Annotated in this window: 137 protein-coding genes and 3 tRNA genes (1 of these 140 running past the window's edge); 82 read left to right on the top strand and 58 right to left on the bottom strand. The window is 60.4% G+C overall.

The features are described from left to right. The 3 genes in view from AC13CE_RS10670 to AC13CE_RS10680 are tightly spaced (at most 41 nt apart) and all read left to right on the top strand, a layout consistent with a single transcriptional unit that may run on beyond the window. Positions 1–649, top strand: partial view of a TonB-dependent receptor plug domain-containing protein gene (locus AC13CE_RS10670; RefSeq protein ID WP_482972357.1) — the final stretch only. The gene continues 1439 nt to the left of window position 1, outside the view; the window shows 649 of its 2088 coding nt (coding positions 1440–2088); the start codon falls outside the window, past its left edge; the stop codon is at positions 647–649. 41 nt (positions 650–690) lie between these two features. Beyond that, the gene (locus tag AC13CE_RS10675) at positions 691–2178 is read left to right on the top strand and encodes an amidase (RefSeq protein ID WP_482972358.1); all 1488 of its coding nucleotides are present in this window, start codon (positions 691–693) and stop codon (positions 2176–2178) included. A gap of 6 nt (positions 2179–2184) precedes the next feature. Further along, the gene (locus AC13CE_RS10680) at positions 2185–3552 is read left to right on the top strand and encodes a cation:proton antiporter (protein ID WP_473821642.1); all 1368 of its coding nucleotides are present in this window, start codon (positions 2185–2187) and stop codon (positions 3550–3552) included. A 60-nt stretch (positions 3553–3612) separates the two neighbouring features. Here AC13CE_RS10680 and tig read toward each other — a convergent pair whose 3' ends face one another. Together tig and AC13CE_RS10690 are read right to left on the bottom strand one after the other, a co-directional pair. Continuing rightward, positions 3613–5208, bottom strand: a complete 1596-nt coding sequence (gene tig / locus AC13CE_RS10685; RefSeq protein ID WP_482972359.1) for a trigger factor — start codon at positions 5206–5208, stop codon at positions 3613–3615. A 59-nt stretch (positions 5209–5267) separates the two neighbouring features. After that, positions 5268–5352 (bottom strand) — tRNA-Leu (locus AC13CE_RS10690). 149 nt (positions 5353–5501) lie between these two features. Here AC13CE_RS10690 and AC13CE_RS10695 point away from each other — a divergent pair. From AC13CE_RS10695 to AC13CE_RS10720, 6 genes are all read left to right on the top strand, one after another. Next, the gene (locus AC13CE_RS10695) at positions 5502–5750 is read left to right on the top strand and encodes a hypothetical protein (protein WP_482972360.1); all 249 of its coding nucleotides are present in this window, start codon (positions 5502–5504) and stop codon (positions 5748–5750) included. 11 nt (positions 5751–5761) lie between these two features. Further along, positions 5762–5932 carry a hypothetical protein gene (locus AC13CE_RS10700; protein ID WP_221537744.1) on the top strand — a complete coding sequence of 57 codons (171 nt, stop codon included), beginning with the start codon at positions 5762–5764 and terminating at the stop codon, positions 5930–5932. 49 nt (positions 5933–5981) lie between these two features. Continuing rightward, the gene (locus tag AC13CE_RS10705; RefSeq protein ID WP_221537745.1) at positions 5982–6266 is read left to right on the top strand and encodes a DUF3297 family protein; all 285 of its coding nucleotides are present in this window, start codon (positions 5982–5984) and stop codon (positions 6264–6266) included. 213 nt (positions 6267–6479) lie between these two features. Further along, positions 6480–7919 (top strand): ribosome biogenesis GTPase Der, encoded by a 1440-nt coding sequence (der, locus tag AC13CE_RS10710; RefSeq protein WP_482972361.1) that lies wholly within the window; start codon positions 6480–6482, stop codon positions 7917–7919. Continuing rightward, positions 7912–8421: a DUF2721 domain-containing protein gene (locus AC13CE_RS10715; protein ID WP_482972362.1), complete on the top strand. Its 510-nt coding sequence runs from the start codon at positions 7912–7914 to the stop codon at positions 8419–8421. Before der ends, AC13CE_RS10715 begins: the two co-directional genes overlap by 8 nt. Positions 8422–8527: 106 nt before the next feature. Continuing rightward, entirely contained in the window at positions 8528–8740 is a 213-nt protein-coding gene (locus AC13CE_RS10720; protein ID WP_482972363.1) for a hypothetical protein, read from the top strand. Here the strand turns inward: AC13CE_RS10720 and bfr are convergent. The 3 genes from bfr to AC13CE_RS10735 form a co-directional block, all read right to left on the bottom strand. Continuing rightward, entirely contained in the window at positions 8737–9225 is a 489-nt protein-coding gene (gene bfr, locus AC13CE_RS10725) for a bacterioferritin (RefSeq protein WP_482972364.1), read from the bottom strand. The two genes, AC13CE_RS10720 and bfr, sit on opposite strands and share 4 nt — an antisense overlap. A gap of 123 nt (positions 9226–9348) precedes the next feature. Continuing rightward, the gene (locus AC13CE_RS10730) at positions 9349–9543 is read right to left on the bottom strand and encodes a (2Fe-2S)-binding protein (RefSeq protein ID WP_221538053.1); all 195 of its coding nucleotides are present in this window, start codon (positions 9541–9543) and stop codon (positions 9349–9351) included. A gap of 71 nt (positions 9544–9614) precedes the next feature. Further along, positions 9615–10898: a DUF418 domain-containing protein gene (locus tag AC13CE_RS10735; protein ID WP_482972365.1), complete on the bottom strand. Its 1284-nt coding sequence runs from the start codon at positions 10896–10898 to the stop codon at positions 9615–9617. 236 nt (positions 10899–11134) lie between these two features. Here AC13CE_RS10735 and AC13CE_RS10740 point away from each other — a divergent pair, with 236 nt between their 5' ends. Genes AC13CE_RS10740 through AC13CE_RS10750 form a run of 3 tightly spaced genes read left to right on the top strand, consistent with a single transcriptional unit; the run spans position 11135 to position 13954 of the window. Beyond that, positions 11135–11854: a ParA family protein gene (locus tag AC13CE_RS10740; RefSeq protein WP_160726808.1), complete on the top strand. Its 720-nt coding sequence runs from the start codon at positions 11135–11137 to the stop codon at positions 11852–11854. Between the two features lie 30 nt (positions 11855–11884). After that, a complete protein-coding gene (locus AC13CE_RS10745) occupies positions 11885–12604 on the top strand; it encodes a hypothetical protein (RefSeq protein WP_482972366.1) in 720 nt (239 codons plus the stop codon). A gap of 39 nt (positions 12605–12643) precedes the next feature. Next, positions 12644–13954, top strand: a complete 1311-nt coding sequence (locus AC13CE_RS10750; RefSeq protein WP_482972367.1) for an SPOR domain-containing protein — start codon at positions 12644–12646, stop codon at positions 13952–13954. Positions 13955–14024: 70 nt separating this feature from the next. On the opposite strand, the gene AC13CE_RS10755 is transcribed toward AC13CE_RS10750, so the two are convergent. Together AC13CE_RS10755 and AC13CE_RS10760 are read right to left on the bottom strand one after the other, a co-directional pair. After that, positions 14025–15239, bottom strand: coding sequence for a dihydroorotase (locus AC13CE_RS10755; RefSeq protein WP_482972368.1), 1215 nt, complete (start codon positions 15237–15239; stop codon positions 14025–14027). Continuing rightward, a complete protein-coding gene (locus tag AC13CE_RS10760; protein WP_482972369.1) occupies positions 15236–16261 on the bottom strand; it encodes an aspartate carbamoyltransferase catalytic subunit in 1026 nt (341 codons plus the stop codon). The genes AC13CE_RS10755 and AC13CE_RS10760 overlap by 4 nt, the downstream gene beginning before the upstream one ends. Before the next feature lie 111 nt (positions 16262–16372). Here AC13CE_RS10760 and sppA point away from each other — a divergent pair, with 111 nt between their 5' ends. Both sppA and AC13CE_RS10770 read left to right on the top strand, forming a co-directional pair. Further along, positions 16373–18253, top strand: a complete 1881-nt coding sequence (gene sppA, locus AC13CE_RS10765; protein WP_482972370.1) for a signal peptide peptidase SppA — start codon at positions 16373–16375, stop codon at positions 18251–18253. Between the two features lie 71 nt (positions 18254–18324). After that, a tRNA-Val gene (locus AC13CE_RS10770) sits at positions 18325–18399 on the top strand. A gap of 54 nt (positions 18400–18453) precedes the next feature. Here AC13CE_RS10770 and AC13CE_RS10775 read toward each other — a convergent pair. Beyond that, positions 18454–19743 carry an adenylosuccinate synthase gene (locus AC13CE_RS10775; RefSeq protein ID WP_482972371.1) on the bottom strand — a complete coding sequence of 430 codons (1290 nt, stop codon included), beginning with the start codon at positions 19741–19743 and terminating at the stop codon, positions 18454–18456. Between the two features lie 307 nt (positions 19744–20050). Here AC13CE_RS10775 and trhO point away from each other — a divergent pair, with 307 nt between their 5' ends. After that, positions 20051–20995 (top strand): oxygen-dependent tRNA uridine(34) hydroxylase TrhO, encoded by a 945-nt coding sequence (gene trhO / locus AC13CE_RS10780; RefSeq protein ID WP_482972372.1) that lies wholly within the window; start codon positions 20051–20053, stop codon positions 20993–20995. Continuing rightward, complete coding sequence (locus AC13CE_RS10785; protein ID WP_482972373.1) at positions 20967–21593, top strand: glutathione S-transferase; 627 nt, start codon at positions 20967–20969, stop codon at positions 21591–21593. The genes trhO and AC13CE_RS10785 overlap by 29 nt, the downstream gene beginning before the upstream one ends. On the opposite strand, the gene AC13CE_RS10790 is transcribed toward AC13CE_RS10785, so the two are convergent. The 3 genes from AC13CE_RS10790 to AC13CE_RS10800 form a co-directional block, all read right to left on the bottom strand. After that, positions 21590–22702, bottom strand: coding sequence for an ATP phosphoribosyltransferase regulatory subunit (locus AC13CE_RS10790; RefSeq protein ID WP_482972374.1), 1113 nt, complete (start codon positions 22700–22702; stop codon positions 21590–21592). The two genes, AC13CE_RS10785 and AC13CE_RS10790, sit on opposite strands and share 4 nt — an antisense overlap. A gap of 28 nt (positions 22703–22730) precedes the next feature. Beyond that, positions 22731–24314 carry a phosphoglycerate dehydrogenase gene (serA, locus tag AC13CE_RS10795; RefSeq protein WP_482972375.1) on the bottom strand — a complete coding sequence of 528 codons (1584 nt, stop codon included), beginning with the start codon at positions 24312–24314 and terminating at the stop codon, positions 22731–22733. A gap of 138 nt (positions 24315–24452) precedes the next feature. Further along, positions 24453–25610: a phosphoserine transaminase gene (locus AC13CE_RS10800; RefSeq protein ID WP_482972376.1), complete on the bottom strand. Its 1158-nt coding sequence runs from the start codon at positions 25608–25610 to the stop codon at positions 24453–24455. Positions 25611–25863: 253 nt separating this feature from the next. Here AC13CE_RS10800 and AC13CE_RS10805 point away from each other — a divergent pair, with 253 nt between their 5' ends. Beyond that, positions 25864–27036, top strand: coding sequence for a glycosyltransferase family 4 protein (locus AC13CE_RS10805; RefSeq protein WP_482972377.1), 1173 nt, complete (start codon positions 25864–25866; stop codon positions 27034–27036). Between the two features lies 1 nt (position 27037). On the opposite strand, the gene AC13CE_RS10810 is transcribed toward AC13CE_RS10805, so the two are convergent. Next, on the bottom strand, positions 27038–27460 hold the full coding sequence (locus AC13CE_RS10810; RefSeq protein WP_221537809.1) for a hypothetical protein: 423 nt from the start codon (positions 27458–27460) through the stop codon (positions 27038–27040). Positions 27461–27555: 95 nt separating this feature from the next. Here AC13CE_RS10810 and AC13CE_RS10815 point away from each other — a divergent pair, with 95 nt between their 5' ends. Together AC13CE_RS10815 and AC13CE_RS10820 are read left to right on the top strand one after the other, a co-directional pair. Beyond that, entirely contained in the window at positions 27556–28872 is a 1317-nt protein-coding gene (locus tag AC13CE_RS10815) for a replication-associated recombination protein A (RefSeq protein ID WP_482972378.1), read from the top strand. Beyond that, positions 28865–29740, top strand: coding sequence for a DUF2267 domain-containing protein (locus AC13CE_RS10820; protein ID WP_482972379.1), 876 nt, complete (start codon positions 28865–28867; stop codon positions 29738–29740). Before AC13CE_RS10815 ends, AC13CE_RS10820 begins: the two co-directional genes overlap by 8 nt. Here AC13CE_RS10820 and AC13CE_RS10825 read toward each other — a convergent pair. Then, complete coding sequence (locus AC13CE_RS10825) at positions 29737–30678, bottom strand: glutaminase (RefSeq protein ID WP_482972380.1); 942 nt, start codon at positions 30676–30678, stop codon at positions 29737–29739. The genes AC13CE_RS10820 and AC13CE_RS10825 overlap by 4 nt on opposite strands. Positions 30679–30769: 91 nt before the next feature. On the opposite strand from AC13CE_RS10825, the gene AC13CE_RS10830 reads away from it, so the two are divergent. Beyond that, positions 30770–30845, top strand: a tRNA-Thr gene (locus AC13CE_RS10830). Between the two features lie 56 nt (positions 30846–30901). Then, positions 30902–32584: a BCCT family transporter gene (locus AC13CE_RS10835; protein ID WP_221537813.1), complete on the top strand. Its 1683-nt coding sequence runs from the start codon at positions 30902–30904 to the stop codon at positions 32582–32584. A gap of 47 nt (positions 32585–32631) precedes the next feature. Here the strand turns inward: AC13CE_RS10835 and AC13CE_RS10840 are convergent, their stop codons facing one another. Further along, complete coding sequence (locus AC13CE_RS10840) at positions 32632–32967, bottom strand: tRNA-binding protein (RefSeq protein ID WP_221537814.1); 336 nt, start codon at positions 32965–32967, stop codon at positions 32632–32634. An 85-nt stretch (positions 32968–33052) separates the two neighbouring features. On the opposite strand from AC13CE_RS10840, the gene AC13CE_RS10845 reads away from it, so the two are divergent. Beyond that, a complete protein-coding gene (locus tag AC13CE_RS10845; protein ID WP_482972381.1) occupies positions 33053–34276 on the top strand; it encodes an MFS transporter in 1224 nt (407 codons plus the stop codon). Between the two features lie 101 nt (positions 34277–34377). Here the strand turns inward: AC13CE_RS10845 and AC13CE_RS10850 are convergent, their stop codons facing one another. Together AC13CE_RS10850 and AC13CE_RS10855 are read right to left on the bottom strand one after the other, a co-directional pair. Continuing rightward, the gene (locus AC13CE_RS10850; protein WP_482972382.1) at positions 34378–34635 is read right to left on the bottom strand and encodes a hypothetical protein; all 258 of its coding nucleotides are present in this window, start codon (positions 34633–34635) and stop codon (positions 34378–34380) included. Positions 34636–34690: 55 nt separating this feature from the next. After that, positions 34691–35302, bottom strand: coding sequence for a TetR/AcrR family transcriptional regulator (locus tag AC13CE_RS10855; RefSeq protein WP_482972383.1), 612 nt, complete (start codon positions 35300–35302; stop codon positions 34691–34693). 119 nt (positions 35303–35421) lie between these two features. Between AC13CE_RS10855 and AC13CE_RS10860 the strand changes: the two genes are divergently transcribed. Further along, positions 35422–37752 carry a TonB-dependent receptor gene (locus tag AC13CE_RS10860; RefSeq protein WP_482972384.1) on the top strand — a complete coding sequence of 777 codons (2331 nt, stop codon included), beginning with the start codon at positions 35422–35424 and terminating at the stop codon, positions 37750–37752. A gap of 59 nt (positions 37753–37811) precedes the next feature. On the opposite strand, the gene AC13CE_RS10865 is transcribed toward AC13CE_RS10860, so the two are convergent. After that, positions 37812–39161, bottom strand: coding sequence for a sulfotransferase family protein (locus tag AC13CE_RS10865; RefSeq protein ID WP_482972385.1), 1350 nt, complete (start codon positions 39159–39161; stop codon positions 37812–37814). A gap of 86 nt (positions 39162–39247) precedes the next feature. On the opposite strand from AC13CE_RS10865, the gene serS reads away from it, so the two are divergent. From serS to AC13CE_RS10880, 3 genes are read left to right on the top strand one after another with little or no spacing between them, the layout of a single operon-like run. Continuing rightward, positions 39248–40528, top strand: coding sequence for a serine--tRNA ligase (serS, locus tag AC13CE_RS10870; RefSeq protein WP_482972386.1), 1281 nt, complete (start codon positions 39248–39250; stop codon positions 40526–40528). Beyond that, a complete protein-coding gene (surE, locus tag AC13CE_RS10875; RefSeq protein ID WP_482972387.1) occupies positions 40525–41289 on the top strand; it encodes a 5'/3'-nucleotidase SurE in 765 nt (254 codons plus the stop codon). Before serS ends, surE begins: the two co-directional genes overlap by 4 nt. Positions 41290–41332: 43 nt before the next feature. Beyond that, entirely contained in the window at positions 41333–42460 is a 1128-nt protein-coding gene (locus tag AC13CE_RS10880; protein WP_482972388.1) for a potassium channel family protein, read from the top strand. An 8-nt stretch (positions 42461–42468) separates the two neighbouring features. On the opposite strand, the gene AC13CE_RS10885 is transcribed toward AC13CE_RS10880, so the two are convergent. Beyond that, positions 42469–42879 carry a DUF1761 domain-containing protein gene (locus AC13CE_RS10885; protein ID WP_482972389.1) on the bottom strand — a complete coding sequence of 137 codons (411 nt, stop codon included), beginning with the start codon at positions 42877–42879 and terminating at the stop codon, positions 42469–42471. A gap of 86 nt (positions 42880–42965) precedes the next feature. On the opposite strand from AC13CE_RS10885, the gene rimO reads away from it, so the two are divergent. The 7 genes from rimO (at position 42966) to eda (ending at position 52882) form a co-directional block, all read left to right on the top strand. After that, positions 42966–44345, top strand: coding sequence for a 30S ribosomal protein S12 methylthiotransferase RimO (rimO, locus tag AC13CE_RS10890; protein ID WP_482972390.1), 1380 nt, complete (start codon positions 42966–42968; stop codon positions 44343–44345). A gap of 237 nt (positions 44346–44582) precedes the next feature. Then, positions 44583–46928: an EAL domain-containing protein gene (locus AC13CE_RS10895; protein WP_482972391.1), complete on the top strand. Its 2346-nt coding sequence runs from the start codon at positions 44583–44585 to the stop codon at positions 46926–46928. A gap of 225 nt (positions 46929–47153) precedes the next feature. Continuing rightward, positions 47154–47951, top strand: coding sequence for a transglutaminase-like domain-containing protein (locus tag AC13CE_RS10900; RefSeq protein WP_482972392.1), 798 nt, complete (start codon positions 47154–47156; stop codon positions 47949–47951). Positions 47952–48045: 94 nt separating this feature from the next. After that, positions 48046–49494, top strand: coding sequence for a glucose-6-phosphate dehydrogenase (zwf, locus tag AC13CE_RS10905; RefSeq protein ID WP_473820896.1), 1449 nt, complete (start codon positions 48046–48048; stop codon positions 49492–49494). Further along, a complete protein-coding gene (edd, locus tag AC13CE_RS10910; protein WP_221537827.1) occupies positions 49487–51298 on the top strand; it encodes a phosphogluconate dehydratase in 1812 nt (603 codons plus the stop codon). Before zwf ends, edd begins: the two co-directional genes overlap by 8 nt. A 4-nt stretch (positions 51299–51302) precedes the next feature. Then, positions 51303–52271, top strand: a complete 969-nt coding sequence (gene glk, locus AC13CE_RS10915; RefSeq protein WP_482972393.1) for a glucokinase — start codon at positions 51303–51305, stop codon at positions 52269–52271. After that, positions 52268–52882, top strand: coding sequence for a bifunctional 4-hydroxy-2-oxoglutarate aldolase/2-dehydro-3-deoxy-phosphogluconate aldolase (eda, locus tag AC13CE_RS10920; RefSeq protein ID WP_482972394.1), 615 nt, complete (start codon positions 52268–52270; stop codon positions 52880–52882). The genes glk and eda overlap by 4 nt, the downstream gene beginning before the upstream one ends. Here eda and tilS read toward each other — a convergent pair. From tilS to AC13CE_RS10945, 5 genes are all read right to left on the bottom strand, one after another. Beyond that, positions 52879–53865, bottom strand: a complete 987-nt coding sequence (gene tilS, locus AC13CE_RS10925) for a tRNA lysidine(34) synthetase TilS (protein ID WP_482972395.1) — start codon at positions 53863–53865, stop codon at positions 52879–52881. The two genes, eda and tilS, sit on opposite strands and share 4 nt — an antisense overlap. A 1-nt stretch (position 53866) precedes the next feature. After that, entirely contained in the window at positions 53867–54751 is an 885-nt protein-coding gene (locus AC13CE_RS10930; protein WP_482972396.1) for a tetratricopeptide repeat protein, read from the bottom strand. A gap of 105 nt (positions 54752–54856) precedes the next feature. After that, the gene (locus tag AC13CE_RS10935; RefSeq protein ID WP_482972397.1) at positions 54857–55726 is read right to left on the bottom strand and encodes a helix-turn-helix domain-containing protein; all 870 of its coding nucleotides are present in this window, start codon (positions 55724–55726) and stop codon (positions 54857–54859) included. Between the two features lie 115 nt (positions 55727–55841). Next, positions 55842–58112: a phosphoenolpyruvate--protein phosphotransferase gene (gene ptsP, locus AC13CE_RS10940; protein WP_221537832.1), complete on the bottom strand. Its 2271-nt coding sequence runs from the start codon at positions 58110–58112 to the stop codon at positions 55842–55844. 86 nt (positions 58113–58198) lie between these two features. Continuing rightward, positions 58199–58354 carry a YdcH family protein gene (locus AC13CE_RS10945; protein ID WP_221537833.1) on the bottom strand — a complete coding sequence of 52 codons (156 nt, stop codon included), beginning with the start codon at positions 58352–58354 and terminating at the stop codon, positions 58199–58201. A gap of 149 nt (positions 58355–58503) precedes the next feature. On the opposite strand from AC13CE_RS10945, the gene AC13CE_RS10950 reads away from it, so the two are divergent. Together AC13CE_RS10950 and AC13CE_RS10955 are read left to right on the top strand one after the other, a co-directional pair. Continuing rightward, positions 58504–58710, top strand: a complete 207-nt coding sequence (locus AC13CE_RS10950; RefSeq protein WP_221537834.1) for a DUF465 domain-containing protein — start codon at positions 58504–58506, stop codon at positions 58708–58710. Positions 58711–58792: 82 nt separating this feature from the next. Further along, on the top strand, positions 58793–59248 hold the full coding sequence (locus AC13CE_RS10955; protein WP_482972398.1) for a DUF1465 family protein: 456 nt from the start codon (positions 58793–58795) through the stop codon (positions 59246–59248). Here AC13CE_RS10955 and glpK read toward each other — a convergent pair. Continuing rightward, positions 59245–60708, bottom strand: coding sequence for a glycerol kinase GlpK (glpK, locus tag AC13CE_RS10960; RefSeq protein WP_482972399.1), 1464 nt, complete (start codon positions 60706–60708; stop codon positions 59245–59247). The two genes, AC13CE_RS10955 and glpK, sit on opposite strands and share 4 nt — an antisense overlap. Before the next feature lie 48 nt (positions 60709–60756). Between glpK and AC13CE_RS10965 the strand changes: the two genes are divergently transcribed. The 4 genes from AC13CE_RS10965 (at position 60757) to AC13CE_RS10980 (ending at position 65151) form a co-directional block, all read left to right on the top strand. Next, positions 60757–61632 (top strand): MBL fold metallo-hydrolase, encoded by an 876-nt coding sequence (locus tag AC13CE_RS10965; protein ID WP_482972400.1) that lies wholly within the window; start codon positions 60757–60759, stop codon positions 61630–61632. A 107-nt stretch (positions 61633–61739) separates the two neighbouring features. Next, positions 61740–62516 (top strand): hypothetical protein, encoded by a 777-nt coding sequence (locus AC13CE_RS10970; RefSeq protein WP_482972401.1) that lies wholly within the window; start codon positions 61740–61742, stop codon positions 62514–62516. A 78-nt stretch (positions 62517–62594) separates the two neighbouring features. Continuing rightward, positions 62595–63581 carry a quinolinate synthase NadA gene (gene nadA, locus AC13CE_RS10975; RefSeq protein ID WP_221537839.1) on the top strand — a complete coding sequence of 329 codons (987 nt, stop codon included), beginning with the start codon at positions 62595–62597 and terminating at the stop codon, positions 63579–63581. 247 nt (positions 63582–63828) lie between these two features. Then, a complete protein-coding gene (locus tag AC13CE_RS10980; RefSeq protein ID WP_482972402.1) occupies positions 63829–65151 on the top strand; it encodes a DUF2254 domain-containing protein in 1323 nt (440 codons plus the stop codon). Here AC13CE_RS10980 and AC13CE_RS10985 read toward each other — a convergent pair. Then, positions 65132–66052 carry a DMT family transporter gene (locus AC13CE_RS10985; protein ID WP_482972403.1) on the bottom strand — a complete coding sequence of 307 codons (921 nt, stop codon included), beginning with the start codon at positions 66050–66052 and terminating at the stop codon, positions 65132–65134. The genes AC13CE_RS10980 and AC13CE_RS10985 overlap by 20 nt on opposite strands. 55 nt (positions 66053–66107) lie before the next feature. Here AC13CE_RS10985 and AC13CE_RS10990 point away from each other — a divergent pair, with 55 nt between their 5' ends. Continuing rightward, a complete protein-coding gene (locus AC13CE_RS10990; RefSeq protein ID WP_482972404.1) occupies positions 66108–67220 on the top strand; it encodes an alkene reductase in 1113 nt (370 codons plus the stop codon). Positions 67221–67252: 32 nt separating this feature from the next. Here the strand turns inward: AC13CE_RS10990 and AC13CE_RS10995 are convergent, their stop codons facing one another. Both AC13CE_RS10995 and lipB read right to left on the bottom strand, forming a co-directional pair. Continuing rightward, complete coding sequence (locus tag AC13CE_RS10995; RefSeq protein WP_221537843.1) at positions 67253–67588, bottom strand: hypothetical protein; 336 nt, start codon at positions 67586–67588, stop codon at positions 67253–67255. Continuing rightward, on the bottom strand, positions 67585–68256 hold the full coding sequence (gene lipB / locus AC13CE_RS11000) for a lipoyl(octanoyl) transferase LipB (RefSeq protein WP_482972405.1): 672 nt from the start codon (positions 68254–68256) through the stop codon (positions 67585–67587). The genes AC13CE_RS10995 and lipB overlap by 4 nt, the downstream gene beginning before the upstream one ends. Positions 68257–68317: 61 nt before the next feature. On the opposite strand from lipB, the gene AC13CE_RS11005 reads away from it, so the two are divergent. After that, the gene (locus AC13CE_RS11005) at positions 68318–69151 is read left to right on the top strand and encodes a glycerophosphoryl diester phosphodiesterase membrane domain-containing protein (protein ID WP_482972406.1); all 834 of its coding nucleotides are present in this window, start codon (positions 68318–68320) and stop codon (positions 69149–69151) included. On the opposite strand, the gene AC13CE_RS11010 is transcribed toward AC13CE_RS11005, so the two are convergent. Further along, a complete protein-coding gene (locus AC13CE_RS11010; RefSeq protein WP_482972468.1) occupies positions 69148–69765 on the bottom strand; it encodes a class I SAM-dependent methyltransferase in 618 nt (205 codons plus the stop codon). The two genes, AC13CE_RS11005 and AC13CE_RS11010, sit on opposite strands and share 4 nt — an antisense overlap. 114 nt (positions 69766–69879) lie before the next feature. Between AC13CE_RS11010 and AC13CE_RS11015 the strand changes: the two genes are divergently transcribed. Continuing rightward, positions 69880–71244 carry an MFS transporter gene (locus AC13CE_RS11015; RefSeq protein WP_482972407.1) on the top strand — a complete coding sequence of 455 codons (1365 nt, stop codon included), beginning with the start codon at positions 69880–69882 and terminating at the stop codon, positions 71242–71244. On the opposite strand, the gene arsC is transcribed toward AC13CE_RS11015, so the two are convergent. Beyond that, positions 71241–71585, bottom strand: a complete 345-nt coding sequence (gene arsC, locus AC13CE_RS11020) for an arsenate reductase (glutaredoxin) (RefSeq protein ID WP_482972408.1) — start codon at positions 71583–71585, stop codon at positions 71241–71243. The genes AC13CE_RS11015 and arsC overlap by 4 nt on opposite strands. Before the next feature lie 165 nt (positions 71586–71750). Between arsC and AC13CE_RS11025 the strand changes: the two genes are divergently transcribed. Then, positions 71751–73865 (top strand): TonB-dependent receptor, encoded by a 2115-nt coding sequence (locus AC13CE_RS11025; RefSeq protein WP_482972409.1) that lies wholly within the window; start codon positions 71751–71753, stop codon positions 73863–73865. Between the two features lie 200 nt (positions 73866–74065). Here AC13CE_RS11025 and AC13CE_RS11030 read toward each other — a convergent pair whose 3' ends face one another. Together AC13CE_RS11030 and AC13CE_RS11035 are read right to left on the bottom strand one after the other, a co-directional pair. Beyond that, a complete protein-coding gene (locus AC13CE_RS11030) occupies positions 74066–74629 on the bottom strand; it encodes a (2Fe-2S)-binding protein (protein ID WP_482972410.1) in 564 nt (187 codons plus the stop codon). Between the two features lie 41 nt (positions 74630–74670). After that, positions 74671–75435, bottom strand: coding sequence for a class II aldolase/adducin family protein (locus AC13CE_RS11035; protein ID WP_482972411.1), 765 nt, complete (start codon positions 75433–75435; stop codon positions 74671–74673). 121 nt (positions 75436–75556) lie between these two features. On the opposite strand from AC13CE_RS11035, the gene AC13CE_RS11040 reads away from it, so the two are divergent. The 9 genes from AC13CE_RS11040 (at position 75557) to AC13CE_RS11080 (ending at position 87053) form a co-directional block, all read left to right on the top strand. Continuing rightward, a complete protein-coding gene (locus tag AC13CE_RS11040) occupies positions 75557–76924 on the top strand; it encodes an MATE family efflux transporter (RefSeq protein WP_482972412.1) in 1368 nt (455 codons plus the stop codon). 50 nt (positions 76925–76974) lie between these two features. After that, positions 76975–79365 carry a chemotaxis protein CheA gene (locus AC13CE_RS11045; RefSeq protein ID WP_482972413.1) on the top strand — a complete coding sequence of 797 codons (2391 nt, stop codon included), beginning with the start codon at positions 76975–76977 and terminating at the stop codon, positions 79363–79365. Next, positions 79362–79796: a chemotaxis protein CheW gene (locus AC13CE_RS11050; protein WP_221537854.1), complete on the top strand. Its 435-nt coding sequence runs from the start codon at positions 79362–79364 to the stop codon at positions 79794–79796. The genes AC13CE_RS11045 and AC13CE_RS11050 overlap by 4 nt, the downstream gene beginning before the upstream one ends. Before the next feature lie 57 nt (positions 79797–79853). Beyond that, positions 79854–80219 carry a response regulator gene (locus AC13CE_RS11055; RefSeq protein ID WP_221537855.1) on the top strand — a complete coding sequence of 122 codons (366 nt, stop codon included), beginning with the start codon at positions 79854–79856 and terminating at the stop codon, positions 80217–80219. A gap of 18 nt (positions 80220–80237) precedes the next feature. Next, on the top strand, positions 80238–81332 hold the full coding sequence (cheB, locus tag AC13CE_RS11060) for a chemotaxis-specific protein-glutamate methyltransferase CheB (RefSeq protein WP_482972414.1): 1095 nt from the start codon (positions 80238–80240) through the stop codon (positions 81330–81332). Beyond that, complete coding sequence (locus AC13CE_RS11065; RefSeq protein WP_247710217.1) at positions 81323–82228, top strand: CheR family methyltransferase; 906 nt, start codon at positions 81323–81325, stop codon at positions 82226–82228. Before cheB ends, AC13CE_RS11065 begins: the two co-directional genes overlap by 10 nt. Positions 82229–82335: 107 nt before the next feature. Further along, the gene (locus tag AC13CE_RS11070; protein ID WP_482972415.1) at positions 82336–83880 is read left to right on the top strand and encodes a putative bifunctional diguanylate cyclase/phosphodiesterase; all 1545 of its coding nucleotides are present in this window, start codon (positions 82336–82338) and stop codon (positions 83878–83880) included. Further along, positions 83877–85655 (top strand): methyl-accepting chemotaxis protein, encoded by a 1779-nt coding sequence (locus tag AC13CE_RS11075; RefSeq protein WP_482972416.1) that lies wholly within the window; start codon positions 83877–83879, stop codon positions 85653–85655. The genes AC13CE_RS11070 and AC13CE_RS11075 overlap by 4 nt, the downstream gene beginning before the upstream one ends. Positions 85656–85709: 54 nt before the next feature. Next, complete coding sequence (locus tag AC13CE_RS11080; RefSeq protein WP_482972417.1) at positions 85710–87053, top strand: methyl-accepting chemotaxis protein; 1344 nt, start codon at positions 85710–85712, stop codon at positions 87051–87053. 60 nt (positions 87054–87113) lie between these two features. Here the strand turns inward: AC13CE_RS11080 and AC13CE_RS11085 are convergent, their stop codons facing one another. Next, positions 87114–90449: an amidohydrolase family protein gene (locus AC13CE_RS11085; protein WP_482972418.1), complete on the bottom strand. Its 3336-nt coding sequence runs from the start codon at positions 90447–90449 to the stop codon at positions 87114–87116. 84 nt (positions 90450–90533) lie between these two features. Continuing rightward, complete coding sequence (locus AC13CE_RS11090) at positions 90534–91562, bottom strand: LacI family DNA-binding transcriptional regulator (protein WP_482972419.1); 1029 nt, start codon at positions 91560–91562, stop codon at positions 90534–90536. Between the two features lie 141 nt (positions 91563–91703). On the opposite strand from AC13CE_RS11090, the gene AC13CE_RS11095 reads away from it, so the two are divergent. After that, complete coding sequence (locus AC13CE_RS11095) at positions 91704–93221, top strand: flavin-containing monooxygenase (RefSeq protein WP_482972420.1); 1518 nt, start codon at positions 91704–91706, stop codon at positions 93219–93221. Between the two features lie 33 nt (positions 93222–93254). Further along, entirely contained in the window at positions 93255–94010 is a 756-nt protein-coding gene (locus tag AC13CE_RS11100; protein WP_482972421.1) for a competence/damage-inducible protein A, read from the top strand. 116 nt (positions 94011–94126) lie between these two features. Here the strand turns inward: AC13CE_RS11100 and rplA are convergent, their stop codons facing one another. Genes rplA through AC13CE_RS11115 form a run of 3 tightly spaced genes read right to left on the bottom strand, consistent with a single transcriptional unit; the run spans position 94127 to position 95560 of the window. Next, positions 94127–94819, bottom strand: coding sequence for a 50S ribosomal protein L1 (rplA, locus tag AC13CE_RS11105; protein ID WP_482972422.1), 693 nt, complete (start codon positions 94817–94819; stop codon positions 94127–94129). 4 nt (positions 94820–94823) lie between these two features. Next, positions 94824–95255, bottom strand: a complete 432-nt coding sequence (gene rplK / locus AC13CE_RS11110; protein ID WP_221537862.1) for a 50S ribosomal protein L11 — start codon at positions 95253–95255, stop codon at positions 94824–94826. Then, entirely contained in the window at positions 95255–95560 is a 306-nt protein-coding gene (locus tag AC13CE_RS11115) for a hypothetical protein (RefSeq protein WP_482972423.1), read from the bottom strand. Before AC13CE_RS11115 ends, rplK begins: the two co-directional genes overlap by 1 nt. On the opposite strand from AC13CE_RS11115, the gene AC13CE_RS11120 reads away from it, so the two are divergent. Further along, positions 95559–96320 carry a CPBP family intramembrane glutamic endopeptidase gene (locus AC13CE_RS11120; protein ID WP_482972424.1) on the top strand — a complete coding sequence of 254 codons (762 nt, stop codon included), beginning with the start codon at positions 95559–95561 and terminating at the stop codon, positions 96318–96320. The genes AC13CE_RS11115 and AC13CE_RS11120 overlap by 2 nt on opposite strands. 76 nt (positions 96321–96396) lie before the next feature. Here the strand turns inward: AC13CE_RS11120 and nusG are convergent, their stop codons facing one another. Together nusG and secE are read right to left on the bottom strand one after the other, a co-directional pair. Then, complete coding sequence (gene nusG, locus AC13CE_RS11125; protein ID WP_221430388.1) at positions 96397–96933, bottom strand: transcription termination/antitermination protein NusG; 537 nt, start codon at positions 96931–96933, stop codon at positions 96397–96399. A 25-nt stretch (positions 96934–96958) separates the two neighbouring features. After that, positions 96959–97192: a preprotein translocase subunit SecE gene (secE, locus tag AC13CE_RS11130; protein ID WP_160726904.1), complete on the bottom strand. Its 234-nt coding sequence runs from the start codon at positions 97190–97192 to the stop codon at positions 96959–96961. A 243-nt stretch (positions 97193–97435) separates the two neighbouring features. Here secE and AC13CE_RS11135 point away from each other — a divergent pair, with 243 nt between their 5' ends. Continuing rightward, the gene (locus AC13CE_RS11135; RefSeq protein WP_221537864.1) at positions 97436–98974 is read left to right on the top strand and encodes an alanine/glycine:cation symporter family protein; all 1539 of its coding nucleotides are present in this window, start codon (positions 97436–97438) and stop codon (positions 98972–98974) included. 81 nt (positions 98975–99055) lie between these two features. On the opposite strand, the gene AC13CE_RS11140 is transcribed toward AC13CE_RS11135, so the two are convergent. Together AC13CE_RS11140 and AC13CE_RS11145 are read right to left on the bottom strand one after the other, a co-directional pair. Beyond that, the gene (locus tag AC13CE_RS11140; RefSeq protein WP_202391799.1) at positions 99056–99205 is read right to left on the bottom strand and encodes a hypothetical protein; all 150 of its coding nucleotides are present in this window, start codon (positions 99203–99205) and stop codon (positions 99056–99058) included. 146 nt (positions 99206–99351) lie between these two features. Then, positions 99352–101208 carry a DUF885 domain-containing protein gene (locus AC13CE_RS11145; RefSeq protein ID WP_482972425.1) on the bottom strand — a complete coding sequence of 619 codons (1857 nt, stop codon included), beginning with the start codon at positions 101206–101208 and terminating at the stop codon, positions 99352–99354. A 304-nt stretch (positions 101209–101512) separates the two neighbouring features. Between AC13CE_RS11145 and AC13CE_RS11150 the strand changes: the two genes are divergently transcribed. Continuing rightward, a complete protein-coding gene (locus AC13CE_RS11150) occupies positions 101513–102241 on the top strand; it encodes a hypothetical protein (protein ID WP_482972426.1) in 729 nt (242 codons plus the stop codon). A 30-nt stretch (positions 102242–102271) separates the two neighbouring features. Here AC13CE_RS11150 and AC13CE_RS11155 read toward each other — a convergent pair whose 3' ends face one another. Further along, positions 102272–103540: a metal-dependent hydrolase family protein gene (locus AC13CE_RS11155; RefSeq protein ID WP_482972427.1), complete on the bottom strand. Its 1269-nt coding sequence runs from the start codon at positions 103538–103540 to the stop codon at positions 102272–102274. A 126-nt stretch (positions 103541–103666) separates the two neighbouring features. On the opposite strand from AC13CE_RS11155, the gene AC13CE_RS11160 reads away from it, so the two are divergent. After that, a complete protein-coding gene (locus AC13CE_RS11160) occupies positions 103667–105724 on the top strand; it encodes a S9 family peptidase (protein WP_482972428.1) in 2058 nt (685 codons plus the stop codon). 40 nt (positions 105725–105764) lie between these two features. Here the strand turns inward: AC13CE_RS11160 and AC13CE_RS11165 are convergent, their stop codons facing one another. Together AC13CE_RS11165 and AC13CE_RS11170 are read right to left on the bottom strand one after the other, a co-directional pair. Beyond that, positions 105765–106358: a DUF2585 domain-containing protein gene (locus AC13CE_RS11165; protein ID WP_482972429.1), complete on the bottom strand. Its 594-nt coding sequence runs from the start codon at positions 106356–106358 to the stop codon at positions 105765–105767. 57 nt (positions 106359–106415) lie between these two features. Further along, entirely contained in the window at positions 106416–107297 is an 882-nt protein-coding gene (locus tag AC13CE_RS11170) for a MipA/OmpV family protein (protein WP_482972430.1), read from the bottom strand. A 114-nt stretch (positions 107298–107411) separates the two neighbouring features. On the opposite strand from AC13CE_RS11170, the gene crtY reads away from it, so the two are divergent. From crtY to AC13CE_RS11205, 7 genes are all read left to right on the top strand, one after another. Then, positions 107412–108599 carry a lycopene beta-cyclase CrtY gene (crtY, locus tag AC13CE_RS11175; protein WP_482972431.1) on the top strand — a complete coding sequence of 396 codons (1188 nt, stop codon included), beginning with the start codon at positions 107412–107414 and terminating at the stop codon, positions 108597–108599. Between the two features lie 50 nt (positions 108600–108649). After that, positions 108650–110149, top strand: a complete 1500-nt coding sequence (locus AC13CE_RS11180; RefSeq protein ID WP_482972469.1) for a phytoene desaturase — start codon at positions 108650–108652, stop codon at positions 110147–110149. A 7-nt stretch (positions 110150–110156) separates the two neighbouring features. Next, complete coding sequence (locus AC13CE_RS11185; RefSeq protein ID WP_482972432.1) at positions 110157–110591, top strand: hypothetical protein; 435 nt, start codon at positions 110157–110159, stop codon at positions 110589–110591. Then, positions 110592–111173, top strand: coding sequence for an LOG family protein (locus tag AC13CE_RS11190; protein ID WP_221537872.1), 582 nt, complete (start codon positions 110592–110594; stop codon positions 111171–111173). A 29-nt stretch (positions 111174–111202) separates the two neighbouring features. After that, positions 111203–112189: a phytoene/squalene synthase family protein gene (locus AC13CE_RS11195; protein WP_482972433.1), complete on the top strand. Its 987-nt coding sequence runs from the start codon at positions 111203–111205 to the stop codon at positions 112187–112189. Between the two features lie 36 nt (positions 112190–112225). Then, on the top strand, positions 112226–114097 hold the full coding sequence (locus AC13CE_RS11200; RefSeq protein WP_482972434.1) for an acetyl/propionyl/methylcrotonyl-CoA carboxylase subunit alpha: 1872 nt from the start codon (positions 112226–112228) through the stop codon (positions 114095–114097). Positions 114098–114204: 107 nt separating this feature from the next. Beyond that, on the top strand, positions 114205–115755 hold the full coding sequence (locus AC13CE_RS11205; RefSeq protein WP_482972435.1) for an acyl-CoA carboxylase subunit beta: 1551 nt from the start codon (positions 114205–114207) through the stop codon (positions 115753–115755). Here the strand turns inward: AC13CE_RS11205 and AC13CE_RS11210 are convergent. Further along, entirely contained in the window at positions 115752–117011 is a 1260-nt protein-coding gene (locus tag AC13CE_RS11210) for a multidrug effflux MFS transporter (RefSeq protein WP_482972436.1), read from the bottom strand. The genes AC13CE_RS11205 and AC13CE_RS11210 overlap by 4 nt on opposite strands. A gap of 308 nt (positions 117012–117319) precedes the next feature. Here AC13CE_RS11210 and dinB point away from each other — a divergent pair, with 308 nt between their 5' ends. Then, positions 117320–118453: a DNA polymerase IV gene (gene dinB / locus AC13CE_RS11215; RefSeq protein WP_482972437.1), complete on the top strand. Its 1134-nt coding sequence runs from the start codon at positions 117320–117322 to the stop codon at positions 118451–118453. On the opposite strand, the gene AC13CE_RS11220 is transcribed toward dinB, so the two are convergent. The 4 genes from AC13CE_RS11220 to AC13CE_RS11235 form a co-directional block, all read right to left on the bottom strand. Further along, positions 118450–118920, bottom strand: coding sequence for an NUDIX domain-containing protein (locus tag AC13CE_RS11220; RefSeq protein ID WP_221537877.1), 471 nt, complete (start codon positions 118918–118920; stop codon positions 118450–118452). The genes dinB and AC13CE_RS11220 overlap by 4 nt on opposite strands. Then, positions 118908–119528 (bottom strand): 6-phosphogluconolactonase, encoded by a 621-nt coding sequence (locus AC13CE_RS11225; RefSeq protein WP_482972438.1) that lies wholly within the window; start codon positions 119526–119528, stop codon positions 118908–118910. Before AC13CE_RS11225 ends, AC13CE_RS11220 begins: the two co-directional genes overlap by 13 nt. Positions 119529–119599: 71 nt before the next feature. Further along, a complete protein-coding gene (locus AC13CE_RS11230) occupies positions 119600–120061 on the bottom strand; it encodes a Dps family protein (RefSeq protein ID WP_482972439.1) in 462 nt (153 codons plus the stop codon). Positions 120062–120206: 145 nt separating this feature from the next. Further along, on the bottom strand, positions 120207–121526 hold the full coding sequence (locus AC13CE_RS11235) for an alkaline phosphatase PhoX (protein WP_482972440.1): 1320 nt from the start codon (positions 121524–121526) through the stop codon (positions 120207–120209). A gap of 187 nt (positions 121527–121713) precedes the next feature. Here AC13CE_RS11235 and AC13CE_RS11240 point away from each other — a divergent pair, with 187 nt between their 5' ends. Together AC13CE_RS11240 and AC13CE_RS11245 are read left to right on the top strand one after the other, a co-directional pair. After that, a complete protein-coding gene (locus tag AC13CE_RS11240) occupies positions 121714–122484 on the top strand; it encodes a Stf0 family sulfotransferase (protein WP_482972441.1) in 771 nt (256 codons plus the stop codon). 124 nt (positions 122485–122608) lie between these two features. Next, entirely contained in the window at positions 122609–123799 is a 1191-nt protein-coding gene (locus AC13CE_RS11245; RefSeq protein ID WP_482972442.1) for a Gfo/Idh/MocA family protein, read from the top strand. Between the two features lie 119 nt (positions 123800–123918). Here AC13CE_RS11245 and AC13CE_RS11250 read toward each other — a convergent pair whose 3' ends face one another. Beyond that, on the bottom strand, positions 123919–124851 hold the full coding sequence (locus AC13CE_RS11250; RefSeq protein ID WP_482972443.1) for a family 43 glycosylhydrolase: 933 nt from the start codon (positions 124849–124851) through the stop codon (positions 123919–123921). A gap of 100 nt (positions 124852–124951) precedes the next feature. Further along, a complete protein-coding gene (locus AC13CE_RS11255; RefSeq protein WP_482972444.1) occupies positions 124952–127759 on the bottom strand; it encodes a glycoside hydrolase family 31 protein in 2808 nt (935 codons plus the stop codon). A gap of 276 nt (positions 127760–128035) precedes the next feature. Here AC13CE_RS11255 and AC13CE_RS11260 point away from each other — a divergent pair, with 276 nt between their 5' ends. Both AC13CE_RS11260 and AC13CE_RS11265 read left to right on the top strand, forming a co-directional pair. Further along, positions 128036–130564, top strand: a complete 2529-nt coding sequence (locus tag AC13CE_RS11260) for a glycoside hydrolase family 3 protein (RefSeq protein ID WP_482972445.1) — start codon at positions 128036–128038, stop codon at positions 130562–130564. A gap of 85 nt (positions 130565–130649) precedes the next feature. Beyond that, complete coding sequence (locus AC13CE_RS11265; RefSeq protein WP_482972446.1) at positions 130650–131684, top strand: glycoside hydrolase family 5 protein; 1035 nt, start codon at positions 130650–130652, stop codon at positions 131682–131684. 12 nt (positions 131685–131696) lie between these two features. On the opposite strand, the gene AC13CE_RS11270 is transcribed toward AC13CE_RS11265, so the two are convergent. Further along, entirely contained in the window at positions 131697–133343 is a 1647-nt protein-coding gene (locus AC13CE_RS11270; protein WP_482972447.1) for a glycoside hydrolase family 43 protein, read from the bottom strand. Between the two features lie 92 nt (positions 133344–133435). Here AC13CE_RS11270 and AC13CE_RS11275 point away from each other — a divergent pair, with 92 nt between their 5' ends. From AC13CE_RS11275 to AC13CE_RS11295, 5 genes are all read left to right on the top strand, one after another. After that, positions 133436–134560, top strand: coding sequence for a fumarylacetoacetate hydrolase family protein (locus tag AC13CE_RS11275; protein WP_482972448.1), 1125 nt, complete (start codon positions 133436–133438; stop codon positions 134558–134560). A 61-nt stretch (positions 134561–134621) separates the two neighbouring features. Beyond that, entirely contained in the window at positions 134622–135404 is a 783-nt protein-coding gene (gene xylB, locus AC13CE_RS11280; protein ID WP_482972449.1) for a D-xylose 1-dehydrogenase, read from the top strand. Continuing rightward, a complete protein-coding gene (locus AC13CE_RS11285; protein ID WP_482972450.1) occupies positions 135404–136279 on the top strand; it encodes an SMP-30/gluconolactonase/LRE family protein in 876 nt (291 codons plus the stop codon). Before xylB ends, AC13CE_RS11285 begins: the two co-directional genes overlap by 1 nt. After that, the gene (locus tag AC13CE_RS11290) at positions 136276–138180 is read left to right on the top strand and encodes a sialate O-acetylesterase (protein ID WP_482972451.1); all 1905 of its coding nucleotides are present in this window, start codon (positions 136276–136278) and stop codon (positions 138178–138180) included. The genes AC13CE_RS11285 and AC13CE_RS11290 overlap by 4 nt, the downstream gene beginning before the upstream one ends. Before the next feature lie 106 nt (positions 138181–138286). Next, positions 138287–139171 carry an aldose 1-epimerase gene (locus tag AC13CE_RS11295; protein ID WP_482972452.1) on the top strand — a complete coding sequence of 295 codons (885 nt, stop codon included), beginning with the start codon at positions 138287–138289 and terminating at the stop codon, positions 139169–139171. 6 nt (positions 139172–139177) lie between these two features. Here AC13CE_RS11295 and AC13CE_RS11300 read toward each other — a convergent pair whose 3' ends face one another. From AC13CE_RS11300 to AC13CE_RS11310, 3 genes are read right to left on the bottom strand one after another with little or no spacing between them, the layout of a single operon-like run. Beyond that, positions 139178–140962: an IlvD/Edd family dehydratase gene (locus AC13CE_RS11300; RefSeq protein WP_482972453.1), complete on the bottom strand. Its 1785-nt coding sequence runs from the start codon at positions 140960–140962 to the stop codon at positions 139178–139180. A gap of 2 nt (positions 140963–140964) precedes the next feature. Beyond that, on the bottom strand, positions 140965–142071 hold the full coding sequence (locus AC13CE_RS11305) for a LacI family DNA-binding transcriptional regulator (RefSeq protein ID WP_482972454.1): 1107 nt from the start codon (positions 142069–142071) through the stop codon (positions 140965–140967). A 43-nt stretch (positions 142072–142114) separates the two neighbouring features. Beyond that, positions 142115–144238: an alpha-glucuronidase gene (locus AC13CE_RS11310; protein ID WP_482972455.1), complete on the bottom strand. Its 2124-nt coding sequence runs from the start codon at positions 144236–144238 to the stop codon at positions 142115–142117. 61 nt (positions 144239–144299) lie between these two features. Here AC13CE_RS11310 and AC13CE_RS11315 point away from each other — a divergent pair, with 61 nt between their 5' ends. Genes AC13CE_RS11315 through AC13CE_RS11325 form a run of 3 tightly spaced genes read left to right on the top strand, consistent with a single transcriptional unit; the run spans position 144300 to position 150283 of the window. Next, complete coding sequence (locus AC13CE_RS11315) at positions 144300–146705, top strand: glycoside hydrolase family 3 N-terminal domain-containing protein (protein ID WP_482972456.1); 2406 nt, start codon at positions 144300–144302, stop codon at positions 146703–146705. Beyond that, positions 146702–149089, top strand: a complete 2388-nt coding sequence (locus AC13CE_RS11320; RefSeq protein ID WP_482972457.1) for a glycoside hydrolase family 3 N-terminal domain-containing protein — start codon at positions 146702–146704, stop codon at positions 149087–149089. The genes AC13CE_RS11315 and AC13CE_RS11320 overlap by 4 nt, the downstream gene beginning before the upstream one ends. Continuing rightward, positions 149090–150283: an endo-1,4-beta-xylanase gene (locus AC13CE_RS11325; RefSeq protein ID WP_482972458.1), complete on the top strand. Its 1194-nt coding sequence runs from the start codon at positions 149090–149092 to the stop codon at positions 150281–150283. It begins immediately after the preceding gene. A 253-nt stretch (positions 150284–150536) separates the two neighbouring features. Here the strand turns inward: AC13CE_RS11325 and AC13CE_RS11330 are convergent, their stop codons facing one another. Further along, the gene (locus tag AC13CE_RS11330; protein ID WP_482972459.1) at positions 150537–153923 is read right to left on the bottom strand and encodes a TonB-dependent receptor; all 3387 of its coding nucleotides are present in this window, start codon (positions 153921–153923) and stop codon (positions 150537–150539) included. Positions 153924–154093: 170 nt separating this feature from the next. Here AC13CE_RS11330 and AC13CE_RS11335 point away from each other — a divergent pair, with 170 nt between their 5' ends. The 3 genes from AC13CE_RS11335 to AC13CE_RS11345 are packed head-to-tail and all read left to right on the top strand — an operon-like array spanning position 154094 to position 158219. Next, entirely contained in the window at positions 154094–155668 is a 1575-nt protein-coding gene (locus AC13CE_RS11335; protein WP_482972460.1) for a tryptophan halogenase family protein, read from the top strand. Then, entirely contained in the window at positions 155665–157197 is a 1533-nt protein-coding gene (locus AC13CE_RS11340; RefSeq protein WP_482972461.1) for a tryptophan halogenase family protein, read from the top strand. Before AC13CE_RS11335 ends, AC13CE_RS11340 begins: the two co-directional genes overlap by 4 nt. Before the next feature lie 23 nt (positions 157198–157220). Then, positions 157221–158219 carry a cupin-like domain-containing protein gene (locus tag AC13CE_RS11345; RefSeq protein WP_473820844.1) on the top strand — a complete coding sequence of 333 codons (999 nt, stop codon included), beginning with the start codon at positions 157221–157223 and terminating at the stop codon, positions 158217–158219. Here AC13CE_RS11345 and AC13CE_RS11350 read toward each other — a convergent pair. From AC13CE_RS11350 to AC13CE_RS11360, 3 genes are read right to left on the bottom strand one after another with little or no spacing between them, the layout of a single operon-like run. After that, entirely contained in the window at positions 158188–159663 is a 1476-nt protein-coding gene (locus AC13CE_RS11350) for a tryptophan 7-halogenase (protein ID WP_482972462.1), read from the bottom strand. The two genes, AC13CE_RS11345 and AC13CE_RS11350, sit on opposite strands and share 32 nt — an antisense overlap. Beyond that, a complete protein-coding gene (locus tag AC13CE_RS11355) occupies positions 159660–161192 on the bottom strand; it encodes a tryptophan halogenase family protein (protein WP_482972463.1) in 1533 nt (510 codons plus the stop codon). Before AC13CE_RS11355 ends, AC13CE_RS11350 begins: the two co-directional genes overlap by 4 nt. Before the next feature lie 49 nt (positions 161193–161241). Further along, positions 161242–162645: a sugar porter family MFS transporter gene (locus AC13CE_RS11360; protein ID WP_482972464.1), complete on the bottom strand. Its 1404-nt coding sequence runs from the start codon at positions 162643–162645 to the stop codon at positions 161242–161244. 125 nt (positions 162646–162770) lie between these two features. On the opposite strand from AC13CE_RS11360, the gene AC13CE_RS11365 reads away from it, so the two are divergent. Then, on the top strand, positions 162771–164339 hold the full coding sequence (locus tag AC13CE_RS11365; RefSeq protein ID WP_482972465.1) for an aldehyde dehydrogenase (NADP(+)): 1569 nt from the start codon (positions 162771–162773) through the stop codon (positions 164337–164339). Positions 164340–165361 lie beyond the last annotated feature (1022 nt).

Consider the following 165361-nt stretch of genomic DNA (forward strand, 5'->3'; position numbering starts at 1 on the left):
ACTCGTTCCCTACCAAAGCTGGAACCTCGAGATCGAGGCCAACAAGTCGCTCGGCCCCTGGGGTTCGTTGAAACTGGAAGCCCGCCAGGCTTGGTTCGAGGATTTCATCGAATGGTTCCCCCTGCCCGAAGGTCGGGAAGCGCGCGGCAATATCGGTGATGCGAGCCGGCTTCACCTGCAGGCCAATGCAACGATCAACCTTGATCCGATCGGCTGGAAGGGAGCGCGCTTCGATATCGCTGCGGTCAAACGCTACATGTATGTTGACGACCCCTTCACCGGCGTAGAGCGCGGTTTTTCCAACGACCAGGAAGGCAGCCTCGAAATCGACTATCGTCATGATATTCCCTCGACCGACTGGGCCTATGGCGGAGGCATCAGCCATTTCGACAATGCGCCTTACGCACGGCGCTACGAAGTCGGGCGCGAGTGGGAGGGACCCTTCTTCGATACGTTGTTCATCGAACACAAGGACGTCATGGGCCTCACCCTGCGCGCGCAGGCAACCAACCTTGTCCTGGGCGCTCGCAATCGCTTCCAGCGTACTGTTTTCGACGGATCCCGTACGGAAGGCGACATATTGTTCCGCGAAGATGTCAATCGCAGGATCGGGCCGATCTATCGCCTGACCATAAGCGGCGACTTCTAGAGCGCGCTTGCATTCGCACGGGGCGCTGGCAGGGTGCGGACATGATCCACCGCGCCCTGCCGCTCGCCCTTGCCCTTCTCGCATCACCGCTGACCGCCCAGCAGGCGGCGGAGGATGCACAAGCCTATCTGGACCGGATCGCAGCGATTGACGATGACGGGCCGGAGTTGAATGCCGTCATCACAGTCAATCCCAGTGCGGTAGAAGACGCACGATCTGCCGAGGCAAGCGGCGGTCTGCTCCGCGGCAAGACCGTTCTGATCAAGGACAATATCGAGACCCGGGAATTGCCGACTACGGCGGGCAGTCTTGCGCTGGCGGACAATCGGACGGGGCGCGACGCTTCCCTGATAACCAATCTGCGCGCTGCAGGCGGCGTGGTGCTGGGTAAGACAAATCTCTCCGAATGGGCCAATATCCGCGACAATAATTCCACGAGCGGGTGGAGCGCAGTCGGCGGGCTGACGCGCAACCCGCATGCGATCGACCGCAACGCATGCGGATCGTCCTCAGGCAGCGGGGCGGCTGTAGCTGCTGAACTGGCCTGGGCTGCGATCGGGACGGAGACTAATGGCTCCATTACCTGTCCGGCAAGCGTGAACGGCGTGGTGGGCTTCAAACCCAGTGTGGGGGTTGTCAGCCGCACCCACATCGTACCGATTTCCAGTACGCAGGATACGGCCGGTCCGATGGCGCGCTCTGTTGCAGACGCAGCGCTTCTGCTGTCGGCGATTGCGGGACGCGATGCGCTGGATAGCGCTACGCTAGTCGGCCCGGGCAGGTCCGATTTCCATACGGGCCTCGAAAATTTCTCGCTCGAGGGTGTTCGCATCGGCGTGATGCGAAATCAGATCGGCAATCGGCAGGACCTGAAAGACATATTCGAGACCGCGGTGACCGATCTGGAATCCGGCGGCGCCACGCTGGTCGATATCGAATTCGAACCGAACGGTGAAATGTATGGCGCAAGCTTCACCGTCCTGATGTTCGAATTGCGCGAAGAAATGGGCAAATACCTCACCAGCCTGCCTGGAGACGACAAGCCCCGTAGCCTCGCGGACCTGATAGCCTTCAACAAAGACAATGAAGATAGCGAGATGCGCTGGTTCGGACAGGATCTTTTCGAACTCGCCGAAGCCTCGACCAACCGCGAAGAGTACGAAGAAGCGCGGGCCACGGCCCTGCGGATCGCTGGGGAGGAGACCTTGGACAAGCTCATGGAAGAACATGACGTGGCCTTCCTGATCGCTCCAACCCGCGAACCGGCCTGGACCAGCGATCTCGTCAACGGCGACAATTTCAATGGCAGTATCGGCTTCGGCTCGCCTGCCGCGATTGCCGGATATCCGCATCTGACCGTACCGATGGGTTCGATAGAGGGATTGCCCGTGGGCTTGAGTATATTCGGCGCGAAATGGCGTGACTTCGAGGTACTTCAACTGGGTGCCGCTTACGAACGGGTACGCCGTGCATATCTGCCCAAACCTTCGTTGAAGCCTTGGTCGCCCATCGAGACAGTAGCAGAGTAACCTATCTTGGAATTCGATCCGCGCATCCTGCTGTTCGTCATCTTCGGCTTGGGCCTGATGCTGGCCGTTTCGCTCGAGCGATTCCTCGCACGTCTTTGGCTATCCTTGCCGATCCTCTATGTCGGCACTGGCTATGTGCTGTTCTCGCTCCCATTGGGATTGCCACATATCAATCCCACGGTGGACGGTTTCGATGCGGTCACACTGGAGTATGTGACCGAATTCATCGTTATCGCCTCACTTATGGCCGCAGGAATTGCGATTGATCGGCCGGTGAGCTGGATCAATTGGCGACAAATCTGGCCGCTACTGGTCGTAGCAATGCCGCTTACCATCGCTTCGGTCGCATTCCTCGGTTGGTGGTCGCTGGGTCTCGCCCCGGCATCGGCGATCCTTCTCGGTGCGGCCCTTGCGCCGACCGATCCTGTCTTGGCGCGCAGCGTTCAGGTGGGGCCGCCGGGCGAGAACAAGCGCCACGACATCCGCTTCAGCCTCACCGCCGAAGCTGGCCTGAACGACGGGCTGGCGTTCCCCTTCACCTATCTCGCTATTGCCGCGGTCGGCATGACGAGCCTGGGCACATGGACGCTTGAATGGGCTGCGCTGGATCTTGGCTGGCGTATCCTTGCGGGGTGTGCCGTCGGCTGGGCGGTAGGACGGCTGGGTTCATGGTACGTGTTCGAACGCGAGGCGGATGCGCCTATCGAAGAGATCAACGAGGAAACTGCAAGCGCGGGCACGCCGAAATATTCGACGAGCGAAGGCTTGATCGTCCTCGGCACCCTCCTGCTCGCCTACGGGCTTGCCGAATTGGCCGAAGGTTACGGATTCCTTGCCGTGTTCGTCGGCGCCGTCACAGCCAGGCAGCGTGAGAACCGCAGCCGCTATCACAAGATCAGCCACCATTTCATCGACCAGATCGAGCAGATCGTGCTCGTCGCTGTGCTGTTTGGCTTCGGCGCGATGCTGGCCAGCGGGGTACTCGCCCCCCTGACTTGGCCCGGAGCGCTGATCGGGCTGGCACTGGTCTTTGTGATCCGCCCTATTGCAGGGTTCGTTGCGGAAGCCCGATCAGACCTTCCGATGATCGGGACGCTGGCCATAGCTTTCCTGGGCGTGCGGGGAATGGGATCTATCTACTACCTCGCCTACGGCCAGAATCATGCCGATTTCGCCCAACTCGACCAGCTATGGGCTGTAACCAGCTTTGCCATCCTCGTGTCCATCGTGGTTCACGGAATCGTTTCGGGACCTTTCATCCTCTTCGCCGAAAAGCGCAAATCGCACATCCATGCAGGACAGGAAGAGTCGATGTTGTCCCATACGCCAAGCGGACGACCGATCATGGTCGAAGGAACCACCAAGCCGGAATAGGAACAAAAAGGGCGGCAGGATCGCTCCGGCCGCCCTTCCAATTGGTTATAGAAAAACCGCTTACTTCTTTTTCGGAGCAGCTTTCTTGGCTGGAGCCTTCTTCGCAGAGGGCTTCGTGTCATCTTTCTTGACCGCTGCCTTTTTAGCCGCAGGCTTCTTCGCCGGAGCTTTCTTGGCCGCAGGCTTCTTCTCGCCTTCGTCCTTTTTCGCCGCTGCCTTTTTGGCAGGCGCTTTCTTTTCAGCAGGCTTCTTCTCGTCGGACTTCTTGGCAGCGGCTTTCTTCGCCGGAGCCTTCTTCTTGGCCGGCTTCTTGGCAGCTTCGGTATTTTCCTCTGCCTCGATCGCGGCTTCGAGCTCCTCGCGCGTCACTTCGCGGTCGGTAATCTCGGCCTTGTCGAAGAGGAAATCGACGACCTTGTCTTCATAAAGCGGCGCGCGCAGCTGGGCGGCAGCCATCGGTTCCTGCTGGATATACTGCATGAACCGTTCGCGATCTTCCGCGCGATACTGCTGGGCCGCCTGCTGGATGAGCATGCTCATTTCCTGCGAGGTGACCTGGACGTTGTTGGCCTGTCCTATTTCCGAGAGCAGCAAGCCGAGACGCACACGGCGTTCGGCGATGTGGCGGTAATCTTCCTTCTCGGCTTCCATTTCCTTGAGCATCTCTTCCGGATTTTCCGAACGAGCGGCTTCCTGCTGGAGCTGGTTCCAGATCTGGTCGAACTCGGCATCCACCATTCCCTGCGGGACGGCGAAATCGTGACCTGCTGCAAGCTGATCGAGTAGCGAGCGCTTCATCTGCGTGCGCGTGAGGCCGGCGGTTTCCTGCTCGAGCTGGCCGCGCAGAAGTTCTTTCAGCTTGTCCAACCCGTCGAGGCCGAAGTTCTTGGCGAAATCATCGTCGATCTTGGTGTCGCCTTCGACCTTCACCTGCTTCACGGTGACGTCGAATTCGGCTTTCTTCCCGGCGAGATGCTTGGCCTGATAGTCCTCGGGGAAGGTCACCTCGATGGTCTTGCTGTCGCCGGTCTTCACGCCCGTCAGCTGGTCTTCGAAGCCGGGGATGAACATGCCGGAGCCAAGCACCAGGGCTGCGTCTTCGGCCTTGCCGCCTTCGAATTCTTCGCCATCCACGCGGCCGACGAAATCGATGATAAGCTGGTCGCCTTCTGCGGCCTTCTTGGTCTTGGCGGCGTCCTTGTAACTCTTGTTGTTCTCGGCAAGCTTGCCGATCGCGTCCATGACCTGCTCGTCGGTGACAGGCACGGTCAGACGTTCGATCTTCAGACCGTCGGTCGAAGGCGTATCGACTTCGGGAAGCACTTCGAGCTCGACGGTGAGGGTCGCGTCCTTGCCTTCCTCATAGCCTTCACCCAGTTCGACCTTCGGCTGCATTGCGGGCTTGAGCTTGTTGTCCGCCATGGTCTTATCGACCGATTCGCGGATCATCTCGTTGACGGCTTCTGCATGAAGCTGTTCGCCATGCATCTTGCGAACGAGATTCGCGGGAACCTTGCCAGGCCGGAAACCGGGCATCTTCACCTGCGGGGCGATCTTCTTGATCTGCGAATCGATGCGGGCATCGATTTCCTTGGCCGGAATGGTGATCGCGTAGGCCCGCTTGAGGCCTTCGTTGGCGGTTTCTTTGATCTGCATGGGATTAAGGACTCGCGAGTTGTACTATTATCTGAGCGAGGGCCCGCGTCGGGCGAAATTGGTGCGGGCGAAGGGACTCGAACCCCCACATCTTTCGATACTGGTACCTAAAACCAGCGCGTCTACCAATTCCGCCACGCCCGCAAACCCGAACGAAGCCGTGCGCCGACGTGGGTACGTCGCGCATATAGGCGCGTGCCTCTAGTAGGATGCGGCGAAAAGGGCAAGCGCGACGACGGCTGAGGGAACAGCCTGCCACGATGGACCGTTCCTGTAGGGAAAGGATCGCAATCATGAGCGACTACGAAACCGCGAAGGTGCCGCCCTCCACCCCTCCCGCTATCGACCCCGATGTCGAACCGAAGACTGCAGAGGAAATGGAAGCGGAAGGCGAGCGAGAAGACGATGTTATCGCCAACAAGAACGAGCCGGATGAAATCGACGCTGAGACAGAAAAAGCGATGCGCCCCGCAATGGAGAAGGGCCATGAGGGTGCCGGCGAACAAGCGCTCGATGCCGCGACCATGCTTCCACCCGATTAAGGAGAGACACGATGGCAACGCAGCCAGACCCCGATACGATCGATCCCGGTGCACCGCCGGAAATGCCGCCTGACAGCCCGCCCGACGAGGCCCCGATGCAGGAGCCGCCGGGTATCGAGCCGGTCCAGCCCGATTACGATCGTCCTGACCGGAGCCCGGTCGAGACGCCGCCGCCCGACTAGGGGCAATTGAGCTTGTCGGCCGAGGCGTTCGCCAGTAAAGGCGCGCGCCATGAGTGAAGACAGCAAGCCGCAGACCCCGCCCATGCATCTTTCGGTAAACCCGAAGAGCGAACATTTCGACGTCGACGTATTGCAGCGTGGCGTGGGCATCCGGTTCAAGGGCCGTACCCGCACCGATATCGAAGAATACAATATTCCCGAAGGTTGGGTGCGGGTGCAGGCGGGCAAGACCATGGATCGCCATGGCAATCCACTTACGCTGAAGCTGAACGGATCGGTCGAGGCCTGGTTCGAAGACCTCGGTGAAAACCCTCCGGTCGCTAAAGCGGACTGAGACGCTTTCGTGAAGCCGGCGGATCGTAGCAGAACACCGGTCAGGATCCGCTTTTGCCAAACCCCACATGCCGCTTAGGGTCGCATTTCCGCGATTTGCAGCATCCGGCGTTTCTTTCCTCAGGACCCTATTCGACGCGTTCGATCTTGCAGGAGCGGCCTTCCGGCCTTGCCAAAGTCACGCTTTGCGCCCACCTGCCCGCAAGGCAACATCATGACATCCACGCAGAAACCCACCGTCATCATCATCGGCCGGCCCAATGTCGGCAAGTCGACGCTGTTCAACCGGCTCGTCGGCAAGAAACTCGCGCTGGTCGACGATCAGCCGGGGGTGACGCGTGATCGGCGTCTGGGCGATGCCGAGATCGCAGGGCTGGAATTCACCATCGTCGATACGGCGGGCTGGGAGGACGAAGATCCCGACAGCTTGCCCGGTCGTATGCGCAAACAGACCGAGGTCAGTCTCGAAGGTGCCGATGCCGCTTTGTTCGTTATCGACGCCCGTGCAGGACTGACACCGCTGGACGAAGAAATCGGCCGGTGGCTCCGCGGGCAGGACGTGCCGGTTGTGCTCGTCGCCAACAAGGCAGAAGGCAGAGCAGCCGAGGCCGGCATTCTCGAAAGCTACAGTCTGGGCCTGGGCGAACCAATGGGCATATCTGCCGAACACGGCGAAGGCATTGCCGACCTTTTCGCAGGCTTGTGGCCCATCATCGGCGAAAAATCCGAAGCAGCCGAGGCCGCGGCCGAAATCGCAGCGGCAAATGAAGATGAGGAAGCCTCAGGGCCGCTCAAGCTCGCCATAGTCGGCCGGCCCAATGCCGGGAAATCGACGCTGATCAATCGTCTGCTTGAAGAGGATCGCCTGCTTACCGGTCCCGAGGCAGGTATTACCCGCGATTCGATTGCCGTGGATTGGGAATGGCATGACCCCAAGACAAACGAAACGCGCCAGATCCGGCTGATCGATACCGCTGGGATGCGCAAGCGCGCCCGCGTAGTCGAGAAGCTGGAAAAGCTCTCGGTTGCCGATGCCAAGCGCGCGATCGACTTTGCGGAGGTCGTGGTCCTACTGCTCGACGCCACCAAGGGTCTCGAACATCAGGATCTTAAGATTGCATCGCAGGTCCTCGAAGAAGGCCGCGCCCTTATGGTCGCGATCAACAAGTGGGATATCGCCGAAAACGCGTCCTACCTGTTCAACGGCATTCGGGAGGCGCTGAACGAAGGACTCTCGCAAGTGCGCGGGGTTCCGCTTTTCGCCGTATCGGCAAAGACCGGCAAGGGACTCGATACCATGCTGTCTGCCGCATTCGAAATTCGCGAGGCGTGGAGCCGCCGCGTCCCGACGGCAGCGCTAAACCGTTGGTTCGACGACGCACTGGCTGCCAATCCGCCCCCTGCGCCCGGTGGCCGCAGGATCAAGCTGCGCTACATCACTCAGGCGAGCACGCGCCCGCCCCGTTTCGTGGTCTTCGGTACGAGGCTCGACGATTTGCCCAAGAGCTACGAACGCTATCTCATCAACGGAATCCGTGCGAAGCTCGGCTTCGAGGCGGTACCCGTGCGTGTCGTGCTGAAAAGTCCGAAGAACCCCTACAATGCCAATCGGGGTGGCGGAGGTAACTACAGTAGTGGTTCCGATCGTGCCTGAACTTCTTGCCATCCTGCCGGGAATCGAGCTTATCGAACGCACCAGCTCGACCTTGCGGGTCCAGAATGTGGTTCAGTTGAGCCTCGCGCCGGCTTTCCTGCTCGCGGGGATCGGTGCGGTCATGAATGTCATGACCAACCGCCTGTTGTGGGTCGCGAACAAGATCGAACGCATCCTGGCGGCAGACGCGAAGGACGAGGCTGGCGATCAGTTGGTGGAACTTCCTGCACTGGAGACGAGGAGGATACTCGCGCAGCGTGCCGTAATGTTCAGCACGGCCGCCGCCTTGACGATCAGTATCGTAATTCTTCTTCTGTTTGTGAGCGCCTTTGTTCGGACTCCGCTTGGTACGCTGGTGGCGGTTACATGGGTCATCACGATGGGCCTGCTGATGGCAGGCCTCGCCTTTTTCCTGCTCGAAACGCGAACCGCAGCACGGCGAAATCTGGAGCGGATGAAAGAGCGCCGGTTCGGGCCGGACGACGATTCGTCGCGAAATTAGCGCATGATTCCGGCAGGCCGAACTTACGGCGGGGCCACATGTCACCGGTTGTATAGCATTCAGGAATACTCGCGCAGCTTCCTTCCTACATCGTAGGAGAGGTGCCATGCCCCGCATCGAGATTGCCTTGTGTTCGAGCTATGACGAAAAGGGACAAGCAATAAGGATAGAGGCACTGGATGTGCCCACTGCCCTTAGCATCACCGACATAAACGTATCTGCCGGGGATGCCGAATTGTGGCAGGACGGCAAGCGAATCGGCAGGCTCACCAAGCATTCTGCAGGGCATGCCACCTTCTGGGAATTGGGTCCGAACTAACCCTCGGCCTCGCCCGCAGGTTTCGAATTGAGCTGGACGTAATTCTGCAGGCCCATGCGCTCGATCATGTCGAACTGCGTTTCGAGGAAATCGACATGCTCTTCCTCGCTTTCGAGGATCCGCTCGAAGATCTCGCGAGTGGTATAGTCCCGTACCTCTTCGCAATGGGCGATCGCATCCTTCAACAGCGGGATGGCTTCCATCTCCACTGCCAGATCGGCCTTCAGGATTTCATCGACCGTCTCGCCGACCTTTAGCTTGTGAATCGCCTGGAAGTTCGGGAGACCGCCAAGAAACAGGATACGCTCCGCCAGTACATCGGCATGCTTCATCTCGTCGATTGATTCATGCCGCTCGTATTCGGCCAGCCTGGTCACGCCCCAATCGGCAAGGACCCGATAGTGCAGCCAATACTGGTTGATCGCGGTCAACTCGTTCGTGAGCGCCTTGTTGAGGAATTCGAGGACCTTGGAATCGCCCTTCATGGCTTATCGCTCCGCTGAATTTCGAGTTACGGCCTTATGCGCTTCGGAGCAGCACCCCGCAAGGACGGAATCGAGAAAAAATGGCGGAATTCCGCCATTGCGAGCGATTGTCAGTAGCGAAAACTAAGCCGCGACGGTGGTAGGCTTGAAGGCCATTTCGCGTTCTTCGAAGAGGATCGCATCGGCCTCATTGAGGCAGGAACCGCAAGCCGGTTGCTTACCTAATGAGGCATAGCAGGCTTCCGCATCGCCCGGGCAGCGCCGCGCTGCACTGCGCAGTTCACTCTCCCTGATGGCGTTGCAAATGCAGATGTACACGGCGCTCACGATTCCCTTGCGATTGATTCGCAAGAGCGTATGTAATGCGAGTTAGTCGCAATAGCAAGCCGTCATTGCCTGAGTGCGAAGACTTTGCCGTAGGTCATACAACGCCACACCCATTCAAGCGGGCCATATCGGAAACGAATCAGCCACGGCTGGGACCACGCCAGCATTGCTATCCACGCTGCGAGTACGACGACATAGAGTTCAACGCGGCCCAACTGGCCGAATAAATCGAAACCCCAATTGCCAAATATCATCAGCATGACGAGAGATGTGCCGATGTAATTGGTAAAAGCTGCCCGCCCCGCAGCCGAAATCCGGCCTCCAATCCAGTTTCCCGCATGCGGTGCATAAAGCGCCAACAGCGCAGCAAGCCCAAGCGTCATGAACAACCGCGGGAAATGAGACCAGCCGATGTGAGCTGCGAGCACATCATAGTAGGTAAAGCCTCCTTCCATGGTCATCGAGGCGATAATCGCCGTCAACAACCCGCCGACCGCCAAACCTGCCCAGCCCCAGATGCGCTGCGTTCTCGGATCCCATTCCCCGCCGAACAGACCAAAGCGGTAAAGCGCCATCCCGATTAGCATCAGGGGCAGCGTTTCGAACACGAGGAGCCAGGCATTGACCAGCGGATCTGTGCCATGTTCCTCTATCGTGTGGGATACGAACTCCAGGTAAGTCCCTTCCTGCTGGATCGCAGTCTCGGCTCTGCCGTCGGCCAAATCCGTCTCTGCGGCCTTGATGAATTCGCTTCGAACCTCACTAAGCGCCGCGCTGTAGGGCTCCGGCCCGTCGGCGGTCACCTGCATGAAAGTCATACCGATCGCGTAGAAGATACCTCCCGCAATGTACCCGAGAATGCCCAGGATCAACTGGTTTCGCGCACTCAGATTGATGAAGAGGAGAACTGCAACCAAGCCGCTCACTGCGTAGGCAAAGAGGATATCACCCCGCCAGATCAGATAGAAATGGATCAGCCCGAACAGGCCCAGCCACAACAGGCGTTTTACCTGCAGCCAACGGCTCGCACCCTTTGCCCAGGCTTTCTCCATGAACAGGTATAGGCCTGCGCCGAAGAGGATCGTGAAAAGGCCGCGCATCTTGCCATCGATCAGCACCAGTTGAGCCGCCCACATCCAGTCCTCCGCGTCAGAGTGGCCGGTGGTGAATGCCTCTGGATACATATAGGCGGTGAAGGGCTGACCCATCGAAAAGATGTTGGCAGCCAGAATCCCCATGACAGCGACACCGCGAATGAAGTCGAGACTGGCGATTCGCCCCCCCTGAACCGAAACCGGTTGTGGCCGATCGGGAGTAGAGCCTTCGGAAATCATACGTGCCGTCATCTTGCCACCCCCGAAACGCAAAGCCTTGGAGCATTCCAATTCTGGGCCAGTGCAACCCTGCGGACGTGTGAAGCAAGGGCAATCTGCACCAGATCCCAACCGCAATGCCTCCCGGACCGGCAAATGTTTCAGGGTATTAACCCTAAATTAGGGGTAGTCTGCGATCCCCCTGTTTCGAGACCGCCGCAAACTAGCGGCACAGGGAATTGATACAGGCGCTACAGGGGGACCTAGCCTTGCGTGTACTGGCTTTGGCATCACAGAAGGGCGGATCGGGTAAGACCACGCTTTCGGGACATCTCGCCGTTCAGGCCCAGCGAGCGGGCGCAGGCCCGGTCGTCCTGATCGACATCGATCCGCAGGGATCGCTCGCCGATTGGTGGAACGAGCGCGAAGCGGAGCTTCCCGCTTTCGCCCAGACGACTGTCGCACGGCTCGCCGCCGACCTTGCGATCCTGCGCCAGCAGGGCTTCAAGCTTGCGGTTATCGACACTCCGCCGGCGATCACCATGGCGATCCAGTCGGTCATTTCCGTCGCAGAACTCATCGTCGTCCCCACCCGTCCCAGCCCGCACGACCTGCGCGCAGTCGGTGCTACGGTCGACCTCTGCGAACGGGCGGGCAAATCCCTGATTTTCGTGGTCAACGCCGCAACCCCGAAAGCCAAGATCACTTCGGAAGCGGCCGTTGCCCTTTCACAGCACGGCACGGTCGCACCGATCACGCTTCATCACCGCACCGATTTCGCCGCATCGATGATCGACGGCCGCACGGTTATGGAAGTCGATCCCGAAAGCCGTTCGGCTGCCGAGGTCACTGCCCTGTGGAAGTACATTTCCGACCGGCTTGAAAAGCAGTTTCGACGCACCGTCTTTGCAGCGCCCGGCCAGCAGGCCGCGCAGCAGCCAGGTGCCTATCGCCCCGCCGGTGGCTTCGGCCGTCGGGTCGCCCAGTAAGAGCAACAAGGTAAGGCGGAGACCAGCCGGATGTCGGACGCCAATTTCGCTTCTCTTTCCTCAACCCTCCTTGCACGCAAGGGCGGGGCAAAGCCTGCCATGCGCCCGCAATCGGCCGCTCTCGGACCAGTTGACGGCGCCTCGGCTGCCGCGAACCTGGAAGATCTGGGCTGGAATGACATGGGCGAGGATGCCCCTGCCCCCCAGCCTGTGCATGACAGCACCTCTGCACCCATGGGTGGCCCCCGGTCTCTGGCCGAATCGAGCCTGATCAAGAAACCAGCGCTTCCTCCGCTGGACGAACGTGACGAACTCGGCACCGAGGGAAGTGAAAGCTCTACCCGCGTCGTGTCGATCAGTCCGCTGCAATCCAAGGAGAGCAGCAACGGTCACAACGAAGTTCGCGAATCGCTCGACCGCATTGCCACCAAGCTGGAGGGCAAGAGGGTTTTCGAGGCCGATAACGAAGACGAGGAAGAATATTCCGACGATGCGGAAGAGACCGCTTCCGAAGCGGTCCTTCCAAAAGCCATCAAGCCTGCGCCGGCCCGCTCCAAAACGGCCGCCAAGGGCAAACGCGCAGCTTTCACGCTGCGTCTCGATCCGGAGCGTCATCTCATGCTGCGCCTGGCCTGCACCGTTCGCGGCAGCAGCGCACAGCAGCTCGTGACCGACGCTCTCGATGGCCTGCTGGCCGAAATGCCGGAAATAGCCATGCTCGCCGCCCAGGTGCAGCGCAGGCCGAATTGAACTTGAAGGACGTGGGATCGCCTTTTCAGGGGTAATAAAATGACGAACAGGAATACCACCTTCATCCGGCTCGCCGTTACCACAGCGCTCGCGACCAGCGCCCTCGCAGGTTGCACCGGCAAGGTCGCGCCGACTGCATCCTACTCTGCAGGCAAAGCAGAAGTGGCCCTTGCCGAAGGTAAGGCCGACAAAGCTGTCTCGCACGCGGAAGAGGCGGTTCTCGCGAGCCCGCGCGATGCTTACACCCGCACATTGCTTGGCAACGCCTATCTCGAAGCGGGTCGCTTCGCCTCGGCCGCAACGACCTTTCAGGACGCCATCGCCCTCGGAGACACTTCGCCGCGCACGGTAATAAGCCTTTCGCTGGCGCAGACCGGGATGGGCGACCGTGCTGCCGCAATCTACACTCTCGAACGCTATGAAGCGGCGCTGGATCCGGCCGATCTCGGTCTGGCCATCGCGCTCGCCGGGCAACCGCAGCGGGGTGTACACATACTGTCTAACTCGCTGCGTTCCGGCAACAATACTGCCAAGATCCGCCAGAACCTCGCATATGCATATGCCATGTCGGGCCAATGGCGCGAAGCCCGCCTGATGGTCGCCGAAGATGTTCCTGCCGACAAGGTTGGCGAGCGGATGGCCGAATGGGGTGCGCTGGCGCATCCCGAACTTTATCGCACCCGCGTTGCAGCCTTGCTAAAGGTCGATATCGTAGCCGACCCGGGTCAGCCGACGATGCTCGCATTGTCGAACAATCCGAGCGTCGACATGCTCGCATCGGAAAATGATACGCCGGTCGTTGAGGATACGCCGGAAACGGAATTTGCCTATGCGCAAGAACTTCCGGCATTCCGACCGGCTACAATCGAACGCATCGACCTTGATGACGAGGAAGCTCACGCGCCCCAGCCTGTGATTGCCGCTTCGCAAGCTGCGACGCCGGTTGATGTCGCGCCGACACGGCGTCAAGCATCGGCGGACGAGGCCCCCGTCCGGTCAACTACCAAAGCTCCTCGTAAGGCACCAGTTGCAGCTCCCGCTCCATCGCTTGCGCGCGGCGACTACAATATCCAACTCGGCTCCTATTTTTCTATGAAGGACGCCGAGCTTGGCTGGGATAAATTCCAGGCAATGTACCCGGAGCTTGGTGACGCCGAACGCGTGATCAGCAAGGCCCGCGTAAACGGCAAGATCTATTACCGAGTCGCTGCCGTCGGATACGCCAAGGACGCGGCCCGAGCGCTGTGCTCAAGCGTAAAGGGCAAGGGAGGTGGCTGCATTGCCTATGCCCGCAGCAACCCGCTTCCGGGCGCTCTCGATAACGGCAACATACGGGTGGCCGCGCGCTGAGAAGTCTGCAGGCATCCCATAACAACTACTGCAACCCCTCCCGGACATAATTCGGGAGGGGTTTTCTTATCTAGATTTCAACCCGTACGCCGCCCTTCCATAGCGCAGTGACCCGTCCCTGCGTCGGCTGCCCGTCGAATGGGGTATTGCCGGCTGTGGCAGCCATCTTGGAGCTCTGGATGATCCATGGCTTGTCCGGGTCGACCACAGCGACATCCGCCTCGTAGCCTTCGACAAGGCTGCCCGCGCGCACCCCGAGGAGCCGCGCAGGATTGGTGGATACCAGCTCGAATGCCCGTGCAAGGTCGATGACCTCGTCCCGCACCAGCGAAAGCACCATTGCGAGCAGGGTCTCCGCACCCGCCATGCCGGGCTCCGCGTCACTGAAAGGCAGGCGCTTGTCTTCGGGACCCCGTGGATCGTGCCCGCTTGAAATCACATCGATCGTTCCGTCCGCGATCGCCTCGCGCACCGCATGCCTGTCTTCCTCGGATCGCAAGGGCGGAGACAGGCGGGCGAAAGTCCTGAATTCCGCCGTGGCCAGATCGGACAGCATGAAATGCGCAGGCGTCACACCGCTCGTTATCCGCAGACCATCTTTCTTCGCCCTTCGCACAAGCTCCAGGCCTCGACACGTAGTGACTTGTCGAAAGTGTATCTGCGCACCCGCCATTTCCGCGAGCGCTAGGTCGCGAGCGATCGCTATAGCCTCGGCTTCACAGGGCGCGCTCGGCAGGCCGCGACGGGTGGCATATTCCCCAGCGGTCGCAACAGCATCACCCACCAATGCGGCATCTTCGGCATGGCAGAAAACGGGCAGATCCAGCATCGCGGCATATTGTAGCAATCGGAGCATGACCCCGCTGTCGGCAATCCATTGACGCCCAGTGGCAATACCCTTGGCACCAGCCTCTTGCATCAAGGCGATCTCGGCGATTTCCCGACCATCAAGGCCTCGCGTCGCAGCAGCCAAGGGATGCACCCAAAGGTCCGGCTTGCCGCTTTTCGCTATGTAGGAGACACGGCTCGGCAAATCGAGCGGCGGCATCTGGTCCGGCATCAGGGCAGCGCGCGTGATTCCGCCGAAATGGAACGCGGGCTTGTCGATCGCAAAGACGCCCAGGTCGACGAGACCAGGAACGACCAACCGTCCCTTTGCATCGACGGTATCGCCTTCGGCCTGCGCAGCTATCTTGCCGTCCACCATGTGAAGCGAACCTTCACGTATGCCATCGGACGTTACGATGCGGCCATTGACGATTGTTATGGGGGACAGCTGCTTCATGCGATGTCTCCCCAGCCTTCTACACCTCGCGTGCGGCGGGTCAGAACATCGAGGCAGGACATGCGGATCGCCACGCCCATCTCGACCTGCCGGGTTATGATCGAACGGTCGATCATGTCGGCCACATCGCTGTCGATCTCCACCCCCCTGTTCATAGGACCGGGATGCATTACCAGCGTATCGTTCTTGGCCTTCGCGAGCCGTGTCTTGGTCAGGCCGTAGAGATGATGATATTCGCGGGCAGAAGGGATATACTGACCACTCATCCGCTCGCTCTGGAGGCGGAGCATCATCACCACGTCCGCGCCTTCAAGGGCGGCATCGAAATCATGAAACACTTCCGCGCCCATCGCTTCGATACCGACGGGCATGAGGGCTGGCGGCGCGCATAGCCTCACGCTTGCGCCCAGCGCTTGAAGGCAGAGCAGGTTGGAACGCGCCACGCGACTGTGGAGGATGTCTCCGCAGATCACGATCGTCTGACCGGTGAAATCCTCTGCGGCCTCGCCCCTTTCACGCAGTGCATGGCGCAGCGCAAGCGCATCGAGCAGTGCCTGTGTCGGGTGTTCGTGCTGGCCGTCGCCTGCGTTCAGGACCGGGCAGTCGACCTTGTCCGCGATCAATCCCGTGGCGCCGCTCGATCCATGACGGATCACGATCGCATCAGCACGCATCGCATTCAACGTGATCGCGGTATCGATCAGCGTCTCGCCCTTCTTCACGGAAGATTGCGCGACGTGCATATTGACTACGTCCGCGCCGAGCCTCTTGCCCGCGATCTCGAAGCTGAGCAGCGTGCGAGTGGAATTCTCGAAGAAAGCATTGATGATCGTTAATCCGGCCAGTGTATCGACGTGTTTCGAGCGCTGGCGGTTCAATGCGACCCACTGCTCCGCCTCGTCGAGCAGAAAGAGGATTTCGTGCCGCTCCAGCTGGCCAATGCCAAGCAGGTCGCGATGCGGGAATGCCAGCGCGCCCGCAGGATAGCGGGCCGCGTGAGGCGAAGAGTCCGTGCATGTCATTAAAGTCACGCCCTTAGTCGAGAGCTATCTACCCCTCAAGCATAATCCGGTGGCGCAACATCGCACCCTCCCCTAGATTTACCGGGAAAGTACTTCAGGGGACGAATTCTCATGCATTTCGCAGGCAAAGTCTGGCGCTTGCTGGTCGGTATCAAGGACGGTTTCGTCCTCCTCTTCATGTTGCTCTTCTTCGGGCTGCTTTTCGCGATACTGACCGCCAGGCCAAGCCCGGCGCAAGTGCGCGAAGGGGCGTTGCTGCTGGAACTAGATGGCGTGATTGTCGAAGAACGCACGCCTATCGATCCACTGGCCGCATTGCTGGCGGGGAGCGCTCCGGTCGGTGAATATCAGGCTCGCGATCTGGTGCGTGCGCTGGATTCTGCAGCGAATGACGAGCGTATCACCGCTGTGGTTTTGGACCTCGACCGCTTTCTCGGCGCAGGCCAGGTTCATCTGGCGCAGGTGGGTGAAGCGCTCGATCGTGTTCGGGCAGCCGAAAAGCCCGTGCTTGCCTATGCCACGGCATATGCCGATGACGGCGTATTCCTTGCCTCCCATGCAAGCGAAGTCTGGGTCAATCCGCAAGGCGGCGCCTTCGTAGCCGGGCCGGGCGGAAACCGTCTCTACTATGCCGGTCTTCTCGAGAAGCTGAACGTCAACGCCCGGGTGTACAAGGTCGGCACTTACAAGAGCGCGGTAGAGCCTTACACAGAGACCGGCATGTCCGACCCCGCGCGCGAAAATGCGCAAGCCCTTTACGGTGCCCTGTGGGAAGAATGGCAGGCCAATGTCAAAAAGGCCCGGCCTGGTGCGGACCTCGCGCTGGTAAGTGGCGATCCCGCAGCCTGGGTCGAGGCGGCCGAGGGCGATCTCGCCACTGCGGCACTCAACGCCGGCCTTGTCGACAAGCTTGGTACACGTATCGAGTTCGGCGAACGCGTGGCCGAGGTCGTCGGCGAAGACGACTGGAGCGAGATGCCGGGTAGCTATCCGTCGACCACCCTGGCCGCCTGGCTGGAAGAAAATCCCTGGACGACCGAAGGACGCGAAATCGGCGTGGTCACAATCGCCGGCGAAATCGTCGACGGTGAGGCGGGTCCCGGTACTGCGGGTGGAACGCGCATTGCGACCTTGCTCGACGAAGCGCTCGATCGCGATTTCGCAGGGTTGGTCGTGCGCATCGACTCCCCGGGTGGTTCGGCACTGGCTAGTGAAGAAATCCGCGACGCGATCCTGCGCCACAAGGCGAAAGACATTCCTGTCGCAGTGTCGATGGCCAATGTCGCGGCCAGCGGCGGCTATTGGGTTGCGACTCCCGCCGATCGAATCTTCGCCGAACCCGAAACGATCACGGGATCGATCGGAATTTTCGCCTTCATCCCGACTTTCGAAGAAGCGGCGAGCAGTCTCGGTGTGACCAGCGACGGAGTGAAGACAGGTCCGCTCTCCGGGCAACCGGATCTCATCGCCGGTTTTACTCCCGAGGTGGACCGCATTCTGCAAGCCTCGATCGAAGACGGATATAATGATTTCCTGACCCGCGTCGGAGCGTCACGAAACATGACGCTCGATCAGGTTGATAGTGTCGGCCAAGGCCGTGTCTGGGATGGCGGTACGGCGCGACAACTACGCCTCGTCGACGAATATGGCGGAATGGAAGAGGCGTTTGCCTGGGTCGCTCGTCAGGCGGAACTCGGTGAAGAAGACTGGTCGCCGGTCTATCTTGGCGATGATCGTGGCACCGCGGACACCATCCTGCGCCAATGGCTCATAGGCGAAGAGGAAGCAGGTGGACGTGACGTTTTCGCCATGGTGAGCAACCAGCAGCGTGCCACGGCGGGGATGATCATTCTGGACGCACAGCGCCTGCTCGCTACCAGTGGAATTCAGGCCTATTGCCTCGTCTGTCCTTCTCCCAGCATTGCACGAGCACAGGCCGAGCGCGGCTTCGACGGATTCCTGCGACAGGTGGGAGCATTCCTCTCGGACTGATACGCTTGCCATGCCGTGATTCGCCGCGTAAAGGCGCGCCCCTGCCCGGCGCTAGCGCGCCAATTCGGGGCGGGCGCGTAGCTCAGTGGTAGAGCACACCCTTCACACGGGTGGGGTCGCAAGTTCAATCCTTGCCGCGCCCACCATCTTCTGCAGTCCAAAGCCTTGATCGATAGTGCTCTGCCGACGCCCGGCGGAATTCAATCCATGAACGGATCGCGCATCAGGATGGTGTCATCGCGTTCAGGGCTGGTGGAGACCAGCGCGACGGGCGTTTCGATCAGTTCCTGGATTCGTTGCACGTATTTCACCGCATTGGCAGGCAGGTCGGCAAAGCTGCGCGCGCCTGCGGTGCTTTCGCTCCAGCCGTCCAACGTCTCGTAGATCGGCTCGACAGCGGCTTGGTCGGCAGCGTGGCTGGGAAAGTAATCGTAAACGTTGCTGCGCAGGCGGTAGCCGGTGCAGATCTTCACCTCGTCCAGTCCGTCAAGGACGTCGATCTTGGTCAGCGCGATGCCGGTCACCCCGCTGATCGCGCAGCTCTGACGCACGATAACCGCATCGAACCATCCTACGCGGCGCTGGCGGCCGGTAACTGTGCCGAATTCATGGCCGCGTTCGCCGAGACGCTGCCCGATGTCGTCTTCCAGCTCGGTCGGAAATGGACCGCTGCCGACGCGGGTCGTGTAAGCCTTGACTATGCCGAGCACATAACCCGTCGAATTGGGGCCGAGCCCGCTTCCGGCTGCAGCCGTGCCGCTCACCGTGTTCGAGCTGGTGACGAAGGGATAAGTCCCATGATCGATGTCCAGGAGCACACCCTGCGCGCCCTCGAACAGGATCTTCGCGCCGGCTTTGCGGACTTTCTTGAGCCGCTTCCAGACCGGCTGGGCATATTGCAGCACGAAGCCGGCAATTTCCCGCAATTCGGAGAGGAGCTGTTCACGATCGACCGGCGGCTGATCAAAGCCTGCGCGCAGGGCATCGTGATGCGCGCAGAGGCGATCGAGCTGGGGCTCAAGGTCGTCCAGATGTGCAAGGTCACAGACGCGGATCGCACGGCGGCCGACCTTGTCTTCGTATGCCGGCCCGATCCCGCGCCCGGTTGTGCCGATCTTGCCCGAACCCGCTGCCGTTTCCCGCAGCCCGTCGAGGTCGCGGTGAATGGGCAGAATGAGCGGGCAATTGTCCGCTACCGCAAGGTTATCGGCGGTGATCCTTACGCCCTGCCCTTCCAGCTTTTCGACTTCGGCTTTCAGCGCCCAGGGATCGAGCACCACGCCATTGCCGATGATCGACAGCGTGCCCGAAACAATTCCCGAAGGCAGCAACGAAAGCTTGTAGGTTGTTCCGTCGATTACCAGCGTGTGGCCGGCGTTGTGACCGCCCTGGAAGCGGACCACGGCATCGGCGCGGCTGGCAAGCCAGTCGACGATCTTGCCCTTGCCCTCATCGCCCCATTGGGCACCGATCACGGTTACGTTGGCCATTGATAAGTCTCTTCCCCTGCCGGGGTGATCCGCAAGGTCCTTCGACAGGACTCGACCTTGGGACGGTATAGGGCGGGCTATGGCCCGCGATGCGGGGCGGCCCCTAGAGCGTGGTGAGCAAGCGAGTCAAGCGTTGGCCGCCTTATCGTCGTCAGGTTGCGTCTCGCCCCTCCATTCTCCCTTCCAATCAGGAGAACATTTCGCCGATATGGGTGAGCCGGAAGGTGGGATGAGACGCGGCTTCGGCCGAATTCAAGACTGACAATCGGGGGTGCGGCATGATCGATTCACTGCTATCGGCGCCGCCGTGATCGACCATCGCCCCATCCGTATCGCCGCGCTCTATCATTTCACGCGGTTCGAGGATCCCTCTGCCCTGCGCGAGGAGCTGCTCGACTGCGCCGAAAGGAATGGCGTTCGTGGTACGCTGCTGCTGGCGAACGAGGGCATCAACGGCACGATTGCGGGTAGCGATGCAGGGATCGGGGAAGTTCTCGACCATATTCGAACATTGCCCGGTTGCGACAATCTCGAATGGAAGGAATCACGCGCTGCCGAGATGCCCTTTCATCGCACCAAGGTGCGTCTGAAACGGGAGATCGTGACCATGGGCCAGCCCGATCTGGACCCACTGCAAGGTGTCGGCACCTATGTCGATCCGCAAGACTGGAACACGCTGATTTCGGATCCCGGCACCATCCTGATCGACACGCGCAATGATTACGAAGTTGCGATCGGTACTTTTGAGGGCGCCATCGATCCGGCGACCAAAAGCTTCCGTGAATTTCCCGAATGGTTTCGCGCGCGCAGGGCCGACTTCGAGGCCGAAGGGCGCAAACCGAAAATCGCAATGTTCTGCACCGGCGGCATCCGCTGCGAAAAATCGACCGCTTTCTTGAAATCGGAAGGTCTGGACGAGGTCTATCACCTCAAGGGCGGCATCCTGAAATATCTGGAAGAAGTGCCCGAAGCCCAAAGCCGCTGGCAGGGTGAATGCTTCGTGTTCGACGAGCGCGTGAGTGTAAAACATGGTCTCGAGGTGGGGTCACACAGCCTGTGCCGCGCCTGCCGCCGTCCGCTGAACGAGACAGACCTTGCGCATGAGCACTATGTCGAGGGTGTTTCCTGTCATCGATGCTATCCGGAGCGCAGCGAAGAGCAACGCGCTCGATATGCGGAACGTCAGCGCCAGGCGAAGCTGGCCGAGGCTCGCGGCGAGGAGCATGTCGGACGCAAGACAGACGATGGGTAAGGCGGTACTCTACTCCTTCAGGCGCTGCCCCTACGCAATGCGTGCCCGAATGGCGCTGGCAGTTAGTGGGGCTGAGTATGAACACCGCGAAGTCGTGTTGCGCGACAAGCCTCCGCAGATGCTCGAAGCATCGCCTAAAGGAACCGTGCCGGTATTCGTGACAGCAGAAGGCGACGTCCTGGAAGAAAGTATCGACATCATGCGCTGGGCTCTCAATCGATGTGATCCCGAAGGCTGGCTGGACCGCGATGATCCCGAATTGGTCACGGCAAATGACGGACCTTTCAAGCACCATCTCGATCGGTACAAATATTCCACGCGGTACCACGAGGTCGATCCGGAGGAACATGGCTCGGCAGCCGTGAGGCACCTGCGGGTTCTCGACGATCGCCTTGCGGATTCGCCCTACCTTTGCGGCGAGAGGCGCGGTTTCGCCGACATCGCCATATTCCCGTTCGTTCGCCAGTTCGCGAATGCCGACCGGGATTGGTTCGATGCGCAAGACTTGCCCAAGGTGCGGCATTGGCTCGACGGACTGGTAAGTTCGGAACTGTTTGCCGGTATCATGGCCAAGCACGACCGGTGGGTTGCCGATTAAAGCCCGATGGGCGTGCCATCCTTAAGAATGTGGGAACAACCCAGACGCACCGCATCATCCTCTTCATCGATGGCCGCGACGGTTCTCCATCCTTCGCTGCGCAGGCGTGCGGCGGCGTCTCGATCATGTCCCAGCGGCAGGAACACTGTTTCACGGCTCTTTTCTGAACCGGTACCGAGCGTTTCGAGCAAGGGCTCCATATACAGGGAAAAGCCGGTGGCCGCCTCCTCGCTACCCTTGATGGCATAGGTCCCGCCCCGGCCCAGTGCTGCCCGCGCGCCCCTCGCATGCAAAGTGAATCCGAACCAGCTCTGATATTCGAATCCATGCCGCTCGGAAGGATCGAGCGTCAGGCGCGCACGGCTTCCTAGCGTATCGGCTACGTTACGCAAACCTGAAATCCGCGTGGCAAGTGCACCGCCCGCATCGAGTGCGGCCAGCTTTTCTATCGCCTCGTCGAAGGGGCCAGTAGCATAGAGCAAGGGGAGATAATCCGCGCCGCCTGCCGCCTTGAGCGCGCCAGCGTCTTTCATGTCGAGTTCGCGCCGAACCGCCTCGCGCTTGTCTGCGTCGAGCGGCAGCGCCTTGTCCGCCAGCGTATCGACGAGATCCGGAAGCGTGAAGTCGACCGAAAGGCCGGTAACGCCCGCAGCCTCCAGCGCATCGAGCGCCACTATCACCGCCTCGATCGCCGCAGCGACATTGTCGCTCCCGATCAATTCGGCACCCAGTTGCAGCCGCTGGCGAGCCGGATCGAGTTGGTCCGCCCTCAAAAGCGCCACATCCCCCGCATAGCAAAGCCTGAGCGGGCGCGGCGCATCAGCGAGCCCGGTCGCAGCGATCCGCCCGACCTGAACCGTCATGTCCGCTCGCAAGGCCAGGGTGCGCAGGCTTTCCGGATCGGTGAAACGGACCATGCGGCGTGTCGCCACACCTTCCATCCGGCCAGCCAGAGAGCGCTCGAACTCTATCAAGGGCGGGCGAACGCGGTCATATCCATGACTGTCCATCACCCGGAGGATTTCGCGCATCGCACGCGTGATGATGGCCGAACGCCCGGGAAGCGCGTCTTCGAGGCCGATGGGCAGGAGATCGTCGAGCTGGTTCATTGCGCGGCGTCCCCTGCCCTATCGCGGATCAGAATTCCAGCGGCATGACGGTCTTTACGCCTTCGAGGGCGCAGGCTTTCTTGACCACGCCGTCCGGGATCGGCTGGTCGACGCTGAGCAGTAGGATGGCTTCGCCGCCCGCAGACCGTCGGCCAAGGTTGAAGGTGCCGATGTTGATGCCGTTCTCGCCAAGCAACGATCCGATACGGCCGATGAAACCCGGCGCGTCTTCGTTGACGATATAGAGCATGTGCCCATCGAGTTCGGCCTCGATCCGGACGCCGAAGATTTCGGTCAGGCGCGGTGCGTCGGAACCGAACAGCGTGCCTGCCACAGATCGGTCACCTGCGTCGGTACCCACGGTTACCCGGAGCAGAGTATTGTAGGCGCCTTCTTTCTCGTGGCGGATCGAACGGATATCGAGCCCCCTTTCCTTGGCGAGGTAGGGCGCGTTGACCATGTTCACCGTGTCCGAATATTGGCGCATCAGCCCCGCCAGGACTGCGCCTTCGATGGGCTTTCCAGAAAGCTCGGCCGCTGCACCTTCCCGCTCGATACTGATCTTGGTGAGGTTGCCGTGGGCCAATTGCCCCACGAGGCTGCCGAGGTTTTCGGCAAGTTTCATGTAGGGGCGCAGCTTTGGTGCCTCCTCTGCCGACAGGCTCGGCATATTGAGCGCGTTTGTAACCCCGCCATTGACGAGATAGTCGGCCAGCTGTTCGGCCACCTGCAGCGCGACATTGACCTGCGCTTCGGTGGTGCTGGCGCCGAGGTGCGGCGTGCAGATGAAATTGGGCTTGCCGAACAGCGGGCTGTCTTTTGCCGGTTCGGTCTGGAACACGTCGAGTGCCGCGCCTGCAACCTGTCCGCTATCGAGCGCCTCGGCGAGAGCTTCCTCGTCGATCAACCCGCCGCGCGCACAATTGACGATGCGCACGCCCCGCTTGGTCTTGGCAAGGTTTTCCTTCGAGAGAATGTTGCGCGTTTCGTCGGTCAAAGGCGTGTGAAGCGTGATGAAATCGGCACGCGCGAGCAGCGTGTCGAGATCGACCTTCTCCACACCGATCTCCAGCGCGCGTTCCGCAGTCAGGAAGGGATCGAAAGCGACTACCTTCATTTTCAGTCCCTGAGCACGGGCCGCGACGATAGAGCCGATATTGCCCGCGCCGATCAGGCCAAGCGTCTTCCCGGTAACTTCCACGCCCATGAAATCGTTCTTCGGCCATTCGCCAGCTTGCGTACGGCGGTCGGCGGCGGGAATCTGCCGGGCGAGCGCCATGATCATGGCGATTGCATGTTCGGCAGTCGTGATCGAATTGCCGAACGGCGTGTTCATCACCACCACGCCCTTGCCGCTGGCATAGGGAATGTCGACATTGTCCACGCCTATGCCGGCACGGCCGATGACCTTGAGATTGGTCGCCGCGTCGAGAATTTCGGCGGTGACCTTGGTGGCGCTGCGAATGGCGAGACCATCGTATTCGCCGATCACGGCCTTCAGTTCATCAGGTGTCATGCCCGGCTTCACATCGACGTCGCAGCCCCGCTCTTCGAAGATGCGCGCTGCGTTCGGGTCCATCTTATCGCTGATGAGGACTTTGGGTTTGGTCATTGGATTACTCCGGAACTCTGAAAACCGTTCGCCCTGAGCCTGTCGAAGTGTCGCACTTCACTTTTGGGGGATCGCTTAAGAAGAACGACAGGGCTTCGACAGGTTCAGCCTGAACGGGAAAATTGTTTACGGGGCGCGTTAGCCGTTCTTGACCTGCTCGTAGGCCCACTCGATCCATGGCAGGAGACGCTTCAAGTCCTCCTGCTCGACCGTGCCGCCGCACCAGATGCGCAGAGACGGCGGGGCATCGCGATAGCCGTTGAAATCGTAGCCGACATCGCGCTCTTCGAGCAGCTTGACGATCTTCTTCGGAACGCCTGCCTTTTCCTCGTTGGACAGGCTGTCGTACCAATCACCCTGGAAGACGAAACACACGCCGGTGTTCGTCTGCTTGGCCGGGTCGGAGACCATGTTGCGCAGCCACGGCGTCGCCTCGATCCAGTCCTTGACCAACTTGGCATTGGCATCGGCGCGTTCGAACATGGCCTTGCGTCCACCCATCGCCTGCGCCCATTCGAGCGCGTCGATGTAATCTTCCGTCGCCAGCATGGAGGGCGTGTTGATCGTGGCGCCCTCGAAAATGCCGGTATTGATCTTTCCTCCCTTCTTCAGGCGGAATAGCTTGGGCAGCGGCCATTCGGGGTCGTATTCCTCGATCCGGTTCACCGCCTTGGGGCTAAGGATCAGCATGCCGTGCTGGGCTTCGCTGCCCATCACCTTCTGCCAGCTGTAGGTCGTGGCATCGAGCTTGGCCCAGTCCATCTCCATCGCGAAGACGGCGCTGGTCGCATCGTTGATCGTCACGCCTTCACGGCCCGGAGCAAGCCAGTCGGTGTTCGGGATCTTCGCGCCCGAGGTCGTGCCATTCCAGGTGAAGACGACATCATTGTCCTGCGGAATCGAGGCGAGATCGGGAATTTCGCCATAATCGGCGTCGAGCGTGGTCAATTTCGGCAGCTTGAGCTGCTTAACCGCGTCCTGGATCCAGACATTGCCGAAGCTTTCCCATGCCGCAACGGTGGCCGGGCGATCGGGGCGCAGCATCGTCCACATCGCGCATTCCAGCGCGCCGGTGTCCGAGGCCGGCATGATGCCGACGAGGTAATCCTCGGGCACGCCGAGCATCTCTTTCGACAGGTCGATGGCGTATTTCAGCCGCGACTTGCCAAGAGCGCTGCGATGCGAGCGTCCGAGCGATTCGGTTTTGAGATTTGCGGCAGACCAGCCCTTGTGCTTGGCGGTCGGACCCGACGAAAAAAATGGGCGCTCGGGTTTGAGCGTCGGTTCGGCAGTCATGTATTCTCTCCTTCCAGAGAGCTCGCGCGGCGTTGGGACCGCGTGGCCCGCCGGCGGCAATAAAGTTGCCCGGGTTCAAGTCAATGCGAAATAGGTATGCGCCGCCCAAGCGGATGTTCGTGGGATTGGTCCGTGAAACGCGCTCTCGTTCCGGAGCGGCGCGCAGAGTGCAAGAGGGCGATAACCTCAGCCATCACAACGAAGTGCTCTGCCCACTCGCCAAACGCCGCGCCTTTTCCTATGGCCGCGCGCGATGGATGTTACCGATCTTCGCATCGCGCTTTTCAGCGGGAACTACAATTATACCCGTGACGGTGCGAATCAGGCGCTCAATCGCCTTGCGGATTACCTGCTCAGGCAGGGAGCGGCGCTGAGGGTCTATTCTCCTGTCGTGGAGAAACCCGACTTCAAAGCGACCGGCGATCTCGTGGGCGTGCCCAATGTGCGCATGCCGGTAAAGGGACGCGGCGAATATCGCCTTCCTCTGGGACTTGACGAGAAAGCCCGCCGCGATCTTGCGGAATTCACGCCGAACCTGATTCACATTGCCTCACCGGATCCCACCGGCCACGCAGCGCTCAAATGGGCCCGCAAGCAGGACGTGCCAGTCCTCGCCAGCGTGCATACCCGGTTCGAAACCTATCCGCGATATTACGGCCTCGCGTTCCTCGAACCAGCCGTGGAGGCATTGCTCCGCCGCTTCTACAATCGCTGCGATGCGCTGGTCGCACCTTCGCAAAGCCAGATCGACGAGCTGAAATCGCAAGGCATGCATCACGACATCGCGATCTGGTCCCGCGGCGTCGACCGCGAGGTTTTCGACCCTTCCAGACGTGACATGGAATGGCGCCGCGCCAACGGGCTGGACGACGACGATGTCGCCATCGTATTTCTGGGACGCTTGGTGATGGAGAAGGGTCTCGACGTATTCGCCGATGCCATCGTCGAACTTCGCAAGCGGCAGGTACCGCATAAAGTGCTCGTGATCGGCGACGGGCCGGCTCGCAGCTGGTTCGAGAAAGCTCTACCGGGAGGAACCTTCGTCGGGTTCCAGACGGGAAGGAACCTCGGACGTGCGCTCGCCAGCGGAGACATCTTCTTCAATCCCTCGATCACCGAAACATTCGGCAATGTTACTCTGGAAGCGATGGCTTGCGGGTTGCCGGTCGTAGCTGCTGGGGCAACTGGCGCCGCCAGCCTGGTCAAGGATGGAAAAACAGGGCGACTCGTTCCGCCGAGCAAGACGGATGCCTTTTCAAAAGGTTGTGCAGAGGCCCTTGCCCCCTATTGCACCGACGATGCCTTGCGCCTGGCCCATGGTAGGGCAGGCGAAATAGCCGCGCGCGCCTATAGCTGGGACGCGATCAACCAGGCGGTGGTCGACACCTATCTAAGGTTGCTCGGCCAACGCTCGGCCGCCCGCTAGATCAGCGCAACACGCCTTCCGATCTCATTCGGAACGCATACCAGGTCAGGAACAGAGTGGTGGCCCAGATAGCGATCGGCAGGCCGAGACCGGCCATATCGGCGGGGAGTTCGGTCAGCATCCGCTGGTAGATCGTGGTGCCGACGAGGCCTACCAGAGCGACCAGCATCGCGGTTACGGCATGACGCGAACGTAGCAGGATCAGGATCGAACCGGCCAGCGCGCCCCATACACCCAAAGCCCATAGGGCATCTGCCCAAGCGGGAAATTCGGTGACGTAGGCGATCGCCTCGTCTGACATCCCGTAGCCTTCGAGCATGCCGAGCTGCGTGCTCGTATAACTCCAGCAGCCGACCGCGTTCCACAGCAGCGTGAGGATCCCCACTACCCACAAGTGCCACGGCGTTTTGGTTTCCACGTTCATTTCGCAAGCCTCCCCATCAACCCGCATTACGGAAAAGCTATAGTCCATTGTTCGGCGATGGCAAAATGCCGAAACACACCCTAAGTCGCTTCACCATGGCCGACCTATTCGCCAACGATCCGCCCCAGACACCACGCACAGAAATTCTGCGCGAGGATGCGCCACTCGCCGACCGGCTCAGACCCACCAGCCTCGACGAAGTTATCGGGCAGGATCACCTAACCGGCCCGGATGGCGCGATCGGACGCATGGTCGCTGCGGGCCGCCTGTCGAGCATGATCCTGTGGGGTCCCCCCGGCACAGGCAAGACCACCATCGCACGGCTGTTGGCAGACAGCGTAGGAATGCGCTTCGAAAGCGTGTCTGCCGTCTTCAGCGGAGTAGCCGATCTGAAGAAGGCCTTCGCAGCTGCGGACAAGGCCGCCGAAGCGGGCCAGCGCACTTTGCTGTTCGTGGACGAAATCCACCGCTTCAACCGGGCCCAGCAGGACGGTTTCCTGCCGTTTGTCGAGCGCGGAACGGTAACGCTGGTCGGTGCGACTACCGAGAACCCTAGCTTCGCGCTCAACGCCGCACTTCTCAGCCGCGCGCAGGTGCTAATTCTACAGAGGCTGGACCGCAAGGCATTGGGGCATTTGCTTGGACGGGCCGAGGAGCTCGAAGGGCCCCTCCCCCTCACCGCCGAGGCCCGCGATGCGTTGATTGCCAGCGCCGACGGTGACGGTCGCTTCCTGCTCAACCAGGCCGAAACGCTGTACAATGCCAAGATCGAGGAGCAGCTCGATCCCGCCGCGCTCGGCAAGTTCCTGCAACGGCGCGTGGCGGTCTATGACAAGGACCGCGAGGGGCATTACAACCTCATCTCCGCCTTGCACAAAGCTGTCCGGGGAAGCGACGTGCAGGCCAGTCTCTATTACCTCGCGCGCATGCTTACTGCAGGTGAAGAACCGCGCTTTCTGGCACGCCGGCTCGTCCGTATGGCGGTGGAAGACATCGGCATGGCCGATCCTCAGGCGCTGGTCCAATGCATGGCGGCCAAGGACGCTTATGAATTCCTGGGCAGCCCCGAGGGAGAACTCGCCCTGGTCCAGGCCTGCACCTATCTCGCCACGGCGCCCAAATCCAACGCGGTCTACAAGGCGCAGAAAGCGTCTTACAAGTCCGCGAAGGAAACGGGCAGCCTGATGCCGCCGCAAAATATCCTCAATGCGCCCACCAAGCTGATGAAGGATATCGGCTACGGCTCGGGCTACAGATACGATCACGATGCCGAGGATGGATTTTCCGGTCATAATTACTGGCCCGACGAAATGGAGCCTCAACGCTATTACGAACCGGTCGAACGCGGTTTCGAGTGCGAAGTGACGAAGCGGTTGGAATATTGGGACAAGCTTCGGCGCGAACGTGGATAGCCGCTTTCGCCATTTCATCGCCATCGACTGGTCTGGTGCAAAGGGCCCGCGGCAAAAGGGTATTGCTCTGGCCATCGCCGATGCCGAAGGTGGGCCGCCAGTTCTGGCGGAGCATGTCTGGTCTCGCGAGGATGTGCTCTTTGTCCTGCGCGAGCGGCTTCCAGCCGATACGCTGGTCGGACTCGATCTCGGGATCGCTTTGCCGCATGCCGATTGCGGAGCCTACTTCCCCGGCTGGGACCACTCTCCCCCAGACGGACCTTCGCTTTGGGCGCTCATCGATCACATTGCAGGTGAAGAAGCGAATCTGGGCGCCAATGCCTTTGTCGCTCACCCGGACTTGCGCCCTTATTTTCGGGATGGGGCCGAAACCGGTTCTCGTTTCGGTTGCGATGGCGCCAGTCATGGTCGTGGCCGTTTCCGCGTTACCGAGCAGGCACAGGCGGCAATGGCCTGCAAACCCTATTCGAACTTCAATCTCGTGGGCGCGGCACAAGTGGGCAAGTCGAGCCTGACAGGGATGCGGATGCTCCACCGGCTCCGCGGTCACCTCCCCGTCTGGCCGGTCGATCCGCTACCGCCGAAGGGTTCCGTACTGGTCGAAATCTATACCAGCCTTGCTGCCCTGGAGGCTGGAAGACGCCCGTCCAGCGCGAAGATGCGAAGCTACGATGAATTGAACGAGGCGCTGGCAGTACTCGGCTCGCCGCCCGTTTCCGGCACCGGCCCGGTCGACGATCACGCCACCGACGCGCTGCTCACCGCTGCGTGGTTGCGCCGGGTTGCGTACGAGCCGCACCGATGGAATCCGCCCGGACTCACCGGCGATATCGCGCGCACAGAAGGGTGGACCTTCGGCGCGCTCTAAGGCTCGGTCCATTGCCCGCTGAAGATCGACCAGCCGGTCTTGAGCGCGATCGAAGCCAAGGCCTTGGCACCCAGAAGGCTGGTTCCCGCCCGGTTCAGTCCGGGAGACCATACCGCGATGGCGGCCCTGCCCGGTACGCTGGCGAGAATCCCGCCGCCGACTCCGGATTTTCCCGGAAACCCAACCTCGAAAGCGAATTGTCCCGAATTGTCGTAATGTCCGCACATGAGCATCAGCGCATTGATGCGGCGCGCACGGCTTGCGCTGCACATTCGCTGGCCTGTGACGGGATCGGTCCCGTCGACCGCTAGGAAAAGAGCGCTTTCCGCCAGTTGACGACAGCTCATCGAAAGAGCGCACTGGCGGAAATATACCGAGAGAACGTCTTCAACCGGATTAACGAGACGACCGAAATCAGCGAGGAACCAGGCAAGACTGCGATTCCGCGACCCGGTCTCGCTTTCGCTTCGCGCCACTTCCGGATCGAAGGAGATCGTGTCGTCTCGCCCCATTCGCCGCAAGCGGCCAAGCAGGTCCTCCACTGCCTCGTCCGGCGTACGGGTGTCGATGAAACGATCGGTGGTAACGATGGCGCCCGAGTTGATGAAGGGATTGCGCGGAATGCCTTTTTCCCGCTCCAGCTGGACGATCGAATTGAAGGCATCCCCGGATGGCTCCCGGCCCACCACGTCCCACAGCGCCGCTCCTTGTCGCTCCAGCGCCAAAGCCAGCGCGAAAACCTTGGAGATGGACTGGATCGAAAAGGCTTCGTCGGCATCCCCGGCGCAAAAGACCTCGCCCTCTTTGGTGGCAAGCGCGATGCCGAATTTCTTGGGATCGACCGACGCAAGCGCCGGGATATATCGGGCAGGATTACCGCTGCCCCGCTCGTCGGCCAGTTCTTCCCATGTTTGCGTAACGATTGCGCCCAGGTCCATGGCATGGCCGATAGGCGTGCGTGCGATGTGACGCAATCGGACTGGACGCGAGAATGATTTTGCGCCAGAGGCGCGCCCTGCTTTGCGATGTGCCGGCTTAGCTCAGTTGGTAGAGCAGTTGATTTGTAATCATCAGGTCAGGGGTTCGACTCCTCTAGCCGGCACCACGCGCACCAGCCTCCGCTGAATTTGCATCCCTTGGCCGCTTCCCTATGAATGGGGAATGGCTTCGAAAACTGACAATGACATGGCACCACCACTGGTGGAACTGCCCATAATCACCCACGACCGTGGATTTTACGATGGGTTCAGCCGCGCGGTAACCATCCCTTCGAAGATCATTGTTTCGTTGCTGATCATGTGGGCGATCTTCTTCCCCGTCAGTGCCAATGCAACCTTGTCAGCTGCCAATTCCAGCATAATCTCAAGTTTTTCAGGCTGGTACGTCTATCTGGTCGCTGCACTGATGGCCGTCTGCTTCCTTCTTGCCCTCTGGCCGAGTGCAGGCCGGCTCAAGATCGGCACGGAAGACGAGGCGCCCGAATTCAACCGCTTCTCCTGGTTTGCAATGTTATTCGGTGCCGGGATCGGCATCGGTATGCTGACCTATTCGACCGGGGAACCGCTAGCGCATTTCACCAACAATCCCGAGATCATCCGCGGTTCTATCGAAGCCCAGTCCGCGGAGGCGGTACGTCCGGCCTATATCTATACCTTCCTCCATTGGGGTTTCGCCGCATGGGGCAGCTATGCGCTCGTGGGGCTGGCGATCGGCTACGTCGCCTATCGGCGAAACCTGCCTCTGACCATTCGTTCGGCGCTTGCCCCGCTGTTCGGGCTTCGCTTGTCCGGTCTGTCCGGCCATCTGATCGACATCGTCGCGGTGGTGGCAACGATACTGGGTGTGGCGGTGACGATGGGTCTCGGCGTTGAGCAATTCATTGCCGGACTCGCCAGGCTTGGTCTGGGGGACTGGCTACTCGACACCGATGGATCGTCTTCCGCGGCGGCAGTAGTTGTGGCTCTGGTAATCCTTGTAGGGGCCTCGACATTGAGTGCCCTTTCGGGAGTCGGCCGCGGGATCAAGTGGCTGTCGAACCTGAATCTGGGGCTGTCTTTCGCACTTCTTGCACTTTTCGCCATCGTTGGCTCGGGAATGTTGGCTCTGAAACTCCTGGGTGTGGGCTTATGGGACTATTTCCGGACACTGATACCGAATTCCCTGACCCTGTTTTCGGGCGGCAGCGAGACCGGCGATGCGCTGGTTCAGTGGCAACTCGACTGGTCGGTCTTCTATTGGGCCTGGTGGATCGCATTCGCACCGTTTGTGGGCATGTTTATCGCCCGTATTTCTCGTGGGAGAACGATCCGCGAGTATGTTCTCGGGGTGGTACTGGTTCCCTCGTTGATGTGCTTCCTCTGGATGGTGCTGGCCGGAGGCACGGCCATCGACCTCGAGCTAAGCGGAGCCGCCGGTGGCGCTATCGTGAACTCCGGCATTTCGGACCAGCTATTCGCGACGCTGTCCGTGCTTCTGTCCCCTCCGGTTTTCTCGGTCGTGTCGGGTCTCGTCGTGATCCTTTTGATGACCTACCTTATCACCTCGACAGATAGTGCCATACTGATCGTCAACACGATCAACGGTGCAGGTGAAACCGAGGGTCAGCGCCGCCGTCATATCCTGTTCTGGGGTGTGGCTCTGGCGTTTGTTGTCGGTTCGATGCTGATTCTCGGCGGGATCGACGCCATCCGGATAACGATGATCATCGGGGCCCTGCCCTTCTCGTTCGTCGTTGCCCTGATGGCTGTATCGATCGTGAAGGCGGTCGTGTTCGACCTGAGGCGGGAGCGCCATGGCGTGCCCACCACTGCCGCCGACTGCGCCGAATGGACCGGGGCGAAATAGTCGCAGCCCGGGCAGGATATTCCGGCCGGTTCTTCACAACTCCCCGTTCAGGCCAACCGCGCGCCATCGGGCACATCGCCCGGAGAAGCGAGTACGATCCTGCCTTCCTCATCCGGAAAGCCGAGTACCAAGACTTCCGACATGAAAGGTCCGATCTGGCGCGCCGGGAAGTTGACCACGGCCATCACCTTTCGCCCGACCAGAGTCTCGCAAGAGTAATGTTCGGTGATCTGAGCAGAGCTCTTCTTCATGCCGATTTCGCCGCCGAAGTCGACGAGCAGCTTGATGGCGGGCTTGCGCGCTTCCGGGAAAGGGTCTGCTCGAACAACCGTGCCGCTGCGGATATCCACCTTGAGGAAATCGTCGAACGTAATCTGATCCATTCGCGATGATTAGAAGCGCATATCGGTTTTGTCGAATGGCAGACACGGGTTGAAGCCGGAGCATTGCAGGAATACGGGCTAGGCGATGCTTTCCCCCGCCTTCCCCGCGCGCACCTTGTTGCTGGCGATCTTCGTGCTGATGGCGGGAAGCGGGTTTCTTTCGACGCTGATTGCGATCCGGCTTGAACTGGCAGGGGCTTCGGCACTCCTTATCGGATTGGTGGCGACGAGCTATTTCGGCGGTTTGATGGTCGGGTCTCTCCGGGTGGAGGGGGTAATCGCCCGTATCGGGCATATCCGGGCATTCGCAGCGTTCGTGACCGTGTATTCCGCCACCAGCCTGTCTTATGCCATTCTGGATTATCCCGGCATATGGATCGTCCTGCGGTTCCTCGATGGGTTCGTGATGGCAGGAGTGTTCGTCTGCCTTGAGAGCTGGCTGAACCAGCAGGCAAGCCCCCAGAACCGAAGCACGGCTTTGGCGGCGTATATGATCGCGCTCTATAGCGGGCAGGCGTCAGGACAATTCCTGCTCAACCTGGGTGACAGGTCTCCCGACCTGCCTTTCATGGTTTCGGCAATACTCCTGTCGATCGCCTTGCTGCCCGTACTGCTCACCCGGATGGAACAGCCGAAGATCGAAGCCATCACCCCCTTTTCGATCCGCCGACTTTACAGGGTTTCGCCACTGGGCATTGTCGGCACGCTGATGAACGGAGCAATGCTGGGGGCGTTCTACGCGCTCGGCGCGGTGTATATCCAGCGCATCGGCATGGAGCTTTCACAGGTCGCGCTGTTCACCTTCTGCGTAATCGCAGGGGGCGTAGTCCTGCAGTATCCGCTCGGCATCCTGTCCGACCGTTTCGACCGGCGGCTGGTGGTAATCGCATGCTTTCTCACAGTCGCGGCGATCTGTGCCCCTCTCAGCCTGTTTGTCCTGCCTGCGGCGGGCACCATCGCTTTGGGGAGCCTTTTCGGCGGCTTTGCCTTCGCCCTCTACCCTCTCTGTGTCGCGCATTCTAACGACCATCTGGACGAACAGGAACGGGTGGGGGCGAGCAGCGGGCTGGTCCTGACCTATTCGGCTGGCGCGATCGCGGGACCTCTGCTCGGGTCTGCAGGCATGGGCATTCTAGGCCCCTCGGGGCTTTTCGCAGTGCTCGGGAGCCTTGCCTTGATCGGCGGTATTTTCGGGATCTGGCGTAGCTTCGCCAGCGATTCGGTCCCCGCAGAAGAGCAACAAGCCTTTCAGAGCCTGCCACGCACGACTCCCATGGCGTCCGTTCTGGAAGGGGAGGACAGCAGATAGCTTCCGACGGGCCTGCATCTTGGACAGAGCCCGGTCGACAGTCTTCACGCCATTAAAAAGGCCGCCCATTTGGACGGCCTTTCGGTATCATAATCAAGCTATCATGCAGCGGCGGCAGTATCGTCGGCCTTCTCGGTCCTGGCTGTGGTCTTAGGCACCGTTTTCTTACGCTCATTCTTGTCGAACATCTTCTTGGCAACATAGCCACCGACGCCCAGTGCCAGCATCGCAGGCAGGCTCATTCGGCGGAGTGCCGTTGCAGCAATTACGCCCAATGCCGCACCGCCGGGGCCTCCGATACCACTGGTCTTCTTGGCGAGCTTGTCGCCCGCATATGCTCCGATAATCTTGCCGATCATGTAGATTCTCCTTTGGTCAATCAACGGCGTTGACCGGCAAGCGTTCCTGCCCCGATCAGCCCTCGATCCCCGTGCGAAGAAAGCGGTTTGCGATCTCGGCAACCTCTCCCGGTCCCGGGTCTCCGTCACGGCGCCAGATTGCATAACGAAGTCCGAGGAACACGTTCATTCCCATGAGCGACCACGCCTCGATCTCGCCCAGGTCGCTGCGCATTGCCCTACTCTCTGCGCCCCTCCGCAAGCGCTCGAGAATGCGTGTGCCGACCGTCTCATAGTGGCTACGGTAACTGTCCGGATCCACGAACTCGGCCTCGTCGATGATCCGATAGACCTCCTTGTGTTCGCCCGCGAATTGAAGGAACGCCTCCAGCGCAGCGCGTTCGATCTCGAGCGCCTGCATATCGGGATGGATCGCTTCGCGCGCCGCAAATTTCACGGCCTCGCTCATGTCCGCGACCAAGGCGCGGAAGATTTCGTCCTTGCTGTCGAAATAGGTGTAGAAGGTTCCAAGCGCCACACCTGCACGCCGCGTTATCGAACTGATCGACGCTTCGTGAAAACCGTGATCACCGAATTCGCCAGCCGCCGCATCCAGCAATTTACGCAGCGTCTTGCGCCCTCGCTCGGTTCGCGGCGCCTTGTGATCTTCCGTCGCGCTTGCAGCCATTTCCGTCCCTCCAGCCTCTCTTGGCTAGGCACCACAGGCGTCTCTTGCAAGAAGAAACTTGAAAGGTGGTTCAGTTTTCAATATTGGTAGGTGAAAGAGATATATTTGGGAGGGAATCAATGAGAACTCACAGCATACGGCTCGGCGCAGCACTTCTTGCGGGAACCGCAGCGGCAGCTTGGGCAGCACCTGCCGCCGCACAGTCCGCGCAGGATATTGAATCGGAAACGGTGTTGAGCGAGGACGCCTCGCAAGCCGATGACGACGGCATCATCGTAGTGACGGCTCGGCGCCGTACAGAGCGCATTACCGATGTTCCGATCGCGGTAACAGCGCTCTCCGGCGAAGAGCTTAGCCGGGGCGGCACACTTGAACTGACCGAGATTGCAGACGAGGTGCCCAACCTGACGCTGGAAGTCAGCCGCGGCACCAACACTACGCTCACCGCCTTCATCCGCGGTGTCGGCCAGCAGGATCCTGTCGCCGGATTCGAAGCGGGCGTCGGACTTTATGTCGACGACGTATATCTGAACCGGCCACAGGCTGCCGTTCTCGATGTATATGACGTCGAACGCATCGAAGTGCTTCGCGGACCGCAGGGCACACTCTACGGTCGCAATACCATCGGCGGCGCAATCAAATATGTGACGGCGAGGCTCCCAGACGAAGCGCAGGTAAAGATCCGTGGGACCTACGGTTCCTACGATCAGGCCGATCTTGTTGTCTCTGCATCAACGCCGGTAAGCGAAAGTTTGCGCATCGGTGCGAGCGGCGCACGCCTCTCCCGCGGAGGTTTTGGCGAAAACCTCAATCTCGGCACTGAAAACTACAACAAGGACGTTTGGGCGGCACGCGGAACGATTGAGTTCGATAGCGGCCCGCTGTTCGTGCGCCTTTCGGGCGACTACGTTAAGGATAACAGCGAAGCGCGCCAGGGTGGACGTCTCTTGCCGGGCGCGTTTTCCGGCGCGCCTGTGCTCGATAATCCGTATGACACCCGCGCGGGCTTGAACGTGGTCGACCAGGAGGTCGAAGCTTATGGCGGTGCGCTCCAGATTGCCTACGAACTCAGCGATACGCTGACGATAAAGTCGATCACGGGCTACCGCGAGGATGCCTCGACCAGCCCAATCGATTTCGACAGTCTGCCAGCGGCCGATCTGGACGTTCCGGCAATTTACGAGAACGATCAGTTCAGCCAGGAATTGCAACTCTTGGTCGAAGGTGATCGCCTCTCCGGTGTACTCGGCGCCTATTACTTGGACGCCAACGCATTCACGGCGTTCGACGTCGCTCTGTTCACGACTGGAGATCTTCTCAGCCTCCCGGGACTCAATGCCCAGACGCTCGGTGATGTTAAGACGGAAACCTATTCGGTATTCGGAGACTTCACTTATGACCTGACCGACCAGCTCAGTATTTCACTGGGTGGCCGCTACACCTGGGATGAAAGAAACAGCCGCATCTTGCGCACCACCTTTATCGGCGGCTTTTCGGATCTTTTCGATGGAGAGGGTGTGCCCATCGTCGTTACCAGCGACTTCGAGGGGAGCGCGAGCTTCAAGGAATTCACGCCTCGCGCTTCGATCGCATTCAAACCGAATATCGATCAGACGATCTACCTTTCTTATTCGAAGGGCTTCAAGGGTGGTGGATTCGACCCGCGTGGCCAGACGAGCGCCGCCCCCGATATTGATGAAGACGGTGATGTCGATTTCGATGACCAGTATGAATTTCTGAGCTTTGAACCCGAAACAGTCGACAGTTACGAACTGGGCTGGAAAGCAAGCCTGCTCGATAATCGTCTGAACATCGCACTCGCAGGCTTTATAGGCCAGTACAAGGACGTCCAGATCCCAGGCTCCATCGGCTTCGACAGTGACGGCGACGGGGTCAACGACAGCTTTATCGGCGTCACCACCAACGCGGCAAGCGCTGACATCAACGGAATCGAGTTCGAAGGAAATGCACTTGTCGGGCGTGATTTTGCAGGCCCCGGCAGCCGTCTGACATTCAACTGGTCGCTCGGTTACCTCGATGCAGGCTTCAACGAATACATCGACAATTTCGGAAACGACGTTGCCGACCAACGCGTCATTCAGAACACTCCTGAATTCACGGTCCACAGCGGTTTTGACATTGGCATCCCCGTGGGCGGCGGCATCATCGACTTCCTCGGCTCGATCACGATGCGTTCGGACACCAGCCAGTTCGAGCTGCCCGGACCGCTTGACCAAGATGGCTATGAACTGATCGACCTCGGCCTGGTCTATACCGATGATAGCGATCGCTTTTCTATCGGGGTCCATGCAAAGAACATCTTCGACGAACGCTATATCGTCTCGGGATACGACTTCGTGACTGGTACAGTCCTAGGCCTCGAAGGCAACCTGACTGCCTTCTACGGCGACCCTCGCCGCGTTTTTGTTACCGGGGAAGTCAAGTTCTGAAAATTTGATCAACTCCGCGTGAGAGGCGGCGGCCGGGCAACCGGTTCGCCGCCTTCATTCTATCCCGCGGCGATCGCCGGAAGCGTCGTTCCGAGGCCACCTTCCGCAGGGATGCCATAGGTCCTCGCATATTCTCCCAGCCGTTCGTAGACCTCGCCTTCTCCAAGGCCGAATTCCTCGAGCGAATAGGAATGCGGGACACGCTTCGATTCCGCTGTCCGCGCGATATAGGCTTCCATTCCCGGCAACGCCGGTGCGATGTCGAGATCGAGAAAGCGATAGATACGCTCCATCGATGATCGCCAGTTATTGTCCATGTCATCGTATTGAACGTCGATCATCCGCTCCGCCGGTATGCTTTCGCGGGCGCTGCGCATACGTTCGATCATCAGTTCTGTCTTGCGCAGCCACTCGCGTCCATGCGGCTGCGGCATGACATCGTCGGAGTAGATAATGGTCTGGTTCCATGCGAGCGATGCCGCACTCCCCACCACGGATTTCGGATCGCGATGGGTGAAGATCAGCCGCGCATCGGGAAAGACCTCAAGCAGGGCGGGCAGGTCCAGCATGTGTTGCGGGGTCTTGAGTATCCATGGCCGGAGCGAGCTTTCCTGCTGAGACCATCCGATCAGGCGCAGGAGATTGGCCATGTGACGATAGGCAGGTACGGCGCTCTCCTGCTCGCACCAGCGGGTATAGGTGGGCACGCGCCATTGCGCTTCGAATTTCATGCCGTAGAAGCTGGCAGCGATCAGCCCCAGCTCCTCTTCGGGTTCGAAGGGCCCGGTCGGATGGATCGATAGCGTGCGTGGATTGGCCAGCCGCGCAACCTTCAGGATCCGCCTGGCGAGGATGGGACGAAAATCCTCCTTCTCGCCTGCCATGACCTCTTCGAAGTCGGGGCGCGGTACCGGGCTGATCGTCTCGAAACTTCGCAGATGGGCAAATCGCCGGTCGGCCGACATAAGCCGGTGGAGCCGCGTAGTGCCCGAGCGCATCGGCCCCACTATCACTACCGGATTCCTGATCGGACGAGCGAGGATTTCAGGATGCCGCTTGTACCACATCTCTGCATACAGCCGATCGCGCAGCAGGTGGTGGAACTGCTGCATCGCCGAAAAGTCGCCAGCCGCGTTCAAGTGGGCTTCGGCGCGCACGGAATCGAGCAGCATGTCGAGTGGCCGCGTGAACCATTCGTCCCCGAAATCGTCGAGGCCGTATGCATCCGCAACCTCGCCCATCAGATCGTCGCGGCTCCATCTGGCATTCTGCACCAGACCGAACTTTCGGCCGATCCTGATGCCCGCCTCGACCATATCGATGAAACGGCTGCGTCGCGGAGGTACGTAATTTTGGCTTTGCAAGTCTCTCGGCCTCGTCTTCTGATCGGCGGTCGGGAGGAACGCCATAGACAGACAAACCGTCTGCAATCCAATCGGTGCCAGACCTTTTCTGCACTGGAAATGAAGCCCGGCAGTCGGCATAGCGCCAGCCCATGCACGATATCGCTTTCATCCGGACCAACCCCGAAGCCTTCGATGCCGCCATGAAGAAGCGCGGCGCGGACCCTGTCGCCGATCGTATCATCGCCCTCGATGCCAAGAAGCGCGAGGCCCAGACTCGCGTCCAGGAAGCGCAAAGCCGTCGCAACGAAGCCTCCAAGGCGATCGGCCAGGCCATGGGCCAGGGTGACAAGGACAAGGCGGAAGCACTCAAGGCAGAGGTTTCCGAAATCAAGGCGAGCATGCCGCAATGGGAAGAGGCCGAGCATGCGGCCGGCACCGAGCTCGAAGACTTGCTCGCCCGCCTGCCCAACATACCTGCAGAAGACGTGCCAGAGGGTGCGGACGAAACCGATAATGTCGAGGTTTCAAGTTGGGGCGAAAAGCGCAACTTCGACTTCGAGCCGAAGGAGCACGCTGATCTGGGCCCCGCGCTCGGAATGGATTTCGAAACCGGGGCGAAACTGTCCGGTGCGCGGTTCACCTTCCTGCGCGGCGACATTGCCCACCTCCACCGTGCCCTCGCCCAGTTCATGCTCGACACGCAGACGCGCAAGCACGGCTATACCGAATGCAATCCGCCGGTGCTCGTCAACGATGCCGCGATGTATGGCACCGACAAGCTGCCGAAATTCGCAGAGGACAGTTTCAGGACCACCGACGACCGCTGGCTGGTCCCCACTTCGGAAGTCAGCCTGACCGCTTCGGTGGCCGATCAGATCCTGGGCGACCTCGCCGAACCGATCCGGCTTACAGCCCATACGCTCTGTTTCCGCAGCGAGGCGGGCGCAGCCGGACGCGATACGCGCGGGTTCATCCGCCAGCACCAGTTCGAGAAGGTGGAACTGGTCAGCATCTGCCGCCCCGACGACAGCGCCGCCGAGCACGAGCGCATGGTTCGATGCGCTGAACACATACTTGAAGCGCTTCATTTACCTTATCGCCGAGTGTTTCTTTGCACCGGAGACATGGGATTCGGCGCGCGCAAGACCTTCGATCTCGAAGTCTGGCTCCCGGGCCAGGGGGCCTATCGCGAAATCTCCTCCTGCTCGAATACCGGCGATTTCCAGGCTCGCCGCATGAATGCGCGCTACCGTCCCGAAGGCGAAAAGAAGACCCGTTTCGTCCACACCCTCAACGGATCGGGCCTCGCCGTAGGCCGCACCTTGGTCGCGGTGATGGAGAATTACCAGAACGAGGATGGCAGCGTCACCGTCCCGCAATGCCTTGCTACCTATATGGGCGGGATCGAAAAGCTGGAGCCCGCGGCGTGAAAATCCTCCTGACGAATGACGACGGCGTCCACGCACCTGGTCTGGAAGTTCTGGAAGCGATAGCGCGCCAATTCTCGGACGATATCTGGATCTGTGCCCCGGACGAGGAACAGTCCGGAATGGGCCACGCGCTCACCCTCACACGCCCGGTCCGCCTGCGAAAGCATGGCGAGAGGCGCTTTTCGGTTACCGGTACGCCTACCGATTCCGTAACCATGGGCCTCAGGCAGGTCATGGACGGCCTGCCCGACGTGATCCTTTCCGGCGTCAACCGAGGGGCCAACCTAGGTGACGACATTACGTACTCGGGTACGGTTTCCGCTGCGATCGAAGGCGCACTCGCGGGAATCCGGTCGATCGCGCTAAGCCAGGTGATCGGACGCGAAGACGCGGGCGACGACATGTCTTTTGCCGCAGCGCAGGAGTGGGGCGCGAAAGTACTGGCCCCCCTGCTTGATACCCCCTTGCCGGAACGCACGCTGGTCAATGTGAACTTCCCTCCACGCGCACCCGCAGATGTGAAGGGCATTCGCGCAGTCTCGCAGGGCTTCCACGATTATTCGCGCGGCACGGTCGTGGAAGGCCGCGATCCTCGTGGGTTCCGCTATTTCTGGTTCGGCTTGCAGGCCATCGAACACACACCCGACCATGGGACCGATCTGGAAGCGATTGCAGACGGTTACGTCTCGGTCACCCCGTTACAGCTCGATCTGACGCATCACTCCTCTCTGGAAGCGCTCGGGCAGCGTTTCCAGAGGTGATTGCTATTGACCGCATCCATGTGCTCGCGCACCTAGGCGCCGGATGAGCGAGAGAAAGCAACTCGACCGTATTACTCCGGGTGGCAGGACTAACCGGGTATATCGTGGCCCACGATTCCAGCCGCTGCGTCGTGCGACGAGAATTCCTGTCTGGGGCGATCTGGGAATCCGGTTGGGGCTGGCGCTATTCCTGATATTCGTGGTGGTCATGATCCACTGGTGGGATCGGGAAGGCCTGGTCGACAATCTCGACGGTGAGGTCAGCTTCCTCGACGTCATCTACTTCACCATGATATCCATCACCACGACCGGCTTTGGCGATATCGCGCCCATTTCGGACCGCGCGCGGCTGGTGGAAGCTGTCATCGTGACACCGGTACGTTTCGCCGTCCTCTTCATTTTCGTGGGCACGGCCTACAACTTCCTTATCAAACGAAGCTGGGAGAAATTCCGCATGGCCAGAATCCAGGAACAACTCAGCAACCATATCGTCGTGCTGGGCTATGGAATTTCCGGCAGCGAGGCTGTCGCCGAGTTGATCGAACGCGGCACCGATCCAAGCACGATCGTCGTGATCGATCCTAGCGAGGAGAGGCTTCACGCCGCAGAATCCCTTGGCTGCAACGTTATGGCCGCCGATGCCACGCGTGACGAGACGCTTAAGGCAGTTCGCATCAGTGAGGCCCAGAACGTACTCATCTCCGCCGGCCGCGACGATACCACGATCCTGATAACGCTAACCGTCCGTGCCCTTGCCCCGCATGTTCCGATCAGCGTGGTAGTACGCGCGGACGACAATGAATCGCTTGCCCGTCAGGCAGGTGCGAACAACGTCATCAATCCTGTACGTTTCACAGGCCTGTTGCTCGCCGGCAGCGCCAAGGGCGAACATATCGCCGAATATCTAGCGGATCTCGCCAGCATTTCCGGCCGCGTACAACTGGTCGAACGCAAGGTGACAGAGGAAGAAGTCGGCTGTGCGATCAGCGAATTGCGCACCGGCGGTAGAGGGCTGCGCGTCTACCGCGACGGGCGCGCGATTGGGTTCTGGGAAGAAGAGTGCGAAAATCTGCAGGCCGGCGATATCATCGTCGAAATCATCGCGACCCCGAATGGCGAAAGCCGGGGTGACGGACACATCAAGGATGATGTCCTGCGCCAAGGCGGCTGAGCGATCTCTCACCTCATTAGAGCGTGCACCACTCCCATGACGGTATAGAAAATCAGCCAATAGCCTGCGTCGATCAAATAAAGCGGTCGCTTTGCCCCCTGAAACAGATAATTCGTCCACAAAGCGGGAACGATAAACCCGAGAGCCACGCCAAAAGCAGTGAGAATTTTGACAAAGTCGCTGAGATCAATGGCGTAGCTCGCGAAGGTATGCGCCAGAGTCCAACTCGCCAGTAATGCGAGCAGGAAAGTGAAGCCATAGATCTTGGCAGGATTGATGTTTTTGAGATCGTCTTCCGTCTTGCCTACGGCCAACATCCAGCGTTTGCCCATGACAGGGCCATACCAGATACCGCCGACCAGAAATCCGCCAAGCGCCGCCAAGACGACCGCCAACCAGTTCACATCAAGAAGATTCATTTCCCTCTCCTCCCAGGCAACCCGTGCTGGTGCTAGCGCAAAGCGGCGAAGCCGTGTAGGGCCGCGCCCGATTCACGGACATAGCTATGAACACCTTTACCACCTCGATCCCCGACCAGAAAAAGGTCGGAATGGTTTCCCTCGGCTGCCCGAAGGCACTGGTGGACAGCGAACGCATTCTGACCCGCCTCCGCGCTGACGGCTATGCGATGAGCCCCGATTATGCCGGTGCTGACGTCGTATTGGTGAATACGTGCGGCTTCCTCGACAGTGCGAAGGAAGAGAGCCTGCAAGCTATCAGCGAGGCCATCGCTGAAAATGGCCGGGTAATCGTGACGGGTTGTATGGGTGAGGAAGCCGATGCGATCCGCGCCGCGCATCCGCAGGTACTGGCAGTGACCGGCGCGCACCAGTACGAACAGGTTGTAGAAGCGGTGCATCAATATGCCCCGCCTACCCAGGGACCTTTCATAGACTTGATACCCCAGCCCGACGTGAAGTTGACGCCGCGCCATTACAGCTATCTGAAGATTTCCGAAGGCTGCAATCATTCCTGCGCTTTCTGCATCATTCCGGACCTGCGTGGGAAGCTCGCCAGCCGCCGGATCGATGCAGTGCTACGCGAAGCGGAAAAGCTGGTCGAGGCCGGCACCAAGGAACTGCTGGTGATCAGCCAGGATACGAGCGCCTATGGCGTCGATACGCGTCATGAGAGCCGTCAGTGGAAGGGCCAGGATGTTCGGGCCCATATGACCGATCTTGCGCGGGAGCTTGGGCAATTAGACATTGGCGGAGGCACCCCGCCATGGGTGCGCCTGCATTACGTCTATCCCTATCCCCATGTCGATGCAGTCATTCCGCTGATGGCGGAAGGTCTGCTGACGCCCTATCTCGACATTCCCTTCCAACACGCTAGCCCCAAGGTCTTGCGATCGATGAAGCGGCCGGCGAACGAGGCCAAGGTCCTGGAACGGCTGAAATCATGGCGTGAAATATGCCCCCATATCGCCATACGTTCGAGCTTCGTGGTCGGATTCCCCGGCGAAACCGAGGAAGATTTCCGGTATCTGCTCGATTGGCTGGAGGAAGCGCAACTCGATCGCGTAGGCGCTTTTCGCTTCGAACCGGTGGAAGGGGCGCAGGCCAACTCTCTCCCCGACCCCGTTCCCGAAGAGGTCAAAGAAGAGCGTTACGCGCGTATTATGGAGGTTACCGAACGGATCAGTGCCGCCAAGTTAGCCGCCAAGGTAGGAAAGATCCTGCCCGTAATCATCGACGAAGTAGGCGAACCGGATGAGGATGGCGATATCGGAGCCACGGGCCGCAGCGAAGCCGATGCACCCGAAATCGACGGCGCAGTCTATCTACGTAATGTTCCGAAAACGATAGCTCCTGGAGATATCGTGAACGTCGAAGTTGAGGACGCCGATGCCCACGATCTTTTCGGGGCGATTTACGGAAAATAGCTATTCACAGACGTTCCGAACCGACCATTAAGGAAATGGCACACGTGGTAAGGATTTGTTTAAAATAGGAAAACTGCGACAGAATCGAATGTTTTCGATTATCTGGAGCCGCGATTCTTAACCTGTTTTGCTGCTACGGCTTTAACCACCGGAAAGCGTGGATTCTCGTCGGTTGGTGAAAAAAGTGACCTCCGCGTCAAAACATTCTTAAACCTAATCTGATCATACGTGTGCGAGATGAACCTCGTCCGCACCTTGGACCGCGCCCAAGCGCGCTCATTCAAGTCGCTCGGCAGCCTGCCGAAGGGCGTACTTGAGAGATTGAAGCATCTTTCGATCAGCAGCTTCGTGGCCCTCGTCCTGTTTGCAACCCTTTTTCTGGGTCCTGTGGATCAGCTCAGTTGGGTTTTTCAATCGAAATTCGTCAGCCACTCACCCTCTGGCGATATTGTTTTCATCGGGGCAGAACGGAATATGGCCGACCCGCAACTCCCCTCGCGGCGCGAAGATCTCGCCGAAGCGCTGGCTAAACTCGATCATCAGGGGGTCGGGAAAGTTTATATCGACATTGCCTTCCCAAAAGCATCCACCTCTTCATCAGCAGATCGAAAGCTTGCAACCGCAATCAATGCGCTTGGTGCCCGTGCGATTATCGTCGACCGGATTGATCTCAACGGAGTAAACAACGCTAGGGTTGTTACCACCCTGCCCGAAATTGCTGGACAAGCAAAGCGGGTAGTTTCTCAGCGTTCGAGCAATTGGATGGGCTTCACTTGGACCAGCGAATTTGCTCATAACGTTCGCGGGGGTCGCTTCCCGTCACTATCTGCTTCACTGGCAGGCATCGAAGATACGCGTCCCGGCTCGTTCCAGATCGATTATTCGATCCCGCCCGAAGACATGGCATCTCTATCTCTGACTGATATCGCCGCGGACGGCAACGTGCTCAGTCTTGTGGGACGGACAGTTGTCATTGGGGAAGATGCTGGACTTTCGGAATCTCAGCAGCGTGTCCCCGGACAATTTTCGGTCCCATATAGCTATGTCGCGATCTATGCGGCGGAAACTCTTAAATCGGGCCGGACTGGCTACTTGCCTGCAGTTCCCGCGATCATAGTCTATTTGCTGCTCTTCGCTTCGATGCTGATTGTCATTCGTCGACGACAGCATCGCCAGATTGGCTATGCCATACTCGCCACAATGATCCCGCTGACGCTTTATGGCGGCAGCCTTATCGGCATCAGAATGGAGCTGTCCTACTGTGCCGCGATCCTGATAGTCTATGGGACACTTCGATCACGTGCACGCTGGCAGGACCGGGTCGCATTGGTCGACAACGAGACAGGGCTTCCCAAACTACGAGCGCTTGAACTGGAGACATCTCAGGACATCCATGCCCGCGGTCATTTGGTTGTGGCGCGCATCCATGGATATGAGCATGTCTTGAAAACTCTCTCTCGCGCCGAACGGGCACAGTACATTCTTAAGCTGGTTGATCGTCTCCGTGCAACCGATGGGGAACTGGCCATCTATTCAGAGGGTCACCACCTGGCTTGGCATTCTGAAGAGGAAGACAGTGCCACATTGGCTGAACACCTCGAAGGGCTTCGTGCAATGTTTGCCGCGCCGCTCAATGTGGCCGGTTCATCGGTCGACGTCGGTATAAGCTTTGGGGTTGCAAGGCTGGATGGAGATCCTGCGGCACGCTTGGCTGCTGCGGTAGCAGCAGCGGAAGAAAGCTCAGAGGCCCTGCAACCTATAAAAATCGCAGAGAGTAGCTCGCGCTTTGACGAATTGTGGGACATTTCGCTGCGCGCTCGCATCGACGAGGCAATGTCGGCCGGGGAGATTTTCTGCGTCTACCAGCCAAAGGTGGATACGCGGAACGGTACCATGACGGGCGTAGAGGCGCTAGTTCGCTGGCAGGACCCTGCACGCGGATTCATTCCGCCGATGCATTTTATCGCTCAGTGCGAAAAAGCGGGGCGTATGGAAGCGCTGACAGAATATGTCTTCGAACACGCCTGCGCAGCCGGTCGTCTGATGCATTTCCGTGGACGTTCAATCACCATGTCGGTCAACATCTCCGCCACGCTGCTGTCCGACATGCGGATCGTCGGCATGGTGCGCAACGTCTTGCAAACGACAGGATTCGATCCGCGGTATCTGGTTCTGGAAGTTACCGAAACATCGCGGATCGGAAATCTTGCAACTGCGGAAACGGTACTGAACGAACTTAGAGCGCTCGGCGCTCGCATTTCCATGGACGATTTCGGTGTTGGCGAGACCAACTTCGAAACCCTTTTCGAATTGCCATTCGATGAGCTGAAGATTGACCGACTGTTCGTTGCGAACATGGCTAAAAGCTCGAAAGCCAAGGCGATCGTAGCAAGTATCGTGGACATGGGCCGGCATGCGCGAATCGGCGTAGTGGCGGAAGGTGCGGAAGACACTGAGACCTTGAAAATGTTAACGGAAATGGGCTGCACACACGTGCAGGGCTATATTTTAGCGAGGCCCATGAGCTTAGATAACTTGTTGAAATTCAATGAAATGAAGGATAATGGCGCTTTGCAGGCATAGTTAATGCTTTACAAACAAGCATGGTTAACAGATTGTTGCTTCCTGTCCGTCAACAGGAGGCAAATATGTGGAGCATTTGGGATTGGCTTTTCGGCAAGGAAAAATAGATCTTAGCCGATTAAAGTCTAAGTGATTGGGGCCCCTTAATCGGGGCCCCTTTTCTTTGCGCTGGATGGGTATTGGCTCGTTCAGGAAACAGAGCGCGATATCCTGCGTTGGGCCATCATGCCCATCTCCATCCAATCCACCTTTTCATTTGCTCTCCCGCACACGACCGATGTACTCCTCCAGTTCGAAGCCGCAGCAATTCCCGAGCAGTGGATAGTCGCGACAGACACCGACCTGACCGAAGCGGAACATTGTGCCAGGGTCCCTGCACAAGATGAAATCGGCGAACGTATCTGGATCAGGGCGCGAGGCAATTTCGAGGTTTCCTATAGCGCCGAGATCGAACTTGATCGCCAGCTAGCCGATTTGTCCGCTCTTGACCGACTCGCACCGCACGACATGCCCGGAGAGGCAGTCGAATATCTCTTCGATAGCCGCTATTGCCCAGCTGATCGCTTTCAGACTTTTGTCGAAGACGAGTTCAAGGGAACGGGCGGTGGCGCACGCATCGTGGCTATCTGCGACTGGATGAAGAGCAAGTTGACATACGCTCCCGGCGCTTCCGGGCCCCAAACCACCGCCCTGGACAGCTTCATCGAGCGCCGGGGTATCTGTCGCGACTATGCGCATATCCTGATAGCCCTTTCTCGTGCCAGCACCATCCCTGCTCGTTATGTCGCGTGCTATGCACCGGGTGTCGATCCGCCCGATTTTCATGCCGTGGCGGAGGTCTTCCTGAACGATCCGGAAACCGACGGTGGCGGCACATGGCAGCTTGTCGATGCTACCGGCATGGCCGATCCGGCGCAGACGGTTAAGATCGGCGTAGGCCGGGATGCCGCCGATGTCAGTTTCCTAACCAGCTTTGGTATCACGGAGTTCGGCGACAAACATGTTGCCGTGACAGCAGGCTGATCGCTTCAAAAGAATAGGAATGCGGCGCTCTGGCGCTGTACCGACAGCGCTGATAACCCGCCCTCATGGGAGATTCACTATCGATGGCTGCTACATGGCGGAAGTAAAATTCGAAGCGGACCGCCTCCTTCTGTTCGGGGCTACGGGCGACCTGTCCCAGCGCATGTTGCTTCCCTCGCTCTGCGCGTTGCACGCTGACGGCTTGCTCGATGCCGACCTGCGTATCGTAGCCACCGCACGATCCGAAATGACCACTAAGGAATTCCGCCAGTTCGCACGCGAGGCGCTTGAAAAATACCTCCCCAAGAACCGGCGCGGTCCGATGGCCGATTTTCTTAACCAGCTGAGCTACGTGCCAGTCGATGCCACAACTCCGGAAGGCTATGATGAGCTGGCGAAGGAAGTCGGCGAGTACGATGGCCTTGCGATTTTTCTTTCGACTGCGCCCAGCCTTTTCGAGCCGACCATTGCGGGACTAAAAAGGGTCGGCCTGACCAAGGGTAACGCCAGGATTGCACTTGAGAAGCCGCTCGGCACTGACCTCGCGAGCAGTTGCGAGATCAACGATGCAGTTGCCAAGGCATTCAGCGAAGACCGCATTTTCCGCATCGACCACTATCTGGGCAAGGAAACCGTCCAGAACCTTTTGGCACTTCGCTTCGCCAATATCCTGCTCGAACCAGTTTGGAATTCCAACTACGTCGAACATGTCCAGATAACGGTCGCCGAAACCGTCGGCCTGGAATCGCGCGTTGCTTACTACGATGACAGCGGAGCGCTGCGGGATATGGTGCAGAACCATATGCTCCAGCTGCTCGCGCTGGTCGCCATGGAACCGCCAACCTCGTTCGAGGCTACTGCAGTTCGGGACGAAAAGGTAAAGGTCCTGCGGGCATTGCGCCCGGTCAAGGCAGAAGAGGTCGTCACCGGCCAGTACCGCGCGGGAGCGGTCGATGGCAAAAGCGTGCCTGGTTACGACGAGGAACTTGGTAAAGACAGCAACACCGAAACTTATGTCGCCTTGAAAGCTCATGTCGACAATTGGCGCTGGCGAGGGGTCCCCTTCTACCTGCGCCACGGCAAGCGCATGCCCGAAAGAGTGACGGAAATCGTGGTCCAGTTTCGCAGCATCCCACACTCGATCTTCGAAGGCCGCGGCGTGCGAACCGAACCGAACCGGCTGGTTATCGAAATCCAGCCCAAGGAGAACATCCAGTTGACGATGATGGCCAAGGTCCCTGGACTGGGCAACGATGGCCTTCGCTTACGTCCTGTACCGCTCGACATCGCCATGCCCGATGCCTTTGCAGACGTCGTACGCCGGATTGCTTACGAACGCCTGCTGCTTGATCTCGTCCATGGCGATCAGACACTCTTCGTCCGGCGCGACGAAGTGGAGGCGCAGTGGGAATTCATCGATCATATTCGCGCGCTCTGGACCGAGAATGCAACGCAGCCAAAGCCCTATGCCGCGGGCACCTGGGGCCCGAGCGCGGCCATTGCGCTCGCTGAACGCGACGGGGTAACCTGGCACGATGACTAAGCTCAACGACACCATTCACCGCGTCACGCAGCGTGTCATAGACAATTCGCGCGGATCGCGCAGCGCCTATCTCGAGTTGATGGACCGCGAAGGCGACCGCCAGGTCAATCGCGGAACGCTTTCCTGTTCCAACCTTGCCCACGCCTATGCCGGGGCAGAGGAGGATCAGAAGGCGATCATGCTGGCACGGGGACCGAACCTCGGCATCGTCACCGCCTATAACGATATGCTTTCCGCGCATCAGCCTTACTACCGCTATCCCGAGCGGATGAAAATCTGGGCGCGAGAGGTTGGTGCCACGGTTCAGGTTGCTGGCGGGACGCCAGCCATGTGCGATGGGGTAACACAGGGCGAAGATGGCATGGAATTGTCGCTTTTCAGCCGCGACACCATAGCCCTTTCAACTGTGGTGGCACTGAGCCACGCCATGTACGATGGTGTCGCCCTCCTTGGCATCTGCGACAAGATCGTCCCAGGCCTTCTTATGGGCGCGCTGCGTTTCGGCCACTTGCCCGCAATCTTTGTGCCGTCCGGACCGATGGGTACGGGCATTTCCAACAAGGAAAAGCAGCGTACTCGCCAGCTCTACGCCGAAGGCAAGGTGGGCCGCGAGGAACTGCTCGCCAGCGAGATGGGCAGTTACCACTCTCCCGGCACATGCACTTTCTACGGAACCGCCAATTCCAATCAGATGATGATGGAGATGATGGGGCTCCACGTCCCGGGCGCGGCCTTCGTGCCCCCGGGCGCGAAGTTGCGGCAGGAGTTGAGCCGCGCGGCCACCCACCGCCTTGCCGCACTGAAAAAGGATGGTGATGATTTCCGCCCGCTGGCGCGTGTGGTGGACGAAAAGGCGATTATCAACGCGGCGATCGGTCTGCTGGCTACGGGCGGATCGACCAACCATGCAATCCATATACCCGCCATGGCGCGGGCTGCAGGTATTCAGTTCGACTGGAACGACCTTGCAGAACTGTCCAGTGCCGTTCCGCTGGTTGCGCGGGTTTATCCCAATGGATCAGGCGACGTGAATCGTTTCCACGATGCCGGCGGTATGGCTTATGTCATAGGCACCTTGCTGGACGAAGGCCTGGCGCATGATGATATCCTGACAATCTGGGACGGCGGGTTCGAGGCCTACGCTCGCGAACCTGGCATGGATGGGGATGACCTCGCCTGGCGAGACCCTGGCCCTAGCGGTGATCCAGAGATGCTGCGCCCAGCCTCCGATCCGTTCCAAGCCGACGGCGGGATGCGGCTGGTGGAGGGAAATCTCGGTCGTGCGTGTTTCAAGTCATCAGCAGTCAAACGCGAACACTGGTCGATAGAGGCTCCTTGCCGCGTTTTCGAAACCCAACATGCCGTAAACGAGGCCTTCAAAAAGGGCGAACTCGACCGCGACGTCGTGGTTGTTGTCCGTTTCCAGGGGCCGCGGGCCAACGGAATGCCGGAATTGCATAAACTCACTCCAGCCCTGGGTGTCCTGCAAGATCGCGGTTACCATGTTGCTCTTGTGACCGATGGGCGCATGTCGGGAGCGAGCGGCAAGGTCCCCGCCGCAATTCACTGTACGCCCGAGGCGCTCGGCGGCGGCCCATTATCGCGCCTGCGAGACGGTGACATTGTAACGGTCAGCGCAGAAACGGGAACTCTTTCCACCACCGCAGATCTGGACAGTCGCGAGCCCGCTCCGCAACCCCATACTCAGAGCGGGATGGGACGCGAACTCTTTGCCATGTTCCGCGCAAATGCCGATGGCGCCGAACAAGGAGCCTCCTCGATGCTGGCAATGGCAGGATTGTAAGGCCATGGATCTCGTAACCGTCGACATCGGAGGCACCCACGCCCGGTTTGCGATCGCAACAATCCAGGCAGATGGCACAATCGATCTGGGGGAACCGGAAACGCTCCACACCGACGACCATGCAAGTTTCCAGACGGCCTGGGAAGATTTCCGTGGACGCAATGGTGGCAGCCTGCCACCGCGCGTGGCGATGGCTATTGCCGGACCCGTGGGCGGCGAAGTCATTCGGTTTACGAACAATCCGTGGATTATCCGGCCTGCATTGGTGAAGCAGAAGCTCGGCGTCGAAGCTCAAACCATAGTCAATGATTTTGAAGCAGTTGCACACGCCGTTGCGCGAGCCCCGGAAGACCAGTTCATCCATCTGACCGGCCCCGACCAGCCCCTCACCGAAAATGGAACCATAAGCGTACTTGGCCCCGGAACCGGACTGGGCGTTGCCCATCTCTGGCGCAGCGGCAATGATTATCGCGTACAGGCAACCGAGGGCGGCCATATCGATTTCGCCACGCTCGATAGCATCGAAGACGCTATCCTTGCTCGCCTGCGCAAGCGCCATAACCGGGTCTCGATCGAACGGGTCGTTTCCGGCCCCGCCATCGTGGACATATATCAAACGCTTGCTGCGATGGAGAATCGCAAGACCCGCGACGAAGACGATATCGCCATCTGGACACGCGCCATGCAGGACGAAGAGAGCCTAGCCGCCGCGGCACTCGATCGCTTTTGTCTGTCATTGGGAAGCGTGGCCGGAGATATCGCGCTGGTCCAAGGTGGCTTTGGCGGCGTGGTGATCGCGGGCGGTCTGGGTTACCGGCTCCGGAACCAATTGCCCAAATCGGGCTTCGCGCAGCGCTTCCGCGCTAAGGGTCGTTTCGCCGAATTGATGGCAACTATCCCGGTAAAGCTGATTACTCATCCACAGCCAGGCCTTTTCGGCGCTGCTGCTGCTTTCGCGAGAGAACACGCATGAACAGTATCGCCAGCATCATGAAGACCGCTCCCGTGATCCCGGTCATCGTTGTCGACCAGGTGGAGCATGCAGTTCCTCTAGCCCGGGCACTGGTGGCCGGGGGCTTACGCGTTCTGGAAGTCACACTGCGCACGCCTGCCGCACTCGAGGCGATCCGGGCCATGAAGGAAGTCGAAGGGGCCATCGTGGGTGCCGGTACGGTGACCAACGAAAATGAATTGGCCGATGCTATCGAAGCGGGGAGCGAGTTTATCGTATCGCCGGGCTTGACCGAACCTCTCGGTAAGGCAGCTATCCGCGCGAATATTCCCTTCCTCCCCGGTATTGCAGATGCGGGTGACATCATGCGCGGGCTCGACCTTGGGCTCACACATTTCAAATTCTTCCCGGCCATGGCGGCGGGCGGGCTTCCAGCGTTGAAGGCGCTCGCCGCTCCTTTCAGTCAGTGCCGGTTTTGCCCGACCGGGGGGATCAGCTTGGACAACGCACGCGAATGGCTTGGCTTCGAGCCTGTCTTGTGCGTGGGGGGGAGTTGGGTCGCGCCGCGTGGAGCCATTAATGCGACGGAGGTCGAGAAAGTCGCGCGCGAAGCCGCGGCTTTGACAGGCTAACGGGTCAGGCGCGGATTCTCGGGACCAAATTTCCAGATGGCCGTGCCATTCTCTTCGCCAGGAATCGACTGGATACCACCGATGTTGATCGAATGACCGTCGATTAATTCCGTAGCCATACGCACGGCATCCCCGCGCGAGATAGACTTGCCCATCTTATCGTAAATCATGACAATCACCTCGCCCCAGAAGGATGGGCGGTGGATGGATGAGCGTGCAAACGGACGATAGCTGAAAATGCTGCCGTCACGGCTTCCCGCCAGGTCCATATCTTCGGCAGCTAGCCCAAGGATGCTATCTTCCATCGCCGCCAGTACCTGCGCAGATCGTGCCACACCTTGAACATCGATCCAGTCGGCTTGCTCGAGAGCCTGCCGCATACGGACGCGATCGAACCGCCGGTCAATATTGGAGGGGTCCTGCACGGCTTCGAAGCCGCTTGCTAGAACAACCTGCTTGAGTGTGGTGCGCTTCCAGCCGAGCAATGGTCTGAGCAGTATCGCCTCACTCTCTGGCATCGTGCCGGACGCGCGAATTCCAGCAAGGCCCGACATTCCGCTCCCGCGATTGAGGCGCATCATGATCGTCTCGACCTGATCCTCTAAATGATGCGCTGTGCAAACGCTGTCTATGCCGCGTTGTTTTGCCCATTCCGACAAGACGGAATAACGCGCTTGCCGCGCTTGATCCTGGACGTTCCCATCAGCCACCTGGATCCGCAAAATCTGGTGCGGGACCCCCAGCCTTGCACAAATCGAAGCCGCCGAACGGGACTCGTCCGCACTTTCCGGCCTTAGACCGTGATCGACAGTCGCTGCTTCGACGCGATTGGGAAAGGCCGCATGGGATAGCAGTAGAAGTGCGAGGCTATCCGGCCCACCCGACAGCGCGACGCCGATCTGTTCATCCGGATCGAGTGCTCCTCGCCAGAGACACGAAAGATCGGCCCGGAACCGCTCGACCAGCTCCGGATCGACAGCCATGTCAACCGCACGTCACTTTGCTGCGAGCCGCCGCATATGCTCCCTGCAAGCGACCGCTCGCAAGCGCTGGGTAGGTTTCACCGAACTCCGACAATGCGATACAGGCGCGCTCGGTATCCTTCAACGCGATCATCGCCTCGGCGAGAAACAACAGGCTATCGCCGGCTCGCGCAGCGTTCTTGTCGGCCTGATAGTTGCGCAGGAACCAGGGAGCCGCTTCGGCTGGCTTTCCATCATCCAGATAGGCCCGGCCCAGCAGGTTACGTCCATAGCTGGTCCGGAAATGGTTCGGATATTCCTCGACGAACATTGTCAGTTGCTGCTGAGCTTCGGGATAGAAGCCCGCGTCCCACAGCCGAAAGCCGTAAGAATATTCGTCGTCGCCAGTATCGTCGGTTTGCGGCTTGGCAATAGCCTGGACAGCCGCGACACGTGCAGGATCAGGCGTTGCAACCGGCTCCGCCGCTGAACCGGCAGTAGGGGAGGAATTTGTCCGAACCGGAGCCGGTACCGGTGCACGGGTTGTTTCCAATGCTTCTACCCGCCCTTCGAGCAACCGCACGGCATTCGCCCCCTCTTCGTATTGTGAAGTCAGCCGCTGGAGCTGGCTTTCGAGGGCATCCAGCCGGGCAAGGATATCGGTAACCGCCGTTGTCGAGGGGGCAGGCGATGTCGCAGGCGCGTTATTCGTAGGAGCTGTGATCTGCGGCTCGAAATAGCGTCCATCGCCGCCAGGGAACACTTTGCGCTGGAGGGCACGGACCTCCGCTTCCAGCTTACGGATACGTGCTTCTTCGTTGTCCTGCGCCCCGAGAGGCATGGAGGTGGCGATGAGGGCCAAGGCAACTCCGCCAAGGCCGAAAGCACGTGCGCTGCGTGGGATCATGGGAAGGTTCCTTGCTGGAAAATTCATCGATGCGAAAAGTGCCGTAGCTCGACGATGCTGTCGAGGGGATGAAGGCGAATTATCCGCCGCTCGCTGCACCTGTGGTCAGGTGGTCGGATTGGTCGTCGCTGCAGGATCGGCCGTTTGCGAAGCGGAGCCGCTTTCCCCGCGCGCGAGCAGCGCTTCCGCGCTCACCACCACATCACGTACAACCGTATCCTCTTCGGTCAACTTTGGTACTTCGCGTCCACCGATCGTAATGGCTAACGCATAAGGACGACCGGTCCAGACCTGCGGTTCGTTCGCATCTTCGGGCACGGTGAAACTATCGCCTTCGTCCATCTGGGCCTCGTAGAGACGGGTCCCGCTCGCATCGTAGAACTTTACCCAGGTGCCATCCATCTCACTGGTAAAGACAACCGGGCCACCGGCAGGTTGCGGGGCGGGAGCGGCATCTTGCTCTGGCGTATCGTTCGCCGCGACCTGCTCTGCGGGGTCCTGCAATGGAGCGGGACCTAACCCAGGCGCAAAATAGCTCGAGTAGAAGGCGTAAATTCCGCCAAGCAGCAGTGCCGCCGCCAATATTGCGAACCAGACGAGACCGCGTCCCGGCACGCGCGCCGGATCGCCCGGTTCGAACTTGGCCGGGCGTTCGTTTACCTGTGGACGACCTTCAGCCAGTTCTGCACGCACCTGATCGAGCATTTCCTTCTCGTCGAGGTCGAGCGTTTTGGCATAAGTGCGCGTGAATCCGATTGCGTAAGTGCGTGAAGGAAGAGCTGTGAAATCGCCTGCTTCTATGCTCTCCAAATGCCGCCGGGGGATCCGCGTTTCGGCAGCAACCTGATCGATTTCAAGGCCCTTGGCCTCTCGGGCTTCGCGCAGCCGATCACCTGCCCGCCGCATAGGCGCGGTATTCTCTTCGACGATGCCGCCTTCTTCTTCCATGTAAATTCCGAATTCCTGAGGCCCCACGGGTGTTCCTGATCCCGTCGGATTTGTACAGAAAGTGTAGCAGCGATCATGTCAACCGCTCTGTGTGCGTAAGAATGGCTTGAAACCGATGAATTGCGCCGCAAAAGCGACGAGCTCAGTCGATCTCGATATCGTTCTCGACCGCCCATTCTGTCAGCGCTTCGCGCATGCTCGGCGGAGGGCTGACCAACCATCTCTGCATTTGCGTCGTCAGATCGGGAAGGTAAACCTTTCGCACCAGTTCCTTGATCGGTCCCACCGCCGCTGGCGTGATGGAAAAGCGCGTGTAGCCGAGCCCCATCAGCGCCAGGGCCTCGAGCCTGCGACCACCCATTTCCCCGCACACACCGATCCGGACAGGACTTCCCACCATCTGCTTGGCAATACGGGACAGAAATCTCAGAATGGCCGGACTTAACCAATCGTAACGCTCTGCCAGTTTGGGATTGGCCCGGTCTGCGGCAAAAAGGAACTGGGTTAAATCGTTCGTTCCGATCGAAATGAACGAAAGTTTCGGCAACAACAGGTCCAGCACTTCGGCAAGCGACGGCACTTCGAGCATGCAGCCATATTCGATACTTTCCGGCATCTGCTTTCGCCGGTCGCGCAGAAATTGCGCCTGCTCTTCGAATATCGCCTTCGCGGCATCGAATTCCCAAGGTTCCGAAACCATCGGAAACATCACCGACAATTGCCGACCGGTAGCCGCCTCGAGAAGTGCCCGGGCCTGCGCTTTGAGAAGCCCCTCCCGCTCGAGCGAGAGACGCAGCGCCCGCCAGCCCATGGCAGGGTTCTCGTCCTTTTCTGCCGTATCATTGTCGAGATACGGAACCGCCTTGTCACCGCCAATATCGACCGTTCGGAAGATCACCGGTTTGCCGTCGGCCGCGTCGAGCACGTCGCGGTAGAGGCGCATCTGCCGTTCGCGCGCCGGCAAGGTCGAAGACACGAGGAACTGGAATTCTGTCCGAAACAGGCCAATCCCGTCTGCGCCAGTAAGTTGGAGCGCACTGACATCGTCGCGCAGGCCCGCATTCATCATCACGGTTATCCGCGTACCGTCACGCGTAAAAGGCTCGACATCGCGTAATTCGGCATAGGCAGCCGCACGCTGACGGTTGCGGGCGAAGCGCGTATCGAAGGCTTCGAGCAGTGTCTGCGACGGTCGCAGGGTGACAGTTCCCTTGTCGGCATCGACCAACACCTCGTCGCCTTCGGATACGCGAGAACGCACGCGAGGAACGCGGCCCAACACGGGAATGCCCATCGCACGCGCCACAATTACCACATGCGCCGTCAGCGAACCTTCTTCCAGCACGACACCCTTGAGGCGGCGGCGGTCGTATTCGAGCAGTTCGGCAGGTCCCAGATTGCGCGCAAAGAGAATGGAATCGCGCCGCAATCCTTGCGTCGCCGCCGTACCAAGCTGGCCCGACACAATCCGCAGCAGACGGTTCGACAGATCCTCCAGATCGTGCATCCGGTCCGCCAGCAAAGGGTCGTCGATCTCGCGCATGCGCATGCGGGTTCGTTGCTGGACACGCTCGATGGCGGCTTCTGCCGTCAATCCGCTGTCTATTGCTTCGTTGATCCGACGGCTCCAGCCCTCGTCGTAGGCGAACATCTTGTAAGTCTCGAGCACCTCGTCATGCTCGCCGCCCTTGCCGAACTCGGGCTCGCGCCCCATCGCGTCGATCTGGTCGCGCATCTTGTCGAAGGCGCGATAGACCCGCTGACGCTCCGCTTCGATATCCTCCGCAACTACCTGGTCGATTTCGACGCGCGGCTGGTGGAACACCGCCTGTCCTGCCGCCAGCCCCTTCACAAGGGTCAGCCCCTCGATCACCTCGCATTCGGTCGGAACTTCGTCGAGATCGATCGCTTCCTCGCCATCGACCAGTTCCTTGTGGGCAATCAGTTCCGACAGCACCATGGCCGTAGTCTGAAGAGCTTCGATCTCGACATCTTCATAGCGACGAGGCTCGACATGCTGGACGCACAATACGCCAACCGCGCGTTCGCGATACACGATGGGAACACCGGCGAAGGAATGGAATTTTTCTTCACCCGTTTCAGGACGGTAGAGAAAATCGGGATGCGCTTTCGCCTCGGCGAGGTTCAACGTTTCGATATTCTTGGCAATCGTTCCGGTCAGACCTTCTCCCACAGCCATCCGCGTGACGTGGACGGCTTCGGGATTGAGACCGTGGGTGGCGTAGAGTTCGAGCTCGCCCTCCCGCAGGAGATATATCGAACACACTTCGCTCGTCAGGCTGTCGGCGATGATGTCCACGACGCGATCGAGCTTGTGCTGGGCGTGATGGCGACCCGCCATGACCTCATGCAGTTGCGTGAGGATCTGGCGGGCGGATGAAGCTGCTGACATGGCCCGCAGCTATAGCAAAAAAGTATGAGAGCGAAAGCGGGGCGCGGGAAGGGATTACCTTCCTGCCCCGCAGATTTTTACGCCGCTCAGGTTGCGGCGATTTCTTCCTTGATCTTCAGCTTTTGGCGCTTGAGCTGCTGGATCATCGTGATGTCGGGCGAAGGCCGTGCCTGTTCGTCGTGCAATCGGGCCTCGAGCCCTGCATGCTTGGCCTTGAGTGCGGCGACATGGGATGATTGCATAGGTTTGGCTCCTTCTAGAGTTAGCGACCCCGGAAGCGACTCGTGCCAGGCGGCACGCGCCGCAGACCGATTATCAAACCACAGCTTCGCCAATTTACAAAGCCCCATAGACACGCCATGCGACAAGGCGAGATTCGGGAACGATGATTGTGAACGAACAGGAACTGCGCAAACGCCTTGAAATGCTGAAGAGCGAGCATCGCGACCTCGATGCCGCGATTGCGGCGCTCACCGAGGCCGGCGATGGCGGTTTTGTCGACCAGCTTCAGATTGCCCGGCTCAAGAAGCGTAAGTTACAGCTTAAAGACCGTATTTCCGCAATCGAGGATAGTCTCATCCCCGACATCATCGCGTGAGTCGCGTGTCAAAGCGGGACATCCCCGGACATACCCTTGGTTCTGCAGGACCTAAAGAGGTAGCTCGTCGTTCATCATGGACATGGAGCGGACGATTCAAGAGCAGGTTGTCGAAGACCTCTACACCGAAGCGCTTGCGCTGGCGGATGAGGCGCGGGCCGTGTTCGACCTGCGAGACGACACGGGCCGTGGCGATGTAAACGACCGCGTGCGCATGGCTGTATCGATAGAAGGTCTGCGTACCACTACACGGGTGATGCATGCGTTGGCCTGGTTATTGAACCAGCGGGCCTACTATGCGGGCGAACTGACAAGGCTGCAAATGCTTCGGCACGGCAAACTGGGGGAGGAACGCCCTTCCGATCCGGAAAATATGGAACTGCTCGAACCGGGAGCTCGCGGGCTGATCCGCGATACCGAACGCCTCTACGCGCGGATCAGGCGGCTGGACGAAGAGCAGCGACAAAACGGCGGCGAGGCAAACGATCCGGTGCGCGATATGCAGGGCCGCATTTCCGAGGCTTTCGCACTGCGCTAGGCAGCCGAGAGTGCACGCGCATAACGTGCGAGACGGTCGCTTCTGACTTTCTCTTCCATCTTCGGCACGAAGACCTGGGTCGCCCCCCGCATCGCTTCCGCCGCCTCTTCAAGTGATCTGTAGAAACCCGCGCCCACGCTGGCGCATATCGCCGCACCGAGCGCTGTCGTTTCTATGAAGTCGGGGCGTTCGACATCGAGTTCAAGCATATCCGCAAGGTCTTGCGCCATCCAGTCATTTGCACTCATCCCGCCATCGATGCGCAGGGATTTCCATGGTGCGGAATCGGCCGCAAAGGCAGCGCAGAGGTCGTGCGTCTGGTGGGCCATTGCCTCAAGCGCGGCGCGCGCGATTTGCGCCCGTCCGCTCGCAAAGCTCAGACCGGAAATCACGCCGCGAGCATCGGGCTGCCAATGTGGAGCACCGAGGCCTGCAAGCGCAGGTACGATTACAACCTCCCCGCTATCGTCGATCGAACGTGCGAGCGCTTCGGTCTCGTCGGCGCTTCCAATCAAACCGAGTTGGTCACGCAGGTACTGTACGAGACTGCCCGCAACGAAGCACGACCCTTCAATAGCATAGGTCCGTTTGCCATCCGCCTGATGCAACACCGTTCCAAGCATACGATTATCTGAACGGGGGATATCGGTTCCCTTGTTGGTCAGCACGAAAGCGCCGGTGCCGTAGGTTGCTTTGGTATCCCCAAAGGAAAGGCAGCCCTGCCCGATGGTGGCGGATTGCTGGTCGCCCACAAGGCCGCAGATGGGGATTTCGCGCCCCAGGCAGTTCGCGGCGCAGTTCGCCAGCACTCCGTGCGTATCGATGACTTGAGGCAGCGTTTCCTTCGGCACGCCGAAAAGCTGGCAGAGATCCTCGTCGAATTGTTCGCCATCGAGCGCCAACAACAAGGTTCGGCTAGCATTGCTGGCATCCGACACATGGGCACCGCCGGAAAGTTTGTAAACGAGCCAGCTCTCGACGGTACCGAAGGCGAGCCGGCCCTGGCCCGCTGCCGCGCGTACAGCTTCGTCATTGTCGAGCATCCAGCGCATCTTCGTGCCTGAGAAATAGGGATCGAGCAGGAGGCCGGTGCGCCTTTGCACATCCGGTTCCTGTCCCCCCTCCTTCAGTTGCGCGCAGAAACCGGCCGTTCGCCGGTCTTGCCAAACAATCGCCCTTGCCAGGGGTTCGCCGCTGTTACGATCCCAAGCTACGACCGTCTCACGCTGATTGGTGATCCCGATGGCCGCAATATCGGCAGCAGCCTCACCCACCACCTCGCGCATGCAACTCAAGGTCTTTTCCCAGATTTCGGAAGCGTCGTGCTCGACCCAGCCAGGCTTCGGATAATGCTGTGTCAGACCGGATTGAGCCACGGACTCCATCCTGCCTCGGCGGTCGAAAATCATTGCGCGTGTCGAAGTCGTCCCTGCGTCGAGGACCAGAATTTTCTCTCCCATGCGACCCTCCCTATCGACAAGCGGCTCCATTCGCTACAGGCTTGGGGCATGGCAGGTCCTCCTCCCAAACCCTGGCCCACCGGCAAGGCCATGCAGTTGGAACCGCTCGTCCGGCGCGTGCTGGCGCCCAACCCTTCGCCCTATACCTACACCGGCACCCAATCCTATATTGTCGGCCTTGGGGACGGCTGTGCGGTCATCGACCCCGGCCCGGACGAGAAGGAACACCTTCTGGCGCTCGACGCCGCTATCGGCGAGGAGCATGTCTGCGCGATCATGTGCACACATACCCACCGCGACCACTCGCCTGCCGCGAAGACCCTTGCCCATCGCACCGGCGCTCCTATCGTCGGATGCGCGCCTCTCGTACTTGACGATAGCGGCCCACGTGCGGACGCAAGCTTCGACCGCACCTACGAACCCGATCGCGTCATGGAGGACGGCGAGGCAATGACCGGCCCGGGCTGGACCCTGCGTGCCATCGCCACACCGGGTCATGTTTCCAACCACCTGTGTTTCGCTCTCGAGGAAAGCAGCGCGGTTTTTACGGGCGACCATGTGATGGGCTGGTCGACCAGCGTCGTCGTCCCGCCAGACGGCGATATGGCAGATTATATGAGCAGCCTCGAAAAGCTTTACGCGCGCGAAGATGACCGGATTTATTATCCCGCGCATGGTGAGGCAATCGAGAAGCCGCGCCAACTCGTTCGGGGCATGATCGGCCACCGGCGCCAGCGTGAGAACCAGATCCTGCGTCATTTGCGCGAGGGGCCGCTCGAAGCAGCCGACTTCGTTCCCAGGATGTACAAGGGGCTCGATGAACGCCTGCATGGTGCAGCAAAGATGTCGGTAACTGCTCACCTCATTGATCTGGAGCGCCGTGGTTTGGTCATCAGGTCAGGCACCGAATGGCAGACGATTTGATCGTGCGTGACGCGGCGCGGCCTTACGCTTGACCAACAGCCCACAACGCGGATATTCGATGATTGCATAAGAACAGGTGGTCGCTCGTTTTTGGGGAGGTTACGGGTATGGCCACTGCCGCTGCGCCGCAGATTCCTGCAATTCGTGGGAACACGCGCTTCTTCACCATCATGGCCTTTGTCATGGGATTCGTCATCGTGGCGGGTTTCACGCTCAATCTGGCAATGGGGCGATCCAGCTTCGATGCACCACTGGCCTATCACGTCCATGCGCTGATTTTCATGGGCTGGATCGTTCTCTATCTCGCCCAGCATGTCACCGCTTCTGCGCAAAACTGGCAGCTGCATTCCTCGCTCGGCAAGCTGGCCTATCTCTGGGTTCCGGCCATGGTCCTCGCGGGATGCATGATCATGATCGTGGTGGCACGCCGCACGGGCGGACCGTTCTTCTTCGATGTGAACGAGTTTCTCGTCAGTAATCTCGTCGGATTGATGACCTTCGGCGGATTGGCCTGGTGGGCCCTGCGCCGGCAACGCTACAATGGCTGGCATCGTCGGCTGATGCTGGTTTCCATGAGTATCCTGACGGGGCCAGGGATAGGACGACTTTTGCCTCTTCCACTGCTGATACCCAACGCGTGGACTATTACCTTTTGTGTCACGCTAATCTTCCCGATCATTGGCATGATCGCGGACAAGCGTACGCTGGGCCAGGTACATCCGGCCTATTGGTGGGGCACAGGGATAGTAGTGGGGACATTCGTCGGATCGATGCTGTTGGCCTATTCACCGCTTGGCTATGCCTTTACCGAATGGGTCATTCTCGGCAGCGCGGGTGCCGAACGACCGATGCAAGCATTCCTGCCTCCCGGCTTTTCGATGTAATCGCGAGCGAAGGAACCCCCTCGCCTCGCTGCTCGTTCTGTTTATAAGCGCCGCAAAGCCATCAGACGGGACGAAACTATGACCGCCGAAACCAGCCTACCGACAGGCACCGACCTGCTCGCCGAGATCGATCGCCTTCGCAAGGAGAAGAACGCGATCATCCTCGCGCATTATTACCAGACTGCGCAGATCCAGGACCTTGCCGATTTCGTCGGTGACAGTTTGGAGCTCAGCCGCAAGGCGGCGGAAACCGATGCCGATGTCATCGCCTTCTGCGGCGTCAAGTTCATGGCCGACACGGCAAAAATTCTAAGCCCCGAAAAGATAGTCGTTCTGCCGGACATGGATGCAGGTTGCAGCCTGGAAGACAGCTGTCCGCCGGAAAAGTTCAAAGCCTTTCGTGAAAAGCACCCCGATCATATCGCGTTGACCTACATCAATTGCTCGACCGAAGTGAAAGCGCTCAGCGACATCATCGTCACATCGTCCAGTGCGGAGACGATCATCAGCCAGATCCCGGAGGATCAGAAAATCATCTTCGGGCCGGATCGGCATCTTGGCGGTTACATGAGCCGCAAGTTCAATCGCGAAATGCTGCTCTGGCCGGGCGTGTGCATCGTGCACGAGGCCTTCAGCGAAACCGAACTGCTCAAGCTGAAGCAGCAGCACCCCGGCGCCCCTGTCGCCGCGCATCCTGAGTGCCCACCTACCATCGTCGAACATGCCGATTACGTCGGTTCGACCAGCGGCATCCTGCAGTTTGCGGAAACTTTTGAAGGCGACACGCTGATCGTGGCGACGGAGCCGCACATCATCCATCAGATGGAAAAGGCGTTGCCAGAAAAGAACTTCATCGGTGCGCCAGGCGCGGATGGGAATTGCAGCTGCAATATCTGCCCCTACATGGCTTTGAACACGCTGGAGAAGCTGTACAAATGCCTCGATACGCTTGAACCACGGATCGAGATTGAAGAAGGATTGCGCCTGAAGGCCAAGCAGAGCCTCGACCGGATGCTCGAAATGGCTAGCGGAACCATCGGCAAGGGCGATCTGGGTAGGGTCTAGGCACTATTCCCCACCTTCCACGTTAGGCCCTTATCCGCAACGACAGGGGCATTCGCGACTGGACGATCCATAGGCTGGTCGCCGTCCCGCTAGCGTGAGCCCTCGTGCTTTGGGCCGGAATCCTGAGCCACTGGGGAGAGGAATTGCGGGATCACGCGATTGCCAAAACCGAGCAGGAATGCGATCGCAATATCGCAGACGAGTGTACCCGTTTCGACCAACCCGCCCCCAGAATGCAGAGTATCGCATGACCGCTCGATTGATGAAGCTATGGCACGACATTAATGCGAGCTACTGGTTCCTGCCAGCACTCCTGTCGATAGCGGCACTGCTGCTGGCAACGCTTACCCTCTGGCTCGATCGCAGCGGCTGGGCATCTTTCCTCAATGATGTCACCTGGCTCCAGCCAGCGCGGCCCGATGGTGCGATCAACATGCTTACCGTCATTGCCGGCACGATGATCGGCGTGGCCTCTACCGTGTTTTCCATCACTATTGCTGCGGTCGCTTATGCCAGCGGCAATTACGGCCCCCGCCTTCTTACCAATTTCATGGAAGACCGGGGGAACCAGTTCAGCCTCGCGACTTTTATCGGCACTTTCGTTTACGCGATCACCGTCCTGAGGGCCGTGCGGGCAGAGGACGAGGTACCCGCGACCATCGATAATGCAGCCGAGGCTATCATGCCGGGCTTTGTGCCCCAACTATCGCTGCTTGTGGCTTTCGTCCTGATGATGCTGTCTGTTGCGGTTCTGGTCTACTTTCTCAATCACATACCTGCTTCAATCCGGATCAACACCGTTCTGAAAGGTATTGGCTCACGGCTGCTTGACGACATCAGGGACCGGTTTCCGGATAAGAACAGGGGAGAAAGGGCGCATTCTGTACTGGAGGGCAACCCTGTCAGGGCCACTGACACCGGCTATGTGCAAGCCATTGATTTCTCGAATCTTGAAAAGCTCGCCCAGCGCGAGAACGGCAAGCTCAAACTGGCTGTCAGAACCGGTGACTTCGTTCATCCCGATGTGCCACTCGCATACTGGGCAGACATGGATGTGACAGCAAACTGTCCCGACGAAGACGTCCGCGACGCTTTCACACTCGGGAGTATGCGTACACCTGTTCAGGACATGCAATTCCTCATCGACGAACTGGTGGAAATCGGTCTGCGAGCACTATCGCCCGGGATCAATGATCCGTTCACTGCTGTGACTGCGGTCCATTGGCTGGGCGCTGCCACGGCAGAATTGGCCCGACGCAACCTCACACGCAGCTTCGCCAAGAACGGTAGCGAGCCCCATTTAGTACTGCTTGAAGACGATTTCTCCCATTTCGTAGAGCGCGGATTCGGCGCGATGCGTAGCGGGGTTGCAACCAATCGTATCGCTACGCTGGTCACTTTCGATGCACTTGTAGACGCCGCTTCCACGCTCGACGACGAGGCCAGGCGCGCTGTCCTAAAGGTCGAGGGCAAACTCCTCGCGCAGCAGGCTCACGAACATCTCGTCGGACCTGAGCTCGATGCTGTGGCCGCCCGTTACCAGACCTTTCTCAATCGGATCGAACGCTAGCCAGCCGCGGTGGCGGCGCGCTCTTGGCCAGCATCAATGCCGCTGCGACCAGTGCCATTCCCACGATATCCAGAGGGACCAGCACCTCCCCGAAAACCAGCCACCCGACAGTCGCCGCAAGGGCTGGCTGAGTAAGCAGCGCCATGCCGATAATCAGCGGTGGGAAGTTGCGGAGTGAATAGACCAGCAGCCCCTGGCCGATGATCTGGCTGGACAGGGCGAGGAGCAGCACGGGCGTCCAGCCCTTTGCGCCCGGCCAGATCGGCTCACCAGCGAAGACCGCCATTCCGAGCAATAGGGGAGACGCGGCAATGCAGACGAGCAACAGGACGCTCCACTGTCCCAGTACCGCCCGCGCGCGCTGTGCGGGAAGTAGGTAGAAGGCGTAGCACACACCGGCAAACAGACACAGCAGATCGCCGACGAATGAAGTGGTGGAAATTTCAAGACTGCGACCAAGCAGTATCGCCGCGCCGACCAGGGCAGCGACCACGCCAGCCGCCTCGCGCCAGGACGGAGCCCGGCGCAGCGCGATAAGACCCCAGATCATCAGGATGACGCTGCCAGAATTGCCGAACAATACCGAATTCCCCAGCCGTGTCTGCTCGATGCCGATATGCCAGCTCGCAAGGTCCAGCGCGAAGAACACGCCTGCCATGACCACCAACAGCGCCAGCCGGACGTCCATCGGACCGGGCGCCCGTCCCCGCCACGCCAGCAGGGCAATGATCGGAATAGGCAAGAGCAGGCGCCAGAATGCCGCCGAGATCGGACCGGTGTCGGCAAGCCTAACCAGCCAGGGTCCCAACGCCAGGGCAGCGTTGCCAGCTATCAGCGCGGCGAAGTGCCACGCGCTGGCCTGAAAGCCATTCTTGTCCGGCTCTGCGCTTGTCTCGCCCATACCCGCCCCCTAGCTCTTGCGTCACACAAGGCCAGCCAAAAAGGACTACGCCTCCATGCACGAAAAACTGTTCGAACCGCTTACCCTCGGCGCCATCGAGGCGAAGAACCGGATATTCATGGCCCCGCTCACCCGTGGCCGTTCGACTCAGCCGGGATCGATCCCCAACGAGATGATGGCAACATATTACCGCCAACGCGCCGGCGCAGGCCTGATCATTACCGAAGCCACGGGTATCAGTGTCGAAGGCCTGGGGTGGCCGGCAGCGCCCGGCATCTGGAGCGAGGCACAGACCGAGGGCTGGAAACAGGTAACAGAAGCCGTACACGAGGAAGGCGGCAAGATCGTTCTTCAGATGTGGCACATGGGACGCCTTGTCCACCCAGACTTCCTCGGAGGAAATCCGCCCGTATCGGCCAGCGCCACCAAGGCCCCCGGACACGCCCACACCTTCGAAGGACGCAAGGATTACGAAGCGGCGCGCGAGCTTTCGAAGGGCGAAATCACCCGCGTGGTGGAGGATTATCGCCATGCTGCCGAGAACGCGAAAAAGGCAGGCTTCGACGGCGTCCAGCTCCACGGGGCGAATGGCTATCTCGTCGACCAGTTCCTGCGCGACAGCACGAACCAGCGCGAAGACGAATATGGTGGCAGCCCCGAAAACCGGACACGTTTCCTGCGCGAAGTTCTGACTGCGCTGGCAGATGTCTGGGGCGCACAGCGCGTGGGCGTTCGTCTATCGCCCAATGGTGAAACGCAGGGATGCGACGACAGCGATCCAGCCGCCACTTTCGGCGCAGCCGCCAAGGTAATTGAGGAACTCGGCCTCGATCACCTCGAACTGCGCGAGCCGGGGCCCGAAGGGACCTTCGGATCGACTAATGTGCCCAAGCAGAGCCCGCTGATCCGCTCGATCTACTCGGGCAAGCTCATCCTCAACAGCGATTACACGCCCGAGCAGGCCGTGGCCGACATCGAGGCGGGACGTTGCGATGCGGTAAGCTGGGGCCGGGATTTCATATCGAACCCCGATCTTCCCGAACGCTTCCGCAATGGTGCCAAATTGCAGCCCAATGTGAACGTGCCGCAAAGCTGGTACCTGCCCGGACCCGAAGGCTACATCGATTATCCGACACTGGCCGAGACCGGTGAAACCGTCACGGTGTGATCCGGATCAGATATCCGACCCGGCCCCGACTCTCAGGAGTTAGCCGGGTCGGATTGTTCCTCTGCTTCTGAGTCCGGCGCTTCCGGCTCTACCTCGGGTGCAGGTTCATCCGTGGGAGGAGGCTCGGCAGCAGCCGATTCCTCAGTGGCTGCGGCAGCGGAAGTGTCATCGTCACCTTCCTGATTCTCGACCAATGGGGGCGATTGCGAACGCACGGTGTCGAGCGGCAACATGTCGTCGCTTATCGTCCCGCCAAGTACTTCACCGCGTGCATCGCGGGCGGCATCGTTCTGCTCGCCGGGAGCGGGATCGTCTCCACAGGCTGACAGAACCATGCACATGACGGCAAGGATAGACAATCGGATCATGGCAGCGAGCAGGCCTTTCCTTCGAGCGCGGCGAGGAAATCGCCTGCGCGGTTCTTCAATGCCTTATCGAAAGCCGATGGCGCAAGATCGAGACCGAGCTTCTCGAGGCTGGTGACGCCGAATTCTTCGATCCCACAGGGGACGATGCCGGCGAAATGCGAGAGATCCGGCGCGATATTTACCGAGAAACCGTGCATGGTGATCCAGCGCCGCACGCGCACGCCGATCGCACCGATCTTGGCCTCGCGCCCGTCGATATCACGGGTCCATATACCGATCCGGCCTTCACTGCGCCAGCATTCCACCCCCAGGTCACCCAGGGTAGCAATGACCCAGCCTTCGAGCGAATGCACAAAGCAACGCACGTCGCGTCCGCGCGCCTTCAGGTCCAACATCAGGTAACCGATCCTTTGGCCCGGACCGTGATAGGTATACCGGCCACCCCGCCCTGCATCGACGACCTCGAAGCGCGGATCGAGCAATTCCGCGCCGTCGGCGCTGGTACCGGCAGTATAGACCGGGGGATGCTCGAGCAGCCAGATCTGTTCTTTGGCCTCACCATCGCTGATCGCCGCATTGCGCTCTTCCATCGTCGCAAGCGCTTCGCGATAGGGGATTTGCCCTTCTTCGGCACGCCATTCGATATTTTCGGGGAACGGGACGGACATCGGCGATTGCGTGGCGATTGTGTTCACGCTTATCAAGAGCCAATATCCGAGGGGAGCCACGATGAAATTCGATCTCGACACCGCCTGGAAAGATACAACGCGCCTTTTGCGCGACAATTTCAGCTTGCTGGCTGTCGTCGCCGGGGTGTTCTACTTCATCCCCTATGCTGCGGCTCTGCTCTGGATTCCGGGCCTTGCCGAGTTAACGATGGGCCAGTTCGATCCATCCTCTCCCGAAACGGAAGCCATGGCGAACGAAATGTTCGCCGGTTACTGGTGGGCCCTGGTGCTCTTGGGCATCGTACAGGGCATCGGTCTGCTTGCTATGCTCGCGCTGCTGAAGAGGAGAGCCAGCCCTACCGTTGGACAAGCCATCTCGGCCGGGGGCAAATCCGTTCTGTCATATATTGCGGCACAGTTGTTGCAGGCGGTCATCCTCGCCATCGTGATCTTCCTGCTTATCGGGCTTCCAGTAGCCAGCGGCCTGACGCCCCTTGCAATCATCGGAGGAATCGCAGGTCTCGTTGTCGTCGCCTACGTGCTGACCAAACTCTCGATTGCTGCGCCGATCATCGCAATCGACGGTCAGCTCAATCCGGTTGCTGCTCTTACCCGCTCATGGCAGCTGACCAAGGGCAACAGCGTGCGATTGTTCTTTTTCTATTTCCTGCTGCTGGTCGCCTACATTGTGATTTCGACCATCGTCTCGATGGTCTTCGCACTTCTCTTCGCTATGGGCGGGGCAGAGGTGCAAAGCTTTGGCCAGGCGATCAGCGCCAGTCTGATGAACGCCTTGCTGGCGTTGTTCTTTGCTGGCGTCTTGGCGGCGATACATACCCAGCTGACACGCCTTTACAGCACGTCAGCCGAGCGGAATACCGCAAGCGGGGACTAAGCCTCCGCTTCCTTCCAGCCCCAGAACAGCTGGCAGGGTAGCACGTTCAGCGGCTCAAATCCGCTGTCGATCCGGTCGAAATGACGTTCCATGAAATCTCTTGCCTTGGCGGAGAACTGGTAAACGAGAAAAGCCCCGCCGGGGCGGATTACGCGGTGGGTCGCCGCGGCGATGGCGGGCCCGACGCCGTCCGGAAGTGTGGAGAAAGGCAAGCCCGAAAGCACATAATCGGCACGCTCGTGCCCATGCGCCCTGACGATCTCCTCTACGTCCGCAGCCGATCCGTGAACCGCGCTGAAGCGACTGTCCCGGAAATGTTTCTTGAGATAGTCGATATAAAGCGGATTGGTATCGATAACGATCAGTTGTCCATCGCGCGGCAGCCGGTCGAGTACGGCCTGGCAGAAGGTACCGACACCCGGACCATACTCGACGAAGACCTTGCATTCGTCCCATTTGACCGGAGCGAGCATTTTACGAATGGTAAAGCGCGATGACGGAATGATCGAGCCGACCATTTTCGGTTCTTCGAGGAAGCCCTTGAAGAATACGCCCCATTGGCCGAACAGCCGCGATGCGCGATCTTTCAGAGTGCGTCGCTCGATCACACCGATACCCTGTTGTCCGCTCAAGTCATTTACCTTTTGCAACCCGGTGGAAGGTTGGCGGGTTTGGCAGGGAGCACGGAGCATTGCAAGCGCAGGACCACAGGCCTAGCGGAGAAATCTATGGCTGAAGCCGACGCCGATAATACCCTTAAGTCACCGCCGCCATCGCGGCCGAAAAGCATTTCGCGCGAGCGTATGACGCTGCTGTTCGCAGTGATGCTGACGACTGCGGCCGGGAATACCGCGATGCAATCGGTCATGCCGTCGATCGGGACAGCGCTGGAGATAGACGATGTCTGGATAAGCCTGGCCTACAGCTGGTCCGCTCTTTTGTGGGTGATCTGTGCACCACTCTGGGCAGAGCGCTCGGACCGGCGGGGTCGCAAAGCCATGATGGCGGTGGGATTGATCGGCTTTATCGCCTCGATGGCTTTGTGCGGCCTCGCCCTCTGGCTCGGATTGCTAGGGGTACTTGGCGGTACTGCAGCGCTCGTCGCTTTTGCAATCGCCCGCAGCCTCTACGGCGGCTTCGGCAGCGCCGCGCCGCCTGCGGTGCAGGCTTATGTCGCCAGCCGCACGCCACGCGCCGAGCGAACGCAGGCGCTTTCGCTGATTGCCTCGAGTTTCGGTCTCGGTACGGTGATCGGGCCCGCATTGGCACCTCTGATGGTTCTGCCCTTTGTAGGTCTGACCGGCCCCTTCATCATTTTCGCGCTGATCGGATTGCTCACGCTTACCGCGCTGCGACTGAGACTGCCAAACGACGAGCCGCAATTCGAGGCACGCGGCAGCACCTACGACGCGCCTTACACCAGTGGATCGACTTCCAGCGTCCGGTCCGACGAAGTGCCGCAGGAAGACGAAGACGAGGAAGATGTCGATCCGCACAGGCTGCGGTGGTTCGAGCCGCGCTTGCGACCCTGGGTCACAGTCGGCCTGCTTGGCGGGCACGCGCAGGCGATGGTTCTCGGGATTATCGGTTTTCTCGTGCTCGACAGGCTTGGCCTGCGCGCGACTCCCGCGCTGGGTGCCGGGCCGGTGGGACTGGTACTGATGTGCGGAGCCATCGCAACCCTGCTCGCACAATGGGGACTGATCCCCCGTTTGGACCTGGGGCCACGAGCGGCGACATTGTCAGGTATCGCCGTTGCAGCTACAGGCGTCGTATATCTGGGCGTTGCCGATGATCTCCATTCGATCGCGCTTGCCTATGCAATCGCCTCGCTGGGCTTTGGGCTGTTCCGCCCGGGCAGCACAGCAGGTACGTCTCTCGCCGTCACGCGATCCGAGCAGGGTAAGGCCTCGGGTATTACCGCTTCGGTCGCCGGAGCTAGTTTCATTTACGCCCCGGCGCTCGGCGTGTGGCTCTACGGTCATTCGGATTGGCTGGGGTTCGGATTGATCGCCGCCCTGTGTTCGGCCGTACTAATCTACGGGTGGAACGCGCTGCAGAAGGACAGCGCCCTCACCCGCAGCACCGGCTAGAGGATATCAAGGACCGTATCCTGTGGCCGACAAAGGCGAACCCCCTTGTCGGTTTCGACCAGCGGACGCTCGATCAGGATCGGATCGGCCACCATCGCTTCCAGCACTTCGTCGGCACTGGCATCGGGCAGGCCGCGCTCCACGGCGTCGGTGCCGCGAAGCCTGAGGCCTTCGTTAGAGCTGATGCCGGCATCCCGATAGAGTTGCGCGAGTTTCTCCTTACTCGGCGGGTTCTTGAGATATTCGATCACTTCCACCTCGACCTTGGAAAGATTCTCGAGGATGGCAAGCGTCTTGCGCGAAGTGCCGCATTTCGGGTTGTGCCAGATCGTGGCCTTCATCGTTCAGGTCTCCTTTGGAGCCTCGCTAATCGACCGTTGCGATGAGCGAAAGAACCACTTGCGATTTTTCTTTGCCGAGTTCCACAATCGGGCTTGCAAATGCGAATAACTCTCAATAGCAGGCTCGCGAGTTTTACCACTCATTCGCAAGAACGGAAGAATCCCATGAAGCCTTTTTCCCTCGCCGCCCTCCTGCTTTGCGGAACAGCCTTCGCAACGCCTGCCTCAGCCAACACCACGACAGAGACGCAGCCCGAACGGGACTATCTGCCGAGCGACATCATCGTGAAGGGTGAACGCGCAGATGAATACGGATTCGATGATGGATCGACGGCTACCAAGACCCCGACTCCCTTGATCGACGTACCGCAGTCGGTCGCTTTCATCACCGAAGACCAACTCGAAGATCAGGCGGTCCGCCAGCTGAACGACGCGCTACGCTATGTGCCAGGCATCAGCATGGAAACCGGGGAGGGACACCGTGACGAAGTGTTCATCCGCGGGCAGGAAACCACCGCCGATTTCTACATCGACGGGTTGCGCGACGACGCGCAATACTATCGGTCGCTCTACAACATCGAGCGCGTCGAGGTGCTCAAGGGAGCCAACGCGCTCATCTTCGGTCGCGGGGCCGGTGGCGGCGCGATCAACCGCGTGGCCAAGCGCGCTGAATGGACATCAGCCATCAGCGGGGAAGGGTCGGTCGACAGCTTCGGCGCCTTCGCTCTGCTGGCCGACATCAACCAGCCCCTTTCGGACGGCCTCGCACTGCGCCTCAACGCGACCTATGAGGAATTCGACAATGATCGCGATTTCTACGAAGGCCGTTTCATCGGCGTTTCGCCGACGCTGACCGCCGCTCTGGGACCGGATACGACTCTCGTTGCCAGCTATACCTATGACAATGACGAGAGGGTTACCGATCGCGGAGTGCCGTCGATCGATGGCGGTCCGCTGACCGGATTCGACAGCACCTTTTTCGGCGATTCCGACTTCAATCGCGCAGAAGCCGAAGTGCACATCGGCCGTGTACGGCTGGAGCATGATTTCAACCGCGGTCTGACCGCAAACGCGACGCTCCAATTCGCCGATTACGACAAGGCCTATGCCAATATCCTGCCGTCCGGAACCGATGGCGAAACAGTTTTCCTGGGCGGCTATCGCGACACGCAGCAGCGCACGAACTGGATCGGCCAGGCGAATTTCATCTGGGAAGCTGACCTGGGCTCCAGCCTGTCCTCGACCCTTCTGTTCGGCATGGAAGCAAGCCGTCAGGATTCGGCCAACCAGCGGGCAAACGTGTCCTTTACCCGCCCCGTCGATGCCACCGATCCGGATGCGTTGCAGCCAAACGAGACACCGCTGACCGACAACCTGTTCGTTCCGCCTTTCGTACTGGCTCCCACCTCCCGCTCGCGCGCCAGCGATCTGGAAACGCTTTCCTTCTATCTTCAGGAACAGCTGGAAATTGGCGAGTATGTGGAATTGGTTGCAGGCGTCCGCTGGGACCGCTTCGACCTCGACACCATCGATCTCATCGACGACGAACCCGCCGGCCGGGTGGACGAGAAATTCAGCCCTCGCCTGGGGTTGATCGTCAAGCCCACGCCCGACATCTCGCTCTATGCGTCCTATTCCGAAAGCTTCCTTCCGCAGGCAGGTGACCAGTTCTTCATTCTTTCGCAGGATGACGCCCGATTCGAACCCGAGAAGTTCACCAATTACGAACTGGGCGCGAAATGGGCCCCGCTGGACAAGGTGCTGGTGAGTGCCGCAATCTTCCGGCTCGAGCGTACGAATATCCAGGCGACCAACGAGTTCGACGAGGTGGTCCTTGCCGGCGAGAGCCGCGTCGAAGGGTTCGAGGTGAGCGCCGTGGGCGAGATCGCCGACTTCTGGAAGGCCAATCTCGGCTACACCTATCTCGACGGGGAATTGCTGAACGATAACGCTTTCGGCGATGCCGGACAGCGTCTCCAGCAGTTGCCCAAGCATTCGATCAGCGCGTGGAACCGCTTCGACGTGACCGACCAGATCGGCCTCGGCCTCGGCGTGATTCATCAGTCGGATCAGTTCGCCAGTTTCTCGAACAATGTCGTCCTCCCGAGCTACTGGCGCGTCGATGCAGCTGCTTATTACGCGGTCAGCGAGCGGTTGAGCCTCCAGCTCAACATCGAAAACCTGTTGGACGAAACCTATTACCCGAGCGCCCACGGCGACAATAACATCCAGCCCGCCGATCCGTTTAGCGCGCGGATCGGAGTGCGGTTCGAAATCTGACTGGATCTACCGGAAGAGCGACTTTCCTACACGTGCCTCGGCGCGATAGGAGGGAGGTCGCTCTTTCATATCGTCTGCCGAGCAATTTTTTCGATTTCGGGCCAACTTGTCGCCTTCGCTGCACCGGAACCTGATTTTCTCTTCTAATTCAGATGATTAAGAGAATCCTACGAAGGCGACACCGAGTCGTCTTTGTCGCCTTAGTCGCGCCGACGGTCCGGGCTTTCCTCCGGCGCAGTCAGAGCGGGTACTTCGTCCGTCGCATCCTCGGCGCTGATGCCCGGAGCAGGTGCGGCGCTGATCCTTTCCTGTCGCCGGGCAACTCTGCCCGCTCGCTGGATCGCACGTACGAGACGAGGATAGACGCCGCAGCGGCAGATATTGGGGATGGCGGCCTTGATTTCCTCTTCGCTTGCCGCAGGATTGCGGTCCACAAGTGCCGCAGCGGCCATCACGATCCCCGGCGTGCAGAAACCACACTGGATAGCCTGTTCCGCCACCATAGCCTGCTGCACAGGATGTGAGCGATCACCCGAGAGACCCTCGATTGTAGTAATGAACCGCCCCTCTGCCTCGGCTATCGTGACGAGACAGCTGCGTAACGCCTCGCCATCGATATGGACCATGCAGGATCCGCAATCGCCATTGCCGCAGCCGTACTTCGTTCCTGTGAGGTTGGCGGCATCGCGCAGCGCCCACAACAAGGGCGTTTCCGGGTCCATCAGGAATTCGACCGGGCGGTCGTTGACCGTCATGCGCGACATGGCGGCGCCTTTGCCTCAATTGCAGGAAAAGTCGAGAGGTCTCAGCTCTTCCAGCTGTCGTCGATCTTCGAGACGCGGCGCTTCCAGGCCTCGAAATCGAACAACCCTGCCCCGCCCTGCGTTTGCATGGTCGAGAGGTCGCGCTGGTGCACGTCGACCACTTCCTGCTTGACGATATTGGGTTCGCCCTGGCTCAGCGTTGCCACCTGGATTTCGCAGGCACGCTGCAAGGCCCACATCTTCACGAACATGCCTGGAATGGTTTTGTCCATCACCACCGGCCCGTGATTGCGCAGCATCAGGATGGAATGTTCGCCCAGGTTCTCGACAAGCCGATCGCCTTCCTCGGCACGGACAGTCACGCCTTCGAAATCGTGATAGCCGATCTGCCCCTGGAAATTGCAGGCATAGAAATTGGTCGGCAGCAACCCGTTCTTGTGGCTGCACACCGCCATGGTGGCGGTCGTGTGAACGTGGCAGATGGCCGTTGCCCGTTCACCCAGGTGCTTGTGGAAATGGGCGTGCTGGGTGAAGCCGGCCTTGTTGACCATATATTGCGACTGGCCGATATTGTTGCCTTCCACATCGATCTTCACGAGGTTCGAGGCGGTCACTTCGTCATACAGCAGGCCGAAGGGGTTGATGAGGAAGGTGTCCTTCTCTCCCGGCACGGCAACGGAGATATGGTTGTAGATGCTTTCGCCCCAGCCGAGATGATCGAAGATGCGGTAACATGCGGCGAGATCCTGCCGGACCTTCCATTCTTCTTCGCTGCATTCGAATTTCGGCTGCATCTGCGTGGCCATCGCATTCTCTCCTAAGTCTCTATTTGAAACCTCTATCGCATGGAGAGGGTAGCTGGAGCAAGATGCAGGAGGTCAAATCGGCGCTTCCAAATCGCGCCCCGCCCCGCTAGCGCCGCGAGCGATGAGCGAGACGGCCAAACTGATCCGCGGCAGCATACGCGGCCATCTCGTTACCCAGACCCTGCCGATGATCATCGGCGTGGCCGCGATCATGTCGGTCGGGCTGATCGATGCCTATTTCATCGGGCAATTGGGGGCGGCCGAACTCGCTGCAGTGAGTTTCATTTTCCCGATCACTATAGCGCTCTCCAGTCTCGGCGTCGGCGTGATGGTCGGCATCAACTCGGTCATTTCGCGTGCGCTCGGCGAAGGGGACGTCGACCGCGCAGAACGCCGCGCCAATTTTGGGGCGGTATTCGCGCTCGGCATTGGCATCGTGCTGGGACTGGTGCTTTTCGTCCTGCTTGGTCCCCTGTTTCGCTTGATGCAGGCGAGCGAGGCGCTGATGCCGCTGATCCTCGAATACATGCAACCATTCGCGCTGGGACTGCCGGTTCTATTGCTGCAGATGGGTCTTGGCGGCGTGCTGCGAGGCCAGGGCGAGGCGCGTTACGTCTCGATGATATCGATAACCTATGCGACAGTGAACTGGGTACTCGACCCGATCCTGATCACCGGCGCCTTCGGCTTCGAAGGTTACGGCGTAGCTGGCGCAGCCTATGCTTCGATCATCGGCTACGCAGTCGCGTGCCTTATTGCACTGGCCTTCATTGGCAGAACGCCTCTATCCATCAATCCCAAGCGAATTCGCGAGTGCGATTTCGGCGCATCTAGCCAGGCCATCCTGCGCGTGGCGGGACCGGCGGCTTTCTCCAACGCTATCAACCCCATCGGCCTCTCGGTGTTGACCGCCCTACTCGCGAGCCAGGGAGAAGCGGCCATTGCTGGCTTCGGTGCCGCTGGCCGGTTGCAAAGCTTCGCGGTCGTTCCCCTGCTCGGCCTATCGGGATCGATTGGTGCGATAATCGGCCAGAATTGGGGAGCAGGCCGCGCCGATCGTGCACGGCGCGCCATGTACTGGGCGGGTGTTTTCTGCCTCGCTTATGGAATGGCGATCGCCGTCATCCTGTACGCCCTCGGCGACTGGTTCGCGGATTTCTTCACCGATAATCCGCAAGTCATCGAAGAGTTCTCGCGCTATCTCGCCATATCCGTCTGGGGCTATGCCGGATTTGGGCTGCTCATCGTGGGGAATGGAGCCCTGAACGCGGTCGACCGTGCTTCTTTTGCCCTCGCCCAAAGCGCCGCACGGGTCTTCCTCGTCATGGTACCCTTTGCTTGGTTGCTCCGGGCTAACTGGGGTGCAGAAGCCATATATGCCGCCGAGCTGGTCGCAAATCTGGCGGGCGGCGCGCTTGCAGCCCTCGTAGTTTGGCGAGTGCTCGGGAGTGCGGCAGAAAAGTCCTCACCGCTTCCAACGAAACGTTAACCATCCTCCTGCATAGCGGGTCCCGACAAGAACTTGGGGGTCCACGACCAATGGATGAATTGCTGGCCGATTTCGTCGCGGAAACGCGCGAGATGCTCGAGCAAAGCGGCACCGAGCTGGTCGCATGGGAAGCCGATCCGTCGGACAAGAAGCGCATCGATACGATTTTCCGCTTCGTCCACACCGTCAAGGGTAACTGCGGTTTCTTCGATTTCCCTCGCCTCGAAAAGCTGAGCCATGCTGCCGAAGACGCCTTGGCCGAATGCCGCGCAGGCAGGCGTGAGCCGGACAGTTCGCTGGTCAACGCAGTACTTGCGATCATCGACCGCATTTCCGAAATGACTGACTCTATCGAAGCGGGCGAAGAGTTCTCGGAAGGCAATGACGATGTCCTGATTGCCGCGCTTAGCCCCAACTCCGAAATCGAAGTGCAGAGCGATCTCGAGATCGTAGAAGAGGCAGTCGTCGATCCAACTACGAAGGCCGATAGCGATAATTCAGCCAGCAAGTCTCCGCGCCAAGCTGTACAGCGTTCGATCCGCCTACCGGTCGACCTCCTCGACGAGGTTATGAAGGGCGTGTCGGATATGGTCCTTGCACGCAACGACCTCGCCCGGCGGTTGCGCGAAGCGGGTGAACAACCAACTATCGATGGTCCTTTCGAGCGCCTTTCGGCGATTCTGGCCGATGTGCGAACGTCAATTACCCGGATGCGCATGCAGCGGCTCGAACATCTCTTCTCGTCTCTTCCCCGTCTGGTCAGAGACCTGTCCAACGAGCTTGGCAAACAGGTCATGGTCGATTTCGAAGGTGGCGAGGTGGAGCTTGATCGGGAAATGATCGAGATGGTCCGCGATCCGCTGACCCACATCATTCGCAACGCCATCGATCACGGGATCGAAACTCCGGCCTCACGCCTCAAGACAGGCAAACGCGAAATCGGCACGCTCAAGTTCGCCGCGCGCCAGTCGGGCAACCAGATCAGTCTCGTCGTCACCGACGATGGTGGCGGGATCAATATCGAGAAAGTCACGGCAAAGGCCATCGCGAACGGTCTCTATTCCCATTCCGAGATCGACAAGATGTCGGACAAGCAGAAGCAGAACCTGATCTTCGAACCCGGCCTTTCGACTGCCGAACAGGTCAGCTCCGTCTCTGGCCGCGGTGTCGGCATGGATGTCGTGCGCTCCAACATCGAACGCGTCGGCGGCTCGATCGAGGTGTCCAGCAAGCTCGGTGAAGGTACGAGCTTCCACCTGCAACTGCCGCTGACGTTGTCGATTATCGCGGCTTTGACGGTGGGCTCTGGCGACCAGCGCTATGCAATTCCACGCAGTTATGTCGAAGAGATCGTCTTCGGCAATTCGAGCCACGTCGAATTCGCACAGGCTGGTGACCGCCGCTTGGTCACTTTCCGTGACAAGCGCGTGCCCTGCCTATCGCTCGGCGAAGTGCTGGGCATTGAAAATACTGCGAATTGCCGCTGGGAAGAAAAAACACTGGTCCTGGTGCGGCTTGCCAGCGACGATATTTTCGCCCTGGCGGTCGACCGCGTGTTCGACCACGAGGACGTGGTGGTAAAGCCTATCGCTCCGGCCATCATGGAAACCCGTCTCTATGCGGGAACAACTTTGCTGGACGACGGACGACCGATGATGCTCATCGATCTGCCCTCCATCGCTCAGATGCGCGGAATGGTCGGCGGCGTCCGCACGAAAGCGGTCGAAGCGGAGAAAGTCGAACGCCAGAAGAAGAGCAAAGCCGTGCCGGTCATGCTTTTCGCCGGTCTCGACGGACGCCACCGCGCGGTGCGTCTCGAACTCGTCCGACGGATCGACACGATATCGCGGGATGCGATCGACATCGAGGGCGAGCGTGCCCAGGCAGTCATCGATGGCGAGATCGTGACGCTGGCCGGCCACGACACCGGCCCCCTCCCCGACGGCCGCTGCCGCCTGCTGCGCCTTTCGGACGGTGAGCGCGAGCTGGTCTACATCGTGAAGGAAGTGCTCGACGCCGCGGATATAACGGACGATGTCGTTCCCAGTGAGGCCGACCGTTCGATCGAAGGCGTGACACTGGTCGGAGGCAAGCCGATTCCGCTGCTCGATGGCCACGCTGTATTTGCCCGCTACCGTGCGACCAGGAAAATCGAACACATTTTGACCTGCCGTATCCCCGGCGAAAGTGAATGGGCGCGCACGATCCTCGAGCCGCTGGTCGAAGCTGCCGGGTACAGGATCGCTACGGACGAGGACGATTGCGAGGCCGATCTCGCCATTGCCCTGGCCGAAGATGGCACTGACTTTCAGCAGGGCGCACGCGCGACTATCCGACTTCGTCCCGATCCGGAGGATGCAGGGGACGATACCATTTACCGCTACGACCGAGACGGCCTGCTGGCCGCGCTCAAACGTATCCGGACCGGGAGGGCGGCATGAACGAATTGCTACTCATGTGCACCATCGCCGGTCGCCGAGCGGCGATTCCTGCGATCGAAGTCCAGTCAGTGATCGAGGTCGAGGCCATTACTCCCATTCCGGGCACGGCCGACTTTATTCTCGGCCTCACCGCCCTGCGGAGCCAGGCACTGACCGTCATCGACTGCGCCCTCGCGCTCGGTCTCGAAACGCCGTGTGCATCGCTCGATAATCGAGCTGCCGTGGTCGAGGTCGAGGGGCATCTTTACGCCCTGCTGGTCGAAGAAGCGCACGACGTGGGCGAAGCGCGCAGCGAGCCGGTCGCCGTTCCTGGCGGCTTCGGCGAAGGGTGGCAACGCGCCGCCCGCGGAATGGTCGAAACCGATGGCGGCCCAACGCTGCTCGTGGAGATTGCCAACCTCATTTGCGGACCAATGCGGGAAGCCGCTTAAGCGATTGGTTACCGCCTGCACCTATAAGGGGCAGGCTAGTATAAGGGATCACGAAGTATGAAGACCTGTCTAATCGTCGACGATTCGCGCGTCATCCGCAAGGTGTCGCGCCACATCCTCGAAACACTGGGCTTCTCGGTCGACGAAGCCGAAAATGGCCAGGAAGGCCTGAACAAGTGCCTCGATAACATGCCCGATGTGGTGCTGCTGGACTGGAACATGCCCGTGATGACCGGCATCGAATTCATCCACCAGCTGCGCAAGCATGATGGCGGCGACAAGCCCAAGGTGGTGTTCTGCACTACTGAGAACGACGTCGCGCACATCCGCGAAGCGATCAGCGCCGGCGCCGACGAATACGTCATGAAGCCATTCGACCACGAAACCCTGCAGATCAAGCTCCAGCTCGTCGGCATGGCCTGATCCGAAAGGGTTCGAGCCGTGGTCACCGCTCTCCGATCGACAGCAGCCATTAAAGCTGGCGAGAATTTCTCGCCCGCCACCGTTCGCGTAATGCTGGTGGACGATTCGCTTACCGTGCGAACCGTCTTCTCGCGCATGATAGAGCGGGAAAGCGACATGACGATCGTCGCCAGCGCAAGCACGGCGGAACGCGGCTTGCAGGAACTCGAAAACCATCGGGTGGACGTGATCCTGCTGGATCTCGAAATGCCGGGAATGGGCGGGATCGAGGCCTTGCCCAAGCTGCTGAAAGCTGCGCCGGGCACCAAGGTGCTGGTGATTTCGTCGCTCACGGCTGCGGGAGCGGAGCATACGGTTGAAGCACTGCGCATGGGTGCCGCCGACACTATGCTCAAACCGCTTCCGGGCGGCTTCAACGACGATTACCGCGAACAGCTGCTCGGCAAGATCCGCGCGCTAAAGGGTTTCGCGCCTTACGAACAACCAAAACGCGCAGAACCCCGTCCGGCCCAGCGCCGCGCTGGCAAGAAACCGCAGGTTCTCGCAATCGGGGCTTCGACGGGGGGCATCCATGCGCTCAACCTGTTCCTGCGACGAATTCCGAAGAATTTCGACCTTCCCATCCTCATCACGCAACATCTTCCCGCAAGCTTCATTCCGGTATTCGCCAAGCAGATGGAAATGGCCGCAGGCCGCGAGGCCGTCCTCGCCGACGAGGATGTCGAGATCACGCGCGGCCGGATCGTTATCGCACCGGGGCATGGCCACATGGTAATACGCCGCAAGGGCTCGCGTTACGTCACGGGGCTGGCTTACAATCAGGTCAAGAGCGGATGTACACCTTCCGTCGATCCGATGTTCGAGACCCTCGCAGAAGCCTATGAGGGAAAGGTGGCCGGTATCCTGTTGTCGGGCATGGGCCGCGACGGAACCGAAGGGGCGGACGCGATTATCAATGCCGGCGGCTCGATCTATACGCAGAGCGCCGACACCTGTGCCGTATGGGGTATGCCACGCGACATCACCGAACGCGGCCTCGCCACCGCGGTGGCCCCCCCTGCCGAGCTGGCGGACAATGTACTCGCCAGCGTCGGAGCCGATGCATGGCGCTAGAGGACGCATCTCACGACATCATCGCCGACCTCCTCAACGCTCGTACCGGACAAACCTTGTCCGAAAGCCGTCGCTGGAGGATCTCGTCGGCACTCTCAGGACTGTTTCGCGAGTTCGGGATCGAAAACGTCGATCAGCTCGCCTGCATGCTCGAGCGTCCAGGCGAACATCGCCTTGCCACCCGGGTGGTCGAAGCGCTGCTGAACAATGAAACCTATTTTTTTCGCGATCACGCGTATTTTTCGACTTTGGCGAATTTCGTCCTTCCCGAACTGGCTAAAAAGCGCGCCGAGACCAGGAAAATCTCCATCTGGTCGGCTGGCTGCTCGACCGGGCAGGAAGTCCTCAGCCTGGCAATGATCTTCTGCGAGCAACCGGGGCGCTGGGCGGACTGGACGATCGAAATCCTCGGCACAGATGTTTCGGGCAAGGCGATCGAACAGGCCCGCACCGGGACATACTCGCAGTTCGAGATCCAGCGCGGCATTTCGGTTGCGCAAATGCTCAATTTCTTTTCGGAAACCCCGCAGGGGTGGAAGGTCGCGGAAAAGATCCTGTCGATGACCCGCTTCGAACAGCGCAACATACTCGATTTTCCCCCTGCACCTGGACGCTTCGACCTCGTCATGTGCCGCAACTGCCTGCTCTATTTCGATCCGGATACTCGCCGCAACGCGTTCGAGCGGCTCGCTGGCGGCATTGCATCCGACGGGTTTCTCATGCTCGGCGCTGGCGAAACAGTGGTCGGCCAAACCGATCGGTTCGAGCCTGCGTCCTGTGGTTCGGCCATGTATGTGCTGAAGGCAGCAAGCGGGTCTCCGAATGCTTCCGGCAATCTATCCCCTCATAACGCGCTGGCCGGAGGAGGAACGTTTTCGTCCGGACACGGGCTCTGATGAAGCCTGGGCCGCAAGCAAGGTAAATATAGAGTTTACCGTTAATTAGCGAATGCGCGTTAGCGATTGGGAACATCGATCTGACCGCGCCATCGAAGGGAACTTGCGTGCGATCACATTCCGACAAGGCGCAGCAAAGCACGCGCATGATGATCTTCGCGCCGCTCGCATCGCTTGCTGGTATCGCGAGCGTCACGGCGGTGCTGGCCGTTTTAGGGCCGCAGCTAGGTGTCGGTTCGATCAATGCCATACTTGGTGGCGGCTTCATCGCCTTGATCGCCAGTATCGGCAGCTTCGCCGTCATGGGCGTCAGGCATTTGAGGAATCTCGAAAGGCTATCAAACAGCGATCCGTTGACACTGCTGCCCAATCGCCGCGCACTCCATCGCGACATTTCCGAGATCATGTCACCCGATCAAGAGGTCGCTCTGGCGATCGTCGATCTCGACGGTTTCAAGATCATCAACGATCACTACGGACACATTCTGGGCGACGCGACAATCAAGGAAATCGCTCGGATCATCCGCAACATCTGCGGTGAAGAGGCGGGCCTGTATCGTCTTGGGGGCGATGAATACGCCATCCTGATGAGCGGGGAACTGGCCGGCACCCTGCTGGAAGGGCATTGCCGCCGAACAATCGAGCGATTGGCAAAATCGATCAAGATAGACGATCGGCGCCTCACGCTTGGCGCCAGCATCGGTCTTGCCCGCAACGCTCCGGGGCAGCAATTGCCGTCATCCGAAATGCTGCGCCGCGCAGATGTCGCAATGTATGCCTCCAAGCGGGGCGGAAAAATGCGCTGCACATGGTTCAATGAAGCGTTCGATCGCAGCCGCGAACAGATAAAACAGCTGGACGACGAACTGCGACAGGCACTCGCAACGGGCCAGTTCATGATGCACTACCAGCCGCTGGTAGACAGCAGGACGCGCGAGATCGTTTCGGTAGAGAGCCTGTTGCGCTGGGAGCGTCCCGACGGCAAGGTTGTCGGCCCCAATACCTTCATTCCTGTCGCCGAAGAGTCCGGCCTGATCAATCCGATCGGCCTTTGGGTACTCCGGCAAGCATGCTGCGATGCGCTCGAATGGGAGGGTGTTACGCTGTCGGTCAATATCTCAGCGGCACAGCTCCGGAACCCCGAATTCCCGATCCAGCTCGGACATATCCTGGAAGAAACCGGCTTCGACCCTGGACGCCTCGAGCTCGAGATTACGGAAACCTGCCTCGTGCTCGACCCGGTGGTGGCCGAGCGCAGCCTCAATCTCATTCGCGGTTTCGGTGTCAGCGTCGCGCTCGACGATTTCGGTACTGGCTACGCTTCGATCGGCTTCCTGCGTCAGTTCCGCTTCCAGAAACTCAAGCTCGACCGCAGCCTTGTCGTGCAGGCATCCGAGGATGAGTCGAGCCGCGCCATGATGTTGTCCAGTATCACCATGGCGCAGGCCATGAAGATGTCGGTGACCGCCGAAGGGGTGGAGACGGTGGAACAAGCCGACATGGTGCGCGCGGCCGGTTGCGACCAGATTCAGGGCTGGCTCTACTTCAAGGCCATGCCGGCTTGTGAGATCAGGCAACATCTCGGGAAAAAGGTCGATGCGACCGCCGCCGCAGGTGATGGCGATAATAACCGGGAGGTCAGGGTAGCATGAACGCGATGACCGGCGACTTCGGCGCAGCCGAGACGGATAATGGAAAATATTACTCGGATGAAATCGCCGAGGATCGCGCCATTCTAGCCGATATCGGCAAAGGCGGCGAAGGAATTCGCGGCAAGTTCGCCGATTTGTCGATCGGGAGCAAACTCAGCCTGGTCGCCTTCGCCAATATCGGCGCAGTGGTCTTTATTCTGCTTTCTATCGTTGTCGGCGGCTGGACAGCCATCGAACTGCGGCAGGAACGCATGCAGATTTCGGAAATGCTGATCCTGTCTACCGAGCTCAAGTCCAACACCGACGAAGCCTTGCTGCATATGCAGCGGTTCGCGAATTCAGCCGATGGCTCCGCTCTGGCATCGGCCGGGTCCAGTCTCGAAGAAGCTCGCCGGGATCTCAATTCCCTGGAGCGCGGTGCGCGTCTCGTCGCCCCCGCACAATCCGAAACTATCGGGCAGCTGCGGGGTGCACTCGACAATCTCGTCGGAACCCTCGCACGGCAGCAGTCGGCCGTCGACGAGGCCAGTCGGAGGGCACTGGCCGAGGCCGCACTGGCGGAAGGGGAATCGTTCAGCACTCTGGTCAGGCAATTCAAAACCGATCTCTTTCGCAGCGGACAGGCCAGTGATGCCGCCGGTGAGAACACCATAATCTGGCTGTTCATGGCATTCGTCACCGTGGCGCTGATTGGCATCGTCGCAATCCTGCTTTCGACGCGCGTTATTGCGCGCGATATTGCCGGTACGGTGAGCGAATTGACGGACGCATCGGAACGTCTGGCAACAGGTGATAAGTCGATTCAGATCCCCGGTCTCGAACGGCGGGACGAATTGGGCGGCCTGGCCCGTTCGCTCCACGTATTCCTGCGTGCCGCCTTTCGCCTCGAAAAGATGTCGGCCGAAAAGGAAGCATTGCGCGCCGAGCGGGGACAGGATCTTCAGCGTCTCGCATTGCAGTTCGAAAGTACGGTGGGTGAGGTCGTCCACGGTGTCGCTGCAGCTTCGAGCCAGCTCAAGGATACCGCGTCTTCCATGGCTGCCGCAGCGGAGCAGGCGACCCACCAAAGCGGAGCAGTCACGAATGCCATGGAGCAGGCGTCTGGCGGTGTAACCGCGGCTGCCGCCGCATCGGACGAGTTCGCCATGTCGATCGGCGAAATCAGTCGCCAGGCGTCCCATTCGGCAGAACTCGCACGCAAGGCCTCGGACGATGCGGAAACCGCAGACGAAACAATCTCGGCCCTTGCTTCTTCGGCGGACCAGGTCGGGCAGATCGTTGAACTGATCCAGTCCATCGCCCAGCGCACCAACCTGCTCGCTCTAAACGCATCGATCGAGGCAGCGCGCGGCGGCGAAGCGGGGCGCGGTTTCGCCGTCGTGGCAAGCGAGGTGAAGGAACTCGCGGCCCAGACGAGTAGGGCGACCGAAGAAGTTGCAGATCAGATCCGTGCCATGCAGGATTCGACCGGCGCGAGCGTCACAGCACTTCGTTCGATCGGGGAACAGATCAAGCAGCTGGAAACAACTGCCATCTCGATCGCCAGCGCCGTCGATCAGCAGTCCGTCGCCGGCCAGGACCTGGCGCGCAATATCGACCTTGCCGCACGTTCGACCGACGAGGTTTCGACCAGTATCGTGCAGGTGCGTGAAGCCAGCATCGCGACAGGGGCGGCAGCCAGCCAGGTTCTTGGCTCCGCCACTTCGCTGGAATCGCAGGCAAGCGTGCTGCGCCGGCAAGTGGATGAATTTTTGCAGCATGTAAGGGCGGCCTGATCGGGGGACCGGTTTCAGGCGGTGACTTGAGAACGAATTGGGGAGTGGCTTGGGATGAATGCGCATAGCACCATGATCGGCGAGGAACTGCGGCGTGAGATTGCCGAAGTCGAAGGCGTGAAAGCGGCAACGACAACACGATACTCCGGCCTGACCGCCTGGCTCATGGATAAGCCGCTGAAAGCGAAAGCCCAGATTGCTTCGCTGCTCTCGCTCGGCGGACTTGTAATCGTCGCAGCTGCCGCATTGTTGGGGATTTCCTATCCCGAACAGGCGGCTGCAGCCCGTTGGGTAGTAATCGGTGTGACCGTAATAGGACTGGTCGGAGGCATCCTCAGCTTGCGCTTCATCATCGGCCACGTGATCGAACCGTTCCAGCATGTCGCCGGAGAAATGGGCCGTCTGGCCGGCGGATCACGCGATATCGATGTCGGCGATACCGAACGCACGGACGAAATAGGCGAGCTGTCCCGTTCACTAGAGGTGTTTGCCAAATCGGGCCACAAGCTCGACGAACTGTTCGCCGGTCGGAAAGCGGCGTCCGAACAGCGAAAACAGGAGCTGATCCGCCTTGCCGACAATTTTGAAAAAAGTGTCGGGGATGTCGTAGGCGGCGTGGCCGCGGCATCGAGCCAGCTCAATTCGGCCGCAGGATCGATGGCCAGCACCGCAGAGCATGCTGCAGGGCAGGCAAGCCAGGTTAGCGGTGCGATGGAGCAGGCCTCTGGCGGTGTCACTGCTGCTGCTGCTGCGTCGGATGAATTCGCCATGTCGATCGGCGAAATCAGTCGCCAGGCCGCCAATTCCGCCGAACTCGCCCGCAAGGCATCGCTCGACGCGGAAGGAGCCGATGAAACGATCGGCGCGCTCGCCGCCTCGGCGGATCAGGTCGGTCAGATCGTTGAGCTGATCCAGTCCATAGCCCAGCGCACCAACCTGCTCGCCCTCAATGCCAGCATCGAGGCAGCGCGCGGAGGGGAGGCTGGCCGCGGGTTCGCCGTGGTGGCGAGCGAGGTAAAGGAGCTGGCCGCTCAGACCAGCCGGGCGACCGAAGAAGTGTCCGAACAGATCCAGGCAATGCAAGCCTCGACAGGCGCCAGTGTCAGCGCGCTGCGCTCTATCGGCGACCAGATCAAACAACTCGAGACGACCGCCATCTCGATCGCCAGCGCGGTCGACCAGCAATCGGTGGCCGGTCAGGATCTCGCGCGCAGCATCGACCGTGCAGCGCAGGGCACTGACGAAGTCGCCAGCCATCTCGAAAGCATGCGGAACACCAGCATGGCGGCCGGAGCCACTGCAAGCCAGGTTCTGGCTTCGTCGAGCGATCTTGAGACGCAAGCCGCGACCTTGCGTGACAAGGTCGACGAATTCCTGTTCCACATACGCGCGGCCTGATCGTTCACCGCATCATATGAAGAAGGGCGGCCCGGCAAAGGCTGGTGCCGCCCTTTCTCGTCATTCCCACCAATACGGCAGGCGGCGCTCGTTGCCGGTCTCGACCTCGTTCATCGTCCGCGCATCATAGAGACGTCCGCCCAGCATGACCTGGGCGATATCGTCGGAATTGCGTATGTCCTGTGTCGGATCGGCGGTAAGGATCAGGAGGTCGGCCAGCTTGCCGACTTCGAGACTGCCAATATCGCGCTCCATCCCGAGCGATTTGGCCGGTTCGATGGTCCCGGCACGCAGCGCCTCGACAGGCGACATTCCTCCTCGCACGAAGCTCCACAATTCCCAATGCGCCGCGATGCCAGCTTGCTGCCCATGCGCACCGATGCTGACCTTGACGCCGCGTTCTGCGAGCTTCTTCGCCTCGCGTGCGGCATTATCGTCGACGAATGCCCATTCCGGTGCGGTGATGCGCCGCCCCGTTTCCGCAAGCAGCATCTTGGGCGGCGTGTGGACCAGCAAGGGATTGTCGAACACGTCAGTGGCCTGACGCCAGTAAGGATCGCCCGCCAGACCGCCATAGGTCACCGCCAGCGTGGGCGTGTAGTTGGTGTCCGATCCGGCAAACATCTGCAACAAATCTTCATACATGACATCGACCGGGATATTGTGCTCCAGGGTCGAATTGCCGTCTGCGATCAGGTTGACGTCCATACCGAAGAGCGAGCCGCCCTCCGCCACCACCAGCATGTTTTCGGCACGCGCGGCGGCCACCACCTGCTGACGCTGTTCGCGGCGCGGCTGGTTGTAGTTCTTCACGCTGATGCCGCCCTGCGCCTTGATCCGGCGGACATGGGCCAGGGCATCCTCGTAACTGTCGATCCGGGCATAGACGCTAGGTGCCTTGGCCCCATAGATGATCTCGCCCGTCGAGAAGATGCGCGGCGCCAGCAAGCTGCCTGCTTGCTGGCGTTCGGCCGCCGCAAAGATCATGCTGGCCGAAGAGGATGGATCGTGCAGAGTCGTCGTCCCCAGGGCGAGGTTCTGCACCAGCGACCAGTTCTGTTGCGGGATAAGATCGCCTACGCCCTGTGCGCCGTGCGCATGCGCATCGACGAGACCCGGCACGATCGTCCGCCCGGCAGCATCGACCACAGTCGCGCCTGTAGGAACGGCAACGCTGGATGCCGGACCGATTGCGGCGATCCGATCACCTTCGATCAGGATCGTGCCGTTTTCGATCGTGCCCGCCCCGTCACCGGCCATGGTGTGGATACGGGCACCCGTAATCGCGACGGTTCCGCTCGCCTTGTCGGCGCGGATGGTCCGGGCGAGCGAGGTTCCGCTGTCCGGCGGAGTGAACCCGGGCGCTTCTGCCGCTTGCGGTGCACTCGGCGTAAGAGCCATGGTGCTGGCACGGTAGAGCACCGGCCCCATCGACCAGTGCAGGGTCGAACCGTTTTCGGTCCAGCCGATATAGTCGGCCCCGCCCTTGCTGACCTTGGTCACCGGAAGCGAACTTGCCTTTTCTCCTACGGTGACGGTCTGGCCGCCGGGGAGCAGCGGCATAGCGAAGACTTCGTAGTTCTGGCGGAAGGCAACGTAATCACCGCGTGGGCTGACCTTGAAATCATTGGCCAGATCGCCCTGCACGTGGACGCGGCGCGCTTCGCCATTGGTGTCGCTAGAGATAAGCTGCAGATTGCCGCCTTCGCGCGCGAGCATGAAGATGCGCTTATTATCGGCACCATATTGCGGCGTGGAGGTATCGCGCGCGATGAGGCGCGGCGTGCCCCCGGCGGCGGAAACCGCGTAAACGCCTTCATTCTCCGAATAAGTGGGCGAGGTCAGATATCCGCCGCCGCGCTTCTCGAACACGATGGTCTCACCATCGGGCGAGAATTGCGGAACCGCATAATGGCCCTGTTGGCGGGTCACCACCCGCTCTCCGCGACCGCGCGCATCGACCGTGACGATGTTGCCGAGACCCTCGTCGGTCCAGCGCACAAATGCAATCCGCTGCCCGTCGCGCGACCAGGCAGGCCACAGTTCCAGACTATCGCCGCCGCCCGCGATAAGCTGGCGGGGCGCCGCATCGCTGCCCACCGGTTTCACATAAAGCTTGCCGAGGCTTTCGAAGACCACGGTGCGCCCGTCGGGCGAAACGCTGGCAAACCGCGGAATCTTGGCAGTGAAGCTTTCCGGTGCGACATCGATGACCGGGTGCGGTGCTTCCGCGACCATGCGGGTATCGGAGATGGAGAACGGAATAACGCTGTCACTCGATCCATCGGCGGCAACACGGCGCAGCTTGCCGCCCGCCCAGACCACCATGCTCTCGCTATCGGGCATCCAGTCCATGATCGGATAGACCCCATAGACGGCCCAGGTCTCCTGCAGATCGAGATCGAGCGCGCCGTAGATCATGCGCTCTTCGCCCGTCGAGAGGTCCTTCACCCACAACTGCGACTGGTCCTTGTCGCGGCGCACGAAGGCGAGGCTTTGGCCGTCGGGCGAAGGCGTGGGGCGGACCGCGCCGCCATAGCCGCCGACCGCAGTCGTCACTTCGCCGGTATCGATATCGTAGCGTTCGATGTTGAAGATGCCCTGGGTCGAATCCTGAGCATATTCGAAGATCGGGCCAGAGGTGACGTTACGGGTGTAGTAGATCGCATTGCCATCGGGCGCGTAGATTGGTTCGCCCAACTCCTTCTGTAATGCCTCGCTGGCGCGCTTGACCAGCTGGACTCCTCCGCCGCCGGAAACGTGGTAGAGCCAGATTTCGCCGGTCCCGGCGCTACGCTGTGTGGTGAAATGCTTCTTGGCGACGATATAGCGCCCGTCGGGCGACCAGCTGGGCTGGTTGAGCAGGCGGAAATCTTCCTTCGTGACCTGCTGCTTGTTCGAACCGTCGCTATTCATCAGCCAGATGTTGTCCCCACCTGCACGGTCGGAAATGAAGGCGATACGGCTGCCGTCGGGCGAAAACCGCGGCTGGATTTCCCAGGCGAGACCCTCTGCAATCCGGGTCGGCGTGCCGCCGGAAACCGGCATGGTGTAGATGTCGCCAAGCAAGGAGAAGGCGAGCGTGCGGCCATCGGGCGACACGTCGACATCCATCCACGTCCCTTCGTCGGTATTGATAGCCACTTCGCGTAAACTCGCGCCGCGCGGCGCAGTGACGTCCCAGCCCTCTTCCTTCTCTCCTTCGCCGGGGATCGGAACGGTAGCGGGTGCCGCATCGACGGCCTCCCCGCTGCCTTCAGGGGGCAGCTCGTCCTGCGAGGCATCGACTTCCTGCTCTTCGACCGGATTGGGGCTCGGCTGGGGTTCTTCGCTCTGGGCGTGGACGGAACCTGCACAGAGCACGAGTGCGAGGGCGGAAGCGATGCTGGTCTTCATGATCTGGGTCTCTCCCCTTGAGATAGGCGGGGAGGCTTAGACGGTGCGAAGCGACCTTGGCAAACCGCCAATCGACAAGCTGCGTTATTTGACGCTCGAACGTTCGACCAGGCGAACCGGAACACGCCGCTCGGCACGCTCTCCATCGCCCGCCAGCGCAGTTTCGACCAGCATTCGGCCCGCTTCTGCGAAGTCCGGCTCTACGGTCGTGAGCGGCGGATTGCTGAATTCGCCCGAACCCAGCCCGTCGAAGCCGACCACGCCGACCTGCCCCGGCACCGCAAGACCGCGTGAAGCAAGCTCTTCGAGTGCGCCCAAAGCCATGGCGTCGCAGGCAAAGAATAGACCGTCGAAGGTTTCGCCGTCATCGCATAGCTGGCTGATCGCGATCCGTCCCTGGGAAACACGATCTTCGCCCGACGAAACGATCGGTTCCCGCGTGGCGAGACCGGCCTTTTCCATCGCGTAGCGATAGCCCTCGTAACGCTCGCGGAATTGCTTCTGCGAAGAATTGGGATCGCCCACGAAAACGATATTGCTCGCGCCGCCCGCAACCAGTCGCTCCACCGCCAGCCGTCCGCCATCGGCATTATCGGAGCGGACCCATACGGCATCGTCGAACGGAGAACCCCAGAACGCGATGGAGTCGCTGGCGGCTGCCACCTCGCGAAAGTAATTCCAGGCCGGTTCGTTCGTAGCCGTACCGATCACCACCACGCCGTCCGCCTGCCTGCGTCCGACATAATGACCGAAGAGTTCGTCTTCCCTCGCCTGGAACGATACCAGGGCTTCATAGCCCCGTTCGGCGGCGGCGGCGCAGGTGCTGCCGAGCAGGCTGTAATAGAACGGATTGATGGCGGCCGGCCCCTGGCCATCGCGTCCGATCACGACGATGGCGATAGTGCCCGTTTCGCCTTTCCGCAGGCCAGCAGCTCTGGTGTTCACATGATAGCCAAGCTCCGCCGCAGCCTGTTCGACGCGGCGGCGGGTGGATTCGGTGATGGTTTCCGAACCCGACAGCGCGCGGCTGACGGTCGACTGGCTGACCCCGGCGCGCTCCGCAACGTCAATCGACGTAACCCGATGCGGGCGACCGTTCCCAACTTTCGTCATGGTATCTCCTCAAGCCCGACCGAGCCCTAGCCCAGAGAATTGGCGAAAGCGAGTGCCCGGATGACGTCGCCAGAAGCACAGATAGGTTGCACGGCGCAACTTACGCTTCCCCTCCACGCTCGCATTTAGTAACGTCACCTTATGGGAGAGAGACCAGCAAGCAATCGCGCGACCGATTTCGACGTGCTTATCGTCGGCGCAGGCATATCCGGCATCGGCATGGCCGCACATATGCGGGAGAAGATTCCGGATCACAGCTTCGCCATTGTGGAGCGGCGCGAGAATCTCGGTGGGACCTGGGATCTCTTCCGCTATCCCGGCGTGCGATCGGACAGCGACATGCACACACTCGGTTTCGAATTCGAGCCGTGGAAGCATGAAAAATCGATAGCCGATGCGCCTGCGATCCTCGAATATCTGGACCGGATCGTGGACGAGCGCGACATTCGCCGCCACATCCGCTTCGGGCACAAGGTGATTTCTGCTGACTGGCAAGGCGCGGATGCCCGCTGGCATGTCACGCTCGAAACATCGGACGGCGAGCGCAAGATGCTCACCGCCAACTGGCTCTATCTCGGATCGGGCTATTACGATTACGACGAACCTTATGATCCCGGTTTCGATTTCGGCGATTTCACCGGGCAGGTGATACACCCCCAATTCTGGCCCGAGGATCTCGATTACGCAGGCAAGAACGTGGTCGTGATCGGCTCGGGCGCGACCGCGGTGACCATTGTTCCTTCGGTGGCCCGGCAGGCGGCCAAGGTTACCATGCTCCAGCGCACGCCGACATGGATGTTCTCGCGCCCGGCCAAGGACGGTTTTGCGAATTTCCTGCGCAAGATCTTGCCCGAAAAGACGGCTTACAAGATTACGCGCTGGAAAAACATCAAGCTGCAGGACGTCGGTTTCAAGCGCGCGCGAACCAAACCGCAAAAGGTCGGCGAATTCCTGCACAAGAAGATCAGGAAGATCATGGGGGAGGATTTCGATCTCGCTCCCTTCACACCGCCTTACAATCCCTGGGACCAGCGCCTTTGCCTGGTACCCGACGACGATCTTTTCGAAGCGATCAAGAGCGGCAAGGCCGATGTCGTCACCGGCCGGATCAAAGCCTTCGAGAAGGGCGGCGTCCGGCTCGAGGATGGAAGTTTCCTCCCCGCCGACATCGTGGTGACCGCCACCGGTCTCAAGCTGGCCGTGGCCGGCAAAATCGCGCTGACCGTCGAGGGCGAACCGGTCGATCTGGCCCAACGCTTCTACTACAAAGGCTGCATGTTCTCGAACCTGCCGAACCTTGCCGTTGTGTTCGGCTATCTCAATGCCAGCTGGACACTGCGGGCCGATATCAATTCGGACTATATCTGCCGGGTACTTTCCGAAATGAAAGCAAGCGGCAACGACATCGCCGTTCCCGTCCTGCCCGATACACATGATCTCGAAGAGGACGACATCTTCGATTTCTCCTCCGGCTATATCCAGCGTGCCAAGCACATCATGCCGAAGAATGCGGTGAACTACCCGTGGCGGCTGAACCAGGAATATGTGATCGACCGCAAGCGCATGCGCGCCGATCCGGTGGACGATGGAATCCTCTCTTTTCGGCGCAGGAGTGCGAACGCGCGCGAATTGCACGAAACGCTCGAAGCTGCGGAGTAGCTTTCGCAGACCAGCCGCAGTAGGTGGTCAGGCATGACTGATCGTATCTACACCGCCGGGCTGGTCGTGATCGGCGACGAGATCCTTTCGGGGCGCACTCACGACAAGAACATCGCGCAAATCGCCAGCTGGCTGCAGGTGCAGGGCATTCGCCTGTCCGAAGTGCGCGTGGTGCCCGATGTGATCGAGCGGATCGTCGAAGCTGTCGACGCGCTGCGCGAAGCGAACGACTACCTCTTCACAACGGGCGGGATCGGGCCCACGCATGACGACATTACCGTCGACGCCGTCGCGCAGGCCCTTGGCGTGCCGGTGATAATCCATCCCGAAGCGCGCGCTATTCTGGAAAAATATTATACTGACAAGGGCGGGCTCAACGAAGGCAGGCTGCGCATGGCGCGCACGCCCGAAGGTGCCGAACTGATCCCCAACCGCATGTCCGGTGCACCGGGTATCCGGATCGGCAATGTCTATCTCATGGCGGGTGTCCCGCACATCACTGCAGGCATGCTGGATGCCCTCACCGGTACGCTCGAAGGCGGTGCGCCGCTGATTGCCGAGACTGTCGGCGGGTTCATTCCCGAAAGCGAAGTATCGGGTTTGCTCCGCGAGGTCGAAAAGGCCCATGAGAACTGCCAGATCGGCAGCTACCCCTTCTTCCGCGAAGGCCGCGTCGGCTCGAACTTCGTCATCCGCTCCACCGACCGGGCCGACCTCGATGCTTGCATGGCGGAACTCTGCAAGGGACTGGAAGAAGCGGGCTTCGCCTATACCCCCGGGGGCATCTAAACCGACAAAAAGAAAGGGCCGGAGGTCTCCCCCCGGCCCTTTTCCCGTTTGCACTACCGCCTATCGGCCGCTTGAACGCGGAAGGCCCTCAAGCGGCGAAGCGATAGGGCAACAAATTACGCGCCTTCGACTTCGCCGAGGTCGACCTTGAGGCCGGGGCCCATCGAGCTGGTCAGCGTGACCTTGCGGACATACTTGCCCTTGGCACCGGCCGGCTTGGCCTTCACGATGGCTTCGGTCAGCGCCTTGAAGTTCTTCTTCAGGTCTTCATCCTTGAACGACAGCTTGCCGATGCCGCTATGGATGATGCCCTGCTTCTCGACGCGGAATTCGACCTGGCCGCCCTTGGCGTCCTTCACGGCCTGTTCCACGTTCGGCGTGACCGTGCCGAGCTTCGGGTTCGGCATCAGGCCCTTGGGGCCAAGCACCTTGCCGAGACGACCGACGACACCCATCATGTCCGGGGTCGCGATGACGCGGTCATAGTCGAGATTGCCGTTCTGCATGTCTTCCATGAGATCTTCGGCACCGACCTTGTCGGCTCCAGCGGCGAGCGCCTTTTCGGCATTGTCGCCCTTGGCGAACACTGCGACCCTGACTTCCTTGCCGGTGCCGCTCGGGAGCGAAACCATGCCGCGGACCATCTGGTCGGCGTGGCGCGGATCGACGCCGAGGTTCATGGCGACTTCGACGGTTTCATCGAACTTGGACTTATGCTCGCGCAGCGTGGCGAGAGCTTCATCCACCGTGTAAAGCTTCTCGCTGTCGAGCTTTGCGCGGACCTGCTGCTTCTTCGTCTGCTTTGCCATGTGCTTAGCCCTCCACCACTTCGAGGCCCATCGAACGCGCGGAGCCTTCGATGATCTTCATGGCCTGGTCGATATCGTTCGCATTGAGGTCGGCCATCTTGGCTTCGGCGATTTCCTTGATCGCGCTCTGTTTGATGGTCCCGGCCGAAACCTTGCCCGGCTCCTTCGAGCCCGACTTCAGCTTGGCAGCCTTCTTCAGGTAATACGATGCCGGCGGAGTCTTGGTGACGAAGGTGAACGAACGATCCGCATAGACGGTGATGACCGTCGGGATCGGTGCGTTCTTTTCGAGGTCCTGCGTCGCGGCGTTGAACGCCTTGCAGAATTCCATGATGTTCACGCCGCGCTGACCCAGCGCAGGGCCGATGGGCGGAGATGGATTTGCAGTGCCCGCGGGCACCTGCAGCTTGATATAGCCTTCGATCTTCTTGGCCATCACTGGCCTCCTTTCACACTGTCGGCTGCATCTTCCGATCCAGCCTCATGTTGAGCGGTCGAGCGGTCTGCAAGGCAGGCCTCCCGCGTGGATTTCCCGTCACTGTCGCTTGGGAAGGCGCGCACATAGCGATTCTGCCCGTAAATGCAAGCCATGAGAGAGGCCCCGAACACTGCCAGAGTTTCACAAAGATGCGCGGAAAACCCGCCATGCCTGCGTGATTGCAAAGCCGCCCGGTGATAGAGCGTTATTGCGCGGCGCGGCCATTTTCCGTCGGCATAGCGCGAGGAGGAGATGCGCGTCATGACCGAGCAGGCGATCGTTTCGACTGGCGAGACCGGACAATCAGTGTATCGCCAACCGGGATGGGGTGGCTTCGCGCTCCAGTTTATCAGCGTAATCATCGTCTATTTCGCTTGCGGCATTCCCGGTGTCGCAATCTGGGGCGAGACGTCGACGGGCGCGGCGGTTTCGGTCGCTTCCAGCATGGCCGGCGCGCTGCTTGTGGCCTGGTTGTGGCTCCGGCGCGAAGGCGCCGTTGCAATAGCCTGGAACTTGCGCGCTCCGGCAAGCTGGGCGCCCACTCTTGGCTGGGCGGTATTGGCGACGATCGCCATCATCGGCTGGTTCACGCTGGGCAGCATGCTGGTCGAAGCGATCGGGCTGAGCACGCCCGATGTGGAACAGGTGCTGAACTGGGTCACCCAGAGCCAGTTCCATTTCATCCTGTGGATTGTGCTTGTGGCACTTTTTGCGGCGGGACTTGGCGAGGAACTGCTCTGGCGCGGCTTTCTGATGGATCGTCTCGCCCGGCTCGGCGGCCTGCGCGGCCGCATGTGGCTGGTGATCCTGGTGCAAGCAGTCCTTTTCGGCCTGCCGCATTTCTACCAGGGGCTTGGCGGGGTAATCATAACCGGCGTGGTCGGCATCGGCTTCGGCTGGCTGCGCTATCGCTGCGGCGGGAACCTTTGGGCCTGCGTGCTGGCACACATGGCGGTCGACACGATCATGATGAGCCTGTCCTATGCCGACAAGCTGGGTTTCATACCCGGAGTAAGCAGCTAAAGCCTGATACTGCAGATACGAAAAAGGGGCGCCCTCGGTTTCGAGCGGCGCCCCTTTTCGTAACTCTCGAGCGGTCTTACTTGACCAGTTCGACCTGTTCGAATTCCAGTTCGACCGGAGTCGCACGGCCGAAGATAGAGACCGACACCTTGACCTTCTGCTTGTCGAAATCGAGTTCCTCGACAAGGCCGTTGAAGCTGGCGAAGGGACCGTCGAGCACCTTGACCTGATCGCCGATTTCGTAATCGACCGAAACCTGCTTCTTGGGTGCCGACTTGGCTTCTTCCACGCCGCCGAAATAACGCGCGGCTTCCTTTTCGGAGATCGCCTGCGGCTTGTTGTTATTGCCGAGGAAGCCGGTAACCTTCGGCGTGTTCTTGACGAGGTGATACACGTCGTCGGTCATGTTCAGCTTGGCCAGTACGTAGCCGGGCATGAACTTGCGTTCGACCTGGACCTTCTTGCCTCGCTTCACTTCGGTCACGGTTTCGGTGGGGACCTGAACTTCTTCGACACCTTCGGAAAGGCCCAGACGCTCGGCCTCGGCGATGATCGAATCGCGGACCTTGTTTTCGAAGCCGGAGTAGGCGTGGATGATGTACCAGCGTGCCATGTGTTCTCGTTACCCTTGCGAAAGATCAGGCCAGCGTCAGCAGCCAGCGCACCACGGCGCCGAACAGCGAATCGACGCCGAGGAAGAAGAGCGAGAGAATGATCATCATGATGAAGACGAAAATCGAGATGCGGACGGTTTCCGGCCAGGTCGGCCACACCACCTTGCGACCTTCGGTCTGAACCTGCCGGATGAATTCGGCGGGCGAGGTCTTGCTGCCCTTGGCGACCTTCGGTGTCTTATCGGCTTTGTCGGCCATGATCTCTAGCGCTCTCTCGCGTTGAATTTCTGTGTCGCTTCCGGGATGGGGGTTTCGCCGCCCCGATACAAGGTCGGGAGGGGCTTTTCCTTCATCGATGTCGGAAGACGCGGACGCACTTAGGCCGCGCGAAACAAAAACGCAAGCCGTGGAGGGCCGCGCAGTTCCGGCTTTTCAAGCGGCTCCCGCATGGCTAGCCTGCACGCTTCACCGAATATCGGGACGCATGAGGGGAATACCAGAATGGCAAATGCCACACCGCCGAGTTTCGGCGAAAGGATGATCGAACCGGTCACCAATATTTCCGATTTTATCTGGGGCGGTACCTGGGACGGCGTTGCCGTGATCCCTTTCCCCCCGCTGGCTTTGATCCTGCTGGGCGTGGGCCTGTGGATCATGATCGGCCTGCGCTTCTATCCGATCGTCAAGCTGGGCAGCGCCTTCGCCGGACTGTTCCGCGGCCGCAAGAGTGCGGGCGCGGGTGAAATTTCGCCTTTCGCCGCGCTGTCGACCGCGCTTTCCGGCCAGGTGGGGACGGGCAATCTGGCCGGTGTCGCCACCGCCATCGCACTCGGCGGCCCGGGTGCAATATTCTGGATGTGGGTGACCGCCCTGTTCGGCATGGCTCTGGGCTTCGCCGAAGGTTCGCTGGCCATTCGCTATCGCGAGAAGACCAGTGACGGCGTCTATCGCGGCGGCCCGATGAGCTACATCATGATGGGCCTGGGTCCGAAATACACCTGGCTTGCCATCCTGTTCTGTCTCGGCACGCTGTTCAGCGCGCTGGTGACCGGCAATTCGATCCAGGCGAACGAGGTCGCCAGCGGGCTCAACGAGTTGTTCGGTTTCGAGCGTTGGCTGGGCGGACTCATCGTGGCGATCGCGGTGTTCATCGTCATCATCGGTGGCATCAAGTCGATCGGCCGTGTGGCGGAAAGCATCGTGCCATTCATGGCCGCAGCCTATATCGTTATGGCCATTATCGCCCTGATCCTGAACTTCGGCGACTTGCCCGAGACCTTCGGGCGCATTTTCGACGGGGCCTTCAATGTCCAGAGCGCAAGCGGCGGTTTCGCCGGTGCTGCCATCATCCTGGCGATCCGTGCGGGTGTGGCACGCGGTCTGTTCTCCAACGAAAGCGGCCAGGGTTCGACCCCGATCGCCCATGCCGTGGCGCAGACCAACGATCCCGAACAGCAAGGCCGCATGGCGATGCTCGGCACGTTCATCGATACGATCGTGATCTGCACCATGACGGCTCTCGTCATCCTGACGGTTCAGGGCGACTTCACCTATCAGGGGCAGGCGGTCGACCATGTATGGCAGTCTGATCTCGGGACGACTGCCGCATCCGGCTTCGTGACCACGAGCGGTGCCTTTGCCGCGGCTTTCCCCTTCGAGATCGGGAGCATCCCGCTGGGAACACTGATCGCCAGTGTCGCGCTTATCCTGTTCGTCTTCACCACGCTCCTGACCTGGAGCTATTACGGCGAACGCGCGATCACCTTCCTTTACGACCGGGTGCCGGGTTCGACCCGCGGCGGCGAAAAGAAGCTGCACATCGCCTGGCGCGTCATCTGGTGCATCGCGATCTTCATCGGAGCGACGCAGCCGAGCCAGCTGGTCTGGCGCCTTGGAGATATCTCGAATGCCGCCATGGCCCTGCCGAACCTGCTGGCGCTGGCACTGCTGAGCGGCGTGGTCTTCAAGTTGGCCCGGGGCGACCGCACAGCCGGCCCGACGCACACGGCCGAAACGCCGGAGGAACCGGAAGAATATTGATCCTTCCGCTCCTGCTGGAGACGCAAAAAAGGGGCCGGGAGATCGCTCTCCCGGCCCCTTTCTTTCAATACTGAGCCTTTATCAGCGAGCGCCGAACAGACGGGCGAAAAAGCCCGGCTCTTCCATCGGCAGGATCTTCCCATGTTGCTGATAGCGAAGACTGGCGTCGCTATAGGCCTTGGGCTTCACCCACCGATCGGGGCTGCTGCTGCGATAGGACAAGCTCGACATGGTTTACTCCTCCATGAAATCTTTTCCCTGCGTCCGCCTCTCAAACTGCCGGGCCTGGAGGCGGGTTCCCGCTCAACTCCCCGAATGACCCGGAATCTGTGACTAATTGGCAACTTGACCGTCTGATCGCTCTGGACGCCAACCGGTCAACTTCCGCCGCTGGCAATCCAGTTATCGATTTTCGCTTCCAGCACCGGCAGGGGCAGCGCGCCGGTGTTCAGCACCTGTGCGTGAAATTCGCGAATGTCGAAATTGTCGCCAAGCCGCTCTTCCGCACGCTGGCGCAATTCCTGGATCTTCAGTGCTCCGACCTTATAGGCGAGCGCCTGCGAAGGGATGGCGATGTAACGCTCGACCTCGGCCACCACTTCCGTCTCGGTCATCCCGCTGTTTTCCAGCATGAAGTCGATCGCCTGCTGGCGGGTCCAGCCCTTGGAATGCAGGCCGGTATCGACCACCAGGCGCATGGCGCGGAGCTGTTCGTCCTGCAGCGTCCCGTACCGGTTCCACGGGTCTTCGAAGAAGCCCATCTCGTACCCCAGCGTCTCGGCATAGAGCGCCCAGCCTTCGATATAGGCGGTCTTGCCGCCGAAGCGCATGAAGCTGGGCAGGTCCTCGTTCTCCTGCGCAAGGCTGATCTGGAAATGGTGCCCTGGCGCCCCTTCGTGGAGGTAGAGCGTGACATTGCCGGTCGTGAGGCGGCTCGGCAGGTCATAGGCGTTGAAATAGAACGTGCCGGGACGCTCGCCATCGGGCGAACCGGATTGATAGGATCCCCCCGCCTCGAACTTCTCGCGATATTCCTCGTACGGCTTGATCAGCAGCGGAGTCTCGGGAACGAGCGAGAAATATTCGCCGATCTTCGCATCGACCTCCTTGCCGATATCGTAATAGGCCTGCGTCAGCGCTTCGCGGCTCTCCGGCTTGAATTGCGGATCGGTGCGGACATGATCGAAGAACTCGTTGAGCGTCCCTTCGAAGCCGACTTCGGCCTTGATCTGCTCCATACCCTCCTTGATCCGGGTCACTTCGCCGAGTCCGAGATTGTGGAGGTAATCGGCGGTCAGCGGCAGCGTGGTCGTGCTCTCGATAAGCTGGCGATAGAGCATCGGACCGCCCTTCATCTGGCCCAGCCCCACGCTGTCGCGCGCGGCAGCATAATACTCGTCACGCAGGAAATCGCGCATCCGGGCGTGTACGGCATAAATATCGGCGATCGCGACGCGGTATTCCTCGGTCAGGCGCGCCTTGTCCGCGGCGTTGAAATCGTCCGGAAAGTTGGTGACCGGCATCCAGAAGGGCGATTCCTCGATATCCATGGCCAGCTGCGTATCGAGCTGGCTGATGACATTGCCGATGGTCAGCTTGGTCTCCAGCACGCCGGTCTTCATACCTTCGCGGAACTTGGCGATCGCGCGGTCGGACAGCTCCACATATTCTTCGTGGCGCTTCAGGTTGTTTTCGTAATCCTCGATAGTTTCGAACGGTGCCGCGCTCTGCCCGCTGGCGAAACTGGGATAGAAGGTGTGGAAGCCGGAGAAATGGTTCACCGGCCGCACCTCGGTGACTGCGAGAATTTCGGGCGTCAGGCCCTTCAGCGTTTCTTCCTGATCATACTCGAAGACATCATAGGCCAGCTGGTCGGTAGGAGAGAGCGCAGCGCGGTCGATTTCCGCGAGCTTGGCGAGATTGAGCTGCGCATCGGCGCGGCTGGCGTCGTTATATTCGTCGGTCAGGAAGTCGCCCAGCCTGTCCGCATAGCGCATGTCACCGCGGAACAGCGCGCTTATGGGGTTCAGCTTAAGGCTGCGTTCGTCCGCCTCGGCAAACAGGGCGAAGAGCTTTTCGTGCTCCGCCGCTTCGCCCGCGTCGGCGAGTTCCATCGTGCCGGAGAGTTCGTTCTCGCCAGTCTGAGAGACCGAAACGGTTTCGCCCGGCGTGGTTGCACAGGCCGCAAGCGACAATGCGGATGCGCCAGCCAGCGCGATATTCACAAGTTTCATTCAAGTACCCCACTTGGACATTGTTTTGAGCAAGCTGATCAATATCCGGTGTAATTGAAATTGTCGCCCGACAGTAACGCCATGCCGTCCGACAAACAGCGATTCCTGATTGTTGGAAATCAAGATTCTGGCAGTAATTACACGTTCGCTGCCGTCCGCGGGTCAAATACTGGACCCGGTTCTGATGTCGACGTAGGGTGCCGGAGTCCAGGCATTATTGCGAGGGATTCCAATGCGACAACCTCTTCTCCCGGCTCTTTTGGGAATTTGGCTTTCGGCTTCATTTCCGGTTGCAGCGCAGGAGATGTCGGACGAGCAGGATGCGGAAGGCCTGCCGGACCCTCCCATCGTCGTAATCGCCAATCCCAACGTTGCCGAACGGGTAGTGACTGCGGGTTCACGCCTTCCGCAGAAAAACATCTTCGCTAACAGCGGGATCGCCTCGAGTGTCGGCACGAGAGGTTTGGGCCCGCAATCCGGCATGTCGCCGCACAGCAGTGTGCGAGGTATTAAGAAAAAGGATTGCGTCTCCGAAGATCCCGCTTTGGGGAAAGTCGTCATATGCACGCTCGCTACCGGAGATGATCTATTAGCTGCGGGTGACATGGATGGCGCCCTCACGATGTATCGTAGCATTGCGTATTCATCCGAGAATTCCGCGCGTGAAAGGCATGTGGCGAGCGAGAAGCTTTATGCTGCTGCCCATCAATCCAGAGCTGTTGAGCTACGAGAGGAGGGATTGATCGCCCTCTTGGCCAATGGGGGCCTCAATCCCGGTGAGGCGCGCTCGGCCAGACGCACTCTCGTCGCGCTTGCTCTCTCCGAGAATGATAGGATCAAAGCGATCCGACGACTGGAAAACGTGGTAAAGCACGATCCCGACGACGCGGACAGCCTTGCGAACCTTGCAATTCTCCAACGGGCGGAGGGTATCGCAGGGTCAAGAGCGACGATGCAGCGCGCGATCGCCATTCGCAATTCTGCAGATCGATCGGTTCCGGCCAGCTGGAGCCGCTTTGCCGAAGCCGATTGAACGAGCTCCCCCGAGGCTCTCCCTCTTACATCATTCCGCCACGCGCCCGCGCACCATTACCCAGTCGACATCCTCCAGCACGGTTACATCGTCCAGCGGATTGCCTTCGACCGCTATAATGTCTGCCGAATAGCCCGGCGCGATGCGGCCGATCTCGGCTTCCATGTGCAGTACCTTGGCCGCCATGGTGGTGGCGCTTGCCAGTGCTTCCTGGGGGCTCATGCCCTGCCCGACCATCAGCGCGAATTCTTCCGCATTGCGACCATGCTCGAACACGCCCGCATCGGTGCCGAAGGCAATCGGCACATTCCAGCGATGGGCCTTGCCCATGAAGACCTGCGCGGTTTCGGCGACGGCGCGTATCTTTTCCTCGACCACGGGCGTGTAGATGCCCTTGCCCAGCCCCTCGGTCACGCCCTTGAACGCCATCAGCGTGGGGATCAGTATTGTACCGTTCTCGCGCATGGCCTTCGCTGCCGCCTCGTCGAGATAGGTTCCGTGTTCTATGGTGTCGATGCCTGCACGCGCAGCGGCTTCGATCCCGCGCGCGCCATGCGCATGGGCCATGACGTCGAGTCCCAGCGATTTCGCGGTCTCCACGATGCTCTCCATCTCGGGATCGCTGAAATGCGCCTCAAGCCCGCGGCCCTGCTGGCTGAGGACACCGCCCGTGGCGGTGATCTTGATCGTGTCCGCCCCGTTCTGGCTGGCGCGGCGAACCTTCTCCGCGCATTCGACCGCGCCGGTGCAGGTATAACCGCTCGAAAGCAACTCGTTCACTTCCGGCAGGAAGCCCGAGACGTCTCCATGCCCTCCGACGATCGCCAGTGGCGGACCAGCGGCGATGATACGCGGCCCCTGGATCAAGCCTTCCTCGGTCCCGCGCCGCAGAGAGAACGCCGTGTGCTGCGAACTGCCTGCTTCGCGCACCGTGGTGAAACCGGCCTTGAGCGTCCTTTCCGCATTCTTGGCCCCGACGACCACACCCCACTCGTCAGGTTCGACCGCGCCGCGCCAGAAATCGCCGCCCGGATCGCCGGTGAGATGGACATGGAGATCGACAAGACCGGGGACCAGCGTCTTGCCTTCCAGATGCACCATCTGCGCGCCTTCGGGCACGTCGGCCCAGCCTTCTTCAACGCTCACGATGCGTCCGTCGGTCACGGTCACGGTCGCACGGCCCATCGGCGGGGAATCGGCGTCCACAATCACGCCATCGGCATGAATGACGGTCGTTTCCGCAAGCAGCGGGCTGGCGGCACACATAATCGCGGCAAGGGCGGCGGTCGGTTTGCGCATCAAGTCTCTCCTCCTGAATTGCGCGCGGTGATGCCCGCTCGGCCTGCCGCCCACAAGCCCCGGTTTGCCCTTTGCGACATGAACGCTATGAAAGCGCGCAATAATCGAACCAACAGAGGATCGCCCATGACCATTCGTCCCATCGCCATCGCCGCCACGCTACTTGCCGGTGTCTCGCTGTCCGCCACGGCGCAGGCTCGCCCGATGACGCCCGAAGATGTCGCCAAGCTCGAAAATGTCGGCACCATCGCGGTCTCGCCCGATGGCAGCCGCATCGCCTACACCACGGCCAGCCTGCCCGACATTACCGAAGGCGAAGAGAACGGCAGCACGCAGCAGCAGCTGAAGATGGCCTATGCGCCGATGAACGCGCGCGACTTCCTGCCCGAAGACATGAGCGTTTCGGGCGTGTCCTTCTCGCCCGATGGCCGCATGGTCAGCTTCGTCTGGGCCGATGAGGACGAAGATCGCGCAGTCTGGGGAATTCCGGTCGACGGCGGCGCGCAGCGGAAGCTCGCGGCAGTGAAGGATTCGAGCGTTCGCTCCTACGCCTGGGCACCCGACGGATCGCGCATCTGGATGCTCGCTTCTGCCGAAAAGGACAAAGCGCGCGAGAAGGAAAGCAAGGCCGGTTTCAACGCCATCGTCTATGAGGAAGAGGCACAGCTAAACCGCCTGTTCTCGGCCAGCGTCGGCACCGAAGTGGACGCCGATCCGCAGGCCGTCTCTATTCCTGGCTACGTCAGCGCGTTCAAGATCGCGCCGGGAGGGCAGACCGCCGTGGTCGACAGCGCGCCCACGCCGCAGATCGACGATGCCTATACCTCGAAGCGCGCGCATGTGATCGATCTTGCCAGCGGACAGGTGCTCCGCGTGGTCGAAACGCCCGGCAAGCTGGGCGATATCGAGGTTTCTCCCGATGGAAGCCAGCTTTCCATGATCGCGGGCGTCGATATCAACGATCCCGCCGACACCACCCTGCATCTCGTCGACGTCGCCAGCGGCAGCTACCGTGCGCTCAATGCCGGAGCGCCCGAAGCGGCAGTGGATGCCGAATGGCTCGCCGATGGCCGCCTGGCGGCAGTGATCCACAAGGGAGCGCAGAGCGCACTACGGATCTACAATTCCGATGGCACCGTAGCCGAGGAACATGACGGCGGCGCCCTGATCCTCACCAGTGTCGAGGCGGGCGGCAATACGCTGGCCGTCCAGGCAAACAGCCCGCGCCACCCGACCGAACTCTTCGTATGGAACAATGGCAGCTTCAGTCGCTGGACGCAGCACAACCCGTGGCTGTCCGAAATCGATTTCGGCGAACAGCGCACCTTCCGCTACACGGCGCGAGACGGTCAGGAAGTCGAAGGCGTCTTGATCGAGCCGGTCGGCGGAGTGCCGCGCGGCGGCGCGCCGCTGATCCTCAACGTCCATGGCGGCCCCGAAGCGCATGACAGCAACGGCTGGCAGACCGCCTATTCCAAGCCCGGCCAGGTCGCCGCAGGACAGGGCTATGCGGTCTTCCTGCCGAACTATCGCGGGTCGACCGGTTACGGCACGGCATTCTCCAAACAGCACACCGGCAATTACACCGATCCGGAATTCACCGATCTGGTCGATGCCAAGCGGGCACTGGTGTCGGAAGGCATCGCCGATCCCGATCGCACGGGCATCACCGGCGGCTCCTATGGCGGCTATGCCACCGGCTGGGGCGCGACCGCACTTAGCGACGAATTCGCGGCCGGTGTCATGTTCGTCGGCATCTCGAACCAGGTTTCCAAGTTCGGCACTACCGACATCCCCTATGAAATGTACAACGTCCACTCGCGCAAATGGCCCTGGGACGACTGGCAGGCGATGCTCGAGGTGAGCCCGATCTACCACGTCGACAAGGCCAATACGCCGCTGCTCATCATGCACGGGGCAGAAGACACCCGCGTTGCACCGAGCCAGAGCTACGAGCTCTATCGCTCGATGAAGGTGCGCAAGCCCGATGTGCCGGTGCGCCTCGTACTCTATCCGGGCGAAGGCCATGGCAACAGCAAGGCCGCCGCGCGTTACGATTACAATTTGCGCATGATGCGCTGGTTCGACACTTACCTGAAAACGGGCGACCGCGATGCGGAATTGCCCGACAGCCGGCCGGACCTTCCCGAAGGCACGACCGGGGCAGGCACTTCGGAAGACTGACCAAAACGAAGAGGGCGGCCTGCGGGCCGCCCTTTTCAGTTCAGCCCAGCGCCTGCCATTCGCGGATCGCCTCGAACGGCCAGATCAGCATGATCACGTTGAGCGTGAGATTGTCCCGGACCACCAGGGCCACGACAATTTCCATGATCACTGCCAGCGCGACAGTGACCCTTACGGGCAGTTTGAGAGCAAGCCAGAAACCCAGGCTCATCCAACCGAGATCCGCCATCGAATTGATGATGCTGTCACCCGAATAGCCCCAGTTGACCGTAACCGAACGGTATCGGTCGATTACCATGGGCGTATTCTCGATGATCTCCCAGGCCGCCTCGAGCGCGATTGCGAGCGTGAAGCTCCATTTCCCGGCCGACTTGCCGCCAAGACCAAACTTGGAAAACAACAGCCAGCCGAGGCCGTAGAACAGCATGCCATGGATGATATGGCTCGGCGTGTACCAGTCCGACAGGTGCTGGCTGTTGCCCGAGGAATTGATGTCTCCATACCACAGGCTGACATAGCCGCATTCGCAGATCGGCGGGCGGTCCATCGCAAAGAGGACCGCCAGAGTGACGAGCGACAGAAGGAGGGCGGCGACAATGGCCGCGCGGTGCGGGCTGAGCGAGTTGGCGGTCATGCCGCAAAGCTTGCGTTGCCGCGTGCGACCTCACAAGCTTGCGGCCGAAACTATCCGCTAGAAAGTGTAGCCAACGCCGAGCGCGACGAAATACTGATCATCGTCACCGCGAATGCTGGTGAACGGTGTGTCTGCCGCATCGCCGACCAGTTTCGACCAGCCGCCGATACCGATAACCGAGAGGCCTCCGTCGGTAACGTCGCCGCTGAGGTCATGCGCCAGCAACAGGTTGATCCCGTAGCTTTGCATCCCGCCCTCGGCCTGGAAGCCGGGTAGCTCTTGCCCATCGGGAAGCAGCGCATTGGTGGGCGGGACCGAGTAATAGTAATCGGCGAAATTATCGTCGATGAAGCTGGTGCTGAGCGACAGCGAGGCTGCAGTCGCGCGGCTGAGCGGCGTGAAATAGGTGACCGAAGGGCTGAGGACCCGGCCATCATGCGCGCCCGCCACGTCCCAGGTGGCGTCGAGGCTGAGGCTCAGGCTGTCGAAGGGGTTGAGCAGCTGCGGGAACTTGACGCCCACCGAACCGCCGAGTTCGACTGCACGGTCCAGCTCGCCATAGGCGGCGACCACATCGTCGTTGATGTCATCTGCATCGATGCGGTCGCTGCGCAGGCGGACCATCGGACCGGCAGAAAAAGAAATGCCCTCGTCCGCGTCGGGAATGAAGTCTATTGCGAGCCCCGCCGGGCGCGGGTTGATGTCGATCCCGCCAAGGGATCCCTGCACGATCGGCAGGATATTGACGTTGTAATCGTCGCTGCCGGAATAGCTGGCGTTATAGCCCACACCCACACCCACGCTTATATAATCGCCGTCGAATACGGTTTCGGGCGGCGCTGCGGGCAGCGAATCTTCGGCGTCCGCCTGCTGGGCGAATGCAGGCGCGGCAAGCGCGCAGGCGATAGTGGCTGCGACGGCAGACGCGAAACGGATCATGCAGATTTTACCTCATTTTACCTTTGGTTAGCAACGGACTGGCGACACCAACGTTCCTGAGCGAAGCTGAAAGGTCATTGCCGCCCTTGCCCCCTCTCCCTAAGCCCATCGGCGATGCAGCCGGATAAACTCGACATAGCCATTATCGGCGGCGGACTTGCAGGCGGGCTGATCGCATTGGCGATCCACCGCGCCGCGCCGCAGCGATCGCTCGGCCTGTTCGAGGCGGGTGCAAGCTATGGCGGCAATCACCGCTGGAGCTGGTTCGAGGAGGATCTGGGGCCCGCCGGCACCGCGCTTCTGGGCCCGTTCGAAAAGATGGAATGGACCGGCGGCAACGAAGTCCGCTTTCCTGCCCATTCCCGCCGCCTCTCCAGCAACTATCGCTCGCTGGACAGCCGTGATTTCGACGCGGGGCTGCGCAGGCATTTGCCGCAGAGTGCAATCCACACAGGCTGCCGCGCGCAGGGAATCGATACGCAGGGCGTTACGCTGGCCAGCGGCGAAAGGATCGCCGCCAGTGCCGTCATCGATTGCCGCGATGCAGGCCCCAGCGAACACCTGACCGGGGGCTGGCAGGTCTTTCTCGGCCAGCACCTGCGCACCGCAGCGCCGCACGGCGTGAACCGCCCGGTCATCATGGACGCGACCGTAGAGCAGCCGGGTGCCTATCGGTTCGTCTACCTCCTGCCGCTGAGCGCCACCGAGATCTTCGTCGAGGACACCTACTACGCGGACAGCCCGGATCTCGATACCGATCTCCTGCGCGGCCGCATCGCCGCCTATGCGCAGGCGCGGGGCTGGCAGGGCGAGACCCTCCACGAGGAAACCGGCGTACTGCCCGTAATTACCGGTGGGGATTTTGTCGCCTATCGCTCTTCGCTTTCCAGGGCAGGCGTTACTCTCGCCGGGGCCAAGGGCGGCTTCTTGCACCCGCTCACCAGCTACACCATGCCGATCGCAGTCGAGAATGCCCTCGCCATCGCCGAAGCGGCCCGCGGCGATCTCTCCAGGCTACCTGCATTCGTAGAGGCCCGCGCGCAGGCGCACTGGCGGCGCACCGCATTCTACCGCCTGCTGGGCAAGATGCTGTTCGAAGCGGCGGAACCGGCAGAGCGTTACCGCGTGTTTCAGCGCTTCTACCGCCTGCCCGAACCGCTCATCTCCCGTTTCTATGTGGCCAAGTCCACCACGCTCGACAAAATACGCATCCTCAGCGGCAAACCTCCCGTATCTGTAGGGCGAGCCATCAAGGCCCTGCTTGGCAAGGGAGCTCCGCTCGTCCAAGGACAACGACCATGAACGCGGAAACACGGCACCATTCGCTTGCGGCCGATTTGCCCGAAAGCCCCATGATCCCCGAACCCACCGGCAAGACCGCCTGCGTGATCGGTGCGGGCTTCGGGGGGCTGGCGCTGGCCATCCGCCTGCAATCGGCAGGCATCGCCACCACGGTCATCGAGGGGCGCGACAAGCCCGGCGGCCGCGCCTATCACTGGGAGCGCGACGGCTTCACCTTCGATGCCGGCCCCACCGTCATCACCGATCCCGATTGCCTGCGCGAGCTCTGGGCACTGACCGGCCACGACATGGCCGAGGATATCGAGATCATGCCGGTCATGCCCTTCTACCGGCTCAACTGGCCCGACGGCACGAATTTCGACTATTCGAACGACGAGGAACAGCTCTTCCGCGGCATTGCCGAACTCAACCCCGGCGATGTGGCTGGCTACCAGCGCTTCCTCGAATATGCCGAAGGCGTCTACGAGGAAGGCTACGTCAAGCTGGGCCACGTGCCCTTCCTCGACTTCAAGTCGATGATCAAGGCCGCCCCCGCGCTGGCGAAGAAACAGGCCTGGCGCAGCGTCTATTCGATGGTGGCGAGCTATGTCGAAAACGAAAAGCTGCGCGAGGCGCTGAGCTTCCACACACTGCTCGTAGGCGGCAATCCAATGAAGACCAGCAGCATCTACGCGCTGATCCACAAGCTGGAAAAGGATGGCGGCGTGTGGTGGGCCAAGGGCGGCACGAACCGCCTGATCGCCGCGATGGTTAGGCATCTGGAACGGATCGGCGGCACGGTGCGCATCGGCGATCCGGTGGTGCAGATCCACACGCTCGGCAACCATGCCAGCGAGGTCGAAACGCAGTCGGGCTACAAGGAGCGCTTCGACGCGGTCGCCAGCAATGCCGACATCATGCACAGCTACCGCGACCTGCTGGCCGGGACCAAGCGCGGCGCCAGCTATGCGAAAAGCCTGGCGCGCAAGAAGTTCTCCCCCAGCCTCTTCGTGGTGCACTTCGGGATCGAGGGCACCTGGCCCGGCATCCCGCACCACATGATCCTGTTCGGCCCGCGTTACAAAGGCCTCCTGGAGGACATTTACGACCACGGCGTTCTGCCGCAGGATTTCTCGGTCTATCTCCACCATCCCAGCGTGACCGATCCCAGCGTCGCGCCCGAAGGCATGAGCACCTTCTATGCGCTGGTTCCGGTCGCCCACATGGGCAAGCTGTCGGTCGATTGGGAAGAGGTGGGCCCGGTGCTCGAGCAGCGCATTCTCGACGAGGTGGAGCGGCGCCTGATCCCGGGCCTGCATGGCCGGATAAAGACCAAGTTCCACTATGCCCCGCGCGATTTCGCGCAGGACCTCAACGCGCACCAGGGCAGCGCCTTCAGCCTCGAACCGCTGCTGACGCAAAGCGCCTGGTTTCGCGGGCACAATCGCGACGACGTGCTGGACAATTTCTACCTCGTCGGGGCAGGGACGCATCCGGGCGCCGGCATCCCCGGCGTGGTCGGCAGCGCCAAGGCAACTGCAGGCCTGATGGTTGAAGATCTGGTGAAGTGACGCGATCTTGAGTTTAATCGACGCAGTAAACGAAAGTTGGGGATGGCTGGGACTTTCGGTGAGCCGGGTCCACGCCCAAAACCTCATGGGACACCTTGTGCTATCGGATGCACAGGATGCCTACTTTTATCTCGATCCAGACGGCATGCAGGTCATCGCTCTTGGAACCCGCGAAGATGCGCTGGCTCATCTCAAGGGTGAGGAAGCCAAGGAACTTTGGTCTGGGGGCAAACTTGTTGACGCCGCGCGCCAGAAGTTCGGTGACCCTCCACAGGGCTGTGTCTTTACACTAAAGCCACATGCAATGGTTGAAGGGCGATACGACATTGACGAGGTGTGTATCCTCCCATTGGACGAGCTCATTCGTTTTTCAGGTGACGTCGCCAGGCAGATTCACGATCTGCCCGATGGCTCTCAAATACAATTTGAAGTGACAGACTAGATGAAAAGACTGGCAGTTTATTGCGGCTCGGCATCGCCCGGGGATCCGCGTTATCTTGAACTCGCGCGCGATGTAGGCGCGGGGCTGGCGGAGCGCGGCATCGGCGTCGTCTATGGCGGCGGCAGGCTGGGCCTGATGGGCGCGGTCGCCAAGGGCGCGCTCGATGCGGGGGGCGAAGTCATCGGCGTCATTCCCGACGCGCTGGCCAATTCCGAAGTCGCCAACCACGATTGCACCGAGCTGCACACCGTCGGCGGGATGCATGAACGCAAGCAGAAATTCACCGACCTGTCCGACGGCTTCATCACCATTCCCGGCGGCGTGGGCACGATGGACGAGCTGTGGGAAGCGGTCAGCTGGGCGCAGCTCGGCTATCACACCAAGCCGGTGGGCCTGCTCAACGCCTTCGGCTTTTACGATCACCTGATCGCCTTCAACCGCCATATGGCGGAGGTCGGTTTCGTCCGCCCTGCGCATCAGGGGATAATTCTTTCCGAAGAGACGTTAAGCGCGTTGCTGGACAAAATGGAAAGCTATCGGCCACATACTCCGATCTTCCAGATGAAAGCGTCCGACCTCTGAACAAGCCCCGCCCCCTGACCACGCAGCATATGCGCCCCACCATCGCCAAGGCCGGCGGCGGGCGGGAACGCGCTTCGCTGGTGGCCAAGGCGCTGGAATCGATCGAGGTCGGCTCGCACAGCTTTTCCGCCGCATCCAAGCTGTTCGACCGCACGACGCGCGAACGCAGCTGGTTGCTCTATGCCTGGTGCCGCCGGTGCGACGATATCGCCGACAACCAGGACAAGGGCGGCCCGCTGGGCAACCAGGGCACGCCCAAGGAGGCCGAAGACAGGATCCAGGCCATCCGCGTGCTCACGCGCCGCGCGATCGACGAGCAGCCGACGGCCGACTTCGCCTTCGACGCTCTCGGCCTAGTCGCCGACGAATGCGGCCTGACCTACGCAATGGCCAATGACGTCATCGGTGGCTTCGCCATGGATGCGACCGGCTTCGCCCCCGGTAACGAGCGCGACCTGCTGCGCTATTGCTATCACGTGGCGGGCGCAGTCGGGATCATGATGGCGCACATCATGGGCGTCGATCCCGAAGACGGCGAAACGCTCGACCGGGCCAACGATCTCGGCATCGCCTTCCAGCTCGCCAATATCTCGCGCGACGTGGTGGAAGATGCGGCGGCCGGGCGGGTGTATATTCCTGCCGACTGGCTGGCCGAAGCGGGTCTCGCCCCCGGCGATCACGCGCTCCCTGAAAACCGTTTCGTCCTTGCCGGCGTCATGCCGCGCATGATTGCACTTATGGAAAAACACGAAGCGGCCGCAAGGCTGGGTACGAAGCGCCTGCGCTTCCGGTCGCGCTGGGCCGTGCTGGCGGCGGCGAATATATATGGTGCAATCGGGCGCAAGGTCCTGAGCCGCGGCCAGAAGGCGTGGGACAGGCGCGTCGTGGTGCGCGGCCCGGAAAAGCTGTGGCACGTCGCCGCGGCCTTTTTCCAGGCGGTGTGGAACCGCCCCCCCGGCCCGCAGGAACCGATTATCTGGTCCCGCCACGATTTCCGCCCGGTTGCCGGCTGGTAGCTTGAAGCGGCGCGGCGCTCGGGCTAGCGCAGCTTCATGATTTCAAAGCTCCTCATCGCCAATCGCGGCGAAATCGCCTGCCGCATCATCCGCACTGCGCGTGAAATGGGGATCGCCACCGTCGCCGTCTATTCCGATGCCGATGCCAAGGCGCTCCATGTGCGGCAAGCCGACGAGGCGGTTCATATCGGCCCCTCGCCCGCTGCCGAAAGCTATCTGGTGGGCGAGAAGATCATCGCCGCGGCGAAGCAGACCGGGGCGGAGGCGATCCATCCCGGCTACGGCTTCCTGTCGGAGAACGCCGGTTTCGCGCAGGCGGTGATCGACGCCGGGCTGATCTGGGTCGGCCCCAAGCCTGCCAGCATCGAGGCGATGGGCCTCAAGGATGCGGCCAAGAAGCTGATGCGCGAAGCGGGCGTGCCGGTGACGCCCGGTTACGAGGGCGAGGACCAGTCGGTAGAGCGCTTGAAACAAGAGGCCGACGCCATCGGCTATCCCGTCCTAATCAAGGCGGTCGCAGGCGGCGGCGGCAAGGGGATGCGCAAGGTCGATGCGGCGGCGGATTTCGAGGCCTCGCTGGAAAGCTGCCGCCGCGAGGCCAAGGCCAGCTTCTCCAACGACGAGGTGCTGCTCGAAAAGTGGATCACCTCGCCCCGCCATATCGAGGTGCAAATATTCGGCGACAGCCACGGCAATGTCGTCCACCTGTTCGAGCGCGATTGCTCGCTCCAGCGCCGCCACCAGAAGGTGATCGAGGAAGCCCCCGCCCCCGGCATGGACGAGGCCACCCGCGAGGAAATCTGCGCCGCCGCCGTGCGCGCGGCCAAGGCGGTCGACTACGAAGGCGCGGGCACGATCGAATTCATCGCCGATGCCAGCGAAGGCCTGCGCGCCGACCGCATCTTCTTCATGGAGATGAACACCCGGCTCCAGGTCGAACACCCGGTGACCGAGGAAATCACAGGGGTCGATCTGGTTGAATGGCAATTGCGCGTGGCGAGCGGAGATCCGATCCCGCTCACGCAGGACGAACTGTTCATCGACGGCCACGCCATCGAAGCGCGCCTTTACGCGGAAGACCCGGCAGGCGGCTTCCTGCCCTCGACCGGGCAGCTTGAGCATTTCGATCTCGGCGTGCAGGGCCGTATCGAAACCGGCGTCGAGGAAGGCGACATGATATCGCCTTTCTACGATCCGATGGTCGCCAAGCTGGTGGTCTGGGGCGAAACGCGCGGCGAGGCCATCGACCAGCTTGCCGAGATCGCCGAAGGCGTGGAAATCTGGCCGGTGAAGACCAATGCCGCCTTCATCGCCAACTGCCTGCTCGACGAGGATTTCGAGGACGCGAAGCTCGACACGGGCTTCATCGCGGACAAGATCGACACGCTCGTCTCCTCCGATGAGGCCGACGATGCAATCTGGCAGACCGCAGCGGATTTCATCGCCCTTGCCGAAAGCGAGGAATACGAGGACCTGCCCATTGGTCTGCGCCTCAACGCCCCGGGCGTGCTTGCGGCCACGCTCACGCACAAGGGCGAAACGCGCACGGTTTCCGCGGCCGGATCGACTGCCGAGACTGCGGCGACGGGTTTCGTAGATCCTGCGCGGGCAGTCGTCTTCGCCGACGGGCAAAGCTTCGTATTCGAGCGCCAGTCCCGCGGATCGGGTGCCGCCGCGGCAGGAGACGGCGCCATCCTCGCCCCCATGCCGGGCAAGGTCATCGCGGTCGATGTGGCCGAGGGCGACAGTGTCACCGCAGGCCAGCGCCTCATGGTGCTCGAAGCGATGAAAATGGAACACGCCCTCACCGCCCCCTTCGACGGCACCGTGACCGAACTTTCCGCCAGCGAAGGCGGGCAGGTCCAGGTCGAAGCGGTGCTCTGCGTGGTGGAGCCGCCCTCCGAATAAGCTCCGCCCGTTCGCCCCGAGCTTGTCGAAGGCCCGCTTTTTCTTCTAGCGATGGTCCCGAAGAAAAGGACGGGGCTTCGACAGGCTCAGCCCGAACGGAGATGGGGATGAGTTGGGAACACGAGCTCGAGGAACTGCGCCGCCGCGAAGCGCTGGCCGAACAGATGGGCGGCCCGGACAAGCTCGCCCGCCAGCATGCGCGCGGCAAGATGGATGCCCGCGCCCGGATTGCCGCGCTGGTCGATGAAGGTTCCTTCCGCGAAATCGGCAAGATCGCGGGCAAGGGGCACTATGACGAAGACGGCAATCTGGAATCCGTCACCCCCGCCCCCTTCCTCTTCGGCAAGGCCACGATCAACGGACGGCCGGTGGTCGCCACGGCGGATGATTTCACCATTCGCGGCGGTGCGGCGGATGCAGGGATCAGCCGCAAGATGGTGCAGGCCGAAAAAATGGCGCACGAGCTCAAGATGCCGCTCGTCCGTATGATCGACGGCACCGGTGGCGGCGGCTCGGTCAAGACGCTGGAGCAGATCGGCGCCACCTATATCCCCGCAGTGCCCGGCTGGGGCGATGTGGTTACGAACCTCGACACCGTGCCCGTGGTCGCCCTGGCGCTCGGCCCGACGGCGGGCCTCGGCGCGGCACGGACCGTCGCCAGCCATTACTCCGTGATGGTCAAGGGCCTCAGCCAGATCTTCGCCGCCGGTCCCGCCGTGGTCGACGGGCTGGGCGAAAGCTACAGGGGATCGGCCGATCACAACCAGGCCAAGGAGGACCTCGGCGGCAGCGCGATCCACACCCGCAACGGGGTGGTCGACGACGAGGTTGCGAGTGAAGCGGAGGCTTTTGCCCGCGCGCGGCATTTCCTCTCCTTCATGCCCGAGCATGTCGGCCAGCTCGCGAGGCGAGCCGAGTGCTTCGATCCTGTTCAGCGCCGCGATGAAGCGCTTGATTCACTGGTTCCGCGGAACACCAGGCAGGTCTATTCGATGCGCCGCGCGCTGGAGATGATCTTCGATTCCGGCACCGTGTTCGAGATCGGCCGCATGTGGGGACGCGCCTGCATCACCGCCCTCGCCCGCCTAGACGGCTGGCCGGTGATGGTTCTGGCCAGCGACCCGTCCTACCTTGGCGGGTCGTGGGAAGCGAAGACGAGCGAGAAGGCCGAACGCTTCGTGAAGCTGGCCGACCAGTTCCGCCTCCCCATCGTCCACCTCGTCGACAACCCCGGCTTCATGATCGGCCGCGAGGCCGAAATGGCCGGCACGATCCGCTACGGAGTGCAGGCAATGAACGCCATTTACCGGGCCAGCGTCCCGCTTGCCAGCGTGGTTCTGCGCCGCGCCTATGGCATTGCCGGGAGCGCGATGAGCAATGCGGAAAACTACCAATATCGCTTCTGCTGGCCCTCGGGCGACTGGGGCAGCCTGCCCATCGCAGGCGGCCTTGAGGTCGCCTACAAGTCCGAGCTGGAGGCGGCCGAAGACCCTGCCGCCGAACTGGAAGCGATACGCGCGCGGCTGGACAAGGTCACTTCGCCCTTCCGCAGCGCCGAGCGTTTCAATGTCGAAGACATCATCCAGCCGCGCGACACACGGCCCCTGCTCTGCGAGTTCGCCGCGCTTGCATGGCGCAAGCTGGAAAGCGAAGCCTAGTCTTCGTCCATCTTTTCGCCGAACAGTTCGCCGCGCTCGGAAAAGAGCACGAAGACCAGGCTGAGTACCGCAGTGGCCAGCAGGGCGGCGGCCAGCGGGCGCGCCGTGCCGTCGTACATATAGCCGATCCATGCGCCCAGCGCCGCCCCGCTTGTCATCCGCAGGAAGCCCTGCGCACTCGATGCCGCGCCCGCGATATGGCGGAAGGGCTGGAGCGCGATTGAACCGAAATTCGCACCGATGAAGCCCAGCAGGCTCATGTTTGCGGCCATCAGCGGCACGAAGGTCCACAGGCTCTCGTCCGGCTGGCTGGCGAACCAGAGCTGCGCGACGGCCACGGCGATGAAAGCGAACAACGCAGCATGGCTGACCCGGCGTGCACCGAAACGCTCCACGATGCGGCTGTTCGACCAGTTGGCCAGCGCCATACAGCCTGCGCAGATGGCGAAGATCAGCGGGAAGTCCTCGCCAGCGCCGAAGGCTTCGCCGATCAGCTGCTGGCTGGAGTTGATGAACCCGAACAATCCGCCGAAAACCAGTGCACTGCCCAGTGTGTAACCGATGGTCTCACGGAGCGTCACCGCGCTCTTCATATTGCGCGAAATGGTAGGCAGGTGGATGTCCTGCTTGTCTTCCTCGTGCAGCGTTTCGGGAAGGCGGAAATAGACCCATGCGGTCATCACCAGCCCCGCAACTGCCATGGCGACGAATATCCAGCGCCAATCGCCGAAGGCCACCAGCACGGCCTGCCCGATACTGGGCGCCACCGCGGGGACGAGCAGGAAGATCACGAAGATCAGGCTCATCATCCGTGCCATCTTGTCGCCGCCCACACGGTCGCGAATGATGGCGGGCGGCAGGGCAATGATGCCGGCCGCGAAGAAGCCCTGCGCGGCGCGCAGTATGACCAGAATGTCGAATGTCGTCGCCAGGGCGCAGGCGATGGAAAGAGCGATATAGAAGGCCAGCGCCACGAACAGCACGGGCCGCCTGCCATAGCGATCGGCAAAGGCACCGGGCACCAGCGTACCGAATCCGGCGGCAAGCAGGTACGCGCCGACCACGAACTGGCGGTCGTTACCCTGCGCCCCGAGATCGCCCGCCAGCGCGTCGAGCGCGGGCAGGATGGCATCGATGCCGAAGGCGTTGCATGCCATCAGCAGCGCCATCATCCAGATCAGTTCGCGTTCGCCGATCATCGGGCGTTTCGCCTTCTCGGGGAGCGGGCGGGTGGTCGAGCCGGTTCCGTGCTTCATGCGCTGGCCCGGGCTACGAATGGTTGATCCCCGCGCGTCCTTTCAAACCCGTGACCTTCCGGGAAACCCACGGAAAAACATGACTTTACGGAACCAAACGAAAGCGCACCTGTGACTTTTCGCGCAGGCGGGGGAGATGCTTCCACGGGGCGGCTAAAGGTAATGCGGAGGGGTGGGAGGGAAGACTCGGTCGCAATCATCGCCTGTGCGGTAGCGGGAAGCGTTGCATTAGGAAACGCTTTTATCGGGGGTCGTTCCGGCCCTATTTTACCTCGTGAAACCTTCCGACCGGACCCGAAAGCGTCTACATGATGACGATGCCAGAAAGACCGGAGGAGGAAGGCGGCGACGATGTGGAGGCCGATGGCCTGCGCAAGATCATCCATGTCGATATGGACGCCTTTTTCGCCAGCGTCGAACAACGCGACAATCCCGAACTGCGCGGCAAGCCGGTTGCCGTGGGCGGGTCGAGCGGGCGCGGCGTCGTAGCCGCTGCCAGCTACGAGGCACGCAAGTTCGGCGTGAAGAGCGCCATGCCCAGCGTTACGGCCAAGCGGCTCTGCCCCGATCTCATTTTCTGCAAGGGTCGGTTCGAGGCTTACCGCGAAGTCAGCCAGCAGATCCGCGCGATCTTCCGCCATCATACCGACCTCATCGAACCGCTGAGCCTCGACGAAGCCTATCTCGACGTGACCGAGGACAAGCTGGGCATCGGCAGCGCCACGCGGATTGCCGAGCTGATCCGGCAGGAAATTCGCGCCAAGACCAGGCTGACCGCGAGCGCAGGAGTGAGTTACAACAAGTTCCTCGCCAAGCTCGCCAGCGACCAGAATAAACCCGACGGGCTGTGCGTCATCCGTCCGGGCCAGGGGGCGGATTTCGTGCAATCGCTGCCTGTGCGGCGGTTCCACGGCGTGGGCCCCAAGGCGGAAGAGAAGATGACGCGGCTCGGCATTGCGACCGGAGCGGACCTCGCAGCGAAGGATATTGCATGGCTGCGCGCAAACTTCGGCAGCTTTGCCGACTATCTCTACCGCGCCGCGCGCGGCATCGACCTGAGGCCGGTGCGGCCGAGCCGTATCCGCAAGTCCGTCGGCGGCGAACGGACCTTCAGCCGCGACCTTTCCTCCGGCACCGAGCTGCGCGAAACGCTGGAGGACATTATCGAAATCGTCTGGGGCTATATCGAACGCGCCGAGGCCAGCGGTCGCACCGTGACACTGAAGATGAAATACACCGACTTCCAGATATTCAGCCGCGCGAAGACCGTCGACCGCCCGATAGCAAGCAGGGCTGAATTCGAAGCGATCGCCCGAAGCCTTCTCGAGGAAGTATTGCCGCTACCCATGCCGATCCGGCTGATGGGGCTGACGCTGTCGAAGCTGGACCGCGACGGCGCGGAGGAGCCGAAACGTCCCGACGCGCAGCTTTCGCTGCTCTAGCTTTTTCGGGCCTGCCACATCTTCAGCCGCGTGCGCGTGCGCGGGCTCAGCGGTTCGGGCAGCGAATGCGTGGGAAAGAAGCGTGCTTCGATCACTTCCCGACCGTCCGCTTCGGGCATATCGCTGATGACACCTTCGAACAGATGCGCCGTGTGCGGCGCGCCCGACAGCGTTTCCTCGAACGTACCGACAAGCTTCATCCCGTCGATCTCGCATCCGGTCTCTTCCAGCAGTTCGCGCCGGGCGGCCGCGTCGGGCGTTTCGCCATCTGCAATACCGCCGCCGGGAAAATACCATTGCTGCGGCCCGTAGCTATGCCGCACCAGCAATATCTGCCCCTCGAAATCGCGCCCCACCACGCTCACACCGTCGCGCGCCTTGCCGCTTACGCTTCGCATGCGTTCCCGGAGACGATAGGCGATCTTGAGGGCGAGCCGGTGCAGCGGCGCTGGGATCAGGTGAAGCATACCACAGGCTGTTTAGCGCCCGAAAGCAGCCTCGCAACCGGCAAATCGCTCTTCCCACCAACTGCTTCTTCGAACACTGCGCGCTTGTCGGCTCCGCGGATGACGAAGGCGATTGCATCGCTATCGAGCAGGGCGGGAAGCGTCAGGCTGATCCGGTCGAAGGGCGCTTCGGGCGGCAGGGGATCGGGCGTCAGGCGGATTATGCGGCGCTCCTCGTCCAGCTGCGGGTCGGTATTGGGAAAGAGCGAGGCGATATGCCCGTCCGCCCCCATCCCCAGCCATGCGAGATCGAAATGGGGTACCTGCTCCATGATGGTGAGGGTCACCACCTCGGCCCCCGCCGGTTCGAACAGGGCGCGCAGCTTGCCTGTGTTCGAGGCCTCGTGATCTTCGGGCACGATGCGGTCGTCACCCGGCCACACCACCAGCCGCGACCAGTCCAGTTCGGCTTCGAGCAGCTTGGCGATGATGGGGAACGGGGTCGATCCTCCCGGCACCGTTATCGTCACCGGCCCATCGCGGGATGAAAGAGCCCGTGCCAGCCGGTTCTCCAGCCATTTCGCAATATCCGCGTCGCTCGCGTCCTCGATGATCTCTACGTTTTCCATAATGGTCTCGATACAGCAAACCCGCCCACGGCCAAGCCGCAGACGGGTTGAATTGCTATGCGCGAAGGCGCCTACTTGCTGGTCTGGTTGAGGAACCAGATGCGTTCCTCGCACTGGTCGATCCAGTCGTCCACAATGCCGCTGGTGGCATTGTCACCGACGCTCTCGGCCTCTTCCTTTACGGACTGCAGACGGTCGTGCAGCTTCTTGTTGTCGTCGCGCAATTCCTTGACCATCGCATCTGCGGTCAGCGTGACATCGTCCTGATCCTTGATCTGCGACTTCTCCGCGACTGAGCCGATCGAGGTAAGAGTGTATTCGTCGTTCTTGCGCACACGCTCGCCGATATCATCGACGGTGCCGATCAACTGCGCGGCCTGCTCGTCGAACAGGACGTGAAGATCGCGAAACCGCGGCCCCGCGACGTGCCAGTGAAAATTCTTGGTCTTGAAGTAAAGCGCGACGGTATCCGCCAAGGCGCCGTTGAGCGCGGTGACGAGCCCCGATTTCGCGTTGTTACCGAGTTCGGCCATGATATTTTTCCCTTCTGTCTTGAAATCTCAACCAACCAACGTGCGAAAGGAGCACCGGTTTCGTGAAGGGTTTCGAGCGCTCTAATCGCCCTGGTCGATTAAAGCGGCCCCTATATTCGTCTATTGCGATTTTTTCGCAATTGCGTCACGCCGCCCACGGCCCGGTGATGGCGACCGTCCGGGTCGGTGCGTAAGCGTTGACGAAGAACCATTTGCCATCGGGCGAGAAACAGCCCCCAGCCAGTTCCGTCTGCAACCGCAGGCGGCCGAATACATAGGGATCGCCCGCAGGCGTGATCCCTATCAGCCGGTTGTCGACCACATCGGTATACTGATCCTCGCACACGATCAGGTGGCCGTTCGGACCGACCGTAAGATTGTCGCCGTAATTGAATTGCTCCTCGTTTTCGCTTTCGAAGAACAGTTCGATCTCGTCACCCTTGCCGCCGCGTCCGGGAATAAGCTTGAATATCTGGCCGAGCTTCTTCGCCCCGCCGCTGGTGGAGCAGATAAACATCTCGTCCGTCCCCATGTGGATGCCCTCGCCGCGTGCAATCAGCGCTGCACCCTGTGCTGCGGCCCGCTGGCGCAGATCGTCCTTCGGCGCTTCCACGTTATCGAGCGGGAACCACTCGACCGCGTAGCGCCGCCCGACCGGCATCACCGCGCCATCGTGATTGCGCGTGTCCGCCACGCCGACGATGCGCATCGCCTGCAACTCGCCGCCCCTGGCCAGGTCACCCGGCACTTTGGGGACAAAACGATAGAGCACCGAATCGTCGCGATCCTCAGTCTGGTAGACGAGCCCGGTCGCCGGATCGACACATGCCGCCTCGTGATTGAAGCGCCCCATCGCCTTGAGCGGAACCGGATCGACCAGACCCGGCGCGCTCGCGGGCACTTCGAAGGTCCAGCCGTGGTTCTGTTCCAGCCCCTCGCCATAACGCTGGCCCGGACCGGTCGGGGCTTCCTCGCAGGTCAGCCAGCTGCCCCAAGGTGTAACCCCGCCCGCACAGTTGCGGATGGTGCCGCCAAGGCTGCGGAATTCGCGTTTTTTGCGGAGCGTTGCCGCATCGAGCACGATGGTGGTGGTCCCTCCCGGCACGAATTCGCCATTGTGCTTGCCGAAGCCCTTCGCAAAGGCACCGCCCGCATCGTCGGTGGGGACCAGTTCGTGGTTGCGCACCAGAGCGATCTCGCCATTTGGCAGCGGCAGGCATCCCATTCCGTCCGCCTTGTCGGGCACCGTCCCGCCGTCGTTCATGGCGTCGCCGAGGCTGGACAGCAGGCGATAGGAGAAGCCTTCGGGAAGGTCGAGCAGGCCTTGCGGATCGGCAACCAGCGGCCCGTATCCGGCGAAATTGGAAGGCATCGCGCCCCGCGTCATGCACCCGCTCAGCGACAGCGCGGCAAAGGCGCTGGCAGTAGCGGACAGGAATTGGCGGCGGTGCAGTTCGGCGGTCATCTCACTCTCCATTGGCGCAGTGGCATGTCCATGCGATAGCAGCGTGTAAGATAAATGACAGCGGTCGCGGGAGAACCTGCAAAAACTCGCTGCGAGGTGGTGGAGGAAGTGATCGATGGGTTTCAATATCTTTTGCAGGGTATCCTTCATAGGATGAAAGTAACTAGTAACCACCTGGAGGCGGGGCGTGTCTATCGAGGGTATCACTACGGGTCATGAAGAGCGTTTCGATTGGCCTATATTCACGAACACACCGCAGCCTTACATTCTGGCAAGCGTTCCGCGGACAGGTAGCACTTACCTGAGCCATCTCTTGTGGCGAACCGGCTGTCTCGGGGCGCCTTTGGAATACCTCAATTTCGCACCGACCGGTCCACAGGGCGCCGCGAGTAACTCGCCCGCAGCCCAGGTCGACCTATGGCAAAGAGCGATTGCACATCGGACCTCGCCCAACGGCATTTTCGGCGTTAAGGCATTCCCGCTCCAGATGGAAGAACTCGGCCGGGCCAATCCCTCACTGCTTGCGATTGCCATGCGGTTGCTTTTGCGCCGCGGTCCGGCGAGCAAGATCGTGCAGCTGCGCAGACGGGATAAGGATCGCCATGCGATTTCGCTAGCGCGAGCGAGTTTATCGGGCATCTGGAGGGCCGAGCAAGAGGCCGGTGCCAGCGACGATCCATCCTATTCGAAAGCAGTGGTGCTGCGCGCCAGGCACGAGTTGGCGATACAGGAGCAGGCCTGGCAGCAGATGTACCGCGAGACGGGCATTACGCCGCTAGTCCTCTGGTATGAGGATATAGTCGACAATCCCGATGGCGTGGTGGCGCATGTTGCCGACTATCTAGGAGTCGCACTCGATCCCACGCAGACGGTAGATGTCCCGGAAATCAGGCAACAGGATCAAGCCGGCGCCGAAGAATGGCGTGCGCGCCATAAAGAGGGCGGATCTCGTAGCTAGCCATCATCGATCTGCCGCCACGCTCCCAAGGGTGACTACCTAGATACCATCTCGGCCCGTCTCACTCCTAGTCACGGCCCACCTGATCCGCCATACTGCGAAGGTGGCGAAACGGGAGGATGCGATGAGCGGAAATGGAACGATACGGCACCCGACGCGACGCGAGACGCTGATCGGAGGAGTTGGAGCAGCCGCCCTTGCCGCTTCCGGCAAGCTTGTTGCGCAAAGCGCACAGGGACAGCCACTGATCGGCGATCCTGCCTTGCCGGACGTTCCCGTGAAACGCTTGGGCTGGGCCATCGTCGGTTTGGGGACTTTCGCAATCGGACAAGTCATTCCCGGCTTTTCCAACGCCCGCTACTCTCGCATCTCGGCATTCGTCTCCGGCAATAGCGATAAGGCGCGGATGCTGGGCGCGCGCCATGGAGTGGATCAACTCTACAGCTATGACTCCTTCGACACTATTTCCGAGGACCCGACGATCGACTGCGTCTACATCGTCCTTCCGGTCGGCCTGCATGCGGAATATTCGATCCGTGCGCTGAAAGCCGGCAAGCACGTGCTGTGCGAAAAACCGATGGCATCGAGCTCGCAAGAGGCCGAAGCCATGATCGCCGCGGCTGAATCTGCCCGGCGTAAGCTCGGTGTTGCGTATCGCGTGCATTTCGAACCGAACAATATGCATGTTCTCGACCGGGTGCGCAGCGGCGGGCTGGGACAGATGCGGTTTGTATCTGCAGATCACGGCTTCTCGGCCAATCCGGACTATCCACCGCACAAGTGGCGGCTCGAGAAGGCGCTCGGCGGCGGCGGTTCGATGTGGGATATCGGCATTTACGGCATCAACACATCGCTGCTGATGCTGCCCGGTGACCGCGTGACGGCGGTGTCTGCCGCCTATGCGACGCCCGAGGGTGACCCGCGTTTCACGGAAGTCGAGGGCGCGATCGACTATCGCCTGAGGATGGCGAGCGGGATCAACGTCCAGGGCTCTTCTTCCTACTGTTATAGCCCCTATGTCTCGCGGCAGCGCTATTTCGGCAGCGATGCCAGCATCGAGATGCAGCCTGCGACAACTTATTACGACAACGAGATCAGATACGAGGGAGGGGGTCAGCCTCCACGCATCTATCGTGCAGGCATCCCGGAAATACAATTCGCGGCGCAGGTCGATGGTTTCTCTCGCGCTGTCCGCGGCGAGGTCGCGGTTCGCACACCCGGCGAAATGGGCTTGCGCGACCTGCGCATCATGGAAGCCTGCTACGCCAGCGCTGACCGGGGCGGGACGGTGGTCGAGACTGATATCCCGGTTTAGGCTACGCGCGCTCACGGGTCTGGATGGTCGAGATCCTCAGCCATGGATACCCCAACGACGTAGGCTCTGCCCAAGCCGATCCGCCGATGTGATGCGGTCCCGGACGACAATTGGGTCGGTCAGGGCCGGAGGATTCCTTCGTCGGTTTGTTCGAGCGGCACGATCATTCCGTTCACATCGAATTGCAGGCGTTCGATTGCCACCGCTCTGCGCCCTAGTCCTCCGGTCTGATCCCCGATTCGCAAGGTGCCGAGGTGATAGAAGAGGTACCATTCATCGCGAAACTGGGCGACGCCCGGGTGGATGGTAAAGCTGTTTGCCGCTGAACCGGTCACTTCCCCTCGCCAAGTCCAGGGGCCAGTTATCGCTGAGGAAGTCGCATAGGAAATCCGCTCGTCCGGATCGATAGCCTCGTCCCGGCTAGCGTAGATCAGATAGTAGAGGCCATCGCGTCGGAAGACCCACGGGCCCTCTTCGAAATCCGGTAAATCGATCGTACGGATCGGCCCGGAGAAACTGATCATGTCATCTGCCAGCGGTGCGAAATAGCAATTGCCATTGCCCCAGATCAGCCAGCTCTGACCGTCATCCTCGGTCCAGACGGTGGGGTCGATATCATCCCAGTGATGCGGGCCATCGGTGTCTTCGTTGCGGACCAGCGCGCTCCCCTTTGCATCCCGGTAAGGGCCGAGGGGGTTGTCCGCAACCGCTACTCCGATGGCCTTGCCCGTGGATCCTTGGGCAGGATCATGCTCCACTGCCGTATAGAACCAGAAGCGGCCATCCTTCTCGTGGACCTGGCTTGCCCAAGCATCGCGGGCGGCCCAGTCAAAGTCGGTCGGCTTCATGATAGGGCCATGCGCGGTCCATTCGCGCATGTCCTTCGTCGAATAGGCCAACCATTCCGTGATATTGAACATCTGGCCGCCAGCAGCTTCATCGTGACCGACGTACAGATACAGCGTGTCGTCCACTACCAGTGGTGCGGGATCGGCGGTGAATTCGGTCCGTATAAGCGGATTGCCCTGATACGCGAACGTGGTCCCTTGCACGCTAGGATCTGCAAGATGAGTCTGACAGCCGGACAGCGCAACAAGCAATCCGGCCAGCAGGGCAGAGTGCGTAGCCCACCTTGAGCGATTTCGAACCCTATCAGAAATCGACATTGAGTGATTGTCCTCGATAGATGACTTCGCGACCCTTCTTGGTAGCGAAGACGTCTCCTTCCGCCTCTCCCTCGTGCAGAACGATTGTAAGACTACGCTCACCCTTCATACCGGGGAAGTTTCCGGCACGGTCCCCGATGATCAGCTTGCGCGCGGCGTTATCCCACGTCAGTGGCACGCGAGCGAATTGCCCACGTGTGTAGCCCATATCCGTGCCCTGATCCTCGTACAGGGTGAAGGCGGCATCGGCTCCTGCGAAGACATGAATGGTGAGCGGCCCTTGCGGGTTTTCACCCGTCCATTGCACATCGGGACCAGTCGGGATGATCGATCCTTCGGGTATGAAAAGGGGCATACGTTCGCGCGGGGCACGGGCATCGATGGCTTGTCCTCCGGGAATCTTCTCACCTGTGAGTGCATCGTACCAATCCTTGCTGGAGGGCAGATAAATCTCGCGATCACGGGCTTGAAACTCGCTTACCGGAGCGGCCATGATGGACGGTCCGAACAGATACTGGTCGTCGATATTCCAGACTGTCCGGTCGTTTTCGAAATCCATGACCAGCGGACGCATTATCGTCCCGTCGTCGAAATGCGTTCCAGCCGCGACGGTGTAAATATAGGGCATCAACCGGTAACGGAGGCGGTGATAATAGAGGAGCGCCTCGCGCATCGCCGGATCGCCTTCGCTGACGAGGAAAGTCTCTCGCTGCGGAAATTCGCCATGGCTGCGGAACAGCGGCGTAAATGCGCCGAACTGGAACCAGCGCAAGTAAAGTTCGCGCCACTCGGGTACATGTTCGGGATCCTGTCGGGAATACCGATCCTCCAGCGAAAATCCGCCGATGTCATGCGTCCAGTTAGGCACCCCTGCGAGGCTGAGGTTGAGCCCTGCACTGATTTGGTCGCGTAGGTCGTCCCACCGGGCGGCGACATCGCCGGACCATAGCGCCGAGGACGTACGCTGCACGCCGCCGAATCCGCTCCGCGTCAGTATGAAGGGCCGGGTATCTGGCTGGGCCTTACGCAAGCCCTCGAAGACACCTTCTGCGTGCACCAATGGATAGGAATTGAAGATCGCCGCGCCGGGAATTCCGGTTGCAGGCGAAGTCATTTGATATTTGCGCTCTTGGATCGAGAGGTTCGAATGCCAGTCCGGCTCCGTGGCATCCATCCACCACGCATCGAAGCCCAGTGGAGCAAGCGTATCGGCCATCTGGCGCCAGTAGATGTCGCGCGCATCCTGCGAATAAGGGTCATAGAAGGTATTGGGATAACCGGGCCCCACCCAATCGAGCTGGCCTGCATCGAGTGGTCTTTCGTACAGGTAGCCCTTCTCGCGCAGTTCCTCGCCATGCTTGGTCGCCGGGTAAAACTTGGGCCAGACCGAGATCATGATCCTGCCATCGAGATCATGCACTTCGTCGACCATTGCAGAAGGATCGGGGAAGCGATCAGAGTCGAAACAATGGCAGCCCCACCTGTCTTCGGGCCAGTAGAACCAGTCCTGCACGATGTTGTCGATCGGGATCTTCTGCTCGCGATAGGTGCGCATCACGCCGAGCAAATCGTCCTGCGTATTGTAGCGTTGTCGAGACTGCCAGAAGCCATAGGCCCAGCGCGGCATCATCGGGGCCTTGCCGGTCAGACGGCGGTAGCCGGCAATGGCTTCGTCCAGCGTGGGCGCAGGAACCACGTAATAGTCGATTGCCTTGCTCGCCTCGCTAGCGAAACTGACCGAATTGCGATCCGCCTGCGGCAGAGGCTCTGCGTGTTCCAGCGCGATATAGCCCTGGTTCGGCTCCCATTCTATGCGCAGGTCGATAGGGCGGCTGTCTTCCAGATCGAGTTCGAAGTTGTGATACCAGGGGTTCCAGTTCTGTCGCCAGCGGTTGAGGACCAGTTCACCATCCGCGAAGACCTTCACATAGGACGAGGAGTAAAGCCGGAATTTATGCGTGTCCGGCTTGTCGGGCCGAAAATTACCGGTCCATACGACCCGCTGCGTCTCCACGGCATTGCCCTGCGTGTTCTGACCGGTCGTCGCTGCTTCTACGGCAGCTTTCGCATCCGGCGGCCACCGCTCCTGATCGCGCAAGTACTGATAATCTATCGTGTCCTCGGATCGATCGACGACCAGTCGGTCACCGAGGTAATATCGCGCTTGCCAATCGAGCTTTAACTTGCGGTAGCTGTCGGGATCTCCCACCCGGGTGATCGAGGCGTTGTCCCACAACAGGCCGTACCCTCTGGTCGAAACCAGGTAGGGAACCGTGATCGCCATGTTGTGCTGCGCGAGTTCCAGGTCCTCGCCATTGTAGTTCATCTGCCGGTTCTGGTGTTGGCCAAGGCCGTAAAGACCTTCGTCTGTGCCGCGATTGAACTGGACCCGCGTCTCGAACCATTGCCGCCCTTCGATTTCGACCGGCTCGATCTTGCGCGCGGCAGCATGCTCGTCCAGCAGTATCGCACCGGAAGGATCGAACACCGTCAGCCGGCCCGTAGCGAGGTCCACTGCTGCGGAGCTCCTGACTGTCTGCAGGTATGCGGCATTCCCGCGCTGCGCGAAAACCGGCTCGCCGTCAGGCTCGGCGACTGCCATCGTGGTTGGCCGGTCGTCAGGCAACTCCTCCGCGACTGTGATGCGGAACGTGCCGTCGGCATGGGCGATCACACGCACCTTTTCGCCTGTATCTGTGGTCACCACCATGCCGTGTTCGACGCGCTCGACCTCGCCAGCAAGAACAGGTGAGCACAGCACGGCGGTCAAAAAGACAGTTACAATGCGTTTCATTACCGACCTCCGGAAATGGAGGTTTTGGTCGCGATTGCCGCCGGTACGAGTGCTGCTGGTATCGCTACCAATAATCGGTGCGCCATGGTCCTCTCCTCCCACAAGAAAATGTTCCGGATCGGCCAAAATTCGGCCCGAAAGTCCGACATATTCCCCATCAAACTGCAACGGGAATTGACTCCCTCCCGCCGCATGAATAGCACTATGATAGCGCTCACACTTCCAATTGGAAGGCCCAAGACAGAAAAGGGGCGCATTGATTTGGGAGGGGACTAGATGATCGGCATCACCGGCTTTCGCGTGGCGCTTCTCGCTGCATGTGCAGACCTGGCCGCATGTGCGGTGCCGCCAGCGAAGATGGCTTCTGCGCCGTCAGCAGCGCGTGAGGCTGCGGAATTGCAAACTGCGGGCGTGGCCAATCCTGAAATCTGGCCCACCTATGAATACCCGGTCCCGCTCCAGGCCGATGACGAAGCCCGCATCGCTTCGCTGCTCGGGCGCATGACGCTGGAGGAGAAAATCGGGCAGCTGATTCAGGCCGATCTATGCTGCGTAACGCCCGAGGATATACGCACCTACAATCTCGGCTCCATTCTCGTCGGCGGCAATAGCGGTCCCAATGGCAACGATCTTTCGCCCGCTCCCGACTGGCTCGCCGCGGCCGACGATTTCTACCTCGCTTCGGTCGATACCGGCGATGGCGGCGTAGGCATTCCGATCGTCTGGGGCACCGATGCCGTGCACGGGCACTCGAATATTGTCGGGGCAACAATTTTCCCGCATAATATCGGCCTCGGCGCGATGCGCGATATCGATCTTATCGAGAAAATCGGCGCCATCACCGCAAAGGAAATTCGCGTCACCGGACAGGAATGGACCTTCGCACCCACCGTGGCGGTGCCGCAGGATTTCCGCTGGGGCCGCGCCTACGAAGGCTATAGTTCCGATCCCGATCTCGTGGCTTCCTACGTTGGCGCGATGGTTCGCGGTCTGCAGGGGCCACCCAGCAACGACAACCTGCTGGCAGGCCCTTACGTAATCGCCTCGACCAAGCACTTCCTTGCAGATGGCGGCACCGATGCCGGTGTCGACCAGGGTGATAGCTCCATAAGCGAGGAAAAGCTGCGCGACATCCACGGCAAGCCGTATGGCCCGGCCATTGCGGAAGGTGTCTCGACCGTGATGGTCAGCTTCTCGAGCTGGCAGGGCAAGAAAATGACCGGCAACCGCTCGCTTGTCACCGGAGTGCTAAAGGACCGCATGAACTTCGGAGGTTTCGTGGTCTCCGACTGGAACGCACACGGGCAGGTTGAAGGCTGCACCAACGAAAGCTGCCCGCAGGCGCTGATGGCCGGCGTCGACATGTATATGGCACCCGACACGTGGAAGCCGGTCTACGAGGATCTCCTTGCCCGCGCGAAGGCGGGCACAATCCCGATCGAGCGTATCGACGATGCGGTCACGCAAATCTTGCGCGTCAAAGGGCGGCTGGGCCTCTTCGAGGCCGGCAAGCCTTCGGAACGACCCTACTCGGGGCAGTATGAACTTCTCGGCGCACCCGAACACCGGACGGTGGCCCGCGAGGCAGTGCGCAAGTCGCTCGTGCTGCTGAAGAACCAGGGCATTTTGCCACTCGCACCGGGAGGCCGACTGCTGGTTGCCGGTGACGGGGCCGACGATATCGCGCGCCAGTCGGGCGGCTGGACGCTTAGCTGGCAAGGTACCGGTGTGGATAACAGCCACTTCCCCGGCGCCACATCGATCTGGGACGGTCTGAAGCAGGCAGTCGAGGCAGGCGGCGGCAAAGCCGAACTGTCGCCCGATGGCAGCTTCTCCGAGCGGCCTGACGCAGCTGTGGTGGTCTTCGGTGAGACGCCTTATGCCGAATTCCAGGGTGATCGTGCCGCGCTTGCCCTCGATCCGGAACTGACCGCACCCTATGAAACCATGAAGGCGCTCAAGGCACAAGGCATCCCAGTGGTCGCACTGATGATCACCGGGCGGCCGCTTTACGTGAACCCGGCCCTGAATTCGGCGGACGCCTTCGTAGTCGCCTGGCTCCCTGGCAGTGAAGGGGGCGGCGTGGCCGACGTGTTGGTGGGTGACGAGGACGGGAATGCACGCTTCGACTTCACCGGCATCCTTCCCGCTGCATGGCCGCGCACGACCTTGTTGAGCGAAGGTACTCTCTACGATTATGGCTACGGCCTGAATTACAAATCCCCGCAAGGCAGTTGGACGGCCCTGCCCGAACTCGACACCGCGTCGCTCACGGGCGATAGCCGCCTGTGGTTCAGCGCCGGATCACCGGCGGCACGCTGGTCGTTGCTCGTCAACGGTGTCGAAGGCGAGGTGCAGACCCGCGTAACCACGGTGCCTGCCGAGGCGCTGGGTGGGCGTGCAAGGGTGACCGCAGAAAACTATCGCGTGCAGGAAGGTGCGCGGCGCTTCGCCATTTCGGATGGTACGGCTAGCGTGCAGCTGCGTAATTTCGAGCCGGTCGATATCGATCGCGAGACCAATGCCGACATACTGCTGCTAGTGACCATGAAGGTATGGGACGCGCCCGACAGCGCAAGACTTGGCGCGATCGGTCCCGATAGTGAGGGTTTTACCCAGTTTGCCCTCCCGGAAAGCGATGAATTCATCCGCTATGGAATTCCGCTCAAATGCCTGCGAACCAAGGGTGCCGATGTTGCCAGCCTTACCCAGCCGTTCGTCCTCGAAACGCAGGGCCATACCGATTTTGCCATCGGCGAGGTGCGGCTCGGGACCGATGCCGAAGTCGTGCTGCCTTGCAACTGAGCGAGGCGGCCGTGGCCCGCACCAGATGCGCGCTTTCATTTTGCAGATCTTGTCGGCCAATTAACCGCGAGAGAGGGAGAAACAGATGAAATTTCCAGCATATGCAACCGGTGCGGCACTGCTGCTGTGTGTATCCACGTCCGGGGTAGTCGCGCACGACGTAGCGGCCAAGGCGGAAGAATTTACGCCGCTCCCGGTTGGTAAATGCATCAATATGGGCAACACCCTCGAAGCGGAATTCGAAGGTTCATGGGGCGGCGCGCAAGCGAGCCAGGAAGACTTCGAACGTATTGCCGCTGCCGGTTTCCAGACTGTCCGCATCCCTGTTCGCTGGCACAACAAGTCGAGCAGCGACGCGCCCTATACCGTTGACAAAGCATGGATGGACCGTGTGCAGCAGGTGGTCGACTGGGGGCTTGGCGCAGGCCTGAACGTGATCCTCAACAGCCATCACTTCGACCCCATTTACGAGGACCCGCTTGCGGTCGCAAACTGGCATGGCGGCGTGTGGAAGCAGATTGCGGAGCGCTTCGAAGGGTATCCCGAGAATGTGCTGTGGTTCGAACTCGAAAACGAACCGCACAAGAATTTCGACCATTCGAACCTTCTCGAAACGCTCGATCCCGCATACAGGGCGGTGCGCGAGAAACATCCCACGCGCGCGATCATCATCGGTGGCGAGAACTGGAGCGGTATCAATTCTCTCGCTTCATTACCGTTGCCCGATGACCCGAATGTCCACCCGACGTTCCATTACTACGACCCTTTCCACTATACGCACCAGGGTGCGAGCTGGACGGCGCCCGACATCCCGCCCGTGGGCCGCAACTTCCCGACACATGGAGATGCAGCCCAGCTGGCCAAGGACGTGCTTGCCGTCGAAGCCTACAAGAAGCGCACCGGCCGCACTCCATTCATGGGCGAAGTTGGAGCGTATGACCTGCATATCCCGCTTGAAGACCGGGTTGCCTATCACCGCACCATAACCGACGCCTTCGAGCCGACAGGCATCGGCATATGTGTGTGGGCCTATACCAACACCTTTCCCTTTTACGACCGCGATGCCGGTGCTTGGCAGCCGGGACTGCTGGGCGCTCTCGGTCTGGAAGACGCGGAATAGGGCTTCGGAGATCTACCGCGGCGCATAAGCGTAAGGGCCGACGACCAGTCCGGTAAACAGGCCCGCGTGAGTTGAAGCAAGCGGCTCAATGTCGATGCTCTGCGCTATCACTTGCCAGTCGGAGGTGTCAGCAGGGCGCCAATAAGCGTGCGCTTCGCCCGACCGGATGGCAATACGAAGCTCGATAGGGCCTTCGGACGGCAAAACCGCATCGGCCACCACCACCCCGGTTTCGGGCTGATCCTCGGCAGTCCTGAGCCGGGTAACGAGACGGTCCCCTTCCCGTCCCACAATGAGAAAATGATTTTCGTCCATAAACGCAAGAAGACCCGCGAAGTCCTGCGCTCCCATTGGTACGAATTCTAGCCGTGTCGTGAAATCGGCCTCGTGGTGGCGCAAGCGGCGCCCGACAAATGTCGGCTTGCCGAGACTACCCGCCGCATCGGCGCCCGGGATCAGGTTGAGCGAACCATCACCAACGATCAGGTTTTGCACCGCCTTTGGGGTCCGAATTCCAATCCATGCATGTGAAAGCGAGCTGTCGAAATCCTCGCGCCAGCTGCTCCAATCCACTTCGGGGTCGGACGGCAAATCGGGACGTCTCGCCTGCATCGGAACGCTCTCGCCCCGATCCAGAAACCTTGGCCATCCGTCCTTCCAGATCATCGGTAAAAGAAAGGTCTCGCGGCCCATCAGTGTCGACTGCCCTGCAAAAGGCCGCGTCGCCAGGAACAGACCCCACCAGCTGCCATCATCCAGCTGTACCACGTCGGCATGACCGGTGGCCTCCACCCGGTCGGGGCGGTCTGACGGAAGATCCCGCTGTGTCAGGATCGGGTTGAATGGACCCGGCACGTACGGCCCCTTGAGGTTGCGGGAGCGATAGATCGTCTGCGAATGCTGGTCCGCCGTGCCGCCTTCTGCAGTGAGCAGATAATACCAGCCATCGACCAGGTAAATATGCGGCCCCTCCGCCCAGATCGGGTTGTCATCCGGATTGACCCCGCCATCGACCAATAGTGTTCGTTCGGGCAGGACCCTCATCGATTCTGGATCGAATTGCTGCAGCCAGAGTGCGCGATGCCCTTCGTAGCGCGGCTCGCCCGGAGGTGCGTCATTGTAGACGATCCAGGCCGTCCCATCCTTCGCGAAGTAGAGCGATGGATCGATCCCTCCGAAATCGAGCCATACCGGATCGCTCCATGGACCTGCAGGGTCGCTCGCGGTGATGACGAAATTGTCGCCACATTCGATGCAGGTATTTACGATCCAGAAGCGGCCATCGTGATGCGAGATAGCGGGCGCGAACAATCCACGATTTGTTCCCAGGCCCGAGAAATCCAATTGGCCCCCTCGGTCGATGGCGTTGCCGATTTGCCGCCAGTTGACGAGGTCACGGCTGTGGAGGATCGGCAGGCCGGGAAACCAGCTGAAGGTTGATGTCACGGCGTAGAAATCGTCACCCACCCGGACAATCGACGGATCTGGATGGAAGCCGGGTAGGACCGGGTTGCGATACATCTCGCCCGTGACCGGCGCTGTTTCATCGACCGCGCGATATTCGACGAAATCGAATTTGGCGATGGGCTGCGCATGCGCTGCCGATGCCCCCAAGAGCGCTACCATTGCACCAGCCACCACGTTATTCAGGCCCTTCATCTATTCCTCCCGGCATCTCGCGTGTTTGGGCTTGTCCCCACGCTCCAGCTTACCTATGGTAGCGCTATCACAAGGGAGGGCAAGTGCCAGCAATGGCGATAAATATTCAAGAGTGCCTGCCGGCCGATCACGCAAACGGTCGTTTTCTGGGGCGAGCTCAATCGCCCGATGGCCCTTGCGTCATCGCGATCGATCGCGGCGTTCTTTACGACCTGACAAGTCGCGTATCGAGCGTTTCGGGCGCCATAGCGAGACGCGAACTCGATAGCGGGACCATTATCGGTCCGGTCGAACACGGAATGCCAGACGGGTGGTCGTTGCTCTCTCCTATCGACTTACAGTGCATCAAGGCAGCAGGCGTGACCTTTGCACTTTCGGCGATCGAGCGGGTGATCGAAGAACAGGCACGCGGCGATGCTGCCAAGGCTGCTGCAATCCGTTCACAGCTCGAAGACAAGGTTGGATCCGGTATTCGATCTGTAGTCCCCGGGAGCGAGGAAGCGGCGCAACTCAAAGCTGCGTTGATCGAAGAGGGCATGTGGTCGCAATATCTCGAGGTCGCGATCGGGCCCGACGCGGAAATTTTTTCCAAATCCCCGGTGCTTTCTTCGGTCGGGCACGGGGGACACATCGGCGTTCGGTCGGATTCGAGCTGGAACAATCCGGAACCCGAAGTCGTCCTGGTATGCGACCCGCACGGAGAAGTCGTCGGCGTGACGCTGGGGAACGATGTGAACTTGCGCGACTTTGAAGGTCGCTCGGCGCTGCTGCTGTCTAAAGCCAAGGACAATACCGCGAGCTGCGCCGTGGGCCCGTTCATCCGGTTATTCGACGACGACTTCACCATCGAAGACGTACGAAAGGCCAATGTCGAGCTGACCATCGACGGACCCGAAGGTTACCGGCTGGAAGGCAGAAACGTGATGGCTGAAATCAGCCGCGACCCTTTGGAACTCGTACGGCAATGCCTGTCCGAACATCATTATCCGGACGGCTTCGTATTGTTCTGCGGGACGCTCTTCGCACCGACACAGGACCGCGACGTGCCCGAAGCGGGCTTCACCCATAAGATAGGCGATGTTGTGACCATCCGTTCGGAAAGGATCGGCACATTGCGCAATACGGTCACTACTTCGCGCGATGCAGCGCCTTGGGAAATGGGGATCGCCGGCTTTGCAAGGAATCTTGCCGGCCGCGGCCTGATCGAAAAAATATGACGGGAGCGTAACCTGGGTCAACAGGTCTGGGATTGCGACACGGGACGAGGGAAATAGCCGGATGAAACAAGACAGGGTCAGCTCTGCAAACAAAGCGATATATCCGAGCCTGAAAGGCCGTCGGGTTATCGTGAGCGGCGGCGCATCGGGCATCGGCGAGGGAATCGTCGAAGGATTCGTGAGGCAAGGCGCGGCAGTGGCATTCGTCGACATCCTTGCCGAGGAGAGCAAGGAATTGGTCAGCCGAAACGCCGAGGCTGCTGTCCCGCCCCGTTATGTCCATTGCGACATTACTGATTGTGACCATTATATCGAAACGCTCGGCCAGATCGTCGAGGAACTCGGTGGCTGCGATGTCCTCGTCAACAATGCGGCCAATGATGATCGCCACACGATCAACGACATCACGAGCGCATATTGGGACGAGCGCATGGCGCTAAACCTAAAACACCAGTTCTTCGCCGCCAAGGCTGTCGTACCGGCGATGCGCGAGGCGGGAGGTGGCTCGATCGTGAACATGGGTTCGATAAGCTGGCATCTCGGCCTCCCCGACCTTGCGCTCTACCAGACTGCCAAGGCAGCGATCGAGGGCTTAACCCGCAGTCTTGCGAGGGAGCTCGGCAGGAACAATATCCGGGTCAACACGGTCCTTCCCGGTAATGTCCAAACGCCTCGGCAGATGAAGTGGTACACCCCCGAAGGTGAGGCAGGCATCGTCGCGGCGCAGTGTCTCGACGGGCGCATCCAGCCCGAAGACGTCGCTGCCCTGGTCATGTTCCTGGCATCCGATGATGCGCGTTTTTGCACCGCGCATAATTATTGGATCGATGGAGGGTGGCGCTGATGGCCAATGTACGCACCGTTCTGGCAGCGGACAGCAAGCTTGGAGAGGGCGTGCTGTGGGACGCCCGACGCGAAATAGTGTGGTTCGTCGATATCAAACGCCACCGCCTGTGGCATTACGACCCCGACACCGGAAGCAATTCCTATAGCGAGGCGCCCGAACAAATCGGCTGGGCCATTCCTGCCGAAGAGGGCTTGCTGCTGTGCGGATTGAAAGGCGGCCTCTACACTTTTGATCCCGAAGCGAAGGAATTCGCCAAATTTGCGGACGTACCAGGTGAGCCGGCGAGCAACCGCCTCAACGATGCCTGCACCGATCCGTGGGGTCGAGTGTGGTTCGGATCGATGGACGATAGCGAGGGCAAGGCTTCCGGCCGCTTCTATGTCTTCGATCGCGGCGATATCCGGCCTGCGGGGCCCGACGGCATAACTATCACCAACGGCCCGGCAGTAAATCAAGCGGGCGACCGTATCTATTTCACCGACACCACCGCGCAAACGATCCACGTCGCCGAGCTTTCGCAAAGCGGCGTCGGAGTACCACGGCCCTTCGTAAACACAGGCGCACTCTTTCCAGATGCCTACCCCGACGGACCGGTGGTCGACGCAGAAGGGTATCTGTGGACCGGCCTTTATCTTGGCGGGAAGGTTGCACGGTTCACGCCGGATGGCGCGTTGGACACGACCATCGATTTGCCCGCTCGCGACGTGACCAAGATGGCTTTTGGCGGGCGTGACCTGCGGATCGGATATGTGACCAGCGCGATCAAGAACATGACGCCTGATGATATGAAGCAATATCCCGAAGCTGGAGGGTTGTACGCCTTCGACCTGCCGGTCGCCGGTTTCGTCCAGGCGGAGGCAAAATTGTCATGATCCGCCTGGCGATCGCCCTGCTCGCGCTGGCAATGGCGACCAGCGTAGCAGCAGCTCCTACGCTTGGACCCGCGTATGGCGACGATATGGTGTTGCAGCGCGGCCAACCCATCGAACTGGAAGGCAAAGCGCAGCCGGGCGAAACCGTGGTGGCGGATCTTTCCGGCAATACAGCCAGCGCTCTGGCCAATGCCGATGGCAGCTTCCGCATCACACTCGCAGCCCTCCCCGCCAACACCGAAGCCTCCACATTGGTTCTGAGAGATACGACCGGCGAGACACGCTACGAGGGCATTGCCATCGGCGATGTTATCCTGTGTTCGGGACAGTCGAACATGGAGTTGCCGATCAGCCGCGCGCTCGACACATATAACCAGTTGCGCCTTGCCCCTGACGACAGCATTCGCCTCCTTACTGTGCCCAAGACCACCGCGCCGGTCCCGCTCCGCAAATTTGCGGAACCGGTGAAATGGGTGGCTGCTGACAGCGAAACAGTCGCAGAGTTTTCAGCTGCCTGCTTCTATATGGGCAAGCGTTTGCGAGCGCTGCGCCCCGCGGTTCCGGTCGGCCTCATTCACTCGAGCTGGGGTGGCAGCGCTGCGCGCGCCTGGCTGACGCCGAAGGGCGTGTCCGAACTCTACGGCGGTAAGACGCTCGAGCTGCTACGGGCTTATTCTTCCGACCCCTATGCCGCCACCCGCCGTTTCATCCCGCAATGGATGGAGTGGTGGCGCGAGCAGGACAATGGGCGAGAGCCCTGGCGCGAACCGGACACGCTCGAATGGGCGCCCATCCCGCAATTTTCGTTTTGGAATGATTGGACCGGAACCGGGCTCGACACCAATCCACGCGCGAATGTCTGGCTGCGACAAACGGTTACGCTGACGCGCCAACAGGCAAATCGGGACGGTCGGCTATCCATCGGTGCGATCGACGATCTCGATCTCACTTTCGTCAATGGCGAACCGGTGGGCTACACTTTCGGCTGGGGGATCGAACGGACCTATACTGTGCCGGACGAGTTCCTTCGCGAAGGCGAAAACGAGATCCTTATCGCCGCGAACAACATGTGGGACATGGGCGGCTTTTTTGCCGGTCCTGACCGGCTTTTCTTCACCCCTGGCAATGGTGACGAGCCAATTCCGCTTGGCGCGGATTGGGAATATGCGAAATCGGGCGTCGAGGGCGTCCCGCCACGTGCGCCATGGGACGCCAATGCGGGTGCAGGAGTGATGCACAACGCAATGATCGCTCCGCTCGGTCCGATAAGATTGGCGGCTGTTGCATGGTACCAGGGCGAAGCCGATGTCGGACAGCCCGATTATGACGAGAAACTGCGGGTCCTCTTCGAAGGCTGGCGTAACCAGTTCGGCAGACAGGCACGGATGCTCGTCGTCCAGCTCGCCGATTTCGGCCAGCGCCAGTCGGAACCGGTGGAATCGGGGTGGGCAGTACTTCGCCAGGAGCAATTGGCGGGCGTAATGGCAGATGGCAATGCCGCCCTCGTTACGGCTATCGATATCGGCGAGCCTGCAGATATTCATCCAGCGAACAAGAACGTGCTGGGTGTGCGCTTGGCTGACGCATTCACGGGCCGCGCGATGCCCATGCCGCAAAGCGCTGTGCGGGATGATGCACACGTGACGGTAAGCTTCACCGGCATCGAAGGAGGCCTCGTTGCTCATGGCGGACCTGTCCCGCTCGGGGTGGAGATTTGCGGGACTGCAGTTGGTAGCTGCCGCTACGTGCTGGCAAGGCTGGTAGAGGACACCATGGTCATCGATCTTGGCGACGGTGACGACGCAAGTCGGGTGCGCCACGCTTGGTCGGATGCACCGGTGATCAACCTCTATGACGCCGCAGGACGTCCTGTGCCTGGCTTCGAGCTTCCAATAGAATGATGAATTTGGACCGCTGCAAAATGCTGCCCGGCATGACCGCTGGTGCTGCAATGCTCGCGCTGATCCGCGGGGGTGTTATCAAGAACTGCAACGCGCAGGCCCCCAATTGTCCGGGCTGACGCATCTGCAGGGCCACGGCTATAAGCTCGCGGTTCTTCCCGAACATGGTGGCCTGCTTGCCTCGTTGTCGTATGACAATGGGGAAATCCTGCGTCCTCTACCGCCCCGATGTTTCGATCCGTTGTTATCGGCTTCCTTTCCGCTCGTCCCATTCGCAAATCGCATTGCAGGAGGTCGGTTCTCCTGGATGGGTAGCCGGGTGAAACTGCCAGCGAATTTTCCCGGTGAGACCTCTGCTATTCACGGCTTCGGATGGCAAAACAGATGGGTGTTGGAGGAGGTACGCCAGAACCACTGCATTTTGTCGCATGAATGGCAGGGATTGGGTCCCCAGACATGGCCAGAGGAAATCGCAGGCTGGCCGTGGGCCTATCGCGCGGAGCAGCACATCAGCCTGGGAGAGGAAGGATGTTCGGTCACCCTCATCCTCGCCAATCGCTCCGAAACCATCATGCCTGCGGGTCTCGGCCTCCACCCGTATTTTCGTCGCCGTCCGGAAAGTCGGCTGACGTTCGAGGCAAGCCATGTGTGCGAGACTGGGCCGCAATGCCTGCCCAATGGTAAACTGGCACCCATTTCGCAATTCGGCGACTTCGCATCGGGGACCGAACTCCCGGATGTATCTATCGATCATTGCTTCACAAACTGGGGAGGTGTCGTCATGATCCAGGATGACCTTGGGACGATCAAGCTGTCTGCTACGGGAGCTCGTCATCTGCACCTTTTCGCGCCCGTCGACGCGCAAGCCCTATGCCTGGAGCCCGTTAGCCATACGCCCGATGCGCTCAACCAGAATCCTGCCGACGTCCCCTCTCTCCAGCCGGGTGAGAAAGCCAGTCTGAAAATCCGAATCTGCGCGCAAGAGTCCTAGGCCAGTTTAGTGATTGTGTCGGGGTAGTTTCTTCGACGTGCCGCGATATTTCAACGCGAAATCCATTACTCCACCCTGACCAAGCTGGCCCGACTTCTCGCGGAAGAGCTCTTCCCACGGCGTGCTGCTCTGCGGGATTTCCTGCTCCTGCTCCTCGGCCCGTCGCCTGGCGATTTCCTTGTCATCGAGAAGCACATTACAGCTGCCTTCGTTCAGGTCGACGCGAATGATGTCGCCGTTGCGCAGCCATGAAAGGCCTCCTCCCACTGCGCTTTCGGGGGAAACGTTGAGTATCGAGGGGCTATCGCTGGTGCCTGATTGCCGCCCGTCGCCAAGAGTTGGCAGCCATTGCCTGCCATCGCGGATCATCGCATCTGGCGGCTGCATGTTGACGACTTCCGCACTGCCAGGCCAGCCGATCACACCCGAGCCGCGGATGACGAGGATACATCCCTCATCGATATTGAGCGTGGGATCGTTGATACGGTGGTGGTAATCATCCGAGCCGTCGAATACGATGACCCTGGCTTCGAAGACGCCTTCCGACCCGGGTCGTGAGAGGTATTGTTCGCGGAATTCATCGCTGATTACCGACGTCTTGAGAATGCCAAAATCGAAGAGGTTTCCGCTTAGGACGAGAAAGCCTGCGTTCTCCATCAGCGGCTGGTCGAACGGCCGGATCATCTCACGATCATTGCTTTCACGCCCTTCAAGATTGCTCGCCAGGCTGGTGCCGGAACAGGTGAGGCAATCGCCGAAAAGACGGCCTGCCTGCAGCAATTCCCACATCACGGCAGGCACACCGCCAGCGCGATGGAAGCGCTCGCCCAGAAACTTGCCGGCCGGCTGCATGTTAAGGAGCAGCGGAAGGCGGTATCCATGGTCCTGCCACGCTTCTAGAGGCAAATCGACATGCGCGTGGGCTGCCATCGCCTGGATATGCGGCTGGGCGTTGGACGATCCGCCGCACGCGCTGACAACGGCGATGGCATTCAGGAACGCCTCGCGCGTGAGTATGTCGGAGGGTTTGAGATCTTCCTCGACCATTTCGACGATACGCCGACCGGTGCGATAGGCCATCTGACCGCGTTCGCGGTATGGCGCCGGGATAGCAGCGCAGCCAGTGAGAGAAAGCCCCAGTGCCTCGGCAACGGCGTTCATGGTGCTGGCGGTGCCCATCGAATTGCAATGTCCAGCACTCGGCGCGCTGTCGGTGGCGAGGTCGAGGAATTCCTCCTCGTCGATCTCCCCCGCAGCAAGTTTGCGGCGGCTACGCCAAATGACAGTACCGGACCCGACCAATTCGCCCTCGTGCCAACCATCGAGCATCGGACCGCCCGAGAGGACGATAGCCGGAATATCGACCGTGCTTGCGGCCATGATCTGGCTCGGCGTGGTCTTGTCGCAACCCGTAGTCAGGACAACCCCATCTATGGGATAGCCGTTCAGCAATTCCACCAGACCGAGGTAGAGCAGGTTACGATCGAGCGCCGCTGTTGGGCGGCGGCAGTTCTCGAAGATTGGATGGACCGGGAACTCGATAGGAATACCGCCTGCATCACGAATGCCGTCTCGCGTGCGTTTGGCGAGCTCGATGTGGATGCGGTTGCAGGGCGACAGGTCGCTGCCCGATTGCGCGATACCGATGATCGGCTTGCCGCTACGCAATTCTTCAGGCGTCACCCCGTAATTCATAAAGCGCTCGAGATAGAGCGCAGTCATGTCCATCCGCTCGTGATTGTCGAACCAGTCGCGTGAGCGCAGGCGTCGCTTGCCGGTTCGTTCGGTCATGGTCACTCGTCTGTTTTGTTGAATGAGGAGGCCAGGCTGGGCCCGGCATCCGAATTGCGGCGAATCAACTTGTAGGGCAACGTTAGCTGCTCACCCTTGCCGCTTTTCGCGCGAGTGGTTGCCTTATAGACTTTGGCAATCATCGAAACAGCCTGCGCGGTCATTTCACGAATAGGCTGGCGGATGGTGGTCAATTCCGGCCAGATGGATCGCGCGAGTTCAGTGTCGTCGAAGCCGCATACGGTAATGTCATTGGGGACGTCGAGATGACGGCGATGGGCCATCGCAACGGTGGCCGCTGCCATATCGTCGTTCGAAGCGAAGATGGCGGTCGGCCGGTCTTTTGCGCCAAGCAGTTTTTCCGCAGCCACCATGCCCGAACGATAGGTGAACTGGCCCTGCGCAATCAGGTCCTCGGCGATTTCAAGGCCAGCGCTTTTCATCGCCTCGCGAAAGCCCTGCAGGCGCCGTCCACTGGCGACCTGTTCGGGATTCCCGATAATGAAACCGATCCGTTCGTGGCCAAGGCCGATGATATGGCGGGTCATGTCGAACGCCGCCTGGAATTCGTCGATAAGAACTGCCCCGTGCGAACCGGTCGCCTTACCCGGACCAACGGCGATTGCGATGGCTCCCGCGTCCTTGATCTGGTCGAGAACATGCTGGTCGTCACACAGCGGTGGGGGCAAGATGAATCCGCCGATGCCGCCATCGATGAGCCGGCGAATGAGTTCGCCGCTTTGCGGGACAGTCTCCAGGCTTTGAACCACGAGGTAAATATCGCGTCGACTGGCCTCCTCCAGAGCTCCCATCAGGAACTCGCTAAGATAGGAGGAGGAGGGATTGTCGAATAACAGCGCAATGCGCAACTGCGTTCCACCGGCTAGCGAGCGTGCGGCGCGGTTGGGGACGTAGTTTAGCTTCTCGATCGCCGCGAGCACCTCTTCACGCGTATTATCGCGCACATTCTGCTCGCCATTGATGACGCGACTCACTGTCATCGGCGAACAATGCGCAGCCCGCGCGACATCGGCGATTGTGGGCGCAGTATTACTACGCCGGGCGCTACGTTTGCGGACCGTTTTGGCCGCCCCTACGATACCAGTCATGGCGATGGCCATAGAGCCATGCCCGATATATCGGCAAGTGCCATCATTGCCCCGGAGCCTCGGGAAATGTGCGCCCCTGGTAGCTTTCGAGTGTCTCCGGTGGCGGAGCGCTTCCTTCTGGCATCGGCAACCTGTTGAGCGAACGCCAATAGGCAATCGAAGCATTGCGCCACCAGCGGGCTTCGCGCTGTTGGATGGCGAGGCTTTCCGCAACCGCCCTGTGCCGCTGAGCATCGATACTGTCCGAAAGGTCAGCCCACTGTCTAGCCATCGCGTCGACTTGCTCGACTCCGGCATCGTATTCGCGGACAAGCTCTTCCCAAACTGTACGGTCGGACTTGAGCCGGCGGTCCCAGCGGACTCGGTGGAACCACAGGAGATATCGACTGTCAATGTTCTCGGGGGCGGCCCATTGCGCGGCAATCGTATCATTGTAATCGGCTAGCGCATTAGAGCCGGTCGCGGTCCGATCAAAACCGATACCTTCCGCATCGGCGCGGTGGTAGTAGCAGGGATTCCATTCCGGTCGCGGCAGGTCGCAGACCCAGGGCGCAGGACCATAGTGGTGGCCAGTGTCCATCAGATGCGCGAGGCCAAGGGGCGTCATGTAGCGTACCACCGCCTCCCGGCTGCCCAGGATCATGTCCACAATTGGTTCAACCGCATCGGGATCGCGCGAGAAAGTCTGCATGGTCCATTCGCGCGCGATTTCCTCGCTTGAGAGCGATGGATCCCACGCTAGCCGACCCAGCGCATACCAGTTGGCTTGGTCGAAATGCGAACCGCTCCAATTACGGTCCGAACCCGTGTTCGCTACGCCCGCAATGCCGGTCGCTGTGATGACATCGCCGACCGTTCCGCCCCGGCCCGTGTCCGCATCGAGTACCTCTTTCCACATGGGCGCCAGAAAGGCGAGATGGCTAGCGAAGCCGAGATATTCCTTCGTCACCTGTGCTTCGAACATCAGATTGGTATCCGGCATGGCACCGAACAAAGGGTGGAAGGGCTCGCGCGGCTGGAAATCGATGGGTCCATTCTTGACCTGAACGATAACATTATCGGCAAACTTGCCGTCGAGCGGAACGAACTCGGAAGAAGCCTGCCGTGCACGATCGGTGTTGTCCTCGGCCGAATAGACGAAGGCGCGCCAGATCACGATACCGCGCGGACCCAGGGCATCTGCGAGCATATTGGCGCCCTCGGCATGGCTGCGCCCGTAGTCTTGGGGTCCCGGCTGACCTTCGCTGTTGGCTTTGACAAGAAAGCCCCCGAAGTCTGGAATTGCGGCGTAAATCTCGTTCGCTTTCGCCTTCCACCAGGCTCGCACACGCGGATCAAGCGGGTCGGCAGTATCGAGCCCGCCGATATCGCGTGGCGCGCTGAAACGGGCCGATACATAAAGCCGGATCCCGTAAGGCCGCCAAGCATCGGCAAGGCGGCGGTATTTGGCGATGTAGCGCGGTTCGAGCATGAAGGCACGGGCGTTCACATTGTTTACCACCACGCCATTGATGCCGATCGAGGCATTCGCGCGCGCATAGTCGATCATCCTCTGGTCGAGCCGCTCAGGCAGGTGCCACCAATCAAAGATCGAGCGTCCCGCATAGCCACGTTCGACGTGGCCATCGGGATTGTCCCAGTGATTCAGCATGCGCAGCGGCATGGCAGGAGCTTGGTTAAGACTTATCGCCCGCAGATCGCGGCCCATCGAAAGTTCGCGAAGAAGTGCGAAGGTCGCATAGAGGCAACCCGTCGGCTCGGCAGCATCGATCCGGAAGCTGCCGTCGGAAAAGCTTAAGTCGAACGCCCCGCCTTCAGGCAAATCGCGTTTGCGGCAGTTGTAATAATAGGAACCGCGGGGACCCGTGTCGGCGACACGCTGCGCGTTCACCACCAAGCCCGGCAGGCGGCGCGAAGCAGAGAGCTGCGCCAGTCCACGCTGCAGCTCGTCTACCGCCAGCGCAACGGTCGGATCGCTTGCCATTTCTGTGTAGATGCCGCCATCAAGCGCAACCAGACGTTCCAGCGCTTTCCCTTCGAGCGGGGCATATCGCAGCCACAGCTCATAGCCATCTTCTGCAGCAACTGGACGCGCCGCGAATACGACTGCAACAAACACGGCGAGCAGCGTTGCAAGCCAGTTGACAAGCATCTTTCCCCTCATCATGGTAGCGCTACCACAAAGGCGTTGGTAGTCAAGTCCGGCGCGATGGGAGAGGGACGAAACAATGCGAAACATCAAGCGGTCTGCGCTTACTCTCGGTCTGTGCCTGGCGGCACTGGCCCCGATGACTCATGCACCTGTCGCCGCACAGGATGTGACAGTGGAACGCCCGATGGCGGATGCCCCGTATTGGGATGCCAGCCTCACGGTGGAACAGCGTGTCGAAGATCTCCTCGCCCGCATGACGCTCGATGAGAAGGTCGCCCAGATCATCACGATCTGGAACAGCAAGAATGAAATCCAAGGCGATGACGACCGCTTTGATCCGGCCAAGGCTGCGGCGCGCTTCCCGCACGGGATCGGCCAGATTGCCCGTCCGTCCGACCGACTCGGACCCTCCAGCCCGCGCGAGGTGCCGCGCCGCAGCATAGAGGACAGCATCCAGTACGTGATCGATGCGCAGCGCTGGGCAATGGAAGATACGCGCCTCGGCATACCCATCCTCTTCCATGAGGAATCGCTCCACGGTTTCGCGGCCAAGGATGCCACATCCTTCCCGCAATCCATTGGCCTTGCCAGCACCTGGGATCCCGACCTCATCCGGGAAATCAACGACCTGATTGCTGGCGAGGTTCGCGCGCGCGGCGTCCATCTGGTCCTCTCTCCGGTTGTCGACGTCGCGCGCGATCCGCGCTGGGGCCGGATCGAGGAAACCTTTGGCGAAGACCCCTATCTTGTAGGCGAAATGGGTGTCGCCTCGGTCGAGGGGCTGACGGGCGTCAGCACCGACCGCAAGCTGCGCGAAGGGCAGGTTATGGCCACGCTCAAACACATGACCGGCCACGGCCAGCCCGAAAGCGGAACCAATGTCGGCCCCGCCCAGATCAGCGAACGCACTTTGCGCGAAATGTTCTTCCCGCCGTTCGAGCAGGTTGTCACCCGCACGGCGATCGACGCGGTCATGGCCAGTTACAACGAGATCGACGGTATACCCTCGCACTCCAACTCCTGGCTGCTGAACGACGTGTTGCGTGGAGAATGGGATTTCCGCGGTGCGGTGGTCTCCGATTATTATGCAATCGAAGATATGGCGCGGTTGCACCAGATCGTGCCTGATTACACAGCGGCGGGCGAGCTGGCCCTCAAGTCGGGCGTCGACGTCGACTTGCCCGAAGGAGATGGCTTCGAAAACCTTGCAGACAGCGTGCGTGCTGGGCGGGTCTCCATGGAAGCGATCGACCAGGCCACCCGCCGTTTCCTGACGATGAAATTTAACGCAGGATTGTTCGACAACCCCTGGCCCGATCTTGAGCTCGCACGCACTTCCAACAGTGCAGAGGGCGTAGCGCTTGCCCTGAAAGCCGCAGAAAAATCTCTCGTACTCCTGAAGAACAACGGCGTGCTGCCGCTCTCGCTGCAGGAAGGCGGTCGGGACAAGCCGACAATCGCGGTGATCGGCCCCAATGCCGATGTCGCCCGTCTCGGCGGCTATTACGGAGAACCGCGCGCCAGCGTAACGCCGCTGCAGGGTATACGCTCGCTGGTCGGCGATCGCGCTAATATCGTTCATTCGCTAGGCGTCGAAATCACAAAAGGTGATGACGACTGGTGGGATGACGAGGTCGAGCTTGGCGATCCGGCAGAGAACCGCAGGCGCATAGCCGAGGCGGTCGAACTTGCGAAAACCGCTGATACCATCCTGCTTTTCATTGGCGATACGGAGAAGACCAGCCGCGAGGGCTGGGCTCCCGAGCATCTTGGCGATCGTACCAGCCTCGACTTGGTCGGCGAACAGAACGAGCTGTTTGCAGCTCTCAAGGCGCTGGGCAAGCCGGTCGTAACCGTGCTCGTGAACGGAAGGCCGCCAAGCTACCCTGCCGTGGCGGAACAATCCGACGCCATTCTCGAAACTTGGTACGCTGGTGAACAGCAGGGCACGGCCATTGCCAAGGCACTGTTCGGGGAAGTGAACCCCGGCGGCAAGATGCCGGTCACCACAGCGCGCAATGTCGGGCAGCTTCCCAATTTCTACAATTACAAGCCGAGTGCGCGGCGCGGGTATCTCTTCGACGAGGTCACGCCGCTCTATCCGTTCGGCTTCGGCCTGTCCTACACAACCTTCGCGTTCGGCGAGCCGACCGTGTCGGCGGAAACTATCGGTGCAGGACAGGGGGTCACCGTCAGGGTTCCAGTCACCAATACGGGCGACATGGCGGGTGACGAGGTAGTGCAGGTCTACCTACGCGATGTCATCAGCTCGGTCACGCGGCCGGTCAAGGAACTCGCAGGGTTCCAGCGGGTCACACTCCAACCGGGCGAAACGAAGACTGTCGATATCGCAATCGAACCGCGGTCTTTCATGATGTGGAACCGCGACATGGAACGCGTTGTCGAACCGGGCGAATTCATGCTGATGGTCGGCCCCAGCTCGGAGGAATTGCAAAGCGTGACGGTCACGGTGCAACCATGATCACTGGCCGCCGTGGCGCTCTGAAACTGCTATACGGGGGCAGTCTTTCCGTTATCGCAATCTCACAGGCACCGTCTGTGTTCGCGCAGGCCGGGCCTGTCTACAAGGATGCCGCGGCGCCCATCCCAGCCCGCGTGGCAGATCTGCTTGCCCGCATGACGCTGGAAGAGAAGGTCGAGCAGATCCGCACCGCCTGGGCGGCCAAGGGCGATATGATCGACGGGCTCGAATTCGATCCCACAAGGGCAAGCGCAGCTTTTCCCAATGGTATCGGCCATGTAACTCGCCCCAGCGACAAGCGCGGCGTGCCGGGCGCTTCCGAGGCGTCTGGCGGTACGGCCGCAAACTGGCGCACACCAAAGCAGACGGTTGAATTTATCAACGCCCTGCAGCGCTGGGCATTGGAGGACACGCGCCTCGGTATCCCCGTGCTGGTTCACGAGGAATCACTTCACGGTTATATGGCGACCGAAGCGACCATGTTCCCGCAAGCGATTGCTCTTGCAGGGTCCTTCGACACAAATCTGATGAAACGCATCCAGTCGGTCACAGCGCGCGAGGTCCGGTCTCGCGGCGTACCGCTCGTGCTCAGTCCCGTGGTCGATATCGTGCGCGATCCACGCTGGGGCCGGATCGAGGAAACGTGGGGCGAGGATCCATATCTGACTGCGGAGATGGGCGTCGCTGCAGTGGAAGGCCTGCAGGGCCCGGGCAAGTTCGAGAAGCTGCGCGATGGCAAGGTTTTTGCGACGCTCAAGCACATGACCGGCCATGGCCAGCCTGAAGCGGGCAACAACGTTGCGCCCGCCCAGCTATCCGAGCGCGAGTTACGGGAAAACTTCTTCCCCCCTTTTCGCGAGATCGTGCGTCGCTGTTCGGTCGGCTCAGTCATGCCGAGCTATAACGAGATCGACGGTATTCCTAGCCACGCCAATACTTGGCTGCTCGGCGATATTCTACGCGGCGAATGGGGCTTCGACGGGATAATCGGCAGTGATTATGGCGGGGTCCACGAATTGGCAACGCTGCATAAGGTAGCGGACAATCTTGAGGATGCGGCTCATCAGGCGCTGCTCGCGGGCGTGGACAGCGAGCTGCCGGAAGGCCGCGCTTATGCGACACTCGTCGATGCAGTAAATGCCGGCCGAGTTCCTGTGGAACTGGTGAATACGGCCTGCGCGCGCATGCTCACTCTTAAATTCCGCGCAGGCCTCTTCGAAAGTCCGTATGGCAATTGGGAGCTGTCTAGCCGCATCACCGGAAATGAGGAAGCGCGGGCTCTGGCGCTGGAAGCGGCACGCAAAAGCCTATGCCTGCTAACGAACAAGAACGGCACATTGCCACTTGATCGCGCCACGATGGGCAAAGTCGCCGTGATCGGACCAAACCACGCCATAGCGCGACTGGGGGGCTATTCCAGTGTGCCCAAGCAGCGGATCAGCTTGATCGAAGGATTGCGCCAAGTTGCACCCGATGCCGAATTCGTAACCGCGCAGGGTGTCTTCATCACGACCAGCGAGGATCGCTCACAGGATCTCATCTACCTTGCCGACCGTGAGGAGAATCTACGCCTCATCGAGGAAGCCGTAGCGTTGGCGAGCACTGCCGACACGATCATCCTCGCGATCGGCGACACCGAACAGACGAGCCGAGAAGGCTTCGCGGCCAATCACCTGGGTGATCGCATCGATATCGATATCGTGGGCGAGCAGAACGAGCTCGTCGATGCACTGGCCGCCCTCGGCAAACCGCTGATCGTCGCCGCCTACAACGGACGCCCGCCCAGCTGGCCCAATGTCGTCGAGAAAGCCGATGCCATACTGGAGTGCTGGTATCCCGGCCAGGAGGGCGGCGTTGCAGTGGCAGAGGCGATTCTGGGCGACATCAATCCGGGTGCCAAGCTTCCAGTAACGGTGTTGCGGAATGCGGGACAGGTGCCGTATTTCTACAATCACAAACCCAGCGCCCGGCGTGGCTACCTTTTCGATGACAAAACGCCACTCTTCCCGTTTGGACATGGCCTCTCTTATTCCGAATTCGCGATCTCCGAGCCCCGCCCGAGCAAAACCCGCTACACCCGCGACGAAGCTATCGAAGTTTCGGTCGATGTGAGCAATACTGGATCTCGACAGGGCGACGAGGTGGTCCAGCTCTACATCACACGCACCAATCTTTCGGTCACGCGGCCGGTGCTAGAGCTCAAGGGGTTCGAGCGCGTTTCGCTGGAACCAGGCGAAACCCGTCGGCTGCGCTTCGTCATCGAACCGCGCCAGCTCTTAATCTGGAACCGCGACATGGAGGAGGTCAACGAAGCAGGCCCCATTGCCTTGTCCGCGGGCAATAGTTCGGCCGCACTCAAATCGGTCAATGTGGAGGTTATCTAGATGGACAGGAAATTCCCGCTTTCCCGCAGGCAGGCGCTTGCGGGTCTGACAGCCCTCCCCCTTATGGGGTGCGGGGCGGGCGTAGCTATCGTAAACGGCCCAGTAGGCACCACACCCTCAGCATCTAGCGGTTACCCCATCCCTAGCCTCGATACGATCGCTCGGCGCGGCGGGCGGCGCTTCGGCAGCGCGGTAGCTTCCACGCCGGGGCAGACTGAAGCAGGCTCGGTGCAGAACGCACTCTACATGGACCTGATCAAGGCAGAATGCGGTCTCGTCGTTCCTGAAAACGAGATGAAGTGGCAGACTTTGCGCCCGGACTCCTCGACTTTCGATTTCAGCCGGATGGATTCGATCGTCACCTGGGCTCAGCAGAACGGGCTGGACGTGCGCGGGCATACACTTCTGTGGCATCGCCCGCAGTGGTTTCCCGACTGGCTAAACACCTACGATTTCGGGGCCAATCCGGTAGCCGAGGCCGAACGTCTGCTGACCGAGCACATCCGGACTGTGACCCGTCGGTATCGCGGTATCATTTCCAGTCACGATGTCGTGAATGAAGCGATCGATCACGATCGCAATGCCCCGATCGAAACAAGCCTCAGCCGCGCGATGGGGAGTCCGGAGGCAGTCATCGACCTCGCCTTCCACACTGCGCGCGAGGAGCTGCCCGAAGCCCAACTGGTCTACAACGACTACATGAGCTGGGAACCCGACCATCTCAAGCACTGTGCCGATGTGCTACGCTTGCTCGAAGGAATGATGAAGCGGGGCACGCCGGTTGATGCATTGGGCATCCAATCGCACATCGAGATGTTCAGCATCGATCCTGCTACCGGTGTCGGCCCTTATGCCGAGCGCGAATGGCGCCGCTTCCTCGACGAAGTGACCGGAATGGGCCTGCGCCTGCTGATTACCGAGTTCGACGTGAAGGACAGAGCACTGCCTGCCGACATTCCCGAGCGAGATCAGAAAGTCGCCGAATATACGCGGCGCTACTTCGACGTCATGATGGAATACGACGCGCATCTGGACGATGTGCTGGCTTGGGGAATGATCGACCGCTTCAACTGGTTGCAGTATTTCGACCCCGCGAAACGGCCCGATGGCCTCGAAGTGCGGGGGACTCCCTATACTTCGAACTATGAACCCAAGCCTCTGCGTACGGTACTGGCAGAAGGCCTGTCCACCTAGGAAGGCGCGTTTGACAGGTGTTTCAGCACGCCGGCGTAGGACTTGTTGATAAAGGCCGCGCTTCCGAAAGGTAGCGCGGCCTCTTTGATTGCTCCCGTGACCAAGGGTTGGGGAAGCCATCACCACTTCCATGCAGTGCGATGGAAGGCCTTACCCTCGCGCGCAGCCGACAGGGAGCTTCCTATAGACAGTAAACATCGAAAAGGCCGCGCCACCCAATTGGTAGCGCGGCCTTTTCTGTGTGACGCCGGGGCTAGAAGCTGCCGCGGATGATGAACGAGTACCTGCGGTCGTTCATGAAGTATGAGCGGGGCGCAAGGACATCCGGATCACCGGTATAGGCTTGGGTCGTCTTGGTCACTTCGTTGGTGAGGTTCACGCCCTGCACCCCGACCCTGAGGTCGCCCGGTAGGCCCATGACACTGCCGAGATTGAAGAAGATCGAAGCATCCAGCTGCCCCGTCGGCTCGTTGAAGATTGAGTAGTACGGGAAGATCACGTCGGAGGCCGTCAACAGGAAGCGCGAGCGCCAGTTATAGGCAGCACGCAGTGAGATCGGGCCCTTTTCGTAGAAGCCGCTGACGTTGAAATTGTGCTTCGAAAGCTGCTCCAGCGGCAGGTTGCCCGGCGGAACTGTCGAATCCGTCGGAACGGCTCCACCATTCAGGAACGTGTTCGGCAGGCCCGAGCTGTCGATATATGTGTAGTTTGCACTAGCCCCCAATCCATCGAGCGGCGCAGGAAGGAAATCGTAAGTCTGCTGATAGGCGACTTCGAAGCCCTTGATCTTGCCCGTTCCATCGAAATTGGCCGGGCCGCGAATAGTGATATCGCGCGATTCCCCGCTGGCATTGGTGATGGTTTCGGTACGCACCGATTGATAGAAGAAATTATCGATGGTCTTGTAGAAGCCATTGAGGGTGAGTGAACCCACGGGAGCGAAATACCATTCCAGGCTGGCATCGAATTGCCATGCGGTCGCCGGCACGAGATCTGGCGCGCCGGCTGTGCCGGTAAAGTTGCCCGAACTGTCGATGCTCGCATTGAAGTAATTTCGAATGTAGCCGTTGTCCGGCCTTGTAAGAACCTTGGACCCGGCAAATCTCAAGATAATATCGTCCGTTAAACCGAATTTCAGGTTCATACTTGGCAGGAAGTAATCATAGTCGGTGTTCACCTGGTTGTAGAGGAACACACCGTCTGCGAAATTCTGCAACCCGACATAGAAATCTTCGCCGCGATTACAGATTCCTCCCGGTACTGCCTGACCACCGCCGGCGGCGGCCGGTCGATCCCGTGGAGCGCAACGGACATCGAAGTCCTGCGCAATGCCGAGGCCATCCTGCGTACCTGCAGTACGCGAGGTCGCCGATCTCACGTCGGATTTCACGTACCGCACACCGACATTGCCCGACAAGCGAACATCGCCGAGCAAGTCGTCGCTGCCAAATTCCAGCATCCCGTAAGCGGCGTAATCGTACTGCTTTACCGTCTGGATATCGGAAGGCAGGTATGGGGTTCCCTCTATGGCTCCCCCACGCGCAGCCAGGGGGTTCCAGGTCGGGGCCGCCCCCAGTGCAATTGCCTGGTCCTGAACCGACTGGAAGAACGCGACGGAACCGTCGTAATCGTCGATTAGATCGCCCGAGTAATAGAATGCGCCCGGAGGGCCGGAGACCTCCCCGCGGAAGAAGTTCGGGAATTCGTACCGTTCGGAAGCACCCGGATCGGTATCGGCGAAGTTGACGGGACGGGAGCCTGACCAGGTCTCGCTGAGCATACCCCAGTTATAAGTCGTGTAGCGAACTGTTTGTTCGCGGCCCTGATAGCGGGCACCGAATTTTGCCCGACGGATGAAAGCGTACTCATCGAAATCATATGTAAAATCGGCAGCGAATGCGAACTGGTCGCCTTCACTGTCCTCGGCATGATCCATAGCGGCACGCCAGAACTGGAAGCGGGGATCGGTGAAGTAATCCTCGTCACTCGCGTTCGCGAGGTCCGCGCCAGGGGCAGACCAAGTATAGCCCAGGAATTGCGGCTTGTGCGGAACAATGTCCGGATAGTCACCACTTATATCGAGTTCCTGATCGGCAAAATTAGAGCCGAAAACGCTGAAGTCGAGATTTTCTTTGCGTGAGGTCGCATATTGCGCGTCCAGCTCGACATGCAATTTCTCGGTCAGCTGGTGCTCTAGCCGCAGACTGTAGTCGTTGTTGGTAGTCTCGTCCAAGACCTGGCGCCGGGCTAGCGAAAACTGTGACCCGCCGATCGGCACGAAAGGCGAAGTGCCGGGATCTCCGCGCCAACCGTTGGAGGCATCGACGATATAACCAGACTGGAACAGACCGTTCTCGTCGTAAACATAGTTTGTGAATTCGCCGACGGGGCATTGTGCGCGCGGTGGGGTCTCGTCGTCGGGATTGATGGTGCCGTTGCTGTCAACGACGTTCGGGCCGGCACCATTCTGCAGACAACCGATCGGGTATGTCGAATACTCGGCGAGATCAGGCGCCGTCTCATACGTATATTCGCCCCAGCGGTTGGTCGTATGTGAACGGATGAACTCGGCGGTCAGGCGTGTTCGCTCGTCAAGGCTCTCCCATTGCGCCGAAACTGCAATCCCATCGCGCTTGCGATTGAATTCCTGGGTACGGAACTGCCCGCCCACCGGAGCGACGCGGTAGTCGGCATAATCGGCAAATCCGTCTGCACCCGGCGAACCGAAATCACCGCAAGCGGCATTCCCGCCAGGCAATGTCATCGTATCCGAATCCGATGGAAGCGGGTTACGACAAATAAATCTGTCGGCCTCGTTGGCAAGGGCAACCAGTTGGCCGTCACGCGTCTGGTAATTGGCGATCTGCAGGCCGTCGGCACGGCTCTTGATCTGCGAAAATGCACCGCTGACCAATATGCCGAAGCGGCCACTGTCGGTGGTCCAGGACTTGCTTACAAGACCCGATACAGTCGGCGTCCATTCTTCGCTGAAATCGCCATAATTGGCCTCGACGCCGAACGCGACTTTCAAGTCGTCGGAATTGCTATCGAACGGCTTGCGGGTATTGAGATTAACCGTACCGGCGAGCCCGCCTTCGATCATATCGGCGGTTGAGTTCTTGCTGATTATAACCGAGCCAAGCAGTTCGGAGGGAACATCGGCAAAGTTCAACGCCTGACCGCCGACGCCCGCGGCAAAGGCAGAACGTCCGTTGAACTCGGAGCGAACGAAATTGAGGCCGCGAACAACCACGCCCGAGCCCTCGACCGAGAAATGGTCGGGATCATTCGAACCGGCAAATCGGTTGATTGCGACGCCTGGAACGCGTTGAAGCGCTTCGGTAACCGAACGATCAGGCAGGGCGCCAATATCTTCGGCCGTAATTGCGTCGACTACCGTATCGGCGTCGCGCTTGATGCCTTGCGCATTTGCTAGCGACTGGCGGATGCCGGTAACGACGATCACCTCGCCATCCTCAGCCTCTGACTCATCTTCGACCTCGGCATCCTGCGCGAATGCGGCAGTAGTGCATAGCATGCTGCCAACCACCATCGCCGAAGCGGTGGTGCGCAGTACCGACTTAAGAAAAACGTCACGCCCTGTCGCGTGCGCTTCGCGATCGAACATCGCTTTGGCCATAAGACCATCCCTCCCATGTTAGCGCTACCACTTTAGTTTGGCAGCTTGCTCGTTCTCCACCCAATGACTTATCGACGACACACCTCCTTGGCAAGAGGGTTTCGTTGTTGTTTGCCGAAATACTGTGGCAAATTGCCAACAATGCCGCGACGCGATAGATATGGGGATTGATGGGATGGAGGAATGGTATCGGTAACGTAAATCGGATCGAGCGCGTTGTGATCGTTGGCGGCGGAACAGCCGGCTGGATGGCGGCTGCAGCGCTGGCACGCTTCTTTGACGACGGTCGACGGACGATCAAACTGATCGAATCGGAAGCCATCGGCACAGTAGGCGTCGGCGAGGCGACGATCCCGCCGATCGCCAATTTCAATGCCATGCTCGACATTCGCGAGGACGAATTTCTGCACGCCACGCGCGGCACCTATAAGCTCGGCATCGAGTTCGTGAATTGGGGCCGAAAGGGGGATCGCTATTTCCACCCTTTCGGAAGCTTTGGCCAGAGCTTCCATGGCATCGCCTTTCATCAGCTGTTTTTGCGCGAAAAGGCGCGCTCTGGCGCATCAGCAGGTGAAATCGGCAATTTCTCCATGAGCACTGTTGCAGCCTTGAGCGGCAAGTTCGGCAGGCCCGCACCCGGCGCCAAGTCGCTCGTCAATCAGATTGCCTACGCGTACCATTTCGACGCAAGCCTCTATGCCGCATTTCTGCGGCGCTTGGCCGAGCGCCGGGGAGTCGATCGCATCGAGGGTCGTGTCACGCAGGTAGAGCAGGATGGCGAAAGCGGCGACGTTTGCGCTGTCGTGCTTGAAGACGGCACTAGAATTGAAGGCGACCTGTTCATCGACTGCTCGGGCTTCCGGGGCCTGCTGATCGATGAAACGCTTGCCGCCGGCTACGAGGATTGGAGCCATTGGTTGCCGATGGACCGCGCCATAGCTGTTCCTTCGCAGAACATGTCTGCACCTGCCCCCTTCACGCGCTCGACCGCGCATGGTGCCGGATGGCAATGGCGCATCCCATTGCAGCACCGCACCGGCAATGGCCATGTTTTCTCTAGCGCGTACATGGAAGAGGAAGAGGCACGCGATATCCTCCTCGCCAACCTCGAAGGACCTGCACTGCAGGAGCCGCGCACTTTGCGGTTTCTCACCGGCATGCGCAAACAGGCGTGGAGCCACAATGTCGTGTCGCTGGGACTTTCGGCAGGCTTTATCGAGCCACTGGAATCGACCAGCATCCACCTCATCCAGAACGGCATCGCGCGGCTCTTCGCGCTGTTTCCAGACAACCCCGTCAGCCCGATAGAACGCGAAGAATACAACCGCGGCATGCGCGAAATCTTCGAAGACGTGCGCGATTTCATCATCCTGCACTACAAGGCCACGCAGAGGGACGACACCGAGTTCTGGCGTTACGTGCGCGATATGGAGGTGCCCGAAAGCCTTGCACGCAAGATCGAGCTCTGGAAATTGCGCGGCCGCGTCTTTCGCGAAAATGCAGAACTGTTCGTCGCCGACAGCTGGATAGCCGTGATGCTGGGGCAGAATGTCTGGCCCGAATCACACGAACCGATTGCCGACACGCTTGACCCCGACAAGGTCGCCGCCGCCATGCGCCAGATGCGCGAAGCCTATCGCGAGACGGCTGCCAAGCTTCCTTCGCACGATGCTTTCATCCGTCAGACGGGCGGGTGGCATGAAGACATTGTACACCCCGCTCCTGCGGCAGGCCTCGCGGAATGAGCGCCGCGCCGGTAACCAAGGTTGTCATTGTGGGCGGCGGAACTACCGGCTGGATGACCGCCGCAGCGACTGCCCGCATCATGGGCGAGGGGCCCGGTTTTTCCATCACACTGGTGGAAAGCGAGACTATCGGTACGGTCGGCGTGGGCGAAGCGACGATCCCGCAGATCATCGGCTTCAACCGTTTGCTCGGCATCGACGAGATGCAGTTCATGCGAGAGACCCGTGCAACCTACAAGCTGGGCATCGAATTCGTCGACTGGCTGCGCCCGGGCCATTCCTACGTGCACCCGTTCGGCAGCTACGGGCTCGACATGCTGGGTATCGAATTCCAGCATTTCTGGCTGCGCGGTCGCACGCTCGGAGATGAGGCCGATATCGACGCTTATTCGATTGCAGCAATGGCAGGAAAGGCGGGCAAGTTCGACTGGCCGCGGCCCGACACCAATTCGCCAATGTCGAAGCTCGCATACGCATTTCAGTTCGATGCGGCGCGCTACGCAGCCTTCTTGCGCCGAATGGCAGAAGGGGAAGGTGTGAGCCGTATCGAAGGACGCGTGGTCGAAGTGCATCAGGACGGCGAAAGCGGTTTTGTCACGGGCATAGAGCTCGACAGTGGCAAAGTCGTCGAGGGCGAGTTGTTCATCGACTGCTCGGGCTTTCGTTCGTTGCTACTTGGGCAGGCGCTCGAAGTGCCGTTCAACGACTGGTCGCATTGGCTGCCCTGCGATGGGGCGGTGGCCGTGCCTTGCACGCTCGGCGGAAAGAACGAACCGCTCACTCGCTCGACCGCGAGGCCGGCAGGATGGCAATGGCGAATTCCGCTCCAGCACCGGCTCGGTAACGGCCATGTCTTTTCGTCTGCATACATGGAGCGGGAAGATGCGACCGATATGCTGCTCGCCAATCTCGACGGAGAGCCGCTGACCGAACCCAACCAGCTCTTTTTCAAGACCGGCCATCGTGCGCGGGTATGGGAGAAGAATGTCATCGCGCTTGGCCTGTCGGCGGGCTTCCTCGAACCTCTTGAATCCACCTCCATCCACCTCGTCCAGTCGGGCATCGCGCGGCTCATGTCGCTGTTTCCCGACAGCAGTTTCTCACCAGTCGAGATCGCGCGCTTCAACGAAGAGACCGAGCGCGAATATGCGGATATCCGCGATTTCCTCGTGCTGCATTACAGTGCAACAGAGCGCGATGACTCGGAGTTCTGGCGCTATTGCCGCAATCTCGAGGCACCCGACGGGCTGAAGGAAAAGCTCGAGATGTTTGCCAGTTCGGGGCGCATCTTTCGGGAGAACAACGAGCTCTTTACCGAGGCCAGTTGGCTCTCGGTCATGCTGGGCCAAGGCATAACGCCTGAGCGATACCACCCGGCAGCGCGCCTCCTCGACGACCAGGAAACGCTCAAGCGGCTCACACATATTCGAGAGGTCATCCACCAGACGGTCGACCAGCTGCCAACTCAATACCAGTTTCTCCAGAACAAAGGCGGGGCAATTCCAACCGATGCACGGCTGAGCACGTGAACGGTTTTCCACCAGCTTCGCAAATGAAAGAAAGATCGGCACGGATCGATTCTGAGGAATTCGAGCAGTTGCGGGCCGATGGAAGACCTGTCGTAATGCGCGGCCTCGTCTCCGACTGGCCGGCCGTGAAAGCATCCCTCAAGGGCCGTAGCGAAATCGCAACTTACCTGGTCGGGCGCTATTCGCAGCGACCGGTCAACGCAATCGCTGCGGCCCCGAGTGAGATGGGGAGGTTTTTCTACACTAAGGATTTCAGCCGGCTGAATTTCGTCAAGGCAAGCGGCAGGCTGGATGCTTTTCTGGACGATTTGCTGAAGGCGAGCGATATGAAGATGCCGCCTGCCATGGCTGTACAGTCGGAGGACGTGGATCGCCTGCTACCGCGATTTCTCGAGGAGAACCCGCTCGACCTTCTGCCGGGAGTTCCCCCGCGCATCTGGATAGGAAACCGGATCCGCGTTGCGCCGCACTACGACGCGAAGGAGAACATCGCGTGTTGCGTCGCCGGGCGGCGGCGCTTCACCCTTTTCCCGCCAGAGCGCACTGCCGACCTTTATCCGGGCCCGTTCGAACTGACGCCCGCCGGCACACCGGTAAGCATGGTCGATATCGCAGAGCCTGACCTCGAACGCTTCCCGCGTTTCGAAAAGGCGTGGAGCGAAGCACAGCAGGTCACGCTTGAACCCGGCGATGCCATCTACATTCCCTATGGCTGGTGGCACGGCGTCGAATCACTCGAGCCGGTCAGCATACTAGTCAACTATTGGTGGACGCCCGACCTGCCCGAAGGCGTAGGAAATCCCTATGACGGTCTGCTCCATGCCATGCTTGCCTTCCGCCATCTGCCAGCCGACGAACGCAAGGTCTGGCGTACCATGCTCGACTATTATGTGTTCGGAACCGACGGTGACGCGGCTGAGCATTTGCCGGATCATGCCAAAGGGATCCTCGGCCCGCCCAGCCCGGCCATGTTTGCCCAGATGCGTGCGCTTATCCGGCGCGCTCTTGGCTCCGCTGGCTGACCGAGGCAAGCCACTGGCCGTAGGGCGGCGCGAAGCGGAGAGCGGCCCTTGCAGCAGCATCGAACTCGGCCTTTGCACGCTCTTCTATGGCTTGGTCAGCAGCACGGGCGGCTGGCGGGACCCCCGGCTCGAAACCGAGCGCGCCCAGCAGCCCAAATTGCTCCTGCGAGGAGAGTGGAGTTTCCTCGCGAAAGGGAATTCGTCCCCGCCTCTCGAACTGGTCGACGACCTCCGCGACACGTCCCTGGACGGCGCGCTCCCCGAACACGTCCTGCGCTACGGGCCGGGCGAAATAAAAAGCGAGCATCTCGTGCACGCCTTCCATCATAAGCACCGAACGCCGGTTATATTCCGCGCGTTCGAGCGGCTCTATCTCGCGGCCGGGCAGCATTTCGAGCAGCAGGTCGAGCTGACGATGCGCGAGATCGAGATGGTATGGCCCAAGCGGTTCGAACCGCGCGCTGGCATCGCCAAGGGCAACGATGTTGCCCAGCCACGGTGCGCGTGCGCGACCCGGCGTCAGACCAATCGCGGCGACCGCAGGCATTCCGAGCGCGGCCTGCGCTGCGTTGCGATCAACGCCATCTCCGACGCCCAAGGTCGAGTAAACCCCGTCGCGCCCCGCAACGCGCGTCTGCCATCCCTTGTCGAGCAAAGACACGCGATCCTCTAGCGCAATCTCCGGCGCGGTCGGTTGTGCGAGATAGACGGTCCGCGTCGGCAGGCTTTGCGACCAATCGACCAATGCAAAGTCCGAATGCGAGGCAAGCAAGGTGGCCGCTGGCCCGCTGCAATCCACGAACAGATCCGCCTCTATCCGCCCCTGTTCGGCGATGACGATGGCGGCTATATTCGCGCCCTCGTCCGGCTCGACGCGTTCGATGGTCCCTTCAACATATTGCACCTGCAACGCCTGGGCTTTTTCGACGAGCAAGTTGCGATAAGCACCCGGGTTCCAACGCAGCGCGTAATCGATGTCGGATAAGGGAGTGGGTTGGTCTGGCGGAGGCGGAGCAAAGCGCCCGGCATCGGCCAGCACCTCAGCCAGCGAGCCTTGCCTACCCTCTCCCTGCCCGACCTGCCGACCGCCGCCCCAATCTCTTGCGAAGGCAGTCTTGAGTTCGGGCGCGAGCACTTCTCCATAGGAAAGTGTGCCCCTACTCCCTTTCCCATCCCAATTATCGAAGCGGGTGACAAGCCGGTAGCTGCCGCCCGCCCTGAGCACGATTTCACTTTCCTCGATCCCAAGCCGATCATGCAGCTTGTTGGTAAAAGGCAAGGCAGTCGGCGACCAGTCGGCAAAGCTTGCGGGCGTCGGTTGCTGGCCGACCAGCACAACCTGACATACGGGCAGGGCGCGGCGCAGGGCGATTGCTGCCAGGATACCGACCTGGCCGTCGCCGACCACCACGATCCTGCGGCAGTGGTCTCGCGGCTCGCTCATACGGCCTCTGCAATCCTAGCTGCTTCGGCGAGCAGATACTCGCGATGCCCGGGCATATCCGCTACTTCGTCGGCAACTACTTTGTGGAAGCGCTCCGCCGCGCGGGCCATCTGCTCCGGCTCAGCGAGTGACGCACGTGCGTCGTGCCGTTCGGGCAAAACGCCTTGCCCCACATATACCGCTATCCAGCTGGCATCGTAGAACAGGCCGTCGGAATACTTCTCAATTCTGCCCGACTTGCGCCAAAGCTCCAGCTTGTCCCCGAGGCTTTCCGGCACCGTCATGGTGCGCACGTGATTCCAGAAATCCGAATCGTCACGCGTCGTCGCATTGTAATGCAGGATGAGAAAATCGCGCACCCGGTCGTACTCCATGTCGACCAGCCGGTTGAACTCATCCCGGTCGCGCGGGTCGATCTTCCCGTCTTCGGGGAACAGCTCGATGAGATAGGTAATCGCCATCTGAGCGAGATAGATCGAGGTCGATTCGAGCGGTTCGAGAAAGCCGCTCGACAGGCCGATACCGATGACATTGCGGCTCCACGAGCGCGAACGCCGCCCGGGCCGGAATCGCAACACGCGCGGATCGGCCAGCGGTTCGCCCTCTGCAGCTGCCTGAATGGCTTCGCAGGCTTCGTCTTCGGACAGGTGCGCGCTGGAGAACACGTAGCCATTGCCCATGCGGTGCTGGAGCGGGATTTGCCAGCGCCAACCGGCGGGCATGGCCGTGGCGGTGGTGTAGGGACGAATTTCCGCGGTCGCATGGGTGCAGGGCATTGCAGCGGCGCGATCGCATGGCAGCCAGTGGGTCCAGTCTTCCCAGTCTTCATGCAATTCCTGCCCAAGCAGGAGCGAGCGAAATCCTGAGCAATCGATGAAGAGGTCCCCTTCGATCCGGCGCCCGTCTTCCAAGTTGAGTACGGTAACGTCTCCGCTATCCTTGTCGCAATCGACCGAGACGACTTTTCCCTCGTGCCGCTTCACTCCGATCGAAATCGCGAAATCGCGCATGAAAGGGCCGAACAGCGTTGCGTCGAACTGGTACGCATAGCCATAACTAGAAGTGAGGCTGTCGTCCTGCGCAGGTGGCCGGAAGCGGTTGGCGAGCGCGGCCTGTACCGCCAACGAATAATCGCCCAATGGCCGTGCGAGACCATGCCGCTGAAGCTCGAGCCAGTAGTGGTGGAAGCCAACCCCGTTCAATTCCTCTCCAAAGGAACCGAAAGGGTGAATATAGCTCTCACCAATCCTGCCGAAATCCCGGAAATCTATGCCAAGCTTGTAGGTAGCGTGAGTGGCCTTCATGAAGGCCGCCTCGTCGATGCCCAGCTTCTCCACGAAGCCGCGGATATGCGGCAGCGTCGCCTCGCCTACGCCGACAATACCGATATCCTCACTCTCGACCAGCTGGACCTCGGCCAGGCCTGGCAGCAGCTTGGCAATTCCCGCCGCCGTCATCCAGCCCGCGGTCCCGCCTCCAAGCACGACGACTCGAACTTTGCTGTGGGTTGAGGAAGCGCGAGTAGTCATGTCGAAGCAGCTCTCAGCATTGGGGCGGCCTCACCAGCCGCCCCCCACCTCATCCTTGCATTTCCTCCAGCTCGATGCCCTTGGTTTCCCGCACCATCATCCAAACGAAAATCACGGAGATGGCCGCGCTTAGCGCATAGAAGCCGTAAGCACCAGTCAGGCCAATACTGGCAAGCATGATCGGGAAAGTCATGGTAATTCCGAAGTTCGAGATCCACTGCGCGAACCCACTCACGGCCAGGCCCGAGCCGCGGATCTGGTTGGGGAACATCTCACCCAGCATCACCCACATGACTGGCCCCCAGCTGAAGTTGAAGAAAGCGACATAGACGTTGGCCGCGATCAGCGCAGCAAGACCCGCCCCGTCGGACAGCTGCAGCGTACCGTCGACCAGCGACCCGCTCATGAAGGCGAAAGACATGATTGCGAGTGTCACCGCCATGCCAATCGAACCAATCAGCAGCAAAGGCTTGCGTCCGATCCGATCGATGAGAGCTATCGCGAAAAGGCACGAGGCAATCGAGATCGAACCGCTCAACACGTTGATCTTGAGGGCATCGGATTCGCTGAACCCGACCGCCTGCCACAGGACCGCACCGTAATAGAAGACGACGTTGATGCCGACGAGCTGCTGGAAAGTCGCGAGGCCGATTCCGACCCAAACGATGGTGCGGACCTTGCCGCTGCCCTTATCCAGAAGATCCGACAGACGGGGAGCGTGATCATTGGAAATCGAAGTCTCGATTTCGCCCACCTTGCGGTTTGCCACTGCTCCGCCGAACAGGCGGTCGAGCACCGAACGCGCCTGTTCCGTTTTACCGCGCGTCACGAGATACCGCGGGCTCTCGGGAATGAAAATTAACGCGATCAAGAAGATGAACGCCGGCACCAGTTCCATCCAGAACATCCATCGCCAGGCCTCGTAGCCCATCCAGAAAACCGTAGTCGACGAGCCGGCAAATTCGGCCAGCAAATAATTCGAGAGAAATGCGGCGGTCAGGCCGACGATGATCATAACCTGCTGCAAGCTCGACAAGCGGCCACGCAAATGGGCCGGAGTGACCTCACTAATATATGCAGGGGCCAGTACGCTGGCCGCCCCGACCGCGAAACCGCCGATGATTCGATAGACGACGAACTCGGTCGAAGAGCCCGCTATGCCCGATCCATAGGCGCTGACGATGAAGAAGGCCGCCGCAATCAGGAGCGTTAGGCGACGCCCGAGAATATCGGACAAGCGGCCTGCGAGAAATGCGCCGATCGCGCAGCCCAGCAGCATCGAAGCGACGTTGAAGCCGGTGCCGGCGTCGTCCGAATCGAAAGCGATCCGCAAGCCGTCGACCGTTCCGTTGATCACTCCGCTGTCGAAACCGAATAAGAAACCGCCAAGCGTGGCGACCGCCACAATCGCGGAAATCAGCGCCATATTCGCGCCCGTCTGCCCCTTGTCCAAAACTCCCTCCCTCGTCGTGCTGTTGCACAATCGCCTATTTATGTTAGCGCTACCTTCCACCGATTTGCATGGCTTGGCAAGCCACCTTTCGATTACCGACACCCAGATAACGGGAGATATCTACAATGCTTACGGGCAAAATTCTTGTGGCCGGACAATGGCGCGAGAGCAATCGCACCTTCTCCGGGCTGGATGCAGCTAGCGGCGAAGCGCTCAAGCCGGAGTTTTTCGAAGCTTCGGCCGGCGATGTGGCAGATGCCTGTGCGGCCGCTGCCGAAGCACAGAAGGTTTTCGGCACGCTTCCTCTGAAAGAACGCGCAGCTTTCTTGCGCCTTGCGGCAGACAAGATCGACGCGCTCGGGGATGAACTGACACAGCGTGCGATGGCCGAAAGCGGCTTGCCCGAAGCGCGTCTCAATGGTGAACGCGGGCGCACCGTAGGCCAGTTGCGCCTGTTCGCCGACGAGGTCGAGGACGGCGCATGGCAGGGCCTGCGCATCGACCATTCTGACCAAGACTGCACACCTCCCAAGCCCGACTTGAGGATGCGCAAGATCCCGCTTGGACCCGTGGCGGTCTTCGGCGCGAGCAATTTCCCGCTCGCCTTCTCGGTCGCAGGCGGCGACACTGCGTCGGCGCTCGCGGCCGGCTGTTGCGTTGTGGTGAAGGGGCATCCGGCGCATCCCGGCACTTCGGAACTGGTGGCAGGCGCGATCGCCGAAGCAGTCGCAGAATCGGACTTTCCTGCCGGCATCTTTTCGCTGCTGAGCGGCACCGATTACGCCTTGGGCGAAGCTTTGGTGAGCGATCCACGCATTGCCGCTGTCGGGTTCACTGGCTCACGCGCGGGCGGCCTTGCACTGATGCAGCGCGCCGCAGCGCGCAAGGTGCCCATTCCGGTCTACGCCGAAATGAGCAGCATCAATCCGGTGGTACTGATGCCGGCTAGGCTGGAACAAGGGCCAGCAGACCTCGCCTTGGCCTATGTCGGCTCGCTTTCGCTGGGCGCAGGGCAATTCTGCACCAATCCCGGAATCATCCTGACTGTCGAGGGGGAGGCGACCGACCACTTCCTGGTCGCAACGAAGGATGCTCTTGCCGCAGTCCCCGCACAGACGATGCTCACAGGCGGCATCAGCGAAGCCTATCGTAGCGGAGTGGCGAAGCTGGGCGGTCTCGACGGAGCCGAACTGCTGGGCGTCGGCGAAGACGGCTCTGCGACTTGTGGTCGCGCGCATGTCTATACAGTAAGCGGCGCGGATTTCTTGGACAACAATAATTTCGGGCAAGAAGTTTTCGGGCCCAGTTCAATCGTTGTCCGCTGCGCGGACCTAGCCGAAGTCGCCAGGGTCCTCGAAGGCCTTGAGGGCCAGCTCACCGCAACGCTGCACATGATTGAAGACGACTACGAAGAGGCTTCCCGCCTTATACCCATCCTCGAACAGAAGGCTGGCCGGATCATTGCCAATGCCTGGCCGACAGGTGTGGATGTTACCCACGCTATGGTCCACGGGGGGCCTTACCCCGCCACCTCCGACGGACGTAGTACCTCGGTTGGCACGCTCGCCATCGACCGATTCCTGCGTCCGGTCAGCTATCAGGACATGCCATCCGTCCTTCTCGCTTCGCAGCTACAAGACGATTCCAGTGCGACGCTGCGGCGAATTGACGGTGAATGGTTGAAGCAGCACTAGTCATACCATCACTACTGAGATCCCAAGTTGGCCGAGCAAGGGGATGGAATGCTCAAACTACACCAGTCTCACTTGCGTAGGTTAAATCCATCCCTGCCCTCTATTTCCGCTGGAGGAATGGCCGATTAAGCGACCGAAGAATCAAGAAGTAGTCAGTCCGGGATTTGGCAAGCATGGCAGAGCAAATGCAGGACAACCCAATGTCGAAAAACCCCAGGCTTCCAAGGGTTTTATAGCGCTCTGGGATGTAATGTGAAAACACCCTGTGTCGCGTCACATCTTGTCGGACTTGGCGCCCGAGTGATCGTAGTTTGAAAACGACATATCATTGGACTGTTAAATGACAGCAATAGATGGACTGTGAGCTTTGAATGACACGTATCGTCAGACTGCGTGATTTGTAGTCTCACACCCGACTGCCTCAAAATCGACTGGCAGGTCCATCGCAACCGGTTGACGGATGGCAAATACATTGTTTGGCGAGTGCTTCGCATACTGTTGCGCGGGAAACGAAATGGAGCCCAGCTCCGCCGCCTCCAGCGTAACCGAAAAAAGTTCCTCCTCCACCGCATTGTTGACCCGATGTCCTTGACGGGACTTTCAGGGAAATTCTTAGGTCAAGTGTTGCTTTAATAGGCTTTATCCAGTGGCAGTGCTTTTCAATCGTTTCGTCCCCCGTAGAGAACAATTTGTCGAAAATAAATAGATTCAAGGATCCTCATAAATCCTCGTTTCTGGATAAACTACCGATTTCGATGTTTCGTAGCCGTCTTAATACCATTGTTCGAATTAAGCTGGGAGAGCATAATTGGTTTAACAAACCGAGGGCTTGTAATGTCGTTAATCTCAGTTGCCTCACGCGCCAGCGGCTTCGAGTACGAAGCTGGACACCCGCAATAACCCCTCGCGTTTTGGCCAATGATGTGATTCAAGCTCCGCGAGGAGATAATGCTGATGCAGCCATCGAGCCTGTTTTCGCTGTCGGAGCACCTGGAGCGGCTGAGCCGGGATGGCGATCCGCT

The sequence above is a fragment of the Qipengyuania sp. B-5 genome, from assembly GCF_056857815.1.

What these genes read in the sequence shown, in the direction of transcription:
- AC13CE_RS11255 (WP_482972444.1), bottom strand. Translation starts at nt 127,759, where the DNA reads ATGAAACGCATTGTAACTGTCTTTTTGACCGCCGTGCTGTGCTCACCT.
- AC13CE_RS11120 (WP_482972424.1), top strand. Translation starts at nt 95,559, where the DNA reads ATGACCGAGCAGGCGATCGTTTCGACTGGCGAGACCGGACAATCAGTG.
- xylB (WP_482972449.1), top strand. Translation starts at nt 134,622, where the DNA reads ATGAAACAAGACAGGGTCAGCTCTGCAAACAAAGCGATATATCCGAGC.
- AC13CE_RS11320 (WP_482972457.1), top strand. Translation starts at nt 146,702, where the DNA reads ATGATCACTGGCCGCCGTGGCGCTCTGAAACTGCTATACGGGGGCAGT.
- AC13CE_RS10825 (WP_482972380.1), bottom strand. Translation starts at nt 30,678, where the DNA reads ATGGACCTGGGCGCAATCGTTACGCAAACATGGGAAGAACTGGCCGAC.
- AC13CE_RS11340 (WP_482972461.1), top strand. Translation starts at nt 155,665, where the DNA reads ATGAGCGCCGCGCCGGTAACCAAGGTTGTCATTGTGGGCGGCGGAACT.
- eda (WP_482972394.1), top strand. Translation starts at nt 52,268, where the DNA reads ATGAACAGTATCGCCAGCATCATGAAGACCGCTCCCGTGATCCCGGTC.
- AC13CE_RS10755 (WP_482972368.1), bottom strand. Translation starts at nt 15,239, where the DNA reads ATGAAGCAGCTGTCCCCCATAACAATCGTCAATGGCCGCATCGTAACG.
- AC13CE_RS10990 (WP_482972404.1), top strand. Translation starts at nt 66,108, where the DNA reads ATGCACGAAAAACTGTTCGAACCGCTTACCCTCGGCGCCATCGAGGCG.
- glpK (WP_482972399.1), bottom strand. Translation starts at nt 60,708, where the DNA reads ATGGGAGAGAAAATTCTGGTCCTCGACGCAGGGACGACTTCGACACGC.
- AC13CE_RS10955 (WP_482972398.1), top strand. Translation starts at nt 58,793, where the DNA reads ATGGAGCGGACGATTCAAGAGCAGGTTGTCGAAGACCTCTACACCGAA.
- tig (WP_482972359.1), bottom strand. Translation starts at nt 5,208, where the DNA reads ATGCAGATCAAAGAAACCGCCAACGAAGGCCTCAAGCGGGCCTACGCG.
- AC13CE_RS11065 (WP_247710217.1), top strand. Translation starts at nt 81,323, where the DNA reads ATGGCGCTAGAGGACGCATCTCACGACATCATCGCCGACCTCCTCAAC.
- AC13CE_RS11140 (WP_202391799.1), bottom strand. Translation starts at nt 99,205, where the DNA reads ATGTCGAGCTTGTCCTATCGCAGCAGCAGCCCCGATCGGTGGGTGAAG.
- AC13CE_RS10750 (WP_482972367.1), top strand. Translation starts at nt 12,644, where the DNA reads ATGACGAACAGGAATACCACCTTCATCCGGCTCGCCGTTACCACAGCG.
- AC13CE_RS11310 (WP_482972455.1), bottom strand. Translation starts at nt 144,238, where the DNA reads ATGATGAGGGGAAAGATGCTTGTCAACTGGCTTGCAACGCTGCTCGCC.
- AC13CE_RS10735 (WP_482972365.1), bottom strand. Translation starts at nt 10,898, where the DNA reads ATGACGGCACGTATGATTTCCGAAGGCTCTACTCCCGATCGGCCACAA.
- AC13CE_RS11350 (WP_482972462.1), bottom strand. Translation starts at nt 159,663, where the DNA reads ATGAGCGAGCCGCGAGACCACTGCCGCAGGATCGTGGTGGTCGGCGAC.
- AC13CE_RS11050 (WP_221537854.1), top strand. Translation starts at nt 79,362, where the DNA reads ATGAACGAATTGCTACTCATGTGCACCATCGCCGGTCGCCGAGCGGCG.
- AC13CE_RS11055 (WP_221537855.1), top strand. Translation starts at nt 79,854, where the DNA reads ATGAAGACCTGTCTAATCGTCGACGATTCGCGCGTCATCCGCAAGGTG.
- AC13CE_RS10850 (WP_482972382.1), bottom strand. Translation starts at nt 34,635, where the DNA reads ATGATCGGCAAGATTATCGGAGCATATGCGGGCGACAAGCTCGCCAAG.
- AC13CE_RS11035 (WP_482972411.1), bottom strand. Translation starts at nt 75,435, where the DNA reads ATGGCCACGCAGATGCAGCCGAAATTCGAATGCAGCGAAGAAGAATGG.
- AC13CE_RS11210 (WP_482972436.1), bottom strand. Translation starts at nt 117,011, where the DNA reads ATGAAGCACGGAACCGGCTCGACCACCCGCCCGCTCCCCGAGAAGGCG.
- AC13CE_RS11205 (WP_482972435.1), top strand. Translation starts at nt 114,205, where the DNA reads ATGAGTTGGGAACACGAGCTCGAGGAACTGCGCCGCCGCGAAGCGCTG.
- AC13CE_RS11300 (WP_482972453.1), bottom strand. Translation starts at nt 140,962, where the DNA reads ATGACCGAACGAACCGGCAAGCGACGCCTGCGCTCACGCGACTGGTTC.
- AC13CE_RS11265 (WP_482972446.1), top strand. Translation starts at nt 130,650, where the DNA reads ATGAAATTTCCAGCATATGCAACCGGTGCGGCACTGCTGCTGTGTGTA.
- AC13CE_RS11095 (WP_482972420.1), top strand. Translation starts at nt 91,704, where the DNA reads ATGGGAGAGAGACCAGCAAGCAATCGCGCGACCGATTTCGACGTGCTT.
- AC13CE_RS11015 (WP_482972407.1), top strand. Translation starts at nt 69,880, where the DNA reads ATGGCTGAAGCCGACGCCGATAATACCCTTAAGTCACCGCCGCCATCG.
- AC13CE_RS11305 (WP_482972454.1), bottom strand. Translation starts at nt 142,071, where the DNA reads ATGACTGGTATCGTAGGGGCGGCCAAAACGGTCCGCAAACGTAGCGCC.
- AC13CE_RS10785 (WP_482972373.1), top strand. Translation starts at nt 20,967, where the DNA reads ATGTCGGACGCAAGACAGACGATGGGTAAGGCGGTACTCTACTCCTTC.
- AC13CE_RS11135 (WP_221537864.1), top strand. Translation starts at nt 97,436, where the DNA reads ATGGCAAATGCCACACCGCCGAGTTTCGGCGAAAGGATGATCGAACCG.
- AC13CE_RS10885 (WP_482972389.1), bottom strand. Translation starts at nt 42,879, where the DNA reads ATGAATCTTCTTGATGTGAACTGGTTGGCGGTCGTCTTGGCGGCGCTT.
- AC13CE_RS11345 (WP_473820844.1), top strand. Translation starts at nt 157,221, where the DNA reads ATGAAAGAAAGATCGGCACGGATCGATTCTGAGGAATTCGAGCAGTTG.
- AC13CE_RS11040 (WP_482972412.1), top strand. Translation starts at nt 75,557, where the DNA reads ATGAGCGAGACGGCCAAACTGATCCGCGGCAGCATACGCGGCCATCTC.
- AC13CE_RS11200 (WP_482972434.1), top strand. Translation starts at nt 112,226, where the DNA reads ATGATTTCAAAGCTCCTCATCGCCAATCGCGGCGAAATCGCCTGCCGC.
- AC13CE_RS11025 (WP_482972409.1), top strand. Translation starts at nt 71,751, where the DNA reads ATGAAGCCTTTTTCCCTCGCCGCCCTCCTGCTTTGCGGAACAGCCTTC.
- AC13CE_RS11230 (WP_482972439.1), bottom strand. Translation starts at nt 120,061, where the DNA reads ATGGCCGAACTCGGTAACAACGCGAAATCGGGGCTCGTCACCGCGCTC.
- AC13CE_RS10800 (WP_482972376.1), bottom strand. Translation starts at nt 25,610, where the DNA reads ATGACTGCCGAACCGACGCTCAAACCCGAGCGCCCATTTTTTTCGTCG.
- AC13CE_RS11180 (WP_482972469.1), top strand. Translation starts at nt 108,650, where the DNA reads ATGATCCCCGAACCCACCGGCAAGACCGCCTGCGTGATCGGTGCGGGC.
- AC13CE_RS10745 (WP_482972366.1), top strand. Translation starts at nt 11,885, where the DNA reads ATGTCGGACGCCAATTTCGCTTCTCTTTCCTCAACCCTCCTTGCACGC.
- ptsP (WP_221537832.1), bottom strand. Translation starts at nt 58,112, where the DNA reads ATGTCAGCAGCTTCATCCGCCCGCCAGATCCTCACGCAACTGCATGAG.
- AC13CE_RS11145 (WP_482972425.1), bottom strand. Translation starts at nt 101,208, where the DNA reads ATGAAACTTGTGAATATCGCGCTGGCTGGCGCATCCGCATTGTCGCTT.
- tilS (WP_482972395.1), bottom strand. Translation starts at nt 53,865, where the DNA reads ATGGCTGTCGATCCGGAGCTGGTCGAGCGGTTCCGGGCCGATCTTTCG.
- AC13CE_RS10845 (WP_482972381.1), top strand. Translation starts at nt 33,053, where the DNA reads ATGCTTTCCCCCGCCTTCCCCGCGCGCACCTTGTTGCTGGCGATCTTC.
- AC13CE_RS11270 (WP_482972447.1), bottom strand. Translation starts at nt 133,343, where the DNA reads ATGAAGGGCCTGAATAACGTGGTGGCTGGTGCAATGGTAGCGCTCTTG.
- AC13CE_RS10995 (WP_221537843.1), bottom strand. Translation starts at nt 67,588, where the DNA reads ATGATCCGATTGTCTATCCTTGCCGTCATGTGCATGGTTCTGTCAGCC.
- AC13CE_RS11235 (WP_482972440.1), bottom strand. Translation starts at nt 121,526, where the DNA reads ATGACCGCCGAACTGCACCGCCGCCAATTCCTGTCCGCTACTGCCAGC.
- rimO (WP_482972390.1), top strand. Translation starts at nt 42,966, where the DNA reads ATGAACACCTTTACCACCTCGATCCCCGACCAGAAAAAGGTCGGAATG.
- AC13CE_RS11100 (WP_482972421.1), top strand. Translation starts at nt 93,255, where the DNA reads ATGACTGATCGTATCTACACCGCCGGGCTGGTCGTGATCGGCGACGAG.
- nusG (WP_221430388.1), bottom strand. Translation starts at nt 96,933, where the DNA reads ATGGCACGCTGGTACATCATCCACGCCTACTCCGGCTTCGAAAACAAG.
- AC13CE_RS11290 (WP_482972451.1), top strand. Translation starts at nt 136,276, where the DNA reads ATGATCCGCCTGGCGATCGCCCTGCTCGCGCTGGCAATGGCGACCAGC.
- AC13CE_RS11160 (WP_482972428.1), top strand. Translation starts at nt 103,667, where the DNA reads ATGACCATTCGTCCCATCGCCATCGCCGCCACGCTACTTGCCGGTGTC.
- AC13CE_RS11325 (WP_482972458.1), top strand. Translation starts at nt 149,090, where the DNA reads ATGGACAGGAAATTCCCGCTTTCCCGCAGGCAGGCGCTTGCGGGTCTG.
- AC13CE_RS11030 (WP_482972410.1), bottom strand. Translation starts at nt 74,629, where the DNA reads ATGTCGCGCATGACGGTCAACGACCGCCCGGTCGAATTCCTGATGGAC.
- AC13CE_RS11330 (WP_482972459.1), bottom strand. Translation starts at nt 153,923, where the DNA reads ATGGCCAAAGCGATGTTCGATCGCGAAGCGCACGCGACAGGGCGTGAC.
- AC13CE_RS10965 (WP_482972400.1), top strand. Translation starts at nt 60,757, where the DNA reads ATGGCAGGTCCTCCTCCCAAACCCTGGCCCACCGGCAAGGCCATGCAG.
- dinB (WP_482972437.1), top strand. Translation starts at nt 117,320, where the DNA reads ATGATGACGATGCCAGAAAGACCGGAGGAGGAAGGCGGCGACGATGTG.
- AC13CE_RS10675 (WP_482972358.1), top strand. Translation starts at nt 691, where the DNA reads ATGATCCACCGCGCCCTGCCGCTCGCCCTTGCCCTTCTCGCATCACCG.
- AC13CE_RS11275 (WP_482972448.1), top strand. Translation starts at nt 133,436, where the DNA reads ATGGCGATAAATATTCAAGAGTGCCTGCCGGCCGATCACGCAAACGGT.
- arsC (WP_482972408.1), bottom strand. Translation starts at nt 71,585, where the DNA reads ATGAAGGCCACGATCTGGCACAACCCGAAATGCGGCACTTCGCGCAAG.
- AC13CE_RS10945 (WP_221537833.1), bottom strand. Translation starts at nt 58,354, where the DNA reads ATGCAATCATCCCATGTCGCCGCACTCAAGGCCAAGCATGCAGGGCTC.
- AC13CE_RS10805 (WP_482972377.1), top strand. Translation starts at nt 25,864, where the DNA reads ATGGATGTTACCGATCTTCGCATCGCGCTTTTCAGCGGGAACTACAAT.
- AC13CE_RS10700 (WP_221537744.1), top strand. Translation starts at nt 5,762, where the DNA reads ATGGCAACGCAGCCAGACCCCGATACGATCGATCCCGGTGCACCGCCG.
- AC13CE_RS10860 (WP_482972384.1), top strand. Translation starts at nt 35,422, where the DNA reads ATGAGAACTCACAGCATACGGCTCGGCGCAGCACTTCTTGCGGGAACC.
- AC13CE_RS10775 (WP_482972371.1), bottom strand. Translation starts at nt 19,743, where the DNA reads ATGGCCAACGTAACCGTGATCGGTGCCCAATGGGGCGATGAGGGCAAG.
- AC13CE_RS11220 (WP_221537877.1), bottom strand. Translation starts at nt 118,920, where the DNA reads ATGCTTCACCTGATCCCAGCGCCGCTGCACCGGCTCGCCCTCAAGATC.
- rplA (WP_482972422.1), bottom strand. Translation starts at nt 94,819, where the DNA reads ATGGCAAAGCAGACGAAGAAGCAGCAGGTCCGCGCAAAGCTCGACAGC.
- AC13CE_RS11005 (WP_482972406.1), top strand. Translation starts at nt 68,318, where the DNA reads ATGAAATTCGATCTCGACACCGCCTGGAAAGATACAACGCGCCTTTTG.
- AC13CE_RS11260 (WP_482972445.1), top strand. Translation starts at nt 128,036, where the DNA reads ATGATCGGCATCACCGGCTTTCGCGTGGCGCTTCTCGCTGCATGTGCA.
- AC13CE_RS11090 (WP_482972419.1), bottom strand. Translation starts at nt 91,562, where the DNA reads ATGACGAAAGTTGGGAACGGTCGCCCGCATCGGGTTACGTCGATTGAC.
- serS (WP_482972386.1), top strand. Translation starts at nt 39,248, where the DNA reads ATGCACGATATCGCTTTCATCCGGACCAACCCCGAAGCCTTCGATGCC.
- AC13CE_RS10810 (WP_221537809.1), bottom strand. Translation starts at nt 27,460, where the DNA reads ATGAACGTGGAAACCAAAACGCCGTGGCACTTGTGGGTAGTGGGGATC.
- bfr (WP_482972364.1), bottom strand. Translation starts at nt 9,225, where the DNA reads ATGAAGGGCGATTCCAAGGTCCTCGAATTCCTCAACAAGGCGCTCACG.
- glk (WP_482972393.1), top strand. Translation starts at nt 51,303, where the DNA reads ATGGATCTCGTAACCGTCGACATCGGAGGCACCCACGCCCGGTTTGCG.
- AC13CE_RS11165 (WP_482972429.1), bottom strand. Translation starts at nt 106,358, where the DNA reads ATGACCGCCAACTCGCTCAGCCCGCACCGCGCGGCCATTGTCGCCGCC.
- AC13CE_RS11190 (WP_221537872.1), top strand. Translation starts at nt 110,592, where the DNA reads ATGAAAAGACTGGCAGTTTATTGCGGCTCGGCATCGCCCGGGGATCCG.
- AC13CE_RS10790 (WP_482972374.1), bottom strand. Translation starts at nt 22,702, where the DNA reads ATGAACCAGCTCGACGATCTCCTGCCCATCGGCCTCGAAGACGCGCTT.
- AC13CE_RS11285 (WP_482972450.1), top strand. Translation starts at nt 135,404, where the DNA reads ATGGCCAATGTACGCACCGTTCTGGCAGCGGACAGCAAGCTTGGAGAG.
- AC13CE_RS11225 (WP_482972438.1), bottom strand. Translation starts at nt 119,528, where the DNA reads ATGGAAAACGTAGAGATCATCGAGGACGCGAGCGACGCGGATATTGCG.
- AC13CE_RS11045 (WP_482972413.1), top strand. Translation starts at nt 76,975, where the DNA reads ATGGATGAATTGCTGGCCGATTTCGTCGCGGAAACGCGCGAGATGCTC.
- AC13CE_RS10760 (WP_482972369.1), bottom strand. Translation starts at nt 16,261, where the DNA reads ATGACATGCACGGACTCTTCGCCTCACGCGGCCCGCTATCCTGCGGGC.
- AC13CE_RS11365 (WP_482972465.1), top strand. Translation starts at nt 162,771, where the DNA reads ATGCTTACGGGCAAAATTCTTGTGGCCGGACAATGGCGCGAGAGCAAT.
- serA (WP_482972375.1), bottom strand. Translation starts at nt 24,314, where the DNA reads ATGACCAAACCCAAAGTCCTCATCAGCGATAAGATGGACCCGAACGCA.
- AC13CE_RS10930 (WP_482972396.1), bottom strand. Translation starts at nt 54,751, where the DNA reads ATGATCCCACGCAGCGCACGTGCTTTCGGCCTTGGCGGAGTTGCCTTG.
- AC13CE_RS10980 (WP_482972402.1), top strand. Translation starts at nt 63,829, where the DNA reads ATGACCGCTCGATTGATGAAGCTATGGCACGACATTAATGCGAGCTAC.
- zwf (WP_473820896.1), top strand. Translation starts at nt 48,046, where the DNA reads ATGGCGGAAGTAAAATTCGAAGCGGACCGCCTCCTTCTGTTCGGGGCT.
- AC13CE_RS11080 (WP_482972417.1), top strand. Translation starts at nt 85,710, where the DNA reads ATGAATGCGCATAGCACCATGATCGGCGAGGAACTGCGGCGTGAGATT.
- AC13CE_RS10840 (WP_221537814.1), bottom strand. Translation starts at nt 32,967, where the DNA reads ATGGATCAGATTACGTTCGACGATTTCCTCAAGGTGGATATCCGCAGC.
- edd (WP_221537827.1), top strand. Translation starts at nt 49,487, where the DNA reads ATGACTAAGCTCAACGACACCATTCACCGCGTCACGCAGCGTGTCATA.
- secE (WP_160726904.1), bottom strand. Translation starts at nt 97,192, where the DNA reads ATGGCCGACAAAGCCGATAAGACACCGAAGGTCGCCAAGGGCAGCAAG.
- AC13CE_RS10895 (WP_482972391.1), top strand. Translation starts at nt 44,583, where the DNA reads ATGAACCTCGTCCGCACCTTGGACCGCGCCCAAGCGCGCTCATTCAAG.
- AC13CE_RS10695 (WP_482972360.1), top strand. Translation starts at nt 5,502, where the DNA reads ATGAGCGACTACGAAACCGCGAAGGTGCCGCCCTCCACCCCTCCCGCT.
- AC13CE_RS10900 (WP_482972392.1), top strand. Translation starts at nt 47,154, where the DNA reads ATGCCCATCTCCATCCAATCCACCTTTTCATTTGCTCTCCCGCACACG.
- AC13CE_RS11085 (WP_482972418.1), bottom strand. Translation starts at nt 90,449, where the DNA reads ATGAAGACCAGCATCGCTTCCGCCCTCGCACTCGTGCTCTGTGCAGGT.
- der (WP_482972361.1), top strand. Translation starts at nt 6,480, where the DNA reads ATGACATCCACGCAGAAACCCACCGTCATCATCATCGGCCGGCCCAAT.
- lipB (WP_482972405.1), bottom strand. Translation starts at nt 68,256, where the DNA reads ATGTCCGTCCCGTTCCCCGAAAATATCGAATGGCGTGCCGAAGAAGGG.
- AC13CE_RS10720 (WP_482972363.1), top strand. Translation starts at nt 8,528, where the DNA reads ATGCCCCGCATCGAGATTGCCTTGTGTTCGAGCTATGACGAAAAGGGA.
- rplK (WP_221537862.1), bottom strand. Translation starts at nt 95,255, where the DNA reads ATGGCCAAGAAGATCGAAGGCTATATCAAGCTGCAGGTGCCCGCGGGC.
- crtY (WP_482972431.1), top strand. Translation starts at nt 107,412, where the DNA reads ATGCAGCCGGATAAACTCGACATAGCCATTATCGGCGGCGGACTTGCA.
- AC13CE_RS11170 (WP_482972430.1), bottom strand. Translation starts at nt 107,297, where the DNA reads ATGATCCGTTTCGCGTCTGCCGTCGCAGCCACTATCGCCTGCGCGCTT.
- AC13CE_RS10705 (WP_221537745.1), top strand. Translation starts at nt 5,982, where the DNA reads ATGAGTGAAGACAGCAAGCCGCAGACCCCGCCCATGCATCTTTCGGTA.
- AC13CE_RS11150 (WP_482972426.1), top strand. Translation starts at nt 101,513, where the DNA reads ATGTCGGACGAGCAGGATGCGGAAGGCCTGCCGGACCCTCCCATCGTC.
- AC13CE_RS10815 (WP_482972378.1), top strand. Translation starts at nt 27,556, where the DNA reads ATGGCCGACCTATTCGCCAACGATCCGCCCCAGACACCACGCACAGAA.
- AC13CE_RS11195 (WP_482972433.1), top strand. Translation starts at nt 111,203, where the DNA reads ATGCGCCCCACCATCGCCAAGGCCGGCGGCGGGCGGGAACGCGCTTCG.
- AC13CE_RS10835 (WP_221537813.1), top strand. Translation starts at nt 30,902, where the DNA reads ATGGCTTCGAAAACTGACAATGACATGGCACCACCACTGGTGGAACTG.
- AC13CE_RS10970 (WP_482972401.1), top strand. Translation starts at nt 61,740, where the DNA reads ATGGCCACTGCCGCTGCGCCGCAGATTCCTGCAATTCGTGGGAACACG.
- nadA (WP_221537839.1), top strand. Translation starts at nt 62,595, where the DNA reads ATGACCGCCGAAACCAGCCTACCGACAGGCACCGACCTGCTCGCCGAG.
- AC13CE_RS11245 (WP_482972442.1), top strand. Translation starts at nt 122,609, where the DNA reads ATGAGCGGAAATGGAACGATACGGCACCCGACGCGACGCGAGACGCTG.
- AC13CE_RS11315 (WP_482972456.1), top strand. Translation starts at nt 144,300, where the DNA reads ATGCGAAACATCAAGCGGTCTGCGCTTACTCTCGGTCTGTGCCTGGCG.
- AC13CE_RS10985 (WP_482972403.1), bottom strand. Translation starts at nt 66,052, where the DNA reads ATGGGCGAGACAAGCGCAGAGCCGGACAAGAATGGCTTTCAGGCCAGC.
- AC13CE_RS11355 (WP_482972463.1), bottom strand. Translation starts at nt 161,192, where the DNA reads ATGACTACTCGCGCTTCCTCAACCCACAGCAAAGTTCGAGTCGTCGTG.
- AC13CE_RS11155 (WP_482972427.1), bottom strand. Translation starts at nt 103,540, where the DNA reads ATGCGCAAACCGACCGCCGCCCTTGCCGCGATTATGTGTGCCGCCAGC.
- sppA (WP_482972370.1), top strand. Translation starts at nt 16,373, where the DNA reads ATGCATTTCGCAGGCAAAGTCTGGCGCTTGCTGGTCGGTATCAAGGAC.
- AC13CE_RS11335 (WP_482972460.1), top strand. Translation starts at nt 154,094, where the DNA reads ATGGGATGGAGGAATGGTATCGGTAACGTAAATCGGATCGAGCGCGTT.
- AC13CE_RS11115 (WP_482972423.1), bottom strand. Translation starts at nt 95,560, where the DNA reads ATGACGCGCATCTCCTCCTCGCGCTATGCCGACGGAAAATGGCCGCGC.
- AC13CE_RS11075 (WP_482972416.1), top strand. Translation starts at nt 83,877, where the DNA reads ATGAACGCGATGACCGGCGACTTCGGCGCAGCCGAGACGGATAATGGA.
- AC13CE_RS10865 (WP_482972385.1), bottom strand. Translation starts at nt 39,161, where the DNA reads ATGGCGTTCCTCCCGACCGCCGATCAGAAGACGAGGCCGAGAGACTTG.
- AC13CE_RS10880 (WP_482972388.1), top strand. Translation starts at nt 41,333, where the DNA reads ATGAGCGAGAGAAAGCAACTCGACCGTATTACTCCGGGTGGCAGGACT.
- AC13CE_RS10855 (WP_482972383.1), bottom strand. Translation starts at nt 35,302, where the DNA reads ATGGCTGCAAGCGCGACGGAAGATCACAAGGCGCCGCGAACCGAGCGA.